Annotated in this window: 218 protein-coding genes and 1 pseudogene (2 of these 219 cut by a window edge); 123 read left to right on the forward strand and 96 right to left on the reverse strand. The window is 71.3% G+C overall.

The window, feature by feature from the left end; translation table 11 throughout:
- A protein-coding gene (locus tag OG753_RS26160) for an MFS transporter (protein ID WP_405790333.1) crosses the window boundary here: on the forward strand, positions 1-115 show its final stretch. 1,244 nt of this gene lie to the left of the window's left edge; 115 of the gene's 1,359 nt are visible here — the last part of the coding sequence; its start codon lies off the left edge, out of view; its stop codon occupies positions 113-115.
- Here OG753_RS26160 and OG753_RS26165 read toward each other — a convergent pair.
- Positions 112-843 (reverse strand): L,D-transpeptidase family protein, encoded by a 732-nt coding sequence (locus tag OG753_RS26165; protein ID WP_327264117.1) that lies wholly within the window; start codon positions 841-843, stop codon positions 112-114. The genes OG753_RS26160 and OG753_RS26165 overlap by 4 nt on opposite strands.
- Positions 844-933: 90 nt before the next feature.
- Complete coding sequence (locus OG753_RS26170) at positions 934-2,217, reverse strand: MFS transporter (RefSeq protein WP_327264118.1); 1,284 nt, start codon at positions 2,215-2,217, stop codon at positions 934-936.
- A 98-nt stretch (positions 2,218-2,315) separates the two neighbouring features.
- Here OG753_RS26170 and OG753_RS26175 point away from each other — a divergent pair, with 98 nt between their 5' ends.
- The gene (locus OG753_RS26175; protein ID WP_405790335.1) at positions 2,316-3,257 is read left to right on the forward strand and encodes a LysR family transcriptional regulator; all 942 of its coding nucleotides are present in this window, start codon (positions 2,316-2,318) and stop codon (positions 3,255-3,257) included.
- Here OG753_RS26175 and OG753_RS26180 read toward each other — a convergent pair.
- The 3 genes from OG753_RS26180 to OG753_RS26190 form a co-directional block, all read right to left on the reverse strand.
- Positions 3,193-4,329 carry a LuxR C-terminal-related transcriptional regulator gene (locus OG753_RS26180; protein WP_405790337.1) on the reverse strand — a complete coding sequence of 379 codons (1,137 nt, stop codon included), beginning with the start codon at positions 4,327-4,329 and terminating at the stop codon, positions 3,193-3,195. The two genes, OG753_RS26175 and OG753_RS26180, sit on opposite strands and share 65 nt — an antisense overlap.
- A 293-nt stretch (positions 4,330-4,622) precedes the next feature.
- A complete protein-coding gene (locus tag OG753_RS26185; RefSeq protein ID WP_383196296.1) occupies positions 4,623-4,994 on the reverse strand; it encodes a cupin domain-containing protein in 372 nt (123 codons plus the stop codon).
- Positions 4,995-5,065: 71 nt separating this feature from the next.
- Positions 5,066-5,797, reverse strand: a complete 732-nt coding sequence (locus OG753_RS26190; protein ID WP_405790339.1) for an alpha/beta hydrolase — start codon at positions 5,795-5,797, stop codon at positions 5,066-5,068.
- Between the two features lie 114 nt (positions 5,798-5,911).
- Here OG753_RS26190 and OG753_RS26195 point away from each other — a divergent pair, with 114 nt between their 5' ends.
- The 3 genes from OG753_RS26195 to OG753_RS26205 all read left to right on the forward strand — a co-directional run bounded on the left by OG753_RS26195 (position 5,912) and on the right by OG753_RS26205 (position 8,356).
- Positions 5,912-7,060, forward strand: a complete 1,149-nt coding sequence (locus OG753_RS26195) for an adenosine deaminase (protein ID WP_327264122.1) — start codon at positions 5,912-5,914, stop codon at positions 7,058-7,060.
- 139 nt (positions 7,061-7,199) lie between these two features.
- A complete protein-coding gene (locus OG753_RS26200) occupies positions 7,200-7,457 on the forward strand; it encodes a hypothetical protein (protein WP_327264123.1) in 258 nt (85 codons plus the stop codon).
- A gap of 137 nt (positions 7,458-7,594) precedes the next feature.
- Positions 7,595-8,356, forward strand: a complete 762-nt coding sequence (locus OG753_RS26205) for a hypothetical protein (RefSeq protein WP_405790341.1) — start codon at positions 7,595-7,597, stop codon at positions 8,354-8,356.
- A 57-nt stretch (positions 8,357-8,413) separates the two neighbouring features.
- Here OG753_RS26205 and OG753_RS26210 read toward each other — a convergent pair whose 3' ends face one another.
- The 5 genes from OG753_RS26210 to OG753_RS26230 form a co-directional block, all read right to left on the reverse strand.
- On the reverse strand, positions 8,414-8,614 hold the full coding sequence (locus tag OG753_RS26210) for a PspC domain-containing protein (RefSeq protein WP_327264125.1): 201 nt from the start codon (positions 8,612-8,614) through the stop codon (positions 8,414-8,416).
- 38 nt (positions 8,615-8,652) lie between these two features.
- A complete protein-coding gene (locus OG753_RS26215) occupies positions 8,653-9,231 on the reverse strand; it encodes a VanZ family protein (protein WP_405790342.1) in 579 nt (192 codons plus the stop codon).
- Between the two features lie 97 nt (positions 9,232-9,328).
- A complete protein-coding gene (locus OG753_RS26220; RefSeq protein WP_327264126.1) occupies positions 9,329-9,976 on the reverse strand; it encodes a PH domain-containing protein in 648 nt (215 codons plus the stop codon).
- Between the two features lie 36 nt (positions 9,977-10,012).
- Positions 10,013-10,624, reverse strand: coding sequence for a class F sortase (locus tag OG753_RS26225; RefSeq protein WP_405790344.1), 612 nt, complete (start codon positions 10,622-10,624; stop codon positions 10,013-10,015).
- Positions 10,625-10,707: 83 nt separating this feature from the next.
- Entirely contained in the window at positions 10,708-11,937 is a 1,230-nt protein-coding gene (locus OG753_RS26230; protein ID WP_405790346.1) for a hypothetical protein, read from the reverse strand.
- Positions 11,938-12,183: 246 nt separating this feature from the next.
- On the opposite strand from OG753_RS26230, the gene deoC reads away from it, so the two are divergent.
- From deoC to OG753_RS26245, 3 genes are read left to right on the forward strand one after another with little or no spacing between them, the layout of a single operon-like run.
- Entirely contained in the window at positions 12,184-13,146 is a 963-nt protein-coding gene (gene deoC / locus OG753_RS26235) for a deoxyribose-phosphate aldolase (protein WP_327266906.1), read from the forward strand.
- A gap of 5 nt (positions 13,147-13,151) precedes the next feature.
- Positions 13,152-14,588 carry an aldehyde dehydrogenase family protein gene (locus OG753_RS26240; protein ID WP_401272748.1) on the forward strand — a complete coding sequence of 479 codons (1,437 nt, stop codon included), beginning with the start codon at positions 13,152-13,154 and terminating at the stop codon, positions 14,586-14,588.
- Entirely contained in the window at positions 14,581-15,474 is an 894-nt protein-coding gene (locus tag OG753_RS26245) for an aldehyde dehydrogenase family protein (protein WP_405790348.1), read from the forward strand. The genes OG753_RS26240 and OG753_RS26245 overlap by 8 nt, the downstream gene beginning before the upstream one ends.
- An 82-nt stretch (positions 15,475-15,556) precedes the next feature.
- Here the strand turns inward: OG753_RS26245 and OG753_RS26250 are convergent, their stop codons facing one another.
- Positions 15,557-15,907 (reverse strand): hypothetical protein, encoded by a 351-nt coding sequence (locus OG753_RS26250; RefSeq protein WP_401682053.1) that lies wholly within the window; start codon positions 15,905-15,907, stop codon positions 15,557-15,559.
- 51 nt (positions 15,908-15,958) lie between these two features.
- Between OG753_RS26250 and OG753_RS26255 the strand changes: the two genes are divergently transcribed.
- Complete coding sequence (locus tag OG753_RS26255) at positions 15,959-16,660, forward strand: uridine kinase (RefSeq protein WP_327264132.1); 702 nt, start codon at positions 15,959-15,961, stop codon at positions 16,658-16,660.
- A 139-nt stretch (positions 16,661-16,799) separates the two neighbouring features.
- Here OG753_RS26255 and OG753_RS26260 read toward each other — a convergent pair whose 3' ends face one another.
- Positions 16,800-17,498 (reverse strand): SigE family RNA polymerase sigma factor, encoded by a 699-nt coding sequence (locus OG753_RS26260; RefSeq protein WP_301367029.1) that lies wholly within the window; start codon positions 17,496-17,498, stop codon positions 16,800-16,802.
- 188 nt (positions 17,499-17,686) lie between these two features.
- Between OG753_RS26260 and afsQ1 the strand changes: the two genes are divergently transcribed.
- The 3 genes from afsQ1 to OG753_RS26275 are packed head-to-tail and all read left to right on the forward strand — an operon-like array spanning position 17,687 to position 20,476.
- On the forward strand, positions 17,687-18,364 hold the full coding sequence (gene afsQ1, locus OG753_RS26265) for a two-component system response regulator AfsQ1 (RefSeq protein WP_063754818.1): 678 nt from the start codon (positions 17,687-17,689) through the stop codon (positions 18,362-18,364).
- A gap of 53 nt (positions 18,365-18,417) precedes the next feature.
- Positions 18,418-19,848, forward strand: a complete 1,431-nt coding sequence (locus OG753_RS26270; RefSeq protein ID WP_327266907.1) for a HAMP domain-containing sensor histidine kinase — start codon at positions 18,418-18,420, stop codon at positions 19,846-19,848.
- Positions 19,841-20,476, forward strand: coding sequence for a hypothetical protein (locus tag OG753_RS26275; RefSeq protein ID WP_327264133.1), 636 nt, complete (start codon positions 19,841-19,843; stop codon positions 20,474-20,476). Before OG753_RS26270 ends, OG753_RS26275 begins: the two co-directional genes overlap by 8 nt.
- Before the next feature lie 215 nt (positions 20,477-20,691).
- On the opposite strand, the gene OG753_RS26280 is transcribed toward OG753_RS26275, so the two are convergent.
- The 3 genes from OG753_RS26280 to OG753_RS26290 all read right to left on the reverse strand — a co-directional run bounded on the left by OG753_RS26280 (position 20,692) and on the right by OG753_RS26290 (position 23,830).
- Positions 20,692-22,305: a phospho-sugar mutase gene (locus tag OG753_RS26280; protein ID WP_405792810.1), complete on the reverse strand. Its 1,614-nt coding sequence runs from the start codon at positions 22,303-22,305 to the stop codon at positions 20,692-20,694.
- Positions 22,306-22,387: 82 nt separating this feature from the next.
- Complete coding sequence (locus OG753_RS26285; protein ID WP_327264134.1) at positions 22,388-23,194, reverse strand: purine-nucleoside phosphorylase; 807 nt, start codon at positions 23,192-23,194, stop codon at positions 22,388-22,390.
- Positions 23,195-23,392: 198 nt separating this feature from the next.
- Positions 23,393-23,830, reverse strand: coding sequence for a gamma-glutamylcyclotransferase (locus OG753_RS26290; RefSeq protein WP_030012228.1), 438 nt, complete (start codon positions 23,828-23,830; stop codon positions 23,393-23,395).
- Positions 23,831-24,003: 173 nt separating this feature from the next.
- On the opposite strand from OG753_RS26290, the gene OG753_RS26295 reads away from it, so the two are divergent.
- Together OG753_RS26295 and OG753_RS26300 are read left to right on the forward strand one after the other, a co-directional pair.
- Positions 24,004-25,443, forward strand: a complete 1,440-nt coding sequence (locus OG753_RS26295; protein WP_052873218.1) for an NAD(P)H-quinone dehydrogenase — start codon at positions 24,004-24,006, stop codon at positions 25,441-25,443.
- Positions 25,444-25,618: 175 nt separating this feature from the next.
- Positions 25,619-26,569 (forward strand): DeoR/GlpR family DNA-binding transcription regulator, encoded by a 951-nt coding sequence (locus tag OG753_RS26300; protein ID WP_189733088.1) that lies wholly within the window; start codon positions 25,619-25,621, stop codon positions 26,567-26,569.
- Positions 26,570-26,710: 141 nt separating this feature from the next.
- Here the strand turns inward: OG753_RS26300 and OG753_RS26305 are convergent, their stop codons facing one another.
- Entirely contained in the window at positions 26,711-28,474 is a 1,764-nt protein-coding gene (locus OG753_RS26305; RefSeq protein ID WP_327264135.1) for a biotin carboxylase N-terminal domain-containing protein, read from the reverse strand.
- Between the two features lie 752 nt (positions 28,475-29,226).
- Here OG753_RS26305 and OG753_RS26310 point away from each other — a divergent pair.
- Both OG753_RS26310 and OG753_RS26315 read left to right on the forward strand, forming a co-directional pair.
- The gene (locus tag OG753_RS26310; RefSeq protein WP_405790351.1) at positions 29,227-30,819 is read left to right on the forward strand and encodes an MFS transporter; all 1,593 of its coding nucleotides are present in this window, start codon (positions 29,227-29,229) and stop codon (positions 30,817-30,819) included.
- A 130-nt stretch (positions 30,820-30,949) separates the two neighbouring features.
- Positions 30,950-31,426, forward strand: coding sequence for a hypothetical protein (locus OG753_RS26315; RefSeq protein ID WP_327264137.1), 477 nt, complete (start codon positions 30,950-30,952; stop codon positions 31,424-31,426).
- Here OG753_RS26315 and OG753_RS26320 read toward each other — a convergent pair.
- The 4 genes from OG753_RS26320 to OG753_RS26335 form a co-directional block, all read right to left on the reverse strand.
- Entirely contained in the window at positions 31,407-32,027 is a 621-nt protein-coding gene (locus tag OG753_RS26320; protein ID WP_327264138.1) for a nucleoside triphosphate pyrophosphatase, read from the reverse strand. The two genes, OG753_RS26315 and OG753_RS26320, sit on opposite strands and share 20 nt — an antisense overlap.
- A gap of 52 nt (positions 32,028-32,079) precedes the next feature.
- Complete coding sequence (gene mmpB / locus OG753_RS26325) at positions 32,080-32,214, reverse strand: morphogenic membrane protein MmpB (protein WP_266353118.1); 135 nt, start codon at positions 32,212-32,214, stop codon at positions 32,080-32,082.
- 80 nt (positions 32,215-32,294) lie between these two features.
- Entirely contained in the window at positions 32,295-32,504 is a 210-nt protein-coding gene (locus OG753_RS26330) for an acyl-CoA carboxylase epsilon subunit (protein ID WP_327264139.1), read from the reverse strand.
- 18 nt (positions 32,505-32,522) lie between these two features.
- On the reverse strand, positions 32,523-34,115 hold the full coding sequence (locus OG753_RS26335; protein ID WP_327264140.1) for an acyl-CoA carboxylase subunit beta: 1,593 nt from the start codon (positions 34,113-34,115) through the stop codon (positions 32,523-32,525).
- A gap of 131 nt (positions 34,116-34,246) precedes the next feature.
- Between OG753_RS26335 and OG753_RS26340 the strand changes: the two genes are divergently transcribed.
- The 5 genes from OG753_RS26340 to hutH all read left to right on the forward strand — a co-directional run bounded on the left by OG753_RS26340 (position 34,247) and on the right by hutH (position 40,320).
- Positions 34,247-35,113, forward strand: coding sequence for a biotin--[acetyl-CoA-carboxylase] ligase (locus OG753_RS26340; RefSeq protein ID WP_327264141.1), 867 nt, complete (start codon positions 34,247-34,249; stop codon positions 35,111-35,113).
- Positions 35,114-35,319: 206 nt separating this feature from the next.
- Positions 35,320-36,489, forward strand: a complete 1,170-nt coding sequence (locus tag OG753_RS26345) for an adenylate/guanylate cyclase domain-containing protein (RefSeq protein ID WP_383201661.1) — start codon at positions 35,320-35,322, stop codon at positions 36,487-36,489.
- A gap of 94 nt (positions 36,490-36,583) precedes the next feature.
- A complete protein-coding gene (locus tag OG753_RS26350) occupies positions 36,584-37,387 on the forward strand; it encodes an enoyl-CoA hydratase/isomerase family protein (protein ID WP_405790353.1) in 804 nt (267 codons plus the stop codon).
- Positions 37,388-37,555: 168 nt separating this feature from the next.
- Entirely contained in the window at positions 37,556-38,671 is a 1,116-nt protein-coding gene (locus tag OG753_RS26355) for a GGDEF domain-containing protein (RefSeq protein ID WP_327264143.1), read from the forward strand.
- A 107-nt stretch (positions 38,672-38,778) separates the two neighbouring features.
- A complete protein-coding gene (gene hutH / locus OG753_RS26360; RefSeq protein ID WP_405792812.1) occupies positions 38,779-40,320 on the forward strand; it encodes a histidine ammonia-lyase in 1,542 nt (513 codons plus the stop codon).
- Between the two features lie 64 nt (positions 40,321-40,384).
- On the opposite strand, the gene OG753_RS26365 is transcribed toward hutH, so the two are convergent.
- Positions 40,385-40,723 (reverse strand): hypothetical protein, encoded by a 339-nt coding sequence (locus OG753_RS26365; RefSeq protein WP_327264144.1) that lies wholly within the window; start codon positions 40,721-40,723, stop codon positions 40,385-40,387.
- Between the two features lie 164 nt (positions 40,724-40,887).
- Between OG753_RS26365 and OG753_RS26370 the strand changes: the two genes are divergently transcribed.
- The 3 genes from OG753_RS26370 (at position 40,888) to OG753_RS26380 (ending at position 43,679) form a co-directional block, all read left to right on the forward strand.
- A complete protein-coding gene (locus OG753_RS26370; RefSeq protein ID WP_327264145.1) occupies positions 40,888-41,172 on the forward strand; it encodes a hypothetical protein in 285 nt (94 codons plus the stop codon).
- 133 nt (positions 41,173-41,305) lie between these two features.
- A complete protein-coding gene (locus OG753_RS26375) occupies positions 41,306-42,577 on the forward strand; it encodes an Ig-like domain-containing protein (protein WP_327264146.1) in 1,272 nt (423 codons plus the stop codon).
- Positions 42,578-42,686: 109 nt separating this feature from the next.
- Positions 42,687-43,679 carry a GNAT family N-acetyltransferase gene (locus tag OG753_RS26380; protein ID WP_405790354.1) on the forward strand — a complete coding sequence of 331 codons (993 nt, stop codon included), beginning with the start codon at positions 42,687-42,689 and terminating at the stop codon, positions 43,677-43,679.
- Here OG753_RS26380 and OG753_RS26385 read toward each other — a convergent pair.
- Positions 43,669-44,553 (reverse strand): helix-turn-helix transcriptional regulator, encoded by an 885-nt coding sequence (locus OG753_RS26385; RefSeq protein ID WP_327264148.1) that lies wholly within the window; start codon positions 44,551-44,553, stop codon positions 43,669-43,671. The genes OG753_RS26380 and OG753_RS26385 overlap by 11 nt on opposite strands.
- 164 nt (positions 44,554-44,717) lie before the next feature.
- Here OG753_RS26385 and OG753_RS26390 point away from each other — a divergent pair, with 164 nt between their 5' ends.
- A complete protein-coding gene (locus tag OG753_RS26390; RefSeq protein WP_327264149.1) occupies positions 44,718-45,809 on the forward strand; it encodes an NAD(P)-dependent alcohol dehydrogenase in 1,092 nt (363 codons plus the stop codon).
- Between the two features lie 132 nt (positions 45,810-45,941).
- Here OG753_RS26390 and OG753_RS26395 read toward each other — a convergent pair whose 3' ends face one another.
- The 5 genes from OG753_RS26395 to OG753_RS26415 all read right to left on the reverse strand — a co-directional run bounded on the left by OG753_RS26395 (position 45,942) and on the right by OG753_RS26415 (position 51,312).
- Positions 45,942-46,487, reverse strand: coding sequence for a hypothetical protein (locus tag OG753_RS26395; protein WP_327267076.1), 546 nt, complete (start codon positions 46,485-46,487; stop codon positions 45,942-45,944).
- Positions 46,451-47,119 (reverse strand): peptide-methionine (S)-S-oxide reductase MsrA, encoded by a 669-nt coding sequence (gene msrA, locus OG753_RS26400; RefSeq protein ID WP_327264150.1) that lies wholly within the window; start codon positions 47,117-47,119, stop codon positions 46,451-46,453. Before msrA ends, OG753_RS26395 begins: the two co-directional genes overlap by 37 nt.
- A gap of 78 nt (positions 47,120-47,197) precedes the next feature.
- Complete coding sequence (locus OG753_RS26405; RefSeq protein ID WP_405790356.1) at positions 47,198-48,337, reverse strand: hypothetical protein; 1,140 nt, start codon at positions 48,335-48,337, stop codon at positions 47,198-47,200.
- Positions 48,334-49,932, reverse strand: a complete 1,599-nt coding sequence (locus OG753_RS26410) for a M48 family metalloprotease (RefSeq protein WP_327264152.1) — start codon at positions 49,930-49,932, stop codon at positions 48,334-48,336. Before OG753_RS26410 ends, OG753_RS26405 begins: the two co-directional genes overlap by 4 nt.
- Before the next feature lie 273 nt (positions 49,933-50,205).
- A complete protein-coding gene (locus tag OG753_RS26415; protein WP_327264153.1) occupies positions 50,206-51,312 on the reverse strand; it encodes a hypothetical protein in 1,107 nt (368 codons plus the stop codon).
- 74 nt (positions 51,313-51,386) lie between these two features.
- Between OG753_RS26415 and OG753_RS26420 the strand changes: the two genes are divergently transcribed.
- Entirely contained in the window at positions 51,387-52,544 is a 1,158-nt protein-coding gene (locus OG753_RS26420) for a cystathionine gamma-synthase (protein ID WP_383205095.1), read from the forward strand.
- Positions 52,545-52,854: 310 nt separating this feature from the next.
- Here OG753_RS26420 and OG753_RS26425 read toward each other — a convergent pair whose 3' ends face one another.
- The 3 genes from OG753_RS26425 to OG753_RS26435 all read right to left on the reverse strand — a co-directional run bounded on the left by OG753_RS26425 (position 52,855) and on the right by OG753_RS26435 (position 54,107).
- Positions 52,855-53,109, reverse strand: coding sequence for a hypothetical protein (locus tag OG753_RS26425; protein ID WP_327264155.1), 255 nt, complete (start codon positions 53,107-53,109; stop codon positions 52,855-52,857).
- A complete protein-coding gene (locus OG753_RS26430) occupies positions 53,106-53,522 on the reverse strand; it encodes a sigma factor-like helix-turn-helix DNA-binding protein (RefSeq protein ID WP_327264156.1) in 417 nt (138 codons plus the stop codon). Before OG753_RS26430 ends, OG753_RS26425 begins: the two co-directional genes overlap by 4 nt.
- A 63-nt stretch (positions 53,523-53,585) precedes the next feature.
- The gene (locus OG753_RS26435; RefSeq protein ID WP_327264157.1) at positions 53,586-54,107 is read right to left on the reverse strand and encodes a MarR family transcriptional regulator; all 522 of its coding nucleotides are present in this window, start codon (positions 54,105-54,107) and stop codon (positions 53,586-53,588) included.
- A 313-nt stretch (positions 54,108-54,420) separates the two neighbouring features.
- Here OG753_RS26435 and ilvA point away from each other — a divergent pair, with 313 nt between their 5' ends.
- From ilvA to OG753_RS26450, 3 genes are all read left to right on the forward strand, one after another.
- Positions 54,421-55,653, forward strand: a complete 1,233-nt coding sequence (gene ilvA / locus OG753_RS26440) for a threonine ammonia-lyase (RefSeq protein ID WP_327264158.1) — start codon at positions 54,421-54,423, stop codon at positions 55,651-55,653.
- Positions 55,654-55,805: 152 nt separating this feature from the next.
- Entirely contained in the window at positions 55,806-56,828 is a 1,023-nt protein-coding gene (locus OG753_RS26445; protein ID WP_405790358.1) for an ATP-binding cassette domain-containing protein, read from the forward strand.
- A gap of 5 nt (positions 56,829-56,833) precedes the next feature.
- Entirely contained in the window at positions 56,834-57,619 is a 786-nt protein-coding gene (locus tag OG753_RS26450) for an ABC transporter permease (protein ID WP_383199003.1), read from the forward strand.
- Positions 57,620-57,722: 103 nt separating this feature from the next.
- On the opposite strand, the gene greA is transcribed toward OG753_RS26450, so the two are convergent.
- Both greA and OG753_RS26460 read right to left on the reverse strand, forming a co-directional pair.
- Positions 57,723-58,220 (reverse strand): transcription elongation factor GreA, encoded by a 498-nt coding sequence (gene greA, locus OG753_RS26455; protein WP_314254598.1) that lies wholly within the window; start codon positions 58,218-58,220, stop codon positions 57,723-57,725.
- A 138-nt stretch (positions 58,221-58,358) separates the two neighbouring features.
- Entirely contained in the window at positions 58,359-58,772 is a 414-nt protein-coding gene (locus tag OG753_RS26460) for a DUF4307 domain-containing protein (RefSeq protein ID WP_401272778.1), read from the reverse strand.
- Between the two features lie 107 nt (positions 58,773-58,879).
- Between OG753_RS26460 and mca the strand changes: the two genes are divergently transcribed.
- Both mca and OG753_RS26470 read left to right on the forward strand, forming a co-directional pair.
- A complete protein-coding gene (gene mca / locus OG753_RS26465; protein WP_401272779.1) occupies positions 58,880-59,761 on the forward strand; it encodes a mycothiol conjugate amidase Mca in 882 nt (293 codons plus the stop codon).
- 2 nt (positions 59,762-59,763) lie between these two features.
- The gene (locus OG753_RS26470) at positions 59,764-59,997 is read left to right on the forward strand and encodes a hypothetical protein (protein ID WP_327264162.1); all 234 of its coding nucleotides are present in this window, start codon (positions 59,764-59,766) and stop codon (positions 59,995-59,997) included.
- Between the two features lie 226 nt (positions 59,998-60,223).
- Here the strand turns inward: OG753_RS26470 and OG753_RS26475 are convergent, their stop codons facing one another.
- Positions 60,224-63,487 (reverse strand): tetratricopeptide repeat protein, encoded by a 3,264-nt coding sequence (locus OG753_RS26475; RefSeq protein WP_405790359.1) that lies wholly within the window; start codon positions 63,485-63,487, stop codon positions 60,224-60,226.
- A 329-nt stretch (positions 63,488-63,816) separates the two neighbouring features.
- On the opposite strand from OG753_RS26475, the gene OG753_RS26480 reads away from it, so the two are divergent.
- The 5 genes from OG753_RS26480 to OG753_RS26500 all read left to right on the forward strand — a co-directional run bounded on the left by OG753_RS26480 (position 63,817) and on the right by OG753_RS26500 (position 72,872).
- Positions 63,817-65,871: a thioredoxin domain-containing protein gene (locus tag OG753_RS26480; protein WP_405790360.1), complete on the forward strand. Its 2,055-nt coding sequence runs from the start codon at positions 63,817-63,819 to the stop codon at positions 65,869-65,871.
- Positions 65,872-66,112: 241 nt separating this feature from the next.
- Positions 66,113-67,486: a glycosyltransferase gene (locus OG753_RS26485; RefSeq protein WP_405790362.1), complete on the forward strand. Its 1,374-nt coding sequence runs from the start codon at positions 66,113-66,115 to the stop codon at positions 67,484-67,486.
- The gene (locus tag OG753_RS26490) at positions 67,483-69,258 is read left to right on the forward strand and encodes an ArnT family glycosyltransferase (RefSeq protein ID WP_405790363.1); all 1,776 of its coding nucleotides are present in this window, start codon (positions 67,483-67,485) and stop codon (positions 69,256-69,258) included. Before OG753_RS26485 ends, OG753_RS26490 begins: the two co-directional genes overlap by 4 nt.
- Before the next feature lie 6 nt (positions 69,259-69,264).
- Complete coding sequence (locus OG753_RS26495; RefSeq protein WP_405790364.1) at positions 69,265-70,467, forward strand: glycosyltransferase; 1,203 nt, start codon at positions 69,265-69,267, stop codon at positions 70,465-70,467.
- On the forward strand, positions 70,458-72,872 hold the full coding sequence (locus OG753_RS26500; RefSeq protein ID WP_327264167.1) for a galactose oxidase-like domain-containing protein: 2,415 nt from the start codon (positions 70,458-70,460) through the stop codon (positions 72,870-72,872). The genes OG753_RS26495 and OG753_RS26500 overlap by 10 nt, the downstream gene beginning before the upstream one ends.
- Before the next feature lie 75 nt (positions 72,873-72,947).
- On the opposite strand, the gene OG753_RS26505 is transcribed toward OG753_RS26500, so the two are convergent.
- Positions 72,948-73,661, reverse strand: a complete 714-nt coding sequence (locus OG753_RS26505) for a hemolysin III family protein (protein WP_405790367.1) — start codon at positions 73,659-73,661, stop codon at positions 72,948-72,950.
- A 220-nt stretch (positions 73,662-73,881) separates the two neighbouring features.
- On the opposite strand from OG753_RS26505, the gene OG753_RS26510 reads away from it, so the two are divergent.
- The gene (locus OG753_RS26510; protein WP_327264168.1) at positions 73,882-75,717 is read left to right on the forward strand and encodes a phosphoenolpyruvate carboxykinase (GTP); all 1,836 of its coding nucleotides are present in this window, start codon (positions 73,882-73,884) and stop codon (positions 75,715-75,717) included.
- A gap of 113 nt (positions 75,718-75,830) precedes the next feature.
- Here the strand turns inward: OG753_RS26510 and OG753_RS26515 are convergent, their stop codons facing one another.
- Genes OG753_RS26515 through OG753_RS26530 form a run of 4 tightly spaced genes read right to left on the reverse strand, consistent with a single transcriptional unit; the run spans position 75,831 to position 80,326 of the window.
- Positions 75,831-76,442 (reverse strand): hypothetical protein, encoded by a 612-nt coding sequence (locus tag OG753_RS26515; protein WP_405790369.1) that lies wholly within the window; start codon positions 76,440-76,442, stop codon positions 75,831-75,833.
- The gene (locus tag OG753_RS26520; RefSeq protein ID WP_405792814.1) at positions 76,429-78,030 is read right to left on the reverse strand and encodes a substrate-binding and vWA domain-containing protein; all 1,602 of its coding nucleotides are present in this window, start codon (positions 78,028-78,030) and stop codon (positions 76,429-76,431) included. The genes OG753_RS26515 and OG753_RS26520 overlap by 14 nt, the downstream gene beginning before the upstream one ends.
- A 17-nt stretch (positions 78,031-78,047) precedes the next feature.
- Complete coding sequence (locus OG753_RS26525) at positions 78,048-79,235, reverse strand: toxic anion resistance protein (RefSeq protein ID WP_405790371.1); 1,188 nt, start codon at positions 79,233-79,235, stop codon at positions 78,048-78,050.
- Positions 79,232-80,326, reverse strand: coding sequence for a hypothetical protein (locus OG753_RS26530; RefSeq protein WP_405790373.1), 1,095 nt, complete (start codon positions 80,324-80,326; stop codon positions 79,232-79,234). Before OG753_RS26530 ends, OG753_RS26525 begins: the two co-directional genes overlap by 4 nt.
- Positions 80,327-80,469: 143 nt before the next feature.
- Between OG753_RS26530 and OG753_RS26535 the strand changes: the two genes are divergently transcribed.
- A complete protein-coding gene (locus OG753_RS26535; RefSeq protein ID WP_327264172.1) occupies positions 80,470-80,892 on the forward strand; it encodes a hypothetical protein in 423 nt (140 codons plus the stop codon).
- A gap of 45 nt (positions 80,893-80,937) precedes the next feature.
- Here OG753_RS26535 and OG753_RS26540 read toward each other — a convergent pair whose 3' ends face one another.
- From OG753_RS26540 to OG753_RS26550, 3 genes are all read right to left on the reverse strand, one after another.
- On the reverse strand, positions 80,938-81,603 hold the full coding sequence (locus OG753_RS26540) for an RDD family protein (RefSeq protein ID WP_327264173.1): 666 nt from the start codon (positions 81,601-81,603) through the stop codon (positions 80,938-80,940).
- 210 nt (positions 81,604-81,813) lie between these two features.
- Positions 81,814-82,206 (reverse strand): hypothetical protein, encoded by a 393-nt coding sequence (locus OG753_RS26545; RefSeq protein WP_327264174.1) that lies wholly within the window; start codon positions 82,204-82,206, stop codon positions 81,814-81,816.
- Positions 82,207-82,328: 122 nt separating this feature from the next.
- Positions 82,329-83,540, reverse strand: coding sequence for a pyridoxal phosphate-dependent aminotransferase (locus OG753_RS26550; RefSeq protein ID WP_327264175.1), 1,212 nt, complete (start codon positions 83,538-83,540; stop codon positions 82,329-82,331).
- Between the two features lie 326 nt (positions 83,541-83,866).
- On the opposite strand from OG753_RS26550, the gene OG753_RS26555 reads away from it, so the two are divergent.
- Together OG753_RS26555 and OG753_RS26560 are read left to right on the forward strand one after the other, a co-directional pair.
- A complete protein-coding gene (locus OG753_RS26555; RefSeq protein ID WP_327264176.1) occupies positions 83,867-84,013 on the forward strand; it encodes a hypothetical protein in 147 nt (48 codons plus the stop codon).
- 34 nt (positions 84,014-84,047) lie between these two features.
- Entirely contained in the window at positions 84,048-84,260 is a 213-nt protein-coding gene (locus OG753_RS26560) for a hypothetical protein (RefSeq protein ID WP_405790376.1), read from the forward strand.
- A 1,248-nt stretch (positions 84,261-85,508) separates the two neighbouring features.
- On the opposite strand, the gene OG753_RS26565 is transcribed toward OG753_RS26560, so the two are convergent.
- A complete protein-coding gene (locus tag OG753_RS26565) occupies positions 85,509-85,871 on the reverse strand; it encodes a hypothetical protein (RefSeq protein WP_405790378.1) in 363 nt (120 codons plus the stop codon).
- A 191-nt stretch (positions 85,872-86,062) separates the two neighbouring features.
- On the opposite strand from OG753_RS26565, the gene OG753_RS26570 reads away from it, so the two are divergent.
- Positions 86,063-86,614, forward strand: a complete 552-nt coding sequence (locus OG753_RS26570; protein WP_405790380.1) for a GNAT family N-acetyltransferase — start codon at positions 86,063-86,065, stop codon at positions 86,612-86,614.
- 18 nt (positions 86,615-86,632) lie between these two features.
- Here OG753_RS26570 and OG753_RS26575 read toward each other — a convergent pair whose 3' ends face one another.
- Positions 86,633-87,085 carry a nitroreductase/quinone reductase family protein gene (locus OG753_RS26575; protein ID WP_401682158.1) on the reverse strand — a complete coding sequence of 151 codons (453 nt, stop codon included), beginning with the start codon at positions 87,083-87,085 and terminating at the stop codon, positions 86,633-86,635.
- 106 nt (positions 87,086-87,191) lie between these two features.
- Here OG753_RS26575 and OG753_RS26580 point away from each other — a divergent pair, with 106 nt between their 5' ends.
- Positions 87,192-88,217 carry a LysR family transcriptional regulator gene (locus tag OG753_RS26580; RefSeq protein ID WP_327264181.1) on the forward strand — a complete coding sequence of 342 codons (1,026 nt, stop codon included), beginning with the start codon at positions 87,192-87,194 and terminating at the stop codon, positions 88,215-88,217.
- Positions 88,218-88,234: 17 nt separating this feature from the next.
- Here OG753_RS26580 and OG753_RS26585 read toward each other — a convergent pair whose 3' ends face one another.
- Positions 88,235-88,420: a hypothetical protein gene (locus OG753_RS26585; RefSeq protein ID WP_327264182.1), complete on the reverse strand. Its 186-nt coding sequence runs from the start codon at positions 88,418-88,420 to the stop codon at positions 88,235-88,237.
- Between the two features lie 202 nt (positions 88,421-88,622).
- Here OG753_RS26585 and OG753_RS26590 point away from each other — a divergent pair, with 202 nt between their 5' ends.
- On the forward strand, positions 88,623-89,972 hold the full coding sequence (locus tag OG753_RS26590; protein WP_405790383.1) for a carbohydrate-binding protein: 1,350 nt from the start codon (positions 88,623-88,625) through the stop codon (positions 89,970-89,972).
- A 79-nt stretch (positions 89,973-90,051) separates the two neighbouring features.
- Here OG753_RS26590 and OG753_RS26595 read toward each other — a convergent pair whose 3' ends face one another.
- Genes OG753_RS26595 through OG753_RS26605 form a run of 3 tightly spaced genes read right to left on the reverse strand, consistent with a single transcriptional unit; the run spans position 90,052 to position 93,975 of the window.
- Positions 90,052-91,068 carry a YdcF family protein gene (locus tag OG753_RS26595; RefSeq protein ID WP_327264184.1) on the reverse strand — a complete coding sequence of 339 codons (1,017 nt, stop codon included), beginning with the start codon at positions 91,066-91,068 and terminating at the stop codon, positions 90,052-90,054.
- Between the two features lie 23 nt (positions 91,069-91,091).
- Positions 91,092-92,672 (reverse strand): amidohydrolase family protein, encoded by a 1,581-nt coding sequence (locus OG753_RS26600; RefSeq protein WP_405790386.1) that lies wholly within the window; start codon positions 92,670-92,672, stop codon positions 91,092-91,094.
- A gap of 10 nt (positions 92,673-92,682) precedes the next feature.
- Entirely contained in the window at positions 92,683-93,975 is a 1,293-nt protein-coding gene (locus OG753_RS26605) for an alanine racemase (protein WP_405790388.1), read from the reverse strand.
- Positions 93,976-94,163: 188 nt separating this feature from the next.
- On the opposite strand from OG753_RS26605, the gene OG753_RS26610 reads away from it, so the two are divergent.
- Together OG753_RS26610 and OG753_RS26615 are read left to right on the forward strand one after the other, a co-directional pair.
- Entirely contained in the window at positions 94,164-94,916 is a 753-nt protein-coding gene (locus tag OG753_RS26610; protein ID WP_327264187.1) for an IclR family transcriptional regulator, read from the forward strand.
- The gene (locus tag OG753_RS26615; protein WP_405790391.1) at positions 94,913-95,323 is read left to right on the forward strand and encodes a RidA family protein; all 411 of its coding nucleotides are present in this window, start codon (positions 94,913-94,915) and stop codon (positions 95,321-95,323) included. The genes OG753_RS26610 and OG753_RS26615 overlap by 4 nt, the downstream gene beginning before the upstream one ends.
- A 73-nt stretch (positions 95,324-95,396) precedes the next feature.
- Here OG753_RS26615 and OG753_RS26620 read toward each other — a convergent pair whose 3' ends face one another.
- On the reverse strand, positions 95,397-96,734 hold the full coding sequence (locus OG753_RS26620; RefSeq protein ID WP_383191709.1) for a M14 family metallopeptidase: 1,338 nt from the start codon (positions 96,732-96,734) through the stop codon (positions 95,397-95,399).
- A 126-nt stretch (positions 96,735-96,860) separates the two neighbouring features.
- Positions 96,861-98,564: a chitinase gene (locus OG753_RS26625; protein ID WP_405790393.1), complete on the reverse strand. Its 1,704-nt coding sequence runs from the start codon at positions 98,562-98,564 to the stop codon at positions 96,861-96,863.
- A gap of 395 nt (positions 98,565-98,959) precedes the next feature.
- Here OG753_RS26625 and OG753_RS26630 point away from each other — a divergent pair, with 395 nt between their 5' ends.
- The 14 genes from OG753_RS26630 (at position 98,960) to OG753_RS26695 (ending at position 109,710) form a co-directional block, all read left to right on the forward strand.
- A complete protein-coding gene (locus OG753_RS26630; RefSeq protein WP_327264191.1) occupies positions 98,960-99,901 on the forward strand; it encodes a hypothetical protein in 942 nt (313 codons plus the stop codon).
- Between the two features lie 48 nt (positions 99,902-99,949).
- Entirely contained in the window at positions 99,950-100,651 is a 702-nt protein-coding gene (gene cpaB, locus OG753_RS26635; protein WP_405790395.1) for a Flp pilus assembly protein CpaB, read from the forward strand.
- 7 nt (positions 100,652-100,658) lie between these two features.
- Complete coding sequence (locus OG753_RS26640; RefSeq protein ID WP_405790397.1) at positions 100,659-101,936, forward strand: CpaE family protein; 1,278 nt, start codon at positions 100,659-100,661, stop codon at positions 101,934-101,936.
- Positions 101,937-101,939: 3 nt separating this feature from the next.
- On the forward strand, positions 101,940-102,296 hold the full coding sequence (locus tag OG753_RS26645; RefSeq protein ID WP_405790399.1) for a TadE/TadG family type IV pilus assembly protein: 357 nt from the start codon (positions 101,940-101,942) through the stop codon (positions 102,294-102,296).
- A 1-nt stretch (position 102,297) separates the two neighbouring features.
- Complete coding sequence (locus OG753_RS26650) at positions 102,298-102,678, forward strand: TadE/TadG family type IV pilus assembly protein (protein ID WP_327264195.1); 381 nt, start codon at positions 102,298-102,300, stop codon at positions 102,676-102,678.
- The gene (locus OG753_RS26655; RefSeq protein ID WP_327264196.1) at positions 102,675-104,018 is read left to right on the forward strand and encodes a CpaF family protein; all 1,344 of its coding nucleotides are present in this window, start codon (positions 102,675-102,677) and stop codon (positions 104,016-104,018) included. Before OG753_RS26650 ends, OG753_RS26655 begins: the two co-directional genes overlap by 4 nt.
- The gene (locus OG753_RS26660; protein ID WP_327264197.1) at positions 104,015-104,953 is read left to right on the forward strand and encodes a type II secretion system F family protein; all 939 of its coding nucleotides are present in this window, start codon (positions 104,015-104,017) and stop codon (positions 104,951-104,953) included. The genes OG753_RS26655 and OG753_RS26660 overlap by 4 nt, the downstream gene beginning before the upstream one ends.
- A 16-nt stretch (positions 104,954-104,969) precedes the next feature.
- Positions 104,970-105,863, forward strand: coding sequence for a DUF5936 domain-containing protein (locus tag OG753_RS26665; protein ID WP_327264198.1), 894 nt, complete (start codon positions 104,970-104,972; stop codon positions 105,861-105,863).
- Positions 105,864-105,866: 3 nt separating this feature from the next.
- Positions 105,867-106,553, forward strand: a complete 687-nt coding sequence (locus OG753_RS26670; protein WP_327264199.1) for a response regulator transcription factor — start codon at positions 105,867-105,869, stop codon at positions 106,551-106,553.
- A 110-nt stretch (positions 106,554-106,663) separates the two neighbouring features.
- Entirely contained in the window at positions 106,664-106,912 is a 249-nt protein-coding gene (locus tag OG753_RS26675; protein WP_405790403.1) for a hypothetical protein, read from the forward strand.
- A complete protein-coding gene (locus OG753_RS26680; protein WP_405790405.1) occupies positions 106,909-107,538 on the forward strand; it encodes a pilus assembly protein TadG-related protein in 630 nt (209 codons plus the stop codon). Before OG753_RS26675 ends, OG753_RS26680 begins: the two co-directional genes overlap by 4 nt.
- A gap of 262 nt (positions 107,539-107,800) precedes the next feature.
- Positions 107,801-108,160, forward strand: coding sequence for a hypothetical protein (locus OG753_RS26685; protein ID WP_401682208.1), 360 nt, complete (start codon positions 107,801-107,803; stop codon positions 108,158-108,160).
- A 4-nt stretch (positions 108,161-108,164) separates the two neighbouring features.
- Entirely contained in the window at positions 108,165-108,803 is a 639-nt protein-coding gene (locus OG753_RS26690) for an OmpA family protein (RefSeq protein ID WP_405790407.1), read from the forward strand.
- A 151-nt stretch (positions 108,804-108,954) separates the two neighbouring features.
- Positions 108,955-109,710: a hypothetical protein gene (locus OG753_RS26695; RefSeq protein WP_405790409.1), complete on the forward strand. Its 756-nt coding sequence runs from the start codon at positions 108,955-108,957 to the stop codon at positions 109,708-109,710.
- A 17-nt stretch (positions 109,711-109,727) separates the two neighbouring features.
- On the opposite strand, the gene OG753_RS26700 is transcribed toward OG753_RS26695, so the two are convergent.
- Entirely contained in the window at positions 109,728-110,270 is a 543-nt protein-coding gene (locus OG753_RS26700; protein WP_383191673.1) for a TetR/AcrR family transcriptional regulator, read from the reverse strand.
- Between the two features lie 103 nt (positions 110,271-110,373).
- On the opposite strand from OG753_RS26700, the gene OG753_RS26705 reads away from it, so the two are divergent.
- From OG753_RS26705 to OG753_RS26740, 8 genes are all read left to right on the forward strand, one after another.
- Positions 110,374-110,799 (forward strand): nuclear transport factor 2 family protein, encoded by a 426-nt coding sequence (locus tag OG753_RS26705; protein ID WP_405790410.1) that lies wholly within the window; start codon positions 110,374-110,376, stop codon positions 110,797-110,799.
- A 196-nt stretch (positions 110,800-110,995) separates the two neighbouring features.
- On the forward strand, positions 110,996-111,328 hold the full coding sequence (locus OG753_RS26710; protein ID WP_327263706.1) for a hypothetical protein: 333 nt from the start codon (positions 110,996-110,998) through the stop codon (positions 111,326-111,328).
- Between the two features lie 84 nt (positions 111,329-111,412).
- On the forward strand, positions 111,413-111,724 hold the full coding sequence (locus OG753_RS26715; RefSeq protein WP_327263705.1) for a pore-forming ESAT-6 family protein: 312 nt from the start codon (positions 111,413-111,415) through the stop codon (positions 111,722-111,724).
- A gap of 81 nt (positions 111,725-111,805) precedes the next feature.
- A complete protein-coding gene (locus OG753_RS26720; RefSeq protein WP_405790413.1) occupies positions 111,806-112,255 on the forward strand; it encodes a DUF6507 family protein in 450 nt (149 codons plus the stop codon).
- Entirely contained in the window at positions 112,252-114,648 is a 2,397-nt protein-coding gene (locus OG753_RS26725; RefSeq protein ID WP_405790415.1) for a hypothetical protein, read from the forward strand. The genes OG753_RS26720 and OG753_RS26725 overlap by 4 nt, the downstream gene beginning before the upstream one ends.
- Positions 114,645-115,505: a hypothetical protein gene (locus tag OG753_RS26730; protein ID WP_405790417.1), complete on the forward strand. Its 861-nt coding sequence runs from the start codon at positions 114,645-114,647 to the stop codon at positions 115,503-115,505. Before OG753_RS26725 ends, OG753_RS26730 begins: the two co-directional genes overlap by 4 nt.
- Positions 115,506-115,791: 286 nt before the next feature.
- Positions 115,792-116,205, forward strand: coding sequence for a hypothetical protein (locus OG753_RS26735; RefSeq protein ID WP_405790419.1), 414 nt, complete (start codon positions 115,792-115,794; stop codon positions 116,203-116,205).
- 660 nt (positions 116,206-116,865) lie between these two features.
- On the forward strand, positions 116,866-117,651 hold the full coding sequence (locus OG753_RS26740; RefSeq protein ID WP_405790420.1) for a hypothetical protein: 786 nt from the start codon (positions 116,866-116,868) through the stop codon (positions 117,649-117,651).
- A gap of 119 nt (positions 117,652-117,770) precedes the next feature.
- On the opposite strand, the gene OG753_RS26745 is transcribed toward OG753_RS26740, so the two are convergent.
- The 5 genes from OG753_RS26745 to OG753_RS26765 all read right to left on the reverse strand — a co-directional run bounded on the left by OG753_RS26745 (position 117,771) and on the right by OG753_RS26765 (position 122,239).
- Complete coding sequence (locus tag OG753_RS26745; RefSeq protein WP_405790421.1) at positions 117,771-118,181, reverse strand: hypothetical protein; 411 nt, start codon at positions 118,179-118,181, stop codon at positions 117,771-117,773.
- 135 nt (positions 118,182-118,316) lie between these two features.
- The gene (locus OG753_RS26750) at positions 118,317-119,150 is read right to left on the reverse strand and encodes a hypothetical protein (RefSeq protein ID WP_405790423.1); all 834 of its coding nucleotides are present in this window, start codon (positions 119,148-119,150) and stop codon (positions 118,317-118,319) included.
- An 89-nt stretch (positions 119,151-119,239) separates the two neighbouring features.
- Entirely contained in the window at positions 119,240-121,099 is a 1,860-nt protein-coding gene (locus OG753_RS26755) for an alpha/beta hydrolase (protein ID WP_405790425.1), read from the reverse strand.
- Positions 121,099-121,506 carry a hypothetical protein gene (locus OG753_RS26760; protein ID WP_405790427.1) on the reverse strand — a complete coding sequence of 136 codons (408 nt, stop codon included), beginning with the start codon at positions 121,504-121,506 and terminating at the stop codon, positions 121,099-121,101. Before OG753_RS26760 ends, OG753_RS26755 begins: the two co-directional genes overlap by 1 nt.
- Before the next feature lie 154 nt (positions 121,507-121,660).
- Positions 121,661-122,239, reverse strand: a complete 579-nt coding sequence (locus tag OG753_RS26765; protein WP_030385774.1) for a TetR/AcrR family transcriptional regulator — start codon at positions 122,237-122,239, stop codon at positions 121,661-121,663.
- A 138-nt stretch (positions 122,240-122,377) separates the two neighbouring features.
- On the opposite strand from OG753_RS26765, the gene OG753_RS26770 reads away from it, so the two are divergent.
- Positions 122,378-124,009, forward strand: a complete 1,632-nt coding sequence (locus OG753_RS26770) for an MDR family MFS transporter (RefSeq protein WP_405790429.1) — start codon at positions 122,378-122,380, stop codon at positions 124,007-124,009.
- A 95-nt stretch (positions 124,010-124,104) separates the two neighbouring features.
- Here the strand turns inward: OG753_RS26770 and OG753_RS26775 are convergent, their stop codons facing one another.
- Entirely contained in the window at positions 124,105-124,473 is a 369-nt protein-coding gene (locus OG753_RS26775; protein ID WP_327264210.1) for a hypothetical protein, read from the reverse strand.
- A gap of 283 nt (positions 124,474-124,756) precedes the next feature.
- On the opposite strand from OG753_RS26775, the gene OG753_RS26780 reads away from it, so the two are divergent.
- From OG753_RS26780 to OG753_RS26790, 3 genes are all read left to right on the forward strand, one after another.
- Positions 124,757-125,593 carry a polysaccharide deacetylase family protein gene (locus tag OG753_RS26780; RefSeq protein ID WP_405790431.1) on the forward strand — a complete coding sequence of 279 codons (837 nt, stop codon included), beginning with the start codon at positions 124,757-124,759 and terminating at the stop codon, positions 125,591-125,593.
- A gap of 178 nt (positions 125,594-125,771) precedes the next feature.
- Positions 125,772-126,101 carry a nuclear transport factor 2 family protein gene (locus OG753_RS26785; RefSeq protein WP_327264212.1) on the forward strand — a complete coding sequence of 110 codons (330 nt, stop codon included), beginning with the start codon at positions 125,772-125,774 and terminating at the stop codon, positions 126,099-126,101.
- An 86-nt stretch (positions 126,102-126,187) separates the two neighbouring features.
- Positions 126,188-126,811 carry a hypothetical protein gene (locus OG753_RS26790; protein ID WP_405790433.1) on the forward strand — a complete coding sequence of 208 codons (624 nt, stop codon included), beginning with the start codon at positions 126,188-126,190 and terminating at the stop codon, positions 126,809-126,811.
- Between the two features lie 196 nt (positions 126,812-127,007).
- On the opposite strand, the gene OG753_RS26795 is transcribed toward OG753_RS26790, so the two are convergent.
- Positions 127,008-128,294: an extracellular solute-binding protein gene (locus OG753_RS26795; protein WP_327264214.1), complete on the reverse strand. Its 1,287-nt coding sequence runs from the start codon at positions 128,292-128,294 to the stop codon at positions 127,008-127,010.
- 367 nt (positions 128,295-128,661) lie between these two features.
- Here OG753_RS26795 and OG753_RS26800 point away from each other — a divergent pair, with 367 nt between their 5' ends.
- The gene (locus OG753_RS26800) at positions 128,662-129,753 is read left to right on the forward strand and encodes an IS630 family transposase (protein WP_405787552.1); all 1,092 of its coding nucleotides are present in this window, start codon (positions 128,662-128,664) and stop codon (positions 129,751-129,753) included.
- 160 nt (positions 129,754-129,913) lie between these two features.
- Here OG753_RS26800 and OG753_RS26805 read toward each other — a convergent pair whose 3' ends face one another.
- Together OG753_RS26805 and OG753_RS26810 are read right to left on the reverse strand one after the other, a co-directional pair.
- Positions 129,914-130,531: an SMI1/KNR4 family protein gene (locus OG753_RS26805; protein WP_327264215.1), complete on the reverse strand. Its 618-nt coding sequence runs from the start codon at positions 130,529-130,531 to the stop codon at positions 129,914-129,916.
- Positions 130,532-130,590: 59 nt separating this feature from the next.
- Entirely contained in the window at positions 130,591-130,965 is a 375-nt protein-coding gene (locus tag OG753_RS26810; RefSeq protein WP_327264216.1) for a DUF192 domain-containing protein, read from the reverse strand.
- Between the two features lie 38 nt (positions 130,966-131,003).
- Between OG753_RS26810 and OG753_RS26815 the strand changes: the two genes are divergently transcribed.
- A complete protein-coding gene (locus tag OG753_RS26815) occupies positions 131,004-131,759 on the forward strand; it encodes a prepilin peptidase (protein WP_405792816.1) in 756 nt (251 codons plus the stop codon).
- Between the two features lie 142 nt (positions 131,760-131,901).
- On the opposite strand, the gene mgrA is transcribed toward OG753_RS26815, so the two are convergent.
- Positions 131,902-132,939: an L-glyceraldehyde 3-phosphate reductase gene (mgrA, locus tag OG753_RS26820; RefSeq protein WP_327264217.1), complete on the reverse strand. Its 1,038-nt coding sequence runs from the start codon at positions 132,937-132,939 to the stop codon at positions 131,902-131,904.
- Positions 132,940-133,064: 125 nt separating this feature from the next.
- Here mgrA and OG753_RS26825 point away from each other — a divergent pair, with 125 nt between their 5' ends.
- The 6 genes from OG753_RS26825 to OG753_RS26850 all read left to right on the forward strand — a co-directional run bounded on the left by OG753_RS26825 (position 133,065) and on the right by OG753_RS26850 (position 139,739).
- The gene (locus tag OG753_RS26825) at positions 133,065-133,856 is read left to right on the forward strand and encodes an isoprenyl transferase (RefSeq protein WP_327264218.1); all 792 of its coding nucleotides are present in this window, start codon (positions 133,065-133,067) and stop codon (positions 133,854-133,856) included.
- A 302-nt stretch (positions 133,857-134,158) separates the two neighbouring features.
- Positions 134,159-135,475, forward strand: a complete 1,317-nt coding sequence (locus tag OG753_RS26830; RefSeq protein WP_327264219.1) for a PhoH family protein — start codon at positions 134,159-134,161, stop codon at positions 135,473-135,475.
- A gap of 413 nt (positions 135,476-135,888) precedes the next feature.
- Positions 135,889-136,590 carry a transglycosylase SLT domain-containing protein gene (locus OG753_RS26835; protein WP_327264220.1) on the forward strand — a complete coding sequence of 234 codons (702 nt, stop codon included), beginning with the start codon at positions 135,889-135,891 and terminating at the stop codon, positions 136,588-136,590.
- Between the two features lie 138 nt (positions 136,591-136,728).
- Positions 136,729-138,120: an AI-2E family transporter gene (locus OG753_RS26840; protein ID WP_405790436.1), complete on the forward strand. Its 1,392-nt coding sequence runs from the start codon at positions 136,729-136,731 to the stop codon at positions 138,118-138,120.
- Between the two features lie 164 nt (positions 138,121-138,284).
- A complete protein-coding gene (locus OG753_RS26845; RefSeq protein WP_405790438.1) occupies positions 138,285-139,001 on the forward strand; it encodes a hypothetical protein in 717 nt (238 codons plus the stop codon).
- 12 nt (positions 139,002-139,013) lie between these two features.
- Positions 139,014-139,739: a hypothetical protein gene (locus tag OG753_RS26850; RefSeq protein ID WP_327264223.1), complete on the forward strand. Its 726-nt coding sequence runs from the start codon at positions 139,014-139,016 to the stop codon at positions 139,737-139,739.
- 61 nt (positions 139,740-139,800) lie between these two features.
- Here OG753_RS26850 and OG753_RS26855 read toward each other — a convergent pair whose 3' ends face one another.
- Positions 139,801-140,337: an alkyl hydroperoxide reductase gene (locus tag OG753_RS26855; RefSeq protein WP_327264224.1), complete on the reverse strand. Its 537-nt coding sequence runs from the start codon at positions 140,335-140,337 to the stop codon at positions 139,801-139,803.
- 3 nt (positions 140,338-140,340) lie between these two features.
- Positions 140,341-140,895 (reverse strand): peroxiredoxin, encoded by a 555-nt coding sequence (locus OG753_RS26860; RefSeq protein ID WP_327264225.1) that lies wholly within the window; start codon positions 140,893-140,895, stop codon positions 140,341-140,343.
- Between the two features lie 135 nt (positions 140,896-141,030).
- Here OG753_RS26860 and OG753_RS26865 point away from each other — a divergent pair, with 135 nt between their 5' ends.
- On the forward strand, positions 141,031-141,978 hold the full coding sequence (locus tag OG753_RS26865; RefSeq protein ID WP_405790440.1) for a hydrogen peroxide-inducible genes activator: 948 nt from the start codon (positions 141,031-141,033) through the stop codon (positions 141,976-141,978).
- Between the two features lie 52 nt (positions 141,979-142,030).
- On the opposite strand, the gene OG753_RS26870 is transcribed toward OG753_RS26865, so the two are convergent.
- The 5 genes from OG753_RS26870 to OG753_RS26890 form a co-directional block, all read right to left on the reverse strand.
- Positions 142,031-144,373, reverse strand: a complete 2,343-nt coding sequence (locus tag OG753_RS26870; protein ID WP_405790441.1) for an FtsX-like permease family protein — start codon at positions 144,371-144,373, stop codon at positions 142,031-142,033.
- Entirely contained in the window at positions 144,370-145,056 is a 687-nt protein-coding gene (locus OG753_RS26875) for an ABC transporter ATP-binding protein (protein WP_327264228.1), read from the reverse strand. The genes OG753_RS26870 and OG753_RS26875 overlap by 4 nt, the downstream gene beginning before the upstream one ends.
- Complete coding sequence (locus tag OG753_RS26880; RefSeq protein WP_327264229.1) at positions 145,053-145,577, reverse strand: PadR family transcriptional regulator; 525 nt, start codon at positions 145,575-145,577, stop codon at positions 145,053-145,055. Before OG753_RS26880 ends, OG753_RS26875 begins: the two co-directional genes overlap by 4 nt.
- Before the next feature lie 174 nt (positions 145,578-145,751).
- Positions 145,752-146,036, reverse strand: a complete 285-nt coding sequence (locus OG753_RS26885) for a hypothetical protein (protein ID WP_401273640.1) — start codon at positions 146,034-146,036, stop codon at positions 145,752-145,754.
- Positions 145,982-146,890, reverse strand: coding sequence for an SPFH domain-containing protein (locus tag OG753_RS26890; protein WP_405790442.1), 909 nt, complete (start codon positions 146,888-146,890; stop codon positions 145,982-145,984). Before OG753_RS26890 ends, OG753_RS26885 begins: the two co-directional genes overlap by 55 nt.
- Positions 146,891-147,122: 232 nt before the next feature.
- Here OG753_RS26890 and OG753_RS26895 point away from each other — a divergent pair, with 232 nt between their 5' ends.
- Positions 147,123-149,405 (forward strand): transglycosylase domain-containing protein, encoded by a 2,283-nt coding sequence (locus OG753_RS26895; protein ID WP_405790443.1) that lies wholly within the window; start codon positions 147,123-147,125, stop codon positions 149,403-149,405.
- A gap of 99 nt (positions 149,406-149,504) precedes the next feature.
- On the opposite strand, the gene OG753_RS26900 is transcribed toward OG753_RS26895, so the two are convergent.
- The 3 genes from OG753_RS26900 to OG753_RS26910 form a co-directional block, all read right to left on the reverse strand.
- Positions 149,505-151,739 carry a SpoIIE family protein phosphatase gene (locus OG753_RS26900; protein ID WP_405790444.1) on the reverse strand — a complete coding sequence of 745 codons (2,235 nt, stop codon included), beginning with the start codon at positions 151,737-151,739 and terminating at the stop codon, positions 149,505-149,507.
- 307 nt (positions 151,740-152,046) lie between these two features.
- Complete coding sequence (locus OG753_RS26905) at positions 152,047-152,766, reverse strand: DUF402 domain-containing protein (protein ID WP_405790446.1); 720 nt, start codon at positions 152,764-152,766, stop codon at positions 152,047-152,049.
- Positions 152,767-152,878: 112 nt separating this feature from the next.
- The gene (locus OG753_RS26910; protein ID WP_327264234.1) at positions 152,879-154,282 is read right to left on the reverse strand and encodes a class II fumarate hydratase; all 1,404 of its coding nucleotides are present in this window, start codon (positions 154,280-154,282) and stop codon (positions 152,879-152,881) included.
- 133 nt (positions 154,283-154,415) lie between these two features.
- On the opposite strand from OG753_RS26910, the gene OG753_RS26915 reads away from it, so the two are divergent.
- Positions 154,416-155,918, forward strand: a complete 1,503-nt coding sequence (locus OG753_RS26915; RefSeq protein ID WP_405790447.1) for a ricin-type beta-trefoil lectin domain protein — start codon at positions 154,416-154,418, stop codon at positions 155,916-155,918.
- Between the two features lie 83 nt (positions 155,919-156,001).
- Here OG753_RS26915 and OG753_RS26920 read toward each other — a convergent pair whose 3' ends face one another.
- The 3 genes from OG753_RS26920 to OG753_RS26930 form a co-directional block, all read right to left on the reverse strand.
- Positions 156,002-156,772, reverse strand: a complete 771-nt coding sequence (locus tag OG753_RS26920) for a glycerophosphodiester phosphodiesterase family protein (protein WP_327264236.1) — start codon at positions 156,770-156,772, stop codon at positions 156,002-156,004.
- Between the two features lie 128 nt (positions 156,773-156,900).
- Entirely contained in the window at positions 156,901-157,506 is a 606-nt protein-coding gene (locus tag OG753_RS26925) for a hypothetical protein (protein ID WP_327264237.1), read from the reverse strand.
- Between the two features lie 138 nt (positions 157,507-157,644).
- Positions 157,645-159,309 carry a fumarate hydratase gene (locus OG753_RS26930; protein ID WP_405790448.1) on the reverse strand — a complete coding sequence of 555 codons (1,665 nt, stop codon included), beginning with the start codon at positions 159,307-159,309 and terminating at the stop codon, positions 157,645-157,647.
- 150 nt (positions 159,310-159,459) lie between these two features.
- Between OG753_RS26930 and OG753_RS26935 the strand changes: the two genes are divergently transcribed.
- The 3 genes from OG753_RS26935 (at position 159,460) to OG753_RS26945 (ending at position 161,545) form a co-directional block, all read left to right on the forward strand.
- Positions 159,460-160,119: a DUF1707 domain-containing protein gene (locus tag OG753_RS26935; RefSeq protein ID WP_327264239.1), complete on the forward strand. Its 660-nt coding sequence runs from the start codon at positions 159,460-159,462 to the stop codon at positions 160,117-160,119.
- A gap of 294 nt (positions 160,120-160,413) precedes the next feature.
- Entirely contained in the window at positions 160,414-161,013 is a 600-nt protein-coding gene (locus OG753_RS26940; RefSeq protein WP_405790449.1) for a TIGR03086 family metal-binding protein, read from the forward strand.
- A gap of 133 nt (positions 161,014-161,146) precedes the next feature.
- Positions 161,147-161,545, forward strand: coding sequence for a WhiB family transcriptional regulator (locus tag OG753_RS26945; RefSeq protein ID WP_383205028.1), 399 nt, complete (start codon positions 161,147-161,149; stop codon positions 161,543-161,545).
- Positions 161,546-161,637: 92 nt separating this feature from the next.
- Here the strand turns inward: OG753_RS26945 and glpX are convergent, their stop codons facing one another.
- Positions 161,638-162,669, reverse strand: coding sequence for a class II fructose-bisphosphatase (gene glpX, locus OG753_RS26950; RefSeq protein ID WP_030712049.1), 1,032 nt, complete (start codon positions 162,667-162,669; stop codon positions 161,638-161,640).
- A gap of 280 nt (positions 162,670-162,949) precedes the next feature.
- Between glpX and OG753_RS26955 the strand changes: the two genes are divergently transcribed.
- Positions 162,950-163,468, forward strand: a complete 519-nt coding sequence (locus OG753_RS26955) for a DUF4245 domain-containing protein (protein WP_405792819.1) — start codon at positions 162,950-162,952, stop codon at positions 163,466-163,468.
- A gap of 132 nt (positions 163,469-163,600) precedes the next feature.
- Here the strand turns inward: OG753_RS26955 and OG753_RS26960 are convergent, their stop codons facing one another.
- The 4 genes from OG753_RS26960 to OG753_RS26975 all read right to left on the reverse strand — a co-directional run bounded on the left by OG753_RS26960 (position 163,601) and on the right by OG753_RS26975 (position 167,303).
- Positions 163,601-164,194 carry a malonic semialdehyde reductase gene (locus OG753_RS26960; RefSeq protein WP_327264241.1) on the reverse strand — a complete coding sequence of 198 codons (594 nt, stop codon included), beginning with the start codon at positions 164,192-164,194 and terminating at the stop codon, positions 163,601-163,603.
- Between the two features lie 145 nt (positions 164,195-164,339).
- The gene (locus OG753_RS26965; protein ID WP_383205169.1) at positions 164,340-164,570 is read right to left on the reverse strand and encodes an exodeoxyribonuclease VII small subunit; all 231 of its coding nucleotides are present in this window, start codon (positions 164,568-164,570) and stop codon (positions 164,340-164,342) included.
- 42 nt (positions 164,571-164,612) lie between these two features.
- On the reverse strand, positions 164,613-165,890 hold the full coding sequence (gene xseA / locus OG753_RS26970; protein ID WP_405790452.1) for an exodeoxyribonuclease VII large subunit: 1,278 nt from the start codon (positions 165,888-165,890) through the stop codon (positions 164,613-164,615).
- A gap of 33 nt (positions 165,891-165,923) precedes the next feature.
- Positions 165,924-167,303 (reverse strand): APC family permease, encoded by a 1,380-nt coding sequence (locus OG753_RS26975; protein WP_405790454.1) that lies wholly within the window; start codon positions 167,301-167,303, stop codon positions 165,924-165,926.
- Positions 167,304-167,386: 83 nt separating this feature from the next.
- On the opposite strand from OG753_RS26975, the gene OG753_RS26980 reads away from it, so the two are divergent.
- Positions 167,387-168,391 carry a 4-hydroxy-3-methylbut-2-enyl diphosphate reductase gene (locus OG753_RS26980; RefSeq protein WP_030012188.1) on the forward strand — a complete coding sequence of 335 codons (1,005 nt, stop codon included), beginning with the start codon at positions 167,387-167,389 and terminating at the stop codon, positions 168,389-168,391.
- A gap of 21 nt (positions 168,392-168,412) precedes the next feature.
- Positions 168,413-169,195, forward strand: a complete 783-nt coding sequence (gene ppgK, locus OG753_RS26985) for a polyphosphate--glucose phosphotransferase (protein WP_405790456.1) — start codon at positions 168,413-168,415, stop codon at positions 169,193-169,195.
- A 15-nt stretch (positions 169,196-169,210) separates the two neighbouring features.
- Here ppgK and OG753_RS26990 read toward each other — a convergent pair whose 3' ends face one another.
- Positions 169,211-169,657 (reverse strand): DUF6542 domain-containing protein, encoded by a 447-nt coding sequence (locus OG753_RS26990; RefSeq protein ID WP_401272888.1) that lies wholly within the window; start codon positions 169,655-169,657, stop codon positions 169,211-169,213.
- A 216-nt stretch (positions 169,658-169,873) separates the two neighbouring features.
- On the opposite strand from OG753_RS26990, the gene ychF reads away from it, so the two are divergent.
- Complete coding sequence (ychF, locus tag OG753_RS26995) at positions 169,874-170,962, forward strand: redox-regulated ATPase YchF (RefSeq protein ID WP_401682335.1); 1,089 nt, start codon at positions 169,874-169,876, stop codon at positions 170,960-170,962.
- Positions 170,963-171,048: 86 nt separating this feature from the next.
- Here ychF and OG753_RS27000 read toward each other — a convergent pair.
- Both OG753_RS27000 and OG753_RS27005 read right to left on the reverse strand, forming a co-directional pair.
- Positions 171,049-171,204: pseudogene (locus OG753_RS27000) on the reverse strand (type II toxin-antitoxin system RelE/ParE family toxin); the annotation flags it as partial.
- A 185-nt stretch (positions 171,205-171,389) separates the two neighbouring features.
- Positions 171,390-172,004, reverse strand: coding sequence for an antibiotic biosynthesis monooxygenase (locus tag OG753_RS27005; protein WP_405790457.1), 615 nt, complete (start codon positions 172,002-172,004; stop codon positions 171,390-171,392).
- Positions 172,005-172,336: 332 nt separating this feature from the next.
- Here OG753_RS27005 and OG753_RS27010 point away from each other — a divergent pair, with 332 nt between their 5' ends.
- Entirely contained in the window at positions 172,337-172,483 is a 147-nt protein-coding gene (locus OG753_RS27010; RefSeq protein WP_405790459.1) for a hypothetical protein, read from the forward strand.
- A 181-nt stretch (positions 172,484-172,664) separates the two neighbouring features.
- On the opposite strand, the gene OG753_RS27015 is transcribed toward OG753_RS27010, so the two are convergent.
- On the reverse strand, positions 172,665-173,381 hold the full coding sequence (locus OG753_RS27015; protein ID WP_405790460.1) for a hypothetical protein: 717 nt from the start codon (positions 173,379-173,381) through the stop codon (positions 172,665-172,667).
- A gap of 92 nt (positions 173,382-173,473) precedes the next feature.
- Here OG753_RS27015 and OG753_RS27020 point away from each other — a divergent pair, with 92 nt between their 5' ends.
- Positions 173,474-173,854: a PadR family transcriptional regulator gene (locus OG753_RS27020; protein WP_405790462.1), complete on the forward strand. Its 381-nt coding sequence runs from the start codon at positions 173,474-173,476 to the stop codon at positions 173,852-173,854.
- Entirely contained in the window at positions 173,851-174,423 is a 573-nt protein-coding gene (locus tag OG753_RS27025; protein WP_405790463.1) for a hypothetical protein, read from the forward strand. The genes OG753_RS27020 and OG753_RS27025 overlap by 4 nt, the downstream gene beginning before the upstream one ends.
- Positions 174,424-174,463: 40 nt before the next feature.
- Here the strand turns inward: OG753_RS27025 and OG753_RS27030 are convergent, their stop codons facing one another.
- Positions 174,464-175,504, reverse strand: coding sequence for an SMP-30/gluconolactonase/LRE family protein (locus OG753_RS27030; protein ID WP_405790464.1), 1,041 nt, complete (start codon positions 175,502-175,504; stop codon positions 174,464-174,466).
- Between the two features lie 77 nt (positions 175,505-175,581).
- Between OG753_RS27030 and OG753_RS27035 the strand changes: the two genes are divergently transcribed.
- The 4 genes from OG753_RS27035 to OG753_RS27050 all read left to right on the forward strand — a co-directional run bounded on the left by OG753_RS27035 (position 175,582) and on the right by OG753_RS27050 (position 179,569).
- A complete protein-coding gene (locus OG753_RS27035; protein ID WP_405790466.1) occupies positions 175,582-176,019 on the forward strand; it encodes a MarR family winged helix-turn-helix transcriptional regulator in 438 nt (145 codons plus the stop codon).
- Between the two features lie 389 nt (positions 176,020-176,408).
- On the forward strand, positions 176,409-177,494 hold the full coding sequence (locus tag OG753_RS27040; RefSeq protein ID WP_405792821.1) for an alpha/beta hydrolase: 1,086 nt from the start codon (positions 176,409-176,411) through the stop codon (positions 177,492-177,494).
- 198 nt (positions 177,495-177,692) lie between these two features.
- The gene (locus tag OG753_RS27045) at positions 177,693-178,778 is read left to right on the forward strand and encodes an alpha/beta hydrolase (RefSeq protein WP_405790467.1); all 1,086 of its coding nucleotides are present in this window, start codon (positions 177,693-177,695) and stop codon (positions 178,776-178,778) included.
- Entirely contained in the window at positions 178,778-179,569 is a 792-nt protein-coding gene (locus tag OG753_RS27050) for a trypsin-like peptidase domain-containing protein (protein ID WP_327264257.1), read from the forward strand. The genes OG753_RS27045 and OG753_RS27050 overlap by 1 nt, the downstream gene beginning before the upstream one ends.
- 92 nt (positions 179,570-179,661) lie before the next feature.
- Here OG753_RS27050 and OG753_RS27055 read toward each other — a convergent pair whose 3' ends face one another.
- The 3 genes from OG753_RS27055 to OG753_RS27065 all read right to left on the reverse strand — a co-directional run bounded on the left by OG753_RS27055 (position 179,662) and on the right by OG753_RS27065 (position 182,778).
- On the reverse strand, positions 179,662-180,612 hold the full coding sequence (locus OG753_RS27055) for an EamA family transporter (protein ID WP_405790468.1): 951 nt from the start codon (positions 180,610-180,612) through the stop codon (positions 179,662-179,664).
- Positions 180,613-180,656: 44 nt separating this feature from the next.
- Positions 180,657-181,475, reverse strand: a complete 819-nt coding sequence (locus tag OG753_RS27060; RefSeq protein ID WP_383200487.1) for an isocitrate lyase/phosphoenolpyruvate mutase family protein — start codon at positions 181,473-181,475, stop codon at positions 180,657-180,659.
- A 184-nt stretch (positions 181,476-181,659) separates the two neighbouring features.
- Complete coding sequence (locus OG753_RS27065) at positions 181,660-182,778, reverse strand: threonine synthase (protein ID WP_327264260.1); 1,119 nt, start codon at positions 182,776-182,778, stop codon at positions 181,660-181,662.
- A 197-nt stretch (positions 182,779-182,975) separates the two neighbouring features.
- On the opposite strand from OG753_RS27065, the gene OG753_RS27070 reads away from it, so the two are divergent.
- The 7 genes from OG753_RS27070 (at position 182,976) to OG753_RS27100 (ending at position 191,302) form a co-directional block, all read left to right on the forward strand.
- Complete coding sequence (locus OG753_RS27070) at positions 182,976-184,550, forward strand: S8 family peptidase (protein WP_327264261.1); 1,575 nt, start codon at positions 182,976-182,978, stop codon at positions 184,548-184,550.
- 170 nt (positions 184,551-184,720) lie between these two features.
- On the forward strand, positions 184,721-185,890 hold the full coding sequence (locus tag OG753_RS27075) for a DUF4190 domain-containing protein (RefSeq protein ID WP_405790469.1): 1,170 nt from the start codon (positions 184,721-184,723) through the stop codon (positions 185,888-185,890).
- 147 nt (positions 185,891-186,037) lie between these two features.
- Positions 186,038-186,790, forward strand: a complete 753-nt coding sequence (locus tag OG753_RS27080; protein WP_383199538.1) for a GntR family transcriptional regulator — start codon at positions 186,038-186,040, stop codon at positions 186,788-186,790.
- A 452-nt stretch (positions 186,791-187,242) separates the two neighbouring features.
- Positions 187,243-187,428 carry an SPOR domain-containing protein gene (locus tag OG753_RS27085; protein WP_030012541.1) on the forward strand — a complete coding sequence of 62 codons (186 nt, stop codon included), beginning with the start codon at positions 187,243-187,245 and terminating at the stop codon, positions 187,426-187,428.
- Positions 187,429-187,467: 39 nt separating this feature from the next.
- The gene (locus OG753_RS27090) at positions 187,468-187,902 is read left to right on the forward strand and encodes a (deoxy)nucleoside triphosphate pyrophosphohydrolase (protein ID WP_327264264.1); all 435 of its coding nucleotides are present in this window, start codon (positions 187,468-187,470) and stop codon (positions 187,900-187,902) included.
- Between the two features lie 153 nt (positions 187,903-188,055).
- Positions 188,056-188,484, forward strand: coding sequence for an ATP-binding protein (locus OG753_RS27095; protein ID WP_327264265.1), 429 nt, complete (start codon positions 188,056-188,058; stop codon positions 188,482-188,484).
- Between the two features lie 208 nt (positions 188,485-188,692).
- Entirely contained in the window at positions 188,693-191,302 is a 2,610-nt protein-coding gene (locus OG753_RS27100) for a SpoIIE family protein phosphatase (protein ID WP_383199542.1), read from the forward strand.
- Positions 191,303-191,369: 67 nt separating this feature from the next.
- Here the strand turns inward: OG753_RS27100 and OG753_RS27105 are convergent, their stop codons facing one another.
- The 6 genes from OG753_RS27105 to OG753_RS27130 all read right to left on the reverse strand — a co-directional run bounded on the left by OG753_RS27105 (position 191,370) and on the right by OG753_RS27130 (position 198,244).
- Positions 191,370-192,089, reverse strand: coding sequence for a PspA/IM30 family protein (locus tag OG753_RS27105; protein WP_327264267.1), 720 nt, complete (start codon positions 192,087-192,089; stop codon positions 191,370-191,372).
- Positions 192,090-192,127: 38 nt separating this feature from the next.
- Positions 192,128-194,239, reverse strand: coding sequence for a TPM domain-containing protein (locus OG753_RS27110; protein WP_405790471.1), 2,112 nt, complete (start codon positions 194,237-194,239; stop codon positions 192,128-192,130).
- A 180-nt stretch (positions 194,240-194,419) separates the two neighbouring features.
- Positions 194,420-195,196, reverse strand: a complete 777-nt coding sequence (locus OG753_RS27115) for a succinate dehydrogenase/fumarate reductase iron-sulfur subunit (protein ID WP_327264268.1) — start codon at positions 195,194-195,196, stop codon at positions 194,420-194,422.
- A complete protein-coding gene (locus OG753_RS27120) occupies positions 195,193-197,091 on the reverse strand; it encodes a fumarate reductase/succinate dehydrogenase flavoprotein subunit (RefSeq protein WP_327264269.1) in 1,899 nt (632 codons plus the stop codon). Before OG753_RS27120 ends, OG753_RS27115 begins: the two co-directional genes overlap by 4 nt.
- 1 nt (position 197,092) lies before the next feature.
- Positions 197,093-197,917 (reverse strand): hypothetical protein, encoded by an 825-nt coding sequence (locus OG753_RS27125; RefSeq protein ID WP_401682379.1) that lies wholly within the window; start codon positions 197,915-197,917, stop codon positions 197,093-197,095.
- A gap of 102 nt (positions 197,918-198,019) precedes the next feature.
- Positions 198,020-198,244, reverse strand: a complete 225-nt coding sequence (locus OG753_RS27130) for a hypothetical protein (RefSeq protein ID WP_327264271.1) — start codon at positions 198,242-198,244, stop codon at positions 198,020-198,022.
- Positions 198,245-198,590: 346 nt separating this feature from the next.
- On the opposite strand from OG753_RS27130, the gene OG753_RS27135 reads away from it, so the two are divergent.
- From OG753_RS27135 to OG753_RS27215, 17 genes are all read left to right on the forward strand, one after another.
- Entirely contained in the window at positions 198,591-200,939 is a 2,349-nt protein-coding gene (locus OG753_RS27135) for an ABC transporter family substrate-binding protein (protein ID WP_405790473.1), read from the forward strand.
- A gap of 334 nt (positions 200,940-201,273) precedes the next feature.
- Positions 201,274-203,178 carry a translational GTPase TypA gene (gene typA / locus OG753_RS27140; RefSeq protein ID WP_327264273.1) on the forward strand — a complete coding sequence of 635 codons (1,905 nt, stop codon included), beginning with the start codon at positions 201,274-201,276 and terminating at the stop codon, positions 203,176-203,178.
- A 471-nt stretch (positions 203,179-203,649) separates the two neighbouring features.
- Positions 203,650-205,299, forward strand: a complete 1,650-nt coding sequence (locus tag OG753_RS27145; protein ID WP_327264274.1) for an ABC transporter substrate-binding protein — start codon at positions 203,650-203,652, stop codon at positions 205,297-205,299.
- Between the two features lie 231 nt (positions 205,300-205,530).
- Complete coding sequence (locus OG753_RS27150; protein ID WP_383204900.1) at positions 205,531-206,424, forward strand: ABC transporter permease; 894 nt, start codon at positions 205,531-205,533, stop codon at positions 206,422-206,424.
- Between the two features lie 23 nt (positions 206,425-206,447).
- The gene (locus OG753_RS27155; RefSeq protein WP_327264276.1) at positions 206,448-207,371 is read left to right on the forward strand and encodes an ABC transporter permease; all 924 of its coding nucleotides are present in this window, start codon (positions 206,448-206,450) and stop codon (positions 207,369-207,371) included.
- A gap of 9 nt (positions 207,372-207,380) precedes the next feature.
- On the forward strand, positions 207,381-208,472 hold the full coding sequence (locus OG753_RS27160) for an ABC transporter ATP-binding protein (protein WP_383204897.1): 1,092 nt from the start codon (positions 207,381-207,383) through the stop codon (positions 208,470-208,472).
- Positions 208,465-209,517 (forward strand): ABC transporter ATP-binding protein, encoded by a 1,053-nt coding sequence (locus OG753_RS27165; protein ID WP_405790475.1) that lies wholly within the window; start codon positions 208,465-208,467, stop codon positions 209,515-209,517. The genes OG753_RS27160 and OG753_RS27165 overlap by 8 nt, the downstream gene beginning before the upstream one ends.
- A gap of 132 nt (positions 209,518-209,649) precedes the next feature.
- Positions 209,650-210,576, forward strand: coding sequence for a GNAT family N-acetyltransferase (locus OG753_RS27170; protein WP_405790476.1), 927 nt, complete (start codon positions 209,650-209,652; stop codon positions 210,574-210,576).
- Positions 210,577-210,683: 107 nt separating this feature from the next.
- Positions 210,684-212,315, forward strand: a complete 1,632-nt coding sequence (locus tag OG753_RS27175) for an ABC transporter substrate-binding protein (protein ID WP_327264280.1) — start codon at positions 210,684-210,686, stop codon at positions 212,313-212,315.
- Positions 212,316-212,346: 31 nt separating this feature from the next.
- On the forward strand, positions 212,347-213,270 hold the full coding sequence (locus OG753_RS27180) for an ABC transporter permease (protein ID WP_327264281.1): 924 nt from the start codon (positions 212,347-212,349) through the stop codon (positions 213,268-213,270).
- Positions 213,263-214,285, forward strand: coding sequence for an ABC transporter permease (locus OG753_RS27185; protein WP_383203170.1), 1,023 nt, complete (start codon positions 213,263-213,265; stop codon positions 214,283-214,285). Before OG753_RS27180 ends, OG753_RS27185 begins: the two co-directional genes overlap by 8 nt.
- 12 nt (positions 214,286-214,297) lie before the next feature.
- Positions 214,298-215,281 carry an ABC transporter ATP-binding protein gene (locus OG753_RS27190; protein ID WP_405790477.1) on the forward strand — a complete coding sequence of 328 codons (984 nt, stop codon included), beginning with the start codon at positions 214,298-214,300 and terminating at the stop codon, positions 215,279-215,281.
- A complete protein-coding gene (locus OG753_RS27195) occupies positions 215,274-216,374 on the forward strand; it encodes an ABC transporter ATP-binding protein (RefSeq protein ID WP_405790478.1) in 1,101 nt (366 codons plus the stop codon). The genes OG753_RS27190 and OG753_RS27195 overlap by 8 nt, the downstream gene beginning before the upstream one ends.
- Before the next feature lie 351 nt (positions 216,375-216,725).
- Positions 216,726-216,920 (forward strand): hypothetical protein, encoded by a 195-nt coding sequence (locus tag OG753_RS27200; RefSeq protein ID WP_030012369.1) that lies wholly within the window; start codon positions 216,726-216,728, stop codon positions 216,918-216,920.
- 24 nt (positions 216,921-216,944) lie between these two features.
- Entirely contained in the window at positions 216,945-217,841 is an 897-nt protein-coding gene (gene mshB, locus OG753_RS27205) for an N-acetyl-1-D-myo-inositol-2-amino-2-deoxy-alpha-D-glucopyranoside deacetylase (protein WP_327264284.1), read from the forward strand.
- Positions 217,838-218,221 (forward strand): DUF6113 family protein, encoded by a 384-nt coding sequence (locus tag OG753_RS27210; protein ID WP_327264285.1) that lies wholly within the window; start codon positions 217,838-217,840, stop codon positions 218,219-218,221. The genes mshB and OG753_RS27210 overlap by 4 nt, the downstream gene beginning before the upstream one ends.
- 343 nt (positions 218,222-218,564) lie before the next feature.
- A complete protein-coding gene (locus OG753_RS27215; protein WP_405790479.1) occupies positions 218,565-220,406 on the forward strand; it encodes a peptidoglycan binding domain-containing protein in 1,842 nt (613 codons plus the stop codon).
- 73 nt (positions 220,407-220,479) lie between these two features.
- Here OG753_RS27215 and OG753_RS27220 read toward each other — a convergent pair whose 3' ends face one another.
- Positions 220,480-221,373 carry a transglutaminase-like domain-containing protein gene (locus OG753_RS27220; RefSeq protein ID WP_405790481.1) on the reverse strand — a complete coding sequence of 298 codons (894 nt, stop codon included), beginning with the start codon at positions 221,371-221,373 and terminating at the stop codon, positions 220,480-220,482.
- Positions 221,271-222,257: a GNAT family N-acetyltransferase gene (locus tag OG753_RS27225; protein WP_405790482.1), complete on the reverse strand. Its 987-nt coding sequence runs from the start codon at positions 222,255-222,257 to the stop codon at positions 221,271-221,273. The genes OG753_RS27220 and OG753_RS27225 overlap by 103 nt, the downstream gene beginning before the upstream one ends.
- Before the next feature lie 117 nt (positions 222,258-222,374).
- Between OG753_RS27225 and fdxA the strand changes: the two genes are divergently transcribed.
- The gene (fdxA, locus tag OG753_RS27230; RefSeq protein ID WP_030011906.1) at positions 222,375-222,704 is read left to right on the forward strand and encodes a ferredoxin; all 330 of its coding nucleotides are present in this window, start codon (positions 222,375-222,377) and stop codon (positions 222,702-222,704) included.
- A gap of 117 nt (positions 222,705-222,821) precedes the next feature.
- Positions 222,822-223,916: a succinyldiaminopimelate transaminase gene (gene dapC / locus OG753_RS27235; RefSeq protein ID WP_405790484.1), complete on the forward strand. Its 1,095-nt coding sequence runs from the start codon at positions 222,822-222,824 to the stop codon at positions 223,914-223,916.
- A 78-nt stretch (positions 223,917-223,994) separates the two neighbouring features.
- On the opposite strand, the gene OG753_RS27240 is transcribed toward dapC, so the two are convergent.
- Both OG753_RS27240 and OG753_RS27245 read right to left on the reverse strand, forming a co-directional pair.
- Positions 223,995-224,369 carry an ATP-binding protein gene (locus tag OG753_RS27240; protein WP_405790485.1) on the reverse strand — a complete coding sequence of 125 codons (375 nt, stop codon included), beginning with the start codon at positions 224,367-224,369 and terminating at the stop codon, positions 223,995-223,997.
- Between the two features lie 256 nt (positions 224,370-224,625).
- On the reverse strand, positions 224,626-225,606 hold the full coding sequence (locus OG753_RS27245; RefSeq protein ID WP_405790487.1) for a hypothetical protein: 981 nt from the start codon (positions 225,604-225,606) through the stop codon (positions 224,626-224,628).
- A gap of 87 nt (positions 225,607-225,693) precedes the next feature.
- Here OG753_RS27245 and dapE point away from each other — a divergent pair, with 87 nt between their 5' ends.
- Positions 225,694-225,727: the 5' end (the start) of a succinyl-diaminopimelate desuccinylase gene (gene dapE, locus OG753_RS27250; protein ID WP_327264292.1), read on the forward strand. Its footprint extends 1,046 nt past the window's final position; the window shows 34 of its 1,080 coding nt (coding positions 1-34); its start codon is at positions 225,694-225,696; the stop codon falls past the right edge of the window.

Raw genomic sequence — 225,727 nt, forward strand, 5'->3', positions numbered from 1 at the left:
CCGGGCGAGCCTGCGGCGGCTGGACCGCCTGACCGCCGCACCCGCACCCGCCGTACCCGCCGCGTCCGCCGCACCCGCGCCGGCCGCGCCCGCACCGGGCGCCGACACGGCCTAGGTACCGGGCTTGCGCCCGTACACGTAGACGTCCTCGCCCTTCCCCAGCAGGTTCCAGTACGCCTTGGCGTCGGCGGACCGCATGTTCACGCAGCCGCCCGAACCGGGCGGGTTCCACATGCTCTTGGTGGTCGAGTGGAAGGCGATGCCCCCGTCGAAGAACTGGGCGTACGGCATCCTGACGTTGTAGAGCGTCGACCAGTGGTCGATGCTCCGGTAGTAGATCTTCTTCAGGCCGGTCCGGGTCTCCGTGCCGTCCTTGCCGGTGCGGACCGGGACGGGCCCGTACGTGAGGGTGGCACCGTCCTGGATCCAGCTGAGCTGCCGCGTCAGGTCGACGCAGGCGATCCGCCCCCGGTTCACCGGGCAGTTGCCCGCCCTGTTCGGGGTGGTGCCGGCCGCCCGCTGGGCCAGCATCGTGCTCATCGTCTGCCAGGTCAGCGGCCCCGCGTATCCCTGGGTCGGGGTGATCCCGTGGCTCGCCTGGAAGGACCGGATCGCCGTGCAGTCCGCCGCCGACTGCTTCCCGTCCACCGGCCGTCCGAGGAACTGCTCGACCTGCCGCTGGTGGGGCCCCGTGGTGAGGTTGCAGGAGGCGGCGGCCTGCGCCGCCCCGCCGCCGGCCACCACCAGCGGCAACGCCAGCGCGGCCGCCCCGCACAGCACCGCCGCCCGCTGCCCCGGGCGCCCGCGTGACGCCCGTGTCCCCGTGTCCGGTCCCGTCCCCATCCGGTCCTCCCCTGCTCGCACCGCAATCGTTCTCCGTGTTCAATGCCCGGAAAACACGCAGGGGTTGCCCCGTCGGGAGCGTAGATTTCGTCAGCGCGCGCCCACGGCCGACACCGGCATCCGGCGCTCCGCGCGCGCGGCGTGCGACCCGTACAGCGTGATCGACACGACGCCGAGCACCGCCAGCAGCGCGATGCCGACCGTGGCCGCCCAGCCGGCCCCGTGGTAGGCGAGGGCGCCCAGGGTGCCGCCGGCGCTGGAGCCGAGGTAGTACGCCGACTGGTAGAGCGCGGAGGCCTGCGCCCGGCCCGTCTTCGCCGTCCGGCTCACCGCGGCGGATGCGACCGCGTGCCCCGCGAAGAAGCCCGCGGTGATCAGGACCAGGCCGAGGACGATCGCCGCCAGGGAGTCGGACAGCGACAGCAGCAGCCCGAGCGCCGTGGTCGTCACGGCCAGGTACAGCGCGCCGCGCCGCCCCGCGCGGGCCACCAGCTTGCCCGCGGCGGCCGAGGAGACCGTGCCGACCAGGTAGATCAGGAAGATCGACCCGATCACGCCCTGCCCGAGCGAGAACGGCTCGTCCACCAGCCGGTAGCCGATCACGGTGTACACCGCGCCGAAGACCGTCATGAACAGCGCGCCGATCCCGTACAGGCGCAGCAGCAGCGGATCGCGCAGGTGACCGGCGACGGTACGGGCCACCGCGCGCGGGTTCAGCGACGCCGGGCGGAAGAACCGCGCCCGGGGCAGCAGTACCAGGAAGGCCACGGCGCACGCCAGCGACATCAGGGCGACGGCCAGCAGGCCCGCCCGCCAGCCCCACAGCTGCGCGGCCCAGCCCGTGACGAGCCGGCCGCTCATCCCGCCGATGGAGTTCCCCGCCACGAACAGGCCGATCGCGGCCACCAGCGCCTTCGGCCTGACCTCCTCCGCCAGGTACGCCATCGCGGAGGCCGGGATCCCGGCGATCGCCGCGCCCTGGACGGCGCGCAGCGCCACCAGCCACTCCACGTTCGGCGCGAAGGGCACCAGCAGGCCCACGCCGACGGCGATCACCATCGAGACGGTCATCATCCGTGTGCGGCCGAAGCGTTCGGACAGTGCGCTCAGCGGGAGGACGAACAGCGCGAGCGCGCCGGTGGCCGCGGACACCGTCCAGCTGGCCTGCCCCGCGGTCACCCCGAGGCCGGCGGAGATCGCGGGCAACAGCGCCTGGGTGGAGTAGAGGAGGGCGAACGTCGCGAGTCCGGCGGCGAAGAGCGCGAGGCTCATCCGGCGGTAGCCGGGGCGGCCGGGGGAGAGGGGCTGCGGTGCGGGGGACGACGGGGTGGAGGCACCCGGGATGACGGGTGCCCCGGTATGAACGGGAGGCATGCTTCGAAGGTAGGCCCGTGTTTTTCATGCGTCCAATGCACAGAATCGCGATAATCGATCCACTGCTGCATTAACCCAGTTCAGGGGCGTGGATGTCGATGAACCGTTACGTAGAAGACATGGCCGTGACAACATTGCTGGCCCCGCGGCTGGCGTATTTCGTCGCCGTCGCCCGCCACGAGCACGTCACCCGCGCCGCCCACGAGCTGGGCGTCCCGCAGTCCACCCTGTCGCGCGCCATGGTCCGGCTCGAACAGGACCTCGGCGTCACGCTGTTCGCCCGCAAGGGCCGTACGGTCGCCCTCACCACGGCGGGCCGCACCTTCCTCGCCTCCGCCGAGCAGGCCCTCACGGAGATCGACCGCGCCGCCGAATCCGTACAGCAGGATGCCGATCCGACGGCCGGCAAGGTGGCGTTCGGCTTCCTGCACACCCTGGGCTCCGAGACCGTACCCGGGCTCATCCGCGCCTTCCGCGCCGACCACCCGCGCATCCGGTTCTCCCTCGTCCAGAACTACGGCGAGGCCATGCTGGAGAAGCTCCGGGCCGGTGAACTCGACCTGTGCCTGACCTCCCCGCTGCCGGACGCCCCCGACCTGGTCGCGCGCCGCCTCGACGAACAGCGGCTGCGGCTGGTGGTCCCGGACGACCACCGCCTCGCCACCCGCAAGCGCATCCGCCTCGCCGAGGCCGCCGAGGAAACCTTCGTCACCCTGGAGCCCGGCTACGGCATGCGCCGCATCACCGACGACCTGTGCGCGGAGGCCGGCTTCACCCCGAAGGTCGCCTTCGAGGGCGAGGAGGCCGAGACCCTGCGGGGCCTGGTCGCCGCCGGCCTCGGTGTGGCCCTCCTGCCACCCCCGGCCGTGGCCCGACCCGGCGTGGTCGAGCTGACGGTCACCGCCCCGCGCGCCGTCCGCGAGATCGGCGTCGCCTGGCTGGACGGGCACCCCGACACCCCGCCGGTGGCGGAGTTCAAGCGCTTCCTGCTCTCCCGCCGCGGCCGCCTGATCCCCGAACTGGACCCGTCCGCCGTGTGACCGGACCCCGGCCGTGGGTCTCATGCGGCCGGGGCGACAGTGCGTCCGGATGGTCCGGCGTGACGGGGGACGGCCCCGCCGAGAGCAAGTAGCCCGCCTGGAAGCGGGACTTGGCACCCACCACGCGCATGATCTCCGCGATGTGGCGCTGGCAGGTGCGCTCCGACATGCCCAGACGGCGCGCGATCACCTTGTCCTCCAGCCCCTCCGACAGCAGCCGGACGATCGTCTGCCGCAGCTCGTCCGAGATCGACCGGGCCGCCTCCGGGCTCACCGATGTGGGGAAGGGCTCCGCGCCCAGCCAGGAGCGCTCGAAGGTCGCCGTCATGAAGTGCACGACGCTCGGCTCCCGCACCACCAGCGCCGCCCCGCTGCGGTCCGGCACCGCCATCAGGCCCGTGTGGTCGTCGAAGATCAGCATGCGCATCAGCCCGTCGCCCAGGGTCCGCACCTGCGCCCCCAGCGCCGTCACCCGCTCGACGTACGCCGCCGTGGGCCGCGAGTAGCGCGCCGTGTGCTGGTAGATCGTCCGCATCCGGACCCCGCGCGACAGCAGCGACTCGTCCCGCCCGATCGACTCCTGCAGCGTCTCCAGCGGGCGGCCGCCACCGGGCTGCGAGGTCAGCAGCTCCCGCTCGCACGCCGCCACCAGCTCCGCGATCAGGCCACGTACCGCGCCGAGGTCCGTGACCAGCTCCAGCCGGCCCGACCCGCTCAGGTCCCGGTGGACGGTCCCCGCCTCGTACTCCGGCACCAGCGTCTCCAGCCGCCCGCGCAGCCGGTCCATCTCGTCGTGGGTCTCCCGTACGAGCAGGGCCAGCGGGGCCAGGGCCCGGGCGGCCGCCGCCCGGGGTGCCACCGCGCTCCAGCGGTCGGGGCCGCCGCCCGGGGCCCGCTGGAGCAGGTGCGCGGCGGCCAGCTCGGTGATGGCGGCGGCCGCGCGCACGCCCAGCGCCCCGGTGGCCTCGCAGGCGTCAAAGGCGTGCCGCTCGACGGCGTACGCGTACAGGCGCCGGGCGGCGGGGCTCAGCTCTCCGGCCGCTCCGCCGGCCCCGGGTTCCTCGTCAGGCATATGCCTATGCGTCCCGGGTTGTGATGGTTTGTAAACCCCTCGTGTTCCCGCAAGGCGGCAAGACGACGCCTGACCGGCCGCCCTCTGCCTATGCCGAAGAGGCACAGTGGCTGGACGGCGTGAGGGGGAAGCGCGGTGCGGCAGCGGACACCCAGGCGAGAACGGGGGCCCGTGTCCTGCTGAGCCCGCGGCCCGCCGTGGTGGTCGCGCCAGATCCGTCCGGTGCCATCCGACCGTGAGGGGGCGGAGCGGCGGGTACGGACGGACTGGCGTGATCCCGGAGCAGCGGCCGGTCAGCCGGAGGCGGGCTTGGCGAAGTCGCGGTAGCCGGTCCAGTCCAGTACGACGCACTGCTCGTCGCCCAGGACCCAGGCGTCGTGCCCGGGTGCGATCTGGACGAAGTCGCCCGGACCGAGGTCGGCGCTGTCCCCGTCGTCCATGACCACCTTCATCCGGCCGCTCACCACGTACCCGGTGTGGGCGGACTCGCAGCTGTCCGTGCCGGCCAGCGGCTTGATGTGCAGCGACCAGCGCCAGCCCGGCTCGAAGACCGCGCGTCCCACCGCCCCGCTCTCGGTGTTGAACACGTCCAGCCTGCCGGTACCGGCCTCGAAGGGCCGCGTCTCGTCAGGCTTGTCGAAGTTCCTGTGAACCAATCCGCCCATGACCGGTCGCCTCCGGGAGAGGAACGACACCCCGAGTCCACTCCCCACGGTACGCGCGTCCCGCTGCGGGCTCACCTCCTCAGGGACCTTCCGAAGCCCGAGGCCAGCGGCATCCGCAGGCCCAGCGGCGGAGGCGCGGCCAGGGCATCCGTCACCGGCCGCGAATACCGCCCCGAGAACACCGCGCCCAGGACGAAGTCCACGGCCAGCGCCACCACTTCCGGCTGGTGCTCGCGCAGCCCGTGCCCGTCCGAATGCACCTCGAACCGGCACGTCGAGCGGTTCGCCTTCTTCGCCCTCGCCGCCAGCAGGAAGGAGCTCTTTGGGTCGCTGCGCGCGTCGTTGGTGCCGTGGACGATCAACACCTGCCGCCCCGACAGCTGTTTCACCGGTTCCGGGGGGTCCGTACGGCCCTGTGTCCCTAAGCAAGGGGCGATCGCCACCACCGAGTTGACCGCCCCGTGCCCCGCCGCCCGGAGCACGGCCAGCCCTCCCGCGTCATAGCCGGCCAGGCACACCGGCACGTCCCCGTACCGTCGCACCACCTCGTCCGCCGCCCACCGCGCCTGCTCCTCCCGCGAGGAATCCCCGCCGTGCACGACCGTGTGCGTGACCAGCCCCTCCGCCCCGCCCGCCCGGGCCAGCGCCCGCGCGAGCGGACGCATGGGACCGGGGGAGAACCTGGATGCCCCGGGAAGCAGGAGCACCACCCCGTTGACCGAATCTGCCGTCGAACCCGAGCCGATCGCGCCGGCCGCCCGCCCCAGACGGGCCCCGCGCGCCGGCGGCGCATGCTGTGCCATGGCGGAACAGTCTCAGACCTTCAGGTGTACGCCATCCGTCCGCACGGTCTCTGTTACATATCGACGCCTGCCGTCGACACCCCGCTCTACGCGCGTAGGAGCTAGAGTGCGCAGATGACGAGCGAGACCCCCAACCTGCCGACCGCGGACCAGATCCGTCGTTCCCCGAAGGTGCTGCTGCACGATCACCTCGACGGTGGACTGCGCCCCGGGACCATCATCGAGCTGGCCCGCGAGGTCGGCTATGAGAACCTCCCCGAGACCGACGCCGACAAGCTCGGCATCTGGTTCCGCGAGGCCGCCGACTCCGGCTCCCTGCCGCGCTACCTCGAGACCTTCGCGCACACCTGCGCGGTCATGCAGACGAAGGCCGCCCTCTTCCGGGTCGCCGCCGAGTGCGCCGAGGACCTGGCCGAGGACGGCGTCGTGTACGCCGAGATCCGCTACGCGCCCGAGCAGCACCTGGAAGCCGGCCTCACCCTCGAAGAGGTCGTCGAGGCCGTGAACGACGGCTTCCGCGAGGGCGAGCGCCGCGCGAAGGCCAATGGCCACCGCATCCGCGTCGGCGCCCTGCTGACCGCGATGCGCCACGCCGCCCGCGCGCTGGAGATCGCCGAGCTGGCGAACCGCTACCGCGACAACGGCGTGGTCGGCTTCGACATCGCCGGTGCCGAGGCCGGGTTCCCTCCCACCCGTCACCTCGACGCCTTCGAGTACCTCAAGCGCGAGAACAACCACTTCACCATCCACGCGGGCGAGGCCTTCGGTCTGCCGTCGATCTGGCAGGCCCTGCAGTGGTGCGGCGCCGACCGCCTCGGCCACGGCGTGAAGATCATCGATGACATCGAGGTCGCCGAGGACGGTTCCGTGACCCTGGGCCGCCTGGCCTCGTACGTCCGGGACAAGCGCATCCCCCTGGAGATGTGCCCGACCTCGAACCTGCAGACCGCCGCGGCGGCCTCGTACGCCGAGCACCCGATCGGTCTGCTGCGCAAGCTGCACTTCAGGCTCACGGTCAACACGGACAACCGCCTGATGAGCGGCACCAGCATGAGCCGCGAGTTCGAGCACCTGGTCGACACCTTCGGCTACACCCTCGATGACATGCAGTGGTTCACCGTCAATGCGATGAAGTCCGCGTTCATTCCTTTCGATGAACGACTGGCCATGATCAATGAAGTGATCAAGCCCGGTTACGCGGAGCTGAAGTCGGAGTGGCTGTTCCGGCAGACCGCTTCGACCAGCGGTTCTGTCTCGGCCTAGGCCACGGCGTGACGTAACGGAAGCGCCCGGGAAGGAGAATTCCCGGGCGCTTTCTCGTATTTAAGGATGTTTGCGGGCGGGGGTTTGAAGTGACTAGTTTGCGGAGCCGCTCATTTCCCCGTAGCAAGGACAACTTTTCATGAAGAAGTCAGCTGCCAAGACCCTCGGTACCGCCGTTCTCGGTGTCGCCTTCGCCGCGGTTGCCGCCGGTACCGCCTCCGCCGCCGCCCCGGCGATCGGCCTGAACGACGCGCTGGGCACCGCCACCGGCGCGCTCCAGGGCGTCACCAGCCAGCAGCACGTGAGCCCCGAAGGACAGCAGTCGAGCGACCCCACCTCTCAGGTCACCGGAGCCCTGACCCCGCTGACCGGCGCTCTGAACGGCCTCGGCACCTGATACGTGCCGTTGTGACGCGTACACGTGTGCGGTGGGCGGATGCCCCTTCGAGCGGGTATGTGTCCCGCCGCACCGTGTGCCACGATCGCCACCAACTGCCCGCCGACGTCTTGGGTATGAGGTTCACGGTCATGCGCATGAAGCCACGAGCGACGATGGTCGCGCTGGTCCCCGCCCTGCTGTTCGCAGCGGTGGGTTGCAGCAGTACGAACACCCCGGCGACGGGCAAGGCCCCCGATCCGAAGGGCTCTGCGGGCAGTTCCTCCGCCGCGCCCGGAGCCCCGGCGCCGTCCACCGCAGCGACCGGATCGGCCGCGCCGAAGACCGGTGGCAGCAGGCTTGAGCGGTCCGCGCTGGCACAGGGCGACCTCGCCGGATACCAGATCTCCGCCCAGGGCAAGAACCCCAACGCCCCTGACGGTCAGCCACAGGCCGACAAGAAGGCCTGCCAGCCGCTCGCCGACGCCATGGGCGACGCACCGGACCCGTCCGCCCGCGAGACCGTCAGCCGCGGCATCGGCTCCCAGAAGCAGATCGGGCTCGCCGTCTCCGCCTCCGTCAGCACCTACGCGGAGAGCGACGCCAAGGCGTTGATCGCCCGGCTCAAGGCCGCCGTCGCCGCCTGCGGTTCGGGGTTCTCCGCCAAGATCGAGAAGCAGACCGGCAGCTACCGCGAGGTGCGGGCCGCCGCCTACCGCACCAGCGGCGACGAGACCGTCAGCTGGACCATGACCGCGGCTGCAGAGGGCGTCTCGGCGCAGGTCCACCTGGTCGTCGTACGCAAGGGCGACACCGTCGTACGGCTGACGGCCCTCAATGTGGCCGCGGCCCAGCAGAAGGCGCAGGTGCCGCAGGAAGTGGCGGACAAGTCGCTGGAGAAGGTCCAGAAGGCCGGCTGACCGGGGCGGCCCGCCGCCGGGCGGACACGGGCGGCCGGCCGGACGGCCGGCACCGGTCTACCAGGCGGCGGAGGCGGACTTCTCGTTCGGCAGCAGCACCCACAGTGCGATGTAGACCAGGAACTGCGGTCCGGGCAGCAGGCACGAGACCACGAATATGGCGCGCATCGCGTTCGCGGAAATTCCGAAACGCCGTGCCAGGCCGGTGCAGACTCCGCCGATCCAGCGGCCGTCACGGGGGCGGACCAGGGCGCTCATGAGGTTCTCCTTCGTCGGGATCGCTTTCTTGCGATGCCTCAATACTCCCGCTGGACCGCCGACAGAACGTCGGTCCAGCGGCCGAGCCCGACCCTGGAAATCTTCGGGGTATCCCCCTGATAAACGGTGTGTGAGCGCCTCAGCCGGGCCCGCAGCGCCGGTACGACGGCCACGTGCGCGAGCACCACACCCAGGGTGTTCAGCAGCACCGAGTCCACGTCGACGACCTGGCCCGGGACGGCGGTCTGGAGCATTTCGATGCACACCGAGACCAGCGCGCCCGCGGCGGCCGTCCGGGCCAGGGAGGACCACGCCGACAGAGCCGACGGCGCCAGCCGTCCGCTGATCAGCGGCACCAGCACCCCGAGCGGGGCCAGCAGCGCGAGCCCCCCGCCGATCCGCCGGGCGGCCTCCAGGGGCCCGAGGGCGAGATGCGCGCTGATCCCCTCCAGCGGGCTGAGATTGGCCGCCGCGGCCCAGGGAACGTCCAGCGGCCGCAGGGTCAGCCAGCCGACGGCCACGAAATGGGCGGCGAGCAGGACCCCGGCCAGGAGGCGGAGACGGAGGTGGATCGCGGTGGCGGTGGCGGCGCTTTCGCCGGCCTCATGACGCTGCACACCTGCGAGGACGCAGCATCCGGCAGCCCCGGTTCCGGCCCGGGGAGGCCTGTGGCGGGGAGCACGCGAACGGGGACGAGACGGGCGTCCCGGGCGGTCAGCGGGTGGCGACCAGAACGATCAGGAGCAGCGCGCCGGCGAGGGCGGGCGCGATGATCTCGTACGACCAGCGCACGCGCACGCTGCCCTGGGCGCCGGGCCGCGAGGCACCGCTCTCGGCCAGCCCCTGCAGCTCGTCGACGATCCGGTCGGCACTGGCGCGCATCGGTTCGGAGGAGCCGGCGCGGGCCTTCGCGGCCGGGCCGCCCGAGGCGCCGGGGTCGCGGCGCTCCTGGGCGCTGCGGCGCATCTGCTGCCGGTTGGCCTTCTTCCGCTCGCGCAGCGAGACCGGCACCGACCACAGCTGGTACTTCGAACCCTCGGCCAGCACTTCGGCCGAGTACCCGGCGCGCACCGCGTCCACCGCCGCCCAGGGCAGCTCGATGATCCGGAAGGGGTTGCGCACGCGCAGGCGGTCGGCGTTGGCGAAGACGGCCGGCCGGATGGTGAACGCGACGATCAGCGGTACGGCGCACAGCGTCACCGCCAGCGCGATCCACCGGGTGCCGTCCGAGCCGCGCAGCAGGGCGTCTCCGCAGAGCCAGGCCGTCAGCGCGAGCAGCAGCACCCCCGCGACGACGCCCATGGAGGAGCGGTAGACCCGGTCTTCGTAGACCGGCTCATCGGTCGGCTGCTGGCTGCTCATGGGGTCGATTCTGCCCCACTGCGCCGCCCGGGTGGATCAGCCCACGAGATCGGCGTACAAGATGATGTTGTCGGGCCGGTGGCCGTCCGTGATGTCGCCGCCGCAGGTGATGACGCGCAGCTCCGGGCGGTCGGTGTTCCCGTACACCTTGGCGGTGGGGAACTCCTTCTTGTCGACCTGCTCGAGCTCCCGGACGCGGAAGACGGCGGTGGTGCCGTCCGCGCGGGAGACGGTGATCTGCTCCCCGGTGCGCACGCGCGCGACGTCCTTGAGGACGGCCGGGCCACGGGCGGTGTCGAAGTGGCCGATCAGCACGGCGGGACCGGTCTCGCCCGGGGTGACGCCCTTGGTGTACCAGCCGATCCTGTCCGCCTCGGCCACGGAGGGCACCTCCACGGTGCCGTCGGCGGCGAGGCCCAGCTTCAAGACGGGGGAGGTGTCCACGCCGGCCGCGGGGATCGTCACGCGTACGGGCTCGGAGGCGGGCATCGGGGTGGCCGTCGCGGCGACGGGCGGAGCGCTGGTGGGTACGACGGAGGGCGGCGCGGCGGAGGGCGGGGCGGGCGCCGGACCCGCCGCGGCGGTGCAGCCGGTCAGGGCGGCGCACAGGAGGGCGGCGGCGAGCAGGACGCGGGCGCGGTGGGCCATGGGGTGCTCCGGGAACGGCTTCCGGCGGGCCACCACGGAGGTGGCCCGCCGGAAGGCAAGGACGGGAGGGCGAGGGGGTTCCGTCAGCGCTGGGCGCGGCGACGGCGGAGCAGTACGGACGCCCCCAGTGCGGCGAAGACCGCGGCGAGACCGGTGCCGGCCAGGACGGTGGTCGAGTTGTCGGTGTCCTCGGCGGCGATCTCGGCCCCTGCGGCGACCCCGCCCTTGGGGACGACGGAGGTCTGTCCGGCGGTCTGCGGCTTGGGGGCCGGGGCCGCAGTGGTGCCCGCAGTGGTGGTCGGGGCCGGCTCGGTCACCTTGTGGTTCAGCTTGCAGCCCTTGGGCAGAGCGGGGAAGGAGGCCCGGCCGAGCGGCATGGGGCCGCCCTGGGTCTTCCACTCGAAGACCGGCTCGGCGCTGCCCGGGTTCACGATCCGGGCGATGATGCCCGCCGACTCGGGCAGCTGGGGGAAGCCGCGGTTCAGGAGCCGCCACGGGGTGGTGTCGTCACCGGAGGTCCACAGGGCGACCCGCGGGCCGTCGGGGGACATGGACAGGTCGGCGCTCATGCCCGCGCCCATGTCCTGCGACGTGACCTCGGAGGAGCAGACCTGGCCGGCCTTGCCCTCGGGCAGCGGGTAGGACTTGGCGACCCCGCCGGTGGTGACGACGAGCACCGGGGCCGTGGTCTGTGCCCCGGTCAGCCTGAAGGAGGCCCCGTACGCCTTGTCGGAGGTCTGCTCGCGGTTCACCAGGGCCACGACGTGGGTCATGTAGTCGTCGCCCGGCTTCCAGTCCGTGCCGACGTAGCGGATCCACGCCTCGGGGCCCTCGGACTTGTTGCGCAGCACCGCGACCATGCCGTTGCCGACGTAGACCGGCCGGCCCTCGTAGCGGCTGTTGTCCGACGGGGCGGGGACCGCCTTGCCCTTCGGCAGCGGGAAGGACCTGGTGGCGCCGTTCGCGGTCACGGTGAGCACCGGCTCGGCCGTGTCCGCCTTGGTGAGGGTGAAGACCGTCCCCTGCTTCGACTCGGTGGTGTGCGCGCGGTTGAGGGACACCAGCGCCTGCGGGTGCGTCGTGCCGTCCTTGTCCACGACGTGGATCGTCACGGAGGGCGCCTCGGTCATGGAGTTGACCATGTGCGCCACCAGGTTGTCGCCGAGGGCGACCTTGGTGGGCTCGGACGCGGCCGCCTTTGCCGTCGCTGCCGCCGGGGCGGGCGCCGCGAACGCGGCACCTGCGGCAGGAACGAGCATCGCGCCCGAGAGGGCGGCTGTGACGATTGCCGTGCGGAGGAGGGCGGTACGCATAACGACTCCTTGGATACATGGTCGAGGAAGTGGAGGAGAGTCGCATGCCGCGTTGCGTCTGGACGGTCCTGTTCAACCGGGTCAGGTGTGGCGGGCTGCTGAGAACAAAATTACGGATCTTGTACACCCGGACGATCCGCCTCCTGTCATCGCCTTGTAACGGAGAGTGGAGGTGTCGATTCCATAGCGGATTCGGGGGCGGGGGTGACAGGTCGCTACGCGCGTAGATATGCTCATCTGGTGACCATGCCCACCACCCTCACCGCATTCGCTGACGTGACGACGTCCGACAGTGCGCTGCGCCGCTTCCTGCACGGGCTGCCCGGCGTCGACGCTGTCGGCCTGGAGGCCCGCGCGGCCTCCCTCGGCACCCGTTCGATCAAGACGACGGCCAAGGCGTACGCCATCGACCTGGCCATCTCGATGATCGACCTGACGACGCTGGAAGGCGCGGACACCCCGGGCAAGGTCCGGGCGCTCTCCGCCAAGGCCGTCCATCCCGATCCGACCGACCGTACGACCCCGATGACGGCCGCCGTCTGTGTCTATCCCGACATGGTGGCCACGGCGAAGGCCGCGCTGAACGGCGCCGACGTCAAGATCGCCTCCGTCGCGACCGCCTTCCCGGCCGGCCGCGCGGCCCTGCCCGTCAAGCTCGCGGACACCCGCGACGCCGTCGCCGCCGGCGCCGACGAGATCGACATGGTCATCGACCGTGGCGCCTTCCTCGCCGGCCGCTACCTGGAGACGTACGAGCTGATCAAGGCGATCAAGGAGGCCTGCGTCCGCGAGGACGGCAGCGCCGCCCGCCTGAAGGTCATCTTCGAGACCGGTGAGCTGTCGACCTACGACAACATCCGCCGCGCCTCCTGGATCGGCATGCTCGCGGGCGCCGACTTCATCAAGACGTCGACCGGCAAGGTCGGGGTCAACGCCACTCCGGCGAACACCCTGCTCATGCTCGAAGCCGTCCGCGACTTCCGCGCGCAGACTGGAATCCAGATCGGCGTGAAGCCGGCCGGCGGCATCCGCACCACCAAGGACGCGATCAAGTTCCTGGTCCTGGTCAACGAGACCGTGGGCGAGGACTGGCTGAGCAACCACTGGTTCCGCTTCGGCGCCTCCAGCCTGCTCAACGACCTGTTGATGCAGCGCCAGAAGCTGAGCACCGGCCGTTACTCCGGTCCCGACTACGTGACGGTGGACTGATCACCATGGCATCTGTATTCGAGTACGCACCGGCTCCCGAGTCCCGCTCGGTCGTCGACATCGCCCCCTCCTACGGGCTCTTCATCGACGGCGAGTTCACCGACGCCGCCGACGGCAAGGTATTCAAGACCGTCTCGCCGAGCAGCGAGGAGGTCCTCGCCGAGATCGCCCAGGCGGGCGCCGCCGATGTGGACCGCGCCGTGAAGGCCGCCCGCCGGGCCTTCGAGAAGTGGTCCGCGCTGCCCGGCTCCGAGCGCGCCAAGTACCTCTTCCGCATCGCCCGGATCATCCAGGAGCGCAGCCGCGAGCTCGCCGTCCTGGAGACCCTGGACAACGGCAAGCCGATCAAGGAGACCCGCGACGCGGACCTCCCGCTGGTCGCCGCGCACTTCTTCTACTACGCGGGCTGGGCCGACAAGCTCGACCACGCGGGCTACGGCCCGAACCCGCGCCCGCTCGGTGTGGCCGGCCAGGTCATCCCGTGGAACTTCCCGCTGCTGATGCTCGCGTGGAAGATCGCCCCGGCGCTCGCCACCGGCAACACCGTCGTGCTGAAGCCCGCCGAGACGACCCCGCTCTCCGCGCTGTTCTTCGCGGACATCTGCCGCCAGGCGGGCCTGCCCAAGGGTGTCGTCAACATCCTCACCGGCTACGGCGACGCGGGTGCGGCCCTCGTCGAGCACCCGGACGTCAACAAGGTCGCCTTCACCGGCTCGACCGCCGTGGGCAAGAAGATCGCCCGCCACGTCGCCGGCACCGACAAGAAGGTCACCCTGGAGCTGGGCGGCAAGGGCGCCAACATCGTTTTCGACGACGCCCCCATCGACCAGGCCGTCGAGGGCATCGTCAACGGCATCTTCTTCAACCAGGGCCAGGTCTGCTGCGCGGGCTCCCGCCTGCTGGTCCAGGAGTCGATCCACGACGAGCTGCTGGACTCCCTCAAGCGCCGCCTGTCCACGCTGCGCCTGGGCGACCCGCTCGACAAGAACACCGACATCGGCGCGATCAACTCCGCCGAGCAGCTCGCCCGGATCACCGCGCTCGCGGAGACCGGCGAGGCCGAGGGCGCCGAGCGCTGGTCCCCGGCGTGCGAGCTGCCGTCCTCCGGCTACTGGTTCGCCCCGACGCTCTTCACGAACGTCACCCAGGCGCACACCGTCGCCCGCGACGAGATCTTCGGCCCGGTGCTGTCCGTGCTGACCTTCCGTACGCCCGACGAGGCCGTCGCCAAGGCCAACAACAGCCAGTACGGCCTCTCCGCCGGCATCTGGACGGAGAAGGGCTCGCGCATCCTCGCGGTCGCGAACCAGCTCCGCGCCGGCGTCGTCTGGGCCAACACGTTCAACAAGTTCGACCCGACCTCGCCCTTCGGCGGCTACAAGGAGTCGGGCTTCGGCCGCGAGGGCGGCCGCCACGGCCTGGAGGGCTACCTCGATGTCTGAGTCGACCCGTCTGAACGTCTTCAAGACCTACAAGCTGTACGTCGGGGGCAAGTTCCCCCGCTCCGAGAGCGGCCGGGTGTACGAAGTGACGGACTCCAAGGGCAAGTGGCTGGCCAACGCCCCCCTGTCCTCCCGCAAGGACGCGCGTGACGCCGTCGTCGCGGCCCGCAAGGCCTTCGGCGGCTGGTCGGGCGCGACCGCGTACAACCGCGGGCAGATCCTCTACCGCATCGCCGAGATGCTGGAGGGCCGCCGCGAGCAGTTCCTCCGCGAGGTCGGCGAGGCCGAGGGCCTGTCCAAGTCGAAGGCCGGCGCGGTCGTCGACGCGGCCATCGACCGCTGGGTCTGGTACGCGGGCTGGACCGACAAGATCGGCCAGATCGTGGGCGGGGCCAACCCGGTCGCGGGCCCGTTCTTCAACCTCTCCACCCCGGAGCCGACCGGTGTGGTCACCGTCGTCGCCCCGCAGGACTCGTCCTTCCTGGGCCTGGTCTCGGTGATCGCCCCGGTGATCGCGACGGGCAACACCGTCGTGGTCATCGCCAGCGAGAAGTCCCCGCTGCCGGCCCTGTCCCTGGGCGAGGTGCTCGCCACCTCCGACCTGCCCGGCGGCGTCGTCAACATCCTGTCCGGCATTGCCGGCGAGATGGGCCCGCACCTGGCCTCCCACCAGGACGTCAACGCGATCGACCTGGCCGGCGCCGATGCGGCGCTCGCCAAGGAGCTGGAGATCGCGGCGGCCGACAACCTCAAGCGCGTCCTGCGTCCACAGCCTGTGGACGACTGGAGCGCCGACCCGGGCACCTCCCGCATGACGGCCTTCCTGGAGACCAAGACCGTCTGGCACCCCACCGGGTCGCTGGGCGCGGGCGGCTCGTCCTACTAGTCCTCCCGGGACAGGCCCCCGTACGAGACCGGCCCCGGCAGCGTCCCCCGCGCTGCCGGGGCCTTCTCGTGCCCACTGCGCGCTACTTCTTCGGGAGCACCGGCCCGAGCAGCGAGGAGGCGGCCGCGGTGGGCAGCTCACCGACCGAGGGCCCCTGCGTCAGGATGCCGGTGACCATGCCGGTCCCGACGGACGGGAAGTCCGCGACCTTCGTGGCGACGCCGTTGTCCAGCGGGTCCACGCCGGTGTGGGCGAGCGGGTTCACCTTGAGGTTCGCGATCGGGTCGGCGACCCCGGCGAGGGCCGCCGGGACGTCGAGCTCGCCGGCCTGGGCGCCGCCGGCGGCCATCGCCAGGGCCGCACCGGCCAGCGAGACGGTCAGTCCGGCGCTGCGGAGCCGGTTCGGTGGGGAAGGGGCTGCGTGACGTGCCATGGAGATCCCGCCTGAGGTCGTAGTCGCGTGCGCACGCAGCGTAGTTGAGGTGTGTTCCTGGACACCAACCGGCCACCGGGAGGATCCCCTACCCGGGGGAATGGTTCAGACTGGTGTCCCGTGAGCTCCTCCTCTCCTTCGCCGACCCGAGTCGTCCTGCTGACCGGTCCGTCGGGCTCCGGAAAATCCTCGCTGGCCGCCCGCTCCGGGCTGCCCGTGCTGCGCCTCGACGACTTCTACAAGGAGGGCGACGATCCCACCCTCCCTCTCGTCGACGGCAGCTCCGACATCGACTGGGACTCCCCGCTGTCCTGGGACGCGGACGCGGCGGTCGCCGCGATCGCCGACCTGTGCGCGGCGGGGCGGACCGACGTCCCCGTCTACGACATCGCGACCAGCTCGCGCACGGGCGCCGAGAGCCTCGACATCGCCCGGACCCCGCTGTTCATCGCAGAGGGCATCTTCGCCGCCGACATAGCCGCACGCTGCCAGGAGCTCGGTCTCCTCGCGGACGCCATCTGCCTGCGGGGACGTCCCTCGACGACGTTCCGCCGCCGACTGGCCCGTGACCTGCGGGAGGGGCGTAAGTCCGTGCCGTTCCTGCTGCGCAGGGGCCTGCGGCTGATGCGCGCCGAACGGGGCATCGTGGCCCGCCACGTCTCCCTGGGCGCGCACGCCTGCGCCGGCGACGAGGCCCTGGGCCGTCTGGCCGCGGCCGCAGCGGGACGCCACCGCACGGCGACCCCGGCGTAGCGGCCGCCGCCGGCCCGCGGCATGCGAAAAGGCGGGATCAGGCGGACCCCCGTCCGCATGATCCCGCCTTTTCCCCCCGCGACCCCCGCCCCACCCCCGTAGGACGGGCCCCCTGGCCCGATGGCTTTTGTGTGTGCCGTTACGCGACGAGCTCCCCGAAGGACTCCGCCTCGTCACGGCCGAAGCTCAGCGCCTCGTCCTCCCGCAGGCGGCGCAGCGAGCGCCAGATGCTCGACTTCACCGTGCCGACGCTGATGCCGAGGATCTCCGCGATCTCCGGGTCCGTGCGGCCCTCGTAGTAGCGGAGCACCAGCATGGTGCGCTGCGGCTCCGGGATGCGGGTCAGTGCCTGCCACAGGACCGCGCGCAGCTCCGTACCGCGCATCGCGTCCGTGTCGGAGGCCGTCTCCGGCAGTTCCTCGGTCGGGTACTCGTTCAGCTTCCGACGACGCCAGGCGCTGATGTGCAGGTTCGTCATCGTGCGGCGCAGGTAGCCGCCGACGGCAGCCTTGTCGCTGATCCGGTCCCAGGCGCGGTACGTGGAGAACAGCGCGCTCTGCAGCAGGTCCTCGGCCTCGTAGCGGTCGCCGGTGAGGTGGAAGGCCGTCGCGTACAGCGCCGCCCGCCGCTCCTGGACGTACGCCGTGAACTCCGCCTCCGAGGTGGAGGAGGGAGTCTGCTCGGCGGCGGGAACCGCCTGGTACTGGTTTGCGTCAATGGCTACGACGTGGGCCGGCCGGGGACGGGCGACCGCCACCGTACGGACACCCGCCCGGCGGTTCACATCGTGCAGCCGCGTGACAACCGCGCTGGTGGTGGTGCTGTGCAGCGTGTTCATCTCGCGCCCCCCGTCGTGGAGTGTGTCTGCTTCGGTCCGTTGTGCGTTGATAGAAGATTGCCCCGCCGACTTAACCGGGGTGTCCGTCGACTGTCACAGCCCTGTCACAGCGACTTCTGACAGGACCCCGACAGGATCACGTCGCGCGACGGTCGAACTCCCGACTGCCGATGGGACAGAATGAGCCCGTGCCTTTCCTGTTGCTGATCGAGGACGACGACGCCATCCGCACGGCCCTCGAACTCTCCCTGTCTCGCCAGGGCCACCGTGTGGCCACTGCGGCGACGGGCGAGGACGGCCTGAAACTGCTGCGCGAGCAGCGGCCGGATCTGATCGTGCTGGACGTGATGCTGCCAGGGATCGACGGTTTCGAGGTGTGCCGGCGGATCCGCCGCACCGACCAACTGCCGATCATCCTGCTCACCGCGCGCAGCGATGACATCGATGTGGTCGTCGGCCTGGAGTCGGGCGCCGACGACTACGTCGTCAAGCCCGTGCAGGGCCGCGTCCTCGACGCCCGTATCCGTGCCGTGCTGCGCCGCGGCGAGCGCGAGTCGAGCGATTCGGCGAGCTTCGGCTCCCTGGTCATCGACCGTGCCGCCATGACGGTGACGAAGAACGGCGAGGACCTCCAGCTCACCCCGACCGAGCTGCGGCTGCTGCTCGAACTGAGCCGCCGGCCCGGGCAGGCGCTGTCGCGCCAGCAGTTGCTGCGGCTGGTCTGGGAGCACGACTACCTCGGTGACTCGCGGCTCGTCGACGCCTGTGTGCAGCGGCTGCGGGCCAAGGTCGAGGACGTGCCGTCCTCGCCCACCCTGATCCGTACCGTCCGGGGCGTCGGCTACCGCCTGGACTCCCCGCAGTGATCCGGTCGTTGCTCGCGGGCCGGCGCTGGACCAGCCTGCGGCTGCGGCTCCTCATGGTGTTCGCCCTGGTCGCGCTGACGGCCGCCGTCTCCGCCTCCGGGATCGCCTACTGGCTCAACCGGGAGGCGGTCCTCACCCGCGTCCAGGACGCGGCGCTCGGTGACTTCCGGCAGGAGATGCAGAACCGGGCAGCCGCGCTGCCCGCCGATCCCACCGCGGACGAGCTGCAGCGCACCGCCGAGCTGATGGCGGGCAGCAGCCCCGGATACAGCGTGCTGCTGGTTCAGGTGGGCAAGGACAACCGGCAGATCTTCGGCGCGGCGGGCCCCGACTCCTTCGGGCTGGCCGACGTACCGAAGTCCCTGCAGAACGCGGTGAACGACCGGCAGAAGACGACCGCCGCCAACGACTCCGAGTACCACATGTACTGGCAGCGGACGAAGCCGCGCGGCAAGCCGTATCTGGTCGGCGGGACGCGGATCGTGGGCGGCGGGCCCACCGGTTACATGTACAAGTCGCTCGCGCAGGAGCGGGACGACCTGAACGCGCTGGGCTGGTCGCTGACGATCGCCACCGGTCTCGCGCTGCTCGGCTCGGCGCTGCTGGCGCAGGCCGCGGCCCGTACGGTGCTCAAGCCCGTGCAGCGGCTCGGGGACGCGGCGCGACGGCTCGGCGAGGGCGAGCTGGACCACCGCCTGGACGTGTCGGGCACGGACGAACTCGCCGATCTGTCGCACACCTTCAACAAGACGGCCGAGGCGCTGGAGAAGAAGGTCGCCGACATGAGCGCGCGCGAGGAGGCCAGTCGGCGTTTCGTCGCGGACATGTCGCACGAGCTGCGGACGCCGCTGACCGCGCTGACGGCGGTGGCGGAAGTGCTGGAGGAAGAGGTCGACGACCTCGATCCGATGATCGCACCGGCCGTCGCACTGGTCGTCAGCGAGACGCGCCGCCTCAACATCCTGGTGGAGAACCTGATGGAGGTCACCCGCTTCGACGCGGGTACGGCCAAGCTGGTGCTGGACGACGTGAACGTCGCCGACCAGGTCACCGCCTGCATCGACGCCCGGGCCTGGCTCGACGCGGTCGAACTCGACGCCGAGCGGGGCATCGTGGCCCGGCTCGACCCGCGCCGCCTCGACGTCATCCTCGCCAACCTGATCGGCAACGCGCTCAAGCACGGCGGCTCGCCGGTCCGGGTCTCGGTGACGGTGGACGACGAGTGGCTGGTGATCGCGGTGCAGGACAACGGACCGGGCATTCCCGAGGAGGTCCTGCCGCACGTCTTCGACCGGTTCTACAAGGCGAGCGCGTCACGGCCGAAATCGGACGGCAGCGGGCTCGGCCTGTCGATCGCCGTGGAGAACGCGCACATCCACGGCGGCGACATCACCGCCGCCAACGTGGCGGGCGGCGGGGCGCTGTTCACGCTGCGGCTGCCGGTGGACGTGGGGAAGGTGATCGAGGGTGACGCGGATGCGTAGGGCTCTGCCGGTGGTACCGGCGGTGCTGGTCCCGTTCGTCGCGGTGGCGCTGCTCGCGACATCGGCCTGCGGGATCCGGGCGACGACCGTACCGGTGGACGTGGGCGCGGCCCCGTCACGGGTCTCGTGCGACACCCAGGAGCAGCCGGCCGGGGTGCAGGGCTTCCGGGCCACGGTGGAACTCGTCTGCGGATCGCAGCTGGTGGGCGTGTCACGAGTGGTGCCGGTGCCCGAGAAGAAGCCGGTACGGGACCCCATGGCGATGGTGGCGCAGGCGCTGCTGGAGGCACTGGAGCGGACGCCGAGCTCGGAGGAGCGGGACGCCGGCTTCTCCAGCGAGGTACCGGCCGGACTGTCGGCCGGAGCGCCGAGGCCGGGCGACCCGGCGGGCACGGTGCGGCTCAGCCGCAAGCCGGAGGACCTGCCGCCGGTGGCCCTCTCGCAGATCGTGTGCACCCTGGCGGGCAGCGAGGCGCTGAAGGCGGGACCGGGCCCGGTGGTCCTGGGCGGCCCGGACGCGGATCCGCCGCGGGCGTGGGAGTGCACGGACGCGGTCCGCTCGCGGCCGGAGTCGGTGCCGACGCTGGGCGAGATCGCCCGCCCGACGCCGAGCCCCGCCCCCTCCTGACGGCCGGTCGCGCCGCGGGCGCACTGCCCCGGGGCCGGAGAACGCGAAGGCCCGGTCCCGCCGGACGGGGCGGGACCGGGCCGGGCAGGGGGCCGAAGCCCCGGCCGCGCGCCCGACGGACGGAGTCCGGCGCAGCGGCGCGCTGTGACACGAGCCGCTCCGCGGCGTGGCGGAGAGGCCCCTGGAGCCGAGGCGCGCGAGCGCCGCGGGGAGAATCAGATGCCCATGGCCGCGGAGAGGTCCTTCTTGATCGCGTCCAGGACCTCCTGGCCGCGGACGCGGGCCGCCGCCAGGTCGGAGGCCTCGGCCACCGGGACCACGACCTCCAGGTAGCACTTCAGCTTGGGCTCGGTACCCGACGGGCGGGCGATGACCCGGGCCTTGTACGTGCCGTCCAGGTAGTAGCGCAGGCCGTCCGTGGGCGGGAGGGCCTCCGTGCCCTTGGACAGGTCCTCCGCCGAGACCACCCGCAGGCCCGCGAGCGACACCGGCGGCTGCGCGCGCAGCGCCGCCATCGCGTCGGCGATGATCGACAGGTCCGAGACGCGCACCGACAGCTGGTCGGTGGCGTGCAGGCCGTGGGCCATCGCCAGGTCGTCCAGCAGATCGGTCAGGGTGCGGCCCTGCTCCTTGAGCACCGAGGCCAGCTCCGCCACCAGCAGGGCGGCGGTGACGCCGTCCTTGTCGCGGACGCCCTCGGGGTCCACGCAGTAGCCGAGCGCCTCCTCGTAGCCGTAGCGCAGGCCCTCGACCCGGGCGATCCACTTGAAGCCGGTGAGGGTCTCCTCGTAGCCGACGCCCGCCGCCTCCGCGATCCGGCCCAGGAGGCTGGAGGAGACGATCGACTCGGCGAAGACGTTGTCGCGGCCGGAGACGCCCTTGTGGACCAGGTGCGCCGCGAGCAGCGCGCCGACCTCGTCGCCGCGCAGCATCCGCCAGCCGTCCGCCGTGGGCACGGCCACGGCGCAGCGGTCCGCGTCCGGGTCGTTGGCGATCACGATGTCGGGCTGGACCTCGGCGGCCTTCGCGAAGGCCAGGTCCATCGCGCCCGGCTCCTCCGGGTTGGGGAACGCCACCGTCGGGAAGGCCGGGTCGGGCTCGGCCTGCTCGGCGACGAGCACCGGCTCCGGGAAGCCGTGCCGGGCGAAGGCCGCCATCACGACGTCCTTGCCGACGCCGTGCATGGCCGTGTAGACCGTCCGCACGCCCCGGGGGGAGCCGGGGGTCAGGACGGCGTCCGTGCGCGCGAGGTAGGCCTCCAGGACCTCGTCACCGAGTTCCTGCCAGCCGGACTCCGGGCGCGGTACGTCGGCCAGCTTCTCGACCGCCGCGATCTGCGCCGCGATCTCGGTGTCGGCCGGGGAGACGATCTGCGAGCCGTCGCCGAGGTAGACCTTGTAGCCGTTGTCCCGGGGAGGGTTGTGGCTCGCGGTCACCTCGACGCCGGCGACGGCGCCGAGGTGCCTTATCGCGTACGCGAGGACGGGCGTCGGCAGTGGGCGGGGCAGGAGGGCCGCGCGCAGCCCGGCGCCGGTCATGACGGCCGCGGTGTCGCGGGCGAAGTCCGCCGACTTGTAGCGGGCGTCGTAGCCGACGACGACCAGGCCGCCGTCGTGGCCCCGGGCCTTCAGGTAGGCCGCGAGGCCCGCCGCGGCCCGGATGACCACGCCGCGGTTCATCCGCATCGGGCCCGCGCCGATCTCACCGCGCAGTCCGGCGGTGCCGAACTGCAGGGTGCCCGAGAACCGGTCCGCGAGCTCCGCGGTGTCACCCGACTCGATGAGCGCGGCCAGCTCCGCCGCGGTCTCCGGGTCCGGGTCCTCGGCCATCCAGGCCTGCGCCCGGGTGATCAGGTCGTCCTGTGCCTGTGCCTGTTCCTGCACTGCTTCCGCCTTACCTCTCGTACGTCGATCAGATGCGGGCGAGGACCTGCGTCAGCAGCGTGCCCATGCGGGCGGCCGAGTCGCGGCCGGCCTGGAGGACCTCTTCGTGGTTCAGCGGCTCGCCGGACAGGCCCGCCGCCAGGTTGGTGACCAGGGAGATGCCGAGCACCTCGGCGCCGGCCTCACGGGCTGCGATGGCCTCCAGCACGGTGGACATGCCGACCAGGTCGGCGCCCATGACGCGGATCATGTTGATCTCGGCCGGGGTCTCGTAGTGCGGGCCGGGGAACTGGACGTAGACGCCCTCTTCGAGGGTCGCGTCGATCTCCTTGCACATCGCGCGCAGGCGCGGCGAGTACAGGTCGGTGAGGTCGACGAAGTTCGCGCCGACGATCGGCGAGGTGGCCGTCAGGTTGAGGTGGTCGCTGATCAGGACGGGCTGGCCGGGCTTCATGCCCTCGCGCAGACCGCCGCAGCCGTTGGTCAGCACGATGGTCTTGCAACCGGCGGCGACGGCGGTGCGCACGCCGTGGGCGACGGCGGCGACGCCGCGGCCCTCGTAGTAGTGGGTCCGGCCGAGGAAGACCAGGGCGCGCTTGTCGCCGATCTTGTACGAGCGGATCTTGCCGCCGTGGCCCTCGACCGCGGCGGGCGGGAACCCGGGCAGCTCGGTGACGAGGAACTCGGCCTCAGGGGCGCCGAGCGCCTCTGCGGCGGGGGCCCATCCGGAGCCCATCACGAGGGCGACATCGTGGGTGTCCACGCCGGTCAGCTCGCGCAGGCGGGCGGCTGCGGCGTCGGCGGCGGCGAAGGGGTCGGTAACAGATGCGTTCACGCGGACGAGCGTAACTCCTTCGGGCCTACGCGCGTAGATGGCACAGCTCACGGTGTTCGGATCGTTGCCTTGTCGTTTCCGCCGAATCGTCCCCGGGGGCGGCGGGCCAAAGGACCGGGGCTCCGCGCCGGGCCCCGCGCCTCGAACGCCGGCGGGCACGGCCCGGGGCGGCGGCGGTGGCCGAGTGCCCCGCAGGGGTCAGCAGGGGCGCTTGCGGATTTCCATCACGTAGTCGTGCGGGGCGCCCGCGGACTCGGCGGCATCCGCGATCTCGCCCAGGTAGCGCGCGGAGGGCAGACCGCCCTCGTAGCCGTTGAGGACGTACACCCAGGCCGCCTCCTCGCCGTCCAGGGTGTGCACGCGCACCCGCATGCGGCGGTAGATGTCGAGTCCGACACCCTCCCAGCGGTCCATCGAGTCCTCGTCGAGCGGCGCGATGTCGTACAGCGCCACGAAGACCTGGTGGCGCGGTGCTTCGACGATCGTGGCCAGGGCGCCCTCCCAGCCCATCTGCTCGCCGCCGAAGGTCAGCCGCCAGTCGTTGATCCAGCCCGTGCCGCGCAGCGGCGAATGCGGAGCGCGGCGCGTCATCAGCCGCGGGTCGAGGTTGCCGGCGTACGCGGCGTAGAGCGACATGTCGTCGAGAGTACGGGAGGGGCGCCGGTGCACGCGTGCCCGGATGGCGGGACCGGGCGCGAAGCACCTTGAAGCGTGCGGGACAATGGAGCACGGAATGCATCCCCCGGGGAGACCCCCCGGAACCCCGGCCGGGGCGGCAGCCGGCCGGGTAGACGTGAGGCGGACTTTTCGTGACCCGGATCGTGATCATCGGCGGCGGACCCGGCGGGTATGAGGCAGCCCTGGTGGGGGCCCAGCTCGGCGCGGAGGTGACCGTCGTCGACTGCGACGGTCTGGGCGGGGCCTCGGTCCTGACCGACTGCGTACCTTCCAAGACTCTGATCGCGACCGCCGAGGTGATGACGACCTTCGACTCCTCGTACGAGGAGCTCGGAATCGTCGTCGCGGACGACACCCCGCACATCGAGCAGGCCGCGCGCGTCGTCGGCGTGGACCTCGGCAAGGTGAACCGGCGCGTCAAGCGCCTCGCGCTCGCCCAGTCGCACGACATCACCGCCTCCGTCACCCGGGCCGGCGCCCGCGTGGTGCGCGGCCGAGGCAAGCTCGGCGGGCCGCAGGGCATCGACGGCACCCGGGACGTCATCGTCACCGCGGCCGACGGCTCGGAGACGATCCTGACGGCGGACGCGGTCCTGATCGCGACCGGCGGCACCCCGCGCGAGATCCCCGACGCGATGCCCGACGGCGAGCGGATCCTGAACTGGACCCAGGTCTACGACCTCGACGAGCTCCCCGAGGAGCTCATCGTGGTCGGCTCCGGTGTCACGGGCGCCGAGTTCGCCGGTGCCTACCAGGCTCTCGGATCCCGGGTGACCCTCGTCTCCTCGCGCGACCGCGTGCTGCCCGGTGAGGACCCGGACGCCGCCGCCGTGCTGGAGGACGTCTTCCGGCGCCGCGGCATGAACGTCGTCGGGCGCTCCCGCGCCGAGTCCGCCAAGCGGGTCGGCGACCGGGTCGAGGTCACCCTCTCCGACGGCCGGGTGCTGACCGGGACCCACTGCCTGATGGCGGTCGGCGCGATCCCGAACACCAAGAACATGAACCTGGAGGAGTCCGGGGTCCGGCTCAAGGACTCCGGGCACATCTGGACCGACAAGGTCTCGCGCACCTCCGCGCCCGGCGTGTACGCCGCCGGTGACGTCACGGGCGTCTTCGCGCTCGCGTCGGTCGCGGCCATGCAGGGCCGCATCGCGATGTACCACTTCCTCGGCGACGCGGTGGCCCCGCTGAACCTGAAGACGGTGTCCTCGAACGTCTTCACCGACCCCGAGATCGCCACTGTGGGTTACACCCAGGCGGACGTGGACGCCGGCAAGATCGACGCCCGCGTGGTGAAGCTCCCGCTGCTGCGCAACCCGCGCGCCAAGATGCAGGGCATCCGGGACGGCTTCGTGAAGATGTTCTGCCGTCCGGGCACCGGGATCGTCGTCGGCGGCGTGGTCGTCTCCCCGCGCGCGAGCGAGCTGATCCACCCCATCTCGATCGCGGTCGACAACAATCTGACGGTCGAGCAGATCGCAAACGCGTTCACCGTGTACCCCTCGCTGTCGGGCTCGATCGCCGAGGTGGCCCGCCAGCTGCACACGCGGAAGGCCGCCGGGGAGGCGTGAGCCCCGCTAACCGCCGCACACCGTAAGGGGTTTGGGGCGGGGCGCGATGTCGTGGCCCGATGTTCACGCAACTCTCGGACTGCGTATACCACTAGTCGCCCCGCCTTATGGACAACTTCGGAATTCCGGCGCAAAGAGCTGAAAGCAGACGGTCGTTGGGGTTACTGTCAGTTTCGTGTTCGCTGCAGAACGTCGCCAATTGATCCTCGAAATGGTGCGGGCCAACGGAGCGGTATCGCTCCGGGAGCTCGCCCGCGTCGTCCAGACCTCCGAAGTGACCGTACGGCGGGACGTGCGGGCACTGGAGGCAGAAGGACTCCTCGACCGCCGGCACGGCGGTGCGGTCTTGCCGGGCGGTTTCACGCGGGAGTCCGGCTTTCCGCAAAAGTCCCATCTCGCGACGGCGGAGAAGACCGCCATTGCCGATGTCGCCGCCTCCCTCGTCGAAGAGGGCGAGGCCGTCGTCGTCGGCGCGGGCACCACGACCCAGGAGCTGGCCCGCCGGCTCGCCCGAGTGCCCGGACTGACCGTCGTCACCAACTCCCTGCTCGTCGCCCAGGCCCTGGCCCACGCGAACCGGGTGGAGGTGGTCATGACCGGCGGCACGCTGCGCGGGTCCAACTACGCCCTCGTGGGAAGCGGAGCCGAACAGTCCCTCCAGGGGCTGCGGGTGTCCCGGGCCTTCCTGTCCGGCAGCGGCCTGACCGCCGAGCGCGGGCTGTCCACGTCCAACATGCTGTCCGCCAGCGTGGACCGGGCGCTGGTGCAGGCGGCGGCGGAGGTGGTGGTGCTGGCCGACCACACGAAGCTCGGTACGGACACCATGTTCCAGACCGTGCCGACCGATGTGATGACACGTCTGGTGACGGACGAGCCGCCACCGCACGACGACCGGGCGGGTACGGAGCTGCAGGCGCTGGCGGACCAGGGCGTGCAGATCACCGTGGCCGGCGGAGCCGTGGCCTCCGGCGGTGTGGACGGTATGCAGGGGCGGCGGCCGCGCCGCGAGTCGCCGCTGCCGGTGCAGAGGCGGGGCGGGCCGACCGCGCAGCTGCGCAGTGCCGCCGGCGGGATGCTGGAGCCGCAGGCGGAGCGGGCCCGCGTGGCCGACATGCGCCGCCGCTAGGTCCTACGGATCGGCTCGCCGGGGGCGCCGCCCCCGTACGTCGAACGCCGGCGGGGCTGGAACATCCAGCCCCGCCGGCGTTCGACGTACGGGGGACGGGGCTCCCGGGGTGGATGCCCCCGGGAGCCCCGTCCAACGGCGTCAGTCCTTGATCTCGCAGATCGCCGCGCCCGACGTGACCGATGCGCCGACCTCGGCCGAGAGGCCGACGACGGTGCCGGAGCGGTGCGCGTTGAGCGGCTGCTCCATCTTCATGGCCTCGAGTACGACGACCAGGTCGCCCTCGTTGACCTGCTGGCCCTCTTCGACCGCGACCTTGACGATCGTGCCCTGCATCGGCGATGCCAGGGTGTCGCCGGAGGCGGCCGGGCCGGACTTCTTGGCCGCGCGGCGCTTCGGCTTCGCGCCACCGGCGGCGGCCGTGCGGGCCAGGGTCATGCCCAGCGAGGACGGGAGCGAGACCTCGAGGCGCTTGCCGCCGACCTCGACGACCACCGTCTCGCGGCCCGGCTCGTCCTCGATGTCGTCCGCGGCCGGGGCCGTGAACGCCGGGATCTCGTTGACGAACTCGGTCTCGATCCACCGGGTGAAGACGGTGAAGGGGCTGCCGTCCGTGGGGGCGAACGCCGGGTCGGCGACGACCGCACGGTGGAAGGGGATGGCGGTGGCCATGCCCTCGACCTCGAACTCGGCGAGCGCGCGGGCCGCGCGCTGGAGGGCCTGCTCGCGGGTGGCGCCGGTGACGATCAGCTTGGCCAGGAGCGAGTCCCAGGCCGGGCCGATCACGGAGCCGGACTCGACGCCCGCGTCGAGGCGGACACCGGGGCCGGTGGGGGCGTTGAACTTGGTGACCGTGCCGGGGGCCGGGAGGAAGCCGCGGCCCGGGTCCTCGCCGTTGATGCGGAACTCGATGGAGTGACCGCGCAGGACCGGGTCGCCGTAGCCGAGCTCCTCGCCGTCGGCGATGCGGAACATCTCGCGGACCAGGTCGATGCCGGCGACCTCTTCGGTGACCGGGTGCTCGACCTGGAGGCGGGTGTTGACCTCGAGGAAGGAGATCAGGCCGTCGGCGGAGACGAGGAACTCGACGGTGCCGGCGCCGACGTAGCCGGCTTCCTTCAGGATGGCCTTGGAGGCGGCGTACAGCTCCGCGTTCTGAGCGTCGGTCAGGAACGGTGCCGGGGCCTCCTCCACGAGCTTCTGGTGGCGGCGCTGCAGGGAGCAGTCACGGGTCGACACCACGACGACGTTGCCGTGCGAGTCGGCCAGGCACTGGGTCTCGACGTGACGCGGCTTGTCGAGGTAGCGCTCGACGAAGCACTCGCCGCGGCCGAAGGCGGCGACGGCCTCGCGGACGGCGGAGTCGTAGAGCTCCGGCACCTCTTCGAGGGTGCGGGCGACCTTCAGGCCGCGACCGCCACCGCCGAAGGCGGCCTTGATCGCGATCGGCAGGCCGTGCTCCTTGGCGAAGGCGACGACCTCGTCGGATCCGGAGACCGGGTCCGGCGTACCGGCGACCAGCGGCGCGCCGGCGCGCTGTGCGATGTGACGGGCGGCCACCTTGTCACCGAGGTCACGGATGGCCTGCGGCGGCGGGCCGATCCAGGTCAGGCCGGCGTCGATCACGGCCTGGGCGAATTCGGCGTTCTCGGAGAGGAAGCCGTATCCGGGATGGATGGCGTCCGCACCGGAGTCGGCTGCGGCCTGGAGGACCTTGGAGATGTCCAGGTAGCTGGCGGCCGGGGTGTCACCGCCCAACGCGAAAGCTTCGTCGGCCGCGCGGACGTGCAGAGCGTCCCGGTCCGGATCGGCGTAGACGGCTACGCTCGCGATCCCGGCGTCCCGGCAGGCCCGAGCAACGCGGACAGCGATTTCGCCACGGTTGGCGATGAGCACCTTGCGCACGATGGCTCCCTCCTTGAAACAAGCTGAGTTTAGGGACAGCCCACACGGCCTTTCGACCCTTCCCCGGTGGTGACCTTGCCCACACAGAGTGTGATGCGAGGGCCGATCCGCCGGAGAACCCTTGTGGCGCCCCAGGTCAGGGGGATCCCCGACTGCACAGTAACCCCGTCGTGTATCCAAGGTCTCTGTCCCACCGGTCAGCGGCCCCGGGTGATTCTTTGTCGAGTCCCTACGAACGGCCCACGGTTTCTTTGCGGTCGTGAGAGGAGTTGTCCCCTTGTTTACTGATTGGTAGCCCCGTTGTCCCGCAGGGCGAACCGGAAGAACACCGTACCCACAGCGATGCGGCCCACAGCGGCCCGGACGGGCGACAGCGCGCCGGGCGTGTACTGCGGATGGTCGACACGGGGCCCGGCGGCCGCGGGGGAAGCGCTCACCGGACGGCCCCGCCGGCGGTTCGTCGCCGGCGCAAACGAAGCCCTCCGCGGCGCGTCCATGATCACGGACGCGGCGGGCCGGCAACCCGGGCGGGGCGAACGGCGTCTTGCAGGCGGCGAGGAAACACCGCGCGGAGCGCGCCCCAGCACGGCGCGGCACGACCGAGACGAGGACGAGGCGATGGCGTCAGTGCCCTTCTTACCGGGGCCCCTTCCCGACCGGTGCGAAGCGGCCGGTGGGTTCTTCCGTACGAACGCCCGCTCGGACGGTGCACGCCGCGCGGCGCCGGTTCACGACCGGGAAGCGTGCGAGGGGTGAGCGCCGGGACGAAGACGCCGACGGACCCGGAAGGGCGCCGGGTCCTGTCGGCCGCACTGTTCGCGAGCGCCCCGGCGGAGGTGCTCGACTTCCTGCTCCCCCTGTGGGCGGGGTCGACGCTGCAGGCCGGAGCCTCCGCGGTCGGCGCCCTCGTCGCCTTCGAGGCGGCGCTCTCGCTCCTCGTGCGCCCGCTGGCCGGGGAGCTGGCGGACCGCTTCGACCAGCGGCGGGTGGCCGCGGCCGGTGCGGTGCTGTACGCCCTGTCGTTCGCCGGGTACGCGCTCGCCGACTCGCTGGGGGCGGCCTTCGTCGCGGCGGGCCTGGGCGGCGCGGGCGGAGCCCTGTTCTGGGTCGCGCTGCGGGCCTGGACCGGGCAGCGGTCCAAGGGCAGCACCTCCGCCTACGGGAAGCTGCTGTCCGCGGAGGGGAAGGGCGCCTTGGCCGGCTACCTGGTGGCGTTCTCCCTGCTCGAACGCGGCGGCTACCCGCTGCTGTTCTGGCTGGGCAGCGCCGCCTGCGCGGTGGCCGCGGCCTCGCTGCTGCGCGGGCCCCACCGACGGCCGGCCCGCGCCGGGGGGCCGGACGGGACGGACGGGGCGGGCCGCGCCGGCGTGACGGGCCGCACGGGCCGCACGGGCAGGCGGGGAGCCGCGGAGCGCCGACTGCTGCCGCTGATGCTGGTGTCCGCGGTGACGGCCGCGGCCGAGGCGGGGCTGTGGATGCTCCTGCTGCTGCGGCTCCAGGCGGAACTGGAGCTGAGCCCGAACGAGATCGCGCTGGTCCTCGCCCCCGGCTTCCTGGTGTTCGTCCTGCTGCCGGAGCACGCCCACCACCTCACCGGCCGGCTGGGCCGTACGCCGACCATGGTCGCCTCGTTCGCGGCGAGCGCGCTGTTCGCCGCGGGGCTCGCAGTCGTGTCCGGGCCTCTGGCGATCGCCGCCCTCTGGGCCGTGGCCGCCGCCTGCTTCGCCGCGCAGATCCCGGTCGAGCAGGCGACCGTCGCCGCCGCGTCCGGCGGCCGGATCGGCCGGGGCATGGGGCTCTACGAGAGCGCCCGCCTGGCCGGTGTGGTGGCCGGGCCGCTGCTGATGGGCGTGCTCTACGAGGAACTCGGCTGGGCCGCCGCCTGCGCCGCGGCGGCGGCCACCTCGGCACTGGGGGCCGTCGTGGTGCCGTACGCGATCCGCACGCTGCGCCTGCCGGCCGAGAACAGGAACCCCAAGGGGCCCGGGACGTCCGGGCCCCGGACCGCGACCGCGGGAGAGGACGGAGAAGACATGGGCATGGACATGAGCGGGCCGGAACCGGCGCAGCCCTCGGCCGGGGCCGTCACCGGGCCCCGGGACCACGCACGCAAGGAGCGGCGGGACTGGTACGTCCACACGGCCGCGTTCGCGCTGGGCCAGCTGATCCTGTGGGCCCTGGACTCCAGCTGGCTCGTGTGGCAGATCACGGACGGCGGCGTGCCGGACGATCGGCGCGGACCGCTGGTCTGGTTCGGCCGGATCTGGCTCACCGTCTGGGTCATCGACACGATCTGGTCGTGGTCGTACACCGTCTGGCCGAGGGAGAAGAAGGCGAAGGCGTAGCCCCGCCGTACGGCGGCGCGCGCGGGGCGGTGCCCGGGAACCGGGCGGTGCGCACGTCTTGTCCCGCGCGCTACCCGTTAGTAGCCTCCAGGCGTCGAACAGGCTTGTGACACGTGGGGGGTGGGGCATCGTGCTGCGAAGACTCGTGGCCGGACTGGCTGCGATCGTGCTCGTCGTGGAAGCGGCGGTACTCGTGCTCGTCCACATCGTGCTGGGCCGGACCACGGCGAACCAGTCGATGTCCATCGCGGGCAGCGACCCGGACGTCATGTCCAAGGCGACCTACGGCATGGGCGCGGGCATGGGTGCCTTCCTCGTCCTGTGCGCCGTGATCGCCGCCGTCACCGCGATCCGCGACCGCTCCCCGAACCGGTTCGGCCGCATCGTGCTCATCAGCGCCGCCGTCACCCACGGAGTGCTCGGCACCCTCGTCGTCGGCCTGGTCGGCTGGGCCGCTTTCGCCGTGATGATGCTGATCCTGTGTCTGCTCGTCCTGATCCTGACCCTCTACGCCGCCCGGCGGGGCGGCGAGGGCGACGCGGGCACAGACAACCCGCCGCTGCCGCCCGCGCCGCCGTTCGGGGAGCTCAAGCCCACAAGTCCGTGATGGACAGGTCCAGTTCGCCGAGCAGGGAACGCAGCAGCGGCAGCGACAGGCCGATCACGTTGCCGTGGTCCCCGTCGATCCCGTCGATGAACGGCGCCGACAGCCCGTCCAGGGTGAACGCCCCCGCCACGTGCAGCGGCTCCCCGCTCGCCACGTACGCCGCCACCTCCGCGTCCGTCGGCTCGCCGAACCGGACCGTCGTGGACGCCGTGGCCGAAACCTGACGGCCGTCCGCCGTGTCGATCACGCAGTGCCCGGTGCGCAGGACGCCGGACCGGCCGCGCATCGACTTCCAGCGGGCGGTGGCCTCGTCGGCGTCCGCCGGCTTGCCCAGCGCCTCGCCGTCCAGTTCCAGCACCGAGTCGCAGCCGATCACCAGGGCGCCCGCGGCCTCGTCCAGGCCCGCGACGACGGCCGCCTTCGCCTCCGCCAGCGCCAGCGCCAGGGCGGCCGGTTCGTCGTGGTTCAGCGTGTCCTCGTCGAAGCCGCTGACGATCACGTGCGGGGCGAGCCCGGCCTGCCGCAGCAGGTTCAGCCGGGCGGGGGAGGCGGAGGCGAGGACGAGCTTGCGCCCGGTCGCGGGCTCAGGTGTGGCAGTCATGGAGGCCATCGTAGGCGCGGCCCGCGAGCCCGGGGTGATCGGCAGGACACCCCTAGAAGTGGCCCACGCCCAGGACGTACACCACCACGAGCATGGCGAGGGCGAGCACCACGGTCAGCCGCCGGATCATCGCCTGCGCATCGCGCATGTCCTTGGGCGGCTCGTTCTTCGGGTCGGACCAGAGCATGCCCCGATCCTGGCCCCGCACAGGGGTGTGGCGCCTGAGTACGGGTACTCAGGCGCCACCGTCCGTTCACATCAATTCGGCTACGCGGGCCAGTACGTACGGCCCCAGGCCCGCGGCCCCGGATGCGGCACCCGGCGCCGTGCCACCCGGGCCGGCGCCGACCATGCGTCCGTGACCGGCGGGGCGTCCGGCGTTGCCATGGCCAGCATCGCCGCCCGCGCCTGGACCACTGCCAGTGCGGCGGCCAGCTCCTCCGGGGTCGGGTTGCCCTTGACGACCTTGATCACCACAGAGTCCTCCTGGACGGGCTAGAGCGGGATGTTGCCGTGCTTCTTCGGCGGCAGGGACTCCCGCTTGGTGCGCAGCTGCCGGAGCCCCTTCACCACGTGCGCCCGGGTCTCGGACGGCATGGTCACCGCGTCGATGTACCCGCGCTCGGCCGCCGTGTACGGGTTGAGCAGCGCGTCCTCGTACTCGGTGATGAGCCGTGCCCGGGTCTCCTCCACCTCCTCGGGAGCGGCCTCCGCGATGGTGCGGCGGTGCAGGATGTTCACCGCGCCCTGAGCACCCATGACGGCGATCTGAGCGGTCGGCCAGGCCAGGTTGAGGTCCGCGCCGAGGTGCTTGGAGCCCATGACGTCGTACGCGCCGCCGAAGGCCTTGCGGGTGATGACCGTGATCAGCGGAACGGTGGCCTCGGCGTACGCGTAGATCAGCTTCGCGCCGCGCCGGATGATTCCGTTGTACTCCTGGTCGGTGCCGGGAAGGAAGCCCGGGACGTCCACGAAGGTCAGCACCGGGATGTTGAAGGCGTCGCAGGTCCGGACGAACCGCGCCGCCTTCTCGGAGGCGTTGATGTCCAGGCAGCCGGCGAACTGCATCGGCTGGTTGGCGACGATGCCGACCGGGTGGCCCTCGACGCGGCCGAAGCCGGTGAGGATGTTCGGCGCGAAGAGCGACTGCGTCTCCAGGAACTCCGCGTCGTCGAGCACGTGCTCGATCACGGTGTGCATGTCGTACGGCTGGTTCGCGCTGTCCGGGATCAGGACGTCGAGCTCGCGGTCGGTGTCGGAGACCTCCGTGTCCGCCTCCTCCGGGAAGGCGGGCGGCTCGGAGAGGTTGTTCGACGGCAGGTACGCGAGCAGTGACTTCACGTACTCGATGGCGTCCTTCTCGTCGCCCGCCATGTGGTGCGCGACACCGGACGTGCTGTTGTGGGTGCGCGCCCCGCCCAGCTCCTCGAAGCCGACGTCCTCGCCGGTGACCGTCTTGATGACGTCCGGGCCGGTGATGAACATGTGCGAGGTCTGGTCGACCATGACCGTGAAGTCCGTGATGGCCGGGGAGTACACGGCGCCGCCCGCGCAGGGCCCGACGATCAGGCTGATCTGCGGGATCACGCCCGAGGCGTGGACGTTGCGGCGGAAGATCTCGCCGTACATGCCCAGGGCGCTGACGCCCTCCTGGATACGGGCGCCGCCGGAGTCGTTGATGCCGACGAGCGGGCAGCCGGTCTTCAGCGCGAAGTCCATGACCTTCATGATCTTCTGGCCGTAGGTCTCGCCGAGGGCCCCGCCGAAGACGGTGAAGTCCTGCGAGAACACGGCCACCGGCCGGCCGTCCACCGTGCCGTAGCCGGTGACGACGCCGTCGCCGTAGGGGCGGGTCTTCTCCAGCCCGAAGTTGGTGGAGCGGTGCCGGGCGAACTCGTCCAGCTCGACGAAGGATCCCTCGTCCAGCAGCAGGGCTACCCGCTCACGCGCCGTCAGCTTGCCCTTGGCGTGCTGCTTCTCCACGGCACGCGCGGATCCGGCGTGGGTGGCTTCGTCGATGCGGCGCTGCAGATCCGCGATCTTGCCCGCGGTGGTGTGCATGTCGATCGGCTCTGACGGATGTGACATCGGGGTCGCGGCTCCCTGCGTGGTGTCAACTGCCTGGTCAATTGATTGACTACTGCTGGCTACTGGTGCGTAGCGTATCGGCGGGCATGGCGCTCGGCAGTGCGGCGTTTGACACACCTACATTGGGTTGCATGACGCCATCAGATGCCTCAGCAGGAGCTTCCTCCGGTCGTTGGTCGAGCCTGGACCGGCCGCCGCTCAATGCCGCCGCCCTCACGCGGGCGCTCGTCACCGGGGACGGTCTGTGGACCTCGCTGGAGGTCGTCGCCAGTACCGGGTCCACCAATACCGACCTTGCCACGCGGGCGGCGCAGCTGCCCGAGGGAGCCGTGTTCGTCGCCGAGGAGCAGAGCGCCGGGCGGGGGCGGCTCGACCGGAGCTGGGTCGCTCCCGCGCGCTCGGGGCTGTTCTTCTCCGTCCTGTTCAAGCCGGGCGACGCGGTGCCGCAGGAGCGGTGGGGGTGGCTGACCCTGCTGGCCGGCGTGGCCACCGCGACGGGGCTGTCCCGGGCGGCCGGCGTGGACACCGCCCTCAAGTGGCCCAACGACCTGCTGGTCAGCGTCGAGGGCGAGGAGCGCAAGACCGGCGGGATTCTCGCCGAGCGGGTCGCGGACGGCGTGGTCATCGGCATCGGGCTCAACGTCACGCTGACGGAGGACGAGCTGCCGGTACCGACCGCGGGGTCGCTGGCGCTGGCCAAGGCCTCCGTGACCGACCGGGACCCGCTGCTGCGGGCCGTCCTGCGGTCCCTGGAGGAGTGGTACGGGAGGTGGCGCGCGGCCGCCGGCGACCCCGCGGCCAGCGGTCTCCAGGAGACCTACGCGGCGGGCTGCGCGACTCTGGGCCGGCACGTCCGCGCGGAGCTGCCCGGCGGGCGCATCCTCACCGGAACGGCCGAAGCGGTGGACACCGATGGCCGCCTCGTGATCCGTACGGCCGAGGGACAGCACGAGGCGGTGGGCGCGGGCGACGTCGTCCACCTGCGTTCCGTGCACTGACGCGGGAGCGGGCGCCGCACCCGGCACCCGGGTGCGGCGCCGCCCGGGGCCCGGCCGCGGGCCGCGCACCGCGGTCGCGGGCGGGCCGGAAGCGGGGAGGGGGAGTGAGCTACGGCACACCTGCCGTATGGTTTAGGCGATCCCGGTGCTCGTGGTGATCAACCGGTTCGCAGGGCAGTGCGCACGGAATGGACAGGAGGCGGCCCTTGACCGTCGACGACCCTACGTCCAGCGCGTCCGCGGCCCCCGGCGGCGGCTCCGCCTCCGGCCCGGGTACCCCGATCGGCCGCGACCAGCACACTCCGCACCACGAGGTCGATCACACGGCCCAGCCGACGGCGGATCCGCTCGCCATCCGGCTGGAGCAGCTGATCCTCGGTGCCGAGCGCCGCTACACCCCGTTCCAGGCGGCCCGGAGCGCGGGCGTGTCCATGGAGCTGGCCTCGCGCTTCTGGCGGGCCATGGGCTTCGCCGACATCGGGCAGGCCCGGGCGCTGACCGAGGCCGACGTGCTGGCCCTGCGCCGGCTGGCCGGTCTGGTGGAGGCCGGGCTGCTGTCCGAGCCGATGGCCGTGCAGGTGGCGCGGTCCACCGGGCAGACGACCGCCCGGCTGGCCGAATGGCAGATCGACTCGTTCCTGGAGGGGCTGACGGAGCCGCCGGAGCCGGGCATGACCCGTACGGAGGTCACGTACCCGCTGGTGGAGCTGCTGCTGCCCGAGCTGGAGGAGTTCCTCGTCTACGTGTGGCGGCGCCAGCTGGCGGCCGCGACCGGGCGCGTGGTGCAGGTGGCCGACGACGACGAGATGGTCGACCGGCGGCTCGCGGTGGGCTTCGCCGACCTGGTGGGCTTCACGCGCCTGACGCGGCGGCTGGAGGAGGAGGAGCTCGGCGAGCTGGTCGAGTCCTTCGAGACGACCGCGGCGGACCTGGTGGCCGCGCACGGCGGCCGGCTGATCAAGACCCTCGGTGACGAGGTGCTGTACTGCGCCGACGACGCGGCCACGGCGGCGGAGATCGCGCTGCGGCTCATCGAGACCATGGAGCTCGACGCGCAGATGCCCGAGCTGCGGGTCGGGATCGCCTTCGGCACGGTGACCACCCGGATGGGCGATGTCTTCGGCACCACGGTGAACCTGGCCAGCCGGCTGACGTCGATAGCCCCCAAGGACGCGGTCCTGGTGGACGGGGCGATGGCCGAGGAGCTCTCCCGGACCGGGGCGGCCCCGGTGTCGGAGAAGGAGGCGGAGACGTCGCCCGACGAGGGTGCGTCCTACCGCTTCGCGCTGCAGCCGATGTGGCAGCGGCCGGTGCGCGGGCTCGGCGTCGTGGAGCCCTGGTCGCTGACGCGGCGGAAGCGGGCGGGCGCGGGGTAGCGCGGGCCGGGCGTGGTGAGACCGCAGGCCCTGCCCGTTTCGGCCGGGAGCCCCTAGGATCCCCGGGTAACGTTCGTTAACCGGGAGGGTTCCTATGGCGTCCGAGGCCGTGTCCGAGTCGGAGTTCGTGGCGGTACGCCGCCACGAGGGCGGGGTCGCCGAGCTGGTCCTGGACCGCCCCAAGGCGATGAACGCCGTGTCGACCGCGATGGCCCGCGCCATCGGGGCGGCCTGTGCGGAGCTCGCCGCCGACCGGTCCGTACGCGTGGTCGTGCTCTCCTCCGCGGCGGAGCGGGCCTTCTGCGTCGGGGCGGACCTCAAGGAGCGGAACTCGCTCTCGGACGCCGAGCTGGTGCGGCAGCGGCCCACCACGCGCGGGGCGTACGGGGGCGTGCTGGAGCTGCCGATGCCCACGATCGCGGCCGTGCACGGGTTCGCGCTGGGCGGCGGCTTCGAGCTGGCCCTGGCCTGCGATGTGATCGTCGCCGACGAGACCGCGGTGGTGGGTCTGCCCGAGGTGTCGGTGGGCGTGATCCCCGGCGGCGGAGGTACGCAGCTGCTGCCGCGCCGGGTGGGTGCGGCGCGGGCCGCCGAGCTGATCTTCACCGCGCGCCGGGTGGAGGCCGCCGAGGCGCTGTCCCTGGGGCTGGTGGACTCGGTGGTCGCGGCCGGGCAGGACACGGCCGAGGCCCTCGCCCTGGCGTCCCGGATGGCGGCTAACTCCCCGGTGGGTCTGCGGGCCGCCAAGCGGGCGCTGCGGCTGGGCCACGGGATGGACCTGGCGGCCGGTCTGGAGATCGAGGACGCGGCCTGGCGGACGGTGGCCTTCTCCGGCGACCGGGCGGAGGGCGTGGCGGCGTTCAACGAGAAGCGCAGGCCGAACTGGCCGGGGGAGTAGCCACCCGGCTGCGGGGCGCCGGACGGGCCCGGCTCACGGGCGAGGGCCCGGCTCACGCGCGGGGCCCGGCTCGCGCGCAGCCCCCGTCGATCACCCCTGGTGATCTTGGAAGCACCCAAAGTCGTGCCAATTGTCTCCAAATCTGACAAAAGTCCCTAGCCTGGGGTGATGGGAGTTGACGGGCGGCTACGGGCCGTGGTGGGACTCGCTCAGGCGATGGCCGCGGCGTGCGCGCCGCGGGACAGCGTGCGGGCGGCCGCGCGGGGGGCCCGCGTGGCGCTGGACGGCTCGTTCGCCGCGATCTCCGCGTGGGAGCGGGAGCGGGGGCGCCTGCGGGTCCTGGTGAACGAGGGGGAGCGGCGGGCCGGCGAGGAGGAGTTCCCCGAGGACGAGTCGTACCCCGTGCACGACTTTCCCGAGATCACCGAGTTCCTGCACGAGCGGTGGGTGGGCGGCGGCGGCCCGCACGCCTGGGTGGAGAGCGCCGTCGGTGACCGGCCGGGGCGGCGCGGGGAGGCCCTGCGCCGCCGGGGCCGCGGGACCTGCGTGGTGGCGCCCGTCGTGCTCAGCGGGCGGGCCTGGGGCGAGCTGTACGTCGCCCGGGACGAGGGGCTGCCCGACTTCGACGAGGACGACGCCGAGTTCGCCACCGTGCTCGCCGCCGTGGTCGCGGCCGGTCTCGCGCAGAACGAGCGGCTGGAGGAGGCCCGGCGGCTCGCCTTCACCGACCCGCTGACCGGGCTCGCGAACCGGCGGGCGGTCGACATGCGCCTCGACGAGGCCCTGGAGGAGCACCGGCGGACCGGGGTGGTCGTCAGCCTCGTCGTGTGCGACCTGAACGGCCTGAAGAAGGTCAACGACACCCTCGGCCACGCCATGGGCGACCGGCTGCTGGAGCGGTTCGGGTCGGTCCTGAGCCTGTGCGGGGCCATGCTGCCCGGATCGCTGGTGGCCCGCCTCGGCGGCGACGAGTTCTGCCTGGTCGGGGTCGGTCCGACGGCGGACGAGATGGTGCGCGTCACCGAGGAGGTGTGCACCCGGGCCGCCGAGCTGGAACTGGGCGAGGGGGTGGCCTGCGGGGTGGCCTCCACCGGGGATCCGATCGGGCCGGTGAAGTCCTCCCGGAGGCTCTTCAGGCTCGCGGACGCCGCCCAGTACAAGGCGAAGGCCGCGCGCTCGCCCAAGCCGGTGGTGGCGGGGCGGGACACCGCGGTGGTCCGGCTCGCGGACGCCGCCGCCCAGGAGGCTCCCGGGGAGCGGCGCCGCTTCCGGGGCCGCCAGTGACCGGCCGCCCGCGGCCCCGGCCCGTAAGGGGTCCAGCCGCCGCGCGATCGTGACAGGTTCAGCTAGTGACATGAAGCGATTCAATCCGTAGGGTGCTGAATATGGATATGCACACTGTCGTGGTGGGGACGTCCGGGACCACTGCCGAGGACGTCATCGCCGTAGCGCGCGGCAACGCGCGGGTCGAGCTCTCCGCCGAGGCGCAGGACGCACTCGCCCGTGCCCGTGAGATCGTCGACGCCCTCGCCGCCAAGCCCGAGCCCGTCTACGGGGTGTCCACCGGGTTCGGTGCGCTCGCCTCCCGGCACATCAGCCCCGAGCTGCGTGCCCAGCTCCAGCGCAACATCGTCCGCTCGCACGCCGCCGGCATGGGCCCGCGCGTCGAGCGCGAGGTCGTCCGTGCGCTGATGTTCCTGCGCCTGAAGACCGTCGCCTCCGGTCACACCGGCGTACGCCCCTCCGTCGCGCAGACCATGGCCGACGTGCTCAACGCCGGGATCACCCCGGTCGTCCACGAGTACGGCTCCCTCGGCTGCTCCGGCGACCTCGCGCCGCTGTCCCACTGTGCGCTCGCCCTCATGGGCGAGGGTGACGCCGAGGGCCCGGACGGCACCGTCCGCCCCGCCGGCGAGCTGCTCGCCGAGGCGGGCATCGAGCCCGTCGTGCTCCGCGAGAAGGAGGGCCTGGCCCTCCTCAACGGCACCGACGGCATGCTCGGCATGCTGGTCATGGCGCTCGCCGACCTCGGCAGGCTCTACACCTCCGCCGACATCACCGCCGCGCTGACGCTGGAGGCGCTGCTCGGCACGGAGAAGGTGCTCCAGCCCGAGCTGCACGCCATCCGCCCGCACCCCGGTCAGGGCGCCTCCGCCGCGAACATGGCCGCCGTCCTGAAGGGCTCCGGGCTCGTCCGCCACTACCAGGAGGAGACCGCCCCGCGCGTGCAGGACGCCTACTCCGTGCGCTGCGCCCCGCAGGTCGCCGGCGCGGGCCGCGACACCATGGCGCACGCCGCCGTGGTCGCCTCCCGCGAGCTGGCCGCCGCCGTCGACAACCCGGTGGTCCTGCCCGACGGCCGCGTGGAGTCCAACGGCAACTTCCACGGGGCCCCGGTCGCCTACGTGCTGGACTTCCTCGCCATCGCGGCCGCCGACCTCGGCTCCATCGCCGAGCGCCGCACCGACCGGCTGCTCGACAAGAACCGCTCGCACGGTCTGCCGCCGTTCCTCGCGGACGACGCCGGCGTGGACTCCGGTCTGATGATCGCCCAGTACACGCAGGCCGCCCTGGTCAGCGAGATGAAGCGGCTCGCGGTGCCGGCCTCGGCCGACTCGATCCCCTCCTCCGCCATGCAGGAGGACCACGTCTCGATGGGGTGGTCGGCCGCGCGCAAGCTCCGTACCGCCGTCGACAACCTGACGCGGATCATCGCCATCGAGTTGTACGCGGCCACCCGCGCCATCGAGCTGCGCCACGGGCTGACCCCCGCCCCGGCCAGCCAGGCCGCGATCGCGGCCGCCCGTGCGGCCGGTGTGGAGGGTCCCGGGCCGGATCGTTTCCTCGCCCCCGACCTGGCCGCGGCCGACGCGTTCGTCCGCAGCGGCGGCCTCGTCGCCGCCGTGGAGCCGGTGACGGGTCCGCTCGCCTGACGAAGGCTGCGTACGCGGCGAAGGGCCGCCCCGGGATCCGTCCCGGGGCGGCCCTTCGCCGTGGTCAGGGCGTGTGCGAGCGGCGGACCGAGAAGGCGACGAACCCGGCCCCGACGCCGAGGAAGAGCGTGCCGCCCAGGAGGTAGGGGGTGGTGTCGACGGATCCGGTGGCGGCGAGCAGCGGCTGCGCGGCCGGTTCGGCGGAGGTCCCCGTGACCGTTCCGGGGGCGCCGGAGGAGTCGGTGGCGTCGGTGGCCGTTCCCGCGGCGTTCGCGCCCGTGGGCACGCCTGAGCGGGTCTCCGTGGCCCCCGGTGAGGTCGCGCCCGCGGAGGGCACGAACCACAGGGCGGCGAGGAGGGTGGTCGCTCCGAGAGCGGTGAGCAGCGGTCGGCGTGCGGACACGGTGCGATCCCCCTTGTGGCAGCAGCGAATTGGCCGTGTGCGGTGATGCTACGGAAAGGGGCGGGTCGTGGGAAAGTCGGGGCTGCCGCGGGCTTACTCTCCGTCGTATGAACTCTTCTGAGACATCACGATACGTACGGCTTCGGGTGGATTTGGTTCTTGAGGTGCCGGACGTTCAGGCACTCACCGGAGCCGCCCTCGCGCACATCAAGGCCGACGAGTTCATGCCGGACGAGGAGCGCGGCCACGCCGAGTCCGCCGTCCGGGAGGACGAGTCGGAGGCCCTCGCCTACCTCGTCGACCCCACTGACCTGGTCGCGGAGATCCCGGGCGTGGAGCTCGCCCAGGCCTCCTGGAGCAGCGAGCCCGTCGAATACGACCCCGAGTCGATGGAGTGGGACCTGGACGAGGAAGATGGGGACTTCGACGAGGAACCCGACAACGCCTGACCGTGTGGTGGCCCACATCCCAACGGAATGTGGAACCGGCCCGCGCCGTTAACGCGTTGTCAGGACCAGGCAGGGGGTTCGTCCCCCTGCCGGGCCAATCCCGGGACGGCGGCGTTCCGGGTATCCGGCAACGATGGAGTGGCGTGTGAGGACGGACAGTAAGCGGCGGAGAAGGTCCCTGGTGGCCATATCCGCCGTTCTCGGTGGGGTACTGGTGCTCTCGGCGTGCGGCGGCGGGGACGACGACAAGCCGAAGGGCAAGGGCGATTCCGCCAGCGCCCAGGCGGACGTCGACGCGGCGGCGGCCAAGGATGCTTCCAAGGCCAAAATAACCATCACGCCGAAGGACGGCGCCACCAACGTCGGCCTCAACGACGCGGCCAATGTCGCCGTGACCGACGGCACGCTGACCCTGGTCGAGCTCAAGACCAGCGAGGGCGCGGCCGTGGCAGGCAAGATCGCCGCCGACGGCAAGAGCTGGAAGCCCGACGCCGCGCTGAAGCGCTCCACGAAGTACGCGCTGGCGGCGACGGCCAAGGACGCCGACGGCAAGGAGGCGCACGAGAACGCCTCCTTCACCACCGTCTCGCCGGAGAACAGCTTCGTCGGCTCGTTCATACCGGACGACGGCCAGACGGTCGGTGTGGGCATGCCGGTCTCGATCTCCTTCAACAAGCCGATCAAGGACCAGAAGGCCGTCCAGGCGGCGATCACCGTCACCTCCAGCAGCGGTCAGGAAGTCGTCGGCCACTGGTTCGGCGCGCAGCGCCTGGACTTCCGTCCGGAGCAGTACTGGCAGGCGAACTCCACCGTCACGATGAAGCTGGCACTGGAGGGCGTCCAGGGCGCTCCCGGCGTCCAGGGCGTCCAGAACAAGACCGTCACCTTCAAGATCGGCCGCAGCCAGGTCTCCACGGTCGACACGAAGACCAAGAAGATGACGGTCACCCGGGACGGCGCGGTCCTCAAGACCATTCCGATCTCGGCGGGCTCCCCGGAGAACCCGACCTACAACGGCCAGATGGTGATCTCCGAGAAGTTCAAGGAGACCCGGATGGACGGCTCGACCGTGGGCTTCAAGGACAGTGAGGGCAAGGGCGAGTACGACATCAAGGACGTCCCGCACGCCATGCGCCTGTCCCAGTCCGGCACCTTCCTCCACGGCAACTACTGGGGTGCTGACTCGGTCTTCGGCAGCGCGAACACGAGCCACGGCTGTGTCGGCCTGAACGACGTCAAGGGCGCGGGCGACCCGAACCAGCCGGCCGCCTGGTTCTACGACAACTCGCTCATCGGCGACGTGGTCACCGTGGTGAACTCCCCGGACAAGACCATCAAGCCGGACAACGGCCTCAACGGCTGGAACATGAGCTGGGCGGAGTGGAAGGCCGGCGCGGCCGTCTGACACCCCCGGAACGCGACGGACGAACGGCGGGGATCCCTCACGGGGTCCCCGCCGTTCGTCGTGGGAAACCGCCGGATTCCCCGCCGCGAGATCATCTAGGGTCCCCGGTATGACCGTCCGCGCGCTGCCGCTGCCCCCCACCGATGCCGAAGTCGACGCCTGGACCGCCGTCCTCGCCGCCGCCCAGGCCGTCGACCTGCCGCAGGGGCCGCCGCCCGCCCGGACGGAAGTGGCCGGACGGCTGCGCGTCACGCCGGCGCGCGGCCGCGCCGCCCTCTGGACCGCGGACGGGGGAACGGGCGTGGCGGCCCTGCTGCTGTTCACGGACGAGGCCAACGCGCACACCGCCTTCCTCGACGTGCTCGCCGTACGCCCGGACGCCCGCCGCCGGGGCCTGGGCCGGGCCCTGTGGGAGCAGGTCCGGGCCGAGCTGCTCGCGCAGGGCCGGACCTCGGTCTCGACGCTGGTGGACCTGGGCGGGCCCGGGCAGGCGTTCGCGGAGTCCCTCGGCTTCGAGAACGTACTGCCCATGGCCTGGTACGAGCAGGACGTGCGGCCGCAGCGGCCCCGGGACGGGGACTTCGCCCCGGCCGCCCCTGCTTGCGCCAGCGCCGTAGCCCCCGGGTACGAGCTGCACGCCTGGCACGGCCGCGTGCCGGACGACTGGGCGGGACCGCTCGCCACGGCGCACGGGGCGATGGAGGACGCGCCCATGGGGGACATCGACGAGAAGACCGAGCGCTGGACGCCGCAGCGACTGCACGCCTCGCACCGGCTGATCCTGGACCGGGGCGGCGAGATCACCACGGTCGCCGCGGTGACCGGGGAGGGCGAGGTGGCCGCGTACACGGAACTGGTCCTCCCCGACCCGGCCGGCCCGCGCGCCCTCCAGTACGACACGGTCGTCGCCCCCGCCCACCGGGGCCACGGCCTGGGCGGCGCGGTCAAGCGGCACATGCTGGAGCTGGCCCTCCACCGCTACCCCGGCCTGCGCCGGATCGACACGACGGTGGCCGACGAGAACATCCCGATGCGGGCGGTGAACGAGCGCCTGGGTTACCGCCGGGCCCGCCCCGCGGCCTACTACCAGCTCAGCCTTTAGCCGCCGGGTTCCGCGCCCCGGCCTCCTGCGACGGGGCCGACCACGACGACAGCAGACGCAGGGCGTCCGCCGACGGGGAGCCGGGGACGGCGTGGAAGGTGACCAGGGACTGCGCCGGGTCGTCCGGCAGCGTCAGCGTCTCGAAGGACAGCCGCATCTCACCCACGAGCGGGTGCCGCAGCAGCTTCTCCCCGTGCGTCTTGTCCGCCACCGTGTGCGCCGCCCACAGCCGCCGGAACTCCTCGTTCTTCACCGACAGCTCACCGACCAGGGCCGACAGCCGCTCGTCGTCCGGGTGCTGACCCGCGTACATCCGCAGATTGCTCACCACCTCGCACGCCCGGCACTCCCACTCCCCGTACAGCTCCGCCGTCGCCGGGTCCAGGAACACCAGCCGCACCAGGTTCCGTTCGGCGGCCGGCAGCGCCCCGAAGTCCCCGAAGACCGCGGCTGCCAGCCGGTTCCATCCGATGACGTCCTGCCGGTGCCCGACGAGGTACGCCGGTACGCCGCACATCGCGTCCATCAGCGTCCGCAGCTCCGGACGCACCTCCTGCGGCCGCCGGCTCTGGCGGCGCCGGTGCGCCTTGGGCCGGGCCAGGTCCATCAGGTGCGCCCGCTCGGTCCCGTCCAGCCGCAGGGCCCGCGCGAGCGCGTCCAGCACCTCCACCGACACGTTGTGCCCGTCGCGCTGCTCCAGCCGCGTGTAGTACGCGACCGACACCCCCGCCAGCTGCGCCAGTTCCTCACGGCGCAGCCCGGGCACGCGCCGCCGGCGCCCGTAGTCCCGCAGGCCCACGTCCTCGGGGCGCAGCCGCGCACGGCGGGAGCGGAGGAACTCGCCGAGGCAGGCTCGCTGATCAAGCTGGTCCATCCCGCCAGTATCCCCGGGCGGCGGGTCGCGGAGCAGGCGTGAGCCTGACCCCGTCAGGGGTAGGTTCGCCAGTCGTAGGAAGGACAGGGGGCTGGGCGGATGCCGCACGGACGGGCAGCGTGGGGGCCGTTGCAGACGTAGGCCACCGTTCGAGGAGCACCCCCATGTCCGTCACCCCCACCGCCCAGGCCGCCGCTGCCGCCTCTGCCGCCCCCGCGACCCGGGTCGCCGCGTACGCCGCTCCCGCCGCAGGGGCTCCGCTGGAGCGCACCACCATCGTGCGCCGCCCCGTCGGCGAGCACGACGTCCTCATCGACATCAAGTACTCCGGCATCTGCCACTCCGACATCCACCAGGTGCGCGACGGATGGGGCGAGGGCATCTACCCGATGGTCCCCGGCCACGAGATCGCCGGAGTCGTCTCCGAGGTCGGCGCGGCCGTCACCCGCTTCTCCGTCGGGGACCGGGTGGGCGTCGGCTGCTTCGTCGACTCCTGCCGCCGTTGCGAGTACTGCCTTCGGGGCCAGGAGCAGTACTGCGTCGAGGGCATGACCGGCACCTACAACGCCCTCGACCGCGACGGCGAGCCCACGTACGGCGGTTACTCCACCCACCTCGTCGTCGACGAGAAGTACACCGTCCGCATCCCGGACGGCCTCTCCCTCGACGTCGCCGCCCCGCTGCTGTGCGCCGGCATCACTCTCTACTCCCCGCTCAGGCACTGGCAGGCGGGCCCCGGCAAGAAGGTCGCCGTCGTCGGCCTCGGCGGCCTCGGCCACATCGGCGTGAAGATCGCGCACGCGCTCGGCGCGGAGGTCACCGTCCTGTCGCAGACCCTCCGCAAGAAGGAGGACGCCCTGAAGCTGGGCGCCACCCACTTCCACGCCACCGGCGACGGGGCGGCCTTCGATGAACTGGCCGGCCGGTTCGACCTGGTCCTGTCCACCGTCTCCGCGCCCCTCGGCCTGGACGCCTACCTCGGCCTGCTGAAGGTCGACGGGGCCCTGGTGAACGTCGGCGCTCCGGAGGAGCAGGTCTCGCTCAACCTCTTCTCCGTCATCACCGGCCGCAAGACCCTCGCCGGGTCGATGATCGGCGGGGTCGCCGAGACCCAGGAGATGCTCGACTTCTGCGCCGGGCACGGACTGGGCGCCGAGATCGAGCTGATCCGCGCCGATCAGATCAACGAGGCGTACGAGCGGGTGCTGGCGAGCGACGTGCGCTACCGCTTCGTGATCGACGCGTCGACGATCTGACGTGGGGGCCGCGTCCGGCGAGCGGTGCCCGGCCGCGGCGTCTTCCCTCCCGGCCACGGCCACCCCGACCGGACGCGGACGCCCGCTCCTCCCGCTCCTCCTTCGACCAGACCTCGTGGGCCCGGGCCCAGGTCACGGTCGGGTGAGACGCCCCTGCCCGGCGGGCCACCTGAAGACGTAGCGATTCGCGCCGCGGTCGAAGTGCGCGCGCACCGGATGCGGCGCGAGCCCGAACTCCTCCTCGGCCCACCGCAGGAGCGCCGCGGCCAGCCCCTCCGGCTGGAAGTCGGCCTCGGGGAACAGCACCCGGTCCACCGTGACCAGCGTGTGGGCGCAGGGCCCCCGCGCGGCGAGCGCCGGACCCGCGAGGGCCAGTCCGCGGCGCAGCCACGCCGCCTCCCCGGCGGTGAGCCGCTTGCCCCGCCGGTCCGAAGGCGGATGGGCGAGGACGGGGGAGACGTCCAGCCACACCCCGTCCGCCACCCGCTCACCGGTTACCGGCACTCCGGCGCCCACCGACGCCGAGGCCGTCAGCTCGACCCAGATGCCCCAGGCGCCGAGGCGCAGCCGGTACCGGGTCGTGCGCGGGGACCCCACGAACGGCTGCTCGGGCCCGTGCGCGGGGTCGGCGGGCACCGAGGTCAGGCCCCCGGGGCCTTCGCGACGCCGATCGGGCACGAGACGCCCGTGCCGCCGATGCCGCAGTAGCCGCCCGGGTTCTTGTCCAGGTACTGCTGGTGGTGCGCCTCCGCGGGCCAGAAGGGGCGCTCCGACGCCGGGAGGACCGCCGTGGTGATCGGCCCGTAGCCCGAGGAGGCCAGGACCTGCTGGTAGGCCGTGCGGGAGGCCTCCGCCGTCGCCTGCTGGGCGGGGGAGTGGGTGTAGACCGCCGAGCGGTACTGGGTGCCGACGTCGTTGCCCTGGCGGAAGCCCTGGGTGGGGTCGTGGGACTCCCAGAACAGCTTCAGGAGCGCCGCGTAGGACACCTGGGACGGGTCGAAGACGACACGGACGACCTCGGTGTGGCCGGTCCGGCCCGAGCACACCTCCTCGTAGGTCGGATTCTCGGTGAAGCCGCCCTGGTACCCGGCCAGCGTGGTCCACACGCCGGGGGTCTGCCAGAACTTGCGCTCGGCGCCCCAGAAGCAGCCCAGGCCGAAGTCGGCCACCTCGAGGTGCGCGGGATAGGGGCCGGACAGCGGGTTGCCCAGCACGGTGTGCCGGTCGGGGACTGAGAAGAGCGGCTCCGCGCGGCCCGTGAGGGCTTCCTCGCGGGTGGGGAGCTCGGGCGTACGGCGGTACGAGAACATGGATTCCCTCCTTGTGGGAGTGACAACGTGCGGAGGGCGGGCCGGGATTCCCCGGCCCGCCCTCCGCCCCCGCACCGGTCAGAGGCCCGGAGTGGCCACACCCACCGCCCAGTCACGGGCGTACAGGTACCGGCTCTTCGGCGATCCCGCGTAGGACCACGGCAGGGCGCCGATGTACCCGTCGATGTGGCGGAACTGCTCGACGGCCTGCTCGTCGCGGTCCTGCCAGAACAGCAGGTACGCCAGCATGTGCCGGATGCGCGCCGTCCCCGGGTGGTCGTCACCCGCCGCCGCCAGGTCCAGGAGCGCCGCGTCCACCGCGGCGACGATCTCCGGCTCCTTGAAGAACGTCTCCGCCGCCAGGTCCTCCTCGTGCGTCTCCTGCTCGAAGTACGCGATCAGCGGCAGCAGCGACAGCAGGTCACCGGGAGCGCCGACGGCGGCCGACTCACGGGCGAAGGCGAGCGCCAGCTCGTGCGAACCGCGCCACTTCCGGCACCAGTACTGCAGGCCGCTGACGTGCGACCACAGCACCTTCGGGTCGCGCTCGACGACCTGTGCCCACAGCTCGCGGTACCGCTCGTGCGAGTACCCGAGGCCCTGCCCGATGGGCTGCTCCACGATGTACGGGGTCGGGTCAGCAGGGTCGGCGAGGCGCTGGGCCGCGTGGGCGGCCTCCTGGGCCTTGACCAGCAGCTCGCGGAAGAGCCGGAACTGCTCCTGCGTGGTGCGGCTGCCCGACTGGCCCCCGCGTACGTTCCACGCCACCATGATCGCCGTGTCGGCGTCGACCAGGGCGGCCGTCGGGTCCGAGGGCCGCGCCGCACGCCAGGCCAGCAGCCACGCGTCGTCCTCGGCGGCCGCCTCGGCGAGCGGGCGGACCCGCTCCATGCGCTCCTGCCAGTCCTTCCCGGCCGCCTCGATGTAGGCGGCGCCGGCCTCCCAGTCGCCCGACCGGACCGCGTCCAGGACGGCGGTCCGCTCCGGCGGCACCGGAGCCGGGTTCTCGGTGTCGAGGTCGGCCTCGGCCACGAAGCCCAGCGCGACGACCGCAGCCGCCTTCTCGGCCTTCTGCTCGGCCTTCACCGCATCCGTACCGGCGTTCAGGGTGCCGATCTCGGCCTCCAGGGCCTTGGCCTTGCGGATGTAGTAGACGCCGCGCAGGAACTTGAACGCGCCGAACAGCAGCACGGCGCCCAGGATGTAGAGGCCGATCACGGGGCAAGCACCAGCTTTCGCAGGGGTTCGGTGTCGGGCAGGTCCGCCACGGCCGCGTCCAGGGCCGGGCCCAGCCGGTCCTCGAAGCCGTCGGCCGGGTAGTGCAGGGCGGCCGAGTCGGACCAGGACAGCTGCCAGCGGGCGGCGCCGCGGGCCGTCAGCTCGACGGTGACCAGCTGGTTCAGGGCGCGCCGGACGACCGGGCGGGCGAATTCGCGCGCCGTGCGGCCGGTGGCGGCCTGCGCCTGCTCGGACTTCGGGAAGCGGTCGGCGATGCGCCAGCGCACCGCCGGGTCGGCGTCGAACGCGTCGAGCACGGCGTCCAGCCCGGGGCCGGCGCCCTCGGCGGCGAAGGCCTCGCGGATGTCCTCCGCGCCCTGGCCGACGTACACCGTCATGGACGCGTGGACGAGGTCCTCCCAGTCGACCCGCTCGAGCGCGAGCGCCTCCGGGGTGAGGACGACCTGCTCCAGCGCGGCCAGCGCCGCGTCGGCGTCGGCCAGCAGCTCCAGGGCGGGCCGGGCGGCCTGCCCGGCGCGGCCGTCGTCGGGCAGGGCCTCGATGCGGGCCACGCGCTCGGCGAGCGCGGGGTGGGAGTCGTAGGGGGAGGCGGGCTCGGTCGACAGCTCCCGGCGCAGCTCCTCCAGGTCCTCCGAGCGCGCCTCCAGGAGCCGGCGCAGACCGCCGAAGACCTCACCGGGGCGGGGCAGCAGGCCGGCGCCGACGCCGAGGGTGGCGTACGAGCTCATGTAGAAATCGTGGGCCGAGCCGAGGGCGTTGAGCTCGCGCAGCGCGGAGGCGGCGGAGTCACGGCCGGCGATCCGGACCGAGGCGAGGTCGGCGGCCAGCTCCTGGCGGCGGGAGGTGGAGAGGGTCGCGCGCATGTAGAAGTTGCCGTACGCGATGTAGATCTTGGCCATGGCGCGGTACATCGCGCCCTCGCCCGCGGTGTCGACGCCCTTGGCCTGCTTGCCCTTGGCGATCCGCTTCTCGTCCCTGCGCTCCTGCTTCGCGCGCTCCTTGGCGACCTTCTTGTCGGCGCGCTCGTGGAAGTGACCGATGGTGCGGATCAGCTGGGCGCGCCCGCGGGCGATCAGCGGGGTGAGGCGCGTGTCGAAGTTGGCGTAGTGGCCCATCTCGTGGGCGAGCACGGCGCGCAGCTGCATCTCGTCCAGGCCCGCCATCAGCGGCAGACCGATGTAGAGCCGGCGGGTGCCGGGCCGCAGGCCCAGCAGCCGGGCATCCTCGGCGACGGCCGCGTTCACCTCGTCGATCAGCACGATCTCGTCGGGGGCACGGGTGCCGACCTGCTGCGCGATGTCGCGCACGATCCGCCACAGCTCCGGCTCCTGCGCCTCGACGACGGTGAGGCCGGCCAGGGGCTCGCCCTTGGGGGTGCGCAGCATGAACAGGCCGCGCACGATCGGGACGGTGAGGACGACGGAGGCGAGGAGCAGTTTCGCGACGATCGGGCCGTGCAGGAAGCTGACGACGGCGAAGTCGATGCCTCCGAGGGCCGCCAGCAGGAACACGCCGAGCAGATAGAAGCCGGCGAGCAGGACGAGAGCGCGCAAGGCGCGCAGTGAAGCGCCCATATGGACAGATCCCCCCACGGGATGAAAGCGGTGCTGAAGTGGGTGGCAGGGCAGACGGCCGCCACCGCCGCATCATGCGGCCTGCGATTACTTACAGCAACTTTATTGGCCAGGGATCTGGCCCCGTCCGGCAGGGGGTGACCTGCAGGGCGGGGCCACCCCGGGACGCCCGCAGGCCGGGCGCACCCACCCCGCACCCGGTCCGCGGCCGTCCCACGGCCGCCGGCCAACGCCCGCAGGCCCCCGACCCGACCCCGCGCCCCGCCGGGAGGGCTACTGCGGCAGGGTCGCCGGCGACCCGCCGTTCGCCTCGTACCCCGCCACCGCCATCGCCCGGTACACCGCGTACACCGCCGCCGGGTCGTCCGCCTCGGACCACGGCAGCGCGCCCACGTAGCCGTCCACGTGCCGCACCTGCTCCATGGCCTCCGCCCACCGCTCCATGCAGACCAGGAACATCAGCAGCAGGTGCCGTACGTGCGCCACCATCGGGTCGTCCTGCCGCGCCGAGTGCACCGCGTACAGCGCGCCCTCCACCGCCCGCGTGACGACCGCGCTCCGGTAGAAGCTCGGGCTCAGCACGATGTCCGGCTGGTTCTCGCGCAGCGCGAACATCGGCAGGGCGGCCAGCAGCGAGCCCTGCGGGGCGCGCGCCGCGGCCGCGTGCGCGAAGGCGTCGGCCTTCTCCCGCGAGCCGTGCCAGGCCGCGCCCCAGTAGTGCAGCGCCGCGAGATGGGCGCCCATGTGCTCCGGGGCCCGGTCGATGACCTTCGCCCACAGCTCGTCGAACTCCGCCTCCGGGTACGCCAGTCCCCGCGCGATCGCCAGCTCCGTGATGTACGGGACCGGGTCCCCCGGCGCCAGCAGCGCGGCCCTGCGGCACGCCTCCCGCGCCTCCTCCAGGATGATCCGGTGGTCGTCGGAGCCGACCCCGCCCGACTGCCGCCACGCCTGCTGCACCAGCAGCTCCGCGTGCACCTGCGCGCCGCCCGGGTCCTTCTCCGCCTCCAGCCGCCACGCCTTCAGCCACTGCGCGCCCACACCGGGCTGCGCCGCCAGCTCAAGGGCCGCCGCACCGCCGAAGGCCTGGACGCGCTGCCAGCGCCGCTCGCCCTCCCGCGGGGTCCCGGCGAGCAGCTGCGAGGCCGCCTGCCACCGGCCCGTCCGCTGCACGTTGTCGAGCGCGTCCATCAGGTCCTGGTCTGGACCGGGGACCCGGATGTCGAGCTCTTCCTGCCGGTCGAATCCGTAGTTCGCCGGGTCGGCGGCGTCAGGGCTGTCCGGCGTGACCAGGCGGATACCGCCGCGCCGGCGCCGGATGTACGGACTGACGATGATCGCGATCATGACCACCGCGAACACGAACCACAGAATCTCCATGCCTCCAGCGAACCAGACGGAGGGGGGAGCGGGCCAATAGGGGGGTGGGCCCGGTGCGGGCATAGCATCGGACCATGAGCGACGACAGCCACGAGCACCAGAGCTTCGAGACCCGTGCGATCCACGCGGGCAACACGGCGGACCCGCAGACCGGCGCGGTCGTGCCCCCGATCTACCAGGTTTCCACGTACAAGCAGGACGGTGTCGGCGGGCTCCGCGGCGGTTACGAATACAGCCGCAGCGCCAACCCGACCCGGACCGCGCTGGAGGAGAACCTCGCGGCGCTGGAGGGCGGCCGTCGCGGTCTCGCCTTCGCGTCCGGCCTGGCCGCCGAGGACTGCCTGCTGCGCACCCTGCTCGCCCCGGGCGACCACGTGGTCATTCCGAACGACGCGTACGGCGGCACCTTCCGCCTCTTCGCGAAGGTCGTCTCCCGCTGGGGCGTGGAGTGGTCGGTGGCCGACACCTCGGACCCCGATTCGGTACGGGCGGCCCTCACCCCGAAGACGAAGGTCATCTGGGTCGAGACCCCCTCCAACCCGCTGCTCGGCATCACCGACATCGCCGTCGTCGCCGACATCGCGCGGACGGCCGGCGCCAAGCTGGTCGTGGACAACACCTTCGCCTCGCCGTACCTGCAGCAGCCGCTGGCGCTGGGCGCGGACGTGGTCGTGCACTCGCTGACCAAGTACATGGGCGGGCACTCCGACGTGGTCGGCGGCGCGCTGGTCGCCGCGGACGCGGCGCTGGGCGAGGAGCTGGCCTACCACCAGAACGCGATGGGCGCGGTGGCCGGTCCGTTCGACTCCTGGATCGTGCTGCGCGGCATCAAGACCCTGGCCGTGCGCATGGACCGGCACGCGGAGAACGCGGGCAAGATCGTCGAGGTGCTCAAGCGCCACCCGAAGGTCACCAACGTGCTCTACCCGGGCCTGCCGGAGCACCCGGGCCACGAGGTCGCCGCCAAGCAGATGCGCAACTTCGGCGGCATGATCTCCTTCCAGGTCGCCGGCGGCGAGGAGGAGGCGGTCGCGGTCTGCGGCCGCACCAAGATCTTCACCCTGGCCGAGTCCCTGGGCGGCGTCGAGTCCCTGATCGAGCACCCGGGCCGGATGACGCACGCTTCGGTGGCCGGCTCGGCGCTGGAGGTTCCGGCGGACCTGATCCGTGTGTCGGTCGGCATCGAGAACGCGGACGACCTCATCGCGGACCTCACCCAGGCCCTGGGCTGACCCCACCCCGCCGGGCCCCTCCCCGGGGCCCGGCGCCCCCCACCCCTCCGGCCGCTTCGGGCTGCGCCGGGCGAATCCCAGCCCCGCCGGCGTTTGAGGCGCGGGGTCTGGGGCGGAGCCCCAGGGAACCCGGCTCCGCCGGGCACCGGGCTCTGCCCGGACCCGCGCCTCAAACGCCGGCGAGGCTGAAGAGCGGGGCACCGGGCTCTGCCGGGGACCCGCGCCTCAAACGCCGGCGAGGCTGAATCGGCCCCGGCGAGGCTGAATCGGCCCGGCGCAGCCGGAGTCGGCACGGCAGAGCCGGAGGGGGTTACCAGCCCTCCAGGGGTGGGGAGATGCCGCTCGGCGGCGCGGCCCAGGGGTGGGTCAGGGAGGCCCACACCGTGAAGGCCACCGCCGCCGCGAAGAGCACCGCCCAGCCGAACCGCCGCAGCGCCCTGCGGCGCCGTACGATCCGGTCGCCCCGGGCTGCCGCGCCCGCCGCCAGCCCCGCCGGCACCGTCGGGTAAGGGCCCTCCAGGAGCCGCCTGACCTGGGCCTCCTTGCGGTCCGGTATCCCGCTCACGCCGCCTCCCGGGACCTCAGCGCGGCCACGGCCCGGTTGCACAGCACCCGGACCCGCTCGACCGGCAGCCCCAACTGCGCCGCCGTGACCTCCTCCGCGACCCCTTCGTAGAGCCGCAGCACGAGGACGAGCCGCTCCGGCGGGCTCAGCCGGGCCAGCAGACCGCTGCCGCCGTGGTGGCGCCAGCCGGTCCGGGCGAAGGCCGTGCACAGTTCCTGGCGGGTGAAGTCGTACGGGTCGTCCCCGCGCAGGCGCCGCCAGTTCGCGTAGGTCCGGGCCAGCGCGCCCGCGAGCAGCCGGCGGGCCGATTCCGGCTCCCCTGTCAGCAGTACCGCGACATGCAGGAGCCGCCCTGCCGCGCCGGCGACGAAGGCCTCGAACTCCGCGTAGGAGCCCGCCTGTTGATCAACCACCCGCATAGTCCACATAGTGCGGGCAGCGGGGCGGGCCAGGTCAAGAGGACTGACGGACTCCGCTCAGGAGGCGGGTCCGGCTTCGGCCACGGCCGCCATGAGGTCGGACAGCGACAGGTTGAAGCGCGTCAGCAGCCCCGTGAAGGATTCGCGCTCGCCCTCGCTCCAGTCCTCCGTCACACGGGCCATCAGCTCGCGCCTGGAGGAGCGCACCTCCTCCAGCCTGGCCAGCCCCCGCGGGGACAGTGCGAGCACCACGGCCCGCCCGTCCTCCGGGTGCGAGGTCCGCTTCACCAGACCGCTGTCGACCAGAGGCGCGACCTGCCGGGTCACGGTGGAGGAGTCGATGCCCATGCCGCCGGCGAGCGCCTTGACGCCCATCGGGCCCTCCAGGTCGAGCCGGTTCAGCAGCAGGTAGGCGGCGCGGTCCATCGAGTTGCGGGCCTGGCCCACACCGCCCAGACGGGTCTGCTCGGCACGGCGGGCGAAGACCGCCACCTGGTGCTGGAGCGCGTCGAGGAGACCGGCTCCGGCGGGCGCGTCGGGCGCCGCGGGCAGATCGGAATTGGCCGGGGTGGAAGGCATGGCCGTGGGCTCTCTTCGCGTGGGTCCGACAAGGTTGGGGGACAGAGTACGCGGCCGTGCGGCGGCTCGTACGCTCCGTACGAGAACTGATACGGCCGGTCGGTGCCCCCGTCCCGCGGGTGTACCGGATGGCGAGATTTCGCCCCTGCCGGAGTCCGGCCCGGGGTGCTCCCCGAGGCGCGGCCCGCACGACCTGCGGCAGCCCCTCCGACAGGGCCTTCCTCCGGCCCGCCGCCGCCCGGCAGGCACCCCGGCAGGCAGCCCCCGCAGCCGGCCCCGGGCCGGGCCCTGCCGCGACTGCGAGACTGGCGGCATGAACTACCGCGTGCCCCAGCCCGTCCCGCAGGTCATCCTCGACGACATCCGGGGGGCTCAGAAGATGCTGTCCGGCGTCTCCCGGGTCACCGCGATGGAGGGCAGCCGGCACCTCTCCTCGCTCACCGGCTCCCCGGTCCACCTCAAGTGCGAGAACCTCCAGCGCACCGGCTCGTTCAAGCTCCGCGGCGCCTACGTACGCATCGCGGGCCTGCGCCCCGAGCAGCGGGCCGCCGGTGTCGTCGCCGCCAGTGCCGGCAACCACGCGCAGGGCGTGGCGCTCGCCTCCTCCCTCCTCGGCGTCCGCTCGACCGTGTTCATGCCGGTCGGGGCGCCGCTGCCGAAGGTGGCCGCGACCCAGGAGTACGGCGCCGAGGTGCGCATGCACGGGCAGGTCGTCGACGAGACCCTCGCGGCCGCCCAGGAGTACGCGGACCGCACCGGCGCGGTGTTCATCCACCCCTTCGACCACCGCGACATCATCGCGGGCCAGGGCACCGTCGGCCTGGAGATCCTGGAGCAGTGCCCGGAGGTGCGGACGATCCTCGTCGGGATCGGCGGCGGCGGTCTCGCGGCCGGTGTCGCGGTCGCCGTCAAGGCGCTGCGGCCGGACGTACGGATCATCGGTGTCCAGGCGGCCGGCGCCGCCGCGTACCCGCCCTCGCTCAAGGTCGGGCACCCCGTATCGATCGACGACCCGAACACGATGGCCGACGGAATCAAGGTCGGCCGCCCCGGCGACGTCCCCTTCAAAATCATCGGCGAGCTCGTCGACGACGTGCGTACGGTCTCCGAGGACGCTCTCTCCAGTGCCCTGCTGCTGTGCCTGGAGCGGGCCAAACTGGTGGTCGAACCGGCCGGGTGCAGCACGGTCGCGGCCCTGCTCAGCGAGCCCGAACTGTACGGCGGCGGCCCGGTGGTGGCCGTCCTGTCCGGCGGGAACGTCGACCCGCTGCTGCTCCAGCGGATCCTGCGCCACGGTATGGCGGCGGCGGGCCGGTACCTGTCCCTGAGGCTGCGCGTGGCGGACCGCCCCGGGGCCCTGGCCGGGCTCCTGGCGGTGTTGTCAGTGGTGGATGCGAACGTGTTGGACGTGAGCCATGTGCGGACGGACCCGCGGCTGGGGCTCACGGAGGTGGAGGTGGAACTGCACCTGGAGACGAAGGGCCCGGAGCACTGCGCCGAAGTCGCGCGTTCCCTGCACGGCGCGGGATACAAGGTGATGAGCTAGGGGCAACGCCCTTGGCTGTGCACAGCCGCGGAGAAGCCGCACGTGGACATCCCCCGTTCGGCCGAGCAGGACCTGCCGAGCGCCCCTAGGATTTGCGTAGAAATGCCCTGAATATCCTGATTCTACTGGCCCGATTCAACGGGAGAATCCATATGCCAGGCGCTATCTACGCCGAAGGTCTGGTCAAGACCTTCGGCGACGTACGGGCTCTGGACGGCGTGGACCTCGATGTCCCCGAAGGCACCGTCCTGGGTCTGCTCGGCCCGAACGGCGCGGGCAAGACCACGACCGTACGCGTCCTGACCACCCTCCTGCGACCCGACAGCGGCAAGGCCGTCGTCGCCGGCATCGACGTCCTCAAGCACCCCAACGAAGTCCGGCGCGCCATCGGCCTGTCCGGCCAGTTCGCCGCCGTCGACGAATACCTGACGGGCCGCGAGAACCTCCGGATGGTCGGCCAGCTCTACCAGATGAAGGCCAAGGCGGCGAAGGCCCGGGCCGCCGAACTCCTCGAACGCTTCAACCTCGGCGACGCCGCCGACCGCACGGCCAAGACGTACTCCGGCGGCATGCGCAGGCGCCTCGACCTCGCGGCCGCCCTCGTCGTCAGCCCGCCCGTGATGTTCATGGACGAGCCGACCACCGGACTCGACCCCCGCAACCGCCAGCAGCTGTGGGGGATCATCCAGGAACTGGTCGCCGGCGGCACCACCCTGCTCCTCACCACCCAGTACCTGGAGGAGGCCGACCACCTCGCGCACGACATCTGCGTGGTCGACCACGGCAAGGTCATCGCCCGCGGCACCTCCGACCAGCTCAAGGCCCGCACCGGCGGCGAGCGCGTGGAGGTCGTCGTCCACGAGCGGGACCACATCGCCACCGCACGCGAGGTCCTCGCCGCCTTCGGCAAGGGCGAGACCACGGTCGAGGACCACACCCGCAAGCTGACCGTGCCCGTCTCGGGCGGCGCCAAGCTGCTCGCCGAGGTCATCCGCGAACTGGACGGCCGGGGCATCGAGATCGACGACATCGGCCTGCGCCGCCCCACCCTCGACGACGTGTTCATCTCGCTGACCGGCCACGCGGCCGAACGGGCGGCGGAAGAGAACGCCTACGGGGCGCCCGGCCCCGGCGCCAAGGGCCGCAGCGCGGCCCGGAAGGAGGCGGCGAAGTGAGCGGCATGAGCGACTCCCTGGTGATCGCCCGGCGGAACGTCATCCGCCTCACCCGGATCCCGGAGATGGTCGTGTTCGGCCTGATCCAGCCGATCATGTTCGTGGTGCTGTTCAGCTACGTCTTCGGCGGCTCGATGGTGATCGGCGGCTCGACCAGCGCCAGCGCCTACCGCGAATTCCTGATGGCGGGCATCTTCGCCCAGACCGTCACCTTCGCCACCGCGGGCGCCGGCGCGGGCATCGCCGACGACATGCACAAGGGCCTCATCGACCGCTTCCGCTCGCTCCCCATGGCCCGCGGCGCGGTACTGACCGGCCGCACCCTGGCGGACCTGATGCAGACCGCGCTGACCATGGTGGTGCTGGCGATCGTCGCCCTCCTCGTCGGCTGGCGCATCCACGAGGGCATCCCCAAGGCGCTCGCCGGCTTCGCCCTGCTGCTCCTGCTCGGCTACGCCTTCTCGTGGATCGGCGCGCTGATCGGCCTGTCGGTGCGCACCCCGGAGGCGGCCACCTCAGGGGGTCTGATCTGGCTGTTCCCCGTCACGTTCATCTCCAACGCCTTCGTCCCCACCGAGAACATGGCGAGCTGGCTCCAGCCCATCGCCGAGTGGAACCCGTTCAGCGCCACCGTCCAGGCCTGCCGCGAACTCTTCGGCAACCCGGGCGTCTCCCGGTCCGACGCCTGGCCGATGGTCCACCCGATCTGGGCCTCACTGATCTGGTCGGTCCTGATCATCCTGCTCTTCCGCACCCTCGCGGTCCGCAAGTACCGCGGCGCGGACGGCTGACGACCCGTACCGGATCCTCCCGGGAACGCAGATGCCCGGCCGGGGTGAACCCGGCCGGGCATCGTGCACGAGGGTCAGGAAGGAAAACGGTGACCGAGGGTGATCAGCCGGTGAAGGGCTTGACGTCCAGGATCTTGACCGAGGCCTTCTTGCCGTTCGGCAGCTCGTACTCGGCGTCCTCGCCGATCGACTTGCCCAGGACACCGCTGCCCAGCGGGGACTGCGGGGAGTACGTCTCGAAGTCCGAGGACGCGTACTCGCGCGAGGCCAGCAGGAACTCCATCGTGTCGTCCTCGTCGCCGTCGAAGGCGATCTTGACGAGCGTGCCGGGGGCCACCACGCCGTCGGACGCGGGCGCGGTGCCGACCTTGGCGTTCTCCAGGAGCTGCGTGAGCTGGCGGACCCGGAGCTCCTGCTTGCCCTGCTCCTCCTTGGCCGCGTGGTAACCGCCGTTCTCGCGCAGGTCGCCCTCCTCGCGGGCGGCTGCGATCTTCGTTGCGATCTCCGTGCGGGCGGGACCAGAGAGGTAGTCCAGCTCCGCCTTCAGCTGGTCGTACGCCGCCTGGGTCAGCCAGGTGACGCTTTCGCTCGTCTGGGTCACGGGTGCTCCTCGTCGGTACAGGGGACTACTGGCCGCCGTCGGCGGACGAAACCACGAGCCTAACAATTCGGGAAGAAAAGGGGGAGGACCCCAGAGGCTCATTGCCTCCTGGAGCGCGTCTTCAATCCTCTTCGCGCGTCAGTGCGCGGAGGCCGCCGGCGCGCAGCCGACCAGCTCGACCATCGTGGCCCTGCTGGTGGTCTTCAGGGTGACGACCTCGTCCACCCGCGACCGGTCCTGCGCGAAGGTGAAGTCCGCCCGGCCCACCTCGCCGTGCCCCTCGTCCTGGGAGCTCAGGGAGCAGACACCGGTGACCGAGGCCTCCTTGCGGACCTCCAGGTGCACCTTCACCTCGGTGTCCGAAATCACCTGGAACTTGATCACTTCGGCGCTCACGCTCTGCGACGAGATGTAGCCCCAGCCGATCCAGCCGACCACGCCCAGCAGCAGAGCGCCCAGCGCCGATCCGATGATCTTGAGCTTCCGGTCCGTACGCTCGTCCGCCGACCGGCCGTACCGGCCCTCGGGCAGTCCTTCGCGCACCGCGCTCATGATCGATCCTCTCGCCGGGGACGGCTCGGTCACCCCTGGAATTTTCCGTCCCCCAGTTCGGTCACTATAGGAGCTGAGTGTCGCGCCGAATCGCAGAGGATCCTGTTTTGACCGAGCAGCTTCGACTGATGGCCGTCCACGCCCACCCCGACGACGAGTCGAGCAAGGGCGCGGCCACCATGGCCAAGTACGTGTCCGAGGGGATCCCCGTGCTGGTCGTCACCTGCACCGGTGGCGAGCGCGGCTCGATCCTGAACCCCAAGCTCCAGGGCGACAAGTACATCGAGGAGAACATCCACGAGGTCCGCGCCAAGGAGATGGACGAGGCGCGCGACATCCTCGGCGTCGAGCAGGAATGGCTCGGCTACGTGGACTCCGGCCTCCCGGAGGGCGACCCGCTGCCCCCACTGCCCGAGGGCTGCTTCGCGCTGGCGGACGTCGAGGAGGCCGCCGGCGAGCTGGTGAAGAAGATCCGCGCGTTCAAGCCGCAGGTCATCACCACCTACGACGAGAACGGGGGCTACCCGCACCCCGACCACATCATGACCCACAAGATCTCCATGCTGGCCTTCGAGAGCGCGGCCGACACCGAGAAGTACCCGGAGAGCGAGTACGGCCCGGCCTACCAGCCGCAGAAGCTCTACTACAACCAGGGCTTCAACAAGCCGCGCACCATCGCCCTCCACGAGGCGCTCCTCGCGCGCGGCCTGGAGTCCCCCTACGGGGAGTGGCTGGAGCGGTGGAAGGAGTTCGAGCGCAAGGAGCGGACCCTGACCACCCACGTCCCCTGCGCCGACTTCTTCGAGATCCGTGACAAGGCGCTCATCGCCCACGCCACCCAGATCGACCCGGACGGCGGCTGGTTCCGCGTCCCGATGGACATCCAGAAGGAGGTCTGGCCCACCGAGGAGTACGAGCTGGCGAAGTCGCACGTCGACACTTCCCTCCCCGAGTCCGACCTCTTCGCGGGCATCCGGGAGAATGCGTAGCTATGAGCGCTACGCAGGCAGCACTGACCCAGCTCCTTCCGCTGGCGGGTGACACCTTCGACAAGAACAAGGTGACGCCCGGCCTCCTCGGCTTCATCGTGTTCGCGGCCCTCGCCATCGGCGTGTGGGCCCTGATGAAGTCGATGAACCGGCACATGGGCCGGGTGAACTTCCAGGAGGCCCCGGAGCCGGCGGCCCCGGCCGCTCCCGGCACGGACGGCACCCGGACCCCGTAGGGCCGACCGGGGGCGTACGGGGGCTCTCCCGCCCCCGGCGTGCCTGGGTGCGGCCTTTGCCCGGCCGGACGGCCGCACGGGCCGCGCACAGGCCCCTCCCGCAGGCCCTCCGCGCGCCGCCCCGGCCGGGACGACCGGTCGGGCGGCCGTTGCCCGCGCGCCCCGTACTGCCCTGCGGCTTCCCGAGACGCAGCTCGCGCCGGGGATATCGGTGCGGAGCGCCGCGTCAGGCCCGCGGGACCCCCATGACCTCCCGCGCGTGCAGGTTCGGGACCAGGCCGAGCCGCCACGCCTGCCAGCCCTCCGCCGGATCCACCCCCCGGCCCAGGATCACCCCGTACGTCTCCAGGCAGTCCTCCAGCCGCCCGTCACGGGCCGGATGCGGCGCCTGCACCAGCCGCCCCAGCTCCGCCCGCGCCTCCTCCGGCGCCGCCGGAACCGCGTACGGCAGCACCGTGCACCGCAGGAACCGCGCCCAGTCCTCCCCGCGCCGGTCCCCGTACGAGATGAACAGCCGCACCGCCTCCTCGCACAGATCCAGCGCCTGCGACAGACGGCCGTTGCCCGCGTCGATCACCGCCAGCTCCAGACACGTCCACGCCTCGCCGTGCGCCAGCCCGATCCGCCGGAAATCCGCCCGCGCGTCCACCAGCAGCTGACGGGCGAAGCCGGAATTGCGCAGGTTCCCCGTCTGCGCCGCCCGCTGGTCCCGTGTCACCCGGCCCGAGTGGTGGCGGGCGTGCGCCAGCCCGTACACGTCCCGCATCCGCGAGAACATCGTCCGCGCCCGCTCCAGCTCCCGTACCGCCTCGTCGCGCCCGCCGCCCACCTCAAGCGCCTGCCCCAGGTAGTACTGCGTCCACGCCTCGCCGCGCGCGTCCTCCGCCTCCCGGTGCCGGGCCAGCGCCTCCCGCAGCCCCTCCACCGCGGGCCCCGGATCCCCGTCCACCACCCGCGCCCGGCCCAGCTGCGTCAGCGCCCAGGCCTCACCACGGTCGTCGCGGGTACGCCCGTACAGCTCCAGGGCCAGCCGCAGCTCCGCCTCCGCCGGCTCCACGTCCCCGAACCGCAGGTGCACCTGGCCCAGCTGGAAGTGCGCCCACGCCTCACCGTGCACGCTCTCGTTCTCCCGGTGCAGCGTCAGCGAGGTCTCCAGCAGCCGCGTCGCCTCCGCCAGCTGCGCCCGGTCCCGCTCCACCGCCGCCAGCGCGTGCAGCCCCCACGCCCGGTCGCCCGCCAGCTCCGCCGGCTCCTGCAGCACCAGCGCCTCCCGGATGCGGACCGCCGCCTCCGGGAGATTGCCCTGGTGGTGCAGGGTGATGCCGAGCGAGATCAGGGCCATCGCCGCAGCCGCCTCCTGATCGGCCTCCATGTACTGGTCCACCACCGAGGCCAACGTCGTACGGGCCTTGTCCAGCTCGCCCAGCTGGCGCGCCGCGATACCCGTACGCCACTGCACCGACCGCACCAGCCGCCCCTGCTGCCCCTTCAGACCGTTCTGCCCCGCCGCCACCGCCTGCGTCAGCTCGTCGATCTCACCCAGCCGGTACAGGTCCCCGCGCAGCAGACAGAAGTCGCACAGCGCACCCAGCAGATCGAGCACCGCCTGCTGATCCACCCCCTCCGAATGCCGCAGCGCCGCCGTGATGAAGCTCGACTCGTCGTCCAGCCAGCGCAGCGCCGCATCCAGCGAGGCGAAACCGTGGACCCCGAACTGATTCGCCCGCGTCGACATCTTCCCGTCGACCATCCGGATCACCGAGTCGGCGAGCTGCGCGTAATTGCGGATCAGCCGCTCGTGCGCCGCCGCGGCCTGCGCCCGGTCCGCGTCCGTCGCCGCCTCCTCCGCCTCCGCCGCCGCTTCCTCCGCCGCCGACCGCGCCGCCGCGTAGGAGCGCACCGCGTCGTGCATCCGGAACCGCTGGCCGCGCACCCGCTCGATCAGCCCGGCCTCCCACAGCTCCTCCAGCGTGCGCAGCGCCGCCGCCTCCGGTACGTCCGCCAGCGCGGCCGCCGCCGCCCCGCCGAGCGACGCCCGACCCGCCAGCGGCAACCGCCGCAGCAACTGCCGGGCGGGCTCCGCCAGGCGCGCGTCCGCCGCGCGCAGCGCCGCCTCCACCGGGTGCGCCGCGGCACCGCCCACGAGGGCCCGGCCGTCGCCCGCCAGCGGAGCCAGCATCCGCAGCGCGAGCGGGAGCCCGCCGCTCAGCTCCACCACCGCGGCCACGTCCTCCTGCGCCACGCCCGCCGCCGGGAGCAGCTCCGCCGCCTCGTCCGCCGCCAGCCGCTCCACCGGCAGCTGGTACACCCACGCCGCCAGATCGGCCGGCAGCTCCAGCGGCTCCCGCGCCGTCACCAGCACCAGGCTCTCGGAACGCTCCGGGACCAGCATCCGCACCTGCGCCGCGTCCACCGCGTCGTCCAGGAGCACCGTCACCGGAAGCCCCTGCAGGTGCTGGTGGTACAGCTCGCCGAGGCGCCGCACCTGCTGCTCCGCCGACGCCCCCTCCCGGAACAGCAACTGCTCGCGCGGCGCACCCAGCCGGTTCATCAGGTGCAGCAACGCCTCGCGCGTCGCCAGCGGGGCCTCCCCGGACGCCTCCCCGGCCGAACCGCCCCGCAGGTCCACCACGCACGCACCCCGGAACTGGTCCCGCAGCCCGTGCGCCGCCCGCAGCGCCAGCGCCGTACGGCCCACCCCCGGCTCCCCGTGCAGCACCACGACCACCGGCCGGGTCTCCGTACTCGCGCGGGCCGCCTGCACCCACTGCGCGATCCGGGTCAGCTCCGCCCGCCGCCCCACGAACACCTCGGCCGGAGCCGGCAACTGCCCGAAGGAATGCTCCAGCGCACTGCGCCGCCGCGCCTCCGCACTGCGGTCCGTACCGCGCAACTGCGGAGCGGGCCGGGGCGCCGTCCGGGCCGCGGGACGCGCCGCCCGGGTCGCCGCGGCCACCGCACGCTGCTGCTCCAGGAACGGGCGTATCCCGCGCACCTCCAGCGCCGACATCCACTGCAGCTTCAACTGCTCCGCCCCGCCGGGCCGGCCCAGCTCCCCGGCCCGCCGGTTCGCGGCCGGCAGGTGCAGCGCCGTCACCTTGGCCACCGTCGCCACCGCCCCGGCGATCCCCACGACCGCCCCCGCGGTCAGCGCCGTACCGGCCGCCACACCGAGCGACAGGTCCGCCCCCACGGCCGTCGCCGCCGCGACCGCCGTCACCAGCAGCGCCGTGGAGGTGTTGCCCCGCCGGAAGGCCTCACCGAGCGACTGGTCCCCGGCCGCAGCCTCGTCCAGAGCCCGCACGTACGCCTCGTACTCCGGCGCCGCACTCGCGGCGAGCGCGTCCAGGGCCTCCTTGCCCCGCGCCAGCAACGTCGCCCGGTCGATACCCGCACCGCCCGCACCGGCTGCGCCCGCCCCCCGCTGCGCCGCCTCGTCCACGGCCCGCTCCAGCAGTCGCTCGGCCTCACCGCGATGGCTGTCCCGCATCGGCATCCCCCTCAAGAGAGCTCCGGCAACGAGCCCCAAGTGTCCTGCGGGACTCCGCCGAGCGCGAGGGAATCTGAGCTACTTCAGAGGGAAGCGCTCACTTCCTCCTGCAGACGGGTCGAATCCCGTCAACTGGCATGCACGGAGCGAGACATGACGAGCCATCGCTCACACACGACTCCGCCCCGACCCCGGTGCGCGACAACACTGCCCCCGCGCACCGGCCGTGCCCGCCGCTCACGGGGGCCGCCCTGCGACGCGACGGCCCGGCCGACGGTCTGACGGCCCGGTAGCGGGGCGCACGCCGGGCGGTGCGGCAGGATGGGGCCATGCCGAACCGCCTCGCGAACCAGACCTCTCCGTACCTGCTCCAGCACGCCGACAATCCCGTCGACTGGTGGCCGTGGTCGCCCGAGGCCTTCGCGGAGGCACGCGAGCGCGGGGTACCCGTGCACCTCAGCGTCGGCTATTCGAGCTGCCACTGGTGTCATGTGCTCGCCGGCGAGAGTTTCGAAGACGAGCTGACCGCCGCCTACATGAACGAGCACTTCGTCAACATCAAGGTGGACCGTGAGGAGCGGCCCGACATCGACGCCGTCTACATGGAAGCCGTGCAGGCGGCCACCGGTCAGGGCGGCTGGCCCATGACCGTCTTCATGACGGCCGACGCCGAGCCCTTCTACTTCGGGACCTACTTCCCGCCCGAGCCCCGGCAGGGGATGCCCTCCTTCATGCAGGTGCTCGAAGGGGTGCGGACCGCCTGGGCGGGGCGGCCCGAGGAGGTCGCCGAGGTCGCGCAGCGGATCGTACGGGACCTGGCCGGACGGGAGTTGGACTACGGCAAGGCCGGGACGCCCGGACCCGAGGAGCTCGCGAAGGCGTTGCTCGGGCTGACGCGGGAGTACGACGCCACACGAGGCGGATTCGGCGGGGCGCCGAAGTTCCCGCCGTCCATGGTGCTGGAGTTCCTGCTGCGCCACCACGCGCGCACCGGGTCCGAGGGAGCGCTGCAGATGGCCGCCGACACGTGCGAGGCCATGGCGCGCGGCGGGATCTACGACCAGCTCGGCGGCGGCTTCGCGCGCTACTCCGTGGACCGGGAGTGGGTGATCCCGCACTTCGAGAAGATGCTCTATGACAACGCCCTGCTGTGCCGCGTGTACGCGCACCTGTGGCGGGTCACCGGCTCCGATCTCGCGCGCCGGGTCGCGCTGGAGACCGCCGACTTCATGGTCCGGGAGCTGCGCACCGAGCAGGGCGGCTTCGCGTCCGCGCTCGACGCCGACAGCGCGGATCCGCTGACCGGCGAGCACGTGGAGGGGGCGTACTACGCCTGGACGCCCGCCGAGCTGCGGGAGGTGCTGGGGGAGGACGACGGGGATCTGGCCGTCCAGTACTTCGGGGTGACCGAGGAGGGGACCTTCGAGCACGGGAAGTCGGTCCTGCAGCTGCCGCAGGACGGGCCCGCCGTGGAGGCGGGCCGGCTCGCCGGCATCAAGGAGCGGCTGCTGGCCGAGCGGGGGCGGCGGCCCGCGCCCGGGCGGGACGACAAGATCGTCGCCGCGTGGAACGGGCTGGCGATCGCCGCGCTCGCCGAGTGCGGGGCGTACTTCGAGCGGCCCGACCTGGTGGAGCGGGCGACCGAGGCGGCCGATCTGCTGGTGCGCGTGCACATGGACGGCCGGGCCCGGCTGTCGCGCACCAGCAAGGACGGCCAGGTCGGCACCAACGACGGGGTCCTAGAGGACTACGGCGATGTGGCCGACGGCTTCCTCGCCCTGGCGTCCGTGACCGGCGAGGGGGTCTGGCTGGAGTTCGCCGGATTCCTCGTCGACCTGGTCCTGGCCCGGTTCACCGCCGAGGACGGGTCGCTGTACGACACCGCGCACGACGCCGAGAAGCTCATCCGCAGGCCGCAGGATCCCACCGACACGGCCGCCCCGTCGGGGTGGACGGCCGCCGCGGGCGCGCTGCTCTCGTACGCGGCGCACACCGGGTCGGAGCCCCACCGCACGGCGGCGGAGCGGGCGCTCGGGGTGGTGCACGCGCTCGGGCCGCGCGTGCCGCGGTTCATCGGGCACGGGCTGTCGGTGGCCGAGGCGCTCCTCGACGGACCCCGCGAGGTGGCGGTCGTCGGCCATCCGGAGGATCCGGCGCTGGCGCTGCTGCACCGGACGGCGTTGCTGGGGACGGCTCCCGGGGCGGTCGTGGCGGTCGGTCTTCCGCGTGCGGCGGACGGCGGTGGCGGTGAGTTCCCCCTTCTTGCCGAGCGCACACTCGTGCACGACCTTCCGACGGCGTATGTCTGTCGACATTTCGTCTGCGCGCGGCCTACGACGGAACCGGTCGAACTGGCGGAGCAGTTGGGTGCGGTTCGTCCCTGAAGGTGCGGGAGTGCCGTCAATTCCGGTTGCGTGTGTATGAGTTCAGAAACGGGTCTTTAATTTTCGATGCAGCTGAGTGTCATGTTCGCTGCCTAATCTCGTAGCTTCGGGAGTCACCGAGGCCGCGCACTGGGGGGTGCGCGCGAGGGGGAAGCGGGGGCGGCGGGCCGGGGGGCCCGCCGTGAGCCCCCGGGGGGTTTTTGATCGCCGCCGGGGGGGCGGCGGGTCTGTGGGGGACCTTGTGTACACATCTGTGTTCATCGCTGTCATTTCCCTGGCGCTCTTCTGGATGGCCGCCTTCACGCTCTGGTGGCAGATGCACGCGTGGCGGACCCCCGAGGTGCTCGCCTCCACGCGCTTCGACCGCCCGGACGGGGAAGGCCGCCTCGCCTTCTCTCTGCTGCTGCCGGCCCGTCACGAGCAGGCGGTCCTGGAGCACACCATCGACCGGCTCCTGGAATCGAGCCACACCGACTACGAGATCATCGTGATCGTCGGACACGACGACCCCGGGACGGCAGCCGTCGCCGAACGGGCCGCCGCCCGCGCGCCGGCCCGCGTACGGGTCGTCGTCGACCACCACGAGACGAAGAACAAGCCGAAAGCCCTCAACACCGCCCTCCCGTCCTGCCGCGGCGACGTCGTCGGGGTCTTCGACGCCGAGGACCAGGTCCACCCGGAACTGCTCGCCCACGTCGACCACGCCTTCCGCTCCACGGGCGCCGACGTGGTCCAGGGCGGGGTCCAGCTCATCAACTTCCACTCCAGCTGGTACAGCCTGCGCAACTGCCTGGAGTACTTCTTCTGGTTCCGCTCGCGGCTGCACCTGCACGCCGAGAAGGGCTTCATCCCGCTGGGCGGCAACACCGTCTTCGTCCGCACCGAGGTGCTGCGCGAGGCCGGCGGCTGGGACCAGAACTGCCTCGCCGAGGACTGCGACCTCGGGGTCCGGCTGTCGTCGGCGGGCAAGAAGGTGGTCGTCGCCTACGACTCCGACATGGTCACCCGCGAGGAGACGCCCGGCTCGCTCGTGAGCCTGCTCAAGCAGCGCACCCGCTGGAACCAGGGGTTCCTGCAGGTGTACCGGAAGAAGGACTGGCAGCAGCTGCCCGGGCGCGGCCAGCGCTGGCTGGCCCGCTACACGCTGATGACGCCCTTCATGCAGGCCGCGTCGGGCGTGATCATCCCGCTCAATTTCGCCGTCGCGGTCTTCTTCGACGTACCGGTCGGCATCGCGATCATCACCTTCCTTCCCATGATCACGGCGATGGTGACGTTCGTGTTCGAGATCGTCGGGCTGCACGACTTCGGCCGCCAGTACGGTCTGCGCGTCCGCTTCGGGCACTACGTCAAGCTCGTCGTCGGCGGCCCGTTCTACCAGGTGATGCTCGCGGGGGCCGCGATCCGTGCGGTCTGGCGCGAGCAGCGCGGCCGCAATGAGTGGGAGCTGACGAGTCACACCGGCGCCCACCTGACGACCGCCGCCGCCCCGGCCGCTGCCGCCCACGCCACCGCCGCCCCGGCCGCTGCAGCAATCGCCGCCGCCACCGCGTCCGTGCCCGCCGTGTCATCCTCCTCCGTCTCCCTCGCGATCCGAGAGGACAGCCGCCGGTGACCGCCACCCTGCCCACGGCCACTGATCCCCAGCCCGCGACCCTCACCGTCCCCGGCCCGCGCACGCCCGTCGCCGGGGGGCTCGGCGTCCGCCCGCCGGCGCCCGCCCGGCCGCTCGTGCGCTTCCGCTCCTCCCGCCCCGACCTGCTGCTGTGCGGGGCCCTGCTGCTCGTGATCCTGCTGGTGCAGGGCTGGAACATCACCCACTTCCCGACCCTGAGCGACGACGAGGGCACCTACCTCGCTCAGGCGTGGGCCGTCCAGCAGGGCGACGGCCTCGCCCACTACACGTACTGGTACGACCATCCGCCGCTCGGCTGGATCCAGATCGCGGGCCTGACGTACCTGCCGTCCCTCTTCGTGCCCGACGCGATGACCGTCGCGCCGATGCGGCTGTCGATGCTCGCCGTCTCCGCCGCCTCCGCCGTGCTGATGTACGTCCTCGCGCGCCGGCTGTGGCTGCCGCGCTGGGCGGCCGGGCTCGCGATGGGCCTCTTCGGGCTGTCGCCGCTCTCCGTGGTCCTGCAGCGCGAGATCTTCCTCGACAACCTCGCCGTGATGTGGATGCTGCTGGCCTTCTGCCTCGCCGCGTCCCCGAGCCGTCACCTGTGGCACCACTTCGGGTCCGGGCTGGCGGCGGCCACCGCCGTCCTGACCAAGGAGACGATGCTGGTGGTGCTCCCGGCGCTGCTGGTGACGATGTGGCGCCACAGCCACCGCGACACCCGCAAGTTCGCGGTCACCGGGGCGATCACCGCCTGCGCACTGATCGGGCTGTCGTACCCGCTGTACGCCCTGCTCAACGGCGAGTTGCTGCCGGGCTCCGGGCACGTCTCGCTCATCGACGGCATCACCTACCAGATGGGCCGCGAGGGCTCCGGCTTCATCCTCACCCCCGGCTCCGGCTCGAACGGCGTCCTGCGGTCCTGGCTCTACTACGACACCGTCCTGCCGCTCGGCGGGCTGGCCGGCGCCGTCCTGATGCTGGCCACCGTCCTCCCCCGAGCTCTCGGCTTCGCCCGAGCAGGGGGGACCCCCACGTCCGTGACCGCCCGCGCCCTGGCCGGTCCCGCGCTCGCCGCCGTGATCCTCGCCGTCGTCGCGATGCGGCCCTCCGGCTACCTCCCGGCGATGTACGTGATCCAGGCGCTGCCCTTCCTCGCGCTCGTCCTCGCAGGGGGCGCGGCGAGCGTCACGCACGCCGTACTGCGCCGCCGCCGGGGCCCGGGGGAGGGACGGCCGCGGCTGTGGGCGCGCCGGGCACTGATCGGCGTACTCGCCGCGTCGGCCGCGGTGTACGTGCTGCCGCGCTGGTACGAAGGCAACCGCACCGCGCTCACGGCCGACGCGAACGCCCCGTACCGGCAGGCCGCGGCCTGGCTCGGCAGCGAGGTCGCCGATCCGGCGAGCACCCGGGTGCTGCTGGACGACGCGCTCTGGCTGGACGCGGTGCACCACGGCTTCGAGCCGGGCCTCGGCGCGATCTGGTTCTACAAGGCGGACCTCGACCCGGCCGTCTCCCGGACCCTGCCGCGGGTCTGGCGGGACATCGACTACGTGGTCTCCTCGCCCACCGTGCGCCGTGACGCGGTGAACCTGCCCCATGTGCGGGCGGCGCTGGAGCATTCGGCCGTGGTGGCCGTCTTCGGGTCGGGCGAGGACCGCATCGAGATACGCCGGACCGACCGCGCCGACGCCCCCGCCCCCGACCGCGCCCAGCGCCCCGACGACCCCGACCGCCCCGGCGCCGCCGACCGTACGAGTGGGAGCTGAGCCGCCATGAGCGAGGATCTGTGGTCCCTCCATGACCCGGTCGATGCGGATTTCACCGCTCCGCAGGCTCTGACCGGCAGCGTCACCCTCATCATTCCGACCTTCAACGAGTCCGGGAACATCACCGAGCTGCTGCGCCGCCTCGGTGACGCACTGCCCGACCCCGACCACCTGCCCTGCGCGGTGCTGTTCGTGGACGACTCCACGGACGACACCCCCGCCGTCATCGAGAAGGCCGCCGCCGACCACCCCTTCCCGGTGTCCGTCCTGCACCGCCGGACCGCCGAGGGAGGCCTCGGCGGCGCCGTCGTGGAAGGCATCAAGCGCGCGGACACCGACTGGATCGTGGTCATGGACGCCGACCTCCAGCACCCGCCCCTCCTGGTGCCCGAACTCGTCGGCGAGGGCGTGCGCACCGGCGCCGATCTCGTCGTCGCCTCCCGCTACATCAGCGGCGGCAGCCGGGCCGGGCTCGCCGGGAGCTACCGCATCGCCGTCTCACGCGCCGCGACCTGGCTGACCAAGGGGCTCTTCCCGCGTGCGCTGCGCGGGATCAGCGACCCGATGAGCGGCTTCTTCGCGATGCGCCGCTCCGTCGTCACCGCGGACACCCTGAAGCCGCTGGGCTACAAGATCCTGCTGGAGCTGGCGGTGCGCTGCCGCCCCGGCAGGGTCGCCGAGGTGCCGTTCGTCTTCCAGGACCGGTACGCGGGGGAGTCCAAGTCCACCGCCCGCGAGGGCATGCGCTTCCTCGCCCACCTCGCCGCGCTGCGCTCGGCGACCCCGCTGGCCCGCATGATCGGCTTCGGGCTGATCGGGCTCTCCGGGTTCGTCCCGAACCTGGCCGCGCTCTGGCTGCTCACCCACGCCGGGATGCACTACCTCCCGGCCGAGATCGTCGCCAACCAGGCGGGGGTCCTGTGGAACTTCCTCCTCATCGAGTCCCTGCTCTTCCGCGACCGGCGCGGGCACCGCCACTGGGCGGACCGGGCCGGCCGCTTCGCGCTGCTGGCCAACGCCGATCTGCTGCTGCGCATCCCGCTGATCGCGCTGTTCGTGGCCCGGTTCGGGATGGAGGTGCTGCCGGCCACCGCCCTGGCGCTGGTGACCACCTTCGTCCTGCGGTTCGCGGCCACCGAGGCCCTCGTCTATCTGCCGCGCCACACCAGGAGCCGAGCCGCACAGAAGGGAACCTTTCCATGCGTCTGACGATCCGGCGGAGGGCCGGGCGGAGGGCCGCCCTGCTCGCCGTCGGGGCGCTGACCGCGGGCCTGTTGCTCACCGCACCGCAGCAGGCCACGGCCGGTCCGCCCAATCTGCTCTCCAACCCCGGTTTCGAAACGGCCGGTTCCGCCGGCTCCGACATGCCGTCCTGCTGGTCCAGGTCCGGCTGGGGCGACAACGACTTCACCTTCGCCACCGTCGCCGACGCGCACAGCGGCACCAAGGCGATGAAGGTCTCGCTCACCCGCCGCGTGGACGGCGACCGCAAGGCGCTGGTCACCGAGAACACCACCTGCGCCCCGGCCGTCACGCCGGGCCGGCAGTACGACCTGTCCGCCTGGTACAAGTCGAACACCCCGGACGTGTCGGTGACCGTGTTCCGCCGGGACACCACGGCGGGCTGGCAGTACTGGACCGACCTGCAGAATCCGCCCGTCACCGCCGCCTGGGCGCGTACGGAGGTCCGTACGCCGGTCGTGCCGCCCAACACCGACAAGATCGCGTGGGGCCTGTCGGTCTACGGGGTGGGCACGCTGACCACCGACGACTACGTGCTGGAGGAGGTGGGCGCCGCCCCGCCGCTGCCGGCCTGTTCGGGCACGGCGGAGGAGTGCGCCAAGGGCAGGTGGCAGGTGATACCGGCCCAGAACCCGGTGCGTTCGATGCACGCGGTCGTGCTGAGGAACAGCAAGGTTCTGCTGATCGCGGGCTCGGGCAACGACATCGCCCAGTTCAACGCGGGCACCTTCACCTCCGCCGTCTACGACCCGGCGAACGGGTCCTTCAGGACGATCCCGACCCCGGTCGACATGTTCTGCGCGGGCCACGTGCAGCTGGCCGACGGCCGGGTGCTGGTGATGAGCGGCAACAAGGGGTACCCGTCGGCGGACGGCTCGATCGGCTACCAGGGGCTGAAGGACTCCTACACCTTCGACCCGGCGACCGAGACGTACACGAGGACGAACGACATGAACGGCGGGCACTGGTACCCGTCGGCGACGATCCTCGGCAACGGTGACGTGATCTCCTTCGGCGGGCTGAAGGAGGACTCCACGGGCAATGTGACCGCGGAGAAGTTCTCGGCGGCACAGAACAAGTGGCTGCCGATGAACGAGGTCAACCAGACCTGGTCCTACTGGGGCCTGTACCCGTCGATGATCCTCATGCAGGACGGACGGCTCTTCTACTCGGGCAGCCACACCTTCGGCAACGGCACCCCGGGCACCGGCGCCTCCATCTACGACTACGACGCCAACACCGTCACCGACGTGCCGGGCCTGCGGAACAAGGACGAGCGGGACGAGTCGGCGAGCGTGCTGCTGCCCCCGGCCCAGGACCAGCGGGTGCTCACCATCGGCGGCGGCAACAACGAGCGCAACCCGGCGGCCAACCGGCTCACCGACATCATCGACCTCAAGCAGCCCAGCCCCGGCTACACGGCCGGCCCGCCGATCCCGCAGGGCCTGGTCGACCAGGGCCAGGGCAAGCGGCCGCAGACCGGTGACGAGGGCAAGATGTTCGTGTCGGCGGTACTGCTGCCGGACGGCAAGGTGCTGGAGACCGGCGGCGGGCTGCACGACCGGGCCGACCCGGTCTTCGAGGCCTCCTTCTTCGACCCGTCGACCAACACCTACCAGGCGGGCCTCGCCACCGACCCGATCCCGCGGACCTACCACTCGGCGTCGTTCCTCATGCCGGACGGCCGGGTCATGTCGGTCGGCGACAACCCGGGCAACGGGACCTACAACCACAACGTGTCGCTCTACAGCCCGCCGTATCTGTTCAAGGGCGCCCGCCCGCAGATCACTTCGGTGATCGACACTCAGTGGGTGTACGGGGACACGCAGCGGATCACCGTGAACCGGCCGATCGCCAAGGCGGAGCTGATCCGTCCGGCTGCGGTCACCCACTCCTCCGACCCGAACCAGCGGTTCGTGGACCTGCCCATGACGGTCGACGGCAACAACATCGACCTGAACGTCACCAGCAACCCCAACCTGGCACCGCCGGGCTGGTACATGCTCTTCGCGGTCGACGCGAACGGCGTGCCGTCGATCGCGACCTGGGTGCACCTGGGCGGCCCGTCCGCACTGGCGGCCGCCCAGGAGCGGCCCTCCGCGCACGAGCACGCCTTTGCGGACAGGCCCGGGCCGGCCAGGAAGAACCCGGCGAAGCGGGACTCGGCTCCGGTCGCGCCGGGCGTGGCCGGCTGCGACCGGCACTACGGCACGGTCAACGTGTGCGTGCCGACGCGCTTCCCGGCCGAGGTGAAGGGGACGACGAAGGCCCGCTGCGACTGGCTGGCCGCCCACACCTACCCCAAGCGCCTGAAGGTCAACGGCAGCGATCCGCTGCGCCTGGACCCCGACCGCGACGGCTACGCCTGCTGAACCCATGGGCGAGGGCCCGGCCGCAGGTACCTGCGGCCGGGCCCTCGGCCCTCGGTCCTCGCGCTTCGGCCCTCGTCAGTGCTGGTACGCGGCGAGCGAGATGCCGATGTAGTGGGCCACGAAGGCCGCGAGGGTCAGCGAGTGGAAGACCTCGTGGAAGCCGAAGAAGCGGGGGGAGGGATTGGGGCGCTTCATGCCGTAGATGACCCCGCCCACGCTGTAGAGGAGGCCGCCGACGATCACCAGGACCAGCACGGCGATCCCGCCGGTGCGCATGAAGTCGGGCAGGAAGAAGACCGCCGCCCAGCCCATGGCGATGTAGCAGGGGGTGTAGAGCCAGCGCGGGGCGCCGACCCAGAAGACGCGGAAGGCGATGCCGGCGGCGGCCGCGATCCAGACCGCCCACAGCAGGGTCCGCCCGGTGGAGGGCGGCAGCAGCAGGACGGTCAGCGGGGTGTAGGTGCCCGCGATGATCAGGAAGATGTTGGCGTGGTCGAGCCGCCGCAGGATGGCCTCGCCCCTGGGCCCCCAGGTGCCGCGGTGGTAGACCGCGCTCACGCCGAAGAGCAGGCAGGCCGTGAGGATGTACACCCCGCAGGCGACCCGGGCCCGGGTGGAGTCGGTGAAGGCCATGAGGACCAGGCCCGCGATGACCACGGCGGGGAACATTCCGGTGTGCAGCCAGCCGCGCATGAGCGGCTTCTCCTCCAGGGCGGTCTCGACCGCCTCAAGGGCCTCGACGGCCGGTGTGGACTCGGCGACCGGGACGGCGGCGGCATCAGAAGTCATGCGCGCCATGCTACCTACGGGTCCGTAGGTTGCCGGCAGTGGTCTTTACGGAAGATTGACGGACGTGGCAATGCTCACGTGAGAGGCCCTCTGGACATATGCGCACATCCACCGGATGATCAGATGAGTGCGGTCGACACCGGATGAGCGGAGCGCGAAGCATCCGGGTCGCAGCCCCCACGGGGCCTACACCAAACAAACCCCTCAACAAGGAGCAATCGTGGCGCGCGACAACGCGGCTCCCACCAGTTCGACTCTTCCCACCAATCACGCAGCGCTGATCTCCTGGGTGGACGAGATCGCAGCCCTCACCCAGCCGGACCGCGTCGTCTGGTGCGACGGCTCCGAGGGCGAGTACGAGCGCCTGTGCGAGGAGCTCGTGGCCAAGGGAACGTTCAAGAAGCTCGACGAGACGAAGCGCCCGAACTCCTACTACGCCGCCTCCGACCCCTCCGACGTCGCGCGCGTCGAGGACCGGACCTTCATCTGCTCCGAGAAGGAGGAGGACGCGGGCCCGACGAACCACTGGAAGGCCCCTTCCGAGATGAAGGAGATCTTCGCGGGGGAGAAGGGCATCTTCCGCGGCTCCATGAAGGGCCGGACGATGTACGTCGTCCCGTTCTGCATGGGCCCCCTCGGCTCCGAGCTCTCCGCGATCGGCGTCGAGATCACCGACTCCGCCTACGTCGCCGTCGCCATGCGCACCATGACCCGCATGGGCAAGGCCGTCCTCGACGAGCTCGGCACCGACGGTTTCTTCGTCAAGGCCGTCCACACCCTCGGTGCTCCGCTCGCCGAGGGCGAGGCCGACGTGCCGTGGCCCTGCAACACCACCAAGTACATCTCGCACTTCCCCGAGACCCGCGAGATCTGGTCCTTCGGATCCGGCTACGGCGGCAACGCCCTCCTCGGCAAGAAGTGCTACGCCCTGCGCATCGCGTCCGTCATGGCCCGCGACGAGGGCTGGCTCGCCGAGCACATGCTGATCCTCAAGCTCACCCCGCCGGCCGGTGAGGGAGAGACGAAGTACGTCGCCGCCGCGTTCCCGTCCGCCTGTGGCAAGACCAACCTGGCCATGCTGGAGCCCACGATCTCCGGCTGGACCGTCGAGACCATCGGCGACGACATCGCCTGGATGCGCTTCGGCGAGGACGGTCGCCTCTACGCGATCAACCCCGAGGCCGGCTTCTTCGGCGTCGCCCCCGGCACCGGCGAGCACACCAACGCCAACGCCATGAAGACCATGTACGCCAACACCGTCTTCACCAACGTCGCGCTCACCGACGACGGCGACGTGTGGTGGGAGGGCATGACCGAAGAGGCGCCCGCGCACCTCATCGACTGGAAGGGCAACGACTGGACTCCGGCCTCGGAGACCCCGGCCGCCCACCCCAACGCCCGCTTCGCCGTCCCGGCCGCCCAGTGCCCGACGATCGCCTCCGAGTGGGAGGACCCCAAGGGCGTCCCGATCTCCGCGATCCTCTTCGGCGGCCGCCGCGCCTCCGCCGTGCCGCTGGTCACCGAGTCCTTCGACTGGAACCACGGCGTATTCATCGGCTCGAACATCGCCTCCGAGAAGACCGCCGCCGCCGAGGGCAAGGTCGGCGAGCTGCGCCGCGACCCCTTCGCCATGCTGCCGTTCTGCGGCTACAACATGGGCGACTACATGGGCCACTGGGTCAAGGTCGGCGCCGACAAGGACCAGGCCAAGCTCCCGAAGATCTACTACGTGAACTGGTTCCGCAAGAACGACGCGGGCAAGTTCGTGTGGCCCGGCTTCGGCGAGAACAGCCGCGTCCTGAAGTGGATCGTCGGCCGCCTCGACGGCACCGCCGAAGGCGTCGAGACCCCCATCGGCATCCTGCCGACCAAGGAGTCCCTCGACCTCGACGGCCTGGACCTCCCGGCCGAGGACCTCGACTTCCTCCTCACGGTCGACAAGGAGGTCTGGCGCGAGGAGGCCGCCCTGGTCCCCGAGCACCTCAACACCTACGGCGACCACACTCCCAAGGAGCTGTGGGACCAGTACCACGCACTCGTGGAGCGCCTGGGCTGAGCCAGGACGCGCCCTGAAGAAGGGCCGATGAACGTGGGAGCCCCCGACCAAGCGGCGCCCACCGCTGTGGGAGCCCCCGACCAAGCGGTTCCCACCGCAGCACACGACCGACCTCAGGAGCGTCCGCGCTCCTCGAGGTAGGCCGTGTGCGTCTGCTGACGGCGGGCCTCTGCTTCGCGGAGGTCCGCCGTCACTCTTTCCGCCTCCGCGTACAGCAGGTCCAGCTGACGCTCCAGATGGCGCTCCGGCGACTCCCCGCCCGGAGTCAGCCGGTTCCACCAGCGGGTCCGGTTGTACGTGTCCACGCACTCCGGCACGTCCCGCCGGATCGCCCGGGACAACGCGTGCACCGCCTCCGGCTCCGTGGCCAGGACCTCCGCCACCCACCCCGGCTCCAGCAGTGCCCCGTACAGCTCCAGCAGCCCGGCCCACCGGGCCCCGGCCGTCGCCGGCAGCTCCACCTCACCCAGGTACTCCCCGAGCCGCGCGAAGTCCGCGCGCAGCGCGCCGACCTCCTCGCTCGGGTCGAAGGGCGGCGGCGCCACCCGCTCCGGCGGGGCGATCAGCGCGCCCGCCCCGTACAGCCCGGCGATCACCAGCGGCCAGTACGCCCCCGCCACCCCGGCGACGGTCAGACCCAACCCGACCAGGCCGCAGGCGGAGCCCGCCAGGTTCTTGCGCGACTCCAGATACCCCAGCATCCGGCGCGCCCTATTGATAGCCACGGATCTCCTCGAAGGCTCCGGCCAGCGAACCGGTCCCGCCGGTGGCGTCGAAGAGCCGCCCGCCGGTCAGCTCGGTGATGTGGGTGAGCTCCTTGCGGTCCGAGTCGCCGAACAGCACCGCGAAGACCGGCGTCTGCTTCCGGGCCGGCGGCAGGGCCGCGTAGAAGGAGTCGAAGTGCCCCGCCCCGACGCCCTCGGTGTTCTCGCCGTCCGTCATCAGCACGATCGAGGTGAACGCGTCCGTACCGCCCTTGCCGAGGTGCTGGTACGCCGCCTCCAGACTGCCGTAGACCGCCGTACCCCCCTCCGGCTCCAGCGACTTCACGTCCCCCCGGATCGCATCCAGCGCCGGACCCGGATTGCCCGGCTCGACGACGTGCGTCCGCACCTTCTTCACCTTCGACCCGAACGGCAGCAGCGTCACCTCCTCCCGGTCCCGGAACCGCCGCCCGGTGCCCGAACTCCCCGAGCCCGTCAGATCGGTGAGCGCCGACTTCAGCCGCCCGATCCGGTCCTCGTCGCTCATCGACCCCGAGGTGTCCAGGACGTACACCGTCCGCGAGGGCCGGCGCAGCTCGTTCTCGTACGAGGCCAGCAGCCCGTCGGCGACCGCCCGCGAGCCGGGGAACGGCAGCTCGCGCCGCTTCTCGGCGTCCAGCCCCGCGGCCGGCGCCACCCCGGCCGCGACCGGGCGGCGCAACGTCTGCTCGGTGATCGCCCGCTGCGCCTCGGGACCCCGCAGGTACTCCGTGAGCGCCCGCCCCGCATCACGGGCCCCGGCCGGGGCCGAGGTCAGCAGCGTCAGCGGATAGTTCGCGGTGACCACACCGTCGAGCGGCCGGATCACCGTCAGCGGCGCCCCGGCGTCCTTCGCGTCCCGGTTCATCGACATCAGCACCGACTCGTAGTTCACCAGCGCGTCCACGTCCCCGCGCTTGGCGTAGGCGGACACCAGCCAGCCCGAGGAGCCCGAGGTCAGCTTCTGCCCGGCGAAGAACTCCTTCAGCCGGGGCGTGGCCGCCCTCACGTCCGGCTCGCTCAGCGCCGCCTGCGCGCCCGACAGCCCCGAGGCCACCGACACCAGCGCCGAGAAACCGGAGTTGGAGCGCACCGGATCCGTCATCCCGTACGTCAGCCTCCCGGCGGCCACCGCCTCGTGCACCGCCGGCCAGGTCACCTCCCCGGGCTTCCAGCCGAGCCGCGCCAGCGCCTGCGGCTTCACCCCGAGCGCGACCGGCGAGGACATCACCGGGGTCTCGCTGGAGAGCTTCCCGGCGGCCTCCGGCCGCAGCCGCAGGTAGTCGTTGGAGGAGAGCCAGATCGCGTCGTACTTGCCGTCCGCCTCCCCCGACACGACCTGCTCGACGGCGTCCAGCGTCCCGGACCAGGTGAACTCGACACCGATCCCGGTGGCGGCCTTCGCGGCCTTCAGCACGGGCTCCATGTCGCTGAGCTCACTGGAGGCCAGCACCCGCAGGCGGCCCTCCTTGTACGCCGACTCCCCGGGCCCGGCCGGCCCGGCGTCGGTGCAGCCCACTACGGCCATCAGCCCGGCGACGGCGAAGCCGATCCAGCCCCGCGGCCGCATGCCCCGCTCGCGCGCGCTCACGGCGCACCGCCTTCCGTGACGCCGGTCCCGCGGGTCCGCGCAAGATGCGTCGAGGCGCTCTGCAGCTCCCCGGTCAGCGACTCCACCGTCGCCGCCATGTTCTGCGTCGCCTGCACCTTGAAGGCGTCGATCGCGTCCAGTGTCCGGTAGATCTGCGCGAACGCCGTCCGCAGGGTCTCCACGCCCACCGCCGGATCGGCCGCGATCCGCTGGATCTCGCCGCTCTGCGTCGACAGCATCTCCGCGTTGCCCCGGATCAGCTCCTCGGTGGTCCCCTTCAGGGCGCTGACCTGCTCGATCACCTTGCGCTGGTTGTCGAGGGCGGAAGCCAGCATCACGGCGATCCGCAGCGCGGACACCGTGGTGGTCGCGGCCCGGTCGACGCCCTTGATCAGCTCGTCGTTGTTGCGCCGGACCACGTCCATCGCCAGATAGCCCTGCGCGCAGACGGCCAGCTGCGTCAGCAGGTCCTGGTGCTTCTGCCGGACCGGGAAGAGCACGTCCGCGCGCAGCGCGTCGGCCGCCCCCGGATCGGTGTGCTCCGCCTCGGCGATCCGCTGCTCGACGGCCCCGTCCAGGGCCTCGGTGAGGACCGCGCACTCCTGGAGCCTGCCCATCGTCTCCCACAGGCGCGAACGCTCGGTGTGCAGGGCCGCGTTGTCGCGGCGCAGTTCGTCCTGGCCGCTGCGCAGCGAGCCCACGATCCTGTTGAGGGTGGCCTGCGAGGAGGCGTACTTCGCCACGTGGTCGCGGAACCTGTTGCCGCCCGGCAGCTTCGCGAGCAGCTTGCGGGCCCCCTTGGCGGGCGTGTCCCGGGGGTCGAGGTCCTCGACGGTGCGCCGCAGTTCGACCAGGGACCCGGCGACGCGGGCCTGGGCGTCACCGCCGCCGTCCGGGCCCAGCGAGCGTACGGCCCGCTCCAGCATGCGGTTGGACTGCTGGGCGGCGGTGCGGATGTCGGCCGAGCCGAGGCCGGCCATCTCGTTGATGCGCCGGGCGAATTCGGGGGAGCGGGCGTCGACCGCGGTGAGCGAGCCGACGTACTCCCGGGCCCGGCGGGCCATCTCCTCGCGGACGCCGTCCTGGAGCGGGACCAGCCCGGCGGCCTGCTCCCTGCGTACGGGGGCGACGGGCTCCGGGGGGCTCAGACGGAAGGACGTGTCCTCGGGCGGTGTCAGTGTCATGGTGTGTCCCCCTGCCCCTTGGCGCGCTGGGACAGCGCCATGAGGATCTTGACGGTGGGTGTGCCGACCTGGCGGATGCCGGTCAGCCCCGTGTTGAGGTAGGCGGTGTGCGGCGCCGTCGCGGCGGTGAACTCGGCCACGCCCTCCTGCGGGCGGAACCCGCGGTGCACGGCCAGCTCGCGCAGCTTCGGATCGGTGGCGAGGAGGGTGCCCAGCTCCTTCGCCCGCTCGGTCAGCGGGACGAAGGTGTGCGCCGAATTGACGGTGGTGTCCGGGTAGAGCACGACCATGTCGCCCGGATCCTGCTTCTGCATCAGGAGCGAGGCCACCTGGGACTCGTACACCAGGATCAGCGGTTCGCCGCTGCCGCTGATGAAGGCCCGGAAGGGGTCGTCGGTGCTGGGCTCCAGGGCGCCCTGGACGGAGATCAGCTTGCGCATCAGCGGCGCGGTGCGGGCGATGCCCGCGTCGTCGGCCACCACGCTGTTGCCGTTGGCGACGTTGGACGTGGCGGCGAGGAACAGGGCGCCGGAGTTCGAGGAGGCTGGGTCGGTGGTCTTGATGAACACCGTGCCGGTCAGTTCGGTGTGGGCCGCGGAGCCGGTCAGCTGCTGCCAGGTGCGGTCCTCGCCGGAGGCCTTGAGGAAGGGGCCCATGAGCAGGGTCCCGGAGTTCTTGCCGGTCATCCTGGCCAGGCCGTTGCCGGCCAGTACCTCGGCCGCGCCGTGGCGGGCGACGACGACGAGCGGGGAGAAGAACGGCTTGGTCTCCTGGGCCCCCTTGAGCCCGGCGGCGGCCGCTACCTCCTTGGCGGGTTCACTGCTGCTGGGGAAGGCGAAGTCGTACTCCTTCAGGGCGAGTTGATCCATCGCCCAGGAGCCGGAGGTCTCCGTCTTCACGGTGTAGCCCTTGGCTGCAAGGGCCTTGACGACATCGGGGTCGCGGAAGAATTCCGACTTCTCCGAGCCGATGACGCCACGCACGGTCTTCGTTGCCGTGGTTTCTGGGTGATCCTGCCCCTGGAAGGCGACGACGTAGAGCACGCCGCCGATCAGGAGGAGGCCCAGGAAGATTCCTAGGATGCGTCTCACGGGTGCAGCGTGCTCGCGGAAACCCACATTCCGCAGTGAGTCGAATGAACGTCAGGTGTCCAGGCGGTCCCACTTCGAAATGCTGTGTGGGCCCGTGGGTGCTGGTGGGCGGGGCGGCGGCCCGGGAGGATCGGGGCATGGGCGTGAGCGCGTTGAAGTGGCAGGGCTGGCTGGTCGGCCTGGTGACGGTGGCCGGGCTGCTGGTGTTCGCCCCGCTGGGCCTGTACGTGTGGGCGAGCGGCGGCGATCCGCCGCAGGCACCGCCGCGGGCGGCGGTCGAGGACGTACGGGTCACCGGGTGCCGAATCGATCCGGCCAGCCGCCGGGTGGTGGCCGCGGTGGAGGCGGCGGGGCGGGCCGAGGGCCCCGGTACGTACGTGGTCACGGTCGAGTTCCGCGACAGCGCCGAGGCGGACCCGGGCAGGCGGGCGGCGCAGGCGCTGGTGAAGATCCCGGGAGTGGCCCCGGGCGCGACCGAGTACGCGGAGGCGGTCGGCCCGGTGTGGCCGGTGGCGACGGTGCCCTGGTGCGGGGTCGCCGGCGCGGAGTTCGCGCGGGCGTCCTAGGCCGCGGTCGGCAGGGGGTCGCCACCGGTCCTCACCGGAGGGCGGTCAGCGGTTCCGGTTCACCTGGATGACGACGGTGCTGCACACCTTGTCGGCGAACGTCTGCTTCTTCTCGTCCCACAGCGGCCACAGGTAGCCGATGTAGCAGGCGGCGCCGTCGAGGAAGTGCGCCAGCTTGCGGACGAACGCCATGCCGAAGCCGAGCGTGGCCCCGTCGAGCTCGCGGTGCACGCTGATGCCGACGATCTTCTTGCCGGTCGACTGGCCGGTGGAGCCTTCCTTGTACAGCTGGAAGAAGGCCATGCCGAGGGTGTAGAGCATGCCGATCATGCTGAGGATGCCGGCGATCGTCTCGGTCGACTCGTCGCTGGCGATGGCCGCGCCGATACCGATCAGCGCGTACATCGGACCCACGATGATCAGCAGGTCGAGCAGGTACGCGCCGACGCGCAGACCCCAGTGGGCCAGCGGCGGCATCCCCGTGCCCGGCATGCCCGGCATGCCCGGCGCGTGCGCGCCCGGCTGCGGGTACGCGCCGTACGGGGGCGGCGGGGTCTGCTGCGGGTAGCCGTACTGCGGAGCGGCGCCCTGCGGCGGCTGCTGGGGGTAGCCGTACTGCGGGGGGACGCCCTGCGGGGCCTGCTGGGGGTGGCCGGGCTGGCCCTGCGGGGGCTGCTGGCCGTAGGGGTTGTTCGGGTCGCCGAAGCTCATGGGCGAGTCTCTCCAGAATGCTCGAACGGGGACGTGGCGGAGTGGAGGAAATCGGCCATGTGGAGCGGCCTCCCCCGTGCTGCCGCGATCTTTCAGCCCTCATCGTGTTCGGAGCACCGGAATCTGTCCAATTCCCGCCCGTGCGGCAGGCCCGCGCGGGAGGAACGTGGCACCCGGTCCGGAGCCTCCGCGGCCCCGGACCGGGGCCGTCTAGAGGGCGCCGGCCAGGTCCAGGGACTTCAGGGCGGCGGCGTGCGCGTCCATGCGCTCGGCGGCGAGGATCGCGACGGTGGTGTCGGCGCGGGACGCGGCGACGAGGAGTGCGCGGGCGGCGAGGTCGTGCGCGCGCTGGTGCAGGGCGGCGGAGTCCTCGGGGGAGTGCCGCTGCGCGCGGGCGGGCTGGGCGCCGCGAAGTCGCGTGACCTGGGCGGCGATCTCGGCCGCGCCCTCGCCGAGCCCGAGCTCGTCGGTGACGGCGAGGAGGGCGGCGAGGTGGCCGGCGAGCTGGATGTCCAGCGCTTCGCCGCGGCTGCTGTGCGGGTACTCGGCCGGGGTGGCGCCCATGCGGTGGACGACCGGCTTCGTGCGGATCGGCTCGTACATGAGATGGCCTCCTGCGTGGTCAGGGGACCATCCTACATTGGATTGGTTCTAAAGTTGAGCTGAATCCTGTTGCTGGGGGCGTGTCTCGCCGGCTGGACACCGGCGAGACCGCCCGTGCGCGACTACAGCTGGCTGTAGCCGTCGAGGAAGTTCCCGATCCGCGTCACGGCGTCGGCCAGGTCCTTGGCGTTCGGCAGCGTCACGATGCGGAAGTGGTCGGGCTCGGGCCAGTTGAAGCCCGTACCGTGCACCACCATGATCTTCTCGGCCCGCAGCAGGTCGAGGACCATCTGCCGGTCGTCCTTGATCTTGTAGACGGACGGGTCCAGCCGCGGGAAGGCGTACAGCGCGCCCTTCGGCTTCACGCAGGTGACGCCCGGGATCTGGGTGAGCAGCTCGTACGCGACGTTGCGCTGCTCCAGGATCCGCCCGCCGGGCAGGACCAGGTCCTCGATCGACTGCCGGCCGCCGAGCGCGGTGGCCACGGCGTACTGCGAGGGCATGTTCGCGCACAGGCGCATGTTCGCCAGGACCGTGAGGCCCTCGATGTAGCAGGCGGCGTGCTTCTTGGGGCCGCAGACCGCCATCCAGCCGGCGCGGTAGCCGGCGACGCGGTAGTTCTTCGAGAGGCCGTTGAACGTCAGCGTCAGCAGGTCGGGGGCGATGGCGGCGGTGTTGTGGTGCACGGCGCCGTCGTAGAGGATCCGGTCGTAGATCTCGTCCGAGCAGACGACGAGGTTGTGGCGGCGCGCGATGTCCGTGAGCCCGCGCAGCATCTCTTCGTCGTAGACGGCGCCGGTCGGGTTGTTCGGGTTGATGATGACGATCGCCTTGGTGCGATCGGTGACCTTGCGCTCGATGTCGGCGAGGTCGGGCATCCAGTCGGCCTGCTCGTCGCAGCGGTAGTGCACGGCCGTGCCGCCGGCGAGGGACACGGAGGCGGTCCACAGCGGGTAGTCCGGGGCGGGGACCAGTACCTCGTCGCCGTCGTCGAGCAGCGCCTGCATCGACATCTGGATCAGCTCGGAGACGCCGTTGCCGAGGTAGATGTCCTCGACGTCCAGGTCGATGCCCTTGGTCTGGTAGTGCTGCATGACCGCGCGGCGCGCGGAGAGCAGCCCCTTCGCGTCACCGTAACCGTGGGCGGAGCCCAGGTTGCGGAGCATGTCCTCAAGGATCTCCGGAGGGCAGTCGAAGCCGAAGGCCGCGGGGTTGCCCGTGTTGAGCTTGAGGATGCGATGACCTGCTGCTTCGAGCCGCATCGCCTCTTCAAGCACGGGGCCGCGGATCTCGTAACAGACATTGGCGAGTTTGGTTGACTGGATCACCTGCATGACGGGAGCTTACGGGCCCGGGTGCGAGCTTGACGTGTGTTTTCGAAGAGAGGCCCGGAGGGGGGTTTGTCCCGTTTCGGGTAATGGGTGGGTGGGGGAGTGGTCCCCCCTTGGAATCCGGGGCCGCGCCCGCGTCCGACCTGCGGAATCGGTGGGGCGGGGGGCTGTGCGAGCCGCGCGGTGTTGCGCTCGTCACCCCGGGTGGCCCGAAAGGCCGCGGCGGCCCGGTACGCCGCACGGGTGCGCCGCGGGAGCGAGCCGTATGAGTACGGGGGATGAGTACGCACACTCATGCGGCTGTCGGTGCCGCGGTGGAGGCTGGACGCATGAACCAGGGCGAGTGGAAGCCGGCGGACTATCGCCGGGGCACCGAACGGATCGGCACGGTCATCGTCGCCGTGGCGGGCGCCCTCATGGCAGCAGGGGTGGTCTTCACCGTGTGCCTGCTGCTGGTCCTGCACGGCGGCAACTGAGGGGCGCGAGACAGTGGTTTTCGTAGTCGGTGACATGGAGATCGCCACGGTCGGCACGGATGGCGACGACCGGGCGATCGAGTTCCTGGTCAGGCCGGAGGGCTTCGTGGAGGAGGGTCGCTTCGCGATCTCCCGCGAACACGACCAGGGCTGGGAGGCGGCCCGCCTGACCATCGACCCCGGCTCGGGCAGCGTCCCGTTGGCGGCGGTGGAATGGGCGGTGGAGTTCGCCCGCGAGTACCTCTGAGGGGGCGGGGGTGGTGGCGGTGGGGCGGGGTCGGGGGGTGGGGCGGTGGCTTCGGGGGGCGGGAGCCGCGCGGACGGCATCAGAGACGCGTATGGGGGTTTCCCGTCAGTCCCATCGTCCCTCCGTGTCGAGCCGGTCCCTCAAGGGCGCTCCTTCGTCGCGTCGCTACGCGATGGCCTGCGGCCACCCTTGACCGACCGTCCCGCCCCGGAGAAACGAAAGACTGCCGGGAAGCCCCCAAAGGAACGGGCCGGGGGACAAGAGACAGGAGCGGGGCGGCCGGAGAAGCCCTGCCCGGTCAGGGGAAGACGCGCCCCCGAGACGGGGCCCATCCAGACCAGGGCCCGGGTCGGGGGAAGCGCGTCCAATCGCTACGCGCTCCGCACGTCTCAGCGTCCGACGACCGTCTTGGGCTGGACATAGGCCGCCCACGCCCTCGGTTCCTCTGTCGGGATGCGTCCGGCGACCGCCTGTGGCCGGTCATAAGCCGCCCAAGAGACACCGGTGCTCCTCATGGAGGGCGTCTGAGGGCTGTCCGGGGTGGAAAGGCGGCCAATAGCGGCCATTTCGTCGTGGAGTGGGTCAGCGAGAGCGGGCCGCTCGAATCGCCGGCCGTTTGCCCCAATTGCCCGTATTTGGGGGCGGGTTTGTGGTGTCCCTTGTGCACTGACCCGGATCCACGACGGAATAGCAGGGGAAACAGCCGTCAGCCCCTCTCACCGGTCCCCATCAGCCCCTCCGGCCGCCGGCCGCAGTCCCGGAGAAGCGCGTAGCGATCCGAGGCGGCTTATGACCGGCCACAGGCGGTCGTCGGACGCATCTCGCGAGAAGGGCCGGGACCATGGGCGGTCTATGCCCGGCCCAGGACGGGCTGGAGACGCTGAGACGTCAGGAGCGCGTAGCGATTTGATGCGCCTCCCCCGTCCCGGCCGGCGTGCGGCATGGGCCCCGCCTCGGGAAGAGGCCTCACCCCCGACCGGGCAGGGCTTCTCCGGCCGCCCCGTCCCTGAAAGGAATGCCCGGCCCGTTCCTTTGGGGGTTTCCCGGCAGTCTTCGTATGTCCGGGGCGGGACGGTCGGTCAAGGGTGGCCGCAGGCCATCGCGCAGCGACGCGACGACGAAGGAGGAGCGCCCTTGAGGGACCGGCCCGACACGGAGAGACGATGAGGCTGACGGGAAACCCCCATACACATCCCAGACCACCGCCCCAGCGGCTCCCGCCGTCCCCGAAGCCCCCGCCCCCACCCGCTACGGCCCCGCGTGAGCGGCGCGGCCCTGGAGGGCCGGCCATGCCGTCGGGCGGATCCTGGGTGCGCGGTGCCTGTGGGCTTCGAAGGCGAGCAGGGCGGCTCCTGCGGCGACCGTCGTGAGGATCGGCAGTGCCAGGGCCAGCTGCCAGGTGGCCCAGGCTCCCAGGGCGGTCACCAGCGTCGCCGACGGAGCGGCGGCGACGGCCAGCAGCAGCGTGATCCTGGCCCAGAGCGGCAGCCTGCGGCTCACCGCGGCGGTCGCCAGGCCCAGGGCCACGCTCGCCGTGAGGGTCACGGCCAGGCCCACGAGGGCGGCGACGAGGGCGAGGGCCAGGGCGAGGAGTATCAGGATCAGGCCCATGTCGTGTCCACCTTCGGTCTCGTGGCAACCCGTCGCGAGGGCAGGCGGATTCGCATTCCCGCTGCTCCGGCAGGTTCACCGGAGGCCATCCTGCCAGACGATTGAACATGTTCAACAGTGCCCCCGGTGTCACCCGTAGGCCCCGGTGTCGGAGGCGGGGTCCGGCGGCGGGGGCGTGGCACGATCGCGGGATGGAGTACCGGTACGCCACCGAGGTCGATGCGCCCGCGATGGCGGAGCTCTTCGCCGCCAACCACCACGACGCGCTGAGTGAACGGCAGCGGGCGGAGCAGGGTTTCGTGCAGGGCGGGTTCGATGTCGGCGCGCTGCGGGCGATGGCCGGTGCGCGGGAGCTGCTGGTCGCGGACGACGGCGGCCGGATCGCCGGTCTGCTCGCGCTGTCCGTACCCACGGCCCTGGCCGATCCGCCGCCCCCGGTCGCCGGCCTGCTCCGGGCCCAGGGGGCCCTGGACTGGCAGGGCCGCCCCCTGGCCGAGGTGCGCTGGCTGCTCTACGGGCCCGTCGTGGTCGCCGCCGCGTACCGGGGGCGCGGTGTGGCCCGGGCGCTGTTCACCATGGCCGTGGCGGCGGCAGCGGAGCGCGCCGAAGCCGTGGTCGCCTTCATCGAGGCCGGGAACGCGCCGTCCTGGAAGGTGCACGTCGACGCCTTCGGCATGGTCCCGCTGGGCGACTACGTCGTGGGCGGACGCACGTACACCGCGGTGGCCGCGCCCACCCTCTAGGGGGCTTCCGGCCTCGGCTCAGGCCTCGCGCTCCAGGATCACCAGCGGGATCTCGCGGGGCCGCGCCGCGGCGCGGTCGTCCTCGAACGGGGGCCACAGGGCCGTCATCATCTCCCAGTACGTCTCGCGCTCCACCGGCGTGGCGGTGCGCGCCTGCGCCGTGAAGGCGGCGGCGCCGACCTGGAGGCGGACCTCCGGGTGGGTGCTGAGGTTCCGGTACCAGTGGGGGTGTTCCGGGGCGCCGTACGCGGAGGCCAGGACGATGTACGTGCCCGCGTCCCGGCCGTAGATCAGCGGGGTGCGGACGGTGCGGCCGGTGGCGCGGTCGAGCGTCGTCAGCAGGAGGGTGGGGACCCCGTGCCAGAGGTGCCCGTCGGCTCCCGCGGTGCTCACGTAGGCGCGGACGTGGTCGAGCCGTGGGCCGGGTCGCGGGTCGGTGGGGTGGTCCCAGTCGACATCGAGTGCGTGCATTTTCCAGTCCTTAGCGTCGTGTCCCCCTTGCGGCTAACGAGCATTAACGATTCTGGATGCGCCCGACCCGTAGCGCATGCCCACAGGTCTGGACCAAGCTCGTCGTATGGATCTGGAGCTGAGGCACCTCAAGATCGTCAGGGCCGTCGCCGACGCCGGGAGCCTGACCCGGGCCGCCACCGCGCTCGGTCTCGCGCAGCCCGCGCTCAGTACGCAGCTGAAGCGCATCGAGCGGGTGCTGGGCGGGACGCTGTTCGTGCGCGGGCGCGACGGCGTACGGACCACCGCGCTCGGGGAGCTGGTGCTGGAGCGGGCCAGGGTGCTGCTGCCCGCGGTGTGCGAGCTGCAGGAGGACGCCCGGCGGTTCGCCCTCCAGGGGGCGCACGGCTACCGGCTCGGCGGCACGCACGGGCCGCTGCTCGGCGGCCTCGTGGACCGGCTCGCCCACCGGGAACCCGGCGTGCCCGTGACCACGTACACCTCCTGGTCCGAGAAGGAGGTCGCCGGCGGCGTCGCCGACGGCCGCCTGGACTTCGCGATGGTCGGGGTCTGCGGGGAGAGCGCGCCGCCCGAGCCGGGGCGCCTCGCCTGGATGGAGGTGGCCCGCGACCCCGTGTACGTGATGCTCGCCGAGGACCATCCGCTGGCCCCGGCCCCGCGCACGGAGATCGAGCTGGCCGAGCTGGCCGCCGAGGCGTGGACGGACGTCCCCGGCGACGGCTGCTTCGGCGACTGCTTCGCCGCGGCCTGCGTGCGGGCCGGTTTCACGCCCGCCTGCGTCTACGAGACCGACACCGCCTCCTGCGTGCACCTGGTGCAGGTGGGCCGGGCGGTCGGGCTCTGCCGGGCCACCTTCCCGGTGACCCCGGGCGTGGTCACGAGGCCGCTCGCCGGGACCCCGCTCATGTGGCGGCACCTGCTGGGATGGCATCCCGCGGCGCGCGCGGCGGCCCGGGCCGCGGAGGTACTGGAGCACGCCCGGGCCGCGCACGCGCAGGCACTGGCCCGATCCGCCGGAGCTCACCCACCGGGCCTCCCGCCGGGCCGTACGGACCGCCTCCGGCGCAAAGACGGCTCCGCCCCGGGGGGCGACCCCGGTGCGGAGCTGTCGGCAGCATCCGTATCGCGCTGAGGCCGTGGGCGTCGTGCCTATGGCAGATAGCGCTCGATGACCTGCGGGCCCTCCTTCTCCATCAGCTGACGCGCCTTCTCGACCCGCTCCGGAGTCGGGTCGTGGCCGGTCACCATCACGAGGTCCTCGGGGTCGTACGGTCGCTCCCCGCCTGTGAAGAGCCGGTCCGACCGTGTGGGCTGCTCGTCGGGTTCACTGACCATCGCGTACCTCCTACGTTTTTCCCCTGGCCCCATCCTCCGGCCGCCGTCCCATGAACGCACCTCGGCCGCGGGCGGGCGGCCGGGAGGCCGCCCGAAGGCGAGGGGCATAACACCGGGGGAGGGGCCAACCGGCAGCTCCCGCAGGCCGGTTCGGATTTCTACGGTTTCCGCAGACCCCCACCGGAAACCGAGGAGATCCCCCATGCTCAAGCGACACGCCCGCGCGGCGTGTACCGCCCTGGCCGCCGCCGGGCTGCTGCTGGCCGGGACCGGCGGCGCCACCGCCGATTCCGCCCCCGCCGCACCGTCGGCCGCGGCCACCCTGCGCACCGCCGACGCCCCGCCCGAGCTGCTCGCCGCCATGCAGCGCGACCTCGGCCTGACCCCCACGCAGGCCAAGGCGCGACTCGCCCACGAGGCCGAGGCGGGGGCCACCGCCGCCCGGCTGCGGATGCGGCTCGGCGCCTCCTTCGCCGGGGCCTGGGTGGACGGGGCCGATGCCGGCACCCTCACCGTGGCCACCACCCGGGCCGCCGACACCGCCGCGATACGGGCCACCGGGGCCCGCCCGAAGCTCGTCACCCGCACCCTGGCCGGCCTGGACGCCGACCGGGCCGCACTGGACCGGGCAGCCGGCCGCGCGACCCCGGTCCGCTACGTCGACCCGCGCTCGAACACCGTCGTCGTCGAGGAGACCGAGCCGGGCGCGGCCGCCGCGCTGCTGGCCGCCACCGGGACCGACGCCGCCCGCGTCACCGTGGTCCGTACGGCCGAGGCCCCGCGCCCGCTGTACGACCTGCGGGGCGGGGACGCGTACTACATGAACGGCAGCGGCCGCTGCTCCGTGGGCTTCCCCGTCACCAAGGGGTCCACGAACGGCTTCGCCACCGCCGGGCACTGCGGCCGCGCCGGGACCACCACCAGCGGCTTCAACCAGGTCGCCCAGGGCTCCTTCCAGGCGTCGGTCTTCCCCGGCAACGACATGGCCTGGGTGGCCGCCAACGCCCAGTGGACCGCGACCCCGTACGTCAAGGGCAGCGGCGGCGCGAACGTGCAGGTCACCGGATCGGTGCTGCAGCCGGTCGGGGCCTCGGTGTGCCGTTCCGGATCGACCACCGGATGGCACTGCGGCACGATCCAGCAGCACGGCACCAGCGTCACCTACCCCGAGGGCACCATCTCCGGCGTGACCCGTACGACGGTCTGCGCCGAGCCGGGCGACTCGGGCGGCTCCTACATCTCCGGGAGCCAGGCCCAGGGCGTCACCTCGGGCGGTTCCGGCAACTGCTCCAGCGGCGGGACCACCTTCTTCCAGCCGCTGAACCCGATCCTGTCGGCGTACGGTCTGACCCTCAAGGTCAGCGGCAGCGACCCGGGCCCGGGCCCCGGCCCGGGTGAGCCCGAGCCGGGCGGCACCTGGAGGGCGGGCACCGTCTACGCGGTCGGCGCCACCGTCACCCACGGCGGGGCGACCTACCGCTGCATCCAGGGGCACCAGGCGCAGACCGGCTGGGAGCCGCCGAACGTCCCGGCGCTCTGGCAGCGGGTCTGACGGACCCGCGCGAGGCCGGGATGCGGTGCCGTGACTGCCAAGGGGGGAGTCACGGCACCTGCGCGTGCCGGCGGGGCGCTCAGACGAGGACGGCGGCCAGCGTGCCGAGCGCGCCGAAGACGGTCAGCAGGCCGCAGATCGCCAGGTTCACCGTCCGGTGCTCCCAGAAGACCGCGACGAACTCCCGGATGGTGGCGCTCGGCCAGTAGTACTTCGCGGTGGGGGAGCCCAGGACCTGCCCGTTGACCCCGGTCTTGCGCGCCAGCATCGCGGCCCGGAAGGCATGGAAGTTGTTGGTGACCACCACGCAGCGGTAGCCCGGATCGTGCGCCTCCATGATCTCCCGGCTGAAGCGCATGTTCTCCTCGGTCGTGGTGGACCGGTCCTCCAGCACGATGTGCTCGGCGGGGACGCCCTCCGCGATCAGCCAGTCCGCCATCGCCCGGGCTTCGGCGACCTTCTCGTCCGAGCCCTTGCCGCCCGAGACGAGCAGCACCGGCGGCCGGCCGCTCCGGGCGAGCTGGCCCTCGTAGATCTGCTGTCCCTTGCGCAGGCGCGAGGCGAGCAGCGGCGGCACGCGGTCCCCGCCGACCAGTCCGGAGCCCAGCATCACCACGTGGTCGACGTCGCCGCGCACCTTGATCCGCCCGTAGAGGAAGGCGTAGCCGAGGAAGCAGAAGAAGACGAAGGAGACGTAGCCGGCGACCACGGTGAGCGTTCCGGCGATGCCGCCCAGAATCGGGGAGCCGCTCACCCCGACGAGGATCAGCAGCGCGATCAGCGCGAAGATCGCCAGGCCCGCGAGCATCGACAGGAGGTTGGCCGGTCGCATGCCCTCCTTGCGGACCATGATCATGCCGTTGCGGACGAGGAAGACGCCCAGCCCCAGGACGGCGAACGCGGGTGAGGCGAAGGCCAGTACGACGACCGCGACGGCCGCCCAGGTGGGCAGCTTGCCCACCTGGAGGAAGAGGGCGGAGAAGGCGCAGAGGAAGGTCAGCCCCAGGAGCACGGCATTGCTGAAGCGGCGCCGGTCCTGCCGGACGCTTATGCAGAACGCGAGGAAAAGCAGGACGGCGAGGACGAAGGCGACCATGGCGCCCATCGTAGATGCCGGATCTACCGCGGATCGCGTCCGGTTCGGCGCACCGACCGGCCCGCCAGCACCTGGGTGCGCCGCCCGTCGCGCATGACGAAGCGCCCGTCGATCAGGACGTGCGGGATGCCCGTCGGCAGGACGCGGGGCCGCTCGTACGTGGACCCGGCCGCGACCGTGCCGGGGTCGAAGAGGACGAGGTCGGCGCGGTATCCCGTGCGGACCAGGCCCCGGTCGGGCAGCCGCAGGCGCGCCGCGGGGCGGCCGGCCAGGTGTGCCACGCACTCCTCCAGGGAGAGCAGGCCGAGTTCGCGGACGTAGTGGCCGAGGTAGTGGGGGAAGGTTCCGTAGGCGCGCGGGTGCGGTTTCGCGCCCTGGAGGATGCCGTCGGAGCCGCCGGTGTGGACGCGGTGGCGCATGATCGCCCGGACGTTCTCCTCGTGGCCGACGTGCTGGAGGACCGTCGGCGCGAGCCGGTCCGCCAGCAGCAGCCTGCGCGCGGTCTCCCAGCCGTCCAGGCGCGTGCCGACGTACGGGGCCAGGGCGGGGTCGGCGGTGCCCGAGATCTCGATCGTCGACCAGTCGACGGGGACCCCGTGGCAGCCGTCGGAGCCCTCGACCTCCAGCGCCCGCCGGATCCGCCCGGCCTGGTCTTCGTCGCGCAGCCGGGCGAGGACCGCCTCCGGGCCGCCCTCGTTGGCCCAGCCGGGCAGGAGGGCGACGAGGGTGGTGCAGCCGGGGGTGTACGGGTAGCTGTCGAGGGTGATGTCGGCGCCGTCGGCCAGGGCGGCGTCGAGCAGGGCGAGCAGCTCGGGGGCCCGGCCGCGGTTCTCGCCGAAGTTCATGGTGGCGTGCGCGAGGTGCAGCGCGCAGCCGGCCTCCCGGGCGAGGGCGACCATCTCGGCGTAGGCGGCCAGCGCGCCGTGGCCGTAACTGCGGTGGTGCGGGCAGTAGTAGCCGCCGTACCGGGCCACGACCCGGCACAGCTCGGTCAGTTCGGCCCCGGAGGCGTACATGCCGGGGGTGTAGGTGAGCCCGGAGGACAGGCCGACGGCGCCCTGGGCCAGGCCGTCCGCGACGAGCCGGCGCATCCGGTCCAGCTCGGCCCCGGTCGCCGGGCGGTCGTCCCAGCCGAGGACATGGGCGCGGACCGTGCCCTGGGGGACCAGGTAGGCGGCGTTGACCGCGATGCCCTCACCGCCGAAGCCGCGGTCGAGGCGGTCGAGGTACTCCCCGACCGTGCGCCAGTCGAAGTCGACGTCGTCGCCGGGGCCGTTCCAGCCGGCGATGGCGGCCCGCACCTCGCCCAGCGTGCGGTCGTCGACCGGCGCGTACGACAGGCCGTCCTGGCCGAGGACCTCGAGGGTCACGCCCTGGGCGGCCTTCGCGCTGTGGTCCGGGTCGCGGAGCAGCGCGAGGTCGCTGTGGGCGTGCATGTCGATGAAGCCCGGGGCGAGGGCGAGGCCGTGCGCGTCGAGGTTCTCGCGACCTGCGGGCAGCCTGCCGATCCCGGCGATCCGGCCCTCGTGGACGCCGACGTCGGCGGTGTACGAGGGCCCGCCCGTGCCGTCGACGACGCGGGCCCCCCGGATGACCAGGTCCACCGGCCGGCGCCTAGAAGAAGGTGCGGACGTAGTCGGTGACGGTGCCGTCGGCCTCCACGACCGGGATCAGCGGCCACTTCTCGAAGATCGTGCAGGGGTGGGACATGCCGAGGGCCACCCAGTCGCCCACGGTCACGTCCTCGGCCGCGTCGGTCTCCAGCCAGGCGTGCTGGTCGGACAGCTTGACCACGCGGACGCCGGTGGCGGGCCGCTCCTCGCCGGTGAGGGCGTCGCGGACCAGTTCGGCCTCGGGCAGGCCCAGGTCGTAGGCGATGTCGCGCTTGCCCGCGTTGACGAAGGCCTGGGTGGGTGAGGGCCGGGAGACGACCTGGGTCCACAGGCGGAAGGCCGGGCGCAGGCCGCCCTCCTCCGGGTGCCGGTTGAAGGGGGTCAGCCGGGTGTACCAGCCGTGGTCGTGGGAGACGTACGCGCCGGAGCGGAGCAGCTTGAGGACCGGGCGGGAGAGCTCCGGGAGCTCGGCGAACACGTCGGCTACCGCGTCGAACCACGCGGAACCGCCGGCGCTGACGACGATCTCCTCGAGGTCGGCGGCGAACCGGCCCGCCTTGTCGAACTCGACGGCCAGCGCGGTCAGCCGGCGCAGGTAGGCGTGGACGGAGGCGGGATCGGCGCCCGGGACCTCGGCCTCGTAGCCGCCCATGCCGACAAGGCGCAGGGTGCCGGCCGCGGCGACGGCGTCGGCCACCGCACGGCAGTCCTCGTCGCTACGGGCCCCAGTGCGGGCCCCCTCGCCGGCGCCGATCTCGACGACGACGTCGATGCGGGCGGCCGGGGTCCGGCCCTGCAGGGCGCGGTCCATGAGCTCGACCCCGCGCACGGAGTCGACGTAGCAGACGAAGCGGAAGCCGGGGTCGGCGGCGAGCTCGTCGGCGACCCAGCGCAGCGCGGCGGGATCGACGAGCTCGTTCGCGAGGAAGATCCGCTGGATGCCGAAGGCGCGGTAGACGCGGGCCTGGTGGGGGACGGCGGCGGTGATGCCCCACGCGCCGTGGTCCAGCTGGCGGCGGAAGAGCTGCGGGGACATGCAGGTCTTGCCGTGCGGGGCGAAGGCCAGGTCGTGGCGGGCGGCGTAGGCGCCGAGCGCGCGGAGGTTGTGCTCCAGCGCGTCCGCGTCGAGGGTCAGGACGGGGGTGGTGAAGCCGCCGGTGTGCAGGTCCCGCCGCTCGGCGGCGAGCTGCCCGACGGTGAGGCCCTGCGCCTGGGCGTCCGGGGGAAGGCCCTTGAACCGGTGGTCGACCGGCTCGTCGGAGAGGTCCTTGACGGGGTCGCTGTCGCTGGCCATGCGGTGCCTCCGTGTTGCGCTTTGTGCAACGGTCGTTGCGTGTGTCGCTGCATGCTGTCTAACATCCGGCGTGACGGTGGGTCAACGTGCGGAAGATCCAGCCTCACCGGCGATCGGGCACGGGTCCGGGCGGATCCCGGTGCGCCGACGGAGCCGGTGGTCGTCGTGACCGTAGGGGAGGACGCGGGATGAGCCAGTCGGTCGAAAGGGCACTCGGCATCCTGCCCCTGCTCGCGCGAGGCCCCGCCACCCTCGGCGCGGTCGCCGACGAGCTCGGCGTGCACAAGAGCACCGCCCTGCGCCTCCTGCGCACCCTGCACGAACACGGCTTCGTCTACCGCCAGGCCGACGGCCGCTACCGCCTCGGCGCACAGCTCTTCGCGCTCGCCGCCGAGGCCATCGAGAACCTGGACGTACGGGAGATCGCGCACCCCCACCTGGTGGAGCTGAACAGGGCCACGGGCCACACCGTTCACCTCGCCCTCCACCAGGACGACGAGGTCGTGTACGTCGACAAGGTCGACAGCCGCTACCCGGTCCGCATGTACTCCCGCATCGGCAGACCCGTGCCCCTCACGGTCGCCGCCGTCGCCAAGCTGCTCCTCGCCGACCTGCCCGCGGCCGAGCGCCGGGCTCTCGCCGACCGGATCGACTACCCCCGCTACACCGCCCGTTCGACCCCGGACGCGGCAGCCTTCCTGAGCGAGCTGGACCTCGTACGGGAGCAGGGCTGGGCCACCGATCTCGGCGGGCACGAGGAGTCCATCAACTGCCTCGGGGCGCCCGTGCACGGGCCGGACGGGCGGGTCGTCGCCGCGCTGTCGGTGTCGGCGCCCGGGGTGGTCGTCGCCGCCGAGGGGCTCCTCGAACTGCTGCCGCAGGTACTGCGCACCGCCGAAGCCATCAGCCGGGACTATTCAGGAGCACAGGAGAGCACGTGACCGAGAAGACCGCCCTCACGCCCGACACCCACACCGCGCCGCCCGCGAAGTTCTCGCACGGCGTCCGGAAGGGCAACATCCTCCAGGTCGCCGGCCAGGTCGGCTTCCTCCCGCACGTCGACGGGCAGCCGCCCACCCCGGCCGGGCCGACGCTGCGCGAGCAGACCCTCCAGACGCTGGAGAACGTCCGCTCCGTCCTGGAGGCCGGCGGTGCGGGCTGGGACGACGTGATGATGATCCGCGTCTACCTCACCGACACCGGGCACTTCGCCGAGATGAACGGCATCTACAACGCCTATTTCGAGGAGCAGGGCCTGAAGGCGGCGCCCGCCGCCCGCACCACCGTGTACGTGGGCCTGCCGGCCGGGCTGCTCATCGAGATCGACGCCCTCGCCGTCCTGGGCTGAGCCGGGTACGCGGGCGGGGCGCCCCCCTGGCGGTGGGGCGCCCCCTTTCACGCGCAGCACGCGCATCACACGGTCACGGTGCCGCGCAGTACTGGGCCTCCTTGCCGATCGAGCGGTACATGCAGTCCGCGTTCTCCAGCAGCTGGAGCACCGCGTCCTTGTTGCGCGCGGTCTCGCGGTCGATGACCTCGTCCGGCGGGTAGAAGCCGCCGCCGCCGCTCTCCGGGTACATCTCGAAGGTGTAGGAGAAGATCTTCTGGTTGCCCCACAGCCAGTCGTCGATCGTGCCGTCCGTGATGTAGAGGTCGCTCGACTGCTCCGGCGTGTAGCCGTTGCTCGCCGCCATGCTGGTGCCGATCTTCTTGTAGACGGCGAGGTCGTCGGCGGTCAGGCCCGGGGCGGTGTCGTTGTAGGTGTAGCCGAAGGGCCACAGGACGAGCTCGCTGTAGGTGTGGAAGTCGATGGCGGCCTTGATCTGCTGCTTGCCGCCGACCACCCGGCTGCGTACGAAGTCCGAGACGACCTTCACCTCGGGCGCCGACTCGGCGGCCGCGCCCCGGTAGGTCTCGGAGCTCTTGCTGCTGCTGGAGCCGCCGCAGCAGCCCCACTTGTAGTTCCAGTTGCGGTTCTCGTCGGTGCCGACGTAGGAGGAGCCGGCGTTCGGCTGGCGGTTCTTGCGCCAGGAGCGGTAGGAACCGGTGGCGATGTCGTACTCGCCGCCGTCCGGGTTGAGGTCCGGGATGATCCAGATCTCGCGGCCGTTGACCGCGTTCGTGACCCGGGAGTCGCTGCCGTACTTGGAGGCGAACTCCTTGAGCAGGTACAGCGCCATCTCGACGGTCAGGTGCTCGCGCGCGTGCTGGTGGGCGGTGAAGAGCACCTCGGGCTCGGCCTCGTCCGTCGCGACGTTGTCGCTGATCTTGATGGCGAAGAGGTCCCGGCCCTGGTACGACTTTCCGATCACCCGCTTGCTCGTGATCGAGGGGTACTGGGCGACGAGCTGATTGATCTCCGCCGTCGCCTCGGCGTAGTTGTGGTACCTCGAGTCCGCCGAGGGGAAGTCCATCGGGCTCGCCGCGATACCGGGCAGGGAGCGGTCCGGGGGTCCGGGCAGGGCGGTCGGCCGGTAGCCGAGCCGCTTGAGCTCCTTGGCCTGCATGGTGTCGGCGCTGACCACGACGGTGTGGTCGTCCACCTCGTCGATCGAGACGCCGGTGCGGAGCAGGGCGGTGCGGTCGGCCGCGGTGGAGGGGCCGTGGATCCGGTACTGGACGATCGCCTCGTCCTGGGTGGCGGTCGACGGGGTGGGCGGAGGGGAAGCCGTCGCGCTCATGCCGTAGGCGGGTGCGCCCAGCGCGAGCGCCAGCAGGGCCGCCGTGACGGCGGCCCTTCGGCGGGTATGGAGCCGCATGCAGTCTCCTGGGTGGGGAGTGTGGGGGTAGCCGTGCGGACGCGCACAGCGTGCTCTCGTGGCATGTCCCGGTCAAGGACACGCTGTGCCGGCCGAACCGATTCCGGCCACCCCCACACGTACCGCCTACGGGAGCCCGTGGACCTTGGGACCCACCGAGTTCGACCAAGCACTACCCGCCTTGGCGTCCCAGTTGGTCGACCAGGTCATCGCACCGCGCAGACCCGGGTAGGTCTTCGACGGCTTGAAGGAGCCGCAGTTCGTACCCCTGGTCAGGCAGTCCAGGGCGTTGTTGACGACCGTCGGGGACACGTAGCCGCTGCCCGCGCCGCTCGGGGAGGCGGGGACGCCGATGCCCACCTGGGACGGGTCGAGGCCGCCCTCCAGCTGGATGCAGGCGAGCGCGGTGAGGAAGTCCACCGAGCCCTGGGAGTAGACCTTGCCGTCGCAGCCGTTCATCGAGCCGCTGTTGTAGTACTGCATGTTGACGACGGTGAGGATGTCCTTGATGTTCAGCGCCGTCTTGAAGTAGCCGCCCTGCGTGGACTGCATGTCGATCGTCTGCGGGGCCATGGTGATGACCAGCGAGGAGCCCGCCTTCGACGACAGCGAGCGCAGCGCCTGCGTCATGTAGGTGGGGTTCAGGCCGTTCTCCAGGTCGATGTCGATCCCGGTGAACCCGTACTCCTGCATCAGGGCGTACGCGGAGTTCGCGAGGTTGTTCGCGGAGGCCGTGTCGTTGACCGTGATGGTCCCCTTCTCGCCGCCGATGGAGAGGATGACCGACTTGCCGGCCGCCTTCTTCGCGGCGATGTCGGCCTTGAACTGGGCCACCGTGTAGCCGCCGAGGCCGGCCGAGTCGAGGTTGAAGGTGATCGCGCCGGGCGTGGTGGTGGCGTCGGCGAAGGAGACGGCGATGATGTCGTACTGCGCGGAGACGTCGGAGAGCTTCTGGACCGTCGCGCCGTTGTTGAAGTTCTGCCAGTAGCCGGTCAGCGCGTGCTTGGGGACGGCCGGGCCGGGGCCCGGACCCGGGCCCGTGCCGGTCGTGGTGCCCGTCACGGGAGCGGACCGTGGGCCCTCGCCCGCCGCGTTGTAGGCGCTCACCTGGAAGGAGTACGAGGTCGAGGCCGCGAGCCCGGTGACCTGGGTGGAGGCGGCGCCGCCGGTCACGGTCCGGACGCGGACACCGTCCTGATACACGTAGTAGCCGGTGGCCGAGCCGACCGCGTTCCACGAAAGGGTGAGGGCGCTCGAGCTCTGTCCGGAAACGGCCGTGCCGGCGGGGGCGCCGGGGACGGACGGGCCGGGGTCGGTGCCGCCTCCGCCGTCCGGGCCGAAGACGCTGAACTCGTCCACGGCGTAGGCCGGCTGGCCGTACCAGCCGTGCGTGTAGACGGTGACCTGGGTGGTGGAGGGGCCGGTGGTGAAGGTGGTGGAGAGCTTCTGCCAGCCCGAGCCCGACCCGGGGGTCCAGGTGGAGACGTCCTGGGTGCCGGTCCCGGTCGCGCCGAGGTACACGTAGCTGCCCTGGACCTGCGTGCTCAGCGTGTACGTGGAGTTCGGCTTGACCGTGACGGTCTGACTGCAGCGGGCGTTGTCCTGGCCCGCCGGGGTGGCCTTCAGGGCGCCGGATCCGGCGAAGACGGGCGAGGAGACGGAGGCGCCGGTTCCGCCGGTGCAGGCCCAGTTGGCCAGACCCGACTCGAAGCCGCCGTTGCGGGCGACGTTCACGTCGGCGGCCTGTGCGGTGCCGGCGGCCAGGGCGGAGAGGGCGCCGACGGTCAGGGTGACGGCGATGGGGAGGGCGAGGGAGCGTATCCGGTTCACGTGGGCTCCGGTGGGGGGAGGAGGAGGGGTGCGGGGAGAGCGGGACCGAGTGGGGTCGGGTCCCGCTCAAGGCGTTGGCTGACAAGTTGGTCCAGACCAATCCTCGTGTCAAGGGTCTTTGCGATGTGGCTTGAAATAGCCCGCTATGCGATCCCTGTTGTCCGGGTTTCCGCCCTCTGTGACACGTGCCTGCAGCACGGGAATCCTCAAGGCCCTGCCCTGCCAGGGGTGACGCGGATATGGTGCTGAGGCAAGGGGGAGCGGGTCGATCGGATGCGGTCGCGCAGTGCGGGCGCGGACGCGGGAAGTCCGCATCGAGTCCGCGCAGAGCGCGTGCCGGGCAGCCGAACTGCCGGCGGCGCACGGGGCGAACGTGGGGGAACGGGGGAATTCGCGTGCCGACCGCCATCGCTGTCACCAGCGCCGATCTGGTACTTCCGGCCCCTGACCGGCACACGCCCGGGGCGGCCTTACTGCACCCGCCCGAGCAGCTCGACCTGGAGTCCGCGCTCACCGAGACGGGCGCCCTGCTGGAACGGCACGGCCACCTCGTGGCCCTCGTCCCGCCATGGCTCCCGCGCTCCACCGTCCAGCGGCTGCACACCGTACGGGCCATCCTGGAAACCGACCGGATCGCGCTCCTCGGCATCGATCTCCCGCCGCTGGGAACCGCCCTGCTGGCGCGTCAGCTGCGCCAGCTGAGCGTCTGCGACTTCAGCCCCGGAATCATCGCCTCCGCGGCCCGGCTGCTGTCCCACTACATCTACGCGGGCGCCCTGCTCGGCTCGGTCGCCAAGCTCGACCGCGTCCGGGTCCCGGTCGGACTGGGGGCGCACGCCAGGTCCTGGTCACCGAGCGCGCAGTTCGCCGTCATGGCCCACCCGAAGCCGCACCTGGCGAAGCTGAGCGCGGGCGGCGGCGCCCAGGGCGGCCGCGGCACCCAGGGCGGCCACGGCGCGCACGGCGGCCACGGCGCGCACGGTGCCCGCGCCGGGGCGCTGCCGGCCGGCCCCGCGTTCGCCACGCACCTCACCTTCGCCCGCGGCCAGCTCGCCTCCGACTGGGTGACGGCCGAACTGGCCCCCGCCTGGCAGGTGCAGGGCGTGATGGAGAACCCGCTGCCGGGCGCGTCCCCCGGATGGTGGGGCACCCCGAAGCTCGTCGAGTTCGCCGCCGGGATCCCGGACCTGTCCGTGCTCTACCAACTGGTCGCCTCGGTCCGCCGGGAGGAGTGCCGCTGGTGCGGCCTCGAACTCATCGGAGACCGCTGCGGCTTCTGCGCGGCGCCGCTCACCGCACCGCCGCCGCCCGCGCGTACCGCCCGTTCCAGACCCTGATCACTCGAACGCACGAATGAATGAAGAACGGCGAGGTAGGTAAGGCCCATGAACTCACGCCAGCGCCGCGGCGTCATCCTGCTGCTCCTGTCGGTCCTGTGCGCACTGGGGGCCTTCGCCGGGGTCCTCGTGGTGATCGGCGACGTCAATTCCAAGGTCGGCGCCGAGGTCGTCGCCTACCGGGCCAAGGGCGACATAGCGCCGTACAGCCCGCTGGCGGCCGGGCAGTTCGAGGAGGTCAGGATCCCCAAGCGGTGGCTGTCCGGCACCGCCGTCACCGACCTCGGCGCGCTCAAGGACAAGATCGCCCTCACCACCCTGAAGAAGGGCTCGCTGCTCCAGGCGGACATGTTCGTCGACCGACCGCAGCTGCAGCCCGGCGAGCAGGAGATCGCCATCATGATCGACGCCGCCACCGGTGTGGCCGGCAAGATCACCTCCGGCGCCAAGGTCAACATCCTCGCCACCTTCAAGGGCGCCAAGGACACCGACCCCTCCCGCTCGGTGATCATCGTCGCCAACGCCCGGGTGCTCGGCGTCGGCAGGCTCACCGCCCTGGACAAGGACAGCGACCGCAAGGGTCCCGCCGAAGCCGTCCCGATCACCTTCGCCCTGAGCACCAAGGACACCCAGCGCGTCGCCTACGCCGAGTCCTTCGCGGAGCACGTACGCCTGGCCCTGGTGGCCCCCGGCACCGATTCGGCGCCCGCCCCGGGCGACCGTACGTACACCCTCGACGGGGACAGGTGAGGCCCGGATGACCACCCGAATCCTCCCCGCGGTCGGCGACCCGGACGCCGCGCGCGCCATCGTGACCCTGCTGAGCCAGCTCCCGGCCGCCGAGCCGGCCGCCCCCGTCCCCGACGCGACCACGCTCCTGGACACCCTCGCTCGCCTGGCCACCGAGTCCATCGACGAACTCCCCGAGGTCGTCCTCGTCCACGAGCGGATCGGCCCGGTGCCCGCCCTGGAGCTCATCCGGGAGGTGGCCCTGCGCTTTCCGGCGGTGGGCGTCGTCCTGGTCTCCTCGGACGCCGGCCCCGGGCTGTTCTCCGCCGCCATGGACTCCGGCGCGCGCGGCCTGATCGGCCTCCCCCTCTCCTACGAGGAACTCGCCGCCCGCGTCCAGGCCGCCGCCCAGTGGTCCGTGGGCGTACGCCGCCACCTCGGCAGGGGCGCCGCCGCCGACGTCTTCACGGGACCGGGCGGCCGGGTGGTCACCGTCACCGGAGCCAAGGGCGGCGTGGGCACCACCTTCGCCGCGGTGCAGTTCGCGCTGGCCGCGGCGGCCTCGGGCCGGCGCACCGCGCTGGTCGACCTGGACCTCCAGGCGGGCGACGTCGGCTCGTACCTGGACGTGCAGTTCCGGCGCTCGGTGGCCGACCTCGCCGGCATCCAGGACATCTCTCCGCGGGTCCTCCAGGACGCCGTCTACGACGACGCCTCGGGCCTGGCCCTGCTGCTCGCCCCGGCGGACGGGGAACGCGGCGAGGAGGTCGACGAACGGGCCGCCCGGCACATCGTCGGAGCCCTGCGCAGCCGCTACGAGCTCGTCGTCATCGACTGCGGGACCCAGGTCACCGGAGCCAACGCGGCGGCCGTCGAGATGGCGGACGTGGCGGTCCTGGTCACCACCCCGGACGTGGTCGCGGTACGGGCCGCGAAGCGGATGGTCCGGATGTGGGAGCGGCTCCAGGTTCGCAAGGCGGAGGACACGGCGATGGTCGTCAACCGCTGGAGCAAGCACACGGAGATCCAGCCCGCGCTGATCGAGAAGATCACCAAGACCCGCGCCACCCGCACCCCGGTCCCGGCCGCCTTCAAGGAACTCCAGGCCGTGGTGGACGCGGGCCGCGTCCAGGACCTCGACAACCGCTCGACGGTCAAGCAGGCCCTGTGGACCCTGGCGGGCGAACTGGGCCTCCTGTCCACCCCGGACCCGGCCCCGCCCACCACCGCGGCCACCCCGGGCGCCTCCCTGGCGGTCCGCGCGTCGGGCCCGGTGGCCCGCCTGCGCCGCGGCCGGGAGGGCTGACGCATGCCCGCCCGCGGACCGGGGCGCGGGGACCGGGGCCAGGTGGCGATCGAGTTCGTGGGCACGGTGCCGCTGATCCTGCTGCTCGTGGCGGCGGTGTGGGAGTGCGTACTGATCGGGTACGCCTTCTCGCTGGCGGGAAACGCGGCGGACGAGGCGGCGCGGGCGGGGGCGGTGGGCCGGTCGTGCCAGGAGGCGGCGGCGGAGCACGTCGCGGACGTGTGGGGCATGGGGGTGGAGTGCGGCCCTTCGGGCGACATCTACAAGGCGACCGTGACGCTGCGGATCCCCGTCCTGTACCCCGGGCTCAACTTCGGCGCGATCACGGGCACGGGCGGCGCGGCGATGGAGAAGGAGTGACATGAACCGGAAGCGGAAGTGGCGCTCCGACCGAGGCCAAGTGGCCATCGAATACATCGGCTTCGTGCCGATCCTGCTGCTCGTCGCGCTGTGCGGGATCCAGCTGGGCTGGGTCGCGTACGCCGAGGAACAGGCGGGCACGGCGGCTCGTACCGCCGCGCGCGTGGAAGCCCGTAACGGCAAGGGCGGAGAGGCGGCGGGACGGGCCGCCATCAGCGGCGGACTGGCGGAGAGCGCCACATTCGAGTGGGCCACGTCCTCCGACGCGGTCCGTGTCACCGTCACCCTCACCGCCAACTCGATCGTGCCCGGACTCGACGCGCACAAGGCGTCGGCCACCGCCGTCATGCCCAACGACGACCCGAAGGGCCTCCGTCCATGAGCCTGCGTTCCCGGGTCAACACCCCCGACGACCGTCACAGCCCCCGCGAGGACGGCCGGCTGGTCTCCTCCTACCGCGCCAAGCTGCTGGAGGAGATCGACCTCGCCGAGATGTCCGCGCTCGCACCCGCCGAGCGCCGGGCGCGCCTGGAGCGCGTACTCGGCCACATCATCAGCCGCGAAGGGCCCGTCCTCTCCACGGTCGAGCGCGCACAGCTGATCCGCCGCGTCGTCGACGAGGCCCTCGGGCTCGGCGTCCTCGAACCGCTCCTCGAGGACGCCTCCATCTCCGAGATCATGGTCAACGGCCCCGACCAGATCTTCGTCGAGCGCGCCGGGCGCGTGGAGCAGCTCCCCCTCCGCTTCGCCTCGCACGAACAGCTGATGCAGACCATCGAGCGCATCGTCTCCACCGTCAACCGACGCGTGGACGAGGCCAATCCGATGGTCGACGCCCGCTTGCCCAGCGGCGAACGCGTCAACGTCATCATCCCGCCGCTCTCGCTGACCGGCGCCACCCTCACCATCCGCCGCTTCCCGCGCGCCTTCACGCTCCACGAGATGATCGCCCTCGGGTCGCTCGACGAGCAGATGCTGCTCCTGCTGTCGGGACTGGTCACGGCGAAGATGAACGTGATCGTCTCCGGCGCCACCGGCACCGGCAAGACCACCCTCCTCAACGCCCTCTCCGGCCTGATCCCGGAGGGCGAACGCATCATCACCATCGAGGACTCGGCGGAACTCCAGCTCCAGCAGGCCCACGTGATCCGTCTCGAGTCCCGCCCGCCGAACGTGGAGGGCAAGGGGCAGATCACCATCCGCGACCTCGTACGCAACTCCCTGCGCATGCGCCCCGACCGCATCATCGTCGGCGAGGTCCGCGGCGGCGAGACCCTCGACATGCTCCAGGCGATGTCCACCGGCCACGACGGATCGCTGGCCACCGTCCACGCCAACAGCTCCGCGGACGCCCTGATGCGGCTGCAGACCCTCGCCTCGATGTCGGAGGTCGAGATCCCCTTCGAGGCCCTCCAGGACCAGATCAACAGCGCCGTGAACGTCATCGTCCAGCTCACCCGCTTCGGCGACGGCTCCCGCCGTATCACCGAGATTTCCGTCCTCGAATCGCACGGCCGCGAGCCCTTCCGGATCACGACGGTCTGCCGCTTCGCTGCCCGGCCGATGGGGCCCGACGGGCGCGTGCACGGCTACTTCGAGTACTACCCGCTGCCCCGCCGGATCGCGGAACGTCTCTACATGAACAACCAGCCCGTCCCGCAGGCCTTCGGCGTCGCGCCGGAGGATCCCCTCACCGCCCGGATCACCCGGACCGCCCTGTGAACCCACTCATCCTCGCCACCCTCGGCGTCACCCTGCTCGCCTGCGTGCTCGTCGTCGCCGGGCTCCAGGCGTACATGGCCGGCCGCGCCCAGCGCGCCGCGCTGATCGAGCGGCTCTCGGCGTCCGGCCTGCCGGAGCCCCTGGGCCGGCGGCGCCGCTTCCGGACCGTCGACCGGCGGCTGCGCAGGACGGAACTCGGCCGCCGCATCGAGCTGAAACTGGCGACCACCGGCCTGGACCTCACCCCGGGCGAGTTCTTCGTCTACATGCTGGGTTCGATCGTGGGCGTCTGGCTCATCGCGGCATCCCTCCTCGCACCGTTCTTCGGGCCGGTGGCGGGCGTGATCGGCGTCTGGGCGGCGAACGCATTCCTCAACTGGCAGCGGACGCGGCGTACGGAACGGTTCATCAACCAGCTCCCCGACCTGGCCCGCATCCTCGCCAATGCCACCCAGGCCGGGCTGGCCCTGCGTACGGCCATCGGTATCGCGGCGGAGGAGCTGGAGGCTCCGGCGGGTGAGGAACTCGCGCGCGTCGCGGACCGCCTCGCCGTGGGCCACTCCATCGAGGAGTCGCTGGGCGAGCTCACGGACCGCCTGCCGTCCCGGGAACTCGTCGTCCTGGTCTCCACGCTCGTCCTGTCGGCCCGTGCGGGCGGCGCGATCGTGGACAGCCTGCGGAACCTGACGGTGACCCTGGAGCAGCGCAAGGAGACCCGTCGCGAGATCCGCACGCAGCTCTCTCAGGTGACGGTGACGGCCTACCTCGTACCGTCCATCGGACTCGGCTCGCTGCTGCTGGTCGACATGATGATGCCGGGCGCGCTGGACCGGATGACGGGCGCGTTCCTCGGCCAGACGGCCGTCCTCGTCGCCCTCGGCCTCTTCGCCCTGGGCTTCCTCCTCATCCGCCGCCTGTCGAAGATCGACGTGTGAGGGGGCGGACAGGACGATGACCGGACTTCTTCTCGCACTCGCCGTGGCCCTGTCGGTCCTCGGAGCCTTCCACGGCATCCGCCTCTACCGCGCGGACGTGAAACTGCCCTCCGACCTGGCGCTCGCCCTGGAGGTGGGGGCCACGCGCACGACGGCGGTCGGCTCCCTCGTCGACCGCATGGGCATCCGCTGGGCGCCCATGGTGCTGGGCGCGATGGGCCCGGCCAGGGTCGCCCGCAAGCGCCGCCAGATCGACATGGCGGGCAACCCGGCCGGTCTGACGATCGACCGGTACGCGGCCCGGCGGGCGGTGTACGGAGCCCTGGGCGCAGTCGGCGCCTTCGCCATGCTGATCAACGGCCAGCTGGTCGCCGCCCTGCTCATGGTCGCCTTCGGCCTGTTCTGGATCGAGGTCGGCCTGTGGTCGGCCATCCGGATCCGCCGCGACCACATCGAACGGACGCTGCCCGACTTCCTGGACGTCCTTGCCGTGGTGGTGAGCGCGGGGCTGGGCTTCCGGCAGGCGCTGGCCCGGGTGGCGGACAAGTACGAGGGCCCGTGGGCGGACGAGATCCGCATCACCCTCCAGCAGATGGACATGGGTGTCAGCCGCCGCCAGGCCTTCGACGAGCTGCGGCGACGCAACGACAGCGAACAGGTCGCGCAGTTCGTGACGGCCCTGCAGCAGGGCGAGGAGCTCGGCTCCCCGATCGTGGACACCCTGATCGCGATCGCGGAGGACATGCGCCGCACGGACGCCCAGAACGCCCGCAGGCGCGCGGCCCGGGCCGTCCCCAAGGCGACGTTCGCCGTGACCATGTTCATGCTGCCCGGCACGCTCATCCTGCTGGTCTGCGGCTTCGTCTACGGTGCGAACGTCGACTTCGGCGCCCTGTTCGGGGGTGGCTGAGCCGTGGCCCGGCTGAGCGTGCTCATCGCCGACGGCAACCCGGTCATCAGGGCGGGCCTGGCGGCCATCCTGTGCGCGGCCGAGGACCTGGAGGTGGTGGCGCAGGCGGCGGACGGCCGCGAGGCACTGAGCCTGACGCGCCGGCACGCTCCGGACGTGATCCTGCTGGACGTCAGGATGCCGGGGGTGGACGGGATCTCGGCGCTTCCGCACCTGGTGCAGATGGCTCCCGTGCTGATGCTGACGTACAGCAAGGAAGCCGAAATCGTCTGCGAGGCCCTGCTACTGGGCGCGGGCGGCTACCTCGTGCACGGCGAGTTCACGACGGCCGACCTGCTCCGGGCGGTACGCGACGCCCCGCTGGGCCGCCCCCACTTCACCCCGACGGCGGCGAGCGCCCTCCTCGCGGAAGTCCGGTCCTCTTCGCATCCGCAACGAGTTGTGGCACAGTCTTCAGAGCGGGTGCACAACTCTGTTGACTTCGGACTGAGTTCCCGGGAGGTGGAGGTCATGGATCTGATCGCGTCCGGGATGAGCAACCAGCAGATCGCGGCCGCCTGCTTCATCAGCGAGAAGACGGTCAAGAACCACATCAACCGGATCTTCGCGAAGCTCCGGAGCGCGACGCGCAGCGAGGCGATAGCCCGCTGGCTGGGAACCGCCCGTCCAGGGGTGGCCGGTCATGGGTAGACAGAATGCGCAGTGGGCCCGTAATTGGGCCCCGGGACCCTTGGTTACGACTGGTAACTCGCCGTACCGTCCGCAGATCGACAGCGGTACCGGCCCGGGAGGGAACCCCCATGTCACACAACACGCTGCTGAAGGTCGCCGTGGAGGCGCGGATCAGGGTGAACGGTTGGGTGGACACGGCCGTGACGAAACTCCGCAAGCGCCACGCGGGGCTCGACCGCGGCCAGACCGCCTTCGAATACCTGGGCATCATCCTGGTGGTGGTCGTGATCATCGGCGCGATCGTCGGTACGGGTATCGGGCAAGAGATCACTACCAAGATCAAGACGGCAATCACCAACATCAAAGCCGGTACGTGATCACGTGGCAGCGATCGGGTGATCGAGGGCAGGCATTCCCCATCTATGTCGTCGTGGTCGCGGGCCTGCTCTTCGCCGCGCTCGCGTTCTTCGTCGTCGGTCAGGCTTCGGTCACCCGAAGCAATGCTCAGGGAGCCGCAGATGCGGCTGCACTGGCAGCGGCTCGTGGCGCCAGAGACCACCTTGTCCCAGGCCTGGACCTCGCCGTATTGAAGCCCGAGGAGTGGGAGCAGGTTCTCGGTGGCAAGGGGTTGTACCTGGAGAGGGGCTGCGAGGAAGCGCCGGGTTTCGCGGCCATGAACGATGCGACGGCAACGTGTAAGAGGTCGGCGCTCAGGTTCACCGTCGAGGTCCAGACGAACGGAACAGTGGGCGAGTCCGTGATCCCCGGGACCGCATCAATGCATGGGACGGCCAACGCCACTGCTGTGATCGAGCCGCGCTGCCACCTGGGGTCACTCCCCGCCCCCACCAAGTCGCCCGATCCCGCCGACGTACGTGCGGAAGAGTCCGGGCAGATCAAGATCCGGTGCAAGGGCGGGAAGGAAGTCGAATTCGACCCGCTGGAGCCTGCTCCGTGGCGCACGTTGGCGAGGACCCTCTTCGACGTGAGACTGACCGACTGACAGTGATCCGCGAGACAAGGAAGCAGCACACATGAGGATTCGGCACACGGTGAAGGTCCGCGGGGGAGCGGCCGTTGCGGTTGCGGCTGTCTTGGCAATCACGTTGGCCGGATGCGGTGGAGGTGGCGACGCGAAGGCCAAGAATCCTCAGCAGGTCTCCGTCCCGCCGTCCCAAGGAGCAGGATCCCCGACCCAAACTCCGGGCCAAGGCCAGAGTTCAGTGCCGGCTCAGGTCATCGCCACGGTGGAGGGAGCGAACGGCATGGTGCTGGCCATCAACTCGGTAGCACGTGATGCGGGTGGCTTCCTGACCGTGGCTGGGCAGCTGAAGAACAACGGCAAGGAGGCGTTCGTCGGCACTGCAGCCTGGCGGGGCAATGAGCTGACGCAGAGTGGCGAGTCAGTGGCGGGAGCAACGCTCGTGGACAAGGCCGGCAAGAAGCGCTACTACGTGCTGAGGGATACAGATGGCCGGTGCCTGTGCACGACTGGCATTTCCAGCGTTCAAGCAGGCCAGTCTGTGCCCATCTTCGTTCAGTTTCCCGCGCCACCTGCGAACACCACCGAGGTGGAGTTCAGCCTCCCCACTTTCGCTACGGCCGTCGTCAAGATTTCCGGGTGACCCCATGACAAAACGCCACCGCAGCGCTGCTGCGTCAGCCGTCGCCGGTCTCGTTATTGCGGGCGGGCACTTCGTCGGCGCCAGCACTGCGTACGCCGACGACGTGAAGCCGTCCGTCCCTCCCGGCACCGAACCATCCGCCTCGGCCCCTGTGTCCATCGAATCCAATGCCCCCGGTTTGAAGATTCCTCAGGGCGGCACGCTCGCTCCGATCAAGGTGCTGGACATCGCCGAAGTCGTCGAAGACCTCGGTGGGGAGCAGCGGCGGCAGGAGACCAATCAGACCGTCATGATGGCGCTCCAGTCCGAGGTGCTGTTCCCCGAGGACAGCGCGGTCTTCACCGCTCAGGCAGCCGCCCGTATCCAGGCCATCGCGCAGGAGATCAACCAGCAGAAGGCCACCCGCATCCGGGTCTTCGGGTTCACCGACGACCAGGGCAGCTACGAGCACGGCAAGGAGCTCTCCAAGAAGCGGGCCGACGCCGTGCAGGCCGAGCTGGCCAAGACCGTCACCGATACGAACGTCGTCTTCGACGTCCGCGGCTACAGCGAGGACTACCCGATCGCCGACAACAGCACCGAGGAGGGCCGTAAGAAGAACCGCCGCGTCGAGATCACCTTCCCCCGCACCACGGGCGGCTGACGGCCATGACTACTCTGCCGGGTATCGCCGCGTCGGCGAAAGGCCCGGCGAAAGGCCCGGCGGACGGCCCGGCGGACGGCCCGGCGGACGGTCGGCCCCTGCCCGCCTCCTCTGCCCCGGGGCAGACGGACCGAAGGGCTTGGGGGATCGAGTGACCGACCGGACGGCCTCCGTCACCATGCTGAACCGACTCCGTGCGGTGGACTGGGTCGGCGACTGGGACGACGTGCTCTCCCGCGCCAAGTCCAGGCGCATCCTCATGCGTGAGTATCTGAGGCGGGCCGCCCTCTGGGCGCAGGCGTACTCGGTGGAAGGCGCGTGGCCCTTCTTCGACGTCACCGAATGCGTGGACCCGGAATTTCGAATGTCCCCCGAAATGACGGCGGAGCTGGCGGAGTTCCTGAGCCGTGTGCCCGGCTCCGCACTGCAGGACACGTGTGCCGGCGCCGTCCGCCTGGCGGAAATGCGGGCGCAGAACCCGACCGCGCTGCCAGACCTTCCCGATCTCTACGAACCGCTGGTCCTCTTCTACGAGCGCGGCGGGGAGTTCCTGCGGGACAACGTGGGCGGCCTCGACCTGACCGGGGTGTCGTTCCGGCTGGGCACCCCGCAGGGCAAACTCCGCACTCCTGGGTTCGAGACGCTCGGTGGGACTGTGCTCGACGCTCTGGATGCCGAGGGCCGCATCTCGTACTGCACCGCCGCCGGAAACCGAGGTCCCGTCATGCGGCGCCGCGTCGTGCGGGGCGAGATCCATGACGAGGTGTTCGGCCGGGACCTGCGCTGGGAGCCGACGGACCGGCTCCGGGAGACTGAAGCGGGCGCGGAGGACGCGCGGCTGATCCCGCTCGACGAGCTTGCCGCGGCCGAGCTCATCGGTGCGGCGGTGGACCGGGCGTCCCGCTAGCGGGCGACAGGCAGGCGTCAGCAGTCCGGGGACGCGAGCCGCTCCGCGACGGCCCGCGCCCGTCGTGCCGGCTCCGGGCCCGGCTCCAGGGCCGCCACCACCGTCGCACCCTCGACCAGGACCAGGAGCTGGTCGGTGAGTTCCTCGCGGCCGGGTCCGGCCAGTTCGGCCAGCAGGGCCCTCAACTCCGCCTTGTGGCGGCGTACGACGTCCAGCACGGCGGCCGGACCGTCCGCGCCCAGTTCCCCGTACGCGTTCAGGAACGCGCAACCGCGGAAGTCCGGCTCCGAGAACCATCCCGCCAGCCAGTCGAAGACGGCGAGGACCGGGTCCGGGGCTCCCGTCACCGCTGCGCGGAGGTCGGCCGTCCAGCGCCGGTCGCGGCGTTCCAGATAGGCCGTGACCAGAGACTCCTTGGCCGGGAAGACCCGGTAGAGGCGCTTGAGGGGAACTCCCGACTCGCTGCGGATCCGGTCCATGCCGACGGCCTGGATGCCGTGCCGGTAGAACAGCTCCTCCGCCGTGTCCAGGAGCCGGGTGCGGGCCTCTTCGTCGTCCATGAGGGCAGCGTAGTCCAGATTCCCCTTGCGGGGAGAACGCTCGTTCTCTATGGTCGGGGAACGGGTGAGAACGACCGTTCTCGCGATCGAGAGGTGATACGTCATGACCGACACTCCCGCCGTACGTCCGCCCCTGCCGCCCTTCACCGAGGAGTCCGCACGCGCCAAGGTCCAGGCCGCCGAGGACGCCTGGAACAGCCGCGATCCCGAGCGCGTGGCCCTCGCGTACACGCCGGACTCGGTCTGGCGGAACCGCGACCGCTTCCTCACCGGCCGCGCCGAGATCCGCGCGTTCCTCGCCGAGAAGTGGGAGCGCGAGCTCGACTACCGGCTCCGCAAGGAGCTGTGGGCGTTCACCGGCAACCGCATCTCGGTCCGCTTCGAGTACGAGTGGCACGACGCGACCGGCCAGTGGTGGCGCAGTCACGGCAACGAGCAGTGGGAGTTCGCCGACGACGGCCTGATGCGCCGCCGTGAGGCCAGCATCAACGACATTCCGATCGCCGCCGGGGACCGCCGCCTCGTCTGATGCCATCCCATCGGGCCCGCCCGCCCCGGCTCACCGGTCCCGCAGCGCCTCGTGGGCGGGATGGCCCCAGGTCGCCGTATCGCCGCCTGGTGGTTTGTCATGGTCCCGCAACAACGCGGTTGTTGGTCTTTGCAGACGCGATGTAGGTTGCTAGAACTGGAATACTGACGATCGATCGAGTGTGCGGGGGAGTGGGATGAAGTTCGACATGGGGACGCAGGTTCTGACGAACCTGATGTCGGGGTCGCGGAATTCGAATACGGATCTGGGGTCGCTGGTCAAGCAGCTGGTGGCTGCGGCGCAGCCGCTGGAGGGCAAGTTCCAGGGGCAGGGCAAGGTGGCGTTCGACTCGTTCAAGCTGCGTGCGGATGCCATTGCGAAGGAGCTGAATGCTTCGCTGGCGGCGATCCTTGGTGGTCAGTCGGGCATGGAGCAGGCGTTCGGTTCGGGTGATCAGGAGCAGGGTGAGAACGCCCGTCAGCAGCAGGGTGCGGCGAACTTCGACGCGGCGCGTTTCCGGGGCCGCTGAGCCGGCGGGCCCGCGGGTCTGCGGGCCTGCGGGCGCGTGTTCTGAGTCTTCTGGATTGTTTTCTTCACGGGGAGTGTGGTTGTGATGTCGGGTGGGACGGATCGTCGTGCGTATGACGTGGGTGCCTCGACGGAGGTGCAGGGCGGTATCAAGGCGGTGATCGGTCAGCTGGACACGGTGATCGCGGCGCGTGAGGCGCAGGTGGCGGCTGCGATGTCGGACTTCACGGCGGAGGGTGTGGCGGATGACTACCACGCCAAGGAGCTGCGGTGGAAGAACGCTTCGCAGGAGGTCAAGAACATCATCCAGCTGTTGAACACGACGCTGGCGAAGAATGACGCGACGGCGCAGCAGACGTTGCAGCGGGCGCGGACCGCGGTCAACAACATCGGCTGAGCAGGATCGTTTCAGCCGGTCGGTGGGTCGGCAGGTCAGCGGGTCGTAGGACTGTAGGGGTAACACGGGGGTGGGTCGTCGGTGACGTCGTGGGATATCAAGCCGCAGGGTGTGCAGGGCCACTTGAAGACGGTCGGTGGGAATGCCGGTGAGCTGGAGACGGCGTTGAACACGTTGCTGACGGCGATGTCGGAGGCGGCTCAGGCGGCGGGGACGGCTGTTCCGGGTTCGCAGTCGGGGATGACTCCGCAGGGCCCGCTGGCTCCGGGTGCGGGGCCGGCTCCGGGTTCGGCTTTCCTGGCGCCGCAGAAGGCGATGGGGCCGGTGGCGGCTGCGCTGGGTGAGTATCTGACGGCGCGGAAGCCCGAGTTCAAGTCGATGGCGGAGCGGATCGAGGCGTGTATCCGTGGTGCGGTGCTGGCGACGAACGAGTACCTGCAGGGTGATCTGGACCAGGCCAAGGAGGCGCAGGACGCTGCGCGGTCGGTGAATCTGGACCTGCTGCGTGAGAAGACGGGGGAGAAGAAGTGAGCGGGGGCGCGCCGGTCGATCCGGCTGAGATACCGGTTTTCACGGGTGATCTGGCGGTGCTGGACGAGAAGGTGAAGCTGATCTCGTCGGGTGGTGCCACCGTTTCGACGAAGGCCTCGGATGTTCACACGAGTTTCGGTGGGTTGCAGGCGTTCTATCAGGCGCCGGAGGCGGATCAGCTGTTCGCGACGACGAAGCCGGTCCAGGATCTGGGGCTGAAACTCAGTTCTGACATGTGCACGATCGCGGGTGCGCTGGGCACCTACTCGCGTGATGCCGCGCCGATCATCAAGAAGCTGGAGAACCTGAAGGCGGAGGCGGAAGCGTTCCGCGAGAAGACCGACAAGGAAGACAAGTGGGCTGAGGACGGCGGTCTGATCGACGAGAACCTCGAACGCCGCAACAAGATTGCCGAGGTGTGGGCGCAGTTCCAGGACGTGGAGACGGCCGCTCACGCCAAGATCGTCGCGCTGGTGGACGGCACCCCGCTGAAGAAGGACGACGGCTCGCACGGCGCGGGCATGTATGGCTATGACGCCGAGATGCTCAAGGCGTCCAAGTCCCTGCCGTGGGGCGATGCGGTGGAGGAGTCGATCCCCGGGTGGCAGGTCTGGGAACACGTCTGGGAGTTCGGCAAGGGCTTCTTCGTCGACGGCGTGTGGGGCACCCTCAAGGGTCTGGGCGGCCTCGTCGGACTGCAGGGCTGGGACACCTTCAAGCAGTCCTGGACGGGCCTGGCCAAGCTCAGCACCGGCCTTGGGATCGCCATGATCCCGGGCGCGGGCGCGGTGTTCATGGCCCTCCCGGACGACAAACTGCCGTCCTGGCTGAGGGAATCGCGCACGGCGATGAAGGAGACGGGCAAGGCGCTCCTGGCGTGGGACCAGTGGGGCTCCAACCCCGGCCGGGCCGCAGGCGCGGCCACCTTCAACGTGATCACCGCCATTGCCACGCGCGGCGGCAGCGGTGCCGTGGCGGGCGCGGGCAAGGCCAGCCTGGTGGCCAAGACCCTGTCACTGGCGGGCAAGACCGGCAGCATCGTCGACCCCATGACGTACATCATCAAGGGCGCAGGCGCGGGCATCTCGAAGGCGGGCGACATCATGGCCGCCCTGAAGGGCATGGGCAAGGTCGAGGCCCCGGCCATCAACGTGGACGGCGCGTTCGCGCTGCCCGAGGGTGCTGTCAAACTCCCCGACGGGGCGATTCAGCTCCCCAAGGGCACCTCGATGCCGGACGGGGCGATCAAACTCCCCGACGGCACCATCAAACTCCCCGAAGGCACCGCCACCCTGCCACCCGGCACGGTCAAGCTGCCCTTCGACGACACCCCGGCCAAGTACGTCGACGGTGACGGCAACCTGTACAAGAAGGACGGCAGCCTCTTCCAGCGCGGCGACCAGGCCAAGGTCGAGGAGACCCCGGTCACGAAGCCGACCGCGGACGCCCCCCTGCACGCCACCCCCGCCAAGGTCGAGGCCCCGGACCGTGTCCTGGCTGGCGTAGGCGGCCGCGGCGACGACATCACCCGCGTCGGCAGCAACTTCGACGACCCGCTCCACACGGTGGATCACACCCCCACCGGCCGCCCCGACACCACCCCCGGCGGCCACGCGGGCGACCACACTTCGGGCGGCAATGCGTACGACCACGGCAGGGGCCCCTCCGCAAGCCACGAACCCCCGGCTGGTACCGGCCACACTGACGGCCCCAGCGGTACGGGCCACGGGACCGGCACCGGCCAGGGTGACACCGACCTGGGCGTTGGCAGGCACGCGGACGGCCACGGTGGCACGGGCGGCCACGGCGGCACGGGCGGCCCGTCCATGGATGGTGCCCACGGCGACACCACCTCGGGGGGCGGATCTGGCGGTGACTCCTCGGGGGCTCCCACCGGGAACGACGGGGCCGGGAGCGCCGCGGGCGAAGGCAAAGTGAAGCGCCCGGTCGAAACGTGGCCGGCCGGGGACGAGATCATTGGAAATGCTCGTGGGAAGAACCTCCTCTACCCCAACGCTCGGCATGACCTGAGCGGTGTGCGGGCCGGAAGGGTGGATGAGAAGAACACGGTCATCCTTCCCGAAGTGAAGGAGGCGGTCAGGGCCGACATCGCAGAGATTGCTGCCGGCCGGGCCGACTTCGACGGGCCCACCCAGCGCTACACGGTGAACGGCCGCAGCTACGCCGTAGAGCCGTCCGGGCGTATCTTCCCCGAAAGTGGTGCTGGTTTCATCCAACTCGACCGGGTCGAGTACTCGGCACTGAAGGCGATCATGAGGGCCGACGGCGACTTGAGTAAGGTCGAAATGATGTTTAGTAAGAACCCGAAGTTCGCGGAGAATCCAAAGTCCGTCCAGCGGATGATTGACCTTTACCGGGAGTACTACTCGTGATGTACGGCCTTTTGACAGCAGGAGAAGCCGACCCGGAGGTGGTTGCCCGAGTGCTCGCCGAGGCGTTCGGAGTCCCTCTCTCATCGGTCGACGTGTCTCCGGAAGACGAGATGGAGGACCGTAACTGGGACGCGACTGTCACGTGCGAGTACGAGGTCTTCAGCGGAGACCTCGCCTGCCAGCTGTCCGTGTACGGAGCTGAGGAGGTGGATCCACAGCCTTCGGAGGACGACCTCGCTGCCATGATGGCCCGCGCGTTGGGCATGCCTGTACTCATTTCCTGGGGGAGCCTGCCATGGATTCGCAAGGTCGTGTCCCCTCAGGGTGGCGTGACGTTCGCGCGTGTGGAGGATCTCGAGGAAGAGGGGCCGGGCTGCAGGGTGTATGCGACGGAGGTCCCCCTCGCAGAGTTCCCCGATGCAAAGGTCGAAGGATTCCCCGAGGTGGTGAGGGATGTTCCCGCAGCCACACCTCTGGCGGATTCGTTGTTCCTCGGCGTCGACCCGCACAGCGCGGCTGGTGAGGTCCGCACACTCGTATGGGGGTGGGAAGCTTTGATCTCGCGCATGGGTGACGGCTGGCCGCCCTCGCGCTGGTACGGCGCGGAAATGTACCGCGAGGATCTCGAGAACCGTGACCGGCTGGGCGCTGCCGTGACGGGGCTTGCTGCTGATGAGCAAACGCGCGTGGATGCTCTCCTGGTCGAGCTGGATGCACGATTCCGAGATCTCACCGTTGACGACGATGGCGAAGCCCTCTCGGAAGCCCTCCGGCCGGACGTGCACGACTTCTCGTCCTTGCCTTGGTATTGGCGTCGCCGCCCACTGACGCCACCGTGGGTGCACGGGGCGCAGTGACTTCGTCTGCCGATACTCGATGAGAAGGTGTGAGGGCGATCCCGTCGGGCGGGCAATGGTGTCGACGGCGGCTCGGACGTCCACGGCGGTCCGATCGACGAGAACCTCGAACGCCGTGACGAGATTGCCGAGGCGTGGGCGCAGCTCCAGGACGTGGAGACGGCCGCTCATGCCAGGATCGTCGCGGTGGTGGGCTGCACGCCGAAGGGAGCCCATCCGTGCAACTGTGCGACCGATGACTCGGTGATTTGATCCCCAATCCGAACTATTGCCCCCGAGAGTGAACGTGTCCTATGAGGCGGAAGTGCTACATGATTCGGAGATCGTTCTCGTCTCCGTAGCCGGATGCGCGCGAGGAAGGCTTGTCGCGGAGTTTTGGGAATCCGAATACACGGTCCGAATCTCCTACCTTGATGAGGTGGAAGAGCGAACGTCATGGAACCTCTTCGAGGCTCTGGCGAATGTCCGATCAGATCTTGAGCGGGAAGGGCTGAAGCCCGCGGTCGAGGGTGCCTGCCGGGAGGTGTATCCCAGTAGGATGGCCTTGGAAATGGGAGGCGGAAGGAAGGCTTACCGTTGGCCGCTCGCTGGTCGGCCGATCGCTGTCGGAATCTTCGATGCCGTGTCGGACGCCGAACACAACCGACTTGCCTACGTGGGTGAGCAGAGGGACTTCGTTCGCGGATTGAGAAACGAGTGACATGAGTGAATCATTGTCGCCGGACTCGGCTCGTTACTGATGAATTCAAGGGAAACGCCAAATATCGGCCGTCGCCGCGCTGCCGACCGATGCGTACCTGAAACTTAATCCTGGAAGCTTCGCTTCTGTGGAGGTTCCCGTCGCTGATCTGCTGCGCTGACGGGTCATTCGGCGCCGGTCGAGTCCTGCCCAGGGCCAAGGTCCCGGAGTGCGTGCCGGCCAGTATGGGCAGCCGCAGCGACACCGACGGCGTACAGCGCGGTGCCCACATCACCGTGGTGATCCAAGGCCGAGAAGTCCCCGGAGACGAAGCCGGCGCGAAGGTCCCCAGGGCACCCCGTCCACGGGAGGCGGCCATGGCGACGGCCCCTCCGCAGGCGGCGGCCAGAATGACACCACCGCGGGCAGTGGCGGCCATGGCTACGTACCAGGAGACAGCGGGCTGACGGGCCCCGACGGACCGAACGGACCAGTCGGCTGGGAACGTCCGGCTCACGAGACCGGCGCGCTGCAGCGGGGTGGTGAACTGGAACAGCAGGTCCGCGGCCCCGACCGGGCCAGTCGGCATCCCTGAGGATGTCGAACTGCACCCGGTCTTGCGTACATCGACGAAGCAGCGGCGGCCCGCCTCCAGGAGCTGCGACCGAAGGGGATCGTGAAGTGGGCGACCGGGCGGCTTCCCTCGTGCTGGAGCGCCTTCGGGCGGTGGAGTGGGACGGAGACTGGGATGGAGACTGGGACGACGTGCTCGCGCACGTCATGTCTCGTCGCCTGCTGATGCGCGAATATCTGCGGCGGGCCGGCATGTGGGCGCAGGCCTACTCGGCCGAGACCGTGTGGCCGTTCTTCGACGTCGTCGAGTACGCGGATCCCGAATTCTCGCTTTCCCCGGAAGTCGCTGCGCAACTCCAGGAGTACCTGGGCCGGATCATCGTCACCAACGCCGTCAAGCGGACGGGCACGGGTGCGGTGCGGCTGGCAGAGTTCCGGGCCCGGCACCCGGACGCCCTTCCGGACCTGCCCGACCTCTACGAGCCGCTGCTGCTCTTCTACGAGCGGGGCGGCGCGTTCCGCCAGGACAACGCCGGTTTCCTCGACCTGACCGGTGTGCAGGTGCCCCCCGGAACTCTGGCGGGCCGCGTCGCCGGTCCCCCGCTGAGCTCCCTCGACCCTGACCTGCTCGACGCCGTGGACGCCGAGGGCCGCATCACCTACTACACCGCGGCCGACCGGCAGGGCCCCCTGCTGCGACGGCGGGTGGTGCGCGGCGTGCCGTACTCAGAGGGGTTCGGCCGGGACAGTCTGCGCTGGGAGCCCACCGGCGCGCTGCTGCCCGTGTCTCCGGAGAAGGTGACGGCCGCGGAGCTCGGGATGGTGTGGCTGGACGAGATGGAGGCGGCCACCCTCATCTGGACGGCCATGGCTGACGCCAAGCGATGGCTGTAGCGGACCTCGTGTGGTTCGCCGGGCCATGCTCCAGGACAGAGCAACTGCCGCACAGCCAGGCTGAGATCGCGGCCGGAAAGCGTTCTTGGCGTCGTACCCCCGGTCAACGACTGACGCTGCTATTGCGGCGTTGCCTTCGGGGTGAGCGGCAACCGAGTGAGTGTCCCCGACCTATTGATCAGCAACTCGGGGACATATTCCTCGTGGAAACGGATCTGGCCGATGTGGCCCTCGGTGTCGGAGTGCCGGACGAGACGTTCCACCAGCGAATCGAAGTCGGGCAAGACCTCGGCGTGGATCTCATACCGTACGGTCAGGGCCCACCCGCCCGCAGTCCGGGCGAGTTCCGCCACCCGTACGCCGCCGATGCGGACTGCCGGGCCGCGCGATGCGAGCAGGGGATACATGTCGAGTTCCTCGTCCACTGCTCGCTCCTCTTCACCGAGGTGCCACCGCAGATCGGCGAGGACGGTATGCGGCACGGAGTCGCGAAGGTTCAGGGCCAGGTCCACGGCGTACAGGTCACTCATGTCCGCAGCTTAGAGGGGCGTGCTGTGCCCCTGCTCCTGCGGGAAGCGGTACGGGATGGCGCCCGGTGTCTGCTGGACCGTCTCCTCGGCGCGCGAGACGGCCGTAGTGTCCCCGCGCCGGTCCTCTGCGCGGGTTCAAGCCGAGGCGGGGTCGTACAGGACGAGGGTGGCCGGGCCGGTGACGCCGACGGTCAGGCCGCCGTGGTCCGCCCGTGCCAGCTGGGCCGCTACTTCGTCCGTGGGCTCGAGGGCGACGAGGCGGCCCGCGACGCTGCGGACCCGCCAACCGGAGCCCTCGAAGTACTCCTGTGCCCGTGCCAGCGCCCGGGCCGCCCGCTCTTCGGCCAGGGGTTCGGTCGACCAGGTGTGGTGGACGTAGGTCGCGCCCTCGTTTTCCACCGTACGCAGGTCCTCGCCGCCCGCCGCGTCGTGCCGGACGCGCAGGGCGTCGTAGATACGGCTGGAGTGCGCGAGCACCGCCTGCTTCGAGACTTCGTCGGCAAACTGCGACTGCGACTGCGACTGCGACTGCGGGGTGGGGGAGGTCGGCGCCCCTGACTTCGGGATGTAGCAGGGGGAGGTGATGGTGAGGACGGCGGTGCCGTCGCCGGTGGCCGGGTCCGTGACGCTGTTCTGGATGGTCATCCAGTAGTCGTCGGGAACCGTGCTCATGTGGACGCCTGTACTCGGATCCGCCCAGTCGCGGTCGGACGTGGCGCTCTGGAACTCGTAGCCCAGCCCGACCCACGCATCGCGGGCCTGGCGGACCAGCTGTCGCCCGGCGGAGCCGGGAACGCCTTCGAGCCGGTAGCTGATGTGGACTTGCCGGCGATCGCTCTTGCCGTAGTCGGCGAGACACGCACCGGCCCCGTACCGGCTGTCCCGCTTCGGGGTGGGCTTCGGCGACATGACGCCCAGCGTCTGCTGGACGATCTGCTCGGCGCGGGCGATGACCTGCTGATCGTCCATGATCTCTTTCTTCTGCTCTCCCGGTCCTGCGCATGCCGTAAGGGCGAACGTGAGCCCGGTCAGTATGGTTGCCATCCTTCTGTGGCGATTCATTTCGCCTTCCCTGTCACTATGTTCGCCATGTTTCCGAGAGACTCGCCTTGCCAGTACTGCGAGTGTGCGGGCATGAGCTCCCCACCCTCGCCGACCGATTTGCCAGGGGCCACGCCGAAGGTCCGGCCGCCGAATTCATCCGTGGACGGGTCCGTCCCGTACAGGATGGAGTGATCGTCGGAAAGCTCGATGAGTCCGGACGGGTAGAGGGGCCCGAACCACCCGCCGGCGACCGCGTCGGGTGACGGGGCCCAGTTGATGAGGTCGTGGTCGGCCGTGGCCGCCCACACCTTGTCCGGCGGGACTCCCAGGTCCTTCGCGTGCTCCACGCCCACCCCCGGGCTCCCGACGAAGATGACGTTGTCCACGGGCAGGTCGGGGTTCTCGGCCAGGGCCTTGCCCGCGACCAACGTCCCGTAGCTGTGGCCCAGGACGGTGGAATTCACCGGGCCGTCGGTGTGGGCGGTGTCGACCCCCGTGAGGAACCGATTCAGTGGGTCCTTAGCGGCGTTGGCCCAGCTGTCGCTGGCGGCCTCGGGCACGATGCTCTGAGGTGCCTCGTAGCCGAGCCAGAGAATCGATGCGGTCTGCCGTCCGGGATCTGCGTCACGCGCCTTCTTCTGGAGGTCTTCGGCTCGCGTGAGGTCCCCGTCTATCCCGTTCAGTGTCGAGTACGTTCCCGGCACGTACGTCACCACGTTGTCCGCCGTGTCCGGGTTGCCGATCGACACGATGGCCTGGCCGCCCTTGGTGTCGGCGAAGCCCAGGAGGTAGCCCTCGGGCCGGTTGCCGGCCTCGGATGCGGTGAGCCGGTCCTGGACGTGCTGCATCCCGTCCAGACGGCCTTGCATCTCCTTGCGCTTCTCGTCCCACTCCTTCCACGCCTTCGACTCGATCTGCGCGCCCTTGACCTCACGGCCGGTGATCGGGCTGATGTACTTCTCGTACCGGGGAGGCTCCTTGCCGCGCCAGGCGTCCAGTTCCACCTGGCGCGTGCCGTGGTTCTCGGCGAGGACGACGCGGTTCGCCGTGTCGCGGACCTCCGACGGGATGCCGTCCAGGGCGCCGACGCTCGCGGGGTAGAGGGAGACGTACTCGTCCCGCTGCTCCTGGTTGAGGCCGTTCCACCAAGCGGAGTTCTCCGCAGGGGACTTGCCGTGCGGGATGTCCGAGTCCTTGAGGTACTTGCCGGCGGCGTCGCGCGTGTGCTGGAGGTCCTTCGCCGCATCGGCCCAGACCTTGTCGTCGACGCGCAGGCCGCGCTCCACCTTGAGCTCGGAGAGGGTCGTGCGGTAGCGGGAGTCGATCTCCGCCGCCGTGCGGCACGCGGAGGCTATGCGCTGCGCTATGCCCTCGGCCTTGGCCTTGTTCGGGTTGATGACCAGTCCCCCGTTCGGCGCGGGGGACAGTGGGTTGCTCGCCCCCGGGAGCAGCGGGCCCGTGGGCGTAGAACCGGCCGTGCCCGCCTCGGTGGGCTTGAGGTACGGGCTGGACGGGGTGCCGGCCGGATAGGAGACCGAGCCGTCCTGGTGGACGGTGAAGCCGTAGCCCTCGGCGTCCTCCAGCGCCGCATTGAGAAGGCTCTGCGGGGTGGCCACTTCGGCGGCGAAGCCGTTGAGGGCCGTACGGACGAGCCCGCACTCGGCGTGGATGTACTGGAAGTTGCGGGCCAGCCGGCTGAGGTCACCGAGGGCCGCGTCGGCGGTCTGCGCAGTCTGGGTGTCGCGCAGCTTCGCGAGCATCTCGTTCTCGACGCGTTCCTTGGCCGCGCAGGCACGGCTGCTGACTTCGCCCCAGCCGTCCGCCGCCTCCTCGTACTCGGTCCGCTTGAGGTCCTTCAGGTGCTGCCAGGTCATCATCGGGCGCTACCGGCGCTGTCCGCGTGGTGCTTGCCGTCCGCACCGTCGGGGCGGAGGGCGTCGAACCCGCCCTTCACCCGGTGGTCGACCTCGCCGAACTCCTTGCCCGCGGTCTTCAACGAGCCCTCCAGCCGCGTGCACTCGGCCCGGACGTCCTCGAGGCGACCCTTCCAGGACGTGCGGACCTCTCCGAGGATCGCGGGCAGCATGAAGCCTTCGAGGGTGGGGACGACGCCTTCGTGCGCGCTGTCCAGCCGGGTCAGGGCCGTGTTGGTGGTGACGGTGAGTTCGGCGGAGACACCGCAGGCGCTGGTCCACGGACCTGGCTCACGTCGAGGTCCGCGCTGCCCCCGCCACCCCCCCCCACCGCCGCCCGAGGGTGTGTTCGCCGACGCCAAGTTCATCCGGGGAGAAGCCTCGAACAGCTTCTCCCACTAGGGGCTGAGCCCCATGTTTCCCTCCCGCATCACACGTCACCGGACCCCTGAACCGTACGGGGGATCCGGCGGCAGGACATGAGTAGGGGTACCTGCCTCCGTGGGATCGGCCTGCGGGGTCCTACGCCTGGTGGTGGGCCTGGGTGATGAGGTCCGTCGCGACCTCCAGGGCCGCCAGGCGGGTCTCCTCCGGGTCGCCCTCGACGTGCTGGAGGAACATCATTCCGGCGTGCAGGGTGAACAGCGCGCTGACGCAGCGGACCTGGTCCGTGAGCGGGCCGTCCTGGGTGCGGAGCAGTTCCACCAGGGTGAAGAGCCGCTTCTTGACCGTCTCGCCGATGCTGAGCTCGCGCGTCGTTGCCTGGTTTTCCTGCATGAACCGGTACAGCACCGCGCCCGCCGCCATCGCCTCGCTGTAGCGGCGCAGCACCTCGCGCTTGGTCTCCAGGGTGCGCGGCTGCCCCTCCGCCCACGTGATCAGCTCGTCGATGGGCCTCGTCAGGTCCTCGAAGATGCTGATGATGATGTCTTCCTTAGTCTTGAAGTGGTAGTACAGCGCCGCCTTCGTGACCTCCAGCCGCTCCGCGATCTCGCGCAGCGACGTCTTCTCGTACCCCTGCTCGGCGAAGAGCTCCAGTGCGACGTCCTGGATGCGCTGACGCGTGTCGCCACGGCGTCGCTGCGGACTGCTGCTGGACATGGCTCTCCCCAATTACTTACTTGACGCCCGGCTAGTTGCGGGTCTACCGTCCCCATTGTAATGAACTAGCCGGGCGGCAAGTAAGTGTCGGTGCGGGGCGAAGTGCGAGAAGCGAGAAGTAGGGCCAGGGGAGTGGACATGGTGGACACAGTCAAGCCTGCGGGGACCTCGAAGGAGGTGAAGCCGCGCAGCGTACGGGTCGTCCTCATGGCGCTCATGATCGCGATGCTGCTGGCCATGCTCGACAACATGATCATCGGGACCGCGATGCCCACGATCGTCGGCGAGCTCGGCGGTCTGGAGCACCTCTCGTGGGTGGTCACCGCGTACACGCTGGCCACCGCGGCCTCCACCCCCATCTGGGGCAAGCTCGGCGACATGTACGGACGGAAGGGCTCCTTCCTCACCTCGATCGTCATCTTCCTGATCGGCTCCGTGCTCAGCGGCATGGCCCAGGACATGGGTCAGCTGATCGGCTTCCGTGCGATCCAGGGCCTCGGCGCCGGCGGTCTGATGGTCGGCGTCATGGCGATCATCGGCGACCTGATCCCTCCCCGTGAGCGCGGCAAGTACCAGGGCATGATGGCCGGCGTGATGGCCCTCGCCATGATCGGCGGCCCGCTGGTCGGCGGCACCATCACCGACCACTGGGGCTGGCGCTGGTCCTTCTACATCAACCTGCCGCTCGGCGCGGTCGCACTGGCCATGGTCACCGCAGTGCTGCACCTGCCCAAGAAGCGGTCGCAGGGCAAGATCGACTACCTCGGCGCCGCGCTGCTGACCATCGCCATCACCTCCACCGTCCTCGTGACGACCTGGGGCGGCACCGAGTACGCGTGGGGCTCCGTCGAGATCCTCGGCCTCATCGTCGTCGGCGTCCTGTCGACCGTCGCGTTCCTCTACGCCGAGACCAAGGCCGCCGAGCCGGTCATGCCGCTGCACATCTTCCGCAGCCGCAACTTCACCCTCATGTCGGTGATCGGCTTCCTCGTCGGCTTCGCGATGTTCGGCGGCGTGCTCTACCTCCCGCTGTTCCAGCAGTCGGTGCAGGGTGCCTCCGCGACGAACTCGGGTCTGCTGCTCCTGCCCATGCTGCTCTCGATGATGCTCGTCTCGCTCATCGCGGGCCGCGTCACCACCAGCAGCGGCAAGTACAAGATCTTCCCGATCGCCGGCGGCGCGCTCATGGTCGTCGGGATGTTCCTCCTGGCGACCATGGACACCGGCACCACCCGCCTCGTCTCCGGCCTGTACATGGCCGTCCTCGGCGCCGGTCTCGGCTTCCTGATGCAGATCACCATGCTGGTCGCGCAGAACAGCGTCGAGATGAAGGACATGGGCGTCGCCTCCTCCTCGGCGACCCTCTTCCGTACGCTCGGCGGCTCCTTCGGTGTGGCCCTGATGGGCTCCCTCTTCACCACCCGGGTCACGGACACCATGGGCGAGCGCCTGGGCCCGGAGGCGGCCGGAGCCGCGGGGTCCGCCCAGCTGGACGCCGCGAGCCTGGCCAAGCTGCCCGAAGCGGTACGCGACGCCTACCAGCACGCGGTGGCCGCCGGTACGCACTCCGCGTTCCTGCTCGGCGCGGCCATCGCCCTCCTGGGCTTCGCGGCGGCCTGGTTCGTCAAGGAGGTCCCCCTGCGCGGCGCGGGCCCGGCCGCCCCGGCGGACGGCGCCACGGACGGCGCGGCAGAGGGTGCCGCGCAAGCCGAAGCCGTGGACGCCAAGGGCAAGGCGGCCCCGGCCGCGCAGGAGCCGGTCGCACGCTGACCCGGCGCCAACGCCAGCACCAGCAGCAGCCGGAAGGCGGCACCACCGGGACGACCGGGGGCGCCGCCTTCCGGCATGTCCGTGGTCCCGGGGTCCTACTGGGGGTCGTCGGTCTCCCAGGGGTGGACGAAGGCGCCGGGGCGGACGTGCCATGCCGCGAGCACGGTCAGCAGGCCGGCCTCGCCCGTCGCGTCCGCGGACGCGACGAGGACCGCGCCGACGTCGTGGTCGAAGCCGTCGAGACGCTCGTGGTCGTACTCCCAGTGCTGCAGGCGGAAGCTCCGCCCCGCGTCGCCGCGCACCCAGCCCTCGTCCCGCGCCCGGTCGTCGGCCCGGCCCCGGACGGGGGTCACGTCCACGAATGCCCGCCGGTCCGGCCGTGACGCCGGGACTTCCGTCACCAGTCTCCGGCCGAGGCGGAGTGCGGTCAGTTTGTCCGTCGGCCAGTCGGATCCGTCATCCATGGCTCCCCTTCTGGTCCCGGCCCGATCGGCAGGACGCCGCCCGGACTGATCAACCCCCTTACGAGTATGCCGATTTGACGCCCGGGACGGGCGGCGCGCGGGCTTGCCCCGTTTCGGCCGCGTTCGGGTGGGCAGGGATTCAACTCCATGGAGGACTAAAGTCCCATCGGTCCCATGAGTCCCATTACGGGGAATTTTTGGGCTATTTGACTGGAACTCCTCGGCGGCGATGAACGTCCTGATCCACAGAACGCTCACACAGCGGATGGGGAGTGGACCGTTCATGGGTTTCTTCGCGTACACGAACAAGAAGGGCGTCCGGGCCGGAGCCGCCGTCGTGGCCTCGGCCGCCGCCGTGGCAGCGACCGTATGGGGCGTGTCGGCCCTGGTCGGACCGGGCGGAACGGCCGCCTCCCAGCAGAACGTGGCCCGGCCGGGTGCCACCGACAACTCCGGTCCTGGCGACGACGGCCGGCCCGGGCAACAGCCTCGGGGGATACCCGAGGGCATAGCCCATGCCTCCGAGAGCGGCGGCAACGCCGTCAACATCACCATCGACGACGGCCCCGATCCCCGCTGGACCCCGAAGGTGCTCGACGTCCTGCGGCGGCACGACGTCAAGGCGACCTTCTGCATGGTCGGACGGCAGGCCAAGGCCCACCCCGACCTCGTGAAGAAGGTGGTCGCGGCCGGACACCGGCTCTGCGACCACACCATGGACCACGACACGGCCATGGACAAGAAGCCCGTCGCCTACCAGCAAGCGCAGATCCTGGAGGCGAAGAAGCTGATCGAGGAAGCCGCGGGCAGCGGCGCGAAGGTCGAGTACTACCGGGCCCCCGGCGGCGCGTTCACCCCCGACAGCCGGCGCATCGCCGCCGCGCACGGCATGCGGCCGCTCGGCTGGAACGTCGACACCAAGGACTTCGGCAAGCCGGGTACGGCGGCCATCGTCGACGCCGTGAAGCGCGAGATCGGCAACGGCCCGACCGTGCTCTTCCACGACGGCGGCGGCAACCGCGCCCAGACGGTCGACGCCCTCGACCAGGTGCTCACCTGGCTGAAGGAGCAGGGCCGGCCCACCGGCTTCCCCGTCCGCACCGCCCCCGACACCCCCTGACGCGGAACGACCTGGAACGACCCAACCCGGAACCACCTGGAACGGCCCAACCCGGAACGGCCCGGGGCGACCTGACACGCCGCCCGCCCGGCGAACGGGTGACGGTCGACGACGCGGAGCCGCCCGCGTTGTTCCCTGGTCGGGCACGGACGAACGTACGCCCGACCAGGAGGCTCCTGTGGCCATCGCCCCCGCCAGACTGTCCGACCCGGTGGTCGGCGCCCTCGTCGCCGCCGTCAACGCGCACGACAAGGACGCCTTCCTCGCGGTCCTGACCGCCGACGCGACCATGTCCGACGACGGCTCCGACCGCGACCTGCACGAGTGGATCGACCGCGAGATCTTCGACTCCGGCGGCCACATGGACGTCCAGTCCGAGTCCGACGGCGGCCGCACCCTGCTCGTCAGCTACCGCAACGACACCTGGGGCGAGATGCGCACCACCTGGCGCTTCGTCATCGCTCCCGGCGGCGGCCGGATCAGCCGCTTCGAGACCGGTCAGGCCTGAGCGGCCTGTCCCGGCGGGCGCTCCCGTACGGGTGAAAGCGCGCCCGGTTTCGTTCCGGCCCGCCGGAGGGTCCCGTTGGGCCGGTCATGAAGCGCACCCGCATCGCCGCTCTCGCCCTCGCCACCGCCTCGGCGGCCCTCGCGCCCCTCCTGGGCCAGGCCGCCGCCGCGGAGCCGGCGGTGTACCTCCAGGACCCGGCGGGCGGTGAGAAGACCATGAAGTCGATGTGGACCAAGGACGAGATGCACAAGGTGGAGGGGCAGCTCCGCTTCCACCCGGGGATCCAGTACAAGACGGTCAAGCGCCCCGGCCCGGCGGCCGCGCCGGACTACGAGCGCCGGGCCGCCGACCCCAGGACGCTGGCGTGGCTGCCCTCGTACGAGTTCGCCTGGTCGGTCTCGGACTCGACGGTGGTGAAGAAGGCGGTGACGGTCAAGGAGGGCGCGCACCCGATCGTCGTGCACGCCGTCCTGCGCAGCGCGGACCGGAAGAAGGTCGGGGAGGTGCGCAGGGAGCTGACCGGGAAGCCGGCGACCGGGCGAGAGAAGATCGCGGGCGGGAAGCGGATCGCGTGCGACACCGGCGAGTACACGGTGGAGTGGTCGGTCACGCGCTCGGGCTACGGAACGCTCGGGGGCACACTGCGCTGGAACTCCAGCTGCGAGCAGTACCGGACGGCGTTCGACCCGAACCACGGTCAGCAGCGCTGAGGTTGAGGACGGAGCCGGGGCCCGGGGGCGCAGAGGGCTCCGGACGAGGTCCCGGGGTGGGCGCCGGCCGCCCCGTGCACCTTGTGGGTGCTCGTCGGGCGACTGGGCCGCGGCCTTGGATCAAGTGCCGTAGTGGCCATGGTGCCGCACGGGATGGGGTGCGGCACGGGTCGAAGGTCCCGTGTCGAGGAACTTCTCAGTGCTTCTTCGAGGCCTGGGTGGCCTGGGCGGCGATGTCCTCCAGGACGCGCCTCGGGTCGCCGGCCGGTTCCACGGCGCGCCCGATGTTGCGCTTGATGGTGTCGCTGACCGACAGCCAGGACGGGTCGTTGACCGGGTAGAGCTGGGCGCCGCGCAGCGCGACCAGGAACTGCGTGTCGTTCTTGTCCAGTCCGCCCCCGGCCGGCGTGCGCGAGGCGGTGACCGTCGACGGCAGCAGGTGGTAGCGGTCGGCGAAGTCCGACAGGTTCTTGTCCTGGTAGATGAAGTCCAGGAACTTGCCGATCTCGGTGCGCTTGCCGTTCTGGTTGAAGGCCATCATCCAGTCGGCCACACCGACGGTGGGCGGGATCTCCCCGGTGCCGAGGTTGTCCGAGACGGGCATGGATGTGGTGGCGACGCCGATGCCCTTGGCGCGGGCCTCGTGGGCGAGCGAGGGGTAGCCGTTGACCATGCCGACCTCACCGCGCAGGAAGGCGGCGAAGGCGTCGGCGCGGTTCAGCTGGGACGGCGAGGTCGGACCGGTGAGCCCGGTCGTGACCAGGTGCTCCTTGACCCAGCCCCAGGTGTCCACGTTCTGGTCGGAGGCCAGGCTGTAGTTGCCGGCGCTGTCGGCGTAGCCGCCGCCGTTGCTCAGCTCCCAGATCAGCGCCTCGGCGTGGGCCTCCTCCGGGCCGAGCGGCAGGGCGTACGGGAACTTCACGCCCTTGCTCTTGAGCGCCTTGGCGGCGGTCTCGAGGTCGGACCAGGTCTTGGGCGCCTCCTTGATGCCTGCCTTGGCGAAGAGCGCCTCGTTGTAGAAGAGGAGGCGGCTGCTCGCCACGAAGGGCAGGCCGTAGAGGGTGTTGTCGACGGAGCCCGCGTCGGCGAGCGGCTGGAGGAAATTCGCCTCGGCGGTGACCGAGAGGAGTTCGTCCGCCGGATAGAGCTTTCCCTGCGCGGCGAAGTCCGAGTACGAGCCCATGAGAGCTACATCCGGGGCCTTGCCGGCCTTGACCATACGGGAGACCTCGCGGTCGATGTCGGCCCACGGCAGGAGCTTGACGTCGAGCTTGATTCCGGGGTTCTCCTTGGCGAAATCGGTCGCCATCTTGTCCCAGTAGGGCTTGGAGCTGGTGGCCGGGCTGTCGCCGTATTCGGCGGCGACCAGGTGCACCGTACCGCTGCCACCTGCGCTGTCGCCGGAGCCACCACATCCGGCCAGAGGTATCAGCAGACCGAGCACGGCCGTGGTGGCGGTCGTGCCGAAAATTCTTCGTCGCACGGGTGTATTCCCCTGATTTTCTTTTGGATCCCGTTATTACTTATGAGTTGCTCCGGGCGGTGGTGTCCCTCGATGGCCCGTTGGCCGGAATTCTCTCCTGAGGGAGGGGTGATTGATTGCATTGGGGCCGCACTTGTGGTCAATGCTCCAAGCGGGGCTTTTCGGAATTGTATTTTCCGATATGTGATCCAAATAGTGGACGCGCGTAGACATGCCGAACAGCCCGCTTCCGGTGCCGGAGCGGGCTGTTCGGGTGTGAGTGTGAGTGTGAGGGTGCGCGCGGGCGCGAGTGCGGGCGCGCCTGTGAGCCGGCCGGTGAGACGCGCCGGCCTAGTGACCTGAGTCTGAGGTTTGTCGTTAGTTCGGTATGAGTCGTCCGGGTCCGAAGATTCCGCCGTTGTCGGTCACTGACGCCCAGCGTGCTGTGCTGGAGGGCTGGTTACGTCGTCGCACGACGGCCCAGGCGTTGGCTCAGCGGTCGCGGATCGTGTTGGAGTGCGCGGAGGGGCACTCGGTCATGGAAGTGTCGCGGCGGCTGCGGATCGCTCCGGACACGGTCCGCACCTGGCGGCGGCGCTTCCTCGAGCACGGCCTGGACGGGCTGGGCGACGAGCCGCGGCCGGGTGTCCCGCGGAAGATCACCGATGCGGATGTCGAGCGGGTGATCGTCAAAACCCTGGAAGAGACGCCGAAGAACGCGACGCACTGGTCGACCAGGTCGATGGCCGCGGCCACGGGCATGTCGCAGTCGACGGTCTCCAGGATCTGGCGGGCGTTCGCACTGGCACCGCACCGGACACAGACGTTCAAGCTGTCGACGGATCCGCTGTTCATCGACAAGGTCCGTGACGTCGTCGGCCTCTATCTCGACCCGCCGGAGAAGGCTCTGGTCCTCTGCGTGGACGAGAAGTCGCAGATCCAGGCCCTGGACCGGTCCCAGCCGGTCCTGCCGATGATGCCCGGTGTTCCAGAGCGTCGCAGCCACGACTACATCCGCGCCGGCACCACCACCCTCTTCGCTGCCCTCGAAGTCGCCAGCGGCAAGGTCATCGGCTCGCTCCACCGCCGCCACCGGGCCGCCGAGTTCAAGAAGTTCCTGGCCAAGCTCGACAAGGAGGTCCCGGCCGGTCTCCAGGTCCATCTGATCCTCGACAACTACGCGACCCACAAGACGCCGGACGTGAAGAAGTGGCTGCTGGCGCACCCTCGCTTCCACCTGCACTTCACGCCGACCAGTGCGTCCTGGCTGAACCTGGTCGAGCGGTGGTTTGCCGAACTCACGCAGAAGAAGCTCAAGCGGGGAGTCCACCGCTCCGTCCAGGCCCTCGAACGCGATATCCGGGCCTGGCTGACCGACTGGAACGACCAGCCCAAGCCCTTCGTCTGGACGAAGACGGCAGACGAGATCCTCGACAAAGTCGCCGCCTACTGCCACCGAATCTCTGACTCAGGTCACTAGGTCGTCTCTTTCGGATCTTGTCGGGCCCGCGCTGCCCGGCACCGCACCTCGCTGCGTTGTCGGGGCTCCCGAGTACGTCCAGTGCAAGGGAGCTCCTCCGCCTTGCGATGCACGGCACCGGACAACGCGGGCACGGCCGACAAGATCCGAAAGAGGCGACCTAGTCGGCGAACTCGCCGGCGTACGGGTCGGGCTCGCCCGTCTCCGGGTTGCGGCCCTCCTGCCAGCGCCGCTGGGCCTTGCGCCAGTGCACGAAGCTGAGGTGGCCGCCGTCCCAGAAGGTGATGCTGACGGGGCTCACGTCGAACTCGTCGGAGCAGAGCCGGTAGAGGAATTCCGCCATGCCGTACGGGTACACGGCGAAGGAGTCGGCGGTGTGCCGCCCGCAGACCAGGACCGGCCACTGGTCGGGGTCGGGGTCGGAGGTGAGCCAGCACAGGATGTCCGACCCGCCGGTGACGCCCCAGGCGATGATCGACTCCGGGTCCACGTCGAAGGCCGAGCGGCCGCCCTCCGCCTCCCAGGTCTGCCTGGCGTTGTCGGTCTCCTCGGCCATCCCGGCCGGGTCCCACTGGAGTCCGGGCTTGGCCAGCGGCAGCAGGATGCTCGCCTCGCCGTTGATGGAGCCCGCGCCGAAGCGGCCCATGAAGGCGACGAAGTCGGCCGGGAACCGGGTCCCCCAGAGGGCCTCCACGGCCGGCCAGTCGATGTCCTCGTCGGCGCCGTGCGTCGCCGGCATGATCTGCTCCAGCGCCTTGATCCGCGCGTTCTCCGTCATGCCGCTCCCCTGACGCCCCAGCTCAACCGCACCAACCTACTGCCCGCGAGGAGCCTCGCCTAGCTGGGCGTGAGACGCCCGGGTACGTCCACCTTGAGGAGGGTTCCGGCCCGCAGCCCCCAGCCGGCCATGGCGCCCGCCGCAGACTCCAGGACGTGCCGGGAACGCAGCCGGGGCAGCCCGAGGCGGCCCGGTGCCATCGTGACCACGGCGAGCACGCCGAGCTCGCGGTCCAGGTACGCCACGTCGATCGCGAACCGCATCCGGAAGGTGTGCACGCTCGCCGCGGGGGTCAGCAGCATCGCGCCGTCGATCCCGTCCCGCCCGAGCAGCCCGCGGGTCCGTGCCCCGTACGAGGCGGCGATCTCGAGCGGGACACCCGTGGGGTCCGCGCCGACCCGCAGCACCGCGCGGCCGTCATGCCAGTGCGCCATGGCGGCCACCTTAGGGCGTGTCCTACGGTCGCCGGATGATGGGTGCGCTCGTGATCGTTCTCGCCGCCGGGTACGGCGTGGCCGCCGGGCTCCTGCTGCCACGGCCCGCCTACCGCCTCTCCGTGGAGCCGGGGGACCCCTGGCAGGGCCACTGCCCGCAGGGGCACCGGCTCGCGGGACGGCTGGGGGGCTGGCTCGGCCCGGCCCGCTGCCGGCCGCGGACGGAGCCGAGGCCCGCGCCCCCGCACGCGTACGGGCGGCGGGCCGCGCCCCTGGCCGCGCTCACCGCAGGGGTGTGCGCCCTGCTCGCGGCGGCCGTCGGGGCGCGCCCCGAGCTGGTCGCCTACGTGGGCCTCGCGCCGCTGCTCGTGCTGCTCGCCCTCGTCGACCGCACCGTGCACCGGCTGCCCGACGTACTGACCCTGCCGCTCGCTGCTGCTGTCGCCGCGCTGCTCGGGGCGGCCGCCCTCGCGCCGGGCTCCGCCGGGTCCTGGCGGCTCGCGCTGCTGGGCGGCGGCGCGCTCGGAGCGGCGTACCTGCTGCTCCATCTGATCAACCCGGCGGGCATGGGTTTCGGCGACGTCAAGCTGGCGCTCTCGCTGGGGGTCGCTCTTGGGTGGTACGGGTGGGGGGTATGGTCCGCCGGGGCCCTCCTCGGCCTCCTCTACGGGGCCCTCTATGGGCTCCACCTGGTGCTGCGCGGCCCCGAAATGCGCCATCAGGGCTATGCGTTCGGCCCCTTCATGGCCGCCGGAGCACTCACCGGAGTGCTGCTGGGCGGTTTCGGAGCGTAATCATCCTGCGCCAATGCACGCAGCATGCTTTACGAAGGGTTATGGTGGAACCCCCCCCTCGGGCCGGTCCGTATCCCCCCCACGGACCGGCCCGTTTTTTGTTTTCCGGCTTCTCGACCGTGCTGGGCGATAAATGCGCAGCTCAGCCGCGTTGGGCCCAGATGTTGGTGCCGGGGGTGGAGACGGCCAGCGAGTCGATCTCCTTCAACTCGGCCTCGGAGAGCGGCGCGGACGCCAGCGCGGCCACGTTCTCCTCCAGTTGCGGCACGCTCGAAGCGCCGATCAGCGCCGATGTCATCCGGTCGTCCCGGAGCACCCACTTGAGCGCCAGCTGGGCGAGGGACTGTCCGCGGCGGGCCGCGATCTCGTTCAGCCCGGTGAGCCGGCGGAGCACCTCCTCCGAGAGTAGATCCGGGTTCAGGGACTTGCCCTGGGCGGCGCGCGAGTCCGCCGGGATCCCCTTCAGGTACTTGCCGGTGAGCATGCCCTGCGCGAGCGGCGCGAAGGAGATGCACCCCATGCCGGCGTCCTCCAGGGTGTCCAGCAGCCCGTCCTCCTCCGTCCAGCGGTTGATCATGGAGTACGAGGGCTGGTGGATGAGCGGGCGCACGCCCATCCCGCGCAGGATCCGCACGGCCTCGGCCGTCTGCTCCGCCGTGTAGGAGGAGACGCCCACGTAGAGGGCCTTGCCCTGCTGGACCGCGGACGCGAGGGCGCCCATGGTCTCCTCCAGCGGGGTCTCCGGGTCGAAGCGGTGCGAGTAGAAGATGTCGACGTAGTCCACACCCATCCGCGCCAGCGAGGCGTCGAGTGAGCTGAGCAGGTACTTGCGGCTGCCCCACTCGCCGTAGGGGCCCGGGTGCATCAGGTAGCCGGCCTTGGTCGAGAGGATCAGCTCGTCGCGGTGGGACGCGAAGTCCTGCGCGAAGATCTTGCCGAAGTTCAGCTCGGCCGAGCCGGGGGGCGGACCGTAGTTGTTCGCCAGGTCGAAGTGGGTGATGCCGAGGTCGAAGGCCCGGCGGAGGATCGCCCGCTGGGACTCCAGCGTTCTGTCGTCGCCGAAGTTGTGCCAGAGGCCGAGGGAGACGGCGGGGAGCTTGAGGCCACTGTGGCCGGTGCGCCGGTACTCCATGGAGTCGTAGCGTGAGGGCTCTGCCCGATAGGGATTGGTATCAGTCACGTTGTCCTCCCTATCACGGAGTTGTGACGCACCGAGTTGGGTACCCCATCCCACCGCGCAGTAATGTGGCGCACTCGGGGGACCGCAATTCGCACGGGGGCATTGCACGGAGGGGCTGGAAGATCGTGAAGCTGCGCGACCTGGTGTACAGGCTTTACGCACGCCGGGTGGAAGGCCGCCTCGACCATGATGCGGCGCCCAAGCACATCGGCGTCATCCTGGACGGCAACCGCCGCTGGGCGAAGGCGTCCGGAGGGACGACGGAGCAGGGCCACCAGGCCGGGGCCGACAAGATCTCCGAGATGCTGGGCTGGTGCACCGAGACGGACGTCGAGGTCGTCACCCTGTGGATGCTCTCCACGGACAACCTGGACCGCCCCGAGGTCGAGCTCCGTCCGCTGCTCAACATCATCGAGAACACGGTGCGGGGCCTCGCCGCGGACGGCCGCTGGCGCGTCCACCACGTCGGCAACCTCGACATCCTGCCCGCCCGGACGCAGACCGTGCTCAAGGAGGCCGAGCAGGCCACCCACGATGCTGGGGGCCCCTCCCGTACCGGAGGCAACGGGCGAGGGATACTCGTCAACGTCGCCGTCGGCTACGGCGGCCGCCAGGAGATCGCCGACGCGGTCCGCTCGCTGCTCCTGGAGCACTCGCGCAAGGGCACCTCGTTCGAGGAGCTCGCCGAGATCCTCGACATCGACCACATCGCCGAGCACCTCTACACGCGCGGCCAGCCCGACCCGGACCTCGTCATCCGCACCAGCGGCGAGCAGCGGCTGTCCGGATTCATGTTGTGGCAGAGCGCGCACAGCGAGTACTACTTCTGCGACGTGTTCTGGCCCGCCTTCCGCAAGGTCGACTTCCTGCGTGCCCTGCGCGACTACGCGGCCCGCCACCGGCGCTACGGCACCTGAGTCCCGTAGGTCCCGGCACCCCCTCCCCTCGAAGCCTTCACCAGGGATTCACCGAGCGTCCGTCATATGCCATGGCATGGCCTGGCCTGTTCGGGGAATATCCCTTTCAGGTCGATGCCCGATCCACGGGTGTCGAGTCTCAGCGGACGGCATGGGGTCGTCCGCCCGGGAGGCCCTTTGCACCAGGACGCACGTGCGGTTCGCACGGACGGAGTGGAGGGCCGGAAATCGGCCCTGGCATGGGTGCCGATGACCGGTCCGGTCTTCATGGCCCGACCTCTTCCGAGGGGGTACGTCCTTCCGTGGTGACCAGCACTAAGAGCCGCCTGCCCGACAGGCGGACCTACGTCCTCGACACCAGCGTCCTGCTGGCAGACCCCAACGCGATCTCCCGCTTCGACGAGCACGAGGTCGTGCTCCCGATCGTGGTGATCACCGAGCTGGAGGCAAAGAGGCACCATCCCGAACTCGGCTACTTCGCGCGCCAGGCCCTGCGCCTGCTCGACGACTTCCGGGTTCGAAACGGTCGCCTGGACGCCCCCATCCCGCTGGGCGATATCGGTGGCACCCTGCGTGTCGAGCTCAACCACTCCGACCCGAGCGTCCTGCCCGCCGGCTTCCGGTTGGGGGACAACGACTCGCGGATCCTCGCGGTCGCCCGCAACCTGCAGGCCGAGGGCTACGACGTCACGGTGGTGTCGAAGGATCTCCCACTGCGCATCAAGGCCTCCTCCGTGGGGCTGATCGCCGAGGAGTACCGCGCCGAGCTCGCGATCACCGATGCCGGCTGGACCGGTATGAGCGAGATCGGCCTCTCCGGGGAGCAGGTGGACCTCCTCTTCTCGGAGGACCGCCTCTACGTGCCGGAGGCCGCGGAACTGCCCGTGCACACCGGACTGGTCCTGCAGTCCGAACGCGGCAAGGCGCTGGGCCGGGTCACGGCGGACGGCAACGTGAAGCTCGTACGCGGTGACCGCGAGGCCTTCGGGCTGCACGGCCGCAGCGCCGAGCAGCGCATCGCGCTGGACCTCCTCCTCGATCCCGAGATCGGGATCATCTCGATGGGCGGCCGGGCCGGCACCGGAAAATCGGCGCTCGCGCTCTGCGCGGGGCTGGAGGCGGTGCTGGAGCGGAGGCAGCATCAGAAGGTGATGGTCTTCCGGCCGCTGTACGCGGTGGGCGGTCAGGACCTCGGCTATCTGCCCGGAGACGCCTCCGAGAAGATGAGCCCCTGGGCGCAGGCGGTCTTCGACACCCTCTCGGCGGTCGCCGGGCGCGAGGTCATCGAGGAGGTGCTGAACCGCGGGATGCTGGAGGTCCTGCCGCTCACGCACATCCGCGGCCGCTCGCTGCACGACGCCTTCGTGATCGTGGACGAGGCGCAGTCGCTGGAGCGCAATGTCCTGCTGACCGTTCTGTCCCGTATCGGGGCCAATTCGCGGGTCGTTCTGACCCACGATGTCGCCCAGCGGGACAATCTGCGGGTCGGCCGGTACGACGGAGTGGTCGCCGTGGTCGAGAAGTTGAAGGGCCACCCGCTCTTCGCCCACATCACGCTGACGCGTTCCGAGCGGTCCCCGATCGCCGCTCTGGTCACCGAGATGCTCGAGAACCTCTGAGGTCGAATCGGTCAAAAACCTCATAGCGGGAAGGTGAGTTGACGCCGCCCGGCAAAGGCCGCAGAGCCTAGCCGGGCGGCGTCCTGCTGCACAGGTGTTTGTTCAAATCAGTGGCGACATGCCAGGTGTGACCTTTCACACGCAACGGAGAATTGCCTTGCGGTGTCGCGTTCCGGCAGAGTCTGGTTTCCGTCAGGCCCCGCATACGGCATATCTGTATCTCTCGTGAGGTACGCGCAGCACCACAACTCCACAGTCGATCGCCGTATGCCGCCCGGAGCTTCACGCGGCAGCCCCCGCAAGGGAGTTGCCCACGGGCCCGCGCCTCCAGTGACCGTAGAACCACGGAGGCCAGTGTCGAGGGCACTATTGCGGCCGCGCGGTCACTGCGGACGCTGCTGGAAGGACACCGTGTGAGCCGGATCTCGGTCCGGGGGTTCGCCGTGGCTTCGGCCACCGCGGTCACCACCGTCGGCGCAGTCGTGGGCGTTGCCACCGGCGACCCCACGAACGATCTCGAGACGACCGCGTCCGGCGCGACTCTCCTTGCCGACATCCCGGTCGGCGACCAGGCGCAGGTCCAGAGCGCGTCCCTGACGCAGCAGGCCGAAGCCATCGCCCACTCCGCCGATGCCGACGCCAAGCGTTCCATCGAGGAGGCGGCCCGCGTCCAGGCCGCCGAGGACGCCAAGTCCAAGAAGGCGGAGGCCGAGAAGGAGAAGGCCGAGGCCGACGCCAAGGCGAAGAGGGAACGCGAGGAGAAGGAGCAGGCCGCCAGCCGCTCCGCCCGTGACGCCGGGGACTTCGCGCTCCAGAGCTCCTACACGGTCGCGCAGGTCAAGGCCATCGCTCAGCAGATGGTCCCGGCCGGCCAGTTCCAGTGCTTCTCGAACATCATCAACCAGGAATCCACCTGGAACTACCTGGCCGTGAACAAGTCCTCGGGCGCGTACGGTCTGGTCCAGGCACTCCCCGGTTCGAAGATGGCCTCGGCCGGCGCGGACTGGCGCACCAACCCCGCCACGCAGATCAAGTGGGGCCTGAACTACATGGAAGACCGCTACGGCAGCCCCTGCGCCGCCTGGAGCTTCCACCAGAACAACGGCTGGTACTGACGGACCGCGGCAGCGGGCTGCGCTGCCGTACCGCTGCTCAACCCGGGGGAGCCCCGCACCGTCCTACGGTGCGGGGCTCCTCGCGTGTACGGTCTTCGAGGTGAGCCCGCAGACCGGGGGCGGGGGAAGGAAAGCGACATGGCGAACAGGGAAGGCTGGCTCGGCCGGCTCGGGAACAGGCTGAACCGGATGGAGGCGCGGCTCAACGAGCGGCGCGCCGAGGTCGAGGCCGAGACCAGTGGCGACCTGTCGGGCCGCACCGGGCCCGCGGGAGCACCGGCGGCGACCGAGGCGCCGGCCGCGGTGCTGACCGTCCCCGCGCCGCCCGTCGTACCGCCCGCGATCCCCGCGCCCCACCCCGTCAAGCCGGCCGTGCCCACGCGCCCCGACCCGGCGAGCGTCGTCCCCTGGGGGATGCGCGTCGCCGCCGAGGCCAGCTGGCGGCTGCTGCTGCTCGCCGGGATGCTCTGGGTGCTGATGAAGGTGATCAGCGAAGTCCGCCTGGTGGTCCTCGCCTTCGCCGCCGCCATGCTCGTCACCGCGATGCTCCAGCCCTTCGTGGTCCGGCTGCGCCGGCTGGGCCTGCCGCGCGGTCTGGCCACGGCCGTCACGGCGATCCTCGGCTTCGTCGTCATCGGGCTCGTCGGCTGGTTCGTGGTCTGGCAGGTCATGGAGAACCTCGACGACCTCTCCGACCGGGTCCGCGACGGCATCAACGAACTCAAGCTCTGGGCACTGGACAGTCCGTTCCACGTGACCGAGAAGCAGATCAACGACATCGCGAAGAACCTCAGCGAGACCATCGGCACCAACACCGAGCAGATCACCTCCGCCGGACTGCAGGGCGTGACGGTGCTCGTCGAGGTCCTGACGGGCATTCTGCTCGCGATGTTCTCCACGCTCTTCCTGCTCTACGACGGCAAGCGCATCTGGAACTGGGCGCTGGGCCTGGTCCCGGCCGCCGCCCGGGCGGGTGTCGCCGGCGCCGGTCCGCGCGCCTGGCGCACGCTGACCGCGTACGTGCGCGGCACGGTCATCGTCGCCCTCATCGACGCCATCTTCATCGGCCTCGGCATCTACTTCCTGGACGTGCCGATGGCGGTGCCGCTGGCCGTCTTCATCTTCCTGTTCGCCTTCATCCCGCTGGTCGGCGCCGTGGTGTCGGGAGCCCTCGCGGTGGTCGTGGCACTCGTGACGCAGGGCGTGTTCACCGCCCTGATGGTGCTGCTGGTGGTGCTGGCGGTGCAGCAGATCGAGGGCCACGTGCTCCAGCCCTTCATCCTGGGCAGGGCGGTACGGGTGCACCCGCTCGCGGTGGTGCTCTCGGTGGCCGCCGGCGGGATGATCGCGGGCATCGGCGGCGCCGTCGTCGCCGTACCGCTGGTGGCCGTCACCAACACGGTGGTGGGATATCTGAAGGCGTACTCGCGCGACCAGCACCACCTCGGAGCCGGAATGATCGGCCCGGCCCCGCACGGCTCGACTGCCCTGAACGCGGTACCCGACCGCGAGGGCACCACCACGTTCTAGCCGGTGTCCTGGGCGCACCTGCCGTGCTCCTGCCGTGCTGTGGGCAGGTGAGCCCGCACACCCCTCAGCGGAACCGAATATTCCGTCGATCAGGGCTGCAATGATCGAATGGATGCGCGTCCTGGTGACTGCGCTGCGGAAACAGGGACCACTGGGGGACAGGCATGATCACCGATCCGGAGCTCGACGAGGAGTGGAAGACCGAGTCGTTGGAGCCGGCGCGGTCGGGCCGGCCGGCGGAGCAACCCGCCGCGCGCGAGCGGGCGGCGGCAGGCGCGGGCCCGCGTCCGTGGCTGTGGGCGCTGGGCGGCGCCCTGGTCGCATCGGCGGTCTGGGCCGGCGGGCTGTACGCCTCGGGGGACCTGACGGCCGGGCCCGAGATCTCCTACCGGGCGCCTGAGAACCTGTGCGAGGACTTCCGGGCCCAGGCGCTGAGCGGGATCACCGGGGACATGCACAAGCAGAGGCCGGTGAACCACGAGAGCGACCACCCGGCCGTGTACACGGCACGGTGTGTCCTGGAGAACGCCGGGCAGGACGGGGTGGCGACGGACTTCCTCGTGGAGGCACGGGTCGAGCTGCACAAGAAGACCGATCCCTCGGGCGAGTTCGACGTCCCGGTGCCCGGCAACATCGCCTGGGCGGGTGCCGGGCGCACCGCGGCGGTGCCGGACCTCGGGGAGCGCGCCGTGATGACCGTGATGCCGACCGACACCTCGCTGAACCTCAGAGTGCTGGACGGCGGCGTGGTGTTCACCCTGGAAGTGGGCGCCTACACCCTCGGGGAGAAGAACGGCCGACCGGCTACTGACGCCGACGCGGTCCAGGCGGCGATGATCGAGGACATGCGCGCGCTGATCGCAGCGCTCAAGGAGCAGTAGGGGGGGGCGGGCGTGATCGGGGAGCCCGAGCTCGACGGGGAGTGGGGGCCGGCGGCCGGCCAGGCCGGTCCCGCACAGGAGGTCGTGGCGAGCGAGCCCGTACCGGCCCGGAGGCGGGCGCGGCCGTGGTGGTGGGTGGCGGGCGCGGTCGTGGTCACCTCCGCGCTGTGGGCGGGCGGGCTGTACGCCTACGGCCACCGCCTGGCCGAACCGGAGGTCCACTACCGGGTGGTGGACGACCTGTGCGCCCCGTTCGCGGCCCCGGTGCTGGGCGAGCTGATGGGCGGCCTCACGGAGACCGCCCCCCAGGCGGGCGGCCGGCATCCGGCGCTGGACTGGGCGGCGTGCAGCCGCAGCAGGGACCGGGCGAACGCTTCTGCAGGGAGCGTCGACGTCAGGGCCATGGTCGAACTGCACAGGAAGACCGATCCGTCGGTCGAGTTCGCACTCGACACCCCCTCCAGCAGATGGTTCGGCCCCGACGGCGAAGGGTGGGAATCGGTGCCCGGCCTCGGGGAGCAGGCCCTCGTCACCCGCGACCAGAGAGGTGACGGACTGCGGCTGCGGGTCCGGGACGGCGGAGCGGTCTTCACCGTCGACGTGATGATCTTCAGGTCTTTCGGCGAGGACGGCCCCGACCCCACGGTGACCCCCCTGCCCCACCCCGACCGGGATGTCCTCGTCGCGGCGGTGGTCGAGGACATGCGCGCGCTGATGACCGCGCTGCGCACGGGCTGAACGCACAGGGCTCCGGGACCGTTTCCGGTCCCGGAGCCCTGTGTCGTCGTACGCGGTGCCGTTACTCGGCGGCGAGGGCGGCCTCGGCGTCGAGGGTGACGGCGACGGCCTGGATCACCGAGGCGATCTTGAAGGCCTCCTGGATCGTCTCGCGGTCGACGCCCGCCTTGCGCAGGACCTGCTCGTGCGAGTCCAGGCACTGGCCGCAGCCGTTGATCGCGGAGACCGCGAGCGACCACAGCTCGAAGTCGACCTTCTCCACGCCCGGGTTGCCGATGACGTTCATCCGCAGGCCCGCGCGCAGCGTGCCGTACTCCGGGTCGGAGAGCAGGTGCCGGGTGCGGTAGAAGACGTTGTTCATCGCCATGACCGCGGCGGCGGACTTGGCGGCGGTGTACGCCTCCGGCGAGAGGTTCGCCTTCGCCTCGGGCTCCAGCTCACGCAGGACGCGAGCGGAACGGGCGGCGATCGCGCAGGACAGGACCGTGCCCCACAGCTGCTGCTGCGGGAGGTCGCTGTTGCCGATGACCGAACCGAGGTTCAGTTTCAGGTCCTTGGCGAAGTCCGGTATGGCCGACTTCAGGGAGTCGAGGGACATCCGTCACTCACCGGCCAGCAGCGCGCCGGCGTCGATGGTGCTGTCGCCCTTGTTCCAGTTGCACGGGCACAGCTCGTCGGTCTGCAGGGCGTCGAGGACCCGCAGGACCTCCTTGGGGTTACGGCCCACGGAACCGGCGGTCACCATCGAGAACTGGATCTCGTTGTTCTGGTCCACGATGAAGACGGCGCGCATCGGCAGGCCGTCCTCGCCCAGGATGCCCAGCTCGGCCGACAGCTCCCGCTTGATGTCGGACATCATCGGGAAGGGCAGGTCACGCAGGTCGGCGTGGTCCTTGCGCCAGGCGTGGTGCACGTACTCGGAGTCGAGCGAGAAGCCGAGGACCTGTGCGTCGCGGTCGGCGAACTCCTCGTTCAGCTTGCCGAAGGCGGCGATCTCGGTCGGGCACACGAAGGTGAAGTCCAGCGGCCACGCGAAGATGACCTTCCACTTGCCCTCGTAGGTCTTGTGGTCGATCTGCGCGAACTCGGAACCGGCCTCGAGCGAGACGCAAGCGGTCAGGTCGAAGGCGGGGAACTTGTCACCAACAGTGAGCACGCGCTCTCCTAATGCAGTGGAAAATAACCCTTTTGGGGGTTTTCCGACGGGGTTGGACGTATCTCACATGCTGACACACCTGCATTGATTACAGAAATAGCTACTCTTGTGGCTGGTGATCGGAGGTGCCTATCAGTGGCTGTCGGTAATAGGGGAGCCAAGCAACCCACGCTCGCGCAGCTGCGCGCCTTCGCGGCGGTCGCCGAGCACCTGCACTTCCGGGACGCCGCCGCGGCCATCGGCATGAGCCAGCCGGCGCTCTCCGGATCCGTCTCCGCACTGGAGGAGGCCCTCGGGGTGCAGCTGCTGGAGCGCACCACCCGCAAGGTGCTGCTCTCCCCGGCGGGCGAACGGATCGCGGTGCGGGCTCAGGTGGTGCTCGACGCCATGGGCGGGCTGCTGGAGGAGGCCGAGGCCGTACGGGCGCCCTTCACCGGGGTGCTGCGGCTCGGGGTGATCCCCACGGTGGCGCCCTACCTGCTGCCGACCGTGCTCGGACTGTTCCACCGGCGCTACCCGCGGATGGACCTCCAGGTGCACGAGGAGCAGACCGCCTCGCTGCTGGAGGGGCTCGGTGGCGGACGCCTGGACCTGCTCCTGCTGGCGGTGCCGCTGGGGGTCCCCGGGGTGACCGAACTGCCCGTCTTCGACGAGGACTTCGTCCTGCTCGCACCCCGGGAGCACGCGCTGGCCGGGCGCCGGGACATTCCGCTGGAGGAGCTGCGCGGACTGCAGCTGCTCCTGCTCGACGAAGGGCACTGCCTGCGGGACCAGGCCCTCGACATCTGCCGGGAGGCGGGGCGGACGACCGGGGCGGACGTCACGACGACCGCCGCGGGCCTGTCCACACTCGTACAGCTGGTCGCCGGGGGACTGGGCGTGACGCTGTTGCCGCGGACCGCGCTGCGGCTGGAGACCGCCCGCAACGAGTACCTGTCCACCGGGTACTTCGCCGAGCCCGTGCCCTCCCGGCGGATCGCCCTGGCCATGCGCACCGGGACCGCCCGGCAGGAGGAGTTCAGGGCGATCGCCGCGGCGCTGCGGGAAGCCGTCCGCCCGCTCCCGGTGTGGCCGACCGACTAGGGAGCCGTCCGGGAACGGGCGGACGGGGCCCTGCGGCCCGCGCCCCGGAGGGTCACTCCGTACGCAGGCCGTCCGGGCGCATCAGGCGCAGCAGAGCCGGCAGGCTGAGCAGGGTCACTACGGCGACCAGACCCGCGCCGACACCGGTCATCGCCGCGACCGAGGACCAGTCGATCCGGACGGGCCGGTCGGTCATCCGCATCAGCACGGCCCCCAGCCCCACGCCCACCACCACGGCCAGGGCCAGGCCCAGCCCGATCGGCAGGGCCGTCTGCCACAGCACCGACAGGCTCAGGGTGGAGCGCCTGGTGCCGAAGGCGACCAGGGCCGGAAGCAGCCTCTTGCGCTCGCGCAGCTGCTCCAGCTGCGAGACCAGCAGGCTGGTGCCGATCAGGATCAGCACGCCGGTCGCCCCGAAGAACAGTCCGGTGCGGATCGTGGAGTAACCGGCATTCTCCTTCGTGTACTTGAGCGTCAGCGTGCGGCTGAGGGGATTGGCCTTGAAGGCGGCGGTGCGGACGTTGTCCAAAGCGTCCGGCACGGACTCGTCGACCTGGACGAACACCTGCGCGTTCTGGGCCGCGCCCACGTCCCGGGGGGACAGCGAGGGGGTCACCAGGACCCCGTCGCGGACCTCACCGGTCGGGTCCTCCCGGCTGGCGACCGTCCGGGCCCCGGCCGGGAAGGTCCATTCGACGGTCCTGTCGTCGGCCTCGGCGCCGAATATGCGGTCGACGGACAGCTTCTCGCCCGGCTTCGGCGGGGAACCGTAGACGCCGGAATCCTCGGAGGTGGAACCGGTGAGCACGAAGGCATCGCCGTCCGCGCAGGAGTCCAGTGCGGCGACCTCGCGCAGTGCCTCGCAGGTGCCGATGGTGATCCGGGTCCTGCGGTCCCCGTCGAGGCCCGGGCGGTACCCGTAGACGGAGGTTAGCGGTACGGCTGCGACGACGCCCTCGGCAGCGGCGACCCTCGCCGGGAGGTCACCCATGTCCTCGTGGCCCGGGGGCAGGCTGATCGTGAGAGCCGCCCGGCCCGGGTCCTGGCCGGTGGCCGCGATGTAGTCGCTCTGGACGCCGGCGAAGAGCATCTGCAGGGCGATGGCCCCGGCGACGGCGACGGCGACGCCGTTGGCCAGCCGGGCCGTGCCGCCGCCGGTCAGCTGCAGGCGCCGGACGGCCAGCTGCCAGGACAGCGGGCCGCCGGAGAGCCGGGACACGAGCCGCTCCAGCAGCCAGGGCAGCAGCGCGGTGATGGCGACGAGGAGCAGGGACACGCCGGCGCTGACCTGCCAGCGGTTGAAGTCCCCGCCCTCCTTGCCGCGGCCCATCAGCGGGACGAGCAGGCCCAGTCCGCCCAGCGGCAGCAGCAGCCGCCACCAGATGCGTCGTCCGCGCGGTGTGACCGTGCGGACGATGCCCAGCGGCTCGATGATCACGCCGCGCAGGGCGAACAGGGTCACGGCGACCGCAGCCAGGGGCACCACGAGCGCGACCAGGGCGGCCAGCGCCACCGACGGATCCAGGTCGGCGGGGAAGACGCTGCGCTGGCGGAGGGTGAAGCTGCCGGCGAGTTCACGGCCGACGGCGAAGAAGCCGATGCCCAGGACCAGTCCGACCAGGGACCCGGCGAGGGCCTCCCCGGCGGCGATCCGGCGGACCGTCCGGGCGTCGGCGCCGACCAGCCGCAGGGCTGCGAGCCGCAGGTCGCGTCGCTCACCGCCGGAGCGCGCCGCGGCGGCGATGAGCACGGCGACCGGCAGCAGCAGCGCGACGAAGGTCAGCACCACCAGCAGCATGAGCACCGGGTCGAGCTGATCGCGTTCCTTGGCGGGGGCGAAGTCGGTGATCCGCAGGACGGCGTACTGCTCGGGGCCGGTCTTCTGCAGGCGGTCGCTGCCGGAGTAGAAGAGGAGCTCACCGGGGCCCATCAGGCCCGAGTCGCCGATGATCTCGGAGATCCGCCCGCCGAGGCGCTCGCGCAGCCGCTCGCCGTCAGGGGAGTCCAGCAGCTGTTCCAGTGCGGGGGAGACGGCCAGCTCGCCCGCGGCGGGGACCTTCTCCAGGCCGGGCGGCACGGGGGCGTCCGGTCCCTCGGCCCGCAGGAAGGAGCCCAGGATCTCCGAGCCGCGGTACGTCTGGTCGGCGCGCTTGACCAACAGGGTGTCGCGGCCGGGCTGTTCGGCCCTCACGGCTTCGATCGTGGAGCGCGCGTCGCCGCGTTCGTAGCGGGCGGTGAGCGCACTGGGCAGGGCGGTGGAGATCAGCAGCAGGGCCACGCCGAGACCGACGCCGACGCCGGTGAGCACGGTGCGGATCCACCCCTCGCGGCCGCCGCCGAAGGCGAAGCGGGCGCCCATGCCGAGGTCGCGGGTCCAGACCCGGAGCCGGCTCATACGATCCGCTCCATGTCGCGGGACTTCCCGTCGCGCACGACGATCTCGCGGTCGGAGTACGCGGCCACGCGCGCCTCGTGGGTGACGAGCACGAGGGCGGAGCTCGCGGACCGGGCGGCCTCGGTGAGCAGCTGCATCACGAGCTCCCCGTTGAGGGAGTCGAGGGCGCCGGTGGGCTCGTCCGCGAAGATCACCCGGGGGCGGGTGACCAGGGCGCGGGCGACGGCCACGCGCTGGCCCTGGCCGCCGGATATCTCGCCGGGCCGCTTGGCGCCGAGGTCCTCGACCTGGAGTCGCTCCATCCAGTCCAGGGCGCTGCGTTCGGCCTCCTTGCGCTTGACGCCGGCCAGCCGTAGCGGGAGCGCGACGTTCTCCACGCAGGTCAACTCCGGTACGAGCTGCCCGAACTGGAAGACGAAGCCGAACTCGGTGCGGCGCAGCTCGCTGCGCTCGGCGTCGTTCATGGCGGTGAGCTCGCGCCCGGCGTACGTGATGGAGCCGGAGTCCGGGGTGACGATGCCGGCGAGGCAGTGCAGCAGCGTCGACTTGCCGGAGCCGGAGGGACCCATGACGGCGACGACCTCGCCGGGGTGGATGGAGAACTCGGCGCCGTCCAGTGCGTGGGTGGGACCGTACGCCTTGCGCAGGTCCGTGGCGGCGAGCAGGGTTCCGGCCGGGGTCATCGGCGTACCTCCTGGGCGAGCTGGTCGAGGCGGGCGGCGGTGAGCTCCAGCCAGCGCAGGTCCGCTTCCAGGTGGAAGAGGGCGTGGTCGCAGACGAGCTGGTCGGCGAGGTCGCCCTTGCGCTTTCGGGTGGTCAGGGCGCGCATCAGGCGCAGGTGCTCGGCGCGCTGGGTGTCCAGCAGCTCGTCGGCGCGGCGGCCGGTGAGCAGGGCGAGGACGACCTTGGTGTAGAGGGTCGAGTGGAGGTAGGGCTCGGGCTTCTCGGGCTGTGAGAGCCAGGCCTCGACGTCGGTGATGCCGGCGTCGGTGATGGCGTACCGCTTGCGTTCGGGACCGCCGCCGCTCTCCACGGCGTCGACTTCGACGAGGCCGTTCTTCAGGAGGCGGGACATGGTCGAGTAGACCTGCCCGTACGCGAGGGGCCGGTCGTGGCCGAACTTTTCGTCGAAGGCGCGCTTGAGGTCGTAGCCGTGGCGCGGGCCGGCCTCGAGGAGGCCCAGGAGGGTGTGACCGATGGACATGACGACGACTGTACACGGTGTGTATACGCGGAGTGTATAGACGAGCTGTCGGGGGCTGTCGGGGCGTGCCGGGGCTGTCGGGGCCTGCCGGGGTTCGCGGATCCGGAGAACGCCGCACGCCCGGAGGGGCCGTGGATTGCGGCCCCTCCGGGCGTGCGGGATGCGGGATGCGGGTCAGTCCGTGGGCTTCGGGGGGCGTCCCCGGCGCGGGATGGGGCCGGGGGCCGAGGGGAGGCGGCCGGCCTCGGCGAGGGCCCGGCGGAGCAGGAACTCGATCTGCGCGTTGGCGCTGCGCAGTTCCTCGCCCGCCCAGCGGGCCAGTGCGTCGTACACCTGCGGGTCGAGGCGCAGCAGCACCTGCTTGCGCGCCTGCCGGCCCGCCGGTTTCTCCTCGCCGCCGGGGGTCACTGGTAGAGGGTCCCCGTGTTGACCACCGGCTGGGCGGCGCGGTCGCCGCAGAGCACGACCATCAGGTTCGAGACCATGGCCGCCTTGCGCTCGGGGTCCAGGTCCACGATGTCCTGCTCCGCGAGGCGGGTCAGTGCCAGTTCGACCATGCCCACCGCACCTTCCACGATCTGCTTGCGGGCCGCCACGACCGCGCCCGCCTGCTGGCGCTGGAGCATCGCGGAGGCGATCTCAGGAGCGTACGCGAGATGCGTGAAGCGGGACTCGATGATCTGCACTCCGGCCGCCTCCACGCGGGCGTGCAGTTCGACCGCGAGCTTCTCGGTGATCTCCTCGGCGTTCCCGCGCAGTGACAGGCCGCCCTCGTCGTGGGCGTCGTAGGGGTACTCGATGGCGATGTGCCGGACCGCCGCCTCGGTCTGGGTCTCCACGAACTCCGTGAAGTCCTCGACCTCGAAGATGGCCCGCGCGGTGTCCTCGACCCGCCACACGACGACCGCCGCCAACTCGATCGGGTTGCCGTAGGCGTCGTTGACCTTCAGGACGGCCGTCTCGTGATTGCGCACCCGGGTGGAGATCTTCGCGCGGGAGGTCAGCGGGTTGACCCAGCGCAGCCCGTCGGTGCGGACGGTGCCCTTGTAGCGGCCGAACAGCTGGACGACGCGGGCCTCGCCCGGCGCCACCGTGTTCAGCCCGCACATCGCGATCACGGAGGCGAGGCCCACGAGTACGCCGACCGCTATCAGGGTCACCTTGGCCGCGATGCCGGCCATCGTCGCGCCGGCCGCGATCAGGCCCGCGCCCGCCAGCAGACCCACCAGTGCGAGCAGCAGCGCCAGGCCGCCGCCGACACTGTGCGCGGTGAACTCCCGTACTCCGTCAGGGGTAGCGTTTTCGTTCGTCATGGTTTGCCCCGTTTCTCGGTTCGCGGTCGGTCGAACCTTCTAGCAAAGTGATATCACTTTTTTGCGCTACGGCAACCCTTCCGCTTAGGTGGGCGTCGGTTCCAGTGATGTGGGTGCTGATTCTCACGTCCGAAATGACCGTAATTAGTCGCGGTTGGCCAACTTTTGACACAGCCTGCGGTGTTAGCTTTCTGAGCTGACGTCGGGGGGGTAATCGAGCGGAGCGGGAGCGATGGGCCGAGCAGAAGTGCGTAAGGCGCAGCAGCAGCGCGGTGCGCGGCGTGCGCCGAGCGGACGCGCGAAGGGCACCGAGGAAAGCGGAAGCGGAAGCGGAAGCACCGGTAAACGCACCGGCATACGCCGCTTCTTCACCTGGAAGAAGGTCGTCGGAACGTTCCTCGGCCTGACCCTGCTCTTCATGGCAGCGGCGATCATCCTGTACTTCTCGGTGAACGAGCCCACCGACCCGAACGCCCAGGCCACGCTCCAGAGCAACACCTACCAGTACTCCGACGGTTCGATCATGGCCCGTACCGGCGCGACGAACCGCGAGATCGTGCCGATCGACAAGATCCCGCCGGACGTCCGCACCGCGTTCATCGCCATCGAGAACAAGTCCTTCTACAAGGACGGCGGCATCGACGTGATGGGCGTGGCCCGAGGCGTGTTCAACACGCTCCGGGGCAAGGGCACGGCCGGTGGCTCGACCATCACCCAGCAGTACGTCAAGAACTACTACCTGACGCAGGACCAGTCCCCGACGCGCAAGATCCGCGAGATGGTGATCGCGATCAAGGTCGACCAGCGCATGGAGAAGGACGACATCCTCGTCGGCTACCTGAACACCAACTTCTACGGCCGCAACGCGTACGGCATCCAGGCCGCGGCCCAGGCCTACTACGGCGTCGACGCCGACAAGCTGACGCTGGAACAGGGCGCCTACCTCGCCGCCGTCATCCAGGCCCCCAGCCAGTACGACTGGGCGACCGCCGGCCCGAACGGCAAGCGGCTCGTCATGATCCGCTTCAACGCCGTGCTCGACAACATGGTCGAGATGGGCAAGCTGGACGAGGCCAAGCGCAAGACCCTGGCCTTCCAGGAGCCCATCAAGCCCAAGCCTCGCCCGGGCATGGACGGCCAGAAGGGCTACCTCGTCCAGGCCGCCAACGACGAGTTGGACAAGCAGGGCATCAAAGCCGACCAGATCACGGCCGGCGGCTGGAACATCACGCTCAACATCGACAAGGCGAAGCAGGCGGCGCTGGAGAAAGCGGTCCAGGACGAGCTGGAGTCCAAGCTCGACCGCAAGGACACCAAGGGCAGGCCGCAGGACCAGAGCGTCCAGGCCGGCGCGACCTCCGTGGACGCGAAGACCGGCGCGATCGTCGCGATGTACGGCGGCCAGGGCCTGGAGCAGAAGGACCAGAGCAACGCCCTGCGCACCGACTACCAGCCGGGCTCGACCTTCAAGCCGATCGTGCTCGCGTCCGCCCTGGAGAACGGGTCGAAGACCCAGGACGGCAAGCCGATCACCCCGAACACCCTCTACGACGGCACGAGCAAGCGCCAGGTCGTCGGCAGCAAGATCCCGTTCAACCCGCAGAACCAGGACAACAAGAACTTCGGCGATCCGATGATCTCGATCCAGGAAGCGACGAACTACTCGGTCAACTCCGTCTACGCGCAGATGATCGTGGACGTGAAGCCGCCGGCGGTGAAGAAGACGGCCCTGGCCCTCGGCATGCAGGACCGCGACGGCTGGCCCGAGGACAAGCCGGCCATGGCCCTGGGCACCATGAGCGCCAACACCGTGGAGATGGCGGGCGTGTACGCCACCCTCGACAACCACGGCAAGAAGGTCAGGCCGACCATCATCAAGAAGGCCGAGCACAAGGACCTCAAGTTCACCCCCGAACCGGCCGTCGGCAGCCAGGCCATCAGCCGCAAGACCGCCGACACCGTCACCAAGGTCCTCACGGGCGTCGTCAACGACGAGGGCGGCTCCGGCAACAAGGTCCGCAGCGGCAGCTACGAGGCCGCCGGCAAGACCGGTACCACCGAGTCCAACGTGGCGGGCTGGTTCACCGGCTACACGCCGGAGCTGGTCACGGTCGTCGCGATGTTCGGCGAGGACCCCACGACCCACAACCAGGTCACCCTGACCGGCACCGCCGGCCTGGGGCGCGCGGGCGGTTCCAGCTTCCCGGCCTCGATCTGGAAGGCGTACACCCTCGCCGTCCTCAAGGGCGGGGACACCGACACGTTCGACCTGAAGGAAGCGGAGATGGGCGCCGTGCAGACGCCGTCCCGCAGCGCCTCGCCGACGCCCTCGGCGAGCGCGTCGTCCAGCGCCCCGGCGGCCAGCAGCAGCGCGCCGCAGTCCCCGACGACCTCTCCGTCGCCCACGCCGACCAAGTCCGGTACGTCGCCGACCCCGACGACGTCGCCGTCGCCCACCGCGACCAAGACCGGTGTTCCGAAGCCGCCGGACCCGCCGCTGGTGCCCGAGCGCTAGGCACCCGAACGCCAGGCGCGCGAACGCCGGGCACCTGAACGCACCGCCGCCCCCCGGCCTCGAAGGCCGGGGGGCGGCGGCGTTCTCGTGGTCGTGCGGTCAGCGACGCTCGGCCGTCGCCGGCAGCGACAGCTCGAACCAGACGACCTTTCCGCTGCTGAGCCGCGTCGCGCCCCAGCGGCGGGCCATCCGGTTCACCAGGAACAGGCCGCGGCCGCCCTCGTCGGTGTCCCGCGCGCGGCGCTGGCGGGGCAGCTGCGGGGAGTCGTCGCCGACCTCGCAGCGCAGTACGTCCGTACGCAGCAGGCGCAGCGTGACGGGCCGCTCCGCGTACCGGACGGCATTGGTGACCACCTCGCTCACCAGGAGCTCCAGCGAGTCGCTCAGCTCCTCCAGGCCCCATCGGGTCAGGGCGCGGCGGGCGAACCGGCGGGCCCGGCCCGGGGCGGTCTCCTCCGGGTCCAGGAACCAGTACGCGACATCACTCGGCGCGATCCCGTCGAACCGGGCAGCGAGCAGCGCGATGTCGTCGTCCCGGTCGCCCGGACCGAGCATGTCCAGAACGTCGTCGCAGAGCGCCTCCAGCGGCGGCGGATGGTCCAGGCCGGTCAGCTGGGCGGTGGTGGCGAGACGCTCGCGGAGCTGCTCGATGCCGGTCCACACGTCCCGCAGGCGCGACTCCACCAGGCCGTCGGTGTAGAGCAGCAGGGTGCCCCCGGCGGGCGCGTCCAGCTCCACGGCCTCGAAGTCCACACCGCCGACGCCGATGGGGGCGCCGGGCGGCACGCGCAGCACCTCCGCGCGGCCGCCCAGGTGCAGCAGCACCGGCGGCGGGTGCCCGGCGTTGGCGATGGTGATCCGGTGCGCGACGGGGTCGTAGACGGCGTACAGGCAGGTGGCCATGCGGTCGGAGCCGAGGCGCTGCGCCTGCTCGTCCAGGTGGTGCAGGACCTCGGCGGGCGGCAGGTCCAGCTGCGCCAGGGTCTGCGCGGTCGTGCGCAGCTGGCCCATGATCGCGGCGGAGGTCATGGAGTGGCCCATGACGTCGCCGACGACGAGCGCGACCCGGCTGCCGGGCAGCGGTATGGCGTCGTACCAGTCGCCGCCGACGCGCGCCGTCTCGGCCGCGGGCAGGTAGCGGGAGGCGAGGCGCACCCCGGTGGGCTGCGGCAGGCTGTCCGGCAGCATCGTGCGCTGCAACTCGTCGGCGATGTAGGCCTCGCGGCCGTACAGGACCGCCTTGTCGATGCCGAGCGCGGTGTGGGTGGCCAGCTGGGCGGCGACCAGGAGGTCGTTCTGCTCGAAGGCGGGACGCTCGGGGCTGCGCAGGAAGACGGCGGCGCCGATCACCCGGCGGCGGCCGCGCAGGGGCGCGAGGACGGCCCGGTTGCCGCGCGGCAGCGGGTGGTCCAGGCCGAGCAGCTCGGGCAGCGCGGCCCGGGCGGCGGCGGAGGAACCGAAGACGGGCCGTACGCCGCGCAGCACCTCGGCGAGCGCGCCGCCGGGCCGGATCTCGCACAGCTCGGCCGCGGGCAGGTCACCCTGCGGGCCGACCAGCGGCAACTGGCTGAAGTCGAGCTCGCCGGTGGCCCCCGCGGCCCCGGCGAGGTCCATCCCCGCGCCGATCGTGCTGCTCATGTCCGTCAGGTCGTCGATCGGCCGGAGCCGGTCGGTGCGCCGGAGCCTTAAAACGACCGGGCCGACGGGCCGTTCGTCGCCGACCGGGAGCGGGTCGCGCAGGTAGACGAGGATGGCGTCGGAGAAGGTCGGCACGGTGGCCCGGCACAGGCCCAGCACGATCTCGTCGAGGTCGATGCCGCGGGCGATGCGCCGCGTGGCGGCGCCGACGAAGCGCAGCCGGTCCCCTTCGCGGCGTGCGGCCGTCGCCTCCGGGGTGCTCCCGCCCGGTATTGCGGGCCCGCCGCCCCCGTGGCGGCCGGCCCCACCGGAACCGGAGCCCGCCCCCGCAGGGGCGTCACCGTCCCGCGGGCGGGCGTTGTCGTGTCCCGGACCCGGACCCGGACCCGGGATCTGGCCCTGTACGGGGCTCTGGCCCGGCACCTGGCCCGCTCCGGAGTCCGCGGCGGCCGGCACGTCCGCCGACGCGGCACCACGGGGCCGGGGGAGCCCGCCGCCCGTGCCCGCCGCCGAGCGGGCCGCCCGCGCGTCGGAGGCCGCGGCGGTCATGCCGCCCGGCTCCGCGCCCGTGCCCGGCGCATGCGTGCGTACGGCCTCGGCAGCGGCGATGGGCGCCTTGCCGTGGCCGGCCTCGTCCGTACCTCCGCCGGAGGCGACGGGCTGCGGGCCCTCCTGGGAGGTGGGGTACTCCGTCACGCGTGGATTTCCGTCCGTCTGCGCTCGATGTGCGCTGCACTCAACTCGGTCAGTCGCGGTATACCCGCTCAGCGGCCCGGGCACCATCGCCCCGAGGTTCCTCGCCCAAACTTGTCGCCCGGCCTCCGGCCGGGAGGTGCCCCTGGCGGGCCTCGCCCCCTCGTCGCCTCTCGTCGTGCGTCGGCCTCCGGTCAAGTCCCGCGTGCGGCACAACACTTGCGCAGTGGTGCACCGACCGCACCGTCCCGCGCGCGTGACCTCGTGGAGGACGATCCTACGTTTGAACCCTGGGGGCGCATCAAGGGTCTCATGAGGTCATGTGCGCCGGGGTGCGGTCCCAGTCCTCCGGCAGGGCCGGAATCCTCCAGGCCGGATCCGGCCGCCAGTCCTCCCAGCCCGCGGAGAACGGGGCTCCCCAGCCATCGACCACCTCGACCGCGGCGCGGCCCGCCTCCCGTACGCGGAGGGCCTGCTCACGGTCCATCAGGCCGGACCGCTGCGCCTGCGCGAACTCGTCCTCGTCCAGCCACTTCCAACTGCGGTCCGGATAGACGGCGATGTCGAGGAAGTGGTCAACGGAGTCCACCCCGCCGGCCCATCGCGAGCGCGGTTCCTCCAGGTTCACGTACCAGTTCTTGAACTGCCAGCCGGGTCCCCAGAACAGCCACACCGACCACGGGTCCCCGGGACGGGCCAGTTTCAGGACACCACCGCCGAACCAGCGCGACCGTACGGTGGTCCGCGGCGCCGTGTAGCGGGTGGCCAGCGGTTCCTCGTGGACCGGCGTGCCATCGGTGAGGACCGGCTTGACGCATTCGGTGCCGGGCGCCATCCACACGGCCAGCAGCTCGTCCGTGTCCTGGACCACGGTCACCGGGCGGCAGATGTGCACCGGGCCCTTCAGTCCCGGGGCGTGGTCGCGGTAGCGCCACAGGACCTGGTCCCCGGGCGCCCAGCGCGGGCCCTGCGCGGGGCTCCGCGGCGCGCTGCGCGCCGCGTCGCTCCCGGGCTTGAAAGTACCTGTCATGCGCAGATCTTAGGGCGGGGGTCCCTGTGACCGCTGCGGCGCAGGTCACCGGGTGGTTCGGGGACGAGAAACGACCGGATCCGGCCCCCGCCCGGGCGTGCGGCGGGGCCGGTCAGGGGTGCGTCATGCGCAGCACGTCCAGGGCCTCGTCGAGCTGCTCCAGGGTGAGGGCGCCACGCTCCACGTAACCGGCCTCCAGGACCACCTCCCTGATCGTCTTCCGTTCCGCGAGCGACCTCTTGGCGACCTTGGCGGCCTCCTCGTAGCCGATGTAGCGGTTCAGCGGGGTGACGACGGAGGGTGAGGACTCGGCGTATTCCCTGGCCCGCGCCTCGTTGGCGGTGATTCCGTCGACCGTGCGGTCGGCCAGCAGGCGGCTCGCGCCGCCGAGCAGCCGGATCGATTCGAGGAGGTTCCTGGCCATCACGGGGAGCATCACATTGAGCTCGAAGTTGCCGGCCGCGCCCGCCACGGCGACGGTGGCGTCGTTCCCCATGACCTGTGCGGCGATCATCAGGACGGCCTCCGGGACCACCGGGTTGACCTTTCCGGGCATGATCGAGGAGCCCGGTTGCAGATCCGGGAGATTGATTTCGGCCAATCCGGTGCGCGGTCCGGAGGCCATCCAGCGAAGGTCGTTGGAGATTTTGGTGAGTGATACGGCGATCGTGCGGAGCATCCCGGAGGTTTCGACGAGGGCGTCGCGGGCCCCCTGCGCCTCGAAGTGGTTGCGGGCCTCGGTCAGCGGCAGCCCGGTCGCCGAGGCCACCTCGGCGATCACGGCGGCGGAGAACCCGGGCGGGGTGTTGATCCCGGTGCCGACCGCGGTGCCGCCCAGCGGCAGCTCGGCCAGCCGGGGCAGGGCCGAGCGCAGCCGCTCGACGCCGTAGCGGATCTGGGCGGCGTACCCGCCGAATTCCTGGCCGAGGGTGACCGGGGTGGCGTCCATCAGATGGGTGCGGCCGGCCTTGACCACCTGCGCGAACTCGGAGGCCTTGCGCTCCAGGGCCGTGGCCAGGTGCTCCAGCGCCGGGATCAGCTCACCGGTGACGGCGGCGGTGGCGGCGATGTGGATGGACGACGGGAACACGTCGTTGGAGCTCTGCGAGGCGTTGACGTGGTCGTTGGGGTGGACCTCGCGGCCCAGGCGCTCGGTGGCCAGGGTGGCGATCACCTCGTTCGTGTTCATGTTGGACGAGGTTCCCGAGCCGGTCTGGAAGACGTCGACGGGAAAGTGGTCGTCCCAGCGCCCGTCCGCGACCTCGGCGGCGGCGGACCGGATCGCGTCGGCGACGTCCTGGTCCACCACCCCGAGCTTCGCGTTCACCTCGGCGGCGGCGGCCTTGATCCGCGCGAGGGCCTCGATGTGGGCGCGCTCCAGCCGCTGCCCGGAGAGGGGGAAGTTCTCCACCGCGCGCTGGGTCTGGGCGCGCCATTTGGCGTGCAGGGGCACCCGTACGTCGCCCATGGAGTCGTGCTCGGTCCGGAACGCATCGGCCTGCTGGTCGTCTGTCATTTTCCTGGCCTCCTCAAAAAGTTGAGCAATTGTCTTGTTCGAAGTGTTCCCAACTCCCCTACCGGCCAGTAAATACCGGGGGTAACACCCACATCCGGGGAGGCGTTCCATGGCACGTGCCCGTACGAGACCCATGCTCAGATCTACCTTCGCCGTCGTCGCCGTGATCGCGGCCGCCCTGGGGGGTGTCACCGCCGTCACCCCCATGGCCCAGGCGGCGCCCGCCCCCGGGGCCGTCGCACCGCTCCCGCCCGAGCTGGAGGCCGTCCGGGCCGCGGAGGCCACCAGGATCTACGGCGACCCGGCCGTGCGCCCGATGAACGAGCGCAGGACCGGCCTGATCTCGCTGGGCGACAGCGAGATCTCGGGCGAAGGGGTCGGCAACTACGACCCCGCGACCAACACCCCGAACAACCAGTGCCACCGCTCGCCGGACGCGGCGATCCACCGCACCGGCATCCCGGCCGACCTGACCTTCAACGTCGCCTGCTCCGGCGGCTACACGGGCAACATCAGGATCGGCGGCGGCAAGCAGTACGCCGACGAGCTGGTGCAGAGCGACAGCCTGGCCGTCAAGGCGCGCAACACGAAGATCAAGATGGTTCTGCTGGTCGCCGGGGCCAACGACGACCTGCAGTTCGGCCCGGTCATGACCGACTGCGTGACCCGCTGGATCCTCAGCCAGGGCACGTGCGAGCCCAAGTACGGTCCCGGCTGGCAGGCGCGCGTCGACGGCCTGAGGCCCAAGGTGGAGGCCACGGTCGCGGACCTCAGGACCGTCATGCGGGACGCCGGTTACGCCGACTCCGACTACAAGCTGGTCGTGATGGGCTACCCCAGCCCCATCGGGCCCGACTTCTACGACAACCCCAGCTTCCCCGGCAAGCTGCCCGGCGGCTGCGCCGGCTACGACTCCGACGCCACCTGGGGCCGCAACTACGCGGTGCCCGCCTTCGAGAAGGGCATGCGTGCGGCGGCCCTGGCCTCCGGCGCCGTCTACCTCGACAACTCGCGGCTCTTCCACGGCCACGAGGTCTGTATGGAGGACACCTGGGCCCGCGGCCTCTACCTGGACCTGGGGGACCACTTCCCCTGGGACGAGAACACCGCCCGCCAGTCCTTCCACCCCAACTACCGGGGCCACGGCGCCTTCGCGTCCTGCCTGACCCAGCTCTACAACTCCGGCCTGCGCGAGGCCTCCTGCGCCGACCCCGCGAGCACCGGGACGCCCGTCCTGCAGGCCGGGGCCTGGGACGACAAGTTCAAGCCCCTGAAGAACGAGGCGACCGGCAACTGCCTCGACTCCTTCGGAGGCTCCAGCGCCAATGAGACCAGGATCGTCGGATGGGACTGCCACGGTGGTCGCAACCAGGGCTGGTGGTACGACAGCGCCCGCAAGTCCGTCCACATCGAACTCACCCAGGACCGCTGCCTCGACGTCCCCGGCGCCAACTACGGCTCCGGCACCGGCCTGATCATCTGGAACTGCCACGGCGGCGCGAACCAGCAGTTCGTCCGCGACGGCGCCACCCTGCGCCCCGCCGCCGCCCCGGGCATGTGCCTGACGGTGGCCGCCGCCCACGAGCCGCTGCGCCTGCAGACCTGCAACGGGTCCGCCAGCCAGCGCTTCGCGTAACCGCCCCCGCACCACCAGACCCCCCACGCCCGGCCGGCGCACCCCGGCCGGGTGTTTCCACGTACGGGCCCCTGCGCGGGACCTCAGCGGGCCGCCTCCAGCTGCGCGCGCACCTCGCGCGGCCGGTTGGTGATCAAGGTGTCCACACCGAGGCGCAGGCACAGCTCCACGTCCTCGGGCTCGTCCACCGTCCACACCCGCACCGCCAGCCCCTTCGCCTTCAGCCGGGCCACCAGGCCCGGGTCCCGCCGTACGAGGTCGATGCCCGGACCCGCGTGCGTCGCGAACGGCGGCCGTACCGGGCGCAGCCGCCGCTCGATCAGGTAGACCGCGGGCAGACCGGGCGCCAGCCGGTGCAGCCGGGTCAGGGCGTTGCGGGAGAAGCTCATCACCTCGACCAGGCCGGCCGAGCCGTCGGCCAGCCCGTGCTCCTTCAGGACCCGGACCAGCTCGGCCTCCAGCCGGCCGCCGGCGCGGGTCGGGTGCTTGGTCTCGACGGCGAGTCCGACCGGCCGGCCGGCGGCCAGTGCCTCCTTGAGCAGGTCCTCGAAGAGCAGCACCTGCGCCCCGCGGTGCTCCCCGCCCTTCCAGCCGCCGAAGTCGAGCGCGGACAGCTCCTCATACGTCATGGCGGAGACGACCCCGCGCCCGTCGGAGGTCCGCTCCACCCGCCGGTCGTGCACGCAGACCAGCTTGTGGTCGGCGGTGAGCCGTACGTCGCACTCGAGCGCGTCGGCCCCGTCGGCGATGGCCTGGCGGTAGGCGGCGAGGGTGTGCTCGGGGTGCTCGTGCGAGGCCCCGCGGTGGGCGACGACCCGCACGGCCCGGGCGGTGGGGAGCAGCATCTGCGTCATGCCCCGGACGTTATCCGGATGTGCGGGACGCCCCGCAACCGGATCCTGTCCGGATGGCCGAACAGCGGACGGCGGGGTACCGGGCCACCCCCGTTGAGGCCCGGTACCTGCTGTCCACGACGCCGCGACTATGACTTCGGTTGCGGGGCCAGCGGGGCGGGGGTGACCTTGTAGCCGCCCTTGGTGACCTCCGTGAAGGGGGCCGGGGCCATGCAGGTGCCCACGCGGGCCTCGACGGGCGAGCCGTCGGGCTTCGTGTCGAGGTTGGCGATGTCCCACGAGAAGCCGACGCGGTCGGGCTCGCCGCGCACGCCGTCCTGGACGCTGAGGCCGATCCGCCTGCCCTCCCAGCCGGGCACGTTCGAGCTCTTGACCACCGCGGTCACCGTCGCCGTCCGGCCGCCGGTGACCAGGCAGTCCACCTCCGCCTCGGCCACGCCCGTCGAGTTCGCCTCGGGCCGGGCGTGGTAGACCGTCACCCGTCCCCGGGCGTCGGTCGGCAGGCCCCGCTCGGCCCCCGGGAAGGGCCGGCTCCACGGCACCGATTCGGCGTCCACCGTGAAGCGGATGTCGTCCGACGCAGGCACGTACGGGTAGTGCACCGTCCCGCCGCCGTGTACCGAGGCGACCTTCGCCGCGGCCGGCGCGGCCGGGGCCGGAGCCGCGGCGATCAGCGTCGCCACCAGGGCGGCGGCGGTTCCGGCCAGGACAAGGGCGCGCTTGCGGTTCTTCATCGTGAACTCCCGGTGAAAGTGGGCTGCTCGGGTACGGGAACAGCCTCGCCGGGAGCCCGGCGGCCTGCCATCTGCCGATGGGCGGACATGCCTGAGGGCCTCTCCCCCGAACGGGGGAGAGGCCCTCAGGCCATCGCGCTACAGGCCCGGGCCGCGCACCGGGATGTGGGTGAACGTCGGCTCCGGGGCCGGGTTCTGGAAGAAGTCGTTGCCCTTGTCGTCGACCACGATGAAGGCCGGGAAGTCCTCGACCTCGATCTTCCAGACCGCCTCCATGCCGAGCTCCTCGTACTCCAGGACCTCGACCTTCTTGATGCAGTCCTGGGCCAGGCGCGCCGCCGGGCCGCCGATCGAGCCGAGGTAGAAGCCGCCGTGCGCGCCGCACGCGTCCGTCACCTGCTGGGAGCGGTTGCCCTTGGCCAGCATGACCTTGGAGCCGCCCGCCGCCTGGAACTGCTCGACGTAGGAGTCCATCCGGCCCGCCGTGGTCGGACCGAAGGAGCCCGACGCGTAGCCCTCGGGGGTCTTCGCGGGACCGGCGTAGTAGACCGGGTGGTCCTTCAGGTACTGCGGCATCGGCGCACCCGAGTCCAGCAGCTCCTTGATCTTGGCGTGCGCGATGTCGCGCGCCACGACCAGCGGGCCGGTCAGCGACAGGCGGGTCTTGACCGGGTGCTTGGTCAGCGTCGCCAGGATGTCGTCCATCGGCTGGTTCAGGTCGATGGAGACGACGTCCGAGGCCTCGCTCAGGTGCTCGTCCGTGGTGTCCGGCAGGAAGCGCGCCGGGTCCGTCTCCAGCTGCTCCAGGAAGACGCCCTCGGCGGTGATCTTCGCGGTGGCCTGGCGGTCCGCCGAGCAGGACACGGCGATCGCGACCGGCAGGGAGGCACCGTGGCGGGGCAGGCGCACGACGCGGACGTCGTGGCAGAAGTACTTGCCGCCGAACTGCGCGCCGATGCCGATCTTCTGGGTCAGCTCGAAGACCTGCTGCTCCAGGGCCTCGTCGCGGAAGCCGTGGCCCAGCGGGGAGCCCTCGCGGGGCAGCTCGTCCAGGTAGTGCGCCGAGGCGTACTTGGCGGTCTTGAGCGCGTGCTCGGCGGAGGTGCCGCCGACCACGATCGCCAGGTGGTAGGGCGGGCAGGCCGCCGTACCGAGGGAGCGGATCTTCTCCTCCAGGAACTTCATCATGGAGGCCTCGTTGAGGACCGCCTTGGTCTCCTGGTAGAGGAAGGACTTGTTGGCCGAGCCGCCGCCCTTGGCCATGAAGAGGAACTTGTACGCGCCGCCGTCGGTCGCGTACAGCTCGATCTGCGCGGGCAGGTTCGAGCCGGTGTTCTTCTCCTCCCACATGGTGATCGGGGCCATCTGCGAGTAGCGCAGGTTCAGCCGCGTGTAGGCGTCGTAGATGCCGCGCGACAGCGCCGCCTCGTCCCCGCCCTCGGTCAGCACGTTCTGGCCGCGCTTGCCCATGACGATCGCCGTGCCCGTGTCCTGGCACATCGGCAGGACGCCGGCCGCCGCGATGTTCGCGTTCTTCAGCAGGTCCAGGGCCACGAACTTGTCGTTCGAGGAGGCCTCGGGGTCGTCGATGATCCGGCGCAGCTGCGCGAGGTGCGCGGGGCGCAGGAAGTGCTGGATGTCGTGGATGGCCTCTTCGGCGAGCTGGCGCAGCGCCTCCGGCTCCACCTTGAGGAACGTACGGCCGTCCGCCTCGAAGGTGGACACGCCCTCGGCGGTCACCAGCCGGTAGGGGGTGGTGTCCTCGCCCAGGGGCAGCAGGTCGGTGTACGCAAACTCTGGCATGACGGCAGTCATTCCTCACTAGGCGGACGGCGCTGGCGACCAATTGGCAGCGCGGTTAACCAGCGTAGGACCTCCCGCCGGGGACGTGGCTGTGAGGTAAGGCTCACTCAGCAGTATCGCGATCTATCGTGTCTGGCTATGCTGGGCTTCGTGGACCTGGAAAAGCACCCCGCCGCCCCCGCACCCGCCGCCGCACAGCTGCGCGCCTCCGACGCAGACCGGGACCGGATCGCACAGATCCTCGGCGATGCCCTCGCCGAAGGCCGGCTGACGTCCGAGGAGCACTCCGACCGCCTGGACACGCTCTACGCGGTCAAGACCGTCGGCGAGCTGGAAGTGCTCGTACAGGATCTGCCCGCGCCCGGCGGCGTCCATGCCTGGCCGGCGTACGCGGCCCCCGCCGCGGCCCAGGGCGGCCCCGCGGAGACCATAGTGGCCGTCTGCAGCAGCTCCGCCCGCAAGGGCCGCTGGCGGCCGGGAGCGCACACCCGGGCCGTCTCGGTCATGGGCGACATCAGCATCGACCTCACCGAGGCGGTCTTCGAGCAGCAGGTCACGGAGATCAACGTCACCTGCATCCTCGGCAACGTCGAGGTGCTGGTCCCGGAGAACGTCACCCTGCGCGGCTACGGCAGCGGCGTCCTCGGCAACTTCGAGGTGCGCGGCGAGGGACGCGGCCAGAGCGACCCGCAGGCGCCGGTGGTGATCGTCCGGGGCTTCGCCCTGCTCGGCAACATCGAGGCGCGGCCCAGGCTGGGCGCCCGCCTGGTGGATCTGGCCCGCAAGCTGCGCAAGCGCCTGGACGGCTGAAACAGGCCGGGAACCGGCCGGGACACGGCTCGAACCGGCCGGTTCGAGCCCGCGCCCGGAGGGCCCAACGCGCCCCCGGCCCAACGAAATTCGGCCGACCGGCCGCTCGGGGTTGTCTAAGGGCTGTCCCGCAATCCCCGGCGGGCGCACGACGCCAGCTACGGCACCTCGCTGCGTTGTCGGATCGCCCGAATACGCCCGGTATGAGTACGACCCTCCGCCTTGCGATGCACCGCATCTGACGCCGTGCGCTGACCCACCGCGGATTACGGGACAGCCCTTAGGGTCCGCACCATGACGACATCCAAGTGGGAATTGCTCGACCAGGCGCACGCGACGCTGCGCGAGGCCGTCGCGGGGGTGCCCGCCGACGGCTGGGACCGCCCGACCCCGTGCGCGCAGTGGAACGTCACCCAGGTCCTCCGGCACGCCGCCGGCGACCAGCTCGCCTACGCCGCCCGCCTGACCGGCGGGCCAGGGCCCGCCGAGGACCCCTTCGCACCCTCCGGCGCCCTGGCCGGCGCTCCCGGAGACCTGCTGGACCCGGCGCTCGCGGCGGCGGCCGAGGCCTTCTCCGCGGTCGCCCCGGGGGACCTCGACGTGGCCGTGCCGTTGCCGCCCTTCGCCGTACCGGCCGTGACGGCCGTCGGCGCCGCCGCCCTCGACGCCGCCGTGCACGCCTGGGACATCGCCGTCGCCACGGGGCGGCAGCCCGCCCTGACCGACGAACTGGCCGCCGCCCTGCGCCCGGCCGCCGACGCCCTGGCCGAGCCCCTGCGCGGCTTCGCCTACGGCCCCGTGTTCCCCCTCGCGCCCGGCGCGGACCACGGCGCCGCGGCGGACCTCCTGGCCTTCCTCGGGCGGGATCCCGCATGGGCCGCGCCCGCGGTGTGAGGCCCGCCCGGCCGGGGGTCTCGTTTCGGACGAACCCCCGGCGCCCCGTGGCACGCGGTGCATAGGGGGGCGTACAGCGGGTAGGGACAGGTGCGTCGTCTCTCGCTCACGTATACGTCGTCAGGAGTAGACCGTGCCGCATCCGCCGCATCAGTCCTTGCAGGTAGCCGCCGTCCAGAGTTTTCCGGGGCGGGCGGCGGCCGTGCCGAAGCCGCGGGTGCCGGTGAGGGCGGAGGACGGCCCATGGCACGCGGAGGCGGTGTGCCGCCGCGACGAGGCGGGGCTCTTCTTCGCGCCGTCCAAGGAGCCGACCGCGGCCCGGCTCTCCCGCGAGGAGGCCGCCAAGCGCGTCTGTGCCCGCTGCCCGGTGATGGTCGCCTGCCGGGAGCACGCGCTGCTCCAGCCGGAGCCGTACGGGGTGTGGGGCGGGCTCACCGCGGCCGAGCGCCGGGTGGTGCTGGCGCGGATGCGGCGCAGGGCCGCCGAGCTGCGCCAGGCCCCGGGGGCCGGGCCGATCGCCGCGGCCGGCTGAGCCTGTCGCCGGGGCGCCGGACGGCGAACGCGGACGCACGAGAGGGACGGTTCCGCCGCACGCGGTGACCGCCCCCCTCGTTTCCCGACGGACTAGTGGGCGCGGTCGAAGTCGATCGCGCTGTACGCGCGCAGCTTCGACAGGCGGTGCGTCGAGTCGATCTGCCGGATCGTGCCCGACTTCGAGCGCATGACCAGCGAGGACGTCGTCGCGGTCTCCGAGCGGTAGTGGACGCCGCGCAGCAGCTCGCCGTCGGTGATGCCGGTCGCGACGAAGAAGACGTTCTCGCCGGACACCAGGTCGTTCGTGGTCAGGACGCGGTCCAGGTCGTGGCCGGCGTCGAGCGCGCGCTGGCGCTCGGCCTCGTCCTTCGGCCACAGCTTGCCCTGGATGGTGCCGCCGAGGCACTTTATGGCGCACGCCGAGATGATGCCCTCGGGGGTGCCGCCGATGCCGAGGAGCAGGTCGACGCCGGTGCCCTCGCGCACGGCCATGACCGAGCCCGCGACGTCGCCGTCGGAGATGAACTTGATCCGGGCGCCGGTCTCGCGGATCTCCTTGACGATGCCCTCGTGGCGGGGGCGGTCGAGGATGACCACGGTGACGTCCTCGACGGCCATGTTCTTGGCCTTGGCGACCCGGCGGATGTTCACCGAGACGGGCGCGTTGATGTCGACGAAGTCGGCGGCCTCGGGGCCGGTGACCAGCTTCTCCATGTAGAACACCGCGGACGGGTCGAACATGGTGCCGCGATCGGCGGCGGCCAGGACCGCGATGGCGTTCGGCATGCCCTTGGCGTTCAGGGTGGTGCCGTCGATCGGGTCGACGGCGATGTCGACCTCGGCGCCCGTGCCGTCGCCGACCCGCTCGCCGTTGAAGAGCATGGGGGCCTCGTCCTTCTCCCCCTCGCCGATGACGACGACGCCGTTCATCGAAACGGTGGAGATCAGGGTGCGCATCGCGTTGACCGCGGCACCGTCCGCGCCGATCTTGTCTCCGCGTCCGACCCACCGGCCCGCGGCCATGGCGGCGGCCTCGGTGACCCGTACGAGTTCGAGTGCGAGGTTGCGGTCGGGGGCCTCCGGAGAGACTTCGAGCTGGGGCGGCAGGTTGTGCTCGGTCATCGGAGCGCACCTTTCTGTACGGCGACGGCCGGGAAGTGAGGGTGCTGGAACTCTATCGGTACGTCGACATATTGAGCAGGGCGGGTCACGTATGAGCGGCATATCGGTCAGCCGATTGTCCTGAGCGAACGTCTTGCGGGCGTTTTGCGGACCTTGTGCGCACCTCCCGATGGTTCCGGTGGACCTCCGGGACTCTCCAGGGTCCGCCGACACGCGCCGCACCGCGACCCCGGCGGTGATCGCGGTCCCGCGATGCGGGACGATGGGTCGCGTGGCAGGTATGAAAGGCAAGCAGACAATCTGGGACATGGTCCGGTCGCTGGGGGTGATCGGCATCGTGGTCGCCGGGATCTACCTCTTCGTCCCGCATGACGACAAGGCCGATCCGACGCGCACGGTCGACTACCGGGTGGAAACCCTGACGGCCCGGCGCGCGGCCCCGTACCCGGTGGCGGCCCCCGTGGGCCTCCAGGAGCAGTGGCGGGCGACCTCGGTGACGTACGAGCGCAAGAACGCCAACGCCTGGCACCTGGGCTTCCTCGACCCGGAGCAGCAGTACGTGGCGGTGGAGCAGTCCACGGACACCACGGCCAAGTACGTCGCCAAGGTCACCCGGCACGCGACGGCCACCGGGCAGACGCAGCAGGTGGGCGACCTGACCTGGGAGCGCTGGGACGGCGAGAAGTACGACGCCCTCGTGCGGCAGGAGCAGGGCTACGTCACGGTGGTGACCGGCACGGCCTCCTTCGAGCAGCTCGGCGCACTGGCGGCGACGCTGGAGTTCAAGCAGGGCAAGTAGCGCCGCCTCCGGCCCGCGGCGGCCCGGCCTCGCAGGCCGAGAAGCGCCGATGCGGGCCGGAAGGTACGGAAGAGGGCCGTGGCCCCCGGTGATCCGGGGGCCACGGCCCTTTTCGCGTGCCTGCGGCGGCGATCAGACGGTCGTGATGACCTCGTCGAAGGCCAGGCGCGGCGAGCGGTCGAACCAGGCGCCCTCGGCGGCCGGCTTGCCGATGTTGATGACCATGATCGGGGTGTGGTCGGCGTCCAGGAACTCCTTCTGGATGCCGGCGAAGTCGGCGCCGGTCATCGGGCCCGCGGCCAGGCCGGCGGCGCGGACGCCGATGATGAAGTACGCGGCCTGCAGCGCGGAGTTGAGCAGCGCGGACTGCTCGCGGACCGGGCGCTCGGAGAAGAACGCGTCCTTGGCCTGCGGGAAGTGCGGCAGCAGCTGCGGGAGCTCCTCGTGGAACTCGTTGTCCGCGGACAGGATCGCGACCAGCGGCGCGGTGGCGGTCTTGGCGTCGTTGCCCTTGGCCATGTGCTGCACGAGGCGCTCGCGGGCCTCGGGGGAGCGGACCAGGGTGATGCGCAGCGGGGTCTGGTTGAAGGCGGTGGGACCGAACTTCACCAGGTCGTAAATCGCCTGGACCTGCTCCTCGGTGACCGGCTCGTCGGTGAACGAGTTGGCCGTGCGGGCCTCGCGGAACAGCAGGTCCTGCGCGGCGGAGTCAAGAACGAGAGACATCGGAAAGCCTTCTTCCATACGGAGGTGAAGCGATGTCCCAGACTCTACGGCGGAGGTAGATGAATTTTCAACTAAATCTGCCTCCTGGTGACCGGGATCACCCCGGGGTCACCCCAGGTCACTCCTCCCGGGTCACATCCCCCGGTCACTCCTCCTCGGCCGGCTCGCGCGCCGCCAGCGCCGAGTCCAGCCGCGCCCGGGCCCCCTCCAGCCAGTGCCGGCAGACCTTCGCCAGCTCCTCGCCGCGCTCCCAGAGCGCGAGGGAGTCCTCCAGTGAGGTCCCGCCGGCCTCCAGCTTGCGGACGACCTCGATGAGCTCGTCGCGGGCCTGCTCGTACCCCAGCGCCGTGGTGGCCTCTGTCATTCCCGTATCCATCCTCTGTGTGTCGTGCGACCAGGTCATTGCGGCCGTGTGTCGCTACTCCGAAGCGACTGTTGCGGCGGGGGACTCGGGAGACTCCGGGGATTCCGGAGGCTCCGCGGACTCCACCGGGGCGACCTCCACGGAGAACGACCCCTGCGCCACCCGTGCGCGCAGCACCTCGCCCGCCGAGACCTCCTGCGGCGAGCGCACCGCATGGCCGTCGGCCCGCTGCAGTACGGCGTACCCGCGCTCCAGGGTCGCCGCCGGGGACAGCGCCACCACCCGGGCGAGGGTGTGCGCCAGTTCCGAGTCGGCCCGGTCCAGCAGGTGCCCGAGCGTGCGCCGGGAGCGGGCCAGCAGCGCGTCCAGCTCGTCCTCGCGCATCTCCACCATCCGCTGGGGGTGCACGAAGACCGGCCGGGCCAGGGCGTGCGCGAGGCCCCGTTCCTCCCGGTCGAGCAGCCCCGTGACCGCGCGCAGCCCGCGGGCCTGCAGCTGCCGCACGCGCTCCAGCTCCTCGCCGACGTCCGGGACCACCTTCTTCGCCGCGTCCGTGGGCGTGGAGGCCCGTACGTCCGCGACCAGGTCCAGCAGCGGGGAGTCCGGCTCGTGGCCGATCGCCGAGACCACCGGGGTCCGGGCCGCGGCGACCGTCCGGACGACCTCCTCGTCGGAGAAGGGCAGCAGGTCCTCCACGCTGCCGCCGCCGCGCGCCACGATGATCACGTCGACCTCGTCCATCGCGTCGAGCTCCTGGACGGCCCGGACCACCTGGGGCACCGCGTGCACCCCCTGGACGGCGACGTTGCGCACCTCGAAGCGGACCGCCGGCCAGCGGCGCCGGGCGTTCTCCAGGACATCGCGCTCGGCCGCCGAGGCCCGGCCCACCACCAGCCCGATCAGCTGCGGCAGGAAGGGCAGCGGCTTCTTGCGGTCCAGCGCGAAGAGCCCCTCGGAGGCCAGGGACCGCTTGAGGCGCTCCAGCCGGGCGAGGAGCTCCCCGATGCCCACAGGCCGTATCTCGGTGGCCCGCAGGGACAGCTGGCCGCGCGGGGCGTACCACTCGGGCTTGGCCAGCAGGACGACCCGGGCGCCCTCCGAGACCACGTCCGCGACCTCGTCGTAGACCTGGCGGAAGCAGGTCACGCTGACCGAGATGTCGTGCGAGGGGTCGCGCAGCGTCAGGAAGACCACCCCCGCTCCCGGCCGCCGCGAGAGCTGCGTGATCTGCCCCTCCACCCACACCTGGCCGAGCCGCTCGATCCAGCCCCCGATGAGCCGGGACACCTGGCCTACCGGCAGCGGCGCCTCGGCCGACGTATTCAGACCCATGCACGCAGGCTATCCGGCGCCGCCGACAGTGCGTCAGGCCCCGGCGCCGGTGTCGCCGGGCAGGTCGCGGCGGCCGCGCTGGACGAACAGCACCGCCAGACCCACCGCCAGCCACACCGCCCCCACCAGTTGCGCGGTCCAGGAGGCCTCGACGATCACCGCGACGGTCACCACGGCGCCCAGCACCGGGATCACCAGGTGCTTCCACCAGTTCGGCGGGCCCTCCCGCCGCTTGACCACGAACCAGCCCACCACCGAGGCGTGCAGCAGGGTGAAGGCCACCAGCGCCCCGACGGCCACGACCGACACCAGCTGGTCGAGCCCGTCGTCGCGCCGGGCCGCCCACACCGCCGCGACCAGCGTGATCGTGGCCGCCAGCAGCAGGGCCGGCCGCGGGGTGCCGTCCGAGGTCCGGGCGAACGCCCGGGGCAGCCGCCGCTCCCGGGCCATCGCGAAGACCAGCCGCCCGGCCGCGGCCTGCCCCGCCAGCGCCGCGAAGGCCGCCCCGATCGCCTTGCTGACCGCCACCAGGTCGTGCAGCCAGGAGCCGGCCGAGGACTCCACCGCGTCGTAGAAGGCCGGGCCCTGCAGCGCCGGCTCGGCCGCCAGCTCCGCCGCGGACACGGGCATGAGCAGGGCCGCCAGATAGCTCTGGGCGATGAACAGCACCCCGGCCAGCGCCAGGCAGAACAGCACCGCCCGCGCCACCCGCTCCGATCCCCCCGTCACCTCCTCGGCGAAGGAGACGATGGCGTCGAAGCCGAGGTAGGACAGGACCGCGACCGACACCGCCCCCAGCACCGCGGCCGTACTGAAGCCGAGCGAGCCGTCACCGGTCAGCGGGGACAGCCAGCCGCGCCGCGCCCCGCCCTGGACCAGTACGGTCACCGCGGCGACCAGGAAGACGAGCAGGACCAGGATCTCCATGGCCAGCACGGCGAAGCCCACGCGCGCGGCCGTCCGTACGCCCCACAGGTTGAGCGCGGTGGTGATCACGACGGCCAAGGCCGTCCACACCCACCGGGACACCTCCGGCACCAGGGCGTTCATCGCGATCCCCGAGAAGAGGTACGCCACCGCCGGGATCAGCAGGTAGTCGAGCATCGCCATCCACCCGGCGATCAGCCCGGGGCCCTCGCCCAGGCCCTTGCGGGCGTAGGTGAAGACCGAGCCGGCCTGCGGGGCGACCCGCACCATCTGCGCGTACGAGAAGGCCGTGAAGGCCATCGCGACGGTCGCGAAGAGGTACACGAGGGCGACGGCGCCGTGCGACCTGGCGTCGAGCGTGCCGAAGACCCCCACCGGCGCCATGGGGGCGATGAACAGCAGCCCGTAGACGACCAGGTCCCTGAAGCCGAGGCTCCGCCGCAGCGCCGTGGGCGCCGCAGCGCCGGAATCCGTAACGGAAGCCATCCGTCCTCCGGGACATAGGGGCGGGCTTTCGGGCAAGTGTGTGCCGTACGGCCGACGCCCGGCCTGCTGGAGACCCCCGTACGATGGAGCACATGACTGCTCCCGCCCCCGCTCCCGCTTCCCGCCGTGTCCTGCTCGCCGCGCCCCGCGGCTACTGCGCGGGCGTGGACCGAGCCGTGATCGCCGTCGAGAAAGCCCTTGAGCAGTACGGTGCGCCGGTCTACGTCCGCCACGAGATCGTGCACAACAAGTACGTGGTGCAGACCCTGGAGAAGAAGGGCGCCATCTTCGTCGAGCGGACGGAGGAGGTGCCCGAGGGCTCCATCGTGATGTTCTCCGCGCACGGTGTGGCGCCGGTGGTGCACGAGGAGGCGGCGCGCGGCAAGCTCGCGACGATCGACGCGACCTGCCCCCTGGTCACCAAGGTGCACAAGGAAGCCATCCGGTACGCGAACGAGGACTTCGACATCCTCCTCATCGGCCACGAGGGCCACGAGGAGGTCATCGGCACCTCCGGCGAGGCCCCGGACCACATCACGATCGTCGACGGCCCGCACGACGTGGAGAAGGTCACCGTCCGCGACGAGTCCAAGGTCGTCTGGCTCTCCCAGACCACCCTCTCGGTCGACGAGACGATGGAGACGGTCGACGCGCTGAAGACGAAGTTCCCGCTGCTCGTCTCGCCGCCGAGCGACGACATCTGCTACGCCACCTCGAACCGGCAGGCGGCCGTCAAGGTGATGGGCGCCGACTCCGACCTGGTCATCGTGGTCGGCTCGAAGAACTCCTCGAACTCCATCCGGCTCGTCGAGGTCGCCAAGGACGCCGGCGCCAAGGCCGCGTACCTGGTCGACTTCGCGAGCGAGATCGACGAGGCCTGGCTGGAGGGCGTCACCACCGTCGGCCTCACCTCGGGCGCCTCGGTGCCGGAGGTCCTGGTCGAGGAGGTCCTGGAGTGGCTGACGGTCCGCGGCTACGCGGACGTGGAGATCGTCAAGACGGCCGAGGAGTCGATCGTCTTCTCGCTGCCGAAGGAACTCCGTCGCGACCTGCGCGCCGAGGCTGCCGAACTGGTCGCCGACAAGTAACTCGTTTCGTACGGTATGTCCATGCAGATCTTCGGCGTGGACATCGGCGGGTCCGGGATCAAGGGCGCTCCCGTGGACCTGGAACGTGGCGACCTGGCGCAGGAGCGCCACAAAGTACTGACACCGCAGCCGGCCACCCCCGAGGGGGTGGCCGGCTGCGTCGTGGAGGTGGTGCGCACCTTCGAGTGGGACGGCCCGGTCGGGGTCACCTTCCCGGGCGTGGTCACCGGCGGCGTCACCCGTACGGCCGCCAACATGGACAAGTCCTGGATCGGCGTCGACTCGGCGGCGCTGCTCTCGCGCGAACTGGGCGGCCAGCCGGTGACGGTCCTGAACGACGCGGACGCGGCGGGCGTCGCGGAGATGACGTACGGGGCCGGGCGCGGGCGGGGCGGCACCGTCCTGCTGCTCACGCTGGGGACGGGCATCGGCAGCGCCCTGTTCACGGACGGGCGGCTGGTCCCGAACTCGGAGCTCGGGCACCTGGAGCTGAAGGGCCACGACGCGGAGACGCGGGCGTCGGTGAAGGCCAAGGAGGACCACGACCTCACGTGGGAGCGCTGGGCGCACCGCGTGCAGAGGTACCTCCAGCACGTGGAGATGCTGTTCTCCCCGGACCTCTTCATCATCGGCGGCGGGGTCAGCCGCAAGCCGGAGAAGTTCCTGCCGCTGATCGAGGGCGTGCGGGCGGAGATCGTGCCGGCGAAGCTCCAGAACAACGCGGGCATCGTGGGGGCCGCGATGGCGGCGAAGGCGGCGAAGGCGGCGAACGTGGCGAACGTGGCGAACGTGGCGAAGAAGTAGCGGCGCGGGCAGCGCTCAGTGGGTGAGGCGGCGGGGCATCCGCCGCCTGCCGATGAGCACGGCCTTGCGCACGACGGCGATCAGCCCGGCGACCAGGGTCCCGGCGTACAGCCAGCCCGCGTGCAGGGACAGCGCGGACACCAGCCCCATCAGCTGCCCGCCGAAGCCGCCGGAGCCGCCGGAGATCGGCCACACTCCGGCGGCGAAGGCGATGGGCACGCCGATGGGAGCGGTGATCAGGTCGGCGGGCCGTACCCAGAGGGCGGTGGCTGCCGCCACGGGCAGGAAGAGCAGCCCGTAGACGAAGAGCGAGGAGCCGAACAGCAGCCAGCAGATCCCTCCCACCAGCACCATGGCGGCGCACGCGAACAGCCCGCCGCCGAGCCCGGTCAGCCGGGGCCGGGGCATCCGCCGCGCGAGCGCGGAACGGCGCGGCCCGCCGCCGCCGGCCTGGGCGGGCACCGCGGTGGTGGTCCGTGTGCCCCCTCGCTGGGCCGGGGGTCGCTGCGGGTGAGGTGCCGAACGCGTCCTGTATTGCTCCACGTGCCCACGCTAGGCGGGCCGGGCCCGGTATCCGTGTGGGGACACGCGTACAACGAGTGCCACTCATCGGAAAGTAAACTGTCCGGTGGCCCACTCCCGGGCCGCCGCCCCCTCCAGCTACGGGAAGTCGCCAACGTGTCGCTCACGATCGGAATCGTCGGCCTGCCGAATGTCGGCAAGTCGACCCTGTTCAACGCCCTGACCAAGAACGACGTGCTGGCGGCCAACTACCCGTTCGCCACCATCGAGCCGAACGTCGGCGTCGTCGGCGTCCCGGACCAGCGCCTGGCCGTCCTCGCGGGCATCTTCGGATCGCAGCGGGTCCTCCCGGCCACCGTCGACTTCGTCGACATCGCGGGCATCGTGCGCGGCGCCTCGGAGGGCGAGGGCCTCGGCAACAAGTTCCTCGCGAACATCCGCGAGTCGGACGCGATCTGCCAGGTCATCCGCGCCTTCAAGGACGAGAACGTCGTCCACGTCGACGGCAAGGTCTCGCCGAAGGACGACATCGAGACGATCAACACCGAGCTGATCCTCGCCGACCTCCAGTCCATCGAAAAGGCCGAACCGCGCCTGACGAAGGAGTCCCGCCTCCAGAAGGAGAAGGTCGCGGTCCTCGCGGCCGTCGTCGAGGCCAAGAAGATCCTCGAAGCCGGCGACACCCTCTTCTCCAAGGGCATCACCAAGGGCACGGAGCAGGGCGACCTCCTCCACGAGCTCCACCTGCTCACCACGAAGCCCTTCCTCTACGTCTTCAACGTGGATGAGGACGAGCTGACGGACGACGCCTTCAAGGCCGAGCAGAGCGCGCTCGTCGCCCCGGCCGAGGCGATCTTCCTCAACGCCAAGCTGGAGGCGGAGCTCATCGAGCTCGACGACGAGGAGTCGCTCGAACTCCTCCAGTCGGTCGGCCAGGAAGAGCCCGGCATGGCCACTCTCGGCCGCGTCGGCTTCGCCACCCTGGGCCTGCAGACCTACCTGACGGCCGGCCCGAAGGAAACCCGCGCCTGGACCATCAAGCAGGGCGCCACGGCCCCCGAGGCGGCCGGCGTGATCCACACCGACTTCCAGCGCGGCTTCATCAAGGCCGAGGTCATCTCCTTCGCGGACCTGGTCGCCTGCGGCTCGGTCGCGGAGGCCCGCGCCAAGGGCAAGGCCCGCATGGAGGGCAAGGACTACGTCATGCAGGACGGCGACGTGGTGGAGTTCCGCTTCAACGTCTGATCGCGTATCCAGAGGCGGCCTGACCTGCGAGGATGCAGGTCAGGCCCTTCTGCTGTCCGCAACAGTCCGCAGAACCGGGAGAGCAGCTACGCGTCGTGGACCGTGGAACGGTGTCCGACGTGTACGACCCACACCACCAGCTCCCCGTTGTCGATGGTGTAGAGGACGCGATAGTCGCCGCCATGTGTACACAGCGTGGGTTGCGGGCGCTCGTTGGGATGAGCTGCCGATTGGGTGGCTGATTCCGGGGGCAGAGATTCCGCGGCCCTGCGGCGTGCAGGGCCCCCGCGTACGGGCCACGCCCCCGGCCGATGGACCAATTTCGTAAGCATGCAGGTCAGAAGGGGCCGGGCTCGTCGAGTTCGACCCGTTCCGCATGCTCATGCCGACTTGGTGCTGACTCGCGATCGCGGAAGCGGAGGCAGGGTCAGGCGTGGGGTACCGCCGTGGCGAGGACCACCTCGAATTCCTCGAGGCTGCGGGTGGTTGCGCGAGCCTTCGCCGTGGCCTCTCCGCGGACCGCCGCGACGGCGCCACGGGATGCCACGAGTGCGTCGCGGTCGGCGTAGAGCGCGCCGACAGCGGCTCTGCCCCGGTCGCGATCGATGAGCAGGGAGATGCCGGCCAGTCCGGGGACCTTCTGGACCTTGGGCAGTGAGGTGTCGCGGAACGTGTCCACCAGCAGGTCGATGTCGGCCGGCTCGACGTCCATGTGGACCAGCCGGAACCCCGCGCCCGGCCCGAGTTCCTCTGCGCGCCGGGCGACCGCCGCTTCCCAGTTGTCGACCGTCAGGGTCTGCGCGAAGGGCGCCATCATCTCGGCCCGCCGCTTGCTCAGGTTCTCGTAGCTGGCCTGCCGGGAGGCCTCGTCCTCCCACCACGATCCCACCAGGAGCTTGCCGAGCTCGCGGTCGGCGAACAGCCCCATCCCGCGGAAGCCCGGTTGCGCCGACAGCAGCGCACGCCCGTCGGTCCGTAGCGCCTCGGCGACCCCGTCGAGCTCGGCCGGATCACCCGTTGCATAGATGCTGCGAACGTACATAGCGCCCTTTCCTGCCTTCCGGTGGCCCCGCGCGGGCTCGTTTTCCCACTCCATGCGATGACCGGGGCGGATGGGGGGCAACGCGGCAGGGGCATTCAGGTGAAGAGGTGAGCCGTTGGCCCTGCTGTTTCCCGTGCTGGGACGGCGCTGGGCATCTGATCATCCATCAGCCGTTCGGCTCGCCTGAAGGGCGCCGGTGTGCGGTCCAGCGGGGCGAGGGGACCGCGACGCTTCACGGTGCTGAGCCTGGCGCGCTACGGCCGAGTCCCTGAAGAGGGTTCTGAGGGAGACATTCCCGAGCCCACGGTGCGCGGTGGCTCCGGGACTCCTTCGTGCCCGCACCGCACCTCGTCTGGTTCGCGAGCAGCCTCGCCGTGGCGAACGGCGGGCAGGATCCGTGGCCGCTGCCGGCCGAGGGCGGCGACGAAGACATCGCGGCTGAGCTGCGCAGGCACCTCGATTTCGTCGAGACCCCGTAGGCCAGTCCGCGGACAGTCCGCAGGACACCCGTAAGCGACCGTCGGGACCCAACGCTCGCCAACGGAGAAACGCCTGGTCAAGGCGCTTTACGGGGCTCCGCCACAGGTCAGGAGCGGGCCGCAGGCATTCCGCTTCAACGTGTAGTCGCTCGTTGCCGCATGCTTTCGCCGGGCATGCAGGTCAGGAGGGGTCGGACTCCGTCGAGTCCGACCTCTTCCGCATTCCTGTGCCGACCTGGTGCTGACTTTCAGCCGCTTCGGCGGCGACCCGGCGGGCCGTCGGGTTCAGGGCCCTGGTTGTCGCCTGGGTGACGGGGTGACCGGCGAGGACGTGGCGGACGGCTTCGAGGGGGACGGGGCGCTCGTAGTAGTCCTCGAAGTGGGCCCGGACGGCCTCGGGGGAGCGGTCCGTGAGGAGATGGAACAGGAAGCCGGAGCCGTCGGGGTCCTCGCTCCCGGCGGGGTAGGCGATGGCCGAGCCGGTACGCCAGGCGGTGTCGCCGGGCTCCCACCACAGGCAGACGGTGACCCGAGGGACGTCGATGCCCTCGTCGAAGAAGGCGGGCTCGTCCAGGAGCGGGCGCAGGGCCGCAGGCACCTCGTCGATGACACCGGGCCAGACCTCTTCGTCGTCCGTCCCGTACGGACTCATCTCCGATTCGTGGTCGAAGCCGCGTATGAGCACGCCCGCCGACGTGAAGAGGACAGAGAAGTCGTCCCCCGAGCCGTTGTCCATCAAAGCCGCCTCTTCGCCGGGGCCCCAGGCGATGGCGAAGGTGTAGTGGCAGAACCGCGGATCGTCGCCGATCGTCGCGTCCAGGACGGCCAGCGCCCGCAGGTGGGTGCGGAGCCGGGCCGGGTCGGGGAGCAGGGCGGCGGCCTCGTGTGCAGTGCTCATGGTTCCCATGGAAGCAGCCGCCACCGACAGTCCGGCGCGGCTGCGGTTGATTGTCTTGTGGTGCAAGGGAGTTGATGACTATCTTGTACCGCATGACAAAGGAGCCGACCGCGACCGGTGACCAACGGCGCAGCCAGCTCCTGCGCGGAGTGCTCGACCTCTGCCTGCTGTCGCTCATCGGCGAACGGCCCCGGTACGGCTTCGAGTTCGCGCAAGCGCTCGCCCACGCCGGGCTCGACCTCGTCAGCGACGGCAGCATCTATCCGCTGCTCGCGCGGATGGAGCGGGCGGGGCTCATCTCCTCGTACCGTGCTCCGTCCCCCAGCGGCGGCGCCCCGCGCAAGTACTACCGGCTGACCGAGGCGGGGCGCGCCGAGCTGGGTGCGGGGCGGGGCGACTGGCGGGCCTTCTCCGGGCAGGTGGGTCGGATCCTGGACGCCGGTACGCAATCCACGGGGGAAGGCACACCATGACGAACGAGCAGATACTCGCGACCTGCCGCAGCAACTGGGAGTACCGCGGGGTCGAGGACGCCGCCATGCGGGAGATGCTCGACGAGCTCTCCGCGCACCTGCAGGACGCACAGGCCGCCGGGCGCACCGCGCAGGACGTCGTCGGCCCGGACGTACGGGCCTTCGCCGCGGCCTGGGCGCGGGAGCGCACCCCCTTCGCCCACCGGGCGCTGCGCATGCTGGCCATGGCCGCCTACGTGCTCGGCTGGCTGCTTCTCTTCCTGCACCTGACCCGGTGGACCACCCGACTGGATGTGACCGCCGCCCACGGAGCCTTCCTGGTGGCCGTCGGCGCCGGAAGGGTCGCCTGGGAGCTGCGCCGGGGCGTGATGCGCCTGTACCAGCAGTGGGCGCTCTCCCTCGTCGTTGCCCTGCCCGTGGCGATCCTCACCAGGTGGTTGGCCGGTGACGGGGTGCTGTTCACCCTCCCGCTGTGGGTCGCACCGGTCCTGCTGCTGCCGGGGCTGCCGTACGCGGTCTGCGACGTGCGGGCCCGCCGCGGCGCTCAGGGCGACCCGGCCCGGCCGTGACGCCGCACCGGGCCCGGCCGCCCGGGCCCGGCCGTCCCGGTCAGAGGCCGCGGACCGCCGCGACCGTGAACGTGGTGGGAGTGCCCGAGCCGGGGGTCATGGGACCGCCCTTGTCGAACTGGGAGCGGACCACCAGCGTGCGGCCCGGGGTGTGGGTGAGGGTCGTGGGGATCTGCAGGGACGGGTCCGTGATCGTACGGGTCAGCCGGGCGCGGGATCCGTCCGCGCCGACCTGCCAGCGGGTCAGCGTGTTGGTGGTGTTGTGCGCGACGCGCAGGGTGCCGTCGGGGGAGAGGTGGAGGCCGTCGGCCGCCTTCATGTCGCCGCCGCTGAGGGCGACGCGGCGGACGGCGCCGGTGCGCAGGTCGACGCGGTAGAGGTCGCCCTCCGGCATGTCGACGGTCAGCAGGTAGCGGCCCTTGCGGTCGGAGACGATCCCGTTGAGGCTGAAGCCGCCCGCCGGCCGGGGGCGCAGCGCCGGGGTGAGGTCGTAGGCCTCGGTCAGGACGCCGCTGCCGATGGCCAGCTGCTCCGGGGTCACGCGGTAGATCATGCCGCGGATGCTGTCCGTGAGGTACGCGGTGCCGTCCGGGGTGAGGGTCAGGTCGTTGATGAAGTGGGCGGGGGCTCCCGTTCCTCCGGCCACCTCGAAGTGCGCCAGGCGGGACCCGTCGGCGGTGTCGTAGACCGCCACGCCCGTGGTCGAGTCGGTGACCCACAGGCGGCCGCGGGCATCGACCCGCAGGCCGTTCGCCGTGCGGCGGCCGTCGGTGCCGGAGGGCAGGAACACCTCCGCCTCGGAGCGGCCGGGGCGGGCCCGGTAGACGGTGCCGTCCGCGTACGAGCCGACGTAGACCGTGTGCGTGCGGGGGTCGGTGGCGATGCCCTCCGGGTAGACCTTCGCGCCGGGTATCGCGAAGGCGGTGGATATCCGGGCGTCGCCGGCCGGGTTCCGCAACTCGGCCGGGGCCTGCGCCCGTGCCGGGGCCACACCCAGGGTGAGCGCCACGGCCAGGGCGGCGGTCAGTGCGGCGGGCAGCGCAGTCGGCAGGGCGGCAGGCGGGAATGACTTCGTCTTCATCATCGTCCTCTAGTGAGTGCGTGAGGGCGAATGTATGTTAGAGCTCTAATGCTTGCAAGGGGCCGTAGGATGCGGGCATGACCTCCATGGCCCCCGAGGAGCGCATCGGCTCTCATCTCAAGCGTGCCGAGCAGGCGCTCCTCGCGGCGAAGAACGCGGCGTGCAAGCCGGCCGCAGTAACGGTTCCGCAATACGCCGCGCTGCTCTGGCTCGCCGAGAAGCCCGGCATCTCGGCCGCCGCCCTCGCCCGGCTGTGCGGAGTGACGCCGCCGACCATGAACACCGTGCTGAAGAACCTGCAGGAGCGCGGGTTCATCGCGCGGACCCCGCACGAATGGCACCGCAACGTTCTGGAGACCCGGCTCACGGACGAGGGGCGCGCGGCGTTGGAGCTGGCCGATTCCGGGGCGGTACGGGTGGAGCGCACGCTCGCCGCCGCGTTCACCGGTGAGGAGCGGGAGTTGCTCATCCAGCTGCTGGGGCGATGTGCGCAGGCGCTCGACGCCCAGCGCTGAGACCCGGCGGCCCCCGAGTACTCCGGCATGACTTTGCTCTGATTTGGAACTGTGCGGGGGTTTCGCACATCAGAGGTAGGGGATGCCAGCCGTTCTGCCCTCGGGGGCAGTCATGACCGTTCGGAGCGAAGTCCGTGCACCAGTACCCGCAGCGCCCGCGGCCTGATGAGCAGCAGCCGTACCAGGAGCACCAGGGATACCAGCAGTACCCGGGGTACCAGGACGAGGAGCAGCGGCAGCGGCAACCGCAGCAACAGCGGTACCAGCAGCCGCCGCCCCCGCACCAGCCGCCCCCGCACCAGCAGTCCCCGCACCAGCAGTCCCCGTATCCGCAGTACCCGCAGCCGCCGCAGCCGCCCCAGCGCTATGCGTACGCGGAGCAACCCCCGGTGCCCGAGCCCCCGCGGTCCGGGCGCTCCCGGCGCCGAATATGGATCGGCGCGACGGTCGCCCTCGCGCTCCTGCTCGGCGGCGGCGGTTTCGCCGCCTGGAAGCTCGACTGGTTCTCCGGCAACGGCGAGGCCGTGAGCTTCGGGAAGAACCCCCAGCCCCCGGCTGCCGCCGGCAAGACGGACCCGAGCGCCCCGGCGACGGCCGCCAAGCCCACCGGCGACCCGGACGTGCTCATGCCGACCGGCCCGAAGGCCGCCTTCAAGCAGACCGCCAAGCTCGACGACGGCACGATCGTCGCCAAGACCCGTATCGCGGGCGCGAAGTCCGGCTTCGAGGGTGACGTCTGGGTGTGGGCGCCCAAGGAGTACGACGACCCGAAGTACGCCAAGAGCGGCTTCCCGGTCCTCATCGCGCTCCCCGGCGGCAACGGCTTCCCCGACAACTACTGGGCCGACCGCAGCCTCGGCCTCCAGAAGGCCATCACCGACGGTGCCAAGGCCGGTACCAGCCTGCCGTTCATCGTGATCATGCCGGTGCTCAACCCGGACGCCAAGTACTACTACGACGGCTCCGACATCCCCGGCCAGGCCAAGATGGGCACGTGGATGGCCGAGGACGTCCCGGCCTTCGCCAAGGCCAACTTCCGTACCTACAAGTCCCGCGACGGCTGGGCCTTCATGGGCTCCTCCTCCGGCGCCTTCGTCGGCATGAAAACCGTCCTGCAGCACCCGGACAAGTTCAAGGCCGTGATCGCCAGTGGCGGCGAGATCGTCCCGGACTCGCCGCTGTGGAAGGGCCACCAGGCCGAGATGGACGCGAACAACCCGGAGAAGCTCGCCCAGAAGCTGATCGACTCCAAGGGCCCCGAGGTCTACATCAACTTCCAGATCGGCACCAAGGAGAGCGGGAAGGAGCGGATGACGAAGTTCCAGCAGCAGTACGGCAAGGGACCCGTCAAGATGACCATCCGCGACATCCAGAACGGCGAGCACAACGGCTGGCACTACGTCCGGGGCATGAAGGAAGGCTCCCTGGAATGGGTCAGCAAGGTCCTCAAGGGTCCGAAGCCCGAAGCCGGCTGACCCGCCCCGCCGCATCCGCCGCCGCATCCACCGAGACATCGGCCGCCGCAGCCCGGCCCTCGGCGCGTGGCCCTCGCCACGTCCCGCCCGTCCCAGGCAACCCATCCCGTCGTTCATACCTCTGTAAGGGGTGTAAGGGGGACCGATCGGTCCGACCCGCGCTCCGCGCGAGCGCCGGAGAAGGAACGGGACAAAACCGTGCAGCATGACCAGCAAGGCGACGGCAGCCCCATGACCGAGGGCGGCCGTCGCCCCCACCGCCTGCGCATGATTCTGATCAGTGGCGGGCTCGCGCTCACCCTCGCCGCAGGGGGCGCGGCGGCGTACAAGTTCGGCCTCTTCTCCGACATAGGGGATCCGGTCGCCTTCGGGAAGGTCCAGGAGAAGACAGCCACCGCCTCCGAGGTCCTCCCGGGCCCGGAGGTGCTCATGCCCACCGGGCCGGCGGCCGAGTTCGTCCGCACCAACCGGCTGCCCGACGGCACCCAGATCGCCAAGACCACCCTCAAGGGCGCGAAGTCCGGATTCACGGGTGACGTGTGGGTGTGGGTGCCCAAGGAGTACGACGACCCGAGGTACGCCAAGAGCGGCTTCCCGGTCCTGATCTCCCTGCCCGGAGGTCGCGGCTACCCGACGAACTACTGGGGGACGGGCCCCGGCCTCGGCCTCCAGAAGGCCGTGAGCGACGGGGCCGCGGCCGGGACGAGCCTGCCCTTCATCCTCGTCATGCCGGTGATCAACGGCGACACCAAGCACCACTTCGACGGTTCGGACATCCCCGGCCAGCCCAGGATGGGCACCTGGATGGCCGAGGACGTCCCGGATTTCGCGAAGGCCAATTTCCGCACCTTCACCTCCCGTGACGGCTGGGCCTTCATGGGTTCCTCCTCGGGCGGCTTCGGCGCCTTCAAGCACGTCCTGAAGCACCCCGACCGGTTCAAGGCGGCCATCGCGAGCGGGATCGACATCGTCCCCGACTCCCCGCTGTGGCAGGGGAACAGGCAGGCCATGGACGCGGACAACCCGGAGAAGCTCGCCGCGAAACTGATCGACGCCAAGGGCCCCGAGGTCTACATCAACTTCCAGATCGGCACCGCCGAGACCGGCCGCGAGAAGGCCGAGAAGTTCATGAAGGAGTACGGGAGGGGCCCCGTGCACACCAGGCTGCAGGTGATCCAGGATGGTGAGCACAACGGAAAGTCGTACGTGCGTGGCATGAGGGAGGGCTCCCTGGAGTGGATCAGCAAGGTGATGAAGGCACCGACACCCGAGCCCGGCGTGTGATGAGCACGGTGGTGAAGGGGGCGTCGGCGGCGGCCGCGGCGGGGATCGCGGCGCTGTGCGCCGTCGCGTTCGTCGAGGCGCCCGCCGAACCGTCGGCGCTCCCCTTCCCCACCGTCGGAGTACTCATGGCGGGCGGCGAGCACTGGTGCACGGCGAGCGTCGTCGACAGCCCGAAGGGCAACGTCGTCGCCACCGCCGCACACTGCGTGGCCCCCGCGGGCGAGGACGGGCAGCCGGGCGAGGTGGCCCACGACGGCCTGGCCATCGGTGAGCTCTCCTTCGCCCCGGCCTTCTCCGGCGAGGGTGCCGGCACCCAGCCGCTGGGGGTGTGGAAGGTCCGTTCGATCCACGTGGACGACCGCTGGACGAAGTGGGGCGAGGACACCGCCGACTTCGCCTTCCTCACCATCGAGCCCGGCGAGGACGGGCGCAGCGTCCAGGAAGCGGTCGGCGGCGGCGCCGAGGCTCCCGTACCCGAGTGGACCTCCGGGTACGAACGGGACGTGACCGTCGTCGGTTACCCGGAGTCCGAGCACAACCCGCAGAACAAGCCCGTCTCCTGCACGACGCGGACCCGCCACGACGAGGACGACCCCGACATGCTCTACATGAGCTGCGCCGGGTTCTGGACGGGGACCAGCGGCAGCCCCTGGATCGCCGACCGGGGCGGTCCGGAGCGGGCCGGGCGGCTGATCGGCGTGCTGAGCGGCGGGGACACGGACGTGGACTCCACGGCCGCACTGTTCGACGAGCACGCGAAGGCCCTGTACGAGCGGGCCGCGCGGGGCTGAGCGGGACGGCGTCGCAGGCGGCCGAGCGGGCTCGTGCCGCACGACCGTCAGCGGGCCCGTGCCGCACGGGGCCCAGCGCGTCCGCGCCGCGGCTACCGCTTCCTGCGCTCCGTACTGACGATCACACCCACCGCCGCCACGACGACCGTTCCGCCGACCACGATCGGCCAGGTCAGGGCCTCGTCGAGGATCAGCGCACCCAGCGCGACGGCGACGACCGGGTTGACGTACGCGTACGTGGACACCAGCGACAGGGGAGCGGCCTGGAGCAGCCACACGTACGCCGTGAAACCGACGAGCGAGCCGATCAGCGTCAGGTAGGCCAGGGCCAGCCAGGAGGCGGTGGATACCGACGCCGGGTCCAGGCCGCGCTGCTCGCCGCGCAGCAGGCCGACGACCACGGCCGCGGTCCCGCCCACGACCATCTGGTAGGCGCTGCCGGTGAAGGGATTGCCCGGCAGCTCCAGCCTCGACGCCGAGAACGAGCCCAGCGACCACAGGACCGAGGCCGCCACCACCATCAGCACCCCCGACAGCCGCACCGCCCCGCCGATCCCCGAGCCGGTCAGCACCGCGAGCCCGGCGAGGCCCACCAGCACCCCGCCCAGGGTGCGCCGCGGAGGCCGGTCACCGGTGCTCGCCCGGAGCACCACCACCCACATCGGGACCGCCGCCACCAGCAGCGCGGCGAGTCCCGACGGCACCGAGGTCTCGGCGAGGACGACCAGGCCGTTCCCGCCGAGGATCAGCATCAGGCCGACCAGGGCCGCCGAGCCGAGCTGGGCAGGGGTGGCCCTCAGCGCGGCCGGACCGCTGCGCCAGGCGACGACGGCCGCCAGCAGCAGTCCGGCGGTGATGAAGCGGGCTCCGGCGGAGAGGAAGGGCGGCATGGTCTCGACGACGATCCGGATGCCGAGGTAGGTCGAGCCCCAGACCACGTAGACGAGGGCGAGGGCGAACCAGACGGCGCCGGAGATCCTGCCGCGCGCGGCGGTGGCGGAGCCGGCGGCAGCCTTGCCGTCCAGAGGTGTTGAGGTGCTCATGCTCGGATCCTATGGTCGTTGGCCCATACAGGCTTCCGGGTTTCTCACCCCTTGAGCAGGCTGTTCAGCTCGCCGTACGGGAGGGAGTGCGCGAGCGACCCGTAAGTGCCGTCGGAGATCAGCTCCTCGGCGGCGCGGCGGACCACGGCGTACGCGGCCTCGGCGACCCAGGAGCCGAGGCTGACGCGGGACACCCCGAGGGCGCCGAGGGCGGCGACGGCCGGGGCGCCGGGGCCGACCAGGATGTTGAGCGGGGCGTCGATGCCCTTGGCCAGCTCGGCGACGGTGTCCGGGTCGAGGACGCCGGGCACGAAGATGCCGGTGGCCCCCGCCCGGAGGTACGCGGCGGCGCGGGCGAGGGTGTCGTCCAGGCGGGTGGCGCTCTCGCCGAAGCCCCGGAGATAGGTGTCCACGCGGGCGTTGATGTAGAGCGGGACCCCGGCGGCATCGGCTGCGGCGCGCGCCGCAGCCAGGCGCTCGACCTGCTCGGCGGGGTCGCGGTGGCCGTCCTCGATGTTGATGCCCACCGCGCCCGCGGCCAGGACCCCGGTCACGGTCTCGCCCACGCCGGCCGGGTCGGCGCCGAAGCCGCCCTCGATGTCGGCGGTGACGGGGACGGAGACGGCGGCCACCACGCGGGCGACCAGGTCGAGGGCCCGGTCGCGGGCGAGCGCGTCGCCGTCCGGGGACCCGAGGGACCAGGCGACGCCGGCGCTGGTGGTGGCGACGGCGGGGGCGCCGGCGGCCTCGACGACGAGGGCGCCGGCGACGTCCCAGGCGTTGGCGAGGGCGAGGGGTGCGGTGGGGGTGTGCAGGGCCGCGAACGCGGCGGCCTTGGCGGCGAGATCAACGTGGGTGGTCATGGGGCCAGTTCACCAGACCGGGGCGGGTCCGGGCTCGCGGAATTCCGACATGTAGCCGGAGTGCCGGGGCCGGTGCAGGCCGGTGCAGGCCGGTGCGGGCGGGTGCCGCCCCGGCGTGCGCCGCCCCCGCCCCGCGCCTCGAACGCCGTCGGGACCGGGAGGGGCGGGGGGAGCCCGGCGGTGGTCAGTGGGGGGCGGCCAGGCCGGTCTTGGCGCCCGAGCCGCACAGGGGGAGCACCGCCGTGCGGCCCTGCAGGGGGTCCGAGGGGGCCGAGGGGCCCACCGCCGCCCAGCACGCGGCGGCGGTCGGTTCCACGAAGAGGCCGCGGCGGGCCAGATCCCGCTGGGCCTCGCGCAGGGCGGCGTCCGGGACGGTCAGGAAGGTGCCGCCGGACTTGCGCACCGCGGCCAGGATCTGGCGGGCGCGGGGCGGCGCAGGGATGGCGATCCCCTCGGCCAGGGTCGGCCGCTGCTCCACCGGGGCGGCGTCCTCCGCGCCCGCCGCGAACGCCTCGGCCAGCGGGGCCACCGCCTCCGCCTGCACCGCGATCAGGGCCGGTGGCCGGACCCCGCGCCGGGCCAGTTCCTCCACGGCCAGCGCCGCCCCGAGCAGCAGGGTGCCGTTGCCCACCGGGACCACCAGGGCCTCCGGCAGCCGGCCGCCCAGTTCCTCCCACACCTCGTACACGTACGTCTTGGTCCCGTGGAGGAAGTACGGGTTGAACACGTGGCTCGCGTAGAAGACCCCGGGCGCGTCCGCCGCCGTGCGGGCGGCCTCCGCCGCGGCCTCGCGGCCGCCGGGGACCACACGGACCACCGCCCCGTGTGCCCGCATCTGTTCGGTTTTCTTCTCCGACGTGCCCTCGGGGACGAAGACTTCGCAGTCCAGTCCGGCCCGCGCGCAGTACGCGGCGATCGACGTCCCGGCGTTGCCGCTGCTGTCCGCCACCACCCGCTCCGGGGCCAGCCGCCGGGCGAGCTCCGCGAGCATCACCGCGCCCCGGTCCTTGAAGGACAGAGTGGGCATCAGGAAGTCGAGTTTGGCCTGAATTCGCTCCCCCAGCGGAACCATCGGAGTGTGCCCCTCCGCCAGCGAAACGGAGAAAGCCCCCGGCAGCGGCAGTACGGAGCCGTACCGCCACAGCGAATTCGGCCCCGAGGACGGTTCCAGCACCGCGGCCGGGTCCGGCGTGAAATCGAGGTCCCAGGGTCCACCGCAGACGGGGCACCCCCAAGGCGCAGTCCGGACGTCCGCGCGTGTACCGTCCTCTGAGCAGACGTAACCGGGGGGTGCGTGCGTCATGTGCGGATCGCCTTTGTTCGATCATGGCCGGGGTACGGCTCGGATGTTACGCGTCCGCCCTGCCCGTGCGGGTCGTGCCGAAGGTGGGTCAACCTTTCGGCGGCGACAGCCCGTTGGGCCGTACGGGTTGTCATGGCCACGCTTGTGCGGCAGCGCCGCACCCCCTGCTTGCACCACCTAGGAGGAGGACCCGTCACATGCCAGTGATGCGTCACACAAGCCGGAAAATCGCCGGCATCAGCGCGACCGCGGTCGTGGCCCTCGCGCTCGGCACGGCTTCGGCGCTTCCCGCATCGGCCGTCGGCATCGGTGTACCGGGTGTCATCCAGAACGCCGGAGCCCCGGGGTCCATACCCGGCAGCTACATCGTGACCCTGAAGGACTCCGCGGCCCGGTCCACCGCCGACAGCGGCAGGGCCGTGGCGAAGCGGTACGGCGCGAAGATCGACAAGACCTACAGCGCGGCCCTCAACGGCTACTCCGTCAAGGTCTCCGAGGCACAGGCCAAGAAGCTGGCCGGGGACCCCGCGGTCAAGTCGGTCGTGCAGAACCGCACGTTCACCGTCAGTACCACCCAGCCCGGCCCGCAGTCCTGGGGTCTGGACCGTGTCGACCAGCGTGCGCTGCCGCTGAACCAGAGCTACGCCTACCCGGACAAGGCCGGCGAGGGCGTCACCGCCTACATCATCGACACCGGCGTCCGCATCACGCACCAGGAGTTCGGCGGGCGTGCCTCCAACGGCTACGACGCCATCGACAACGACAACACCGCCCAGGACGGCCACGGCCACGGCACGCACGTCGCCGGCACCGTCGCGGGCAGCTCGTACGGCGTGGCCAAGAAGGCCAAGATCGTCGGTGTCCGCGTCCTGGACAACAGCGGCAACGGCACTACGGCCCAGGTCGTCGCGGGCATCGACTGGGTGACCCGCAACGCCGTCAAGCCGGCCGTCGCCAACATGTCGCTCGGCGGCGGCGCGGACTCCGCGCTCGACGCAGCCCTGCGCAACTCCATAGCCTCCGGCATCACCTACGCGGTGGCCGCGGGCAACGAGTCCAGCAACGCCGCGACGAAGTCCCCGGCGCGCGTCACCGAGGCCATCACGGTCGGCGCCACCACCAGCACCGATGCCAGGGCGGCCTACTCCAACTACGGCTCCGTCCTGGACATCTTCGCGCCGGGCTCCGCCATCACCTCCGCCTGGGGCACCGGCGACAGCGCCACCAACACGATCAACGGCACGTCGATGGCCACCCCGCACGTCGCGGGCGCGGCCGCCGTCTACCTCTCGCAGAACCCGGCCAGCACCCCGACCGAGGTGGCGACGGCCCTGGTGGGCTCGTCCACTCCGAACGTGGTCAGCGGCGGCGGCACGGGCTCGCCGAACCGCCTGCTGCACGTCACCGCCCAGGGCCCCGTCCCGCCGGGCAAGCGGTTCGAGAACACCGCGGACCACGCGGTGGGCGACAACGCGACCGCCGAGTCCTCGATCACCGTCAGCGGTGTCGTCGGCAACGCCCCGTCGGCGCTGAAGGTCCCGATCGACATCAAGCACACGTACATCGGTGACCTCAAGGTCGACCTGGTCGCGCCCGACGGCAGCGTCTACACCCTGCACAACCGGGCCAACGGGGCCGACGACAACATCATCAGGACCTTCACCGTGAACGCCTCGGCGGAGACGGCCCCGAACGGTGTCTGGAAGCTCCGTGTGAACGACAACTCGGCCGGCGACACCGGGAAGATCGACTCCTGGGCGCTCCAGTTCTGATCAGCGTCCGATCGGCCTCCGGCCGGTCCGGGCCACGGGCCCCGACCGGGCCGTGAGGAACAGCGGGGGCGACCGACTTGTCGGTCGCCCCCGCTGCGTACTATTTCGCGCATTCGTTCGCGCCCTCCGCGGCGCGCCCCACGATGCCCCCTGCGATGGAGTCCGCCCCAGTGAGCACCACGCCGACCCCTCCTCCCGGGCCGGGCCACTCCTGGCCCCCGCCCTCACCGCGGCCGGGATGGGGTCCGCCGCCCGGCTACGGACAGCATCCGCCGGCGCTCAACGGCTTCGCACTCGCCTCGCTCCTCTCCGGACTGCTGTGTTTCCCGCCGCTCGGCGTGGCGTTCGGCATCGCCGCCCTCGTGCAGATCGCGAAGCGGGGAGACCGGGGGAAGGTGCTGGCGATCGTGGGCCTGGCGGTGTCCGTGGTGATGACCGGCGTACTGGTCCTCGCCACCGGGCGGATCCTCACGGACCTCGACGACCGCTTCGAGTCGCTCAGCGAGTACTCCGACGTCGAGGGCGAGCTCACGGACCTCGACGACCTGCGGCCCGGTGAGTGCTTCAACGTCCCCGGCGGATACCTGATCGACGAACGGCCGTTGACGTACCGGATCGACTGCGCGCAGGTGCACCACGGCGAGGTCACCGCGTCGAAGGTGCTGGGGACGGCGGACGTGCCCGGGTCGGGCGGGGCCGACCGCGCATCCGAGGACGCGTGCTGGAAGGCCCAGGACGAGTACGCGATGGACACGTGGGCGCTGCCCGAGTACGCGGAGATGTTCTACTACGCGCCCTCGCCCGAGTCCTGGGCCGAGGGGGACCGGGTGCTGCTCTGCGTGATCGGTACGAACGAGGAGGAGCGGCGGGGCAGTCTGCGCCGGGACGAGGGGATGCTGAAGCCGGAGCAGTCGGCCTTCCTGCGGGCCGCCAACTCCGTCGAGTTCGTGATGAGCCGGCCGCCCGAGCGCGACGTGGAGGACGCGCTGCCCGAGTACCGGGCGTGGGCGCGCGAGCTGTACGCGGCGCTGGGCGCCGAGGCGAAGCTCCTGCAAGGGGACATGGCCCGGGCGGGGATGGAGAAGGCCGTTCCGGCGCAGATCAAGGAGATCGAGGCGGCGCGCGAGCATTGGCAGCGCGCCTCGCAGGCGACGACGCCGCAGGAGTTCGACCGGCAGTGGGACCGGGCGCTGGCCGCGATGTCCCTGGAGACGGAGAAGGCCCTGCGCGGCGCGTACGGGCTTTCGACGGAGGTTCCGCAGTGGCTGCAGGACAGCCAGGGCGACCGGGAGGACCCGGACGACGGGTCCGGCGAGGGATCCTCCTCCGCGTCCGTGTGACGTCCGCGGGGGCGCTGTGGGTAACGCAGGGTAGCGGGTTTGAGTGACCTGGCTTCATCACTTCGGGTGAAACTCTGGCCCTTGCTTGCGGTATTCAACCGTCGGTTGCGAGGGTGTAGCTGTCTGTCAACCTGATGGGAGTGGCCAGTGACTTTCGGTGAGCAGCCGGCCTATCTGCGCGTGGCCGGGGACCTGCGACGGAAGATCGTCGACGGCTCTCTGCCCCCGCATGCCCGGCTCCCCTCTCAGGCCCGCATCCGCGAGGAGTACGGGGTCTCCGACACCGTGGCCCTGGAGGCGCGCAAGGTCCTCATGGCGGAGGGACTGGTCGAGGGTCGGTCCGGATCCGGCACGTACGTACGGGAACAGCCGGTCCCGCGGCGGGTCGCCCGCGCCGGCTACCGCACGGGCGGCGCCTCGACGCCGTTCCGGCAGGAGCAGGCCGACTCCGGCGCGCGCGGCACCTGGGAGTCGAGCAGCGAACAGACGGGCGCGCCCACGGAGATCGCCAAGCGACTCGGCATCGAGCCGGGCGAGCGCGTCATGCGGACGCGGTACGTCTTCCGCGACGCGGGGGAGGCGATGATGCTGTCCACCTCCTGGGAGCCGCTCGCCGTGACCGGCCGGACCCCCGTGATGCTGCCGGAGGAAGGGCCGTTGGGCGGCTCCGGGGTGGTCGACCGGATGGCCGCGATCGACGTGGTCGTGGACAACGTGGTGGAGGAGGTCGGCGCGCGGCCCGGCCTGGCGGAGGAGATCCTGCTCCTCGGCGGGGTGCCGGGGCACGTGGTGCTGGTCATCGGCCGCACCTACTACGCGTCAGGCCGGGCCGTGGAGACGGCCGACGTGGTGGTCCCGGCGGACCGCTACCGCCTGGCGTACCACCTCCCCGTGAGGTAGCCGCTCGTACCCGCGCGTGAACCCCCGGGCGCCGCCCGGGGGTTCACGCGCGCCCGGCGCGAACGCGTCGACCCGGCGGGTTTCGGCGCGATGATGATCGCCTCCGCCGTCCCGGTCCCGGTGTCCCCGGACGGTTCGGTCCGCATGCCGGGACCCCCTTCCCCCGCCTCGGGGCCGGGCCGGGTGAGTCCGTCCCGCCGCTTCCCCGCCGCCGCGTTGACGCCACCTGCGCGGACGCCCGCCGTCCGACGGCGCGGCGGCGCCGCCCGGGCATGCGGTGCGCCCCGTTCGAACCGGCGCGCACGGCCCACTCGTACGCATGGCCGGATGCGTACGCCTGTGAGGTACCTCTTCGTGAAAAACCGTATCCGCTCCGTAAAGGTCGGGCGTAAGCTCAGGCATATGCGCAATGCGGTTTCCCGGACACGTACGTCGGCGGAGGGTGAAACGCAATGAACGACAGCGGTGCGCTGCTTCCGTGGCTGGTCATACGCGAGGACGACAACGGCAACCGCTACCGGGTGGGCCGGTACGCCACCCGGGCCGAGGCCCAGAAGGTCGCCGACAGCCTCGAGGACCGAGGACACAAGCAGCTCTACTGGGTCGAGCGGATCGGTCAGACCGCCACGATGAACTGAGCGTCGCGACGACTCGCGACGCTGGCATAGGCTCCGCACATGACTGTACGCGTGGTCGTGGGCGGAGCCCTTTGTCATGAGGGGCGCCTGCTGGCCGCCCGCCGCAGCGCACCGCCCGAGCTCGCCGGACGCTGGGAACTGCCGGGCGGCAAGGCCGAACCGGGTGAGTCCGTCCCCGAGGCGCTGGTGCGCGAACTGCGCGAGGAGCTCGGCGTGGAGGCCGAGCCGCTGGAGCGGATCCCGGGGGAGTGGCCGCTGCGGCCGGGTCTCGTCCTGCACGTGTGGACCGCCCGGCTGCTCTCCGGAGTGCCCGCCCCCCTGGAGGACCACGACGAACTGCGCTGGCTGGGGCCGGAGGAGCTGGAGTCGGTGGACTGGCTCGACCAGGACCGGCCCGCGGTCGCCGAGGCCGGCCGCCGGCTGCGCCGAGGTGCGGACGGGTACGCGGGCCGGGACGTCGGCGGGGGCGCGTGACGCTCGCGGTCTAGGCCGTCTGCGCCACAGTGCGCCGGTGGGCGGGGATCGAGTGGTACGACGCCCCAATTATCGGGTATGTCGCTATTAATCCCTATCTCGTCCCCCTTTCGTCCCCGACGAACCGGACTGGGGTCACTGCTGGCCCGGGAAGTGATCGGCGTGATCGACACAGACGGTGAGTGCGCCGAGTGGGCCTTCCCCGCCGAGCCCGGTGCCGTCCGCACCGCCCGCCACGCCGTGCGCGGAACCCTCCACGACTGGGGCCTGGAGGCCGTCGGCGATGTGACCGTCCTGCTGGTCAGCGAGCTCGTCACCAATTCCCTGCGGTACGCCTCCGGCCCCATCGGGGTCCGCCTGGAACGGCGCAATCCAGCCGTCGGCAGCCCTGCCGGCGGACCCGCCCTGCTCGTGGAGGTTTCCGATCCGCTTCCGGATCCGCCCCGCGAGCGGGTCGCCGACCACGACGACGAGGGGGGTCGTGGCCTGCATCTGGTGGCGGTCTCCTCGCAGCGCTGGGGGACCCGGCACGGGAAGTCGGGCAAGACAGTGTGGTTCGAGTTGGCTCTTCCTGGTGAGTAACAAGGTGAACGGTGGTGTGTGACCTTCCGGGAACACTGCTCGGCGGCAGCCGGGGCAGGGGCTCGGGGGAGATCATGCGACATGGCTCGAAATCATCGAGACCGTGCTGTGATCGTGAACGCCGTGCCGTCCGGGGCCGTGGTGCTGAATACTTCGGTCATGGCCGGTCCGGTTGCGGTGAGCTGGAGGGGACGGTCGCGTGAGCGAAATACCTGCGCAGGCACATCAGACCGACGTGCCGCGAGAGACATGGCACGACGCCCTGTGGCACAGCAGTCCGCCTGGCTCGATATATGACTACATAAAGGTCGCCTCCTTCTCGATCGGGCCCGACGGGTTCATCGACCAATGGAGCCTGCGCGCCGAGGAACTCTTCGGGCTGACGGCCTCCCAGGCCGTGGGCCGTGACCCGGTCGACGCCTTCATGCCGCCCGAGCTGCGTCCCGACGCGCACCGCAAGGTGGCCGAGATCCTCGACGGCAAGGAATGGACGGGCCTGATCCCCTTCCGGATCCCGGGAGGCAACGGCGCGCACGGCGTGGCCGAGATCTATGTGATGCCCACCCAGACCGAGACCGCCGAACGGGCCGCGCTGTGTGTCGTGGTCGACGTACGCGCGCTGCGGCGGATCGAATCCGACCTGGCGGCTTCACAAGCGATATTCGGCCAATCTCCTTTCGGCTTCCTGCTCTTCGGTACGGACCTCACCGTGCAGCGCGCCAACCGCCGGTTCGCCACCGTCTTCGGAGGCGCCGTCGAGGAGCACCGCGGCCGGACCGTCCACGACTACCTGCCGGCGCACGAGGCCGACCGGATGGCCGAAGCCCTGCGCCGGGTACTGGACACCGGGGAGTCGGTGACCGATCTGCGGATCACCGGCGCCGCCCCCGGCAGCCGGGAGAACCGCCACTGGTCCATCAACCTCTACCGCGTCCACGGCGGCAGCGGCCGCCCCATCGGCGTGGCCGGGATCGGCACCGATGTCACCCGCCGCCACCTCGCCGCCCGCGAGGCCGCCGGGGTCCGGCGCAACCTGGCCCTCCTCAACGAGGCCGGACACCGCATCGGCAACTCCCTCGACCTGGAGACCACCGCCCGCGAACTCCTCGACGTCACCGTCCCCGGCTTCTGCGACCTGGCCGCCGTCGACCTCTACCAGGGCCTGCTGCTCGGCGACGACGACCGGCCCGCACGGCCGCAGGGCCCGGGGGTGCCGAGCCTGCCCGGACAGGGCCCGGCGCGGACGCCGTCCGCCGCCCTGCGCCGGGTGGCCTTCGCCTCCGCCGTCTCGGACGCACCGCTGTCCGGTCCGGGCGCACTGGTCTCCGTGGGCGACATCCACCGCTACCCGGCGGCTTCGCCGGGCGCGCTGGCCCTGCGTACCGCGCGGCCCCGGCTGATCGAGGGCGGCGGACCGGAGGACCTCGTGCAGTCCACGCTGGTCGTGCCGATGGTCGCCCACGACACGGTGGTCGGGCTCGCGCAGTTCTCCCGTACCAAGGGCAGCGAACCCTTCGGCGAACGCGACCGGGCGGTGGCCGTCGAACTGGCCGCGCGCGCCGCCGTATGCATCGACAACGCACGGCTCTACCGGCGCGAGCACGAACGGGCGCTCATACTGCAGCGCAGCCTGCTGCCCCCCGGCGACCCGGAGGCGGCCGGCCTGGACATCGCCTGCCGGTACCTGCCCGGCAATGCGGCCACCGAGGTCGGCGGGGACTGGTTCGACGTCATCGAGCTGCCCGGGCACCGTACGGCACTGGTCGTCGGCGACGTCATGGGCCGCGGGCTGCGGGCCGCCGTCGCCATGGGCGAACTGCGGACCGCCGTACGGACCCTCGCACTGCTCGACCTCGAACCGGCGGAGGTACTGACCGCCCTGGACGAGATCGCCCGCGGGCTCGGCGCCCCCGGCGGCTCCCAGCAGGCCTCCCGCGCGGCCCTGCACTCGCGGGACGCGGACCGTTCCGAGGTCTACCTCGCCACCTGCGTGTACGCCGTCTACGACCCGGTGACGCGGCGCTGCACCATCGCCAACGCGGGCCACATGCCGCCCGTGCTGGTCGAACCCCCGGACGAGGCCGGGAAACCGCGGCCCGCGCTGCTCCTGGAGGTGCCGCCCGGCATGCCGCTCGGCGTGGGCGGCGAACCCTTCGAGGAGGTCGAGGTCGACCTGCCGGAGGGCGCACTGCTGGCCCTCTACACCGACGGGCTCGTGGAGTCCCGCGACCATCCCCTGGAGGAGGGTCTGCGCGGGCTGCGCGAGGCACTGGCCGACCCGGTCCGCCCGCTGGAGGACGTCTGCGACCACGTGCTCAACACCCTCGACACCCGGCACGGCGAGGACGACATCGCGCTGCTCATGGCGCGGGTCCAGGGCCTGCCGGTGGACGCGGTCGGCGACTGGCAGCTGCCGCGCGAGGCCCGCTCGGTGGGCCGGGCCCGGGAACTGGCCCGGGCCAAACTCCCGGCGTGGGGCCTGGAGGGCCTGCTCGACACGACCGAACTGCTGGTCAGCGAACTGGTCACCAACGCCCTGCGGTACGGCGAGGGCGAGATCCGGCTGCGGTTGCTGCTGGACCGCACCCTGGTCTGTGAGGTCTGGGACGCGAACCTGGTCCAGCCGCGCCGCCGGCGCGCCCGCGACACGGACGAGGGCGGCCGCGGGCTCCAGCTGGTCGGACTGCTCTCGGCGGGCTGGGGCACGCGCCGTACCCACCGAGGCAAGACGGTCTGGTTCGAACTCCCGCTGCCCGGCGCGGCGGCGGAGGCCGTCGCCGAACTGTCGGCCGAGCAGCTGCTGAGCATGTACGGCTGACCGGAGCCGCGGGACCCCGCCGGGGTCCCGCGGCCCCGGCCGGGCGGCCCCCGTCGGAGGGCGGCGCTCAGGCGGCGCGCCCCCGCTTGAGCGCGGCGAGCCGCGACTCGACCTCCAGGGACTTGCCGAGGTCGTCCAGGGCCTCGAACTGCGCGTCCAGGGAGGACGCGGCCAGTTCCTGCTTCCCGAGCGCCATCGCCTCCTCCCGCCGCACCTTCTGCTCGAAGCGGTTCAAGTCGCTCGTCGGATCCATGACGTCGATGTTCTTCACCGCGTCCATCATCGTGTTCTGCGCCTGCGCCGTCTTCGCACGGGCCACCAGCTCGTCGCGCTTGGCCTGAAGCTCCGTCAGCTTGATCCGCATCGAGTCCAGACCCGACTTGAGCCTGTCGACGACCTCCGTCTGCGCGGCGATCGTCGGCTGCGCCGTCGTCGCCTCCTTCTCCGACTGGATCTGCCGTCCCAGGGCCACCTTCGCGAGGTTGTCGAACTTGTCGGCGTCCGCCGCCGCCCCCGCCGCCCGCAGTTCGTCCGCCTTCCGGCTCGCCGCGAGGGCCTTGCCGCCCCACTCGGCGGCCGCCTCCACGTCCTCCTTGTGGTCCGCCTCCATCAGCCGCAGATTGCCGATCGTCGTCGCGACGGCCTGCTCGGCCTCCGAGATGTTGTTCGTGTAGTCGCGGATCAGCTGGTCCAGCATCTTCTGCGGGTCCTCCGCCTGGTCCAGCAGCGCGTTGATGTTGGCCCTGGCGAGCTGGGTGACGCGGCCGAGGATGGTCTGCTTGCTCATGGTGGGTCTCTCCTGGTCGGGGCCGGTGTATGTGCAGTTCAGAAGCGGCCGCCGCCGCCCATGCGACCGCGGGTTCCGCCGCCGCCGAAGGAGCCGGGGCCACTGCCGCCCCCGCCCCCGAAACCGCCGAAGCCGCCTCCGCCGAAGCCCCCGCCGCCCCGGCCGCCGCGCAGGATCTCGCCGAGGATGATCCCGCCGAGCACGGCGCCGCCCGTGCCGCCGCCGGACCTGCGGCCCGCGTACGGGTCCTGGTACGCGCGTACGTCCTGCTCCGCCAGCTGCTGCGCCTGCCGCGCCAGCGCGTCCGCCTGCTGGGCCTCCGCCAGCGCCCCCGCCGGATCGCCCGCAGCCAGGGACCCCGCCCGCTCCAGGTGCCGGCCCGCCTCCGCCAGCCGGGTGCGGGCCTGGCTGCCCACCGCGCCGCGGCTGGTGGTGATGTAGTCCGTCGCCGCGCCGATCGCGCTGCGCGCCGTGAGCATGGCCTGGTCGAGCAGGGCAGCCGCCCGCTGCCGCCCCGACTCCCTCTCCCGCGCCCCGAAAAGGGCCTCGTCGAGGGCCGCGTCGGCCTCCTCGACCCTGCGCAGGGCGTCGATCGGGTCGTACCGGCCGGCCGCCACCTCCTGCCGTACGTCGGCCAGTACGGCCTCGGCCCGGCCGATCCGCCCGCTCAGGTCCGCCGTCGAGGTGCCCTCGGCGGTGCCGGTGAGCAGCCCGTGGGCGTCCGCGAGGTCGGTGTCCGTCTCGGTCAGCGCGCCCGGCAGCTTCCCGGCGGCCTCCGCCAGTTCCTGCGCGCGCCGCTCGACCGCGTCGACCAGGGTCGCCGCCTGGTCCACCGCGCCCTCGGCGGCCCGTACGTGCACGGCCGCCGTCCCGTTCTCGCCGGCTTCCAGGGCCGCGCGGGCCAGGCCCAGGTTGGTCGTCGCGAACAGCAGCCGGTCCTCGGCCTGTTCGGGGTGGGAGGCGACGGGCGCGGACGCCGAGTCGGCGTACCGCTGCGCCAGCGCCGTCAGCGTCGCTGCGGCGATCGTGGTGCGCCCGGTCAGGTCCCGGAAGTGCTGCTCCACGGTCGCCACGGCCTGCGGGGCGTTCTTCTCCAGGTCCCGCAGCCGGTCGAAGTCCGCGGACTCGGCGTCGAGCCGCCGGTTCGCCTCGGTGCAGCGGGCGACGATCTCGTCCAGCATCCGGCGCCGGGTCGCGTCGTCCTCCGGGTAGGCGTCGTCGAGCTGCTGGCGCAGCCGGAAGGCGTGCGTCAGCTCGTCCTTGGCGTACTCCACGGCCGCGATGAAGGGGCGGGCCGCCTCCTCGCCGAACTGGGCCGAGGCGAAGCCGAGTTCCTCCGTGCTGGTGCGGACCGCGTCGTCGGTCTCCACGAGCAGGGCCTTCGCCGTGGCGTCCAGCTCCGGCAGCGGGAGCCGGTCCGGCGCCCCTTCGGGCCAGCCCGGCCCGGTCGTCGTACCGCGCCCGCCGCCGGTGGCGTCCTTGCGCTTGCGGCGGGTGTACGTATAGGCCGCGAGCGCCCCGGCGGCGCCGACGGCGACCACCGGGAGCACGAAGTCCCCGGCCCCGTTCGCACCGCTCTCCCCGCCCCCGGGATCCGCCGGGCCGGGGGTGATGGTGGGCGCGGGCACGGGCTGACCGCCGAGCACGGCGTTGTAGCCGTTGGCCGCGCCGATGGCGGCGCCCGCCCAGTCGTTCTGCTTCAGGGCGGGCTCGATGGCGGTCCGTGCGACGGTGGCCAGCTGCTCCTCCGTGAAACCGGAGTCGACATCGGCCGAATAGGCGTACTGGCGGGCCCCGGTCGCCACGGCCAGCAGTACGTCGTCCTGGCCGAGGCCGTTGCGCTGCGCGGTGGCGTCGGCCCAGCTCTGGGCGGAGCGCCCGGAGAAGTCCCGTACGTAGGCGACGAAGAGCTGGATCTTCCGGTCGGCGTAGAGCTTGTCGAGCGCGGCGGTGACGGCGCCCTGCCGGTCGCCGAGCGCCCCGACCAGGTCGGTGATCTGCCCCTGCCGGGAGAGGGTGACGGGATCCTCGGCCCGCACGGCCGGCGCCTGGGCGATCCCCCAGCCCCCGGCCGCGAGCAGCCCGGCGGCGACCGCGAGCGCGGCCCGTACGGACGTCCTGCGGCGCGGCCTGCTTCTCGGCGGAATCACAATTGGGAGGGTATGGGTGGTTTCGCGGCCTCGCATTCGGAGTCACCCCGGGACGCACGCCGGGGACGGGGATCCGGCGGGGTGCATCCGGAACGGAGATCCGGCGGGGTGCCGGCTCGCGGGCGGGCCCGGGTCCCGGCATCCGCCGGGACCCGGGCCCCTTTGGCCCGACGGGTCCGCCTACCGGGAATCCGCCCGGCGGCCGATCTTGTTCCCCAGCCACACCAGCGGGTCGTACTTGCGGTCCACCGCCCGCTCCTTCAGCGGGATCAGCGCGTTGTCGGTGATCTTGATGCCCTCCGGGCAGACCTCCGTACAGCACTTGGTGATGTTGCAGTAGCCCAGCCCGTGCTCCTCCTGCGCCGCGCGCTTGCGGTCCAGGCCCGCCTCCTGAGCCGCGTCCAGCGGATGCATGTCCAGCTCCGCCACCCGCATCAGGAAACGCGGACCGGCGAAGACCCCCTTGTTCTCCTCGTGGTCACGCACCACGTGGCAGGTGTCCTGGCACAGGAAGCACTCGATGCACTTGCGGAACTCCTGTGAGCGCTCCACGTCGACCTGCTGCATCCGGTACGCGCCCGGGGCCACCCCCTCCGGAGGCACGAAGGCCGGGACCTCCCGCGCCTTCGCATAGTTGAAGGACACGTCCGTCACCAGGTCACGGACGATCGGGAAGGCGCGCAACGGGGTGACCGTGATCGTCTCGGACCGCTCGAAGGTCGACATGCGCGTCATGCACATCAGCCGTGGCCGGCCGTTGACCTCCGCACTGCACGAGCCGCACTTGCCCGCCTTGCAGTTCCAGCGCACCGCCAGGTCCGACGCCTGGGTGGCCTGGAGCCGGTGGACGATGTCCAGGACCACCTCCCCGTCGTGCACCTCGACCGTGAAGTCCCTCAGTTCCCCGCCCTCCGCGTCGCCCCGCCAGATCCGGAAGCTCGCGTCGTACGTACTCATTCGTACAGCTCCTCTTCGGCGAGGTACTTGACCAGCTCTTCCTTCTCGAAGAGCGCGAGCAGGTCGGGACGGATGGGCTCGGTGCGGGTGCGGACCAGGGCGATCCGGTCGGCCGCCGGGTCCGCCGGGGGCGGGTCGACCGGCCGGCACAGCAGGTTCACCGGGCGCCAGGTCCGCTCCATCGACGGGCAGTCCTCGCGGGTGTGCCCGCCCCGGCTCTCGGTGCGCTCCAGGGCCGCGCGGGCCACGCACTCGCTGACCAGCAGCATGTTCCGCAGGTCCAGGGCGAGGTGCCAGCCGGGGTTGAACTGCCGGTGCCCCTCGACACCGGCCCGGGAGGCCCGTACGCGCAGGGCCGCGAGCTTCGCCAGGGCCTCGGCCATCTCGCCCTCGCGCCGGATGATGCCGACGAGGTCGTTCATGGTCGTCTGGAGTTCCTGGTGGAGCGTGTACGGGTTCTCCGCGCCCTCGGTGGCGTGGAACGGGGCCAGCGCCTCCGTCGCCGCCGCGTCGATCTCCGACTGGGCCACCGCCGGTCGCCCCGCGGAAACGGCGTACTGCGCCGCGTGCAGTCCGGCCCGCCGCCCGAAGACCAGCAGGTCGGACAGGGAATTGCCGCCGAGCCGGTTCGAGCCGTGCATGCCGCCCGCGACCTCGCCCGCCGCGAACAGCCCCGGCACGCCCACGGTGGCGGCGGACTCCGAGTCGACCGCGATCCCGCCCATCACGTAGTGGCAGGTCGGACCCACCTCCATCGGCTCCGCCGTGATGTCCACGTCCGCCAGCTCCTTGAACTGGTGGTACATCGACGGGAGCCGCCGCTTGATCCGCTCGGCCGGCATCCGGGTCGACACGTCGAGGAAGACCCCGCCGTGCGGGGAGCCGCGGCCCGCCTTCACCTCGGAGTTGATGGCCCGCGCCACCTCGTCGCGCGGCAGCAGCTCTGGCGGGCGCCGGTTGTGGTCCGGGTCCTCGTACCAGCGGTCGCCCTCCGCCTCCGACTCGGCGTACTTCTCCTTGAAGACGTCGGGGACGTAGTCGAACATGAACCGCTTGCCCTCGGAATTGCGCAGGACCCCGCCGTCGCCGCGCACGGACTCGGTGACGAGGATGCCCTTCACCGACGGCGGCCAGACCATGCCCGTCGGGTGGAACTGCACGAACTCCATGTTGAGCAGGGGCGCGCCCGCGAGCAGGGCCAGCGCGTGGCCGTCGCCCGTGTACTCCCAGGAGTTGGACGTCGTCTTGAAGGACTTGCCGATCCCGCCCGTGGCCAGCACCACGGCCGGGGCCTCCAGGACGAAGAAGCGGCCGGACTCGCGTTCGTAGCAGAAGGTCCCCGAGACCCTCTGCCCGTCCTTGAGGACCCGGGTGACCGTGCACTCCTGGAAGACCTTGAGCCGGGCCTCGTAGTCCCCGGACTCCTCGAAGTCCTGCTGCTGCAGCTGGACGATCTTCTGCTGGAGCGTGCGGATCAGCTCCAGGCCGGTCCGGTCGCCGACGTGGGCGAGGCGCGGGTACTCGTGCCCGCCGAAGTTGCGCTGGGAGATCCTCCCGTCGGGCGTCCGGTCGAACAGCGCGCCCCAGGTCTCCAGCTCCCAGACCCGGTCCGGGGCTTCCTTCGCGTGGAGCTCCGCCATCCGCCACTGATTGAGGAACTTGCCCCCGCGCATGGTGTCGCGGAAGTGCACCTGCCAGTTGTCGCCCTCGTTGACATTGCCCATGGAGGCGGCGATCCCGCCCTCCGCCATCACCGTATGGGCCTTGCCGAAGAGGGACTTGCAGATCACGGCCGTCCGGGCGCCGCTCTCGCGGGCCTCGATCGCGGCGCGCAGCCCGGCACCGCCCGCACCGACCACGACCACGTCCCACTGCTGCCGTTCCACTTGGGCCATCTCAGAAGATCCTCGGGTCGGTGAAGGCGCCGCTCGCCAGCAGGTACACGTAGAAGTCGCACAGGGCCACGCTGATCAGGGAGGCCCACGCCAGTTGCATGTGGCGGGTGTTGAGCCTGCTGACCCAGCCCCAGAGGCGGTAGCGCACCGGGTGCTTGGAGAAGTGCTTGAGCCGGCCGCCCATGATGTGGCGGCAGGAGTGGCAGGACAGGGTGTAGGCCCAGATCAGCGTGATGTTGACCAGGAACAGCAGGGTCCCCAGGCCCATGTGGCCCCACGCGTACTGCTCGTCGCGGAAGGTCAGCACGGTGTCGTAGGTGAGGATGCCCGCGACCGGGACCGCCGCGTAGAAGAAGTACCGGTGCACGTTCTGGACGATCAGCGGGAAGCGGGTCTCGCCGGTGTACTTCGCGTGCGGTTCGGCGACGGCGCAGGCGGGCGGGGACGCCCAGAAGCCCCGGTAGTAGGCCTTGCGGTAGTAGTAGCAGGTCAGCCGGAAGCCGAGCGGGAAGATCAGGATCAGCAGGGCGGGGGAGAGTCCCCACCAGCTGCCGAAGATCTCCCAGTTGGGCCCGCCCTTCATCGGCACGCAGTTCTCCGCGAGACACGGGGAGTAGAAGGGGGAGACGTACGGGGCCGCGTAGTAGTCGGCGTTCGCGAAGGCCCGCCAGGTCGAGTAGACGATGAAGGCGAGCAGCCCGGCCGCGGTGCCGGCGGGGGCGAGCCACCACCGGTCGGTCCGCAGGTGCCGGGCCGCGATCGCGGCCCGTGAGGCGTCGTGGACGCCGCCGGGCCGCTGCTGGGGTCGTTCCGTGCCTGTGGCCAAAGAGGACTCCGGGAGGAGTGATGAGGGGTGCCCCGGGCGGCCCGGCCGCGAACGGCCGGACCGGAGGGGGCGCGGGTGGATGCGCGTCCGGGACGGGCGGGCTCAGGGGGCGCGGCGGTCGCGGGCGCCCAGGCCCTCGTCGTCGGAGTCCGTCCACAGCGAGCTGTCGTACGGGGTGTCCGGGACCGTCACCATCCGGGACGGGTCCGGACCGGTCGCCGCCGTCGACGGCTTCTGCCGTGCGGCCTGCTGCTCCAGCCGCTCGACCTTGCGCGTCAGCTCGTCCAGGTTGCGCCGTACGGCACTCAGATCGTCTTGCAGGGACATGATTTGCCCTCACTTCCGCCAGGGTGCGGTGGCAACGCTCATGTGCGCCTGCGAGTGTCGCGCTTCCCGTCCCCCGTTGTGAAGGGACGTGCAGCTATTGCAGGCGCGCAGGCGCGAATCGTGCGCCCCTCCCTGCCCCCATTCTCATCCCTCTCCCGGGCGAACGCCTGCTGCCGCGCAAGCGGGATTGGTCCGCACGGGTGGGGTTCGCGGCGTGGCGAGAGGCGGCTGCGAGGGGTGCGGCGGAGCGTCTATTTGAGTGGGTTCCGGCAACCGGTGTGATCAGCTCCATATACCGCCGAACGTGATCATGCTTCCCCCACGCCCCGCCCCGGAGGTACCACCCATGTCCCAGAGAAGGCGCAGGTCATTGGCGCTCCTGACCTCGGGAGTCCTCGCACTGCCGCTGCTCACGGGCTGCGGCGCGGGTGATGACGAGGGCGGTCCGGCCGCCGCAGGGCAGGACATCGCCACGACCACCCGCGACAGGATCGCGGACGGGGGTGTGCTGCGCTGGGCCGTGGACACGCTCCCGGACACCCTCAACACCTTCCAGGCAGACGCGGACGCCACCACCGGCCGGATCGCCGGCGCGGTGCTGCCGCAGCTGTTCGTGATGGACGCCAAGGGGCGGCCGGTGGTCAACCCCGACTACCTCGAGAAGGCCGAGGTGATCGAGCGGGAGCCCAAGCAGGTCGTCCAGTACAAGCTGAACCAGCAGGCGGTGTGGAGCGACGGACGCGAGATCGGCGCCGCCGACTTCGTGGCGCAGTGGCGGGCCCTGAACGGCAAGGACTCGGCGTACTGGACGGCGCGCAACGCCGGCTACGACCGGATCGAGAAGATCGAGAAGGGCAAGACCGACCTGGAGGTCAGGGTCACCTTCAACAAGCCGTACGCCGACTGGCGCTCCCTGTTCACCCCGCTCTACCCCAAGCAGGTGACCGGTACCCCGGACGCCTTCAACGAGGGCGCCCGCGGAGCGCTGAAGGTCACCGCCGGGCCCTTCGCGCTCGGTGCGATCGACAAGAAGAGCGGCACCGCCGCCCTGACCCGCAACGCGCGCTGGTGGGGCCGCCCGGCCAAGCTGGACACGCTGATCCTGACGGCGGTGCCGCGGGCCGAGCGCCCCGCGGCGCTGGCCGCCGGGAAGCTCGACCTGGCGGAGATCGACCGTGCCGGGGCGGACCGGATCGCCCTGGCCCGCCGGGACGCCGCCGGCAGGAACGGCCCGGGCGCGGCAGGTGCTGCGGGCCCCGCGGGCGAGGCGGTCGCGGGCGGCGCACCGGCTCACGGACCGGGGGCGGCGCTGACGCCGGCGCAGGCCACGCTGTCGTGGGCGATCGCCTTCGGCACGGACGAGGAGAAGGCCGCGGCGGAGACGGAGAGCCGCCAGAAGCACGCGGCCTCGGTCAAACAGTACGCGGCCGAGCAGGCGGCACTGAAGGCCTTCACCGTACGGAAGTCCCTGGAGCCGGCCTACACGCAGCTCGCGATGAACGGGGCCTCCGGCCCGCTGGCGGACGAGCGGGTGCGCCGGGCGCTGGCCCGGGCCCTGGACCGCCAGGCACTGGCCGAGGTCGTCCTGAAGCCGCTCGGCCTGCCCGCCAAGCCGGTCGGCAGTCACCTGGCACTGGCGGGGCAGCGGGCGTACGCCGACAACAGCGACGCCCTCGGCGGCCGGGACACCCAGGCGGCCCAGGCCCTGCTCGCGGACGCGGGCTGGCGCCGCGGCGGCAAGATCACCGAGCCGGCGGGGGCCAAGGCCGGTCCGGAGAGCGCGCCGCAGGACGACGCGAAGACCCCCTCGGGCCCGGGCACCGGGAACGACGGGCTCTACATCGTGGGCCAGGACGACGGGATCAACGGCGACGCCCGGTCGGCGACCGAGGCGGGCCCGAAGAGCGCCGCCGCTCCGGCGGGAGCCCAGGACGGGCCGTCGCCCGTCCTCGCCCCGGCCCCCTTCGGAGCCCAGCTCAAGGCGTCCCTGCTCGCCCAGGCGGCCCACGCGGCCCGGCCGGACACCGCCGACGACGCCAAGGGCGCCCCGGCCCGTGACGGCGACGCGGCCGACCCCGCCGAGGCCTCCCCGGCCCCGGCCCCGGCCAAGCAGCCCGCCCGTACCTCCGGCAACCTGCTCGCCAAGGACGGCAAGGCGCTCACCCTGCGCTTCGTCCTCCCGGCGGGCCCCGGCTCCGAGTCCCTGCGCACGGTGGGTGAGCGGATCTCCGGGATGCTGCGCAAGCTCGGGGTGAACACCGAGACGGTCAAGGTGGCGGACGACAGCTTCTTCAAGGACCACGTCGCCTCGGGCCAGTACGACCTGGCCCTGTACTCCTGGCCCGCGACGGCCTACCCGGCCACCGACGCCCGGCCCATCTTCGCCAAGCCGGAGCCGGCCGCGGACGGCTCGCTCCTCGTCGAACAGAACTACACCCGGGTCGGCACCGACCACATCGACCAGCTCTTCGACCAGGCGGTCGGCGAGCTGGACGAGGAGCAGGCCCGTGAGCTGATGCGCAAGGCGGACGCCCGGATCTGGGCCGCCGCCGGTTCCATCCCGCTCTACCAGCGGCCCGAGCTGGTGGCGGTCAAGCCGGGCCTGGCCAACGCGGGCGCCTTCGGTCTCGGTGCCCCTCGCTACCAGGACATCGGCTGGAAGAAGGCTCCGGCCGCGAAGGACAAGAAGAAGTAGCGGGGGAGAAGAAGTGATGACAAAGCGGTGCCTGTCAGGTTGACCGCCGGGTCGCAAGCTCAGATGTGACTCAAGTCCCTTGCCCGCCGGATCCCCCGGCGGGCAAGGTCGTGCATACCCGTTGACCCGCGTGAATACCGGCAGGAACGGCGGCCGAGCCACCCCACGAAGCGCTCGGCCGCACTCATTCATCCGGCCTCTTGACAGACCCCCGGCAGGCGGTTCCCGCCACGAGACGTACCATGGGGTAAGGCCGTGGCAGGTTTTCGCCCGGCCGAGGCGCGCGTGCCGGACCGTACGCGACGCCATCCACGATCCCGGGAGAAGCGCCGAAGTGCCCACGCGCCACGACATCCGTAACGTCGCCATCGTCGCCCACGTCGACCATGGCAAGACGACCATCGTCGATGCCATGCTCAAGCAGGCCGGTGCCTTCGCCGCCCACCAGCACCTCGACGACCGCATGATGGACTCGAACGACCTGGAGCGTGAGAAGGGCATCACGATCCTCGCCAAGAACACGGCGGTGAAGTATCACCCCAAGGACGGCGGGGCCCCGATCACGATCAACATCATCGACACCCCCGGCCACGCCGACTTCGGTGGTGAGGTCGAGCGCGGTCTGTCGATGGTGGACGCCGTCGTTCTGCTGGTGGACGCCTCCGAGGGTCCGCTGCCCCAGACCCGCTTCGTCCTGCGCAAGGCCCTGCAGGCGAAGATGCCGGTCATCCTCTGCATCAACAAGACCGACCGCCCGGACTCCCGGATCGACGCCGTCGTCAACGAGACGTACGACCTCTTCCTGGACCTGGACGCGGACGAGGACCAGATCGAATTCCCGATCGTCTACGCCTGCGGCCGTGACGGCGTGGCGTCGCTGACCAAGCCCGAGGACGGCACCGTCCCCGCGGACAGCGACAGCCTGGAGCCGTTCTTCTCCACCATCCTGGAGCACGTCCCCGCCCCGGTGTACGACGAGGAGGCTCCCCTCCAGGCCCACGTCACCAACCTGGACGCCGACAACTTCCTCGGCCGCATCGCGCTGCTCCGCGTCGAGCAGGGCGAGCTGCGCAAGGGCCAGACCGTCACGTGGATCAAGCGTGACGGCACCCAGTCGAACGTCCGCATCACTGAGCTGATGATGACCGAGGCGCTCACCCGCAAGCCGGCCGAGGTGGCGGGCCCGGGTGACATCTGCGCGGTCGCCGGTATCCCCGACATCATGATCGGTGAGACCCTGGCCGACCCGGAGAACCCGATCGCGCTTCCGCTGATCTCGGTCGACGAGCCGGCGATCTCCATGACCATCGGTACGAACACCTCCCCGATGGTCGGCCGCGGCGGCAGCGGCAAGGGCGCGGACGCCAAGTCCGCGGTCAAGGACCGCAAGGTCACCGCCCGCCAGGTCAAGGACCGTCTGGACCGCGAGCTGATCGGTAACGTCTCGCTCCGCGTGCTCGACACCGAGCGCCCGGACGCCTGGGAGGTCCAGGGCCGTGGTGAGCTCGCGCTCGCCATCCTGGTCGAGCAGATGCGCCGCGAGGGCTTCGAGCTGACCATCGGCAAGCCGCAGGTGGTCACGCAGGAGATCGATGGCAAGGTGCACGAGCCGGTCGAGCGCATGACGATCGACGTCCCCGAGGAGCACATGGGCGCGGTCACGCAGCTCATGGGCGTCCGCAAGGGCCGCATGGACAACATGTCGAACCACGGCTCCGGCTGGGTCCGCATGGAGTTCGTCGTCCCGTCGCGCGGTCTCATCGGCTTCCGTACGGAGTTCCTCACGGGCACGCGCGGCACCGGTATCGCCCACTCGATCCACGAGGGCCACGAGCCGTGGTTCGGCCAGCTGGTGACTCGTAACAACGGTTCGCTGGTCGCCGACCGCGCCGGCTCCGTGACGCCGTTCGCGATGATCAACCTGCAGGAGCGCGGTGTCCTGTTCACCGAGCCCGGCACCGAGGTGTACGAGGGCATGATCGTCGGCGAGAACTCGCGCTCCGACGACATGGACGTGAACATCACCAAGGAGAAGAAGCTCACCAACATGCGTGCGGCTTCGGCGGACAACACGGAGAACGTGGTGCCCCCGCGCAAGCTCTCCCTGGAGCAGTCCCTGGAGTTCTGCCGCGACGACGAGTGCGTCGAGGTGACCCCGGAGGCGGTCCGCATCCGCAAGGTCGTCCTGGACCAGAAGGACCGTTCGCGCACCGCGTCGCGCGCCAAGTCCGGCAAGTAGTAACGGTCGTAAGGCCGTTCGCCCGGATTTGCTCGGGCGGCGGCCACGGCGGCCGAGGCCGCCCGTAGGGCCTTGGTATTGCAGCAGCCCCTCCCTTCACGGAGTCCGTGAAGGGAGGGGCTGTTCGCTTTTGTCAAGCGGATTTTTGCGTTCAGGTGTCCGCATACCGACCGTGACACTCCGGAAGATGAGCTAACCGTCCGTTTCGCACGTGTCTGTCTCCTATCCGTTTGTCCGGATTTCGGGTTTCTGCCGCGGATCGATGTTGTGAAAACGAGACCACTTAAGTGTGGTTTACGGCCTGGCAGTCCCTGAGGATGGCTCCATTGAGCTCGGGTCAATGGGTCACGCGCTGTGGGGAGCGCGCCGACTCACGAGCACACTATGGGCAGGAAATTGCTCGCCGTCAGGGGTGTCGGCGAGCTTTCTTTGCCCCTCAAGTCGATCAGTGGACTCATGAGGAGGAAACCCATGCGCGGTGCCAAGAGCGCCAAGTGGGTCGTGGGCGCGGTTGTCGTCGCCCTGGCCGCTACTGCCTGTGGCAGTGGTGACAGCAAGGACAAGGGCAGCGCCACCAACGGTGGCGTGTTCCGGATGGGCAACACCGAGCCGGACACCATCGACCCGGGGCGTGCCCACGAGTCCACGGGCGTCCTGCTGGCCAACGCCCTGTTCACCGGCCTGTACGGCAACACGCCGGACGGTATGGCCGAGCCGATGCTCGCCGAGTCGGCGACGTCGGACGAGGGTTGCACCTCCTGGACCTTCAAGCTCAAGGCCGACACCAAGTTCTCCAACGGCGAGGTCGTCGACGCCGAGTCGTTCGCCCGTGGTTGGGCCCGTGCCGCGCACAAGGCCGCCGCGTCCGACGTGGCGTACCACTTCGCCGGCATCAAGGGTTACGCCGAGCTGCAGGACGGCTCCGCCAAGACCTTCGCCGGTGTCACCACCCCGGACCCGTCCACCATCAAGGTGGACCTGTCCAAGGCGGACTGTGAGTTCGTCCTGAAGACGGCGCACAACGCCTACAGCCCGGTCCCGAAGGTCGCCAAGGTCGGCGAAGAGGACAAGGCGTTCGGCGAGGCCCCCATCGGCAACGGTCCGTTCAAGATGGACGGCGCCTGGGAGCACAACAAGGCGATCAACCTCGTCCGCAACGACGACTACGCGCTGACCAAGGCCTCCCTCGAGAAGGTCCAGGTCACGCTCCTCAACGACAAGACCGCGCACCAGCTCGAGTACGACGGCTTCCAGGCCGGCACCTTCGACTACGCGCACATCCCGACGCCGATGCTGAAGACGGCCGAGGCGAAGTTCAAGCCGCAGAACAAGTGGTTCGCCAAGGACACGAACGGCATGAACTTCGTTCTGCCGATCGGTGACAACGGTCCGACGAACAACAAGGACGCGCGTCTGGCGATCTCCTACGCGATCGACCGTCAGGCCATCGCCAAGGGTGTCTTCCAGGGCTACCAGACCCCGTCGACGACCATCGTGCCGCCGGCGTTCCCGAAGGCGTACCAGAAGGACCTGTGCGTCTCCTGCGTCAAGCAGGACGTCGCCAAGGCCAAGGAGCACGCCGAGAAGGGCGGCCTGAAGCCGGGTACCGAGATCAAGTTCAGCTTCAACACCGGTGCCGGCCACGAAGAGTGGGTCCAGGCCATCGCGAAGCAGGTCGAGGAGGTTCTCGGCGTCAAGGTCAAGCTGGACGGCAAGGACTTCCCGGGCATGCTCAAGGAGCAGCAGAGCGGTGCCGCCACCGGCATCTACCGCTTCGCCTGGGGCGCGGACTACCCGACCCCGGAGAACTTCCTGTTCCCGCTGCTGCACTCGTCTTCCATGGCGAAGGACGCTGAGGGCAACGTGACCGGTGACAACCGTGTCCGTTACAACAACCCGGAGTTCGACAAGCTGATCGACACGGCCCGTGGCACCAAGGACGAGGCCGCTCGCACCGCCCTGTACAAGCAGGCCGAGAAGATGGCCATGGAGGACATGGCCCTCATCCCGACCTTCAACCGTTCCCAGTTCCGCCTGATGGCGACCGACAAGTTCAACGGTCTGGACGACATCAACTTCAACGAGGACCCGATCCTCGAGAAGATCTCGCTCAAGAAGTAATCGGTTCGGACGGTATATCCGTCAGGAGCGAATGTGCCGCGGCCCCCGGGTGACCGGTGGGCCGCGGCCCCGCTCGGCAGGCCGTTTTTACTTCGGCACCCCTCACATCCGCGGGCAATCCCCGCAGGCCGAGAGCCGGCCCGTTCCTTGGGCCGGAGGCCGCTGCTCCCAGAAGCGGCCAGGTAGAGAGGCACAAACATGGGAAGGTACGTCGCCCGTCGCCTCGGGCAGATGGTCATAGTCCTCATCGGCGCGACCATGGTTCTGTTCGCTTGTCTGTTCGTTCTCCCCGGTGATCCCGTGGGCTCGATCGCGGGCAGCGACAAGGCCCGTGACCCAGCGGTGGTCGCGGAGCTCAAGGCGCGGTACGGGCTCGACAAGTCGCTGCCCGAGCAGTATGTGAACTACGTGGCCAAGGTCGCGACCGGAGACCTCGGCGAGGACTTCATCCAGCGCCGCGAGGTCTCCGAAATCCTCGCCCCCAAGCTGCAGAACACCGCGAAGCTGGCCCTGCTGGCCATCTGCCTCGTGACCGTGTTCGGTATGGGAGTCGGCATCATCGCCGCCCTGTACAGATACAGCATCTTGGACATGGCCACGACATTCTTTACGACCATGGCCGTCGGATTCCCGACGTTCGTGATCGGCATGCTGCTCATGAAGTATTTCGCCGTGGAACTCCAGTGGTTCCCACAGCTCGGCGGCGACAAGCTCGAAGGCATGGTCCTTCCCGCGGTCACCCTCGCCATCACCGACATCGCGTTCGTCGCCCGCCTCACCCGCGGCACGATGCTCGAGGTGCTGCGCGCGGACTACGTGAAGACGGCCGTGGCCAAGGGACTTCCGCAGCGTCGCGTGCTCTTCAAGCACGTGCTGCGCAACTCTTCCATCCCCGTGGTCACCTACCTGGGCATCTCGTTCGGTGGACTCCTCGGTGGTGCGCTCATCACTGAGGCGATCTTCAACTGGGACGGTGTCGGTCTGGCACTGGTTCAGGCGATTCAGCAGCAGAACAACCCGATCGTGATCGGGGTCGTGACGTACAGCGTCGCCATCTTCGTCGTCCTCAGCCTCATCGTGGACCTGCTGTACGCGGCCCTCGACCCGCGTATCCGCCTCAGCTGACCGCCCCCAAGGAGGATTTCCTCATGTCTGAGCTCGCAACGAGCCCGGCGATCGGGGACGAGAACCCCGTGTCGTCCGCTTCGGCCAAGGCCGAACCCGCACCCAAGCAACTGAGCCAGTGGGGCGAGATCCGCCACCGCTACGTCCAGAACAAGCTGGCCGTCGTCGGTCTGGTGATCATCACCCTGCTGTTCCTGACGGCCGCGTTCGGCGACATGCTCGCCCCGTTCGACCCCGGCGCGCAGGACCTCGAGAACACCCTCGCCTCGCCCAACGGCACCCACTGGATGGGTACCGACGCCCTGGGCCGCGACATGTTCTCGCGCCTCATAGCCGGCACCCGCGTCGCCATGTTCGTCGGCCTCGCCTCGATCTTCTTCGCGGTGCTGATCGGTGTCGCCCTCGGCGCCATCGCCGGTTACTTCGCCGGCTTCGCCGACACCCTGGTCATGCGCATCGCGGACGTCTTCCTCGCGTTCCCGCTGATGATCGGTGCCATCGTCATCATCCTGGTCACCGGCCGCGGCATCACCCCGGTGATCATCTCGCTCGCGATCTTCTCGTGGGCCACCGTGTCCAGGCTCCTGCGCAGCTCGATCCTGTCGGTGCGCGAGATGGACTACGTCCACGCCGCCAAGGCCCTCGGCGCGAGCGGCTGGCGGATCGTGCGCACGCACATCCTGCCCAACTCGCTGACCGCGGTCCTGGTCTACGCGACGTTCAACGTCGGCACCACGATCGTCGGCGTCGCGGCGCTCTCCTTCCTGGGCGCCGGTGTTCCCGTCGACGTCCCGGAGTGGGGCAACATGCTGGCGGCCGGTCAGGCGTTCATCGGCGTCAATGACTACCTCTGGGTGTTCCCCAGCCTGTTCGTCGTCGTCACCGTGCTCGGCTTCGCCTTCGTCGGCGACGGCCTGCGTGACGCGCTCGACCCGAAGCTCCGGTAGGGCCGCCCGATGCCCCGAGACAACATCAGCAAGCAGGACGAAGGTGGCGGCGTGACGACGTCGGAGATTCTCAGCGTTGCGGAGACGGGCGGCGGATCCGCCGTGCCGCTGCTGGAGGTGGACAACCTCCAGGTCGAGTTCAAGACCCGTGACGGGGTCGCCAAGGCCGTCAACGGCGTGAGCTACAGCGTCAACGCCGGCGAGACCCTCGCCGTGCTCGGCGAGTCCGGCTCCGGCAAGTCCGTCACCGCTCAGGCGATCATGGGCATTCTCGACAGCCCGCCCGGACGGGTCGCCGGCGGCGAGGTGCGCTTCCACGGCAAGGACATCCTCAAGATGTCCGACGAGGAGCGCCGCAAGCTCCGTGGCAACAAGATGGCGATGATCTTCCAGGACGCGCTGTCCTCGCTCAACCCGGTCTACTCGGTGGGCGACCAGCTCGGCGAGATGTTCCGGGTCCACCGGGGCATGTCCAAGAAGGACTCGAAGGCCAAGGCCATCGAGCTCATGGAGCGCGTGAAGATCCCCGCCGCCAAGGCGCGCGTGGGTGACTACCCGCACCAGTTCTCCGGCGGTATGCGCCAGCGCATCATGATCGCCATGGCGCTGGCCCTGGAGCCCGACCTGATCATCGCCGACGAGCCGACCACGGCCCTCGACGTGACGGTCCAGGCGCAGGTCATGGACCTGCTCGCGGAGCTCCAGCGCGAGATGAACATGGGCCTGATCCTGATCACCCACGACCTCGGCGTCGTCGCCGACGTCGCGGACAAGATCGCGGTCATGTACGCGGGCCGGATCGTCGAGACCGCTCCGGTCCACGAGATCTACAAGCGTCCGTCGCACCCGTACACCCGTGGCCTGCTCGACTCGATCCCGCGCCTGGACCAGAAGGGCCAGGAGCTCTACGCGATCAAGGGCCTGCCGCCCAACCTGCTCCGCATTCCCACGGGCTGCGCCTTCAGCCCCCGTTGCCCCAAGGCGCAGGACATCTGCCGCACCGAGATCCCGGTGCTGCACCCGGTCACCGAGCAGGACGGCACCGAACTGCCGGGCCGCGGCAGCGCGTGCCACTTCTGGAAGGAGCAGATCCATGGCTGAGCTCACCAAGAACGCCACCGAGCGCGAGCCGATCCTCCAGGTCCGTAACCTGGTCAAGCACTTCCCGCTGACCCAGGGAATCCTGTTCAAGAAGCAGGTCGGCGCGGTCAAGGCGGTCGACGGGATCTCCTTCGACCTCTACCAGGGCGAGACCCTCGGCATCGTCGGCGAGTCCGGCTGTGGCAAGTCCACGGTCGCCAAGCTCCTGATGAACCTGGAGCGGGCGACCGCCGGTGAGGTCTTCTACAAGGGCCAGGACATCAGCAAGCTGTCCGGCCGCGCCCTGAAGGCCGTCCGCCGCAACATCCAGATGGTCTTCCAGGACCCGTACACGTCGCTGAACCCGCGCATGACGGTCGGCGACATCATCGGGGAGCCCTACGAGATCCACCCCGAGGTGGCTCCCAAGGGCAACCGCCGGCAGAAGGTCCAGGAGCTCCTGGACGTCGTCGGTCTGAACCCGGAGTACATCAACCGCTACCCGCACCAGTTCTCCGGCGGCCAGCGCCAGCGCATCGGCATCGCCCGAGGCCTCGCCCTGCAGCCCGAGATCATCATCTGCGACGAGCCGGTCTCCGCGCTCGACGTGTCGGTGCAGGCCCAGGTCATCAACCTGATGGAGAAGCTGCAGGACGAGTTCAACCTCTCCTACCTCTTCATCGCGCACGACCTCTCGATCGTCCGGCACATCTCGGACCGCGTGGGCGTCATGTACCTGGGCAAGATGGCCGAGATCGGCTCCGACGCCGAGATCTACGAGCACCCGACCCACCCGTACACCCAGGCGCTGCTCTCCGCCGTCCCGGTCCCGGACCCGGCCGCGCGCGAGGGCCGCGAGCGGATCATCCTCACCGGTGACGTCCCGTCCCCGGCCAACCCGCCGTCGGGCTGCCGCTTCCGCACCCGTTGCTGGAAGGCCCAGGACAAGTGCTCCACCGAGGAGCCGCTGCTGGCGGTCCCGGAGCGCTTCAAGGGCCTGAACACCCTGGCCGCGCACGATTCGGCCTGCCACTTCGCCGAGGAGAAGGCCATCCTGGCCGTCTGACCGACGCGTTGCCTGTGAACGGCTGGTCCCCGGTGCCCCACGGCGCCGGGGACCAGCCGTTTGTGCCGGTGGCCGGCCCGCCCGCGGGGAAACCGGTTGCGGCCCCGGGAGCCGGCGCCGGAAGGTGGCGGCATGACCCTCACCGTACGGCCCGCCGGGCCCGGGGACGCGTCCGACATCTGCGCCCTGCTCAATGCCGTCGACATGATCGAGATCGGCCGCCCGGAGACCGATCTGGGCACCGTCGAGTCCGACCTCAACGCCCCTGACGTGGACCTCGCCACCGATTCCTGGCTGGCCCTCCAGGACGGCCGGCTCGTCGCCTACGCCCTCGTCTGGGCCGACTCCGGTCCGGGCCGTGTCGACGGGGACCACTACGTGCTGCCCGGCCACGACGAGGCCGCCGGCCTCCTGCTGGAGCGCATGGAGACCCGCGCCCGGGAACTGGCCGCCGGCCCCGGCGTCCTGCGACTGCAGCTCAACGTCAGGCCCACCCTCGACCTGTCCCTCCTGCGCGGCCGCGGCTACCGCACGATCCGCCGCTACCAGGTCATGACGCGCTTCCTCTCCCCGGCCGCAGATCCCGCCCCGGCCCCGCCGGCCGGACTCACCCTGCGCAACTGCGCCGGCGACGAGGCCGACCGCCACCGGGCCCACGCCCTCATCGAGCGGACCTTCGCCGAGCACTTCGGCCACGTGGACCGCCCGTACGAGACCTGGCTGGACCACATGGACGGCCGCAAGCTCGACTGGTCGCTGGTGTGGATCGCGAGCCTGCCCGGCCACGGGGACGCGGCCGTTCTGCTTACCCGGGACGACCGTACGAGCATGGCCTGGGTCGGACACATCGGCGTGGCGAAGGAGGTGCGCGGCCGCGGGATCGGCGGTTTCCTTCTGCGGCACTGCTTCGCCGTCTACGCCGGGCGCGGCCGGGACACCGTGGGCCTGGGCGTCGACACCCACAACGCGACGGGCGCGCTCGCGCTGTACGAGGCGCACGGCATGGGCCTGCACTACGCCGTCGACTCCTGGGAGCTGCCTTTGCACCCCCAGGGGTGACAGGCGCGTGACGCGCGGGTGCAATCGGTCCAACCATGAGTGCACGGGACCCCACATAGGGTGACATTGGCCCCTAAGCGAGTCTTGGGATCCCTAGGAGGCACTCCATGCGCGGAGCCACCCACGCCCAGTGGGCCGCATGTGCGGTGGCCGTCGCCCTCGCGGCGACGGCCTGCGGCGGCGGTAGCGACAGCGGCGGAGGCGGTGGCGAGGCGGGCATCGTCAGTTCCTCGTGGGGTGACCCGCAGAACCCGCTGGAGCCGGCCAACACCAACGAGGTGCAGGGCGGCAAGGTGCTCGACATGCTCTTCCGGGGCCTCAAGCGCTACGACCCGAAGACGGGCGAGGCCCTCGACATGGTCGCCGAGAAAATCGATACGACGGACAGTCAGAACTTCACGATCACGCTGAAGGACGGCTGGAAGTTCAGCAACGACGAGCCGGTCACCTCGCAGTCCTTCGTGGACGCCTGGAACTACGGCGCGGACGTGCGCAACAAGCAGAACAACTCGCCGTTCTTCTCCGACATCGTCGGCTACGAGGACGTCCACCCCGCCTCCGGCGAGCCCAAGGCCAAGACGATGTCCGGGCTGGTGGTCAAGGACGCCAAGACCTTCACGGTCGCCCTGAAGAACAAGTTCTCCACCTGGCCCGAGACCCTGGGCTACCAGGCCTTCTCCCCGCTGCCCAAGGCCTTCTTCACCGACCACGCCGGCTGGCTGAACAAGCCGGTCGGCAACGGCCCGTACACGGTGGACTCGTACACCAAGGGCACCGGCATGAAGCTGCGCAAGTGGGACACCTACCCCGGTCCGGACAAGGCGCAGAACGGCGGTGTGGACCTGAAGGTCTACACCGACAACAACACCGCCTACACCGATCTGATCTCGGGCAACCTCGATCTCGTCGACGACGTGCCCGCGCAGCAGCTGAAGAACGTCAAGAACGACCTGGGAGACCGGTACATCAACCAGCCGGCCCTCATCATCCAGACCCTCACCTTCCCGCTGTACGACCCGCAGTGGAGCAAGGCGGGGATGGAGAACGTCCGCCGCGGCATCTCGATGGCGATCAACCGCGACGAGATCACCAAGCAGATCTTCCGCGAGACCCGCACCCCGGCCAAGGACTGGACCTCACCGGCCCTCGGTGAGAAGGGCGGCTTCTCCTCCACGGTCTGCGGCGACGCCTGCGTCTACGACCCCGCGGCGGCCAAGAAGCTCATCACGGACGCCGGCGGGCTCCCCGGCGGCAAGGTCACGCTGACCTCCAACGTGGACACCGGCTCGCACCGCGACTGGATGGACGCCGTCTGCAACAGCATCAACAACGCGCTGGGCGAGGGCCCGGTCTGCACGGTCAACCCCGTCGGCACCTTCGCCGACTTCCGCAACCAGCAGAGCAGCTTCAAGCTGACCGGCCCGTTCCGCTCCGGCTGGCAGGCCGACTACCCGCTGATCCAGAACTTCCTCCAGCCCCTCTACTACACCGGCGCCTCCTCCAACTACGGGAAGTTCAGCAACGCGGACTTCGACAAGCTCGTCGACGAGGCCAACCAGGAGAGCGACCAGGCCGCGGCCGTCGCGAAGTTCCAGGACGCCGAGAAGATCCTCGCCGCGCAGATGCCCTCCATCCCGCTCTGGTACCAGAACGGCAGCGCGGGCTACGCCGAGCGGCTCTCGGACGTGGCGCTCAACCAGTTCAGCGTCCCCGTGTACGACCAGATCAAGGTCAACTGACCGACGTTTCGGATCGATCCTGGAGCAGTCCATGGGACGTTATGTGATCCGGCGGCTGCTCCAGATGATCCCGGTGTTCATCGGCAGCACGTTCCTGATCTTCTTCATGGTGTACGCGCTCGGTGATCCGGTCGCGGCCCTGTTCGGCGACAAGGCACCCGACCCGGCCACCGCCGCGCGCATCCGCAAGGACCTCTATCTCGACCAGCCGCTGTGGAAGCAGTACCTCCACTACATGGGCCAGATCTTCCAGGGCGACTTCGGCACGGCCTTCAACGGCCAGCCCGTCACCGAGCTGATGGCCAGCGCCTTCCCCGTCACCCTGCGCCTGACCATCGTCGCGATCTTCTTCGAGATCGTCATCGGCATCACCCTCGGCGTGATCAGCGGTCTGCGCCGCGGCAGGTCCGTCGACACCACCGTGCTGGTGCTCACCCTCGTCGTCATCTCCGTGCCGACGTTCGTGACGGGCTATCTGCTCCAGTACCTCTTCGGCGTCAAATGGGGCTGGGTGCGGCCCACCGTCTCCCCGGACGCCCCCTTCGGCGAGCTGATCCTGCCCGGCATCGTGCTCGCGCTGGTCTCCCTCGCCTACGTCACCCGGCTCTCCCGCACCTCCATCGCCGAGAACGTCAAGGCCGACTACGTGCGCACCGCCGTCGCCAAGGGTCTGCCGCGCCGCCGGGTCGTCACCCGCCACCTGCTGCGCAACTCGCTCATCCCCGTCGTCACCTTCATCGGCACCGACATCGGCGCCCTGATGGGCGGAGCCATCGTCACCGAGCGGATCTTCAACATCCACGGCGTCGGATACCAGCTCTACCAGGGCATCCTGCGCAACAACTCCCCGACGGTCGTGGGCTTCGTGACCATCCTCGTCATCGTCTTCCTGCTGGCGAACCTGCTCGTCGACCTGCTCTACGCGGTCCTGGACCCGAGGATCCGTTATGCCTGACCCCGAGCGCCCCGAAGGGCCCGGTGGCTACGACCCCGTCGGTCCCCGCCCGCACGAGGCGGTCTCCCCGACCGGGCAGGGCGGCCCCATGGATCTCGCGCTGGAGGAGGCCGAGAGCCTGGAGGGCATCGAGAAGACCGGCCCCCGGGGCGGGACCGGCCCCGGCGAGAAGCCCCGCTCCCTGTGGTCCGACGCCTGGCACCAGCTGCGCCGCAACCCCGTCTTCGTCATCTCCTCGCTCATGATCCTCTTCCTCGTGATCATCTCGATCTGGCCGCAGCTCATCGCGAGCGGCGACCCGCTGCAGTGCGACCTGTCCAAGTCGCAGCAGGGCTCCTCCCCGGGCCACCCCTTCGGCTACGACACCCAGGGCTGCGACGTGTACACCCGTACCGTCTACGGGGCCCGCGCCTCCATCACCGTGGGCGTCTGCGCCACCCTCGGCGCGGCCCTGCTCGGCTCGGTGCTCGGCGGGCTCGCCGGGTTCTTCGGCGGCTGGGGCGACGCGCTGCTGTCCCGGGTCGCGGACATCTTCTTCGGCATCCCCGTCGTCCTCGGCGGCCTGGTCTTCCTGTCCGTGGTCACCAGCACCACCGTCTGGCCGGTCGTCGGCTTCATCGTGCTCCTCGGCTGGCCGCAGATCGCCCGCATCGGCCGCGGCTCCGTCATCACCGCCAAGCAGAACGACTACGTCCAGGCCGCCCGGGCCCTCGGCGCCGGCAACGGCCGGATGATGCTCCGGCACGTGGCGCCCAACGCCGTCGCCCCGGTCATCGTCGTCGCGACCATCGCGCTCGGCACCTACATCGCCCTGGAGGCCACCCTGTCCTTCCTCGGCGTCGGCCTGCGCCCGCCCACCGTCTCCTGGGGCATCGACATCTCCAACGCGGCCTCGCAGATCCGCAACGCCCCGCACATGCTGCTCTGGCCGGCCGGCGCGCTGAGCCTGACCGTGCTCGCCTTCATCATGCTCGGCGACGCGGTGCGCGACGCCCTCGACCCCAAGCTGCGCTGAGGAGCCCCGCACATGCTGCTCGAAGTCCGCGACCTGCACGTGGAATTCAAGACGCGCGACGGAGTCGCCAAGGCCGTCAACGGCGTCAACTACTCGGTGGCCGAGGGCGAGACGCTCGCCGTGCTCGGCGAGTCCGGCTCCGGCAAGTCGGTGACCGCCCAGGCCGTGATGGGCATCCTCGACATGCCGCCGGGCCGCATCGCGGGCGGCGAGATCCTCTTCAAGGGCAAGGACCTCCTCAAGATGAAGGAGGAGGAGCGCCGGAAGGTCCGCGGCGCCGAGATGGCGATGATCTTCCAGGACGCGCTCTCCTCCCTGAACCCGGTCCTGAGCGTGGGTGCGCAGCTCGGCGAGATGTACGAGGTCCACCGCGGGACGTCCCGCAAGGACGCCAAGCGCAAGGCCGTCGAGCTGATGGACCGGGTGAAGATCCCGGCGGCGAAGGAGCGGGTGGGGGACTACCCGCACCAGTTCTCGGGCGGCATGCGCCAGCGCATCATGATCGCCATGGCACTGGCCCTGGAGCCCTCGCTGATCATCGCGGACGAGCCGACGACGGCCCTGGACGTCACCGTCCAGGCCCAGGTGATGGACCTGCTGGCCGAGCTGCAGCGCGAGCTGAACATGGGCCTCATCCTGATCACCCACGACCTGGGCGTGGTTGCCGATGTCGCCGACAAGATCGCGGTCATGTACGCGGGCCGGATCGTCGAGGCGGCCCCCGTCCACGAGATCTACAAGGCGCCCGCGCACCCGTACACGCGCGGCCTCCTGGACTCCATCCCGCGCCTGGACCAGAAGGGCCAGGAGCTGTACGCCATCAAGGGCCTGCCGCCGAACCTGGTGGCCATCCCGCCCGGCTGCGCCTTCAACCCGCGCTGTCCGATGGCGCAGGCGGTGTGCCGCACCGACGTCCCCCCGCTGTACCGGGTGACCGAGTCCCCGGTGGAGCGGACCAGCGCCTGCCACTTCTGGAAGGAGTGCCTCCATGGCTGAGCCCCTTCTGGAAGTGAAGGACCTGGTCAAGCACTACCCGCTCACCCGGGGCGTCGTCTTCCGCAAGCAGGTCGGCGCGGTCAAGGCCGTCGACGGGGTCTCCTTCGACCTGCGCGCCGGTGAGACGCTGGGCATCGTCGGCGAGTCCGGCTGCGGCAAGTCCACCGTGGCCAAGATGCTCGTCAACCTGGAGCGGCCCACCGCGGGTGCGATCTCGTACAAGGGCGAGGACATCACCAAGCTGTCGGGGCGCGCCCTGAAGGCCGTGCGCCGCAACATCCAGATGGTCTTCCAGGACCCGTACACCTCGCTGAACCCGCGCATGACGGTCGGCGACATCATCGGGGAGCCGTACGAGATCCATCCCGAGGTGGCTCCCAAGGGCTCGCGCCGCCAACGGGTCCAGGAATTGCTCGACGTCGTCGGTCTGAACCCGGAGTACATCAACCGCTACCCGCACCAGTTCTCCGGCGGCCAGCGCCAGCGCATCGGCATCGCCCGCGGCCTCGCCCTGCAGCCCGAGATCATCGTCGCGGACGAGCCCGTCTCCGCACTGGACGTCTCCGTCCAGGCCCAGGTGATCAACCTGCTGGACCGGCTCCAGAGCGACTTCGACCTGTCCTACGTCTTCATCGCGCACGACCTCTCGATCGTCCGGCACATCTCCGACCGGGTCGGGGTCATGTACCTGGGCCGGATCGTCGAGATCGGCACCGACCGCGAGATCTACGACCACCCGACCCACCCGTACACCCAGGCACTGCTCTCCGCCGTCCCCGTCCCGGACCCGGAGGCCCGCGCCCACCGCGAGCGGATCATCCTCACCGGTGACGTGCCCTCCCCGGCCAACCCGCCCTCGGGCTGCCCCTTCCGCACCCGCTGCTGGAAGGCCGAGCCCCGCTGCACGGCCGAGGTCCCGCTGCTCGCGGTGCCGCAGGTCTTCCCCCCGGGCCCCGCGGCGCACCCGTCGGCCTGTCACTTCGCGGCGGAGAAGCAGGTGGTCCCGCCGTCGGACGCGCCGTCGGACGCGCCGCCGGTCCCGCCCTCGGATCCGCCGTCACCCCCGCCGGCGGATCCGCTGACGAAGGAGTAGCCGCCCACCGATCATTTCCGGCCACCGCTGTGCGTACGACGGGGAACGGCCGCCGTACCCCTCAACCCCGTTAACACGGAGGCAACTTGACCGTTTCTGCCCCGAGATCTGAGGCGTGCAGCCTGGATGCCGTGCGGCCGTGCGGGTGCCGACAGCCGGCCGGGGAGGCGTACAGCCTCGCCGGCCGGCCTCCCCGTGACCCCACTCATGCGCGGCATGCGCCCCTCGTGCTGCCGGATTTCGATCGATGCGCTGGTACGGATAGTTATGATCCGTAGCGCACGGTGGGTATGACTCCTGCCGAGCACGAATACGCGTACCGATATCCGCTCGACGTGGAGGTGAAACGCCGTGGCACTCTCGATCTCCGCCGTGGTGCTGCTGGCGATCATCGTCTTCCTGCTGGTCCGAAGGGCGGGCCTGAAGGCGGGACATGCGGTGGTCTGCGTACTGCTCGGCTTCTACCTGGCGAGTTCCACCATCGCCCCGACCCTCAGCCAGCTCACCTCGAACGTGGCGAGCATGATCAGTGGCCTCAAGTTCTAGCTCCGGCCTCGTAGGCTGGGCCCCATGAACGGTCTTCCCGCCCGTCGTCTGCTCCTCGTGCACGCGCACCCCGACGACGAGTCGATCAACAACGGCGTCACCATGGCCAAGTACGCGGCCGAGGGTGCCCACGTCGCGCTGGTGACCTGCACCCTCGGCGAGGAGGGTGAGGTCATCCCGCCCGGTCTCGCCCACCTGGCGGCCGACCGCGACGACGCCCTCGGCGCCCACCGCGTCGGCGAGCTCGCCGCGGCCATGGCCGAACTGGGCGTCCACGACCACCGGTTCCTCGGCGGCCCCGGCCGCTTCCGGGACTCCGGGATGATGGGCGCCCCGCAGAACCACCGCCCGGAGGCCTTCTGGGCCGCCGACGTGGACGAGGCCGCCTCGTACCTCGTGGAGGTGATCCGGGAGCTGCGCCCGCAGGTGCTCGTCACCTACGACCCGGACGGCGGATACGGGCACCCGGACCACATCCAGGCCCACCGGGTCGCCATGCGCGCCGCCGAACTGGCCGCGGAAACCGCGTACCGGCGCGACCTCGGCGCGCCCCACACGGTCGGGAAGATCTACTGGAACCGCGTCCCGCGCTCGGTGGTCGAGGAGGGTTTCGCCCGGCTGCGCGCCGCGGGCGGCGAGGTGACCTTCCCGGGAGTGGGCTCGCCCGAGGACGTGCCGGGGGTCGTCGCCGACGAGCGGATCACCGCCGAGATCGACGCCAAGGACACCTTCGTTGCGGCGAAGGCGGCCGCCATGCGGGCGCACGCCACCCAGATCGCCGTGGACGGGCCCTTCTTCGCGCTCTCCAACGACCTGGCGCAGCCGCTGTTCACCCGCGAGTACTACGAACTGGCCGAGGGCCGGCCGGGCGCCCCGGCGGGCGAACGCGAACACGACCTCTTCGCGGGGGTCCAGGCGTGAGCGGCACGCTGACGGCCGGGCGGATCGCCGGCTGCCTGGGTCTGCTCGTCCTGGGCGTACTGACCGGAGCGGCCGGCTGGCTGGTGGTGGACCTGTGGTTCCCCGGCGGTCTGCTGCTCGCCCTGCTGGCGGTCTTCGGGCTGTTCCTCGGCGGCCGGATCGCCCTCGGCACCGGCCCCGGTGTGGGCGGCGCCGCGGCGGGCTGGTTCCTCTCGTACGTGATGCTCAGCGTCCCGCGCCCCGAGGGGGACTTCCTCCTCGGTTCGTCCGGAATCGGCACGTACGTCTACCTTTTGGGTGGAACGGTTCTCGCTGTGATGTGCGCCACGATGCGCGGTCCGCAGGATCGGCCGGTTTCGGCCGCCCGGCCTGCCAAGTGACGTGATGTCGGACCTCGTAGGGAGGTACGGCGAGGGGCGCGCGCCGCGGCCCGGCGGGCGCTTCAGAGGGGTTTGACCGGGACTATCAGGAACCCCTGATTCCCCGCAGTCAGTTGCGTGCGGGCGGCGGCCAGTATGGTGGACGGGCCGCCGAGCTGCCCGCGCACCCAATGACGGGCGGCGGAGCCAACCGGGAGAACCTGCCTTGAGTCGTGAAACCGACAGTTCGTCCTCCGGGCCCAAGGGGCACGGTGGAGCCGCCTACCCCTCGGGTACACCGCCGTACGGAACCGGCCAGTACCCGTCCACGGACGCTGCGGCGACCGCTCCGGAGGAGAACTCTGTGACCTCGAAGCCGTCCACGCCCGATTCCGACGGGCCCAAGACAGAGACCACCCTGACGACCCGGATCCGGATCAACATCCCGGGTTCGCGGCCGATCCCGCCGGTGGTCGTGCGCAAGGCGATGGGCACCAACTCCGGCCCGGCCGGATCCGGGGAGCAGCCCGGTCCGGAGCCCGCGCCCGGGCCGGCGTCCCAGCCGCCGCTCGCGCAGCGCCCGAAGCCGCAGCCGACCCGCATCGAGGCCGCGCCCGAGCCGCCCCACGCCCAGGCGCCCGCCCCGGCCGAGGCCGAGGAGGCGGCCGCCAGCAACTGGTTCGCCCCCCGCAAGCCGGCGGCGCAGGCCCCGGCGCCCGCACCGGGCCCCGCCACGGGCCAGATGCCGCTGCCCACCCGGACGCCGTCCCCGACGCCGACCCCGACCCCCACGCCGCCGCCGGCCGGGCCGGGCGCGGGCTACGCCGCCCCGCCGCGCGCCCAGGCCCCGCCGATGTCCGGGCCGAACGCCGCCTACGCGCCGCAGCGCACCCCGCAGCCGCCCGCGGCGGACTACGGCCAGGGCTTCGCCCAGGCCCCCATGCCCGCTCCCACGGCCCCGATGCCCGGCGGCCCGGGCGTCGGCAGCACCCAGGGCTTCCCCGCGTACGGCGCCGACCAGGGCGACGGCGGCCCCGTCACCGAGGCGTTCCCGGCCTACGGCAGCGCTCCCGCCGGACCGACCGGCGGCCCCGGCTTCGGCACCGGCCCCGTCGGCGGCCCGGCCGGCGCGGCCGCCTTCGACGAGGCTCCGCAGTGGCCCGGCCCGGACCTGGACGGCCCGCTGCCCGGCCCCGTACCGGCCCCCGCGCCGGCCACCCCCCGGCCCGCGCCCGCCCAGCCGAAGGCCACCGGCAAGCCCGCCAAGAAGGGCCGCTCCAAGGCGGTCCTGCTCGGCGGCGCGGTCATCGGCCTCATCGGCGTGGCCTACGGCGCCGGGCTGCTCCTGAACCACTCCGACGTCCCCAAGGGCACCACCGTCCTCGACGTCGACATCAGCGGCAGCCGCGACGAGGCCGTCTCCAAGCTCCAGACGGCCTTCGGCACCCGCGCCGCCGCCCCGATCCAGCTCAGCGTCGGCGGCAAGCCGGTCGAGCTGAAGCCGGAGAAGGCCGGTCTGACCCTGGACGCGCAGACCACCGTCCGCAACGCGGCCGGCAGCGACTACAACCCGGTCACGGTCATCGGCTCGCTCCTCGGCAACCACCGGGTCGCGGACCCGGTGATGCCGATCGACGAGGAGAAGCTCCAGGTCGCGCTGCAGGAACTCGCGGGCACGGCCGGATCGGCCACCGAGGCCTCCATCAAGTTCGACACCGGCAAGGCCGTCGCGGTCCCCGGCACCCCCGGCACCACCCTCGACGTGGACGTCTCCGTCCCGTTGGTGACCAAGGCCTTCAAGGACCAGGTCGCCACCGGCAAGGCGGCCGTCGCCGAACTGCCGACGACCACGAAGGCGCCGGCCGTCGGCCAGGCCGAACTGGACCGGGCCATGAAGGAGTTCGCCGAGCCGGCGATGTCCGCCAACGCCATCGTCAAGGTGGGCACGAAGTCCCTGGCCTTCGGCAGCAGGTCCCTGCCCAAGATCCTGAGCATGTCGGCCGTGGACGGCCGGCTGACCGAGAAGTACGACCTGGAGGCGCTCAAGGCGACCTACGGGAACACCTTCGACGGGATCCTGATCACCCGCGGCACCGGCGACAAGACGGCCGTCACCCCGCAGGACATCGCCGGCGCCCTCGGCAAGGCCCTGCGCGGCAAGACCACGGCCGAGCGCACCGTGGTCATCGACACCAACCCCAGCTGACCCGCCTGCCACGGCCAGTGCCCCCGCCCGGACCCGGGCGGGGGCACTGGCCGTCGCACCGTGCGGCGGCGGGTCAGTTCAGCAGCGCGCGGGCGGAGAGGGCCTCCGAGCGGATCCGGGCCGCCGCTTCGGCGTCCACCGTGGACACCACCCCGGCGTACGCGTCCAGCTCGGCCGCGCCCTCCCGGAAGGAACCCCGCTCCACCAGCAGCCGCGCCCGCTCGTACCGCAGCGCCGCCGGGTGCGACGGCAGCAGCAGCGACAGCTCCAGCGCCCACAGGGCCACTCCCGAGTGCTCCGGACGGGCCGAGGCCCAGGCCCTGATGTTCCCCAGGATCCGCAGCACGATGTCCAGCGTCCTGGCCGGCTCGCGCGGCCCCGACGCCAGCTCCGCCGGCCCCGTGCCCAGCGACGCGCCGCCCGCGAACGGGTCCACCACCACACCCTCCTCCGGGTCCCCGAAGCCCACCACGAAGTGCCCCGGCAGCCCCAGCCCGTACACCGGCGCACCGGCCCGCCGGGCGACCTCCAGCCACACCACCGACAGCAGGATCGGCAGCCCGCGCCGCCGCCTCAGTACCTCGTGCAGCAGCGAGGACGACAGCCGGTCGTAGTCCGCCGGGGTGCCGTGGAACCCCAGGCGCCCGCCCAGCAGTTCCGTCACCGCGGACGCCCACGCCCGCCCGCCGCGCAGCCCGTACGGCAGCATCCCGGCCAGCCGGTCCAGCTCGATCTGTGCCCAGTCCATGGCGCGCTCGTCCAGCTCCGGGTCCCCCTCGGTCGCCAGCAGCAGGCACAGCAGCGCCAGATCGGGCCGCTCGGCGCGGGCCTCGGCCGCGAACTGCTCCCGCCAGGCCTCCGCGCTCACGTCGCCGCCCGGTAGTGGTGGTAGGTGTGGTGCGTCGCGAAGCCCAGCCCGTCGTACAGGGCCAGCGCCCCCGGATTGTCCGTCTCGACCTGGAGCCATGCCGCCGACGCGCCCTCCTCCAGCGCCCGCCGGGCCAGCGCGGCCATCACCGCCGTCGCCAGGCCCTCCCGCCGGTGCGCGGGATCGACCGTCACCGCCGCGAAGCCGGCCCACCGGCCGTCCACCACGCACCGCCCGATCGCCCGGCCCCCGGCCAGCGCCGCGAACCACACCGACGGTCCCTCGACCAGCATCCGCCGGGCCAGGTCCGGGTCGCTCACCTTCCCGTAGCGCCCGAGCCAGTCCTCGTCCGGGACACGGGTCAGACGTACGGCCCCGGCCGCGGGCGCGTCCACGTCACCCACCGGCGCCAGCGCGCCGATCTGTACCTCCGCCGACACCTCGGACGCCCAGCCGCGCCGCTCCAGCTCCGCGGCGAGCATCTCCTGGGTGCCGGCCGCGCCCGTGGCCACCTGCACATAGGCCGGGAGGGAGCGCCGCGCGTACCAGGAGGTCACTCGCGCGAGTGCATCGTCCAGGGGTATCCCCGGGTCGCCGAGCGGCAGCACGGAGTTGGCCCGCCGGGTGAATCCGGCGGCCGCCCGCAGCGTCCAGTCGCCCAGGGGCTCGCTCTCCAGCGGCTGCCAGGCCCGCGCCGTGACCCTCGAAAGCTCCTCGAAGGAGGCCGCCGGACCCCGTCGCCGGGCCGGCGCCGGAGGCACGGTCTTGCCTGCCACCAGCGACGATTCCGCGATACGGACGGACTGCCCGTTCTTCTTTGTGATCAGCAGCACACCCTGGTCCCAGGATGTGAGAACCCCGACCGTGTCCGTGAACTCGGGTGATGCGCTCAGTCCGGTCTCCACCCGTCGTACAGAGACTCGTTTACCCACGTCAGCCGGGGTGATTCGGACCTCCAGCAGTCCACCGGCAGTGATTTCCACAGCTCTGTCCGCCCCTCCTGTTCGGATCGTGCCCGGGAACGGAGATACTAGGTGCGGGCATCGACGACGCCGCGCTCCCGCGCGATATGGAAAGCCCTACCGAGGAGGAACGAGAGCGTGACCTACGTCATCGCGGAGCCTTGTGTCGACGTCAAGGACAAGGCATGCATCGAAGAGTGCCCCGTCGACTGCATCTACGAGGGCCAGCGGTCCTTGTACATCCACCCGGACGAGTGCGTCGACTGTGGCGCGTGTGAGCCGGTCTGCCCGGTCGAGGCCATCTTCTACGAGGACGACACCCCGGAGGAGTGGAAGGACTACTACAAGGCGAATGTCGAGTTCTTCGACGAGCTCGGTTCGCCCGGTGGTGCCTCCAAGCTGGGCCTGATCGAGCGCGATCACCCCTTCGTCGCGGCGCTGCCCGCCGGTATCAACGGCGAGCACTGACCTTTCAGGCAGACGCGCCCCTCGGTCCCGTACGGCCTTCCCGCCGCACGGGACCGACGTGTTTACCGGGGCGTACTCCGACCCCGCAACCAGCACCCAGAGAGAGCAGAGACCACCGTGGCCGCAGTATCCGACCGTCTTCCCGCCTTCCCCTGGGACAAGCTGGAGCCGTACAAGGCCACGGCGGCGGCCCACGCGGACGGCATCGTCGACCTCTCGGTCGGCACGCCCGTCGACCCGGTCCCGCAGCTGATCCGGCGCGCCCTGATCGAGGCCGCCGACTCCCCGGGCTACCCGACCGTGTGGGGCACCGTCGCCCTGCGCGACGCGATCACCGGCTGGGTGCGCGGCCGCCTCGGAGCGAGCGCCGCCGGACACCGCAACGTCCTGCCGGTCGTCGGCTCCAAGGAACTGGTCGCCTGGCTGCCGACCCAGCTGGGCCTGGGCGCCGGTGACAAGGTCGCCTACCCCCGGCTCGCCTACCCCACCTACGAGGTCGGCGCGCGGCTGTGCGGCGCAGAGGCGGTCGTCTACGACGACCCGACCGACCTCGACCCGGCCGGCGTGAAGCTGCTGTGGCTCAACTCCCCGTCCAACCCCACCGGCAAGGTCCTCGCCAAGGAGGAGCTCGTCCGGATCGTGGCCTGGGCGCGCGAGCACGGGATCCTGCTCTTCAGCGACGAGTGCTACCTGGAGCTGGGCTGGGAGGCCGAGCCCGTCTCCGTCCTCCACGACGACGTGTGCGGCGGCTCGTACGAGGGCATCGTCGCGGTCCACTCCCTCTCCAAGCGCTCCAACCTGGCCGGCTACCGGGCGGCCTTCGTCGCCGGTGACGCCGAAGTGCTCGGCGAGCTGCTGGAGATCCGCAAGCACGGCGGCATGATGACCCCCGCCCCGGTGCAGGCTGCCACCGTCGCCGCGCTCGGCGACGACACCCACGTCGAGGAGCAGCGCGAGCGCTACGCCGCCCGCCGCGCCGCGCTGCGCACGGCCCTGGAGGCGCACGGCTTCCGGGTCGAGCACAGCGAGGCCAGCCTCTACCTGTGGGTGACCCGCGACGAGCCCTGCTGGGACACCGTCGCCCACCTCGCCGGCCTCGGCATCCTGGTCGCGCCGGGCGACTTCTACGGCGAGGCGGGCGCACGGTTCGTGCGCGTCGCCTTCACCGCCACCGACGAGCGCGTGGAGGCCGCGGTCAAGCGCCTCGGCTGACCGGCCGCGTTCCACGGCGAGAATGCCCGAGGGGGCCGGGAGTTCACACTCCCGGCCCCCTCGGTGGTTCCTGCGGCGTCAGCCGACCAGCGGCAGGCCGCCGGGCAGGCCCCCGGGCAGTCCGCCCGGCAGGCCGCCGGAGGCCGGCAGCGAGGACACCGGCAGCTCCTGGGCCGCGGGCAGCCCGCCGAGCAGGCCCTGCGCGGTACCGGCCACCTCGGAGGCGGGAGCCGGCAGGCTCTTGGTGGCGCCGCCGGCGGTGTCCACGGCGTCCGTGGCCGCGGCCGTGGCGTCCGTGGCCGTGGCGGCGTCGGGTGCGGTGAGCTGGCCCAGCTGCGGCACGGACTCCAGACCGGCGGCACTGGCCGCGCCGGCCGCACCGACCACGGGAGCGGCCCCGGCTGCGATCAGCAGCGCGGCACGGGCGATCCGGCGGGTCAGGGGGAGAGACATGTTGCTCCTAAGCGGTAGCGGCTGAGTACGCCGTGACTAACCGCTCCGGGGGCGGGTGGAGTTGCGGTGCCGGTGGGTAAAGGATCGGTAACGCATCGTTTAATCGGCTTCCGCGAAAAGCGCATTGGATGCGCGCCGACCAGGGCTTCCTTCCGGATCCGGGATACGTGGCCCGCTACACGGATCCCCCCTCAGGAGTGATCACTCGTACGTGAGCCCGGGCGCCTCCGGCGCGTGCCCCGGCCCGCCGCGGGGATCAGCGGGCCAGGAAGATCCGCACCTCGCCCGGTCCCGCGCCGTAGGGATCCCCCTTGCCGTCCTCGGTCTTCGCGCCGCCCCGGTCCTGCCACCGTCCGCGGTCCCGGCCCCCGATCCAGCCGTGCCGGTCGTAGGAGACCCGGGAGATGCCCAGCTCCTTGGAGTTGGCCACCGCCCAGTGGGCCATCGCCCGGCTGCGGCGCGTGGCGGCCTCGCCGCCGTCGCGCTTCTCCACCAGGGTCACCTCGGCCTCCGGTGTGCCCTGGCCCCCGCCGACGCTCCGGCCGGCCTGGCCGCCGCCCTGCGCGGCGAACGTGTGCGGCCCGTCCTCACCGAAGATCCGGACCAGGTCGGCCCGCACCCGCTGCGGATCGCCCGGCCCCGTCGGCGCGGGCCCGCCGCAGTTCACGGTGCCGCCCCCGGCGAAGGCCGCCGTCAGCACGGTCGCGTCCGGCTCGTGCTTCGCGTACGCCTGCGGGAACCCGCTGCGCTGCACCTTCTGCGCGGCCACCGTCAGCGGCAGCCGCGAGTACCCCGGCACGTCGACGAGGTGGTCGTAGAAGATCCCGGCCGAGTAGACGGGGTCCGTGATCTGCTCCGGAGTGCCCCAGCCCATCGACGGCCGCTGCTGGAAGAGGCCCAGGGAGTCCCGGTCGCCGTGGTCGAGGTTGCGCAGCGCCGACTCCTGCATGGCGGTCGCCAGCGCGATGGTCACCGCCCGGTCCGGCAGCCCCTTCGCGATGCCGACCGCGGCTATCGTCGCCGCGTTCGCCGCCTGCTCCGGGGACATCTCGTACGTCGCGGACGTTTCGTCCTCCCCGACCGGATCCGCGCCGGCCACGCAGAACGGGGCACCGCCGCCACCGTTCGAATCGCGCTGCACGGCGAAATACCCGATCACCGCGAGGAGAACGAGCAGACCGACCACCGCCCGGAGCAGCCGGCGGCGACGAGGACGGGGATCACGGGTCTCGGACACGCGGCCCACCGTACTTGAGGCATATGACGCGTCCACCGGCCGGACGCAGGAGGCTTTGCCGCAGCTCGGGGCATTAGGGTCAGCTCCATGTCCGAATCCGAGCTGGACCTCACCCTGGACG

This window comes from Streptomyces sp. NBC_00029, from assembly GCF_045160505.1.
GTDB lineage: Bacteria > Actinomycetota > Actinomycetes > Streptomycetales > Streptomycetaceae > Streptomyces.

Coding starts and splice junctions, on each gene's coding strand:
- OG753_RS26165 (WP_327264117.1), bottom strand. CDS start 843: ATGGGGACGGGACCGGACACGGGGACACGGGCGTCACGCGGGCGCCCG.
- OG753_RS26170 (WP_327264118.1), bottom strand. CDS start 2,217: ATGCCTCCCGTTCATACCGGGGCACCCGTCATCCCGGGTGCCTCCACC.
- OG753_RS26175 (WP_405790335.1), top strand. CDS start 2,316: ATGAACCGTTACGTAGAAGACATGGCCGTGACAACATTGCTGGCCCCG.
- OG753_RS26180 (WP_405790337.1), bottom strand. CDS start 4,329: ATGCCTGACGAGGAACCCGGGGCCGGCGGAGCGGCCGGAGAGCTGAGC.
- OG753_RS26185 (WP_383196296.1), bottom strand. CDS start 4,994: ATGGGCGGATTGGTTCACAGGAACTTCGACAAGCCTGACGAGACGCGG.
- OG753_RS26190 (WP_405790339.1), bottom strand. CDS start 5,797: ATGGCACAGCATGCGCCGCCGGCGCGCGGGGCCCGTCTGGGGCGGGCG.
- OG753_RS26195 (WP_327264122.1), top strand. CDS start 5,912: ATGACGAGCGAGACCCCCAACCTGCCGACCGCGGACCAGATCCGTCGT.
- OG753_RS26200 (WP_327264123.1), top strand. CDS start 7,200: ATGAAGAAGTCAGCTGCCAAGACCCTCGGTACCGCCGTTCTCGGTGTC.
- OG753_RS26205 (WP_405790341.1), top strand. CDS start 7,595: ATGAAGCCACGAGCGACGATGGTCGCGCTGGTCCCCGCCCTGCTGTTC.
- OG753_RS26210 (WP_327264125.1), bottom strand. CDS start 8,614: ATGAGCGCCCTGGTCCGCCCCCGTGACGGCCGCTGGATCGGCGGAGTC.
- OG753_RS26220 (WP_327264126.1), bottom strand. CDS start 9,976: ATGAGCAGCCAGCAGCCGACCGATGAGCCGGTCTACGAAGACCGGGTC.
- OG753_RS26225 (WP_405790344.1), bottom strand. CDS start 10,624: ATGGCCCACCGCGCCCGCGTCCTGCTCGCCGCCGCCCTCCTGTGCGCC.
- OG753_RS26230 (WP_405790346.1), bottom strand. CDS start 11,937: ATGCGTACCGCCCTCCTCCGCACGGCAATCGTCACAGCCGCCCTCTCG.
- deoC (WP_327266906.1), top strand. CDS start 12,184: ATGCCCACCACCCTCACCGCATTCGCTGACGTGACGACGTCCGACAGT.
- OG753_RS26240 (WP_401272748.1), top strand. CDS start 13,152: ATGGCATCTGTATTCGAGTACGCACCGGCTCCCGAGTCCCGCTCGGTC.
- OG753_RS26245 (WP_405790348.1), top strand. CDS start 14,581: ATGTCTGAGTCGACCCGTCTGAACGTCTTCAAGACCTACAAGCTGTAC.
- OG753_RS26250 (WP_401682053.1), bottom strand. CDS start 15,907: ATGGCACGTCACGCAGCCCCTTCCCCACCGAACCGGCTCCGCAGCGCC.
- OG753_RS26260 (WP_301367029.1), bottom strand. CDS start 17,498: ATGAACACGCTGCACAGCACCACCACCAGCGCGGTTGTCACGCGGCTG.
- OG753_RS26270 (WP_327266907.1), top strand. CDS start 18,418: ATGGTGTTCGCCCTGGTCGCGCTGACGGCCGCCGTCTCCGCCTCCGGG.
- OG753_RS26275 (WP_327264133.1), top strand. CDS start 19,841: ATGCGTAGGGCTCTGCCGGTGGTACCGGCGGTGCTGGTCCCGTTCGTC.
- OG753_RS26280 (WP_405792810.1), bottom strand. CDS start 22,305: ATGGCCGAGGACCCGGACCCGGAGACCGCGGCGGAGCTGGCCGCGCTC.
- OG753_RS26290 (WP_030012228.1), bottom strand. CDS start 23,830: ATGTCGCTCTACGCCGCGTACGCCGGCAACCTCGACCCGCGGCTGATG.
- OG753_RS26320 (WP_327264138.1), bottom strand. CDS start 32,027: ATGACTGCCACACCTGAGCCCGCGACCGGGCGCAAGCTCGTCCTCGCC.
- mmpB (WP_266353118.1), bottom strand. CDS start 32,214: ATGCTCTGGTCCGACCCGAAGAACGAGCCGCCCAAGGACATGCGCGAT.
- OG753_RS26335 (WP_327264140.1), bottom strand. CDS start 34,115: ATGTCACATCCGTCAGAGCCGATCGACATGCACACCACCGCGGGCAAG.
- OG753_RS26340 (WP_327264141.1), top strand. CDS start 34,247: ATGACGCCATCAGATGCCTCAGCAGGAGCTTCCTCCGGTCGTTGGTCG.
- OG753_RS26350 (WP_405790353.1), top strand. CDS start 36,584: ATGGCGTCCGAGGCCGTGTCCGAGTCGGAGTTCGTGGCGGTACGCCGC.
- OG753_RS26355 (WP_327264143.1), top strand. CDS start 37,556: ATGGGAGTTGACGGGCGGCTACGGGCCGTGGTGGGACTCGCTCAGGCG.
- hutH (WP_405792812.1), top strand. CDS start 38,779: ATGCACACTGTCGTGGTGGGGACGTCCGGGACCACTGCCGAGGACGTC.
- OG753_RS26375 (WP_327264146.1), top strand. CDS start 41,306: ATGGAGTGGCGTGTGAGGACGGACAGTAAGCGGCGGAGAAGGTCCCTG.
- OG753_RS26380 (WP_405790354.1), top strand. CDS start 42,687: ATGACCGTCCGCGCGCTGCCGCTGCCCCCCACCGATGCCGAAGTCGAC.
- OG753_RS26385 (WP_327264148.1), bottom strand. CDS start 44,553: ATGGACCAGCTTGATCAGCGAGCCTGCCTCGGCGAGTTCCTCCGCTCC.
- OG753_RS26390 (WP_327264149.1), top strand. CDS start 44,718: ATGTCCGTCACCCCCACCGCCCAGGCCGCCGCTGCCGCCTCTGCCGCC.
- msrA (WP_327264150.1), bottom strand. CDS start 47,119: ATGTTCTCGTACCGCCGTACGCCCGAGCTCCCCACCCGCGAGGAAGCC.
- OG753_RS26410 (WP_327264152.1), bottom strand. CDS start 49,932: ATGGGCGCTTCACTGCGCGCCTTGCGCGCTCTCGTCCTGCTCGCCGGC.
- OG753_RS26415 (WP_327264153.1), bottom strand. CDS start 51,312: ATGGAGATTCTGTGGTTCGTGTTCGCGGTGGTCATGATCGCGATCATC.
- OG753_RS26420 (WP_383205095.1), top strand. CDS start 51,387: ATGAGCGACGACAGCCACGAGCACCAGAGCTTCGAGACCCGTGCGATC.
- OG753_RS26435 (WP_327264157.1), bottom strand. CDS start 54,107: ATGCCTTCCACCCCGGCCAATTCCGATCTGCCCGCGGCGCCCGACGCG.
- ilvA (WP_327264158.1), top strand. CDS start 54,421: ATGAACTACCGCGTGCCCCAGCCCGTCCCGCAGGTCATCCTCGACGAC.
- OG753_RS26445 (WP_405790358.1), top strand. CDS start 55,806: ATGCCAGGCGCTATCTACGCCGAAGGTCTGGTCAAGACCTTCGGCGAC.
- OG753_RS26450 (WP_383199003.1), top strand. CDS start 56,834: ATGAGCGACTCCCTGGTGATCGCCCGGCGGAACGTCATCCGCCTCACC.
- OG753_RS26460 (WP_401272778.1), bottom strand. CDS start 58,772: ATGAGCGCGGTGCGCGAAGGACTGCCCGAGGGCCGGTACGGCCGGTCG.
- OG753_RS26470 (WP_327264162.1), top strand. CDS start 59,764: ATGAGCGCTACGCAGGCAGCACTGACCCAGCTCCTTCCGCTGGCGGGT.
- OG753_RS26475 (WP_405790359.1), bottom strand. CDS start 63,487: ATGCGGGACAGCCATCGCGGTGAGGCCGAGCGACTGCTGGAGCGGGCC.
- OG753_RS26480 (WP_405790360.1), top strand. CDS start 63,817: ATGCCGAACCGCCTCGCGAACCAGACCTCTCCGTACCTGCTCCAGCAC.
- OG753_RS26495 (WP_405790364.1), top strand. CDS start 69,265: ATGAGCGAGGATCTGTGGTCCCTCCATGACCCGGTCGATGCGGATTTC.
- OG753_RS26500 (WP_327264167.1), top strand. CDS start 70,458: ATGCGTCTGACGATCCGGCGGAGGGCCGGGCGGAGGGCCGCCCTGCTC.
- OG753_RS26505 (WP_405790367.1), bottom strand. CDS start 73,661: ATGACTTCTGATGCCGCCGCCGTCCCGGTCGCCGAGTCCACACCGGCC.
- OG753_RS26520 (WP_405792814.1), bottom strand. CDS start 78,030: ATGCGGCCGCGGGGCTGGATCGGCTTCGCCGTCGCCGGGCTGATGGCC.
- OG753_RS26525 (WP_405790371.1), bottom strand. CDS start 79,235: ATGACACTGACACCGCCCGAGGACACGTCCTTCCGTCTGAGCCCCCCG.
- OG753_RS26540 (WP_327264173.1), bottom strand. CDS start 81,603: ATGAGCTTCGGCGACCCGAACAACCCCTACGGCCAGCAGCCCCCGCAG.
- OG753_RS26545 (WP_327264174.1), bottom strand. CDS start 82,206: ATGTACGAGCCGATCCGCACGAAGCCGGTCGTCCACCGCATGGGCGCC.
- OG753_RS26550 (WP_327264175.1), bottom strand. CDS start 83,540: ATGCAGGTGATCCAGTCAACCAAACTCGCCAATGTCTGTTACGAGATC.
- OG753_RS26555 (WP_327264176.1), top strand. CDS start 83,867: ATGAACCAGGGCGAGTGGAAGCCGGCGGACTATCGCCGGGGCACCGAA.
- OG753_RS26560 (WP_405790376.1), top strand. CDS start 84,048: ATGGAGATCGCCACGGTCGGCACGGATGGCGACGACCGGGCGATCGAG.
- OG753_RS26565 (WP_405790378.1), bottom strand. CDS start 85,871: ATGGGCCTGATCCTGATACTCCTCGCCCTGGCCCTCGCCCTCGTCGCC.
- OG753_RS26570 (WP_405790380.1), top strand. CDS start 86,063: ATGGAGTACCGGTACGCCACCGAGGTCGATGCGCCCGCGATGGCGGAG.
- OG753_RS26575 (WP_401682158.1), bottom strand. CDS start 87,085: ATGCACGCACTCGATGTCGACTGGGACCACCCCACCGACCCGCGACCC.
- OG753_RS26580 (WP_327264181.1), top strand. CDS start 87,192: ATGGATCTGGAGCTGAGGCACCTCAAGATCGTCAGGGCCGTCGCCGAC.
- OG753_RS26585 (WP_327264182.1), bottom strand. CDS start 88,420: ATGGTCAGTGAACCCGACGAGCAGCCCACACGGTCGGACCGGCTCTTC.
- OG753_RS26590 (WP_405790383.1), top strand. CDS start 88,623: ATGCTCAAGCGACACGCCCGCGCGGCGTGTACCGCCCTGGCCGCCGCC.
- OG753_RS26595 (WP_327264184.1), bottom strand. CDS start 91,068: ATGGTCGCCTTCGTCCTCGCCGTCCTGCTTTTCCTCGCGTTCTGCATA.
- OG753_RS26605 (WP_405790388.1), bottom strand. CDS start 93,975: ATGGCCAGCGACAGCGACCCCGTCAAGGACCTCTCCGACGAGCCGGTC.
- OG753_RS26610 (WP_327264187.1), top strand. CDS start 94,164: ATGAGCCAGTCGGTCGAAAGGGCACTCGGCATCCTGCCCCTGCTCGCG.
- OG753_RS26620 (WP_383191709.1), bottom strand. CDS start 96,734: ATGCGGCTCCATACCCGCCGAAGGGCCGCCGTCACGGCGGCCCTGCTG.
- cpaB (WP_405790395.1), top strand. CDS start 99,950: ATGAACTCACGCCAGCGCCGCGGCGTCATCCTGCTGCTCCTGTCGGTC.
- OG753_RS26640 (WP_405790397.1), top strand. CDS start 100,659: ATGACCACCCGAATCCTCCCCGCGGTCGGCGACCCGGACGCCGCGCGC.
- OG753_RS26645 (WP_405790399.1), top strand. CDS start 101,940: ATGCCCGCCCGCGGACCGGGGCGCGGGGACCGGGGCCAGGTGGCGATC.
- OG753_RS26650 (WP_327264195.1), top strand. CDS start 102,298: ATGAACCGGAAGCGGAAGTGGCGCTCCGACCGAGGCCAAGTGGCCATC.
- OG753_RS26655 (WP_327264196.1), top strand. CDS start 102,675: ATGAGCCTGCGTTCCCGGGTCAACACCCCCGACGACCGTCACAGCCCC.
- OG753_RS26665 (WP_327264198.1), top strand. CDS start 104,970: ATGACCGGACTTCTTCTCGCACTCGCCGTGGCCCTGTCGGTCCTCGGA.
- OG753_RS26675 (WP_405790403.1), top strand. CDS start 106,664: ATGTCACACAACACGCTGCTGAAGGTCGCCGTGGAGGCGCGGATCAGG.
- OG753_RS26685 (WP_401682208.1), top strand. CDS start 107,801: ATGGTGCTGGCCATCAACTCGGTAGCACGTGATGCGGGTGGCTTCCTG.
- OG753_RS26690 (WP_405790407.1), top strand. CDS start 108,165: ATGACAAAACGCCACCGCAGCGCTGCTGCGTCAGCCGTCGCCGGTCTC.
- OG753_RS26700 (WP_383191673.1), bottom strand. CDS start 110,270: ATGGACGACGAAGAGGCCCGCACCCGGCTCCTGGACACGGCGGAGGAG.
- OG753_RS26705 (WP_405790410.1), top strand. CDS start 110,374: ATGACCGACACTCCCGCCGTACGTCCGCCCCTGCCGCCCTTCACCGAG.
- OG753_RS26710 (WP_327263706.1), top strand. CDS start 110,996: ATGAAGTTCGACATGGGGACGCAGGTTCTGACGAACCTGATGTCGGGG.
- OG753_RS26715 (WP_327263705.1), top strand. CDS start 111,413: ATGTCGGGTGGGACGGATCGTCGTGCGTATGACGTGGGTGCCTCGACG.
- OG753_RS26745 (WP_405790421.1), bottom strand. CDS start 118,181: ATGAGTGACCTGTACGCCGTGGACCTGGCCCTGAACCTTCGCGACTCC.
- OG753_RS26750 (WP_405790423.1), bottom strand. CDS start 119,150: ATGGACGATCAGCAGGTCATCGCCCGCGCCGAGCAGATCGTCCAGCAG.
- OG753_RS26755 (WP_405790425.1), bottom strand. CDS start 121,099: ATGACCTGGCAGCACCTGAAGGACCTCAAGCGGACCGAGTACGAGGAG.
- OG753_RS26760 (WP_405790427.1), bottom strand. CDS start 121,506: ATGAACTTGGCGTCGGCGAACACACCCTCGGGCGGCGGTGGGGGGGGG.
- OG753_RS26765 (WP_030385774.1), bottom strand. CDS start 122,239: ATGTCCAGCAGCAGTCCGCAGCGACGCCGTGGCGACACGCGTCAGCGC.
- OG753_RS26770 (WP_405790429.1), top strand. CDS start 122,378: ATGGTGGACACAGTCAAGCCTGCGGGGACCTCGAAGGAGGTGAAGCCG.
- OG753_RS26775 (WP_327264210.1), bottom strand. CDS start 124,473: ATGGATGACGGATCCGACTGGCCGACGGACAAACTGACCGCACTCCGC.
- OG753_RS26780 (WP_405790431.1), top strand. CDS start 124,757: ATGGGTTTCTTCGCGTACACGAACAAGAAGGGCGTCCGGGCCGGAGCC.
- OG753_RS26790 (WP_405790433.1), top strand. CDS start 126,188: ATGAAGCGCACCCGCATCGCCGCTCTCGCCCTCGCCACCGCCTCGGCG.
- OG753_RS26800 (WP_405787552.1), top strand. CDS start 128,662: ATGAGTCGTCCGGGTCCGAAGATTCCGCCGTTGTCGGTCACTGACGCC.
- OG753_RS26805 (WP_327264215.1), bottom strand. CDS start 130,531: ATGACGGAGAACGCGCGGATCAAGGCGCTGGAGCAGATCATGCCGGCG.
- OG753_RS26810 (WP_327264216.1), bottom strand. CDS start 130,965: ATGGCGCACTGGCATGACGGCCGCGCGGTGCTGCGGGTCGGCGCGGAC.
- OG753_RS26815 (WP_405792816.1), top strand. CDS start 131,004: ATGGGTGCGCTCGTGATCGTTCTCGCCGCCGGGTACGGCGTGGCCGCC.
- OG753_RS26840 (WP_405790436.1), top strand. CDS start 136,729: ATGGCGAACAGGGAAGGCTGGCTCGGCCGGCTCGGGAACAGGCTGAAC.
- OG753_RS26845 (WP_405790438.1), top strand. CDS start 138,285: ATGATCACCGATCCGGAGCTCGACGAGGAGTGGAAGACCGAGTCGTTG.
- OG753_RS26855 (WP_327264224.1), bottom strand. CDS start 140,337: ATGTCCCTCGACTCCCTGAAGTCGGCCATACCGGACTTCGCCAAGGAC.
- OG753_RS26870 (WP_405790441.1), bottom strand. CDS start 144,373: ATGAGCCGGCTCCGGGTCTGGACCCGCGACCTCGGCATGGGCGCCCGC.
- OG753_RS26875 (WP_327264228.1), bottom strand. CDS start 145,056: ATGACCCCGGCCGGAACCCTGCTCGCCGCCACGGACCTGCGCAAGGCG.
- OG753_RS26880 (WP_327264229.1), bottom strand. CDS start 145,577: ATGTCCATCGGTCACACCCTCCTGGGCCTCCTCGAGGCCGGCCCGCGC.
- OG753_RS26890 (WP_405790442.1), bottom strand. CDS start 146,890: ATGACGAACGAAAACGCTACCCCTGACGGAGTACGGGAGTTCACCGCG.
- OG753_RS26895 (WP_405790443.1), top strand. CDS start 147,123: ATGGGCCGAGCAGAAGTGCGTAAGGCGCAGCAGCAGCGCGGTGCGCGG.
- OG753_RS26905 (WP_405790446.1), bottom strand. CDS start 152,766: ATGACAGGTACTTTCAAGCCCGGGAGCGACGCGGCGCGCAGCGCGCCG.
- OG753_RS26910 (WP_327264234.1), bottom strand. CDS start 154,282: ATGACAGACGACCAGCAGGCCGATGCGTTCCGGACCGAGCACGACTCC.
- OG753_RS26915 (WP_405790447.1), top strand. CDS start 154,416: ATGCTCAGATCTACCTTCGCCGTCGTCGCCGTGATCGCGGCCGCCCTG.
- OG753_RS26920 (WP_327264236.1), bottom strand. CDS start 156,772: ATGACGCAGATGCTGCTCCCCACCGCCCGGGCCGTGCGGGTCGTCGCC.
- OG753_RS26925 (WP_327264237.1), bottom strand. CDS start 157,506: ATGAAGAACCGCAAGCGCGCCCTTGTCCTGGCCGGAACCGCCGCCGCC.
- OG753_RS26930 (WP_405790448.1), bottom strand. CDS start 159,309: ATGCCAGAGTTTGCGTACACCGACCTGCTGCCCCTGGGCGAGGACACC.
- OG753_RS26940 (WP_405790449.1), top strand. CDS start 160,414: ATGACGACATCCAAGTGGGAATTGCTCGACCAGGCGCACGCGACGCTG.
- glpX (WP_030712049.1), bottom strand. CDS start 162,669: ATGACCGAGCACAACCTGCCGCCCCAGCTCGAAGTCTCTCCGGAGGCC.
- OG753_RS26955 (WP_405792819.1), top strand. CDS start 162,950: ATGAAAGGCAAGCAGACAATCTGGGACATGGTCCGGTCGCTGGGGGTG.
- OG753_RS26960 (WP_327264241.1), bottom strand. CDS start 164,194: ATGTCTCTCGTTCTTGACTCCGCCGCGCAGGACCTGCTGTTCCGCGAG.
- OG753_RS26965 (WP_383205169.1), bottom strand. CDS start 164,570: ATGGATACGGGAATGACAGAGGCCACCACGGCGCTGGGGTACGAGCAG.
- xseA (WP_405790452.1), bottom strand. CDS start 165,890: ATGGGTCTGAATACGTCGGCCGAGGCGCCGCTGCCGGTAGGCCAGGTG.
- OG753_RS26975 (WP_405790454.1), bottom strand. CDS start 167,303: ATGGCTTCCGTTACGGATTCCGGCGCTGCGGCGCCCACGGCGCTGCGG.
- OG753_RS26980 (WP_030012188.1), top strand. CDS start 167,387: ATGGAGCACATGACTGCTCCCGCCCCCGCTCCCGCTTCCCGCCGTGTC.
- ppgK (WP_405790456.1), top strand. CDS start 168,413: ATGCAGATCTTCGGCGTGGACATCGGCGGGTCCGGGATCAAGGGCGCT.
- OG753_RS27005 (WP_405790457.1), bottom strand. CDS start 172,004: ATGTACGTTCGCAGCATCTATGCAACGGGTGATCCGGCCGAGCTCGAC.
- OG753_RS27015 (WP_405790460.1), bottom strand. CDS start 173,381: ATGAGCACTGCACACGAGGCCGCCGCCCTGCTCCCCGACCCGGCCCGG.
- OG753_RS27020 (WP_405790462.1), top strand. CDS start 173,474: ATGACAAAGGAGCCGACCGCGACCGGTGACCAACGGCGCAGCCAGCTC.
- OG753_RS27025 (WP_405790463.1), top strand. CDS start 173,851: ATGACGAACGAGCAGATACTCGCGACCTGCCGCAGCAACTGGGAGTAC.
- OG753_RS27030 (WP_405790464.1), bottom strand. CDS start 175,504: ATGAAGACGAAGTCATTCCCGCCTGCCGCCCTGCCGACTGCGCTGCCC.
- OG753_RS27035 (WP_405790466.1), top strand. CDS start 175,582: ATGACCTCCATGGCCCCCGAGGAGCGCATCGGCTCTCATCTCAAGCGT.
- OG753_RS27050 (WP_327264257.1), top strand. CDS start 178,778: ATGAGCACGGTGGTGAAGGGGGCGTCGGCGGCGGCCGCGGCGGGGATC.
- OG753_RS27055 (WP_405790468.1), bottom strand. CDS start 180,612: ATGAGCACCTCAACACCTCTGGACGGCAAGGCTGCCGCCGGCTCCGCC.
- OG753_RS27060 (WP_383200487.1), bottom strand. CDS start 181,475: ATGACCACCCACGTTGATCTCGCCGCCAAGGCCGCCGCGTTCGCGGCC.
- OG753_RS27065 (WP_327264260.1), bottom strand. CDS start 182,778: ATGACGCACGCACCCCCCGGTTACGTCTGCTCAGAGGACGGTACACGC.
- OG753_RS27070 (WP_327264261.1), top strand. CDS start 182,976: ATGCCAGTGATGCGTCACACAAGCCGGAAAATCGCCGGCATCAGCGCG.
- OG753_RS27085 (WP_030012541.1), top strand. CDS start 187,243: ATGAACGACAGCGGTGCGCTGCTTCCGTGGCTGGTCATACGCGAGGAC.
- OG753_RS27090 (WP_327264264.1), top strand. CDS start 187,468: ATGACTGTACGCGTGGTCGTGGGCGGAGCCCTTTGTCATGAGGGGCGC.
- OG753_RS27105 (WP_327264267.1), bottom strand. CDS start 192,089: ATGAGCAAGCAGACCATCCTCGGCCGCGTCACCCAGCTCGCCAGGGCC.
- OG753_RS27115 (WP_327264268.1), bottom strand. CDS start 195,196: ATGAGTACGTACGACGCGAGCTTCCGGATCTGGCGGGGCGACGCGGAG.
- OG753_RS27120 (WP_327264269.1), bottom strand. CDS start 197,091: ATGGCCCAAGTGGAACGGCAGCAGTGGGACGTGGTCGTGGTCGGTGCG.
- OG753_RS27130 (WP_327264271.1), bottom strand. CDS start 198,244: ATGTCCCTGCAAGACGATCTGAGTGCCGTACGGCGCAACCTGGACGAG.
- OG753_RS27135 (WP_405790473.1), top strand. CDS start 198,591: ATGTCCCAGAGAAGGCGCAGGTCATTGGCGCTCCTGACCTCGGGAGTC.
- OG753_RS27145 (WP_327264274.1), top strand. CDS start 203,650: ATGCGCGGTGCCAAGAGCGCCAAGTGGGTCGTGGGCGCGGTTGTCGTC.
- OG753_RS27150 (WP_383204900.1), top strand. CDS start 205,531: ATGGTCATAGTCCTCATCGGCGCGACCATGGTTCTGTTCGCTTGTCTG.
- OG753_RS27155 (WP_327264276.1), top strand. CDS start 206,448: ATGTCTGAGCTCGCAACGAGCCCGGCGATCGGGGACGAGAACCCCGTG.
- OG753_RS27160 (WP_383204897.1), top strand. CDS start 207,381: ATGCCCCGAGACAACATCAGCAAGCAGGACGAAGGTGGCGGCGTGACG.
- OG753_RS27165 (WP_405790475.1), top strand. CDS start 208,465: ATGGCTGAGCTCACCAAGAACGCCACCGAGCGCGAGCCGATCCTCCAG.
- OG753_RS27170 (WP_405790476.1), top strand. CDS start 209,650: ATGACCCTCACCGTACGGCCCGCCGGGCCCGGGGACGCGTCCGACATC.
- OG753_RS27175 (WP_327264280.1), top strand. CDS start 210,684: ATGCGCGGAGCCACCCACGCCCAGTGGGCCGCATGTGCGGTGGCCGTC.
- OG753_RS27180 (WP_327264281.1), top strand. CDS start 212,347: ATGGGACGTTATGTGATCCGGCGGCTGCTCCAGATGATCCCGGTGTTC.
- OG753_RS27185 (WP_383203170.1), top strand. CDS start 213,263: ATGCCTGACCCCGAGCGCCCCGAAGGGCCCGGTGGCTACGACCCCGTC.
- OG753_RS27190 (WP_405790477.1), top strand. CDS start 214,298: ATGCTGCTCGAAGTCCGCGACCTGCACGTGGAATTCAAGACGCGCGAC.
- OG753_RS27195 (WP_405790478.1), top strand. CDS start 215,274: ATGGCTGAGCCCCTTCTGGAAGTGAAGGACCTGGTCAAGCACTACCCG.
- mshB (WP_327264284.1), top strand. CDS start 216,945: ATGAACGGTCTTCCCGCCCGTCGTCTGCTCCTCGTGCACGCGCACCCC.
- OG753_RS27220 (WP_405790481.1), bottom strand. CDS start 221,373: ATGGCTCCAGGTCGAGACGGACAATCCGGGGGCGCTGGCCCTGTACGA.
- OG753_RS27240 (WP_405790485.1), bottom strand. CDS start 224,369: ATGTCTCTCCCCCTGACCCGCCGGATCGCCCGTGCCGCGCTGCTGATC.